The organism is Pseudomonas sp. CJQ_9 (assembly GCF_043106615.1).
Taxonomy (GTDB): Bacteria; Pseudomonadota; Gammaproteobacteria; order Pseudomonadales; family Pseudomonadaceae; genus Aquipseudomonas; species Aquipseudomonas juntendi.
In genome coordinates this window covers 1-206,451 of the sequence record NZ_JBICMS010000069.1, presented here as the reverse complement: position 1 = coordinate 206,451, position 206,451 = coordinate 1, and the positions used below count along the sequence as shown (strand labels likewise).

The window sequence follows — 206,451 nt, the reverse complement described above, 5'->3', positions numbered from 1 at the left end:
CCATGTGAGAGTAGGTCATCGTCAAGATTCATTTCGCAAAACCCCTATCTGCACAGGCAGGTAGGGGTTTTGTCTTTGTGCTCCAAAAAAGTCCCCTGGCCTCACAACAATCCCTGTGGGAGCGGGCGTGCCCGCGAACACCGGCGCAGCCGGTGCCAGCCAGCTTTCATGAAATGTACGTCATGTATGCCTGAAGCGTTATAGGGCAGTGCTACGCTCGCGGAAATACTCAGCACGGATATTCACCATGGACATGAACTGGCACCAGGCCTTGCAAGAGAGCCTGAGTTGGCTGGCAATCGCCTCGTTCATCACCTTTGTCGGCTTCACAACCGCCGCTATTCTGGCCATACGCTACACCCGCTGGGGCAGCCAGTTTTGGCAACTTGCGGGGCCTTATTTCAGTTACAAACGCAGTTGGCGGCCACTGCTGGTGTTTGCCTTGCTGCTGGTCCTGACGTTGTCTTCCGTACGCCTCAATGTGCTGTTTTCGTTCTGGTACAACGGGTTCTACAGCGCTCTCCAAGGCTTGAATCAAGTGGCATTCTGGTACCTGCTCGGGGTCTTCGCCGTGCTGGCTAGCATCCATGTGCTGCGATCACTTTGCACTTTCTACGTGACCCAAGCCTTCAGCATCACCTGGCGGGTATGGTTGACCGAGCGCCTGACCCGTGACTGGATGCACGGTGATGCTTACTACCGTGGTCAATTTCTTGCCGAACCAGTCGACAACCCCGACCAGCGTATCGAGCTGGACGTGAACGCCTTCGTCAGCAACTCCCTGACCTTGGCCTTGGGGGCAGTCAGTGCGCTGGTGTCCTTGGTGGCGTTCACCGGGATCCTCTGGGGGTTGTCGGCGCCGTTGGCCGTGGCCGGTGTTGAAATTCCCAGGGCGATGGTGTTTGCAGTGTACCTGTATGTGATCATTGCCACCTGGATCGCCTTCCGCCTGGGCCAGCCTTTGATTCGCCTGAACTTCCTCAACGAAAAACTCACCGCCAACTTCCGCTATGCGCTGATGCGCCTGCGTGAAAATGCCGAGAACGTCGCTTTCTACCAAGGTGCCGAGGTTGAGCGGGGCACCTTGCTGGGGCGCTTCGCGACACTGATCGTGAATGCCTGGGCGCTGGTATTCCGAAACCTCAAGTTCAGTGGTTTCAACCTGGGGGTCAGCCAGGTGGCGGTCGTATTCCCGTTCATTCTGCAGGCACCGCGCTTCTTCAGCGGAGCAATCAAGCTGGGTGACGTCATGCAAACGTCTCAGGCATTTGGGCAGGTGCAGGATGCACTGTCGTTCTTTCGTGAATCGTACGATGCATTCGCGCAGTACCGGGCTACGCTGGACCGTCTGACCGGTTTTCTCGATGCCAACGCGCAGGCAAGGGCATTGCCGCGGGTACTCACCGCGGAGCAGGCCCATGCGCTGCAGATTGCCGACCTGAAAGTGCTGCGCCCGGATGGACACGCCCTGATCACTGATCTGAACCTGAGCCTGCAAGCTGGGCAGGCGCTGTTGATCAAAGGGCCTTCAGGCAGCGGCAAGACCACCCTGCTGCGCGCCCTGGCTGGCCTGTGGCCCTATGCCGAAGGTGAGGTGCGGCGCCCACTGGGCCATCAGGCGCTGTTCCTGTCGCAGCGTCCCTATTTGCCTTTGGGGGACCTGCGCACGGTCATTGCTTATCCAGTAGTGGGTCAGCCAGAGGATCAGGCGCGTATGCAGCAAGTACTGCACCAGGTCAATCTTGGGCATCTGGCCGAGCGCCTGGAGGTCAGCTGCGATTGGTCGCATATTCTGTCGGTGGGTGAGCAGCAACGCCTGGCTTTTGCCCGGGTCCTGTTCAACCGGCCGCAGGTGGTGTTTCTTGATGAGTCCACCTCAGCGATGGATGAGGGGCTCGAGCATGCCCTGTATGCGCTGCTGCGCTCGGAAATGCCTGGTGCACTGTTGCTCAGTGTTGGGCACCGCAGCACCCTGGCAGGTTTTCATACACACCGGCTGGAGGTGGATGGGCGTGGCGGTTGGTCATTGGTGGCGCAGGAGCCAGAGTTGGCATAGTGTTCAGCTTGCCTGCCTCGCAGCATGCCAAACACTGTGCACCAGCCAGCCACCCGAGACACTTGATGAAAGCTACCCGCTTGACCCTCATTTGCCATGCCCTGACTCGGGCCCAGAAGACCGGACGCCTGCACCGCGCCGATGACGGCATACTGCCGCTTTCGCAACCGCCAGCGCCTGTGCTGCCAGCTGTGCAGCTGCTGACGGCACCAGAGCGGCGCGCCTGCGAAACAGCGGCGTGGTTGTCGAGCACAGTGCATGTCGAGCCCGCCTTGGCCGATTGCGACCTCGGGCATTGGCAGGGCATGGCGCTTAAGCAGTTGCAGGCCGAGCAACCAGAAGCGTTGACCGATTGGCTGCAGGAGCCAGCCAGTGCCGTGCATGGTGGGGAGTCGTTCGCTGCGCTGTGCCAGCGGATGGCCGCCTGGCTGGCGGCGTTCGACAGGCCGGGTGAATGGCTGGCGGTCACCCATCCGCAGGTCATGCGTGCCGTGCTGGTGCAGGTACTAGGCTGCCCGATGAGTGCCGGGCAGCGTATCGATGTGTTGCCGCTGTCACGCCTGGAACTGAGCCATACCGGGCAGTGGCGGCTGCGCCTGGGTGAATTTCAAAACGCCAGCTTGTAGCCGATCAACAACAGCATGGCGGCCAGGCACGGACGCAGCACGCGGTCGGAGATCCGCCCGGTGAGGTGGCTGCCCAGGTAGATGCCCGGCAGTGAACCCAGTAGCAGGTAGCCCAGTAGCGACCAGTCCATATTGCCCATGCCGGCATGGCCAAGGCCTGCCACCAGCGTTAGCGGCACGGCATGGGCGATTTCCGTACCGACCAGGCGACGGGTGACCAGAAACGGGTACAGCAGGAACAACGCCACGGTACCCAGGGCACCGGCGCCGATGGAGGTCAGGGTGACCATCACCCCCAGTACCACGCCGGTCAGCACGGTGAGGGTGTTCAGCGCACCTGCGCTGAGGTGGTAGTGATCGCCGGCATGGTGGCTGGCGAAAGCCTGCAGCCGCGATTTGAACAGAATGGCCAACGCGGTGAGGATCAACACCACAGCCAGGCCTTGTTTGATGATGGCATTGAGCGCCGAGGTGTCGGTATGCAGGGTGCTCAGGAACCACAGGGTCAATGCGGCCGCAGGCACGCTGCCGAGGCTGAGCAGGCCAGTGATCTTCCAGTCGATGTTCTTGTTGCGTGCATGCACCCAGACCCCACTGGCCTTGGTGATGGCGGCATAGAGCAAATCGGTGCCGACAGCCGTCGCCGGGTTGATACCGAACCACAACAGGATCGGGGTCATCAGCGAGCCGCCGCCGACGCCGGTCATGCCGACGATGAAACCCACGACCAGTCCCGCAATGGTGAAACCAAAAGAACCTACATCCATAAGCTACTCGACCGCCCAACATTGCCCGTTATCGGATGCAGCCAGCATATAGATTTTTTTATAGCCAAATAGACTTGTTCGTTATTAGGTTATAACCGCATAAAGCTAGGGGCGCTGCGCGCCCCCGGCTTCTCAGATCCGGAAACTCCCAACCAGCTGCTTCAAGCGGCCGGCTTGCTGCGCCAGTTGATCGCAGTGGCGCAGGGTCTCATTAAGGTTCTCTACCCCTTGCTGGTTCAGCGCATTGATCTGGGTGATGTCCAGATTGAGGCTTTCCACCACGGCTGTCTGCTCTTCGGTAGCGGTGGCCACCGACTGGTTCATACCGTCGATCTCGCCAATACGCTGGGTGACGCTGGCCAGGCGCTCACCGGCCTGGTTAGCCACTTGCACGGTTTGCTCACTGGAAACCTGGCTCGTATTCATGGTGTGCACCGCTTCGCGTGAACCGACTTGCAGGCTGGTGATCATGCGGTGGATTTCTTCTGCCGATTCCTGGGTCCGGTGGGCCAGGTTGCGTACCTCGTCGGCCACCACGGCAAAGCCTCTACCCGCTTCGCCGGCGCGTGCCGCCTCGATCGCCGCGTTCAGTGCCAGCAGGTTGGTCTGCTGCGAGATGCCTTTGATCACGTCGAGAATCTTGCCGATTTCATCCGTGCTGGCATTGAGCGTTTCAATCTGTGCGCACGATTCGCTGATACGCTGCGACAGCGCAGTCATGGCGTTGATCGCTTCTTCCACCACTTCCCGGCCACCGTGGGCCTGCTCGCTGGCACCGCTGGCATGCTGCGAGGCATCTGCGGCGTTGCGCGCGATTTCCTGGGTCGCGGCGCCCAGCTCGTTGATGGCTGCTGCCACGCTGTTGGTGCGCATGCTCTGTTCTTCGGAGCCACTGATCGACGCATTCGACGCGCTGACCACTTTCTCTGACAGGTCATGCACCAGGCGGGTGGCTGACGACACTTCGCTGATCGAGGCGTGAATGCGTTCGACAAAACGGTTGAACGACGTTGCCAGTTCGCCGAATTCGTCTTGGTTCTGCACCACCAGACGGCGGGTCAGGTCGCCTTCACCCTCGGCGATATCGCGCATGGCGCGGCCCATGGTGGTCAACGGGCGCATCAGTACCGGAATCAGCAGGCCCAGCAGGCCGGCAATGGCCGCCACGGCAATCAGCATGGCGATGATGGCCGATGTGCGGAACTGGCTGAGTGCTGCGTAGGCCTTGTCCTTGTCGATCGACAGGCCGATGTACCACTGGGCCGAAGGCAGCCCGGCGACCGGCGCGAACGAAATGATCCGGTCCTGGCCGTTCAGGGTGACGTCCTGCATGCCGGCGGCAACGCGCAGGTCGCTGCCGGGGTAAATATCCTTCAGATTTTTCATGACCTGGTCTTTGTTCGGGCTGACGATCACCTGGCCATTGGCATCGGCCAGGAACGCGTGGCCGAGGCCACCGAAATCGACCGAGTTGATGATCTCCATCAGAGTATCGAGGGTCAGGTCACCGCCAATCACACCGACCATTTCACCCGTGGCCTTGCTTTTCACCGGGGTGGCGATAGTGACCATCAGGCCACCGACCGCGCCCTGGTAAGGTGGCGTCAGCACCGTTTGCCCGGCATTGGCCGCCGCTGCATACCAGGGCCGCTGGCGTGGGTCGTAACCGGCAGGCATCTGAGCGTCCGGGCGCTGGGTGAATACGCCGTTGGCCTGACCCAGGTAGGTGAACAGAAAATTGCGCGTGTAGGAGGGTTGCTCGATCAACCCGGCCAGGGTCTCGCCGGCACCCTGCTGGCCGATATCCTGTGCCAGGTTTTCCAGCACCAGGATGCGCCCGCTCATCCAGTTTTGCACGCTGCTGGCGGTCAGGGCCCCGGACTGCTGCACCGAGGCTTCTATGTTCTGGCGGATAGTGTTGCGTTGCAGGTAGTCGTTATAAAGCGTGAACAGGGCGAATGCCAGGACCACGACGCCGCAGGCGCTGAGCAGGATTTTGTGGCGAAATTTCAGGTTCATGTTTCGAGACCTTGAGCCAATGTGGGGAGGACGCAGGGCGCTTATGACGTTCTGCGGGGCCTATCGACCGGGATATCGGCTCCGGGGGTAAAACATTGAAGTACTTACAGTAATTTCTTACAGGCCTTTCGACAGACGGCGCTTAGCCCTTGGCCAATTGCTCTATCAGCAATCTCGCTGCTTGCTGCAATGGCTGTTGTTTGCGCCACAGGATATGCACCGGCAGTTGCAACTCGTTGCGGGTATTACGAAAGGCGAGACGCACCAGGCGCCCGGTTGCCAACAGTGGGGCCACCCGAGATAACGGCAGGTCGCCCCAGCCCAGGCCGGCTTCGACCATCTGCAGGGCCAGGTCGAAGCTGTCGGTAGACCAGTGCGTAGCGCCGATCAGCGGGCGTGGATCGGCCAGCGGCAGGTCACGGCTACGCACCAGGATCTGACGCACGCGGGTCAGGTCTTCGAGGTAGTGGATGCGTGCTTCACGCAGCGCCGGGTGGCTCGGGGCGAGGGTGGCTACCAAGGCTTCCATACCGATGTGCTGAAAGCCCCGGCGCGCATCCACCTGCAGGCCAGCGAAAGCCACACAAAGATCGGCGCGGCCGCTGTCCAGCAAGTGCAGGGCCTCTTCCTGCGGGGCGCTAAGCAAAGCGATATCGAGCAATGGGTGGCGCACACCGAGGTCGGCGATAGCCGCCAGCAACGGGCGGTGATCGATGTCAGGCACCACCGCCAGCGTCAAGCTGCTTTCAAGGCCCTGTGATAGCTCCAAGGCATGGACTTGCAGCAGCCCCAGTTGCTCGGCAATCAGCCTGGCGTGCGGTTCCAGGGCCAAGGCCCGGGCGGTGGGCCGAACTTCGCGCGGCCCGCGTTCGAACAGGCCGTATCCCAGCTCCGCTTCCAGATTGCCAATAGCCATACTGACCGCCGACGGTACCCGTTTGAGGGCGCGAGCGGCGGCGGAGAACGAGCCGCGGTCGAGCACGGCAAGAAACAGCTGGATGTTGTCGCTGGAAAAATTCATGGCAGCCTCCTGTCAGTAGATCTGACAGCTGCTGACTTTTGCTGTCAAGCAAAGTGAATCATTATCGCGCCCTTCTTTATTGTGATTGGAGGTAAATGTAGGTGCAGGGTCTGAAGCGCAAACTGGTGTACGTGACGTGCTATGAGCTGATAGGGCTGAGCATGTCGACCCTCGGGCTGGCTTACCTGTCGGACAGCCAGGCGTCGCATACCGGGCCATTGGCGGTGATGATCACAACCATTGCCATGCTCTGGAACCTGATTTTCAACACGTTGTTCGAGCGCTGGGAAAGCCGCCAGGCCAAGCGCGGACGCAGCGTAGCGCGACGGGTGGCGCATGCGGTCGGCTTTCAGCTGACCCTGGTGGTGTATCTGATTCCGCTGATTGCCTGGTGGCTGGACATGACGCTGGTAGAGGCATTGCTGGTGGACATGGCGTTCATTGTGCTGATCCCTTGCTACACCTTTGCCTACAACTGGATGTTTGACCAAATCTTCGGCTTACCGACCTCGGCCATGGCCAAGGCTTGACGCCGGCTCTACAGTCCACCGCGTGGTACACCCGCTGCTGGACCGGTGCATAGCCTTCAGTAGCGGGCTTGGCCTTTGCGCTCGGGCTACGCCAGGTCGAGTTTCTCTTCCAGTCGGTCGAGGTGGATGTGCATCCGCCCCAATGCCGCCTCGGCATCGCCTTGCTCCACGGCATCGATGATCGCCGCATGCTCTTCCCACGCACAATGTTCGCAGCACGGCGATTCGTAGCGGGCAATGATCAGTGAGGTCATCGGGACCAGGCCGTTGAGAAACCGTGCCAAGGGCGCATTGGCCGCCACTTGCGCCAGTTTGAGGTGGAACTCGCCACCCAGACGGATCGCCGCGCAGCGCTCGCCACTTTCATGGTGCTGGCGCTCACGTTCAACCAACTGGCGCAGTTGACGTATCTGCGCAGGGCGTGCGCGCTGTGCGGCCAGGGTGATCAGGGTGGTCTCCGCCAACCGCCGGGCACTAAGTACCTGCCGCGCTTGCTCGGGGCCGGGGGCTGCCAGGTGCGCGGTGTGGCTGGGGCGCTGCACCACCACTTGCTGATCACACAGGCGCCCGAGCACGCGGCGGATTACAGTACGGCTGACCCCAAAGGCCTGGCCCAACGCCTGCTCGGGCAGCAGGCTGCCGGGGGGCAGGCGCTGTTCGAGAATGGCGTCGAATAGCCGTGGGTAGATTTGCTCGGCCGACAGGCGGGTTTCGCCGGCCGCGAGCAGGGCAGGCAAGTGGGGGGCGGCGTTCATGGTCGCTCTCCTCAGGTCATGGATGCAGGTGTTCTTCCGGGATGTTCAGCGGGATGCCCATGCGCGAGCCTTCGGCCAGGATGTGCTGGCGCATCTGGGCACTGGCAAGGGCACTGTTGCGTTCGCGAATGGCGCGTACCACTGCCTCGTTCTCCTTCAGCCTTGCGGCCAGATGCTCCGGTGAATTGCGCAGCATGTCGGCGCTCTGTTTAAGGGCGTTGCCGGTCTGCTGCACGACACTTTGGAAGATCGGGTTGGTGGTCAGGGCGAAGAGGGCCTCATGGAAAGCGATATAGGCCCTGACCCCAGCTTCGCTGTCATCGGCCTCCAGCGCTTCGCGCATGTCCATCAGGGTGAGGCGCAACTGGCCAATGTCCTGGCTGTTGGCCGATTGTGCCACCAGGCCGACGATGAACGGTTCAAGGGTGTAGCGCAGTTCCAGTACATCAGCCAGGCTGGCGGCGGCGCTGGTATCGAGCCCCGGCTCAAGGGCGGCAGCTTCGGCATCCAGCACCAGCACGCCCTTGCCCGGCAGCGCGCGCACCAAGCCCAGGGTTTCCAGCACGGTTACCGCTTCGCGCAGGCTGGGCCGGCTGATGCCCAGTTGTTCAGCCAGCTCGCGCTGGCCCGGCAGCATGTCGCCGCTGCGCCACTGGCCGCGGGCCAAGGCCTGGCGGAGTTTTTCCACCACTGAGTTGACGACGGTCGATGAGCTGATCACGGTTCGCTCCTTGAAGGGCCGGCATCAGTGCCGGCCACGTTCACTCAGAATTCCTGCTGATGGGCATTGGGCTGTTTGCGTGGCAACGGGGCAAAGCCGGGTTTGCCTGCCAGTACGTTGTTGGCACGCTCCAGGTCGATGTCCTTTTCCCAACGGGCAATCGCCACGGTGGCTACACAGTTGCCGATCAGGTTGGTCAATGCCCGGCCGATGCCCATGAACCAGTCCACCGCAAGTACCAGCACCAGGCCGACAACCGGAATTGCCGGTACGGCAGTCAACGTGGCCGCCAGGATCACCAGCGCCGAGCCAGGGATGCCGTGCGCGCCTTTCGAAGTTACCAGCGACACCAGCAGAATGGTCAGCAGGTCAGTCATCTCCAGCGGTGTGCCGGTGGCGTTGGCGATGAACACGATGGCCAGCGTCAGGTAGATGGAGAAACCGTCCAGGTTGAACGAGTAGCCGGTGGGAATCACCAACCCCACCGTGGAACTGCCGATGCCCAGGTGTTCCAGCTTGCGCATGATCTGCGGCAGAACGGCGTCGGAAGAGGCGGTGCCCAGCACGATGGTCAGCTCTTCACGCAGATACTTGATCAGTGGCAGCAGTTTCAGGCCCGACAGGCGCATCACGGTACCCAGCACGATCAGCACGAAGCCTGCACAGGTCAGGTAGAACAGCGCTACCAGGCCGCCCAGGTGCTGCAGCGATTCCAGGCCGTACTTGCTGGTGGTGAAGGCGATGGCACCGAATACACCGATCGGCGCCAGGCGCACGATCATGCCCATGATGCGGAAGATCACATGGCTCAGTTCGTTGATCAGCCGCGAAATGCCGGCGGCCGAGTCGCCCACCAGGTTCAATGCGCTGCCGAACAGCACCGAAAACAGCAGCACCTGAAGGATGTTGTTGTCGGCGAACGCGCCGATCACCGAGGTAGGGATCAGGTCCATGAAAAACGCCGCGGCGCCATGGATGTGTTGACCGCGCTCGGCCAGGCTGCTGGCATCGGCACTGGACAGTTGGTCCAGGTGAATATTGGCGCCGCTGCCGATGCCGCTGCTGAAGGCGAATACCAGGCCGATCACCAACGCCAGGGTGGTCAGCACTTCAAAGTAGATCACCGACTTCAAGCCGATGCGCCCGACCTTTTTCAGGTCGCCCGCGCCCGAGATACCACTGACCACCACGCAGAACACGATCAGGCCGATGAGCATCTTGATCAGCTTGATGAAGCCGTCGCCGAGGGGTTTTAGTTGTAACGAAAGGTCGGGGAAGCTGAGGCCGCAGGCAATGCCGAGGGCAAGGCCAAGCACGACTTGCAGGAATATCGAACGCGAGCACCATTTGAGCATGGGAGAAGTCTCAGATCGGTGTCCTTGCTTCGGTAGCCGCACGGGGCGAAAGAGCGCAGGACTTAATTATTGTGGTCTTACCGGTTTGTTCAGCGCCAGGCCATAAAAGCGCGAAAAATCGTTCTTTGCAAGGGTTTTTGGCCTTACCGGTCTGACCAGTTATGGGGCGAGTGGGCCTGCCGCGCTCTAGTTCGGTGCGCGGCGTAAAGTTCGTGGTTTGAGCAGGGCACGTGAGCGAACACGCCCCCCGGTGCCGGTGATACCCTTGAACCAGATTCGAGCAGGGCCGGCCCATACGGCCAATGCAAGCTCCCTGCCAATTGCGCTGTGCGTTTGGCCTTTCTCCAGGTTGCATCAAGCCCAAGCCCTTGAAACCGGGCAAAAAAAACGGCACCTGCCAGAGGTGCCGTTTTCGCCATGTGCAATCTTTACTTGCTTTACTTGTGCAGCTCTTGCGCCGCGTACAGCGTGTTCTCCAGCAGGCACGCCCGGGTCATTGGCCCAACCCCGCCCGGTACTGGGGTGATCCAGCCGGCGCGGGGCAGGGCAGTCTCGTAGACCACATCGCCGACCAGCTTGCCGTCTGCCTGGCGGTTGATGCCCACGTCGATCACGATGGCGCCTTCCTTGATCCACTCTCCTTTGACCAGGCCCGGCTTGCCTGCGGCTACCACCACCAGATCGGCGCGGCCGACATGGCCGGCCAAGTCCTTGGTAAAGCGGTGGCAAACAGTCACGGTGCAGCCGGCCAGCAGCAGCTCCATGGCCATTGGGCGGCCAACGATGTTGGAAGCGCCGACGATGACGGCGTTCATGCCGTACAGATCCTGGCCGGTGCTTTCCAGCAGGGTCATGATGCCTTTTGGTGTGCAGGGGCGCAGCAGCGGAATACGCTGGGCCAGGCGGCCGATGTTGTACGGGTGGAAGCCGTCCACGTCTTTGTCAGGGCGAATGCGCTCGAGCAGCAGCGACGCCTCAAGGTGCGCCGGCAGCGGCAACTGCAGCAGAATGCCGTCGACGGCCGGGTCGTCGTTAAGACGGTCGATCAGCTCGGTCAGGGCTTCTTGCGTGGTCGCGGCGGGCAGGTCGAAAGCCTGCGAAATGAAGCCGACCTCTTCGCAGTCCTTGCGCTTGTGCGAGACATAGACTTGGGAGGCGGGGTCGGTGCCGACCAGGATCACCGCCAGGCCCGGCGTACGCAGGCCTTGCTGGCGACGCTCCACGACACGTTGAGCGATCTGCTGGCGCAGGCTGGCGGCGATTGCCTTGCCATCGATTAGGTGTGCAGTCATAGACGCGTGATTAACCATCGAGAAGGAAACAATAAAGAGCGCGCATTCTCGCACGACATGGGCGAAGGGCAAAGGCGGGTGGTCGGGCAAATCCCCTAAGCCCTTAAATAATTTAAATTTTTTTGAAAAAGGTGTTGACGACTTTCGGGGTCGCCTATAAGATTCGCCGCACTTGTCGGGCACAGCCTAGCACTGGTTGGCTAAGTCGGGCAGAATGGGTCGTTTGGCAGTTAGCTGTCGAATACTTGTTCGGTTAGGCTTGAAGCTTAAGCGCCCGTAGCTCAGCTGGATAGAGCATCCGCCTTCTAAGCGGATGGTCGCAGGTTCGAGTCCTGCCGGGTGCGCCATTAGGCAGCTTTGGCAAGCAAGTTGGCTGTAATGCAATATGGTGGGCGTAGCTCAGTTGGTAGAGCGCTGGATTGTGATTCCAGTTGTCGTGGGTTCGATTCCCATCGTCCACCCCATATTTTCGAAGGCGCCTCGATAGCATCTGGCGCCTTTGTTTTAAGCGTTACGCGGACGTGGTGAAATTGGTAGACACACTGGATTTAGGTTCCAGCGGCGCAAGCTGTAAGAGTTCGAGTCTCTTCGTCCGCACCATGTTTTTGTAAGGTTGTACCGTAACACCGCACTATGGTGGGCGTAGCTCAGTTGGTAGAGCGCTGGATTGTGATTCCAGTTGTCGTGGGTTCGATTCCCATCGTCCACCCCATATTTTAAAGAGGCGCCTTGGTCGTGAGACCAGGCGCCTTTTTTGCTTTCATTGCTCCGTCATGTCGGTACTGCAAGGTTCAGCACAAATTCTTCGTGATTCTCCCCTTGCAATGCTCTGGTGGCAGCCCAATAAAAGCTGTTAGATTTCAGCCGGTTGAAGCGCCGGCCCAGTTGGCCGGCAGAGGAACAGCCCGATGATTGCAAAAGAAGCCCGTCAGGCCTTGGCGCTGCAGCGCTTTGCCGAAGCCAACCCGCAGTTGCTCGAGGAAATTCGCGAGCTGGATGCGCGCGAGCAGGCCCAGCAGATCGAGTGGGCGTTCGAAGATATGGCCCAGGAGCAGGGGCTGCCGCCCTGGGAGCTGGCGCTGCAACTGATAGCCGAAAGCCCGGAACAGTTGCACGCCATGCGCCTTGAAACGCACCGCGAGGTCGCCGAGGCGCTGGGCCTGGAGTGGGAAGAATACTGCCAGTTCAACGAAATCGACCCTGAATAAAGGCAGCGAATCGCCACTGGCAGTTGTTTGACAAGTTATTACGGCTGCACTGCGCCATGGGCAGGGTGCCGCTCTTGATGAAGGAGGCCCGGCGGCGCGCCGTGCGGGCCTTGAAAGCTAATCGACCGGCGTGGTTTCCCGTCGTCCCGTGTGGGGTGACTTCTGCCGCGCGACTCACTAGAATGCTTGCCCTTGATTCTGGAGTCGGGCTAACGCCGGCTAACGTCTGTGCAACGAGGAATATCCATGCAAGTTTCTGTTGAAAACACTTCCGCTCTCGAGCGCCGCATGACCATCGCCGTTCCGGCCGAGCGCGTCGAGAACGAAGTCAACAAGCGTCTGCAACAGACTGCCAAGCGCGCCAAGGTTGCCGGCTTCCGCCCAGGCAAGGTGCCAATGAGCGTGATCCGTCAGCGCTTCGAAGCCGATGCACGCCAGGAGGCGTTCGGTGATCTGGTCCAGGCTTCCTTCTATGAGGCCATCGTTGAGCAGAAGCTGAACCCTGCAGGTGCCCCGTCCGTTGAACCCAAGTCGTTCGAAAAAGGCAAGGACCTGGAGTTCGTCGCCATCTTCGAAGTGTTCCCGGAGTTCACCGTTTCCGGCCTGGAGTCGATCAACGTCGAGCGCCTGAGCGCCGAAGTGGCCGACGCCGACCTGGACAACATGCTGGAAGTGCTGCGCAAGCAGAACACCCGCTTCGAAGCTGTCGAGCGCGCCGCGCAGAACGACGACCAGGTCAACATCGATTTCGTTGGCAAGGTCGACGGTGAAGCGTTCGCCGGTGGCTCTGCCAAAGGCACCCAGTTGGTACTGGGTTCCGGCCGCATGATCCCGGGCTTCGAAGACGGTCTGGTGGGCGCCAAGGCTGGCGAAGAGCGCGTTGTCAACGTGACCTTCCCAGAGGACTACCAGAACCTGGACCTGGCCGGCAAAGCCGCCGAGTTCACCATCACCGTCAACAGCGTTTCGGCCCCTGTGCTGCCTGAGCTGAACGAAGAGTTCTTCGCCCAGTTCGGTATCAAGGAATCGACCCTGGAAGGCTTCCGCGCCGAAGTTCGCAAGAACATGGAGCGTGAGCTGCGCCAGGCAATCAAGACCAAGGTGAAGAACCAGGTCATGGACGGTCTGCTGGCCGCCAACCCGATCGAAGCGCCGAAGGCCCTGCTGGAAAACGAAGTCAACCGTCTGCGCGTCCAGGCTGTTCAGCAGTTCGGTGGCAACATCAAGCCTGACCAGCTGCCTGCCGAGCTGTTCGAAGAGCAAGCCAAGCGCCGTGTAGTGCTGGGTCTGATCGTCGCCGAAGTGGTCAAGCAGTTCGAGCTCAAGCCGGACGATGCCAAGGTGCGCGAGATGATCGAAGAAATGGCTTCGGCTTACCAGGAGCCTGAGCAGGTCATCGCTTGGTACTACAAGAACGACCAGCAAATGAACGAAGTGCGTTCGGTTGTGCTGGAAGAGCAAGTTGTAGATACTGTTCTGCAGAAAGCGACTGTGACCGACAAGTCGGTCTCGTACGAAGATGCCGTAAAACCAGCCCAGGCTCCTGCCGAAGCTGAGTAATACGTTTTCTCTCGTAGGAAAACCCCACAAGCCAGCCTTCGAGCTGGCTTGTGCGTTATCAAGCCATGACTATTTGGGAGTGAGCGCAGGACATGTCCCGCAATTCTTATATTCAGCAGAGCTCTGACATCCAGGCCGCAGGCGGCCTGGTCCCGATGGTTATCGAGCAGTCCGCCCGTGGCGAGCGTGCGTACGACATCTATTCGCGCCTGTTGAAGGAGCGAGTGATTTTCCTGGTTGGCCCGGTTGAAGACTACATGGCCAACCTGGTCGTAGCGCAGATGCTGTTCCTCGAAGCGGAAAACCCGGACAAGGATATCCATCTCTACATCAACTCCCCGGGCGGCTCCGTCACCGCGGGCATGTCGATCTACGACACCATGCAGTTCATCAAGCCGGACGTCTCGACCATCTGCATCGGCCAGGCCTGCAGCATGGGCGCCTTCCTGCTGGCCGCAGGTGCCAAGGGCAAGCGTCACTGCCTGCCGAACTCGCGCGTGATGATTCACCAGCCGCTGGGCGGCTTCCAGGGCCAAGCGACCGATATCGAGATCCATGCCCAGGAAATCCTCAATATCAAGGCGCGCCTGAACGAGTTGCTGGCCTACCACACCGGCCAGGATCTCGAGACCATCAAGCGTGACACCGAACGTGACAACTTCATGAGCGCCTCGCGCGCAGCCGAGTATGGCCTGATCGACTCGGTCTACGACAAGCGGCAACTGGCCTCCTGAACCGGGGGGTCAGAGCAGGTGGGTGCCCAAAGCGCCCACCTGCGGACTTGAAAAAGCCCGCAATTGCCTTCATCTTGTGTTGCAAGCCTACCGGATTGGATCGATCGAATGACTGACACCCGTAACGGCGAGGACAGCGGCAAATTGCTCTATTGCTCCTTCTGCGGCAAAAGCCAGCACGAAGTGCGCAAATTGATTGCCGGGCCCTCGGTATTTATCTGCGACGAGTGCGTCGACCTGTGCAATGACATCATCCGTGAGGAGGTGCAGGAAGCCCAGGCCGAGAGCAGCGCGCACAAATTGCCTTCGCCGAAAGAAATCAGCGGCATCCTGGACCAGTATGTCATTGGTCAGGAGCGCGCGAAAAAGGTGCTGGCTGTAGCGGTGTACAACCACTACAAGCGCCTGAACCAGCGTGACAAGAAGGGTGACGAAGTCGAACTGGGCAAGAGCAACATCCTGCTCATCGGGCCTACCGGCTCGGGCAAGACCCTGCTCGCCGAAACCCTGGCACGCCTGTTGAACGTACCGTTCACCATTGCCGACGCCACCACCCTGACCGAGGCCGGTTATGTGGGTGAGGACGTCGAGAACATCATTCAGAAGCTGTTGCAGAAGTGCGACTACGACGTGGAAAAGGCCCAGATGGGCATTGTCTACATCGACGAAATCGACAAGATCTCGCGCAAGTCGGACAACCCGTCCATCACCCGTGACGTCTCGGGCGAGGGTGTGCAGCAGGCGCTGTTGAAGCTGATCGAAGGGACCGTGGCCTCGGTACCACCGCAAGGGGGGCGCAAGCACCCGCAACAGGAGTTCCTGCAGGTTGACACCCGCAACATCCTGTTCATCTGCGGTGGCGCGTTCTCGGGCCTAGAAAAGGTCATCCAGAATCGGTCCACCAAAGGTGGCATCGGTTTCGGCGCTGAGGTGCGTAGCAAAGAAGAGGGCAAGAAGGTTGGCGAGTCCCTGCGTGAGGTCGAGCCGGACGATCTGGTCAAGTTTGGCCTGATTCCGGAGTTCGTCGGCCGCCTGCCGGTGCTGGCTACCCTGGACGAGCTGGACGAGGCTGCGTTGATGCAGATCCTCACCGAGCCGAAGAACGCCCTCACCAAGCAGTATGCAAAGCTGTTCGAGATGGAAAGCGTCGACCTGGAGTTCCGCAGCGATGCACTCAAGGCCGTGGCACGCAAGGCTCTGGAGCGCAAAACCGGCGCCCGTGGCCTGCGTTCGATTCTCGAAGGCGTGCTGCTCGACACCATGTACGAGATCCCTTCGCAGAAGGATGTCAGCAAGGTGGTGATCGACGAGAGCGTCATCGACGGCACTTCTCAGCCGCTGATGATCTACGAGAACAGTGAACCGCAAGCCAAGGCTGCGCCAGACGCCTGATACAGGCAAAGGCCAGTCTGTGGTTGCAAGTATGAAGGGGCCTACGGGCCCCTTCATGCTTTTCCTGAGCTGATGCTTGTAATTTCCACAGCCTGCCCCCACATTAGGTCCAAGCATCATTTCCACCGGTTTCCGGCCACAAGGCCGCTGTAGAGGCGAAATCATGAAGACCACCCTCGACTTGCCTCTTTTGCCATTGCGCGATGTCGTTGTATACCCGCACATGGTTATCCCGCTGTTTGTGGGGCGTGAAAAGTCCATCGAAGCCCTCGAGGCAGCGATGACGGGCGAAAAGCAGATCCTTCTGCTGGCCCAGAAAAACCCAGCCGATGATGACCCTGGCGAAGACGCCTTGTACCGTGTCGGTACCGTGGCCACCGTGCTGCAACTGTTGAAGCTGCCTGATGGTACCGTCAAGGTGCTGGTCGAAGGCGAGCAGCGCGGCGCGGTCGAGCGCTTCACCGAAGTGGAAGGGCACATCCGTGCCGAAGTTTCGCTGATCGACGAAACCGACTCTGCCGAGCGCGAGTCGGAAGTTTTCGTGCGCACGCTGCTGTCGCAGTTCGAGCAGTACGTGCAGCTGGGCAAAAAAGTCCCTGCCGAAGTGCTGTCGTCGCTGAACAGCATCGAAGAGCCAGGGCGGCTGGTCGATACCATGGCTGCGCACATGGCCCTGAAGATCGAGCAGAAGCAGGAAATCCTCGAAATTGTCGACCTCACCGCCCGCGTGGAACACGTGCTGGTACTGCTGGATGCCGAAATCGACCTTTTGCAGGTGGAAAAGCGCATTCGCGGTCGGGTCAAGAAGCAGATGGAGCGCAGCCAGCGCGAGTACTACCTGAATGAGCAGATGAAGGCCATTCAGAAAGAGCTCGGCGATGGTGACGAAGGTCACAACGAAGTCGAGGAGCTGAAAAAGCGCATCGAAGCTGCCGGCCTGCCCAAGGATGCCTTGACCAAGGCCCAGGCTGAGCTCAACAAACTCAAGCAGATGTCGCCCATGTCGGCCGAAGCCACCGTGGTGCGCTCTTACCTCGACTGGCTGGTGCAGGTGCCGTGGAAGGCGCAGAGCAAAGTCCGCCTGGACCTGGCCAAGGCCGAGGAAATCCTTGATGCCGACCATTATGGTCTGGAAGAGGTCAAGGAGCGCATCCTCGAGTACCTCGCCGTACAGAAACGGGTGAAGAAAATCCGCGGTCCTGTGCTGTGCCTGGTAGGCCCACCCGGCGTCGGCAAGACCTCGCTCGCCGAATCGATCGCCACCGCCACCAACCGCAAGTTCGTGCGCATGGCACTGGGCGGGGTACGTGACGAAGCCGAGATCCGTGGTCACCGTCGTACCTACATCGGTTCGATGCCTGGCCGCCTGATCCAGAAGATGACCAAGGTGGGTGTGCGCAACCCGCTGTTCCTGCTCGACGAAATCGACAAGATGGGCAGCGACATGCGTGGCGACCCTGCCTCGGCGTTGCTCGAAGTGCTCGACCCGGAGCAGAACCACAACTTCAACGACCATTACCTTGAGGTCGACTACGACCTCTCGGACGTCATGTTCCTGTGCACCTCGAACTCGATGAACATTCCACCGGCGCTGCTGGACCGCATGGAAATCATCCGCCTGCCGGGGTACACCGAGGACGAGAAGATCAACATCGCCATCAAGTACCTGGTGCCCAAGCAGGTCAAGGCAAACGGCTTGAAGAAAGACGAGTTGGAGGTCGATGTCTCGGCGATTCGCGACATCATCCGCTTCTACACCCGTGAGGCCGGTGTGCGTGGCCTGGAGCGGCAGATCGCCAAAGTCTGCCGTAAAGTGGTCAAGGAACATACCGGGCAGAAGCAGGTCAAGGTCAAGGTGGCCAGCGAGCAGCTGGAGCACCTGCTGGGCGTGCGCAAGTTCCGTTACGGCCTGGCTGAGCAGCAAGACCAGATCGGCCAGGTTACCGGCCTGGCCTGGACCCAGGTGGGCGGCGAGTTGCTGACCATCGAAGCCGTGGTCATCCCGGGCAAAGGCCAACTGATCAAGACGGGTTCGCTGGGCGATGTCATGGTCGAATCGATCACCGCCGCGCAAACCGTGGTGCGCAGCCGCGCCCACAGCCTGGGTATAGCCGCCGGTTTCCACGAGAAGCACGACGTGCACATCCACATGCCCGAAGGGGCCACGCCGAAAGACGGCCCGAGTGCCGGTATCGGCATGTGCACGGCGTTGGTCTCTGCCCTTACGCAGATCCCGGTGCGCGCTGATGTCGCCATGACGGGTGAAATCACCTTGCGCGGCCAGGTGCTGGCAATTGGCGGGTTGAAGGAAAAACTGCTGGCAGCACACCGGGGCGGTATCAAGACGGTCATCATTCCGGAGGAGAACGTTCGCGATCTGAAGGAAATTCCGGAAAATATCAAACAGGATCTGCAGATCAAACCCGTTAAATGGATTGACGAAGTCCTGCAAATTGCGCTGCAATACGCCCCGGAGCCCTTGCCAGATGTGGCTCCCGAGATCGTCGCGAAAGAAGAGAAGCGCGACGGCGATGCCAAGGAAAGAATCAGCACGCATTAGTGGTTTTTGTCTGGGAGGCTTTCCTTGACAGTTTTTTCGAGGCCTTGCTATAAAGCGGCTCGTTATTGTCAACAAGCCTCCCAACGTACGTTTCGTAAGCTTTCCATTACATACTTAGAAACAAACTCAATAGAGAAATAAGGGGACTTAGAGTGAACAAGTCGGAACTGATTGACGCTATCGCCGCATCGGCTGACATTTCCAAAGCTGCTGCAGGTAAAGCTTTGGACGCTGTGATCGAGTCCGTAACCGGTGCCCTGAAAGCAGGCGACGACGTCGTTCTGGTTGGCTTCGGAACCTTCTCGGTCAAAGAGCGCGCCGAGCGTACTGGCCGTAACCCACAAACCGGCAAGGCGATCAAGATTGAAGCCGCCAAGGTTCCAGGTTTCAAGGCAGGCAAAGGCCTGAAAGACGCCGTCAACTAAGTCGTCTTCAGCCGGACCCGGCCAGGCCAGGTCCGAGCACGCTGATGGCGGGGCGCAAACGTTCCCGCCTGACACGTTTGCTAAGCAAAGGCGCATCCTCGGATGCGCCTTTCTTTTATCAGGATTCTACCCACGCTCCGCGGTTGTCGACGCAGTGGTACAGCCGTTTCTGGGGGACGCATGCTGCAAAATATCAGGGACAATTCACAAGGTTGGATTGCCAAGTCCATCATCGGCCTAATCGTCGTATTGATGGCGTTGACCGGTTTCGAAGCCATTTTTCAGGCCGCCACACATAGCCAGGACGCCGCCAAGGTGAACGGCCAGACCATCAGCCAGAACGAGCTGAGCCAGGCGGCCGACATGCAGCGCCGCCAGCTGATGCAACAGCTGGGCAAGGACTTCGACCCAGCGCTGCTGGATGAAAAACTGTTGCGTGAAGAGGCCCTCAAGGGCCTGATCAGCCGCAAGCTCTTGCTGCAGGGGGCTGAAGACGCCAAATTCGCCTTCTCCGATGCCGCGCTGGATCAGGTGATCCTGCAAACGCCGGAGTTCCAGGTAGACGGTAAATTCAGCGCCGACCGCTTCGACCAGGTCATTCGCCAGATGGGTTATGGCCGCATGCAGTTCCGCGACATGCTGGCCGAGGAAATGCTCATCGGCCAGTTGCGCACCGGCCTGGCCGGCAGCAGCTTCGTCACCGACCAGCAGGTCGATGCCTTCGCCCGCCTCGAGAAGCAGACCCGCGACTTCGCCTCCCTGACCTTCAAGGCCGACCCGGCCGCGGTCAAGGTCAGCGACGCCGAGGTCAAGGCGCACTATGACCAGCACGCCAAGGAATTCATGTCGCCTGACCAGGTGGTGATCGACTACATCGAGCTGAAAAAGTCTGCCTACTTCGACCAGGTCAAGGTGACCGACGAAGAGCTCAAGGCACAGTACGAGAAGGAAATCGCCAACCTCGCCGAGCAACGCCACGCGGCGCACATCCTGATCGAAGTGAACGACAAGGTCAGCGACGCACAGGCCAAGGCCCGTGCCGAAGAGATCGAGCAGCGCCTGGCCAAGGGTGAGAGCTTTGCCACCCTGGCCAAGGAGTTCTCCCAGGACCCGGGTTCGGCCGGCAACGGTGGTGACCTTGGTTTCGCCGGCCCGGGTGTGTACGACCCGGCCTTCGAAGAGGCGCTGTACAAGCTGCAGGATGGCCAGGTATCGGCGCCGGTGCGTACCCAGTTCGGTTACCACCTGATCAAGCTGTTGGGCGTACAGGCGCCAGAAGTGCCGAGCTTCGCCAGCCTGAAGGACAAGCTTACCCGTGATCTGAAGACCCCACTGGTCGAGCAGCGTTACGTGGATGCCAGCAAGCAGCTGCAAGATGCTGCCTATGAGGCTTCCGACCTGGCCCAGCCGGCCCAGGACCTGAACCTCAAGGTACACACTTCTGCACCATTCGGTCGCGAAGGCGGCGAAGGCATCACTGCCAACCGTTCGGTGGTGCAGGCTGCGTTTTCCGAAGAAGTGCTGGATGAGGGGGCCAACAGTACCGCCATCGAGCTCGACCCGGAAACCACCGTGGTACTGCGTGTCAAGGAGCACCGCAAGCCTGAGCAACTGCCGCTGGAGGCAGTGGCCCAGAATATCCGCGAGCACCTGGCCAAGGAGAAGGCCACGGCCGAACTCAAGGCCAAGGCGGACAAGCTGATCGCCGGCCTGCGCGACGGTTCCATTGCTGCTGGCAGTGTGCATGAGGGCCAGGGCTGGAAAACCCACGAAGCCGTGACCCGCGGTGAGGAAGGCATCGATCCTGAGGAGCTGCAGGCGCTGTTCCGCCTGGCGAAACCGCAAGCCAAGGACAAGCCGGTGTATGGCAGCATCGTGCTGCGTGACGGTAGCCTGGTGGTGCTGCAGCTCAACGGCGTCAACGAAGGCACTACCGCCACCGACGAAGAGAAGCAGCAGATTCGCCGCTACCTCGCCTCGCGGGCCGGCCAGCAAGACTTCGCGGCCTACCGCAAGCAGCTGGAAGCCAATGCCGACATCACCCGTTACTGACGTGATCGCTGCATGACGAACGGGCCGCCTAGTGCGGCCCGTTCTGTTTCTGTTGCCTGCTCCGGCCTAGCGCTTCACCCCTTCATGATTATCCAGCGTGTCCCGCGCGATCTCGCGCCCCAAGGCGATCAGCTCGGGCGCCTTGTAGAATTCAAAGAACCGGCATACCCGTTTCGGCACGTTGATCAGCACATCCGGCGGATAGCCGGCGATCTTGTACTGCGCCAATGAGGTCTGCATGACCTCGAAACTCTGGTTGATCAAGTCCAGCAGCGAGGCTGGGCCCACGTTGTCGATGATGAACGAACCGGTAGCCGACTTCGGCGCGCCTTCGCGCTCTGGCGCAGCCGCCGGCTGCTGTGCGTCCGGGCTGGCGGTTTCGCTTTGCCATGGGTTAGGCTGTGCCAACCCTTCGGCGACGATTTCCTGTTCGATGCGGATCAATTCTTCGGCCGGTTTGCGCCGGAACGGCAGGTGTGCGCCCAATGAACTGAGCAAGGCATCGAAGCGCATCTTGAACGCTGCCGGGCGCTCGATCACGGGCAGCTGGTACTGCTTCTGGTTGGTGGCGTTGAGGTTGACTGCGATGATCAGGTCGCAATGGCTGGACACCACCGGTACGATCGGCAGCGGGTTCAGGATACCGCCATCAACCAGCATGCGGTTGCCCTGCATTACCGGCGTAAACAGGCTGGGAATGGCCGCCGAGGCGCGCATGGCCTGGTGCAGGCAGCCCTCCTGAAACCAGATTTCCTGCTGGTTGGTCAGGTCGGCGGCAACCGCCGTGTAGGGGATGCGTAGTTGCTCGATATTGATCTCGCCCACGATCTTGCGGATCTGCCCGAACACCTTGTCACCGCGAATGGCGCCCAGGCGAAAGCTGACATCCACCAGGCGCAACACATCCAGATAGTCGAGGCTCTCGATCCAGTTGCGGTACTCATCCAGCTTGCCGGCGGCGTAGATGCCACCGATGACCGCACCCATGGAGCAACCAGCGATGCAGGCGATATCGTAACCCCGGCGCTCGATTTCCTCGATCACGCCAATGTGTGCATACCCTCGGGCCCCGCCCGATCCCAGTACCAGCGCCACGCGTTTACTCATCAACTTTCCCCGGCCAGTGCCATCATGCTTCTACAATGCACCCATCGTCGCCTCTGCTTCAATGTAGATTGTGTGCAGCTACTGTAGTAAAACCGCTTTGGCAAAGCCTACCGGGCAGGGCACTTTTGAACTGCCGGGGCGTCGAAATGCCACCGTTTTTTTCCTTGAGGTATCAACGATGAAAGCCTGGATTTGCCTTCCCCTGATTGCTCTGGCCCTTGCCGGCTGCGCAGGCAAGACGGCCTACCGAGAAAGTTGTGCGACCCAGCTGGATGCCGCCTGGAAGGAGCTTGACCTGGCCAAGGCCGAAGGCTTTGCCGGGGCCGTGAGTTATTCCAAGGCTTTGTCATTGCTGACCGGTGCTAAAACCCAGCAGCAGTTTGAAGGTTATGAAAGTTGCACCCGTAAAGCCGAGAAGGCGCGCTTCTACATTCGTGAGTCCCGCGCCGGGCGTTGATCGAGGAGCGTTCCATGTCTGGCATGCTTGACTCCGTCGTTGCCCAGATACTGGCCTTGCAGGTTCGCCTGCTGGCGTGTCGCGAACGTCTGGCTGCCGATACCGACAGCGAGGCCCTGCATGACCTGCGCATTGCCGTACGGCGGCTGCGCAGCCTGCTACGGCCCTTGAGGGCGCTGCCAGGCGTGGAGCAGCTGGAGGCCGCTGCAAGCGCGCTGGGGGCTCTGACCACGCCCTTGCGTGACCAGGAAGTTCTGGCAGCGCAACTGATCGGTAGCGGTTACACCGAAGCTGGGCAACGCCGCATGCAAGGCCGCGGCAGTACCTACGCCAGCGTTGCCCACAGCCAGCAGCTGGCCCGGGTGCTGGCGATTGTCGACGCCTTTCCACTGTTCCTGCGCGCAGCTGGCCGCGAAGGCTTGGCCAAGGCATTGGGCAAACGCATCGACAAGCGTTTGGTCAAGCAGTGGCGCAAACTGCACCAAGCCTTGCAGGACCCCAAGCACGACCGTCACCGCCTACGTTTGCTGATCAAGCGTGCGCGCTATGGCGACGAGGCCTACCCGCAACTCCAGCATGCCAACCAGAAACTGCAGCGTCTGCTGAAAAAAGCGCAAGCCGACCTGGGCGACTGGCACGATCGCCTGCAGTGGTTGCTACAGGCGCGTGAGCACGCCGACCTGGCACCCTGCCAAGCCGTTTGGCAGCAGCAGTTGCAGGAGGCCGAGCAACGAGCCGATGTGACCTTGGCCGCGCTGGCCAAGGCCATTGCACGGCGCCAGCCCGGGAAATGACCGAAATAGGGGCTGTTCGTCCCGCGTTTGCTGGCTAGGATGGGCACACCCTTTTCGCCGCAGGCAGGAGCCGGCCCATGAATTTCAATCAACTGCTCGACGCCGTGCGGGCCAACCCCGACGCAGTCAGCATTCCGCCGACCTGGGCGCAAGGCCGAGCGGCCTTTGGCGGCCTCATGGCGGCCCTTGTGTACGAGGCGATGCGCCTCAAGCTGTGTGACAGCCGCCCAGCGCGCTCCCTGGCCATCACCTTCGTGGCCCCTGCAGCGGCAGATATACCCATCCGCTTCGAGGTGGAGGTGCTGCGCGAGGGCAAGGCGGTCAGTACCTTGCTTGGCCGCGCGGTGCAGGCAGGCCAGGTGGTGACGGTGGTACAAGGCAGCTTCGGGGCAGGGCGGCCTTCGGTCGTGCAGGTGCCGGCGTTACCGGCCACGGAAATGAAGGCACTCGAAGAGGCGGCTCCGGAGCTGCCCTATATCAAGGGGGTCACGCCGGAATTCATGCGCCATGTGGCCTTGCGCTGGGCGGTGGGCGGGCTGCCGTTCAGTGGTAATCAGTCGAGGAAGATGGGCGGTTGGGTGCGCTTGCGCGATGTCGCCGAAGAAAGCGTCAATGAAGCGCACCTGCTTGCCTTGGTCGATGCATGGCCGCCGAGCCTGATGCCGTTCCTGAAGCAACCCGCAGCTGGCAGCACGCTGACCTGGACGATCGAGTTCATTCAGCCTGTGGTCAAGGTCTCTACCCAGGACTGGTGCCGCTATTGCGTTGAGACCGAATATGCCCGGGATGGCTATGGCCATGCGGCAGCAGCACTGTGGACCGCCCAAGGTGAATTGCTGGCGCTGAGCCGGCAGACTGTCACCGTGTTCGCCTGACAAGCCGGCACCGGACCATCGGCTCAGCGTCGGTGCTTGTGACGCTCCCGCCATGCCTTCAGCCAGGCGCCACTGAGAACAAAGCGCGGAAAGGTGATGAACTGCTCCGTCAGCAGCCGCTGCACGGCATCCTGGCGGTTAGCGAACGGCTCAGGTCGCTGGGCTTCCAGGCGGTGGCCCTGGCGCTGCAGGCCCAAGCCGGCAACCAAGGCAATGATACCCACCGCGATCTGGCTCAAGTCGAGCCCGAACAGGCCCGACAGTACCAGCAGCGCGCCCAGGATGAACAACGGGACGGCAATCAGGTGCAATACCAGGTTGGTCGGGTGACGGTGGTTGTGGTGGTAGCCGCGCCATTGCCAGGCGGGCAGGTTGGGCAGACGTTTACTCATGGGCATTTCCTCATCCAATGCCCAAAGCTTAGTGCTGCCCGCGCATGGGGGCCAATCGAGGCTGGCTATGGTAGCTATAGCTTGAGCTGGCCGATGGCCTTGTTGAGCGCCCCGGCCAAGGTCGCCAGCTCGCTACTGGTGGTGGCCGAGCCCACCGTCTGTTGCACGGTCTGTTCGGTGACGTCACGAATGCTCACCACCGCGCGGTTCATTTCCTCGGCCACCTGGCTTTGTTGCTCGGCTGCCACGGCAATCTGCGTGTTGCTCTCGCGCATCTGCGCCACGGCACCGGTGATCTCGGCCAGGGCTGCACCGGCTTCCTGAGCCTGGCGCACGCAATCGTCAGCCTTGTACGAACTTTCCTGCATGAACTCCACCGCATCACGGGTACCCGACTGCAAAGCCGAGACCATTGTGGTGATTTCGTCAGTGGAGGTTTGCACGCGCTTGGCCAGGTTGCGCACCTCATCGGCGACCACGGCAAACCCGCGCCCTAGGTCGCCGGCGCGTGCGGCTTCGATGGCGGCGTTGAGCGCAAGCAGGTTGGTTTGTTCGGCGATGCTGTGAATCACATTGACGACCCCGTTGATGTTCTGACTGTCATCGGCCAACTGGCGAATCATCTCGGCGGTTTGCTGAACACCGCTGGACAGCCCGGCAATCGAATCCTGTACCCGGCTTACCACCTCTTTGCCGCTGCCGGCCAGGGTGTCGGCGGTTTGGGACAGGTCACGGGTAGCGCCAGCATGCTGGGCGATGTGGTGCACGGTTGCCGACATTTCGTTGATGGCGGTGGCCGCCTGGTCGGTCTCGCTTTGCTGGCCAAGCATGCCGTGGCGCACATCGTTCATGCTGGCGGCCAGGCGCGCAGCGCCTGAGTCCAGCTGCGCGGCAGTGTGGGCGACGGTGCTGACGACGCGGTGGTAAGTGGCCTGCATGGCATTGAAGGCACCGGCCATCTGGCCGACCTCGTCACCACAGGCCAGTGGCACACGGGCTGCCAGGTCGCCGGTTTTTTCCACGTGCAGCATCACATCCTTGAGGGTATTGAGCTGGCTGAGCAGAAAGCGGATGAGCAGTTGCGAGGCAGCGAGCATGGCCAGCATCAGAATCAGGACACATACCGCGTAATTGCTGAAGCGTTCGAAGAACACCTGGCGCAGGCTGGGCGACTGGGCCACTACCGCCATGTACTGATCGCCCTTGTGCACGACCTGTGCGCCACGCAGCGGGTTGTCGCCCAGCACCCAGGCACTTGGCAGGTCCACCCAGCCCTGGCCGTCGCGCAGGCGCTCGAGCGGTTCACCGGCAAAGGTAGGTGTTTGCCCGGCTGACCAGCTAATCACATTGGCATGGCGCGGTATTGGCTGCTGGCTTGGCCAGGCAGCCAGCAGCTCGGCTTGCTGCACCGCCTGTACCTGGGCCACCTCGGCGCGGGCGCGTTGCTCCAGGTGCACGGCATACAACACCAGCAGCAAGGTCGTGACAAAGGCCACCGCGTTGACGGCCCAGAACTTGTACTTCAAGGAAACATTGCTAAGCCAGGCACCCATGGGCAGGTCTTCTCTGAGTTGAGCGAAAACAATATTGGCAAGGTGCCATCATTGTCCCGGCTCGTGCCAGAGCCGTTGTTGACTTGTATCAAGAAAAAACAACGGTGTTGTTCTCCTGCCTCAACCGGCCCCGCCAGCTCAGATCTGGAAGAACGCCCGTGCCGTGGCTGTGGTGTGCGCTGCCGTATGTTCGACCGATTCACCCCGGTGCAAGGCTACTTCATGCAGTACGTGCGGCAAGAAGGCCGGCTCATTGCGGCCGTTCTTGGGTTTGGGGCGCAGGGTGCGGGGTAGCAGGTAGGGGGCATCGCTTTCCAGCATCAGCCGGCCTTCGGCAATGTTGCCCACCAGCGCGTGCAGGTGCGTTCCCCGGCGCTCGTCGCATATCCAGCCGGTGATACCGATGTGCAGGTCCATGTCGAGGTAGGCGAACAGCGCCTCACGCTCCCCAGTGAAACAATGCACGACCGCCGCGCTCAGATGGTCGCGGTAATCCTTGAGAATGGCCAGCAAGCGCTCGCTGGCATCGCGCTCATGCAGGAACACCGGCAGGCGTAGCTCAACGGCCAGCGCCAACTGGGCTTCCAGGGCTTTTTCTTGCAGGGGCCGAGGGGAGAAATCACGGTTGAAGTCCAGGCCGCATTCGCCCACAGCACGTACCCGTGCCTCGCTTAGCAGTTGGCGCAGCCGGCCTTCGCTACCGGCCTCCCATGCCTTGGCATCGTGGGGGTGCACGCCGGCAGTGGCAAACAGATGCGCGCCACTGGCGTCCAGTTGCTGGCACAGCTCCAGTGCCTGTTCGCTGACTGCCAGGCTGGTGCCCGTCAGCACCATCTGGGTCACCCCGGCTTCGATGGCGCGCTCGACGACGGCCGCCTGCTGGTCGTGGAAGCTGCTGTTGGTCAGGTTGACGCCGATATCGATCAGTTGCATGGTGGTATCTCGTGCCGCGGAGCGGCCAGCATAGCAAAAACCGGGTTTTTCTGAACAAAACCAAGAACTTCATGCTGTGTCCGGGGTCTTTTTCCGTCATTTATCACTTGGCGTGCGACCCTGTATGCCGCCCCCGAATGGATCTTTTTGCGCATGCGATTCTGGCTCACTTTCCTGTTGGCGCTCGGGCTGGTCTTGTCCGGGGCCGCCCTTGCGCAAACCCAAGGGCCGCAACAGAACCCTGCGCCCGCCAAGGTTCGCGACTTGCAGCAGATCCGCAGCAGCAAGGTGCTGCGGGTGCTGGTCAACCAAAGCCGCAATAGCTCGGGCGAGGTCAAGGGTGAACCGGTCGGCATCGAGTATTACCGCCTGCGCGCCCTGGAACACTTCCTCAACGCGCGCAGCGACGACGATCAACAGATCGAGCTTCAGCTCATACCGCGGGCCAAGGAGCAATTGCTCGGCGCTCTGGCGCGTGGCGAGGGCGACCTTGCTGCACCGGGCGAGCTGCTGGACCCCGGCACTGTACGGGGTGTCAGCAGCAGCGCACCGCTACTCGATCATGTGCCGCTAACACTGGTTGGGCGCAAAGGCGAGCGCAGCTTCAGCAAGCTCGAGCAGCTGTCGGGGCGAACCGTGGCACTGACCACTGCCAGCGCGGCGGGCCCATTCATCCAGCAGGCCAACCAGCAATTGGCCCTGCGCAAGCGGCCGCCGATCAAGGTGGAGTGGGTCGACCCGACACTGGCCGTGGAAGATGTGCTGGAGATGGTTCAGGCCGGCATCTACCACCTGACTGTGGTGGAGCAGCCAATCGCTCGGCGTTGGGCGCGGGTGATGCCGCGCCTTCGCCTGCACAGCGGTGTGCGATTGGGGCCGCCGCAGGCCATGCGCTGGTATGTGGGGCGTGATGCGCCGCAGCTGCTCGCTGCAGTCGATCGTTTCCTCAAGGGTTATCGGGCGCCAGACAACCAGGATGCCGCGTTCGAGCGGATTTACCGCCGCCAGTATCGGGTGCACAACCCGTTGGCCAGCAAGGACCGCCGGCGTCTGGCAGCGCTGCGGGCGGTGTTGCAGAAGCATGGGCAGGCGCAACAGATCGACTGGCTGAACCTAGCGGCGCTGGCGTTCAAGGAGTCGACGCTGAACCCGGCCGCACGCGGCAGCGGTGGCGCCCACGGGCTGATGCAGATCACCCCGACAGCAGCCCTGCGTGTGGGGGTGAGCAACACGGCCACGGTAGACGGCAACGTGCTGGCCAGCGCGCGTTACCTGGCGCTGATCCGCCGCACGTTTTTCGCCAGCCCCAAGATCAACGAGCGCGAGCGCATGGCGTTCGTGCTTGCTGCGTACAACCTTGGCCCCGAACGCGTTCAGGCCATGCGCGCCGAAGCTCGCCGACGCGGGCTCAATGGCAATCAATGGTTCTTCCAGACCGAGCGTATTGCCATGGAGCAGGTGGGCATGGGGCCGGTGAACTTCGTCAACAGTGTCAACAAGTACTACCTGGCATTCAACCGCGAGCGTGCCGCGCTTGAGCGTTTAGCCAAGCGATGAAGTATCGAATTCATAGATGAGTAGGCTGGGTTTTTTGCGATTTTAATATCTGCTAAACTGATTAAGATGGCGTCCATCTCAACACAACTGCACCGCCTCAAGGACGCTTCGCTATGAACAACACCACGCTCAATGCCCTGTTTTCCACCCGTGCCGGCGCCGGCCTGAGCATTATCCGTATACTGGTCGGCATCATCTTCATGGCGCATGGTGCGCAAAAGCTGTTCGGCATGTTTGGCGGCTATGGCCTGGAAGGCACCGGCCAGTGGATGGAAAGCATCGGCCTGGCGCCGGGTTATCTGATGGCCCTGTTGTCCGGTAGCGCCGAGTTCTTCGGCGGCTTGGCCCTGGTGCTGGGGCTGCTGGCGCGCCCGGCGGCACTGGCACTGAGCGTAACCCTGATAGTGGCGATTTTCTCGGTTCACATTGGCAATGGCTTGTTCATGTCCAACAACGGCTACGAGTTTGCCCTGGCGCTGCTCGCCGGTACCGTTGCCGTGATGATCGAAGGCGCCGGGCGCTTCTCGCTGGACCGCCTGATCGCCCGCTGACCCGTTGCAAGCTGTGAGCGACAAGCCGCAAGCAAGGGCGGGCCTTTCTTCGGCCTGCTTCTGCTTGCGGCTTCTCGCTTGCAACTTGAAGCTCATCGCTCTAGCATACCGCCTGCGCCGATTTAAACAGCTACTTGCGGGGCGCAGGAAAGCCCCTTGTGCGGCTCATCCGAAATACCGCTAAAGCGCTGGTTCGGTGACGCCTCCCACCGCTGCCCAGCGGGATTCGCGAGGCGGAGAGAAGCACCATGAGTTGCCCACGTACCAGTGTCTGTTTGAGCCCTCTGCCTGCACACCAGGCGTCCCGCACGCCGCGCATCCTGCTCGGCGGCCAGCATCAGCCCACTCTTTTGCGTCACCTCGAAGGCCTGTCCCGGCGCAAGGGCCAGGCACGCGCATTCCTGATCCAGTTCGCCGATGACACCTGCAATCTTGCGCAGTATGGGCAGGACCGTTTCGACCTCGCGGTCATTCAGTCGCCCGGCCCGCAGGACGCTGCCGAGGTCATCGGCCACCTCACCCGTATCGCGCGCCAGGGCCTGATCACCCGCCGCTGAGGAGCGCCTGTTGAGTACCAACATCATCACCACCGAAGGCCACGCGGCGCTGAAGGAAGAGCTGGACCACCTGTGGCGGGTCTATCGCCCCGAGATCACCCAGAAGGTCACCTGGGCGGCGTCGCTTGGGGACCGTAGCGAGAATGCCGACTACCAGTACAACAAGAAGCTGCTGCGCGAGATCGACCGCCGGGTGCGGTATTTGCGCAAGCGTCTTGAGGATGTGAAGGTGGTGGCCTATTCGCCCGAGCAGGAAGGCAAGGTGTTTTTCGGTGCCTGGGTCGAGGTCGAGAACGACGACGGCGAGACCATGAAGTTTCGCATCGTGGGTTATGACGAGATCTACGGGCGCAATGACTACATCTCGATCGACTCACCCATGGCCCGCGCCTTGCTGAAGAAGCAGGAGGGTGACGAAGTGCTGGTACACACACCTACCGGTGAAGCCACCTGGTATGTGAACAGCATCAGCTATGGGCAGTGAATTGAGGCTGCTTGTGCAGGCCCAGATGCCGGGCCTGCACAGTGTCGCCTCAACTGTCCCGCAGTACCGCTAAAGGGCTGGCATTGAGCGCCCGCCGCGTGCCTATCACCCCCGCACCGCCTACCAGCAAAGCCCCTATCAATGGCAGCAAAAGCAGCCAGGGATGCGGCCCCCACTGCAAATTGAAGGCATAGCGGTAAAGCACCAGTGTGATCAGTTCGCAACCCACCGCCGCCAACAACCCGCTGGCTGCGCCGAGCAGGCCGAACTCGATCCGCCGTGCCCTGACCAGCAGCGGCCTGGGCGCGCCGAGCGCACGCAGCAGGGCACCTTGGCGAATGCGCTCATCCAGCGTTGCCTGCAAACCGGCGAACAGCACCGCCAGCCCTGCCGCCAGCACGAACAGCAGCACATATTCCACGGCCAGAGTCACCTGGGCGAGGATGCTGCGCAGTTGGTCAAGCAGGGCATCGACCTGCAGGATGGTCACTGCCGGAAACGCACGTGACAGGCTCACCACGTCCAGGTCATGCCCCGGCGCCAGGTAGAAGCTGGTCAGGTAGGTGGTCGGCAGACCTTGCAGGGTGCCGGGTTGGAAGATCATGTAGAAGTTGGGCTGGAAGCTGTCCCAATGCACGCTGCGCAAGCTGCTGACCCTGGCTTGGCGCTGTTGGCCGCCGATATCGAACGTCAGCATGTCGCCAGGCTGAAGCTTCAGGCTCTTGGCCAGCTCTGCTTCCACCGATACCCCGGGGGTTTCGTGTTCGCCGGGCAATGCTTGCCACCAGGTCCCGGCTGTCAACGCATTGCCTTCGGGCAGTTCGGCGGCCCAGGTCAGGCTGAGGTCGCGCTGCACGGCGCGCTCGCCTGCCGAATCCTTGCTGACGATCTGCTGTACCGGTTGTTGGTTGATCTGCACCAGCCGCCCCGGTGTCACCGGGTACAGCGGCGCCGCGACGGCGTTGACCTGCTGCAGGTGCTGAGCAAACGGCGCGCGGTCGTCTGGCAGGATATTCAGGGCGAAATAGTTGGGCGCATCCTTGGGTAGCTGGGCCTGCCAGGTGTCGAGCAATTCTGCCCGCAGCAGGGCGACCAAGGCCATGGCCAGCAGGATCAGGCCGAACGCCAACGCCTGGCCAGCGGCGGCCATGGGGTGGCGCAGCAACTGGCCCAACCCCAGGCGCCAGGTCAGCGGGGCGCCGGCCAGCAAGCGGCGCAGGCTGCGCAAGCCGAGCAGCAGCAGGCCACCGAGCAACAGCGCAGCAACCAAGCCGCCAGCCAGCAGGGCGAAGGTCAGCAGCAGGTCCAGGCTCAGCCGCCACATGATCAGGCCTAGCGCGAACAGGGCTGCGCCGTATACCAGCCAACTGCTGGGCGGTATCGGCAATAGGTCGCGGCGCAGTACGCGCAATGGCGGCACCTGGCCCAGCGCCGCGATCGGTGGCAGGGCAAAGCCGGCCAGTGCTACCAGCCCTGTGGCGATGCCGGCCAGGGCCGGTATTACGCCCCCGGCTGGGACCACGCTGGGAAGCAGGCCGTGCAGTACGCGGAACAGGCCCAGCTGGCCGAGCCAGCCCAGCAGCGCGCCGGCCAGCGCCGCTACTACGCCGAGCATGGTCAGTTGCAGGCAGTACAGGCCAAGGGCCTGCCGGCGCGACAGGCCCAGGCAGCGCAGCAGGGCACTGGCGTCCAGGCGCCGTGCAGCGTAGCGGCTGGCCGACAAGGCTACGGCCACGCCGGCCAGCAACACTGCCACCAGGCTGGCCATGTTCAGGTAGCGTTCTGCCTTGCCCAGGGCGCCACCGATCTGCTGGTTGCCATCGCGGGTATCGCGCAGGCGCTGGTTGGCGGCCAGGTCTTTCTCAATTGCCTGGCGGTACTGCGCCAGTGCTTCGCCGTCGCCACGCCACAGGTCGCGGTAGGTCACCCGGCTGCCGGGCTGGATCACCCCGGTTGCCTGCAGGTCGGCCAGGTTGATCATCACCCGCGGCGTGAGGCTGTAGAAGTTGTTGGCTCGGTCCGGCTCATAGGTCAGTACCCGGCTCATGCGCAGGGTTTTCATGCCGACGTCGATGCTGTCGCCTATCGACAGCCCCAAGGCCGCCAACAGCCGCGGTTCCACCCATGCTTCACCGGGCGCCGGCCCGCCACCTGGGCGCTCAGCACCATACGGGGCCGCGGCGCTGCGCAGTTGCCCACGCAGGGGGTAGGCGCTGTCGGCTGCCTTCACGCTGGACAGCTGGATACCGCTATCGCCGCCGACCACACTGGTGAACTCGACCACCTGAGCATGGCGCAAGCCCAGCGCCTGGCCGGCCGCGAGTTGCTGTTCACGGGCCGGGGCGCTGCCCTGCAACACAAGGTCGGCGCCGAGGAATTCGCTGGCGCGCAGTTGCATGGCGCCGTTCAGGCGGGCACCGAAATAGCCGATGGCGGTGCTGGCTGCCACCGCCACCAGCAGGGCGAAGAACAACACCCGCACTTCGCTGGCACGAAGGTCGCGAAGCAACTGGCGCAGGGCCAGGCCCCACAGGCGGAACAGCGGCATGTGCTTCATCAGGCCTCCACCGCTGCCACCAGGCGGCCTGCGTCCAGCCGGATCTGGCGGCGGCAGCGGCGGGCCAGGCGTTCGTCATGGGTAACCAGCACCAGCGTGGTGCCACGCTCCTGGTTCAGCTCGAACAGCAGGTCGCTGATACGTTCGCCGGTGTGGCTGTCCAGGTTGCCGGTGGGTTCATCGGCGAACAATACTGCAGGGTGCGCGGCGAAGGCGCGGGCGATGGCCACCCGTTGTTGCTCGCCCCCTGACAGCTGGCGTGGCGTGTGGCTGAGGCGCGCGCCAAGGCCGACCCTTTCAAGCAAGTTGCGCGCTTGTTCGCGGGCATCGTTGCGCCCGTCAAGCTCCAGCGGCAGCATGACATTCTCCAAGGCGTTGAGACTGTCCAGCAGTTGGAACGACTGGAACACGAAGCCGACGTGTTCGGCGCGCACCCGGGCGCGCTGGTCTTCATCCAGCGGCCCGAGGTCGTGGCCGGCAAGTATTACCTTGCCAGCGCTGGGTTGGTCCAGACCCGCGAGCAGGCCAAGCAGCGTCGACTTGCCCGAGCCCGAGGCGCCAACGATGGCCAGGCTGTCACCCTGGGCCAGGTCGAGGGACAGGGCGTGCAGGATGGCGAGGTCACCTTCCGCACTGGGGACCACTTTGCTAAGGTTCTGCGCAACGAGAATGCTGGGGCCCATGGAGAATCCGATGCGAATAAGGTGGTTGAGTGCCGGTCTGGCCCTGTATTGCCTGGCCCAGAGCGCGGCGGCGGGAACGTTGCTGGTGGTTGGCGATAGTATCAGCGCCGGTTTTGGCCTGGATAGCCGCCAGGGGTGGGTCTCTCTGTTGCAGACCCGGCTGGAGAAGGAAGGTTTCGACGCCAAGGTGGTCAATGCGTCGATCAGTGGCGACACCAGTGCAGGTGGCCAGGCGCGCTTGCCCGCGCTGCTTGCAGCGCATAAGCCCAGCGTGGTGGTGCTGGAACTGGGCGGCAACGATGGCCTGCGCGGGCAGCCGCCTGCGCAATTGCAACAAAATCTTGCTTCGATGATCGAGCGCTCGCGACAGGCTGGCGCCAAAGTGGTGCTGCTGGGGATGCGCCTGCCGCCCAATTACGGCTCGCGCTACACAGGTGCGTTTGCCAAGGTGTATGAGCAGTTGGCAAAGGAAAAAAAGGTTTCGCTGGTGCCGTTTTTCCTTGAAGGGGTAGGGGGTGTGCCAGCGTTGATGCAGGCTGATGGCATTCATCCGGCCCAGGGTGCCCAGCAGCGCTTGCTGGAAAATGCCTGGCCGGCGATAAAACCGTTGCTGTGATGCTTTAAACGGGGGCAGCTTTCGGCTAATGTTGCGCCCCCCGTTTCGAGTGCCACCGATGCCGCGCCCCGCCTGGTCCCTATACGCCTACCAATTGATCGAGCCCGATGAGCAGCTTGACCTGTTTGCCTGCCAAGAGGTCCGCGTGCACCTGGTGGCCCGGCAGCTCGAGCTGGGTGTGCCGGTAGACCGTACCTTGTGCGGTGGGCTGCTGCCTGCGCAGCCGCGCTGGTCGGGGGTGCCGCGCTCGATCTATCGCGATGGCCGCCTGTGCGAGCTGTGCCGGGCCATCCTCGATGCCCAGCGGCGTGGCATGCGCCCGGTATGGCCTGAGCTGCACGGCAGCTGAACGACCCGCACCTTTCATCATCTGAAACGCTTGCCGCTCAGCAATGCCTCCCGCTGGCACCAGTGCAGGTGTACAATCGATTCTCTTGACCCACCTTTCGAAGGATTTACCGGATGTTGCCGCGCTTTCCTGCCGTCACCCGTAGCCTGTCCCTGGCCGCCCTGCTGGTAGCAGGCCCCGCTGCTGCGCTGGAGCTGCCACTGCCACCTCCTGGTGATGACATCGTCGGCCAGGTGCATGTGATCAAGGCCAAGTACGAGGACACCTTCGCCGATATCGGCACCGCCAACGACCTCGGCTACCTGGAAATGATCGCTGCCAACCCGGGCGTGGACCCGTGGTTGCCGGGCGCCGGCACCGAGATCATCCTGCCCACCCGCTACATCCTGCCACCGGGCCCGCGCGAAGGCGTGGTCATCAACCTGGCCGAGTACCGGTTGTACTACTACCCGAAAGGTCAAAACGTGGTGTACACCTTCCCGCTCGGTATCGGTCGTGAAGGCTGGGGTTCGCCGATCGCCAACACCAAGATCATCGCCAAGACGCCGAACCCGACCTGGACCCCGCCCGCATCCATCCGCAAGGAGCATGCCGCAGACGGCGATATCCTGCCTGCGGTGGTGCCGGCGGGCCCGGACAACCCGCTGGGGCCGTTCAAGTTCACCTTGGGCGTGCCGGGCTACCTGATCCACGGTTCGAACAAGAAGTTCGGTATCGGCATGCGCACCAGCCACGGTTGCTTCCGCATGCTCAACAACAACGTGCTGGAGCTGTCCAAGCTGGTGCCGGTGGGTACGCCGGTGCGCATCATCAACGAGCCTTACAAGTTTGGTATCAGTGGCGGCAAGGTGTACCTCGAGGCACACACTCCGCTGGATGACCAGGGCAATCCGTCGGTAGTCGACAAGCATACCGCTGTCATCAATGCTTTGCTCAAGCGCGAAGACCTGGCCAACAACCTGCGCATGAACTGGGACATGGTGCGTGATGTGGTGGCTGCAGAAGATGGCATGCCGGTAGAAATTGCCGTACCGGTCGAAAACCAGGCAGGCACACCGGTGGTTTCCAGCATTCCCCCAGAACTGCAGTAAGGTATTGGCGGTACAGGGAGGCCCGCCTTTGTGCGGCCCTTTTCGTTACAGTCGCAACGCCCGGCAAAGAGCAGGCAAAAAAAAGCCGACCCACAAGTGGGTCGGCTTTTTAACAATCCGTGAGGATTATTACTTGCGGCTGGCTTTGTCCAGCATACGCAGAGCACGCTCGTTGGCTTCGTCAGCGGTCTGCTGAGCCTTCTGAGCGGCTGCCAGTGCGTCGTCAGCCTTACGGTAGGCTTCATCGGCACGGGCTTGAGCGCGAGCAGCTGCGTCTTCAGTCGCAGTCAGACGAGCTTCAGTTTCTTTGGAGACGCTGCTGCAACCGGTAGCCAGAACTGCGGCCAGAGCCAGAGCAGAGAATTTCAGAACGTTGTTCATCGTGTTCCCCTTCAAGGACTTTCTATTAAATAGCCATCTCTCGGAAAAGAGAAACTGGCCGGCGTACATAGTACTCATTACTTGTAGTAAGTAAACTGACTGAGCGCAAGAACTGCAAAAAAAATGTTGCTTGACGTGGCCACGGCACGCTGTGCGAGCTGGGCGTGAACAAAAACCTGCCGTGATCGCAAGCAATTGTAGTAGAGCAACTTTTTTGTTGAACTACCGGTGACTTACACGGTCTTTCGGCGTCTTAAGGGCTAGAGCATCCGGCGGCTGCGGGGACCACGGCACTAAGTGAAGAGGGTAGCACCTGGCCCTTTTTAACTACCGAAACCTTGAGTAAATCCGCATGCCGCGCCTACTATCTTGTGAGCGCCAGAAGACTCGAACGATTGCAATCGTCCAGCGGTCGTATGGGCAACAGGTGGCGTAGAGCATTCTGTGCCGGATAAACCACCATCGGTTAAGGGAAGGGTCTACCTGAAAGACCTGCGAGGAGTAGTGATGAGCGAATCGTTGACCATCCACCATGACCAGGCCGGTCATCAGTTCGAGACCACCGTGGACGGTCATCGTGCCTACCTGACGTACATGGATCTGGGCAAGCAAACGCTGGATATCTACCGCACATTTGTGCCTAACGCCTTGCGCGGCCGTGGTATCGCTGCCGCGCTGACCGAGCAGGCCTTGGCTTATGCCGAGCAGATGGGCTACACGGTGATACCGTCGTGTTCATACGTAGAGCGCTACATGGAGCGCCAGCAGCGGCACTCCACCAAGGCCTGAGCCAGGCCATGAGGAGCGGGCCATGGTGAGCCCGCTCGCTTAGCAGGGCGTCAATCAGCCACGCTTGCGCTGCGGCAATACATCTTTCAACTTGGCATGCATGCTGCGCAGCGTTTTTTCGGTTGCCGACCAGTCGATGCAGGCATCGGTAACCGACACGCCGTATTGCAGGTCTTCCAGATTCTTCGGAATCGACTGGCAACCCCAGTTCAGATGGCTTTCGACCATCAGGCCAATGATCGACTGGTTGCCTTCGAGAATCTGGTTGGCGACGTTCTCCATCACCAGCGGTTGCAGGGCCGGGTCCTTGTTGGAATTGGCGTGGCTGCAATCGACCATGATGTTTGCCTTGATCTTGGCCTTGGCAAGGTCTTGCTCGCACAGCGCAACGCTGACCGAATCGTAGTTGGGTTTGCCGTTACCGCCGCGCAGTACCACGTGCCCGTAAGGGTTGCCTTTGGTGGTGACGATCGACACGCCGCCTTCCTGGTTGATACCCAGGAAGCGATGTGGCTTGGACACCGACTGCAGGGCGTTGATGGCGACGGTCAGGCCGCCATCGGTGCCGTTCTTGAAACCTACTGCTGACGACAGCCCCGAGGCCATTTCGCGGTGGGTTTGCGATTCGGTGGTACGGGCGCCGATCGCCGACCAGCTGATGAGGTCCTGCAGGTATTGCGGGGAGATGGGGTCCAGCGCTTCGGTCGCGGTCGGCAGGCCCATTTCTGCCAGGTCCAGCAGCAGCTTGCGGCCGATGTGCAGGCCGTCCTGGATCTTGAACGAGTCATCCAGGTACGGGTCGTTGATCAGGCCTTTCCAACCGACCGTGGTGCGCGGCTTTTCAAAGTACACGCGCATGACCAGGTACAGGGTGTCGGACACCTCTGCCGCCAGTACTTTCAGGCGCTCGGCATATTCGTGAGCGGCCTTGATATCGTGGATGGAGCAAGGGCCGACCACGACGAACAGGCGATGGTCCTTGCCGTCGAGAATATTGCGCACCACTTCACGGCCGGCAGTCACGGTCTGCAGGGCCTTGGCGCTGAGGGGTATTTCCTTCTTGAGCTGATCAGGGGTGATCAGGGTCTCGTTGGAGGCAACGTTCAAGTCATCGATCGGTAAATCAGCCATCGTGTTACTCGTCAGGTCACGGGTGCCGGCCGCCAACAATCCCCGTGCGGCCCAGCAGCAAGAATAATCGCAACGGGGAGCCGAACCTTAGCGCGTTACAAGGGGCGGGACAATGGGCTGAGCCCAGTCATTGTGGGGTTTTTACCTGTACCAAGGGTTCAAGCGCGAATGGCCTGCCCAGCGTTGCCCAACCGGTGTAAAAAGAACGCCTACCTGTTAGCTGGAGATTGGCATGCATTCGCGCGCACTACGTATTGGCATCATTGGCAGTGGCGCCATTGGCGGCTTCTATGGGTTGATGCTGGCCAAGGCCGGTTTCGATGTGCATTTTCTGCTGCGTAGCGAGTACCCGACGGTATGTGAGCATGGCCTGAGCCTGGACAGTGCCGAGCACGGCACCCTGCAAATGAAGGTGCAAGCCTATGCCAGGGCCGCCGATATGCCGCCCTGTGACTGGTTGTTGATCGGGGCCAAGGCTACCAGCAACGACCACCTGGCCCCGTTGATTGTCCAGGCTGCCGCACCGGGTGCCAAAGTGGTGCTGTTGCAGAACGGCCTGGGGGTCGAGGAGCAGCTGCGCCCGGCACTGCGCCGCGACATGCACCTGCTGGGCGGGCTGTGTTTCATCTGTGTCAACCGGCAGGGGCCAGGGGTGATCCGGCATCAGGCCTTGGGTACCGTAAACCTGGGTTATCACAGCGGGCCTGCCAGCGATGGTGGTACGGCGCTGGTCAGTGAGGGCACAGGCTTGTTCCAGGCGGCGGGCATCGACTCGCACGCCATGCCGAATCTGGCGCTGGCGCGCTGGCAGAAGCTGGTGTGGAACGTGCCTTATAACGGCCTCTCGGTATTGCTGGGTGCCAGCACCACTGCATTGATGGGCAACGCCGCCAGCCGTGAACTGGTCCTGTCGCTGATGGCAGAAGTTGTGCAAGGTGCCGCAGCATGCGGCCATGTGCTGCCGGAAGGCTACGCCCAACACCTGTTCCAGGTCACCGAGCGCATGCCTGAGTACTGGCCCAGCATGTACCACGACCATGCACACAAGCGCCCATTGGAGTTACAGGCCATTTATGCCGAGCCGCTGGCGCAGGCGCGGGCTGCTGGCTGCCGCTTGCCGCGCATGGAAATGCTGTACCAGGCGCTGTTGTTCATCGACCGGCACCAAGGCCGGCTGTGAGCGTTTCCGGGGTGTATTCCCAGCCCGGTACAGCTCACCCGTGCAGCGCGCCGGACGGCGAAGCGTGCCTCTGCCGCGCTGCTAAGCTGAAGCTTGATCTGCCGCAGCGGCAGTCCAGGAGGTCGAATGATCCGCTCCATGCTGTACGCCACCGACCTCAGTGTCTATGCCCCGTTTGTCATGCAACATGCGCTGGCGCTGGCGCGGACATTCGGGGCTGAGTTGTACGTGATCCATGCGGTCGAGCCCATGGGCCAGTTCGCTGAATCTCTCCTGCAAAGCTACCTCGACGAGCAAACGCTCGACCAGTTGCACAGCCAGGGGGTGAATACAGTAATGGCCAATATAGAGCAGCGCGTGCTGGAGAGCTTTCGCGATGAGCTGGGCGAGGAGGCCGACCTTGCCGTCATCAAGGCCGTACGGGTTCGCCAGGGCGACCCGGCGCAGGTCATTCTGGATCAGGCGCAACGGCTGAGTGTCGACCTGCTGATTTTTGGTAGCCACAGTGCCGGTGCCGGGGTGGATGTGCCAATCGGCCGCACGGCGGTGCGGCTGCTGCAACTGTCGCCGGTCCCGGTCTACATGGTGCCGTTGGCGCAGCATTTGGGGCGTAGGAAAACGTGAGAGTGGCTGTAGGGCAAATCCGCAGCATGTAACAAAATTGTTCTAGATTTATTTCCGGAACCACTAATATAGTTATATATCGTCGCTGCTTGCTGCCGCTGACTCATCGCTGAACCGAGGGAAATCTATGAAGCTTCAACAACTGCGCTACATCTGGGAAGTGGCGCATCATGACCTCAATGTCTCCGCGACGGCGCAGAGCCTGTATACCTCCCAGCCGGGTATCAGCAAGCAGATCCGCCTGCTGGAAGACGAGTTGGGTGTTGAAGTATTCGCGCGCAGTGGCAAACACCTGACCCGCGTGACCCCGGCGGGTGAGCGCATCATCAATACCGCCGGCGAAATTCTGCGCAAGGTCGAGAGCATCAAGCAGATCGCCCAGGAATTCTCCAACGAGAAAAAGGGCACGCTGTCCATCGCCACCACCCATACCCAGGCGCGCTACGCGTTACCGCCGGTGATCAGCAGCTTCATCAAGCAATACCCGGAAGTGTCCCTGCACATGCATCAAGGCTCACCGATGCAGATTGCCGAAATGGCCGCAGACGGTACGGTCGACTTTGCCATCGCCACCGAGGCGCTGGAACTGTTCGGCGACCTGATCATGATGCCATGCTACAAGTGGAACCGCTGTGTGGTCGTGCCGCAAGGTCACCCACTGGCCAAGCTGCCCAAGCTGACGTTGGAGGCCGTAGCCGAATACCCGATCGTGACCTATGTGTTCGGTTTCACCGGGCGCTCGAAGCTGGATGAAGCTTTCAACCACCGCGGCCTTACGCCGAAGGTAGTGTTCACTGCCGCCGACGCCGACGTGATCAAGACCTATGTGCGCCTGGGGCTTGGCGTGGGCATCGTTGCCGGCATGGCAGTGGACGCCAAGCTCGACAGCGACCTGGTGGCACTCGATGCCAGCGAGCTGTTCGAGGCCAGCATCACCAAAATCGGTTTCCGCCGTGGCACCTTCCTGCGCGGCTTCATGTGTGACTTCATCGAGAAGTTCGCGCCGCACCTGACCCGCGAGGTGATGGCCAAGGCAATCCAGTGCCACAACAAGCAGGAGCTGGAAGCGCTGTTCGAAGGGGTCGAACTGCCCGTGCACTGAAACGCGAACACCGGGGGCTGTGCGCCCCCGGTTCTACAGCGGCGTTAGGGATTCAAGCCTTGCTGATCAGGTTGCCAGCGTGCAACCCGCACTCCTTCTGGGTGGACTCTTCCCACCACCAACGCCCTTCACGTTCATGCTGGTTCGGCAGCACCGGGCGCGTGCAGGGCTCGCAGCCGATGCTGATGAAGCCACGTTCATGCAGGCTGTTGTACGGCAGCTCCAGCATGCGGATATAACCCCACACTTCTGCGCTGCTCATCTGCGCCAGCGGGTTGAACTTGTACAGCGTGCGCTCGGGCGTGGAGAAGGCGCTGTCGATTTCCAGCGCTGCCACCTGGCTGCGAGTGCCAGGGCTCTGGTCGCGGCGCTGGCCAGTGGCCCAGGCGCTGACAGTCGCCAGCTTGCGCCGCAATGGCTCGATCTTGCGGATGCCGCAGCACTCGCCATGGCCGTCCTTGTAGAAACTGAACAGGCCCTTTTCCTTGACGAAGGGGTCAAGCTGGGCGCGGTCCGGGCTGAGGATTTCGATCGGCAGGCCATACTGCTCGCGCACCTGGTCGATGAACCGGTACGTTTCCGGGTGCAGGCGGCCTGTGTCGAGGCTGAATACCTTGACCTGCTTGTTAAGCTTCCAGGCCATGTCGACCAGCACCACGTCCTCGGCGCCGCTGAAGGAAACCCACAGGTCGTCGCCGAAGTGCTCGAAGGCAAGCTTGAGGATGTCTTGCGGGGATTTGTTGGCATAGGTCGCGGCCAGGGCGGCGACGTCGAAGGGTTGGCTCATCAGGCAGTTTCCGTCTTGGCTGTGGCGCTGTGCGCTCGTAGTGGGGGTGATGGTAACAAAAAAACAGGGTCTGGACGGGCTGGCGCTCACAGGCCTTGCAGTGTCTGCAGCAACACCCGCACCTTGGCAATCGACTCTTCGTACTCAGCCTGCCACTCGGAATCGGCCACCACTGCGCCGCCACCCCAGCAGCTGACCTGGCCATCCTTGACCAGCAGGCTGCGAATGGCGATCGAGCTGTCCATTTCGCCGCGCACGTCCACATACAGCAGGGAGCCGCAGTACAGTGCCCGCCGCGTGGGCTCCAGCTCGTCGATGATCTGCATGGCGCGGATCTTCGGCGCGCCAGTAATCGAGCCGCCAGGGAAGCTGTCGGCGATCAGGTCCAGCGCGTCCTTGCCGCTGGCCAAGCGGCCGGTAATGCTACTGACCAGGTGGTGCACGTTGGGGTAGCTTTCTAGGCTGAACAGCTCCGGCACTTTCACCGAACCCACCTCGCAGGTACGCCCCAGGTCGTTGCGCAGCAGGTCGACGATCATCAGGTTTTCCGAGCGGTCCTTGGGGCTGTGTAACAGCGCCTGAGCATTGCGCTGGTCTTCGCCTGGGTCGCTGGCGCGTGGGCGGGTGCCCTTGATCGGGCGGGTTTCAACCTGGCGTTGGCTGACGCGAATGAAGCGCTCGGGTGAAAAGCTAAGCAGGGCGCTGCCGTCGGCCAACTGCTGATAGCCCGAAAAGGGCGTCGGGCAGGCCTGGCGCAGTGCCTTGTAGGCCTGCCACGGGTCGCCCTTGCACGGCGCGCGAAAGCGTTGGGTAAGGTTGATCTGGTAACAGTCACCGGCCTGGATATAGCGCTGCACCTGGTCGAAGGCGGCCTGGTATTGCGCAGGCTGCAAGTCGCCGGCCATGGGTGCTAGCAGCTGAAAGTCGCCATCAGGCGTGTGCTCGCTGCCGGCGAAGAGGCTGATCAGGCGTTCGCGCTCGTGCTGCGCCAGGCTTGGGTGAAACACCAGCTGGCTGGTACCGCACTGGTGGTCGCTGACCAGCGCCCAGGCATACAGGCCCAGTTGCGCGTCGGGCAGGCCGAGGTCATCCACGGCGCTGCTTGGCAGGTGTTCAAGGCGGCGGCCGAAGTCATAGCTCAGGTAGCCGATCAGGCCGCCGGCGAAAGGCAGCTCTACGCCGCTGGGCAAATCGGCACTGCCCAGGCGCGCCAGGCCCTCGCGCAGGCGGGCGAGAAACGCGCGGCCATGCTCTGCGGGTTCGGCTTGCAGTTGTTGCAGCGGCCAGGCACTGAGCAGATCGAAGCGCCCACGCTCGGCGCCAGGGCGGGCGCTGTCGAGCAGGATCGCGCCGGGCGCCTGGCGCAGGCGGGCGAAATAGGCGGCTGGGTCGGGTTGGTAGGGCAGGGGGTGGAGCGTACAGGTCGGCATCAGTATGGACGGCGATGTAAAAGCGAGGAGGGCGATTGTAGACCTGTGCGGGAGCAGCGCCTAGCGCTGGGCGCGACATTCAACCGTGTGTTTGGCGCCTGGGGCTGGTCGCGACGCAAGGCGGCTGCCCCAGGAGATTACCTACCCCTTGTGGCAGCCGCCCCGGCGATGTCAGCCCGGGTGTACGTGCCCAAACAAGCCCTGCGACACCTTCACCCGCTGCTCGACGTCCTCCGTCAGGCCGTCCTTTGCCAGTGCTTCGATGTGCGCTTCGATGGCATGGGTGCGCTGGGTCAGCCCGCAGTCGTTGGCGATCTGGATGTTCAACCCTGGGCGGGCGTTAAGCTCCAGAATCAGCGGGCCTTTGTCCTGGTCCAGGACCATGTCCACGCCGATATAGCCCAGCCCGCACAGCTCGTAGCACCCGGCGGCCAGCTTCATGAAGCCGTCCCAGTTCGGCAGTTGCACGCCGTCTACCGCGTTGGTGGTGTCTGGGTGCTTGCTGATGATGTTGTTCAGCCAGGTGCCGCGCAGGGTCACGCCGGTAGCCAGGTCGACCCCCACACCGATGGCGCCCTGGTGCAGGTTGGCCTTGCCGCCGGACTGCCGGGTGGGCAGGCGCAGCATGGCCATGACCGGGTAGCCCATCAGCACGATGATGCGGATGTCGGGCACGCCTTCATAGCTGATGCTCTTGAAGATCTGGTCGGGTGTGACCCGGTATTCGATCAGCGCCCGGTCACGGTGCCCGCCCAGCGAGTACAGGCCGGTGAGGATGCTCGAGACCTGGTGCTCGATTTCCTCGTGGCTCATGATCTTGCCGGAAACGGTGCGGTAGCGGTCCTCAAAGCGGTCGGCGATCACCAGGATGCCGTCACCGCCGGCACCTTGTGCCGGCTTGATGACGAAGTCGTTGCGGCCGCCGATGATCTCGTGAAGCTTGTCGATCTGCTTCTCTGTCTCGATGACGCCGTACATTTCCGGCACGTGGATACCTGCCGCGAGGGCACGCTCCTTGGTGATGATCTTGTCGTCGACAATCGGGTACAGGCTGCGCTTGTTGTACTTCAGCACATAGTCAGCGTTACGCCGGTTGATGCCCATGATGCCCCGGGCCTCCAGGGCTTTCCACGTCTTGATCAGGCCAAACATCACACGTCTGCCTTTTTCACGAATGCCTTGAAGCGCATCAGCTCGGTCAGACGGTAGCCGCGATAACGGCCCATCGCCAGCATGAAGCCGACCAGGATCAGCAGCACGGCCGGGAAGGTGAACACGAAATACACCAGCTCTGGCACCATCATCAGCAGGTGTGCCAGCGATGCGGCAAACAGGGTGCCGATGGCCACTTTCATGGCATGGCCGCCGCCACGCTCTTCCCAGGTGATCGACAGGCGTTCGATGGTCATGGTCAGGATCACCATCGGGAACAGGGCCACCGACAGCCCGCGTTCAAGACCCAGCTTGTGGCTGAACAGGCTGATCGCCGCGATCAGCACCACGACGAAGGTCAGCACCACGGACAGCCGCGGCAGCATCTGCAGTTTCAGGTGTTCCAGGTACGAACGCAGTGACAGGCCCAATGCCGTGATGACCGTGAACAACACGATACCGAAGCCCAGCTGGGTTTCGCGGAAGGCCAGGGCGATCAGCACCGGGGTGAAGGTGCCCAGGGTCTGGATACCGATCAGGTTGCGCAGCACCAGGATCACCAGCACACCGATCGGGATCATGACCATGATCATGAAGGTCTGCTGGGTTTGCAGGGGCAGGCCGTATAGCGAATATTCGAGGAAGTCGGCGTCGGTGTTCTCGTCAGTCAGCTTGGCCAGGCGAATGGCATTCATTTCACTGTTGTTCATGCTGAACGTGACGTTGGCCTTCTTGCCGCCATCGACGGTGATCAGGTTGTCGTCACCGGTCCACCACAGCAGGCGGTCGCTGGGCAGGCCCTGCTCGCCCGTGTCCGGGTTGAAGTACAGCCAGTCGTTACCGTTGTAGCTGCGCAGCCACAGCTCGGGGGTTTGCGGGGTATCGGCCACCAGGCGGATGGTGTGCACCTTTTCCATCGGTACGTGGGCAATCGACAGCAGCAGGTCGATCACCTGGGCCTTTTTCATCGGTGAGGTATCGCCGGCCAGCAGCAGCTTGACGTTGTCATCGTTGAGGTTGTTGACCCGCTTGATGGTCTCGCTGACGAACGTCTCGACATCGGCTGAATGCTGGCGGATGGGCGCCATCAGCGCCTCGGCGGCGATTTTTTCGGGGCCGTCGATGGCCAGGCTGTCACGGAAGGTCGGGCCTTTCACCGCGGTTTTTTCGTTGCTGTAGCGCTTGGTCAGCACCAGGCGGTAGTACAGCGTCTGGTTGCCGCTGGCGCGACGGGCCGACCAGGTGACCTTGCGGTTGCCATCGGCACGGTTGACGCTGACCCCGTAGTTGTTGGAGATGAAGCTCTCGTTGAGGCTGACGTAGTCGCGGTTCAGTGGCGGCACGAACATCTGCACCTTGACCGGGTCCTTGGTGCTGGCCACGAACTCGACCTTGGCGTCGATGTTCCATAGGTCGTCGGTTTCATCCTCGGTCACCGGGATGCCGAGGAAGAAGATCTGATAAGCCGTGACTGCCACGCCCAACAACACCAGTACGGTGATCAGGACTTTCAGATGGAGGGTAAGAGAGCGCATCGGGATTACTCTGCTTTGGGAGCGTCGGTGGCACAGGCAGGTTTGCCGGCCGCGTATTTAAGGCTTGGGTCGACCAGCGCGTCGAAGTGCTTGAGCGCCTCGGAGCCGATCAGCAGCGGGAACTGGAAGGCGCTGCGGTCGGTGAGGTTGACTTCGATGGTGCGCAAGGCCTGGCCCATGCAGATTTCGAGTTCGATGACCGGGCGGGCGGTGTAGGCCTTGCCCGATTCAGCATCATAGTCGCCTGCTCGGCGCTTGATTTTGCTGACGCGGGCAAGAGGCCGTTCGATCGGGTGCGAGTGGGCGGCATCGATGGCCAGGTAGAAGCGCACCCAGCTTTCGCCATTGCGCTTGAAGCGCTTGATGTCGCGGGCGCTGAGCGAGGCAGTTTTGGCGCCGGTATCGAGTTTGGCCGCCACTTCCAGGTCCAGGTCGCCCAGGCGTGCGTATTCATTGAGACCGTACACGGTCTTGCCGGCCGCCTGGCCAATGGCCGGCAGCAGGGTGAGGCAGAGCAGCAATAAAACGGGTGTGAGTCTCATAATCCTGGCGCGATGCAGTGCAAGGTTCTAGGCAAGGTTCAGGTCAAGGTGACTGGCAACTACTGCGCAAGCTTCCTCGTTCATCTGTCAACAAGCATGAATGCATGACAGACAGGCTATCCATACCCCATCGGAGGCGCGGCATTCTATCACGACGACGTATTGACGCCAGCGGTGCGCGATCTGACAGCGCTTGGCTGGCGTAAGTTCGTTCTTAGACGATTGTCGACAATATTGATTTTGTCTTTGACTTGATTGGCTTCAATGATTAACTTCTGGCGAAGAGATTCATCAAGGTGTCGACAATATGCAAGACCTTTCCACCCCTGGCCCGATGCTGGCAGACGATTCGGAAACCTTGTCTGAAAACGTCTTCCGGCGTATCCAGGCGGCCATCGTCAAAGGGGAAATTGCCCCTGGCAGCAAGATCTCCGAGCCAGAGCTGGCACGCACCTATGGCATCAGCCGCGGGCCGCTGCGCGAGGCCATCCACCGCCTGGAAGGCCAGCGCCTGCTGGTGCGGGTGCCTCATGTAGGCGCACGGGTGGTGTCGCTCAACCATGCCGAACTGATAGAGCTCTACGAGATTCGTGAGTCCCTGGAAGGCATGGCCTGCCGCCTGGCCGCTGAACGCATGAGCCAGGCCGATATCGACGAGCTGCGCCGGGTGCTCGATACCCATGAGCGGGATGCCGCGTTCCAGGCTGGCCTGGGTTACTACCAGCAGGAGGGCGACTACGACTTCCATTACCGCATCATCCAGGGCAGCGGTAACCAGACGTTGGTCAAGATGCTGTGCGGCGAGCTGTACCAGCTGGTGCGGATGTACCGTATCCAGTTCTCGGCCACGCCCAACCGGCCGCGCCAGGCCTTTGCCGAACACCACCGCATTCTCGATGCCATCGCCGAACGTGACGGCGAACTGGCCGAACTTCTGATGCGCCGTCACATCGGTGCGTCCAAGCGCAATATCGAGCGTCACTATCTGGACGCCCACAACAATAACCCACGAGGTGAGAAATGACTGTGAACAGCACACCCGGTCAGCGTTTTCGCGATGCTGTCGCCGCTGAACGCCCCCTGCAGGTGGTTGGCGCCATCAATGCCAACCATGCCTTGCTGGCCAAGCGCGCCGGTTTCAAGGCCATCTATCTGTCCGGTGGCGGCGTTGCCGCAGGCTCCCTGGGCCTGCCGGACCTGGGTATCACTGGCCTGGACGATGTGCTCACCGACGTGCGCCGTATCACCGATGTGTGCGACCTGCCGCTGCTGGTGGATGTCGATACAGGCTTCGGTGCCTCGGCCTTCAACGTGGCGCGCACCGTGCGCTCGATGAGCAAGTTCGGTGCGGCGGCGATCCATATCGAGGACCAGGTTGGCGCCAAGCGTTGCGGCCACCGGCCGAACAAGGAAATCGTCAGCCAGCAGGAAATGGTCGACCGCATCAAGGCGGCCGTCGATGCCCGTAGCGACGACAGCTTCGTGATCATGGCACGTACCGACGCCCTGGCCGTCGAAGGCTTGAACGCTGCCCTGGACCGCGCCGCAGCGTGCATCGAGGCGGGTGCCGACATGATCTTCCCGGAAGCGATCACAGAGCTGCAGATGTACAAGGCCTTCGCTGACCGGGTGAAGGCACCCATCCTGGCCAACATCACCGAGTTTGGCGCCACCCCGCTGTTCACCACCGAAGAGCTGGCGGCGGTCGATGTTTCGCTGGTGCTGTACCCGCTGTCGGCGTTCCGCGCCATGAACAAGGCCGCCGAAAATGTCTACACCGCGCTGCGCCGCGACGGCACCCAGAAGAACGTGATCGATACCATGCAGACGCGCATGGAGCTTTACGATGCCATTGGCTACCACGCCTTCGAGCAGAGCCTCGATGCGTTGTTTGCCCAGAAGAAGGGCTGAGCCAGTGACAACACCAGCCCCGCATGGCAGCGGGGTTGCCCGCGAAAAGGCGGGTACAGGCAAACCCGATTAGCCAGCCAGATTTCCATAACAAGTTCAAGAAAGGAGAAACACCATGGCCGAAGCAAAAGTACTCAGTGGCGCAGGCCTGCGCGGCCAGGTCGCCGGCCAGACTGCACTGTCCACCGTGGGCCAGGCCGGTGCCGGTCTGACCTACCGCGGTTACGATGTGCGTGACCTGGCCGCTGGTGCCGAATTCGAAGAAGTCGCCTACCTGCTGCTGTACGGCGAGCTGCCCTCCCAGGCTGAACTGGCCGACTACAAACACAAGCTCAAGGGCATGCGTGACCTGCCACCGGCACTCAAGGAAGTGCTCGAGCGCATTCCCCGCGACGCCCACCCCATGGACGTGATGCGCACCGGTTGTTCGGTGCTCGGTACCCTCGAGCCCGAGCTCACCTTCGAAGCCCAGCGCGACAAGACCGACCGGCTGTTGGCCCTGTTCCCGGCGGTGATGTGCTACTGGTACCGCTTCACCCACCATGGCGTGCGCATCGACTGCAGCAGCGACGAAGACACCCTGGGCGGCCACTTCCTGCACCTGCTGCACGGCAAGAAGCCCAGCGAGCTGCACGTCAAGGTCATGAACGTGTCGCTGATCCTCTACGCCGAGCACGAGTTCAACGCCTCGACCTTCACGGCCCGGGTGTGCGCTTCGACCCTGTCCGACCTGTATTCCTGCGTTACCGCAGCCATCGGCACGTTGCGCGGCCCGCTGCACGGGGGCGCCAACGAGGCTGCCATGGAGCTGATAGAGCGCTTCCAGAGCCCGCAGGAAGCCACTGCCGAGCTGCTGCGCATGCTCGAGCGCAAAGACAAGATCATGGGCTTCGGGCATGCCATCTACAAAGAGTCCGACCCGCGCAACGAGGTGATCAAGGGTTGGTCGAAACAATTGGCCGATGAGGTGGGCGACAAAGTGCTGTACCCGGTTTCCGAGGCCATCGACAAGACCATGTGGGAGCAGAAACGCCTGTTCCCCAATGCCGATTTCTACCATGCTTCGGCTTACCACTTCATGGGTATTCCGACCAAGCTGTTCACCCCGATTTTCGTCTGTTCGCGCCTGACTGGCTGGGCGGCGCACGTGTTCGAGCAGCGCGCCAACAACCGCATCATCCGCCCGAGCGCCGAGTATGTCGGCGTCGAGCAGCGTCAGTTCGTGCCGATCGAGCAGCGCTGAGGCATAGATCGCCAGGGCTGCTGTGCAGCCCAATCGCGACACAAGGCCGCTCCCACAGGGACTGCGCAGCACCCCATTGGCCAGATCTGTATACCGAATACCGTGACCGAGCCTGATAACGATATGAATACTGCATACCGCAAGCCCCTGCCAGGCACCGACCTGGACTACTTCGATGCGCGCGCGGCGGTCGAGGCGATCAAGCCCGGCGCCTACGACGGCCTGCCGTACACCTCGCGCGTTCTCGCCGAAAACCTGGTGCGTCGCTGCGACCCGGCCACCCTCGACGCCTCGCTGAGCCAACTGATCGAGCGCAAGCGCGACCTCGATTTCCCGTGGTTCCCGGCGCGCGTGGTGTGCCATGACATCCTCGGCCAGACCGCGCTGGTCGACCTCGCCGGCCTGCGTGACGCCATCGCCGACAAGGGCGGCGACCCGGCCCAGGTCAACCCGGTGGTGCCGGTACAACTGATCGTCGACCACTCGCTGGCTGTCGAGTGCGGCGGCTATGACCCGCAAGCGTTCGACAAGAACCGCGCCATCGAAGACCGACGTAACGAGGACCGCTTCCATTTCATCAATTGGACCAAGAAAGCGTTCAAGAATGTCGACGTGATCCAGCCGGGTAACGGCATCATGCACCAGATCAACCTGGAGAAGATGTCGCCGGTGGTGCACACCGACCATGGCATCGCCTACCCGGATACCTGCGTGGGCACTGACAGCCACACCCCGCACGTCGATGCCCTGGGCGTGATCGCCATTGGCGTGGGTGGCCTGGAAGCGGAAAACGTGATGCTTGGCCGAGCATCGTGGATGCGCCTGCCGGAAATCGTCGGCGTCGAGTTGACCGGCAAGCTGGCGCCGAACCTCACCGCCACCGACCTGGTGCTGGCCCTGACCGAGTTCCTGCGCAAGCAGAAAGTGGTCGGCGCCTACCTGGAGTTCCACGGTGAAGGTGCGCGCGCCCTGACCCTGGGGGACCGCGCGACCATCTCCAACATGGCCCCGGAGTACGGCGCCACGGCGGCCATGTTCGCCATTGACCAGCAGACCATCGATTACCTGCGCCTGACCGGCCGTGAAGAACAGCAGGTCAAACGGGTGGAAACCTACGCCAAGGTCGCCGGCCTCTGGGCCGACAGCCTGGCCGGCGCAGTATACGAGCGTACCCTGAGCTTCGACTTGTCGAGCGTGGTACGCAACATGGCCGGCCCGTCCAACCCGCATGCCCGCGTGGCCACCAGCGAGCTGGCGGCCAAAGGCATTGCCGGCAGCTGGCAGCAAGTGCCAGGGCAGATGCCTGATGGTGCGGTGATCATTGCCGCCATCACCAGCTGTACCAATACCAGCAACCCGCGCAACGTGATCGCCGCAGGCCTGATTGCACGCAACGCCAACAGGCTGGGCCTTACCCGCAAGCCGTGGGTCAAGTCATCGCTGGCCCCGGGCTCCAAGGCGGTGCAGCTGTACCTGGAAGAGGCTGGCCTGGAGAAGGAACTGGAGCAACTGGGCTTTGGCATCGTCGCCTTCGCCTGTACGACCTGCAACGGCATGTCTGGTGCCCTGGACCCGGTGATCCAGCAGGAAATCATCGACCGTGACCTGTACGCCACCGCCGTGCTGTCGGGCAACCGCAACTTCGACGGGCGTATCCACCCGTATGCCAAGCAAGCCTTCCTGGCCTCGCCACCCTTGGTGGTCGCCTATGCGATTGCGGGCACCATTCGCTTTGACATCGAGAAGGACGTGCTGGGCGTGGTCGATGGCCAGGAAATCCGCCTCAAGGACATCTGGCCCAGTGATGAAGAGATCGACGCCGTGGTGCGTGCGGCGGTCAAGCCGGAGCAGTTCCGCAAGGTGTACATCCCTATGTTCGCCATCGAGGAAGACCGCGGGCCGAAAGTGGCACCGTTGTATGAGTGGCGACCCATGAGCACCTATATTCGCCGGCCGCCGTACTGGGAAGGCGCCCTGGCCGGTGAGCGTACCCTGCGTGGCATGCGGCCGCTGGCGGTGCTGCCGGACAACATCACCACCGACCACCTGTCGCCATCCAACGCGATCATGCTCGACAGTGCTGCGGGCGAGTACCTGGCGAAAATGGGCCTGCCAGAAGAAGACTTCAACTCTTACGCCACCCACCGCGGTGACCACCTGACCGCCCAGCGCGCGACCTTTGCCAACCCCAAGCTGTTCAACGAAATGGTGCGCAACGCAGACGGCAGCGTGAGGCAAGGCTCGCTGGCGCGCATTGAACCGGAAGGCCGGGTGACCCGCATGTGGGAGGCGATCGAGACCTACATGCAGCGCAAGCAGCCGCTGATTATCGTGGCCGGTGCCGATTACGGCCAGGGCTCGTCGCGTGACTGGGCGGCCAAGGGCGTGCGCCTGGCCGGTGTCGAGGCCATTGTCGCAGAAGGTTTCGAGCGCATTCACCGCACCAACCTGGTAGGCATGGGCGTGCTGCCGTTGGAGTTCAAACCCGGTACCGACCGCAAGACCTTGGGGCTGGACGGTAGCGAAACCTATGACGTGCTGGGTGCGCGTACGCCGCGCGCTACGCTGACCCTGGTGATTACCCGGGCCAGCGGCGAGCGCATCGATGTGCCGGTGACCTGCCGCCTGGACACGGCCGAGGAAGTTTCGATCTACGAAGCGGGCGGGGTGCTGCAGCGCTTCGCCCAGGACTTCCTCGAAGCTACCGCCTAACCCCAAGAGCAGGGGCCGCGTTGCGGCCCATCGCCGGCGAGCCAGCGCCCACAGGAGTCGCGCAATCTCGATGGCAGCACGGTCCCTGTGGGAGCTGGCTTGCCGGCGATGGGCTGCAAAGCAAGCCCGAGGGCCTCATGCCTATCAGACAGGACAGCAAAGCAATGGCTCATGTACCGCAAACAAGAATACCCGCCACCTACATCCGTGGCGGCACCAGCAAAGGCGTGTTCTTCCGCCTGCAAGACCTGCCCGAGCCGGCGCAGGTCCCAGGCCCTGCCCGCGACGCGCTATTGCTGCGGGTTATCGGCAGCCCCGACCCTTACGGCAAGCAGATCGACGGTATGGGCGGCGCGACCTCCAGCACCAGCAAGACCGTCATCCTGTCGCCCAGCATCAAGCCGGGCCATGATGTCGATTACCTGTTCGGCCAGGTCAGCATCGACAAGGCCTTTGTCGACTGGAGCGGCAACTGCGGCAACCTCTCTGCTGCGGTCGGGTCGTTCGCCATCAGTAGCGGCCTGGTCGACAGCGCGCGCATTCCACGCAACGGCGTGGCCACCGTGCGGATCTGGCAGGCGAACATCGGCAAGACCATCATTGCCCACGTGCCGGTCACTGAAGGTGAAGTGCAGGAAACCGGTGACTTCGAGCTGGATGGGGTAACGTTCCCGGCAGCGGAAGTGCAGTTGGAGTTCCTTGACCCGGCTGCGGACGAGGACGGTGCCGGCGGTGCCATGTTCCCGACCGGCAAGCTGGTTGACGACCTTGAGGTGCCGGGTGTCGGCACCTTCAAGGCCACCTTGATCAATGCCGGCATCCCGACCATTTTCGTCAATGCTGCCGATATCGGCTACACCGGTACGGAGTTGCAGGACGCCATCAACGGTGACCCGCAAGCGCTGCTGCGCTTCGAGGCCATCCGTGCCCATGGTGCCGTGCGTATGGGCCTGATCGACCATGTCGACCAGGCTGCCGGGCGTCAGCACACACCGAAAGTGGCCTTCGTCGCACCACCCAGCACCTACACGGCGTCCAGTGGCAAGGCGGTACTGGCAGGCGAGATCGACCTGTTGGTACGTGCCTTGTCGATGGGCAAGCTGCACCATGCCATGATGGGCACTGCGGCGGTGGCGATCGGTACGGCGGCGGCCATTCCCGGTACGCTGGTCAACCTGGCCGCGGGCGGGGGCGAGCGCAGCGCCGTTCGTTTCGGCCATCCTTCGGGCACGCTGCGGGTGGGCGCCGAAGCCCGCCAGGTAAACGGCGAGTGGACAGTGACCAAGGCAATCATGAGCCGCAGTGCTCGCGTGCTGATGGAGGGCTGGGTTCGCGTGCCTGGCGACAGCTTCTAAGCCACCCCTGGCGCTCGGCCTCAAGCGGGGCCGCTGCGCGGCCCTATCGCCGGCAAGCCAGCTCCCACAGGAAGCGCACCAGGGCTGACAGGTGCTCGCCACAAGATGTTCAGCGCCTGACAACCCTGATGGACCCCCTGTGGGAGCCGGCTTGCCGGCGATAGGGCCGGTGAGGAACAAAAAAAAGCCCCGGCATTTCTGCCAGGGCTTCTTCTTGTAGCTTGCAGCTTACAACTTGCCGCTCAGCTTACGCCTGTACCACCGGGATCTTGGCGTTGGCAGCCGCTTCGCGGAACTCGGCGATCTGGTCGAAGCTCAGGTAGCGGTAGACGTCGGCAGCCATGCTGTCGATGTCTTTGGCGTACTGCATGTACTCTTCGACGGTCGGCAGTTTGCCAATGATCGAAGCCACGGCAGCCAGCTCGGCCGACGCCAGGTACACGTTGGTGGCGTCGCCCAGGCGGTTCGGGAAGTTACGGGTCGAGGTGGAGACCACGGTCGAACCGGTCTGCACACGTGCCTGGTTACCCATGCACAGCGAGCAGCCTGGCATTTCCATGCGTGCACCGGCCTTGCCGTAGATGCCGTAGTAGCCTTCTTCGGTCAGCTGGTGAGCGTCCATCTTGGTTGGCGGGGCCAGCCACAGACGGGTCGGAATACCGCCCTTGACCTTCTCCAGCAGCTTGCCGGCAGCGCGGAAGTGCCCGATGTTGGTCATGCACGAACCAATGAACACTTCGTCGATTTTCTCGCCTTGAACCGAGGACAGCAGGCGTGCGTCGTCCGGGTCGTTCGGCGCGCAGAGCACAGGCTCTTTGACGTCGGCCAGGTCGATCTCGATGATTTCGGCGTACTCGGCATCGGCGTCGGCCGATAGCAGCTCAGGCTTGGCCAGCCAGGCTTCCATGGCCTGGGCACGGCGCTCGAGGGTACGGGCGTCGCCGTAACCTTCGCCGATCATCCAGCGCAGCAGGGTGATGTTGGACTTCAGGTACTCGGCGATGGCCTTTTCTGGCAGCTTGATGGTGCAGCCGGCAGCAGAGCGCTCGGCCGAAGCATCGGACAGCTCGAAGGCTTGTTCGACAGTCAGTTCGTCCAGGCCTTCAATTTCCAGGATGCGGCCGGAGAAGGCGTTTTTCTTGCCTTTTTTCTCGACGGTCAGCAGGCCTTGCTTGATGGCGTAGTAAGGGATGGCATGGACCAGGTCACGCAGGGTGATACCAGGCTGCAGTTTGCCCTTGAAGCGCACCAGGATCGACTCTGGCATGTCCAGCGGCATGACGCCGGTGGCTGCGGCGAACGCGACCAGGCCGGAACCGGCCGGGAACGAGATGCCGATCGGGAAGCGGGTGTGCGAGTCGCCGCCAGTACCCACGGTGTCGGGCATCAGCATGCGGTTCAGCCAGCTGTGGATGATGCCGTCGCCTGGGCGCAGCGACACGCCGCCACGGGTGCGGATGAAGTCTGGCAGGGTGTGGTGGGTGGTGACGTCGATCGGCTTCGGATAGGCCGCGGTGTGGCAGAACGACTGCATCACCAGGTCAGCGGAGAAGCCCAGGCAAGCCAGGTCTTTCAGCTCGTCACGGGTCATCGGGCCGGTGGTGTCTTGGGAGCCGACGGTGGTCATCTTCGGTTCGCAGTAGGCACCTGGGCGCACGCCCTGGCCTTCAGGCAAGCCACACGCACGGCCGACCATTTTCTGCGCCAAGGTGAAGCCCTTGCCGCTGTCGGCTGGCTGCTCCGGTTTCTTGAACAGCTCCGATGGGCCTTGGCCCAGCTCGGCACGGGCTTTTTCGGTCAGGCCACGGCCGACGATCAGCGGGATACGGCCGCCAGCGCGCACTTCATCCAGCAGCACTTCGGTTTTCAGGGCGAAGGTGGTGACCAGCTCGTCGCTGCCATGGCGGCGCACTTCACCTTTGAACGGGTAGACGTCGATCACGTCGCCCATGGCCAGGTTGGTGCAGTCGAACTCGATCGGCAGGGCGCCGGCGTCTTCCATGGTGTTGTAGAAGATCGGGGCGATCTTGGTGCCGAAGCAGAAACCACCGGCGCGCTTGTTCGGCACGTACGGGATGTCGTCGCCGAAGAACCACAGCACCGAGTTGGTGGCGGATTTACGCGAGGAACCGGTACCGACCACGTCACCGACATAGGCAACCGGGTAGCCTTGGGCCTTGACCGCTTCGATCTGGGCCAGCGGGCCTACCGAACCCGGCTGCTGCGGCTCGATGCCGTCACGGGCCATTTTCAGCATGGCCAGGGCGTGCAGCGGGATGTCAGGGCGCGACCAGGCATCTGGGGCAGGGGACAGGTCGTCGGTGTTGGTCTCGCCAGGCACCTTGAACACGCTCAGGGTGTACTTGTCGGCGATGGCCGGGCGCGAGGTGAACCACTCGCCGGCAGCCCAGGACTCCAGCACGGCTTTGGCATTGGCGTTGCCAGCCTTGGCTTTTTCGGCCACATCGTGGAAGGCATCGAACATCAGCAAGGTGTGCTTGAGCTGTTCGGCCGCGACGGCGCCCAGTTCGGCGTCATCCAGCAGCGCGACCAGCGTTTCGATGTTGTAGCCGCCCTGCATGGTGCCCAGCAGTTCGGTGGCGTGCTTGCGGTCGATCAGTGGCGATTGGGTTTCGCCCTTGGCGACGGCAGAGAGGAACGCAGCCTTGACGTAGGCAGCTTCGTCGACCCCTGGCGGTACACGGTGGGTGATCAGTTCTACGAGGAAGGCTTCTTCGCCGGCCGGCGGGTTTTTCAGCAGCTCGACCAGGCCTGCGGTTTGTTCGGCGTTCAGCGGCTGGGGCACGATGCCCAGGGCGGCGCGCTCTTCGATGTGTTTGCGGTAGGCTTCAAGCACAGTTATTTCCCTCATCAGTGGTCCCTAAAGGGGGTCCGGGACGCTCATCCAGCATTCGATGCACCCATGCGCCGCCACGGCTTTTTGAGCCGCCCGGCCAGGGTCGCAAAGAATCCTTACGGAAGCTGCTTTCAAAGTTTTACGCCTGCAGAACGGGGTGCTGATGAGGGCTGGCGCGGGCATGCGAGGGATGCATGGCCCGGGCCAACGCCGTTCTACCGGATCAACTGTGCTCGTGACGCTTTGAAAACAGCTTCCTACGGACATTGTTGCCTGTGAAAAGGCCGGATGATTCTACGGTAAAAAAAGCCCGAAGGTAAGGCGCAGAACATGACTTTAACGAGTGACCCTGGTTAGACAAAGGGCTAACATGGGGGCGTGTTCCACCGCCAAGCTGTTGTTTTTCATGTCCAACAAGTCCATCAAGACCCCTTGCGTCGGCCTGTGCTCCACGGTGTATGGGGACACTGTTTGCCGCGGCTGCAAGCGCTTCCACCACGAAGTGATCCACTGGAACGGCTACGATGACGCGCAAAAGCGCGCCGTGTGGCTGCGCCTCGAGCAGTTGCTGGTGCAGGTCATGATGGCCAAGCTCGAGGTGTTCGACAAAAGCCTGTTGCGCCAGCAACTGGAGCAGCGCTCCATCCGCTTCGTCGACCAGCAGTCGGAATATTGCTGGGCGTACCAGTTGATCGCCCGCGGTGCGCGGATGATCCGTGATCTGGAAGCCTACGGCATGGTACTGCTGCCGGAATTCCGCGATTGGGAACTGCCGCAATTGCGCGATGCCATCGACCGCGAATTCTTCCTTTTGTCCGAAGCGCACTACCAGCGTTACATCGCCCCTGCGTTTCTCGACAGCTCGCTGGGCTAGGCGAGCGCCCTCGCCGGGGTTCGAGGCTATTCGTACACGGCCTGGGAGCGGGTTCCGGCTGCAAGTGGGCGACAACACTCACTACTGTCCTCCTTTTCCGCCAGTGAAGAGGGCTCGACGGCATGTCCCACTACCAATTCCAACCTCAGAAAAGCTTCATTGCCAGGCTGTACTGGCAGCCACGCTTGAGCACGCAAGGGCAGATTGAAGGCGTGCCCATTGGTGACACCGGTAATGGCGATTCGCCGTTTACCAGTGGTGGCTGGCTCCACGCCGGCGAAGACCATTACACCGACACGGTGGCACCGGCGTATGTGATCTCACGTCGCAAATTCCGCACGCTGTTCTGGTTCGGCTGCTACGAGACCGATGGTGAGTACGACTTCGAGATCCGCGCCGTGGGTGACGAAGACAACCATCCGCACTGGCGGCGGCGCGGTCACCGCCTGGATGTCAGCCGCAACGGCTATCTGGCCCTGTACTCGGCCACGGAGGCCGTTGGCCATGACGCCTTGGCCGCCGGCACCATGCTCTGGCGCCTCGATGGCCTGGTGCCAGAGCAGCTTGCCGAAGGCGATTCGGTCAGCGACGTGAGCCTGGTCAGCCTGCATGGCAAGACGGTCAGGCGGCTGGTCGAGGACGGCTTTCCCTACCTCAGCGAGGTGCAAGGTGAAGCAGGCTACCTGCATCTCCAGGTGCTAAGCATAGGGGCCGCCTGACCCTCGTTTCAGTCGCCGTAGTATTCGCACCCGCTGGTGCAGGTCTCGTGGATGCGGACTTTGGACAACTCAGGCAGCAGCGGCTTGACCTGATCCCAGATCCACTTGGCGATGACCTCGCTGGTGGGGTTTTCCAGGCCGGGAATGTCGTTAAGGTAATTGTGGTCCAGCTGCTCGTAGATCGGCTTGAAAATGGCCTTCACCTCGGCGAAGTCACGGATCCAGCCGGTGTGCGGGTCCAGCGGGCCGGTCAGGTGCAGGCCGACCTTGAACGAGTGGCCGTGCAGGCGGCCGCATTTGTGCCCGGCAGGCACGTGGGGCAGGCGGTGGGCCGATTCGAATGTAAATTCCTTGAAGATTTCCACTGGTGGACCTGTAAAGCTGATGGGGTATGGGCTTGAGCGGAATCTGACGTTTCAGTGTACTGCTCAATGTACTGATTGGTCGTCGCTGGGGTTAAGTGAGGCCATCCACTGGTTGATGTCTGACTGGCGCCAGGCGACCGATTTTGGTCCTATCTTAACCTGTTTTGGGAATGTTCCTTCCTTAATTCGTGTGTACACGGTGTTGCGTCCCATGCCAGTGATGCGGAGCACATCGGGCAGGCGAAGCAGGCGATCAATTCCATCTAACTGTGCCATATAGCCTCCTCAGGCCGTGAAGTGGTGCCCGACCTTCGCCGCCCGGGCGGCTTCCTCGGTGCGGAACATGAGCTGGGTTTTGCTGGTGCTGCCCCAGCTGTCGTATTCAACGTCGACCCACCAGTGGCCGAACTTGCGGTAGGGCTCGCCGAGGATCTTCGTGACGTAGCAGTCGATCAGGTTCATGGATGGCTCCGCGCCGCCGGTGGCGTCAGGTTGGTGGTCAGTCCGTGGCCGCAGTGATGGTCCGCTCGAAGCGCGAAGCCAGTTCGGCGTTGACCTCGGCCTTTGCCAGGCTGTCGGCGGTGCCCTTGGCGCGGTGCAGGGCTTCGTACTTGCGCAGCTGGGCAGCGGCCTCGGCCAGGTCAGCCAAAAGCAGGGGCGCCGCGGCGATCAGCTTGGCGTTGGCCCGGCGCAGATCCCGGCTGAGTTCGGCAGGTCCGATCTCGGTGAAGGTCACGCAGTCGCCGCAATCAGCGATCATCCAGCCGTCAGAGGGAAGCGCCTTCACGCCATCGCCACTGTCGGCGCCGAGGCCGGTGAATACCTCGGTTTCGTTCAGGACTTCCCATGGGCCGGGCGTGTACTTGTGATTCGTCATGGCAATAGCTCTCCACGCCCGCGCATGTCGGCGGGCTTGAGTTGTAGGGGGAGGGGTTAGGCTTGATTCAGCCGTAGTCGAAGTCGTATTCAGCGAAGCAGGGCGCGCACAGCGGGCGCTGTCCGCGCTGCGCCCATGCCGAGGTCTTGAGTAGCCAGCGGCCCTTATCGACGAAGCGGCCGCAATCCCGGCAGTGGGTGTGATGCTCTTCAGCCTTGAGCGAGGCGTACTGGGCGATGCGCTGGCGCTCTTCCTCAGCGAGCAGCTCCCGGAAGTGCTCCTGCTCTTCCTTCTCCGTCATGTGCGGGTAGATCTTGCTCATGCCATTCATCGCGGCCACCTGTAGATCAGATAGGCCATGTAGGCGAGGGCGATCATAAGAGGTGCGCTCCTGCTTCGAGCAGGCCGTCGCGGTCTTTGCGAAGATTGTCCCGCTCTGTGGCCAAGCGCTGTATCTCGCGGTGCAGGTATTGGGCGATGGATTCGCCGCAGCGCAGGTCGCCGGGAATGGCGCGGCCTTTGAGGGCGGCTTGCAGTTCGTGAAGCGTGAATTGCTCGATCATGGCGCCACCTGCTTGCTGTATCCGGCATCGATCATCGCCTCGATCACCTGCTGGGAAATGGACTCTGCGGGGATATCGCCTCGGAAAGACTCAAGTGTTCTTGCTATGGCCGTGTGAGCGTTGCGTAGCTTGTGCAGGCGCTCATCAGCAGCGATTTGCTCTGGCGTTCTGATTGGGCGGAATCGTTCGACTGCCTTGTGTGGCAGTCGCTCTTCAACAAGAGGGCGGCCGTTCTGATACGAGGGGCGGGTAAATACGATGCCCAGGTCAGTAACCGCGGTAATGGTCACCTCGACCCAGCCGAGAACGTTGGCCTTAAACTCGCACTTTGTACCAACTGCAGGTAGGCCTTCGCCATCCCAGCGCGCCGGCCGTGGCGTGATGTACTGGACCTGACTCCGAGTAAAATTGTGCCGGTGATCGCCGGTACCGCCGCCGTACGGATAGGGGCGATCCTCGGCGCCGACCACGGCGTACTGGTCCATGTTGATCCACACCTCGGTGATACCGTGATGGGCAACCAGGCCGTGGCCGTCTGCCCACTCAGGCGCCTTGCTCCAGTCGATCTTGCTCACAGCTGATACCTCTCATCAATCCAGCGCCCAGGCGCCAGTGCGGGTGTAGGTTCGGGTTGTGTTTCGTGCGGGGAGAGCTGGCGCTGGTTGCCGGCCTGCAGCTGGCTGTCGGGGATGCAGCTCAGGCCGCCCGAGTAGGACCAGCACGTCACTGCACGTTGGTCGTCGTGAAACACCTGGAACACGTAGGGCATGCCTCGTGTTTCGCGTGGGTCTGCGCTGGCGCCGGTGGCCAGCAGCAGGAGGCAGAGGGCGAGGCGGATCATGCCTGGGCCTCCAAGCGTTCATGCGCGACCATATCCAGGAATGCCTGAGGCAGCTCAACCGCCTCATAGCCCGGCGACCAGGACAATGGCGGGCACTTGCGAATCATCTCGTTGAGTAATTCGAATGCCGCGAGCAGCTGGTCGTCGTTGATCTCTCCGTCTTCCGGCAGGTCGTCGCAAAAGTGGTCGGCGGGATCGATCTCGCTGGGGTAGTTCGGGGTGCAGAAGACCAGCTTCAGGTCGCGCGGGTCGAGCTCATGATCGAGCAGGTAGTCCCGCAGGTCTTCCTCGTCGAAGAAGTACCGGTCGCCGTCGTATTCAGTGATGGCTTCGCCGGCCCACACGCGCTTCGGCATGGCTGCGAACTTGGCTGCCCGGCTCTCTGCGTGACAGGCCTCGCACCACCCGTTTGTGGCATGGATGGGGTGCTCTGGATTCTTCGCGCAGTGGCGGTGGGTCGACCCGCAGTAGCGGGCCATGTGCTCATCCTTGCCCCAGAACCGGCCGGAAGGGTCGACCCAGCCGGTCACGGTCTGAAGGCTGGCGGCTTCGGGGGATTCGTACATCACGACTTTTTCTTCGCGCACGGGGATTCCTTGGCCGCCATATCGCGGCAGTGAATAGAGGGGGAGAGGGGTTACAGCGGGGTGGAGTACATTTGTGCTCCGAAGCGATCTAGCCGTGTGCGCGCATGAATGCCGCCATATCGCCCATCTGCTCGACGATGAAGCGATCTTCATCAGACACGGCAGCGATGATCCTTTCTCGGCGCTTCTTGCAGAGTTGGCAATCGACCGTGGACCAGTCGCCTGACAGCTCGGAGGATTCCCCTAACCAGGTTCCGCAAGGCGCCTGCTCAAGGTCATCCAAGTCGGTGAATGGAGCGAAGTGCGTCTTCACGACTTCGACTCCGGATCTGCACTGACAGAGAGGGTCGCGTCGATGCGACCAATCAGGGCGATCGTGGCGCCGCGAAAACCGATTTCAGCCTTGATGGCGAGGAACTCTGCGTAGGACTCTCGCAGCAGCGCATCCCGCTCGGCCAGCCTGTCGTTCAACTGTTCAATCGCCGAGAGATTCTTGATCCCGTGGCTACGAGATTGGAACTCATCGACGCTGCGCTGAAGGATGTCGCGCTCTTCACGCACATCGCGAAGCTCTTTGGCGATCCGCTCCACTTCGGCTGTGTCAGCTCCAATTCGATAGTTAAGCTCTTGGGCAAATGCGGCACACCAATTTGTGGTGCCTCGAAGATGCTTGGCAGGCTCGAACGTTGCGAATTGGTACGCGCCCAGGACCTGATCAGCCGTGATTACTGTAGCCACCGGCTCGGCCAGCTGGGCGCGCAGGGCTTCTACCATCCTAGCTTCGTCTTGTGATCGCTCGAACCAATTCGAAACCTCAGCGCGCAGCCGCTCAACCTCGCCAGCAAGCCGACCGACGTAATCATCAAGGTCTATATCAACGCCGCATTTCCAGCAGCAACCGTCGCAGTCTGCCCTTTCTTTCAGCGTGAATTCTGCCTTGCAGCTCCAGCACTTAAACGCCACCGGCTCGCCCTGGTGCTGCTCGGCTGGCGCTGCGCAGGACATCGGCCCCAGGCCAACAATCGGCAGCCCAGTCGCCGCCGCATCCCTCTCTGCCTCTTCTTTGGTCCACCAGATGGCAGTACCAACCATCCAGGCTATTGGCTCGGGGTGGGGCTGCGGGATTGGCCTAGAAAGGACCTCGGCACATTTTATCAGCAGATCGCGGGCCAGGCCGCAAACGCCATGCGGAGTTAGAGAGCCTCGAGCATCCAAGGCTAGAAGGGCGTTGATGCTGCGGATCATTCCCTCTGTGGTTGTCGAAGGCGTGGTGACCATCTCTGTGTTGCTGGATCGGTTTTCTGTGGGCATGGGATACCTCAAGCGAGTCGTTCAAGTTGTTGTTGGATGCGCCGGCCGATCCAGCGGACGACGGGGACGGCCTTGCTGTTGCCGATGGCTTTGTAGCGGGGGCCGTCCGGGCAATCGTTGACGGGCTTGCCGCGATAGGAGATCAGCGTGTAGTCGTCAGGAAATCCCTGGAGGCGCTCGCACTCGCGTGGAGTTAAGCGTCTAACTCCTGATTCGATACTGACGTGGGGGGCTTGGTCGCTGGATCCTCGGCCATGGTCGGACTTGAGAGTAGGAAACACCTCAAGGCTAGGCTGGCTTCCAGCGCCCCTTGAAAGGTTTCCAGGTTGGAAGGCTATGCAAGGCAGTCCTTGACCAGCCTTGCCGCCACCAGTTGATAGCGTGCCCACTACTCGCCCGTCTCCACCTTCAAGGCGGATCTCGCTACGGCTATTCTCGGCGAACGCGAGCACTGCGTTTTCCTGGCCGTTGTTCCTTCCGAGCGTGTGCGCTTGCCCGCATCGAACGTCAGGATCTTGTGTGCCATGCACTGATAGCGGCCACGCTGGCGGGGCAACTACGTGGCCACCTGTTGCTCCATCTGTTCCAGGGAAGCCACCCGCTTCAGTGCGTGCATCAAGGGTGCAGGCAACGTCTTGCCCCTGGCCTCGGCACGACGGAGTATCCCGGCGCACGCCTTCGCGCTCAAAAAGTACTTCGAGGGGATCGAACCCTGCTCGAGCACTTGCGACAACGAACACACGGCGGCGGCGTTGGGCCAGGCCGAAATATTGGGCGTCCAGCACCCTCCACGCGACTGTGCGCCTGGGTCCAAACACACAACCAGCGTTCGGCCACCTACTCCCTGAAGGCTGCAGCTCGCAGTCTTCCCCTGCAAGCGCCCCAAGAAAGCATCCGAAGGCGTTGCCTTTGTCGGAGAGGACGCCGGGGACGTTTTCCCAGAGGCAGACGGCCTCGGGTTCGCCGCGCATGGTTCGAACATGGTCAATTGCATCAAGCAGCTCCACATATTTGATGGTGAGGGCGCCGCGTGGGTCGTTGAGGCCTTCGCGCATGCCGGCCACGCTGAATGCCTGGCAGGGGGTACCGCCAACCAGCACCTCGGGCGCTGGGATCTTGCCGGATAGCACTGCGGCCGCCAGGCGGGTCATGTCGCCGTGGTTCGGCGTGTCCGGGTAGTGGTGGGCCAGCACCGCGCTGGGGAATGGTTCGATCTCGGCGTACCAGGCGGCACGCCAGCCCAGCGGGTGCCAGGCTACGGTCGCAGCTTCAATGCCGCTGCAGACGCTTCCGTAGGTGATGGTCATAGTTGCTCCGGTCATGGTCATGCGCGGGCGATGATGTCGGCCTCAGCCAGCTCGCAGAAAAAGGAGCAGGCGGGCAGCTTCTCGTTGCGGCGCACTGGGCCATCGCCAAGGTCGCGAAGTGAGAAGCGCACGTTGGTGGCGCGATTGCGGAAGAGGTAGGAGCCTTCACCCAGGTCATCCTGGATGGCGCATAGCGCCTCGAACTGTTCTGGGAAGTCCTGGCGGATCGCTCGGAAGTAGCCTTCGCCGCCCTTCACGCAGCCGATGCAGTTGGCGTTGTCGTAGCCCATCCGGTACATCAGGGGCAGCTCGATACCGGCACGTAGCAGGATGGCCTTGCAGTCGTCCTTGCCCAGGCCTCGGTCGATCAGTGGGGCGATAACTGGGCGGTCAGGATTTCGCTCCCTGAAGTCTTCCAGGCGGTCGGCTTCCTCGGCGGTGTAGCCGAACACCATCACATCGCCTGGCTGCTTCCATGTGTCCAGCAAACGCCGCTTCAGGATCTTGGTGCACGGCGCGCCGGTTCGGCCTTTCATGTACCGCTCGCGGCGGAACACTTCATGGGCGTCGGCGCCGTACTTCTCGTCCCGCAGGACGGTGATCGGCTGGCCGAACCAGGCCTCGCAGTCCTGGGCGAAACGGCGGTTGTCAGCCTCCTCGTTGGCGAGAAACGCGTTGATGATCTGCACGTCGTGCGTGCTGCCGTACTCGGCTAGGGCCAGCTTGGTGGCCACCGCCGAAGCGGCGCCGCAACTGAACTGGCAGACGATTCGATTGGACATGGTGGATCCTCGCCGGGGAGGCGTTATCGTTGAATAGGGGAAGGCGCTGGCGGGCAGCGCGGGTCAGGCAGGCGTGATAATCTCGTCGCCTGGGTCTTGCTGGAGCATGAGCATGCTCTTTCGGTCGAAGGCCAGGGCCAGGCGTGGCGATATGCTGATCTGGTGCCGCGGCGGGGTGAGAAACTTCGCCGCGTGCAGTCTGCCAAGGGCGTGGATGCCGTGAATCAGTGCCTCGATCATCTGGCTGTAGGTGGAATCTGCCCAGCCGCATATGGCGCGCAAGTGCTGGCCGGTTCGCTTCCTGGCTGACAGCCGCAGCGGCTCGGTCCGCACCACAGACCGGTGGCCTTCTATTTCGTGGCGCGCGATCCTGAATAGCGCGTGATGCCCGAGCGCCTCGATGTGATGAATCATCAGCGTCATTGCCTCGCCCTGTTCCTCGATCCCGGCCCACTCCATCAGTTCCAGCAAGGCCTGTTTAGTCCCTGGTCGAACCTTCAAGCGCAGGTCTTCTTCCTGCAGGCGCTCGGCCTTGGCCCGGCGCTTCTCGTCACGCTGCTGCTGCGTCAGAGCCATCATCGCCTCCATTGCGCACAAAGCGGGTGCCCGGGGCGTATTCCAGCAGGTCGCACACCCGGTTGATGATCTTGAGCGCTGCGTCGAATACCTTGGCGTCGTCCGGCTCGCGTGCCAGGCGCTTCATGTTCGGCTGGTGCTCCAAGCAGACCTTGTCGACCAGGCGCCGGGCCAGCCTGCGCAGGTGGTCTGCGCTGTCGTGCACGCGCAGGCTCAGCGCGAAGGCCAGGGCCACATCATCAGGCCGGTACCGGCCGCCGCTGCGGGTGTTGTACAGCTTCTTGACCGGCCGATTCATCCAGGCCGGCAGGGTTACCACTCCAGAGGGTGCTTTCTGCATGTCTGTGCTCCGATAGGCCGCTGGGCGGCAGGTGGAACTGTTCTTGCCGCCGGCGCTGGCGGACCAGGTTGTTGATCCGTCTCATGCCGCGCGCGCCGCGTCGAGCTGCTCGGTGACCTCGACCAGTTGCTGGGTCAGGTTCTCGATGGTGGCAGCGCCGCGCACACGTTCGGCGCGGCTCCACTGGCAGCTGCGGTTGAACAGCAGCTGCAGGTTCTGCTCCAGTTCCTTCCGGCGCTGGAGCATGTCGAGGATGGTTGCGAGTGGCATGGCTATGCACCTGCCAGAAGGTGGAGCGGGGCAAACGGGATATCGTCGTCGAAGTTATCCGGAGGCGCTGCCTGCTGGCTCTGCTGGGGCGCCTGACGCTGCTGCCGTTGCTGTTGAGGCTGCCGCTGTTGCTGCCCGCCGCCCTGGTTATCCGGCCGACCGCCCAACAGCTGCATGGTGCCGTTGATGTCTACGTGCACTTCGGTGCTGTACCGCTTGATTCCGTCCTTTTCCCATTCGCGGGTCTTGAGCTTGCCTTCGATGTAGCACTGCGAACCTTTGCGCAGGTACTCGCCAGCAATCTCTGCAACCTTGCCGAACAGCACTACCCGGTGCCATTCGGTTTTCTCGACCTTCTGGCCGGTCTGCTTGTCTGTCCACGCCTCGCTGGTCGCCAGACTGAGGTTGGTGACCGCGTTGCCGTTGGGCAGATAGCGGACCTCGGGGTCCTGGCCGCAGGTGCCGACCAGGATTACTTTGTTGATGCCCCTCATGCTGCTTTCTCCGCGAGTTCGGCTTTGCGTTTGTCTTTGGCGGCATTCAGCTGCGCCAGGTGGTCGGGTGAATGCTCAAGGATCCGGTACGCTGCCGAATACACGCTCTGCAGCTCCTGCATCGTCTCGGTAACCGGCATCTTCGAAAGCGCATCCTGCAGCGCCGTGGCCTGCAGGTCTGCCTGCGACTTGCCGTCGTTCAGCCAGGCCAGCAAACGACGCCCGGTTTCCTCGCTGATCACCTCAGGCTGGTCGAACAGCTTTGTCCGGTCCTTGCTGGCGATCGCGGCGTGGCCGTCGTGGGTGATATCAAGCACCACGGTGAACTCGTAATCGGTGCCGTCGCGCTGCTCAGACTTCATGCCGAGCTTGATCACCTTCTTGCCTTCGCCCTGGACCGTCTCGGTCTTGCTCCGCATGGTGCAGATGATGTGCAGCGGGCTGGTAAGGATCTTGTCGGTCAGCTTGCGATGTCGCGGCGTGGTTTCGTTCCAGGCCGCCCAGGTGTTGCCCTTGAACTTCTGGTGAGCAAGCTTCTCGTTCGACTCGAGGCACCCGCCGGAGCCGGTCCACTCGTGCGAGTAGCTGTCGATGATCAGTACGCTGTAGCCGGCCTGTTCGGCGGCGGTGATGGCCTCGGCGTACCGCTCAGGCGAGTAGGGCGCATGTAGCTCCAGCACATCGAAGTCGGCGATGTCGGCGTACAGCGACGCGCTGCCGTGCTCGGTGTCGATCACCGCGATCCGGCCGCCCAGGCCCTTGGCCATGAGCAGCGCTGACATGGTCTTTCCAGACCCGGATGGCCCAGCAAGTGCCAGCCGTAGCTTGGCCTGCTTGCGTTCGGCTTTCTTGAACATGGGGATTCCCTCAGTTCGGTTGGTTGTCCCACTGCCGCTCAATGCGAGCGGCCTCGTCTTCGTACTCTTTGCGCTCGTCGCCCTGGTACCGCTCAGGCGAGAACGATCCGACCGTCATCCAGTCGAGCTGGGCGGCCAGGCGGGGTGTTGTGTTCACAGGCCCTCCCGTGCGCCGTCAGGCTTGCGTGGCCAGAAGTCGTAGGCAAACGCCGACAGCGCCATGTGCATTTTGTTGGCGCGTTCCATGCCGGGCCGGCGCAGAACCTCCTTGAGGTAGCACCACTGCAGCTCGCCGTAACCGTAGGAGCTGGGGTTGTTGACATGATCGGCCTCGATCACCTTGGCCAGTTCATCGAAGAACTTGGCCTGCTGGGTGTCCTCCATGGCCCAGAAGGCCTTGGCCAGGATTGCCGGCGTCAGGCCGACGGCCTGCTGCTCGAGCTCTACGCGAATCTCGGACATGCGAATCTCCCGCGCCATGCGTGCGGCCGGCGCTGAAATGGTGGTTACTGGGTGATGCAGCCGGCCCAGGCGCTTGCAAGCATCCAGGCGGTGCACAGGAAGAGGGTGATGAAGCTGCCTCGCCAGGTAGCGAAGCGGCGGGCGCGTTGGTAGCTGGTCATGGCCGCACGCGTATGGCGATGCGGCGACCTTTCATGGTGACGCCAAGGCTGCGCGTCAGACTCTGCACCGTCGTGTCACGGGGCAGGCCTACGGCCTCGTTGAATGGAAGGCCGAAGCTGATCACTGCTAGGGTGCGTTCGATCTGCTCCAACTGCTCGTCGATGAGGGACTTCACTGGCGCGGTACTCATGCCACCCTCCCGTTCGTAGTCAACCACTGCTGGTAGGCGCGATCTACGATGCCGTTCAGGCGTTCGACATACCCGCGCTGCTTGGGAAGATCGATCGCGCCGGTAAGCCCGGCCAGGTCGATAGCCATCGTCAGCTCGCCGCGAAGCCCTTCACTGAACGAGGCGTCGATAGCCTCGAACCGAGAGTTAATGATGGCGACCACCTCGTCACGTGTCCCTCTGTTCATGCTGTCCTCCGGGCGGCGCCTGAGCCGCACATGGCTTCCATCTTGTCGAGTGCAGCGCTGATCGCCCGGCGGCTTTCAACCCGCTGGCGCTCGTCGCGCTCGCTGATCATTGCGTTCCAGGCCTGGTTGTTCGCCCGGGCCTGCTTTGAGGTGAGGTGATCCGCCCAGCTGGTATCGCCGAAAAGGCGCATCTGGCGGTCGACCTCGCGCGCCTGGGCGCTGTCTGCGTAAAGCTCATGCTCGTGAGCCATGGTCGCCTCCAGTGGTGGGTTACTCGGTAGGTGGTGGTGGAAGTGGCTGCCAGTGGGTGGCCGTATTCGTCCAAAACTCGAAGTGCCCCTGACGATCTCGGCTGCGGCCCTTGTGCCAAACATCTGTTTCCGAGATGAGCTGTCCTGCGTGATTGAGCGCAGCAACGATCACTGCGACACCGTCGTACTGATCACCTGGCAGAGCATCGCTGCACTTGATCCAGCCGCTCATGGCTCTTCACCGCGGCGCTGGCGCTCGGTTGCCATTTCCATATCCAAATCGTGCCGTTCCTCGCCGATCAGCTCGGCTACGGCCTTTTCGATTTGGTCCATGGCCTGCTGCTCATCAGCTGCGCGGCGAATCATCACGCGCAGCAGCTGAATGGCTGCATCAAGTCGCGTCGGGTAGACCTGCGCCGAGAATCCGCCGGCCGCAGGTTCTTGAATCATGATCTGGCCGGAAACGCTCAGGCCGCTCATGGCTTCACCCGGGCGGCGAGCATGGCGTCGGCCATCTGGTAGGCGCATTCGGCTACGCCACGGTTGATGCTTTCCCACTCACCAGCGTCGAAGTAACCTCCGTCGAATGCGGCCCAGGCAGTAGGCAGTGACTTTGCCGCGAAGTAGTCGCGAATGGTCAGACCAAAGCAGGTGCCGTGTCCGCCGTAGTCGCTGGCCTGAACAGGGAAAGCAGGCTGCTCACCGGCTTCGGCAGGCTGGCAGTCGTAGCAGATACCGCCGACCTGCTCAGATTCTTCGATGCAGCTTGCGCAGCGCAGGCAACGGCCCACGCCAGATGGTTCTGGTGGCTGGAACATGATTGATCCTCATGACCGCATGAGGCAGACGCCAGCGCAGGTGACCAAACCCGAGCCGTGAAGCTCGCTAGCGCCTGCCTGATGCGGTCGTATGTAAAGGGAAGGGGATGCGGGGTGTATCGGTGATGCGATCTGACCGGTGCTGATCTCCGGCTTTGCTGGCTTGGAAGCGGAGCCATCCAGCTGCTCAATTCACTGCATTTCTGCATGTGGCCGCTTGTACCTAGTAAACAGCGCATCAGCCTGCGCATTCAGATCACATCCCAGTGCACCCTGCGATGGGGAGCAGGGCATCGGGCCGTCTTTCCGGCTGTCAGGGAATTTTTCGGATTTCGTCGCTCAGCCATGCATCAAGAGCATCGCGGAGCGCCTGGATCTTGCTCTGCTCTTCGAAAACTACGTTTGCACCACCATCAGGGGTGTTGATTTCGATGTAGACGTGGTCGCTTTCTGTGTCGACCCACATGGTATCGCCGGTGATGCGATCACCCTCAAGGCGCAGTGGCTTGGCCATTTTGGGCACCTCCTTTTGCAGTCTCGTAAGCCTGCACCCAGCCATCACTCCAAGATCGCTCCATGCTGAAACGACCGATGTAAGGACATGCAGAAAATGCAGTGCCCATATGGAACGCTTTCTTGCCCTCTTCGAATATGGCTTCGAGTTCAGGGCTGTTTAGGATTTCCATCGTCTTGCCCTCCAGGGCGGTTGATTTCCCGTCTGGCCCTGTCGCCAAGGCCAGCCAGTGAAATCGTCAAAATCGCTTCTTGGCGTTTTCTTCGACTTCTCGCCTGCGCTGATTCAGCTCAACGATGCGATTCGCTTCATCCTCATCCTGTAGCTGGTCAAAGGCGGCGATCACCATTCGCGCGTAGTCGCGCCCGTCGCCTTGGAGCTTTGCGTTACCAATTTTTGGTCTTGTCTTCATGCTGCAGCCTCGAATGTCGCAGACGATGCCGAAACGCCGAAGCGCGCCCAGTTGGCAGGCGAGTAGTACTCGACCACCTTCGCAATTTTCACGATGAACTCGGCGCCGAAGCGGTACTGCTTACCGTGGTAGCTGCGAGGCTTGGTGAGTTGTTTGTCGAGGCAGGTAGCGCCGACAGTGCGGCCGTCACTCAAGCGAATGCCGTGTTTCAGCGCCCGGCCGCAATGCTCACAGCTGCACTCGCTTTCGTAGCCAACGATCTGAATCTGTCCCATTTCGTTGATCTCCAGTGGATTCCCAAAGCACCCGGTCGCCCAGGTGCTTCAGTGAATACGTGGTCTCTCAGGCCCCGGTCGCTCACCCGGTATCGCGCTTCCTGCATCTGTCGAGGCATGCGCGCCGCTTGGATGCCGCTCTATTGCGGCACACCTGATCGCACCAGAGCCCTGAGGGGATGGTGGCCTGCTATGCCTGCAGGCTCGGCGGTCTTGGTTGTTAAAGAGCGGTGAGGCTTGAGGGCCTCCCGAGGGGCTGTGTAGCGCCTCGATGGATTGAACGATAAGCCAATGCCTAATTATTGTAAATAGGTAATGCCTAACTTTTTTCATGAGTGCCTAATCCGCTCTCCGGGCTTGCATCGTTCGATGGCTCGGGTAAGCTCTGCCTAATACTGGATGGATGTACAGTTAATGGAGGAATGTATGGCCAAGCAGAAGAAGTCGACCCCACAAGCGCGCCAAGAGATGACGGCCCTTGAACGGCTGGGTCTGAGGGTGTCGTCGATGATCAATCACCCGATCGCGCAGTCGCAGCGCTGGGTAACGATCCATCGCCTTGACACGGACGGAGATATGGAGTGGGAGGAGGTGATGGGGCTGCTGGCCGAAACACCCGAGCTGGACCTGACGTTCAATGATGATGGGAGCGTAACGGTTCGGTGGGAGGAACAGAGCGCCGAAGATCGAGATGACCTGGTAGCGGAGAGGGATTGGGAGCAGGAGAGAGTAGAGGAGGAGGCGCCTTTCTGACGCCCAAAGAAAAGCCCGCACTGCAATGCGGGCTAATGTCGGGAATCGGATGAGTCTCCACTGTGCCGGAAAGGCGCGTGAAAAAAGCCCGCCGAGGCGGGCTGATTTGAGGCGTGCGCTGGATCAGCCTGCGACTGCCGCCTTTGGGATTTCGGCATCAGGCACTTTGAGGCCATCCTTGAAGAACATCACTTCATCACCAATATACCGGGCCTGGGCGGTGTAGTGGAGGCCGTACTTCAGCGCTTCTGAACTGCTGTACATTTCGCAGATCTCGGGGGCGCTGTCATACGACACAACCCATTGTCTCGTGAACCCTGGTGACTGGAGCAGCTGGGCAATCTGCAAATGATCGTCATGCTTGTAGAAATTTCGATACAGATCACGCCCCTTAACGTAATAGGGAGGATCAAGGTAAATCAAAGATCGTTCTGGTAGCAGGCTTGAGGCTCGACTGAGTAGACTATACGCATCTTCTTGGTGCACAGTGATTTTTTCTGCGTGCTGTCCGATCCGTACAAGTCGTGACGCAATCATGTCTTTATTGAATCGAGCATCCAGCTTGTAAACACCTGTCTGAGCCTTACCTCCGATGACGCCTCCTTTCAGGATGCCAGATCGGTTAGTGCGATTAACAAAGAGTGTCGCGAACCCTTTCTCAGCGATGGAAAGGCCCGGCTCTGGATCGAGCATTACTTGGCGTAGGCGATACCATTCGTCCATGTTGATCGGCGTGTCACGTAGAAGGCGTAACATACCATCTGGATCTTTAGTAGCCGCAGACCAGAACGCATGGACCGCTGGATCTAAATCGTTGATATGCACATGCTCGGCATGACCATCGAATAGGAGTTCCAAAGCTACTCCTGCGCCACCGGCAAAAGGCTCCAGATAATGCCCTCCATCTAAGCCATTAGCTCGCATGATCTCGGAGATAAAAGGCGCGAAGCGTGCCTTTCCTCCAGGGTAGCGAAGTGGGCTGTAGAGTTTTTTTGAGAACATTCCTGATGTTAACCTTGGGTTTTGATAGGTGGTAAACCTATTTTAGCATTCATAGAGTTTAAAGTCTCTAGCAGCTTGTCGATAAAAACTGTTTTCTCGAGGTGGTTATTTACATAGTAAGTAATGTACTTTTTGAATTCTGGTAAGCATGATGATGCCCACCCCTTGCAAGTTGAGATTTTTGTCTTTTTTTCATCTAGGATATCTTTTAGAGACAAGGAGATTCCGCGAGCTGCGAACTCGCCAAGAAATGCTTCTTTTTCTTTGTCGAATTTTGTGAAAAAGTCATCGTCATTATCGAGGGCGGCGATGTAGTATATTATGCGCCGTTCGATAGCTACCCCCAAGTCATCGGGCAGCCTGATGCAAAAGTCGTTTGCCTTAATGGTGTTCATATAATTATCAGAGACATCAGGATCGAGAATTACGATGCTCTGATCGAAAAGAGCTGGAAAGCGAGCGCATGCTGCTGCTAGCGGTCTTACCTCGGTGTAGGATATGCCTTGGTTGCTCTTGTTTGAGTCGAAGCTCCAATGGAAGTCTAGTAGATCAAGGATGGCCCTAGATTTGATGATGCGTTTTAGGAAATAAGCACCAATTTCATCTTCACAAAATATCTTAATTTTGCGGATTTTAGCAAGGTCAATAGGGTTAGTGAATGTCAACTCTTTATATGCCAAGTCGTACGGCGGGTTGTGCACAATTGGGTAGTTGGATGCTACCGCTTTGGACTTGCTAACAAAATTAAAAGATATTTGACCGTCATCCAAAAGAGCTGAATGTTTTAGGTATATGTCCGAAATTAGACCCAGGGAATGGGTGGATATTATGACTTGAACTTTATAATCCCCAGCCCACCTCAAAAGGTATTCAAATAAGCGAATTTGGGCTACTGGGTGAAGTGAAGCCTCAAATTCATCAATGCACAGAATACCTCCTCCAGTCTTTTGGTTTTTTTTATAATCGCGCTGGAAGCCCACTAACCGGTTGAAAATGGATCCTAGGTTATCTTCTCCAGACGATATAGACTCCCAATCGTAACCTAGATCTCCACCACTTGGAGCCCAAGTCGACTTAATTTTGTCGCGGTGGATGCCAACGAATTCGCCATAGCTTGAATTTGGGAAAATTTGCTCGTAAAAATTCTTTAGCTGCCCCATTTCATCTTTTGTAAGGGAGGGTATTGAGCTTGCTTTTCTTTGGCCGGCCAGATCTACTATTGGATAAAGCCGTTTAAGGTTTAGAAAGGACGTGTTGTATGAAAGGTTGCCATCACCTTTCTCTGCGCCAGAAACAACAACGCGATGGCGATTCGTTTGCCCCGCTGTGAAGTAAATATGCACAGGTGATCGGATGAAGCTGTTGCTGCTGGTTTCAGTGACTATTGAATATTCATAATCTTCAATGTCATATGTTTTGGAGAGATTGAAGACTTCAGAAAGAGTCGTTTTCAGCGGTCGCCCAAGGCCATCTTCTGAATCGCTTGAGAATGGGTGAGCTATCAGCCCCATGAGGGAAGTTTTCATGGTGCCATTACGCCCCGAAAGGACCGTAACCTTGGAGCCTAAAATGATTTGCTGATTTTTAAGGGAGCGAAATTTAGCAATGTCGATTCCCTTGACTCTAAGAATTGGGATTGTTTTATTGTCTGATATTCCTAACTCGGATTTAATTTGTCCAGCAGGAAGTATTGGTGTTTTTGATTTAGTCACTGTTTAACCAGCGTCCGAGCTAGAGTGTTGAGAGTAATTAATATCTAAACTAAGTGAGCATTCCACACCAGCAGTACCCTGGCCTGGATGTAGGTCATGTCCCGGCGGATCAGCCGATCCTTGTGCCTTGGGTTGTCCGAAATCATCTCGAAGTGCTCTTCATCAGCCACCTGCAGGCGCTTGATGTAGAGCAGGTCATCCCAGACGAAGAGGTACACCCCATCGCCCACGAAGTCGCGGACGTTGATATTCACGATCAGCGGGTCCCGGTGCTTGATGGTTGGCTCCATCGACTGGCCCCAGCCGGTGACCACCTTCAGGTGGTAGTGCTCCTCGAACTCGACGCCGATTTCCCGCAGGTGACTGGGGCTGACGCGAATGTCCTTGAGCATTTCCGGGTAGTCGTGGGGGAGTTGGCCGCCACCCATTGCAGCGCGGATATCGTAGTGAGCGATCCGGACTTCGTCCCCGACCAGGCCAGGCCGGGTGAAATCTACGGTAATCACATTTCCCTCATCGGTCGCTTCGGCGGCTGCAATCAACTGCGCGCGCGCCGAATCCGACAAGTTCTTGCCTTGCTTCGCGAGCATGGCGCGAACCATGTCGGCAGCTGAGGTTGGCGCCGGCTCTGCGACAGGTTCCGAAGTGACATCCTGGATGCTCTCGTAGGAGAAACCTGGGCGAAGCCCCCAGTGCTCAGGGCCCACCACATCAGAAAAGTAAGCGATCACGTCCATCAGCTTGGACTTGTCGATCCGGCCGTTTTTAACCCAGCCCTGTACCGACGGAGGCTTCACCTGGAAGTCGTCTGCGAGCTGTTTCTTAGATACGCCCTTGGCGATCCGCGCAGCATCAATGGCTGCACCTAATTCTGGTCCGGTAAGCATTGCCTAATTAGGCCTATCGCCAGCGCGATTAGGCAATGGCTTGTACGAAATAAGGTAATGCCTTATATTCACGGTAAATCTCCAGGAGAGAACTCATGAAATCAGCAGAAGCAGCCAAAGAAGCATCCCGCGTGCTGGGCAGCCAGGCGGAATTGGCGCGCCGGCTGAATGTTGCGGCACCCACCGTCAACCAATGGTGTTCAGGAGAGCGCACGGTCCCAGCCAAGCGCGCACTACAGATTGAGGCGCTTACGAATGGCGCTGTGAATCGTGCCGATCTGTGTCCTTCGTTCCCATGGAGCCAGATCGACAGCAACCCGACCCACGCGCTTTCCGCCGCTTAACCACTTTCAACCACAAAGGAACCCACCGTGTCGTACTTCGACCCCGACCACCTGCACAACAAGCCCACCAAGGTTCGCTTGGATGAGGCTGCCGACGATCTGCTGTCGGCGATGGCTCGCTTCAAGCGCACGCAGAAGGCAGTGCTCGCCAGGGAAATTCTGGAGCGCGGTCTCGACCAGATGATGCAAGAGCTTAACGCGAAGACTGACGTGGCCTGAAGTGGCCGAGGAGGCCCTGTGCCAGAAAGCAAAGAGCTGGAGATCCAGCTCGACGGGAAGGGCAATTCGGATCTGGCGTATCTCGCCAGGCAGAAGGGCTTAACCCCTGAGCAACTGGCGGCACAAATCATCAATGAGGCTCTCAACCGGATGACGAGAACAGAGCCTGGCCGAAGCAATGTTCGGTCGTTTCGCAAGGGCTAATAAGCCCCTGAGGGACTCATGAGGAACTGCCGTTGAAAACACCAAAACCCAAACCGCAGACGCAAAAAAGCCGGTGGCTAGACCGGCTTCTTGTACTGCATTCGTAACACATGTGCGAGGCAATCATATATGCACCTTGGTAGCCAAATCAATACCGTGGCCCTCGCGCCACAAAATTCGGATAACGGTTTCGTGGCGCGCACGATGTCGACGCGTGAAATAGCCGAACTGACCAAGAAAACCCATGACAACGTCATGCGCGATGCTCGGCGCTTAGTGGGTGAGGGTGTCCTCAGATCTGAGGAGACCCAGTACGTCCATCCGCAGAACGGCCAGTCGTACCCTGAGTTCCTCCTTAGTCAGCGCGACTGCCTGGTGCTGGTGTCTGGCTACAACGCCAAACTGCGCGCCAAGATCATTGACCGCTGGCAGGAGCTGGAGGCTCGTGCTGCAGCACCGGCGCCCGCCGACCTCAGCAGACTGGAAATCCTCCAGATGGCCTTGGAGTCGGAGAAAGCCCGCGTACTGCTCACCGTCCAGGTGGAAGCCCAGGCCAAGAAAATCGATCACCTGGAGAACCTGTTCAAGGAAGGCATGAGCCATGTTCAGTTCTGCAAGGGCCTCAATGGGGTCAACGTGATGCAGGTTGGCCACTTCCTTGAGGGCCGCAACTGGCTTTACAACGAGAGCAAGTCCGGTACCCGGTACCGCGTGGCCGCCTATGCCCGCGACAAGTACATGACCGAGCACCAGCACGAGGTCGCACCTCACGGCAAAGACCCATTCATCAGCTACACGCCGATCCTGCTGCGCAAGGGCGCCACTCGCCTATACGAGCTGTACCTGGCCGGCGAGCTGCCCATGAAGAAGAATTGGGACGGTCTGCACACCCACGACAAGGCCGTGCGAGGTGCAGCATGAGCCCAGAGGATCGTCAGCGCATTCAAAAGTTGTTTGATGACCTTTGCGCGCAATCGAACGCCAATCTTGTTCGAGCTCATGAAGCCGAGAGCAGCGCCAGGATCTTCCGCGCGCTCGCCGTTTCAGGCTGGATCGTTGTGTTCGGACTCGCCCTTCAGTGGGGGATTTCGACATGAGCATGGAATTGATGGTCAAGGCCATGAAGACCAAGGTCGGCAACCCGCTGCGCAAGCTGGTGCTCATCAAGCTGGCCGACAACGCCAACGACATGGGCGAGTGCTGGCCGTCGTATCAGCACGTTGCCGATCAGTGCGAGATCAGCAAGCGCTCTGTGATGAACCACATCAACACCCTGTGCGGTGCCGGCCTTCTGCGCAAAGAGATCCGTAAGGGCGGCCCAAAGGGTAACTCTTCGAACGTCTACTACCTCACCTTGAGTGGTGCAGCAGATTCACTAGGGGTAGTGCAGCAGATTCACCAGGGTAGTGCAGCAGGTTCACCCCCTAGTGCAGCAGATTCACTAGGGGGTAGTGCAGGAGCTGCACCCAGAACCAGTCACTCTTTTGAATCAGTAACGGAACCAGTCATTGAACCAGTTGCGACCCAGGCTGAAGCCGTGGTCGCGGAGGGTATCGTGGTTCCGTTTACGGCTCAGCAGCCGCGCTGCGAGATCCCGGCAGATATGCCAGGGCCGAAGGACCAGTCCTGCAAAACCTTCAAGGCCTGGGCGAACTACGCCATGGCCTACCGCAAGCGCTACCACGCGTGGCCGGTATGGAACGCCAAGGCCGGCGGCCAGGTTGGCCAGCTGATCAGCCGTCTCGGCATCGATGTCGCCCACCATGTGGCCGCGTACTTCCTGACGATCAACGACGCTCGCTTGATCAACGGCTGCCATAACCTGGGCGACCTGCTGGCCAAGGCCGAGGCATACCACACCCAGTGGGTGACCAACCGCCAGATGAACGCCACGACTGCCCGGCAGCAAGAGCAGACTCAGGCGAACATAAACGCGGCGCAGAAAGCGGCGGACGCAATCCGGAACCGCCAGGGGGGTAAGCGCAATGCTTTCCTCTGACCAACAAGCCGAACTGGCCGTGGCCATCTGTGCAACTGCCGAGGCAATGGGCCAGGCAATCAGCGCTGGAGGCGCTGAGCTCATCGCTGAGGACCTTTCGGCTTATGAGCCTGGCGTGATCATCGGCGCACTACGCGCGTGCCGTAGAGAGCCTGCTGGGCGCCTTTCGCTCGGCATGGTTCTCAAGCACATCCACGCGGCTGATAGCCGTCCCGGCAAGGATGAGGCGTGGTCGATCGCGCTGGCGGCCAGTGACGAGCATGAAACCGTCGTGCTCACCACTGAAATCCGCCAGGCCATGATCGCCTCAGAGCCAATCCTTGAGGCCGGCGACAAGATCGGCGCCCGTATGGCCTTCATGAGCGCCTACGAGCGCCTGGTCAGCTTCGCCCGCGCCGAGGATCAGCCGGCCAAGTGGGAAGTGTCGCTGGGTTACGACGCTGGGTGCCGCGTGGTTGCCATCGAGTCCGCCGTTCTTGCCCAGCTCATCACCCAAGAGACCGGCGCCAAGTACCTAGCCGATCTGCGCATTGCGCCGACCACCCAAGACGGCGAAGCCATTGCGGGCCTGCTGACAGGTGCAGTTCGCCCGCAGGCCAGCGAGAAGACGCGGGAAAAGCTCGCCGAGGTGCGCTGCATCCTCAAGGCCGCCAAGGCCAAGAAAGACCGCGAGCGCGCCAAGGAAGACCAGCGCCGCCGCATCGAAACCTACCTGCGCAAGCGGCAAGCACGCGCCGCAGTCGCTCAGTTGAACATCAAGCGCGCCGGGCAGCCGGCCGAGGAGGGCGTATGAGCCAACTCCAAAGAGATCTCCTGTTCCGCATGCAGGTGAACAACGCTCTGTCTGTCCTCGGCGGCTGGTACCTGAGCTGGGACTTTTACTCCAGAAGCCCATACACAGGGCTGCGCGCTCACGCGCTCTATTCGAAGGCCCGGGGCCTGGTTGAGCATGACCGCGCGCTCATCAAGTCGATGGATCGTTTGGAGGGTCGCATCCATGGCTGACCTCAATTCAATGTCTAAAGCTGCGCGCTCCGCAGCAATGCGCGGCGGCATGGCTGGCTGGGGCCAGGTCGGCGGACAGCCAGGCCACATCCGCTACATGGAGGTCAGGAAGAAGCGCCCAGGTCGCCAGCCGAAATGCTGGTGCGGCTGCGGGACCAACAAGACCCACCGCGGCCTGGCGAATGGTGTGTGCCTGATTTCAGGCTGCGAGATGGCAATCCGTCGTTGGGTGAAGGAGGGGAACCGTGGCTGAGTTCGCAATTCGCAGCAGTCAGGACCTCAACCGCCTGTACGGCGCCCTGCACGCTATAGACCTGACCAAGCCCAAGGTGGTGGTCATCAAGGACGAGAAGCGCCCGGACGTCTGCAACCGAAAGATGTGGGCAATGCTCCGCGACGTATCCCAGCAGGTGGAGTGGTACGGCCGCAAGCTCACCGACGAAGACTGGAAGCACATCTTCAGCGCGGCGGTGCAGAAGCAGGACGCGGTGCCGGGCATCGACGGTGGATTCGTCGTACTGGGCGTCTCGACCCGCAAGCAGTCTCAGAAGTGGTTCAGCGACCTGTTCGAAGTGATGCATGCCTTCGGCGCCGAGCACGGTGTTCGCTGGACTGAGCCAGATCGGTGGGGAGGGCGGTACTGATGCTTGCGAAGGAAATCAAGCCGAAGAAGTGCAAGGCACCAGGTTGCGGCAAGCACTTCAAGCCGACCATGACCACGCAGAAGGTGTGCAGCATCGCCTGTGCCAAGGCCATGGCCAAAGACCCGAAGCTGCAGAAGATTGCGGCCAAGGCAATCACCAAGCAGGCACGCCAGGACTTGCAAGAGCGCCGGGAGAAACTGAAACCCCGCCGCGAGCATATGGCCGAGGCCCAGACCGCGTTCAATGCGTACATCCGCGAGCGTGACGCCGGCCTGCCGTGCATCAGCTGCGATTCGAACCCGAGCGACCACGACCTCATCACCGGCAGCCGCTGGGACGCCGGGCATTACCGGTCGGTGGGAGCATGCCCTGAGTTGCGGTTTGAACCGCTCAACGTCCACCGCCAGTGCGTGAAGTGCAACCGGAACCTGTCGGGTAACGCGATCGAGTACCGCATCCGGTTGGTGAAGCGCATCGGCGCCGACCAGGTTGAATGGCTCGAAGGGCCTCATAAGCCCCAGCGCCTGACCATCGAAGACCTGCAGGCCATCAAGGCCCTGTACCGGCAAAAGCTCAAAGACCTGCGGAGGGCTGCAGCATGATCTGGACCATCACAGACACGGCCGGCGTGCTGCTCCTCGCTATGGCCATCGTTTCGGCCTGGTGCGCTATGCGCGCCAACAGTATTCAAACCCGCCGCAAGAAGGAGCAAGGGCAATGAAATACCAAAGCGTGTTGGCTGCAGTAATCCGCGCCCTGGCGGCTGAGACCATGAGCGGTGTGGGTGGCGGTGACTTCGAACCGAAAGTCCAGGCTTCGAAGCTGAAGGGTGAGATCACCGGGAAGGATGCGGCAATGCTGGTGGACTGCTGGGTGCACGCCCGCCTGCACAGCAAGCTGATTCCGCGGCACTGGAATGCGCTGACGGCCAAGTTCTCGACCCACAAGGCCAAGAAGGTGGAGGCGATTGGCAAGCTGGTGCCGCTGATCGCCACCCAGGCGCCGAACCTGTTCCGGTACAAGGCGGTCACCGCCTGGGCCATCCCGCCTGTGAAAGGCGTACAGACGCAGTCTGGGCATGAGGTGGCCAGTCGGACAGCGCGCGAGCGTGCAGAATTCGACTCGCTGCATGCGGGCGTGGTCAAGCACCTGGAGGGTGGCGAGATGCCTGAGGACGCCGGCCAGGCGCGCCGTGAGCAGTACGTGAAGCGATCAACCGACATGATCGTGCTGCCGGCCGAGTTCTACGACATCAACACCTGGGACGGGCAGGGCTTGAACCGGACCACGTACTGGCGCTGGAAGAAGGCCATCGAGAAGGTGCTGGATGAGATGGTGGGGGAGGCTCTGGTTGCGTCTGGCAAGATACTTCAGGAAGAAGGCGTTTTGATGGCAGATGCCGCTTGACAACTCTGCAACGGTGCAACAAAATTCTTGCATCCTGTCATTCCTGCGCGTGTTGAGGAGTGACACACAGAACCCGGCCATTGCGCCGGGTTTTTTATTTCCCGAAAGAGGCCCTCAATCGGGCCTGCATGTCCAGGACCCACCTATGCCCGAACCAGCAAGCACGACTGCCGGCGTCCTGCTGGTGAAGTACGGCGTGATCATTGGTGGCTTCGCCGGGGCGATCCTCTCCCTGACCTTCCTGCGGGGCCTCACTCGCGGTCAGGCGGTCGCCGCCTTCTTCACCGGCTTCACCTCTGCAGTTTTCTGCACCCCGCTCGCGATCAGCTTTTTCAAGCTTGAGGCCGGCGGAGAATCCCAATACGGCGTGGCCTTTCTGATAGGCCTTCTGGCAATGAACATCATCCCGGTGCTGAAGTCGCTTGTGGGGCAGTTCGGAGCCAAAGGAGCTACCTGATGAGCTCGACCCTGATTTCAGTCCTGATCGGCGCCAATGCCTTCCTGAGCGTGCTGGTGGTGATCGCCGCGTGCGACTACCTGCGCCGCATCAGGCCAATGGATGCGCCACTACTGGCCGTCGCGTTTTACCTGGTGGCCATTGGCGCGTTCGGCGCGTTCGTCCTGGCCATGAACGGCCATGTGCCCACCCTGTATGGCGTAATCCTCAAGCTGGGGATCGTCCTATATGCGGTAGCCCGGCGCGGCCATGTGTTCCAGCCGGAGCAGCGCGCCACAAAATGAAGATGCGCCGTTTCGTGGCGCGAGGTAGAAAATGACAATCAAGCAACCCGACTGGGAGGCGATCGAACGAGCCTACCGGGCCGGTGCGCTTTCCATCCGCACCATCGCAGACCGTAACGGGGTGAGCGACACAGCTATCCGGAAGAAGGCCAAGGCCTTGGGCTGGGAGCGGGACCTTTCCGAGCAGGTCCGCAAAGAGGTTCGCAACAAGCTGGTTCGCGGCGAGGTTCGCGAAGATCAATGTGCGAACCCAGAGCGGGACGCCGAGATCATCGAGGAGGCGGCAGAAGAGGGTGCGACGGTTGTTCGCAGCCACCGCCGCGACATTCGCAAGGCCACGAACCTTGCGAACCTGCTGATGGATGATCTGCTGACAACCATCCAGCGGCGCGAAGAGATCGAAGACGAGATTGAGCGCGATACTGCTGATGACCAGAGCGGTTTCCGCCGTAGCGCGATGCTGGGGGCGGTAAGCCTTCCGAGCAATGCCAAAACCCTATTCCAGCTGTCCTCGGCCATGAAGAACCTGCAGGTGCTCGAACGCACCGCATTCGGCCTGGACGACAAGGAGCAGTCGAAAGACGCCGACGAGCTGTCGCAACTGATGGATGAACTATCGAAGGATGCCTGACCATGAAGCCCGAGCACATGAAACTGCTCCGGGACCGGTTCTGGCGGCTGAACAACCTGTATTTCATCACGGACAAGCAGGGCAAGAAGGTCCGCTTTCGCATGACGCAGGAGCAGATCGACTATTTCCAGGGGATGCACACCCGCAACATCATCCTCAAGGCCCGGCAGCTTGGCTTCACAACGCTGGTCTGCATCGTCCAGTTGGATGCCGCGCTGTTCGAGGCCGCCAAGTGTGCCCTGATCGCCCACACCCTAAGCGACGCCAAGCGCCTGTTCCGGGAGAAGGTGAAGTACGCCTACGATCACCTGCCCAAGGAGATCAAGGCAGCCAACCCGGCGCGCAACGATGCCGCGGGCGAACTGGTGTTCAGCAAGGGCGGGTCGCTCTATGTGTCCACCTCGTTCCGGGGCGGCACGTTGCGCTACCTGCACGTGTCCGAGTTCGGGAAGATCTGCGCAAAGTTCCCGCACAAGGCGCGGGAGATCGTAACCGGTGCGTTTGAGGCTGTGGCTGCCGAGTGCTTCGTCACCATCGAATCCACGGCAGAAGGCCGGGCCGGGTACTTCTTCGACTACAGCCAGTCTGCCGAGAAGCAGCAACTGGCCGGTGTGCCCTTGGGCTTGCTGGACTGGAAGTTCTTCTTCTTCAGCTGGTGGCGCAACCCGCTGTACTGGCTGGACCCGGCCGGCGTAGTCATCCCCGACCGCCTGGCCAAGTACTTCGACGACCTGACCGCCAAGCACGGCATCGTCACCAACCCAGGCCAGCGCGCCTGGTACGCCGCCAAGGAAAAGACCCTCGGCGACGACATGAAGCGCGAGTACCCGTCGATCCCTGCCGAAGCATTCCAGCAGACGATCGAGGGCGCCTACTACGCCAAGCAGTTCACCAAGCTCTATGCCGCCCAGCGCATCGGCAAGCTGCCCGACAACCGCCACCTGCCGGTTCACACCTTCTGGGACATCGGTGTGGGCGACTCGACCGCCATCTGGTTCGTGCGGATCGTTGGCGAAGAGTTCCACGTCATCGACTTCTACCAGAACAGCGGCGAAGGCCTGCGCCACTACATGAAGGTGCTCAAAGATCGCGGATACACCTACGGCGAGCACTGGGGGCCCCACGACATCGACAACCGCGAGTTTGGTAGCGACGGCAAGACCAGGCGGGAAATCGCGCGAGAGGGCTACGAGATCGACGGCCAGCGCTATTCGCTCACCTTCCAGGTGGTACCGAAGCTGAGCATTGACGAAGGCATTGAGCAGGCGCGGGAGATTCTGCCCCGCTGCGCCTTCGACGAGGCCAAGTGCGAGGAGGGCATCACCGCCCTGGAGAGCTACCGCAAGGAGTGGGACGACAAGCGCGGCTGCTGGAAGGACAAGCCACTGCACGACTGGTCATCCCACCCGTCTGACGCCTTCCGCTACTTCGCCGTAGCCAAAACCAAGCGCTCCAGAGTCGAGCACATACCAGTCACATTCACGTTCTGAGGCCAGCATGCCGAATTACAGCGCAACCCGGCAGGAGTACAACGATGCTCTGCCGAGCTGGCGCCTGGTCAAGCGATGCGTGGCCGGCGCCCGAGAGGTGCGAAAGCACGACGAATACCTGCCAATGCCGGACCCCACGAACCAGTCGGCGGAAAACCTAGAGCGGTACCGCCAGCTGAAGAAGCGGGCGATGTTCCTCAACGTGACCGGGCGCACGCGCACCGGCCTGCTGGGGGCGGTGTTCCGCAAGACGGCTGAGGTTGAGCTGCCATCTGGCGTGCAGTACCTGCTGGAGAATGCCAGCGGCGACGGTGCGAGCCTGGAGCAGCTGTCCAAAGAGGCGGTTGGCGAGTGCCTGGACACTGGGCGCGGCGGGTTCCTCACCGACTACCCCAAGCTGGAAGGCGAAAGCGGGCGGCCACGCACCGCTGCCGAATCAGCCGGTAAGCAGGCCTGGATTCACCATTACCCGGCCCTGAGCATCATCAACTGGCGCGAGAAGGTCATCGAAGGCCGCAAGCACCTGGTGCTGGTGGTCCTGCATGAGCAGCTCAGCAAGGAGAGCGACGACGGCTTCGACTTTGAGATCGTCGACCAGTACCGCGCCCTTGTGCTGGAGGATGGCGTCTACAAGCAGCGGCTGTACCGCGACGACATCCCGGACGGCGAGGAGAGTATCCCCCGCGACCAGGCCGGCAAGCAGTTCGACCACATCCCGTTCCACTTCTACGGTGCCGAGAACAACGACGCAGCAGTGGACAAGGGGCCGCTCGAAGACATCGCAGACGTCAACATCCTGCACTACGGCAATAGCGCCACGGTGGAGGAGGCAGGTTTCATCAGCTCGCAGCCAACGCTGTTCATGACCAGCAGCATCACTGCCGAGGATTTCGCCAAGTTCAACCCGAACGGCGTGCACATTGGTTCTCGACGCGGTATCAACCTCGGCGCCCAAGGCAGCGCCACCATGCTCCAGGCCAAGGAAACTCAGCTCGCCCTAGAGCTGATGCGCGACAAGCAGGACCAAATGTTGATGATCGGTGCTCGCATCGTCCAGAAGGGCGGCGGCGCCGAGACAGCAGAGGCCGTACGCATCCGCTACAGCTCGGACAACAGCGTGCTGGGCACCATTGCCGGGAACGTCTCAGAAGCGCTGAAACTGGCCATCCTGGACGCCGAGCGCTTCATGGTAGGCCAGCCTGACATGACCGGGACGGTGTTCTGGCTGAACCAGGAATTCTTCGACGAAGCCATGGATGCCCAGATGATCTTGGCCCAAGTCCAGCTCTGGCAGCAGGGCATTATCGCGAAGAAGGATCTGCGCACCAACCTGCGCCAGGCCGGCACCATCGAATCAGACCGCACGGACGACGACATCGACGACGACATCGAGGCCCAGCCGCCAGTGACCGGCAACGACACGGGCGGCCAGCCACCAGGTGACGGCAATGAGCAGTGAAGGCTACTTGGCTGACGCAGCCACCCGCCACCAGGTCTATGTCCAGCGGTACGCCGCCGGCAACCTGAAGCGAGTGGCCAAGTTCATCACCAAGGCCATCAACACAGCCAAGGCAGTCGTGCGCGGCGGATTGAGCGCGTACGGCACGCGCAGGTACACCAGCGAGATTGACGCCCTGCAGCGCGATCTGCAGGGCATCTACAGTGACCTCAAAGGGCAAGCGGTGCTTGATCTGGGCGAGTTCGCTGCATACGAGGCGGGATTCAGCGCGCGCATGCTTGGCCAGGTGGTCACCGCACTGATGCAAACGCAGGTGCCGGCGGCTGACCTTGTTGCCGCTGCCGCTCTAGCCGATCCCATGCTTCTCGAAGCGAGGGCAGGGGTGCAGCGCATCAGCATTGCAGGCGCTCTGGACCAGTTCGGTACGGCCAAGTCTGCGCAGATTGTGGGAGAGATCCAAATCGGCTCTGCCCTTGGCGAAACCAGCCAGCAGATCACCAGACGCCTGACCAGCATGCACCAGCTGCAGCAGGACCAGGCATCGGCGCTGGTGCGCACCATGACCAACCACATCGCCAGCACAGCGCGGGCTGAGACGTTCAAGGCCAACGAAGACATCCTGGCCGGAAAACGACGAATCGCCACGCTGGACGGGCGCACATCGCCGTTCTGCCGCTCGATCGACAACACGGTGGTGCCGTTCAGCGCGCCATCGCCGCCGTTCCACTGGAACTGCCGAACGTCCGAGATACCGGTGCTCAAGCCTGAGTTCGAGCGGGAGATTCCCGGTTCGGTCAGGCCAGCAGTCGGGCCAGACGGTGCTGAGCAGGTATCGAGCAAGACAACCTACCAGCAGTGGCTTGCTCGTCAGCCTGCCGCTTTCCAGATCGATGTTCTTGGTCCGGCCCGCTACAAGCTTTTCAGCAAGGGTGAGCTGAGCCTGGACAAGTTCGTGGACCAGAACGGCAAGCAGATCACGCTGGACGAGCTGAGAGAGCTTGAACCGCGCGCCTTCGAGCGTGCAGGACTTTGAACAGCCGGCCATGAGCCGGTTTTTTTACGCCCGCGGCTGAGCCAACGGCAAATCATCCGGGGGATGACATGAAATACCTGATCGACAAAGCAGCATTCGATGCACTGGAGCCATCCCTGCAGGCCTTCTACAAGGCCCAGGGCGAAAACTACGTGCTGGCGGTCGAGGGCTTACCCCAGACCGAGGACGTGGAAGGCCTGAAGCGCCAGAACCAGACTCTGCTGGACGAAGCGAAGGCCGCCAAGCAGCGCGCCCGCGAGGCTGAGCAGCAGCGCGAGCAGCAGGCCGTGGAAGCTGCAAAGGCCAAGGGCGACTACGAGTCGCTTTACACCAGCAGCGAGCAAGCCCTGGCCGCCGAGCGCCAGAAGCTGGCAGACCTGCAGGCCGGCATCGAGAAGCGCGACCTGACCGGTGCGGCTTCCAAGGTCGCGGCGCAGATCGCTGACGGCCCGAACGCCGAGATCCTGGCCGAATTCCTCGAGCGCCGGCTGCGCATTGTCGATGGCCAGGTACGTGTAACCGATGCCAGCGGGAACCTCACGGTTTCGACGCTGGAAGACCTCGGCAAAGAGTTCCAAAAAGACCCGCGTTACGCCTCCTTGGTACGCGGTTCGCAAGCCAACGGCGGCGGGGCTGCCGGTGGAAAAGGTGGCGGGGCCGCCAAAAACCTCAACGACATGAGCGAAGCAGAGCGGATTGCACTGCAGCGTGAAAACCCATCCGAGTTCCAGCGACTGCTGGACCAGGCAAAACGTAAGGAGTAAGGCCCCATGCCTATCACCACCATTGGTGACATCGTTACCGGTAACATCCCGGTACTCACCTCGTACCTCACCCAGGACCCGGTGGAGAAGACCGCCTTCTTCACCTCGGGCATCCTCACCCCGACCCCGTACGCCTCCCAGATCGCCAACGGCCCGTCGAACATCGCCAACATTCCTTTCTGGAAGGCAATCGACGCATCGATCGAGCCAAACTACTCGAACGACGTGTACGCCGACGTTGCTGAGCCGCGCGCGATCAACACTGGCGACATGCTCGCCCGCGTTGCTTACCTCAACGAAGGTTTCGGCCAGGCTGACCTGACCGTCGAGCTCACCAGCCAGAATCCGCTGCAATCCGTGGCGTCCCGCCTGGACAACTTCTGGCAGCGCCAGGCTCAGCGCCGGCTCCTGGCGACCTCGCTGGGCATGTATAACGACAACATCGCAGCAACCGATGCATTCCACACCCAGAACGACATGGTGATCGACGTGTCGGCCGCTGGTGGGTTCGATGCCGGCGCCTTCATCGACGCCACCCAGACCATGGGTGATGCGCTGATGGGGCCAACTGGCCAGGTACTTGGCGTCATGGCCATGCACAGCTTCGTGTACGGCGACATGCGCAAGAAGCAGCTGATCGACTTCATCCGTGATGCCGACAACAACACCCAGATTGCCACCTACCAGGGCTATCAGCTGGTGATCGACGACCAGATGACCGTGATCGGCACCGGCAACGCCCGCAAATTCATCAACGTGATCTTCGGTCGCGGTGCGATCGGCTACGGCGAGGGCAGCCCCCAGCACCCGGTCGAGTACGAGCGCCAGGCGGCCCGCGGCAACGGCGGCGGCGTCGAGGTTCTGTGGTCGCGCAAAACCTGGCTGCTGCACCCGCTGGGCTACAGCTTCCTGAGTGCCACCATCACCGGCAACGGCACCGAAACCACCCCGCGCTCCGCGTCGTGGTCGGATCTGGCTTTGGCCACCAACTGGAACCGAGTGGTCGAGCGCAAGCACGTGCCAGTCGCCTTCCTGGTAACCGGCGTACCTGCCGCCTAATCCACCCGGGGCGGTTCGCCGCCCCAATCAGGAGATGAACGCATGGCTACCCCGAAAACTGGCAAGGGTCTGCCCCGATCCATGAAAAATGCCAAGCCAGCAGCGTCGACCGTCCAGGTTGCCGCAGACGCAACCAACGGCGTTGCTGCTGGCGACCTTCAAGCCACCATCAGCGCGCTGGCCGCGCGGATCAAAGCACTGGAGAGCGCGTGATGAATGACAACTACGTGAAAAAAACTCAGTTCGACGGCCTCGAGCAAGCCGAGGACGGCCAGGTACGACTGAAGAGCAAGGACGTAGAAGCCGAGGCCTTGGTTCATGTCGAGCCGCAACAGAAGGCTGCCCGTAAAAACGGCGGCGGTGACGACAAGAAGTAGCACCGGGGCTTCGGCCCCACTCATTTAAGCGGAGGCCTGATGGCTACCTACATCACCGTCGCGGACGTCGACGAAATCCTGGGATCGACCTGGGCGCCCGACGACAAGAAGGCCATGGCGGTAGCGCAGGCCAACGCATACCTCACCTCGCTCCGCCTGTGTGGCATCGACATGGATGCCGTACCGGAGGAGGTGAAGCAGGCCGGGGCCCAGCTGGCCCTGGTTGCATCCACCGGCCAGCTGTACCAGCAGCAGACCGAAGGGTCGCTTGAGGCCAAGAGCGTGAAGGCCGGATCGGTATCGACCAGCCGCACCTATGCCGCGCTCGACCGGACCAGCGCAGGCGCGCAGCCTGAGGGCGTGCAGTTCGCTCTGGCCCTGCTGACGCCTTGGCGCGGGAACCCATTCAGCTTCGTGGTTAACCGGGGGTAGCCGTGGGTTTACGTGACGACATCCAGATCGACCTGGCCGCAGCCTTCGACGAGGACCTGGCGGACGCGGTCGTGCCGTTCACCGGCAATTACCTCGGCCCCGGCGAAACCGACCCACTGACCGAAATCAGCACGCGACAGCCGGTCACCTACACCGGGCGCGGCGTATTCGACGATTACGACAGCCGGCGCATCGATGGCATCAACATCCTGGCCGGTGACGTGCTGCTGATCTGCCTGGCCAATGAGGTGACCGACCTCCCGGCCATAGGACACCGGATAACGGCTGCCGACCTGATCACAGGTGAGCCAGTCACCTACGAGATCATTAAGCCTGGCATTGACCCGGCCAAAGCTCATTACGAGATTCAGCTGAGGAAGTGATCCATGGCAAAGGGTAGAGGGTGGAGCACGCCACCGAGTGCATTTGCCGGCGTGGTAGAAGACGCGTTGACCCAGCGATCCAGAGCGATAGCCATGGCAATGCTTGGGGAGATCGTTCTCCGCTCGCCCGTGGGCAACCCTGATCTATGGAAGAGCCCACCGCCGCCTGGCTACTCGGGAGGAAGATTCAGGGGGAGCCACATCGTCAGTATCGGGGCGCCTGTCTACATCCAGACGACCAAGATCGACAAGGTTGGATCGGAAACGATCGCAGAAGGGCAGCGCCAGCTTTCAGGGCTTGAGCCTTTCACGGTCATCTACATCCAGACAAACCTGCCTTACGCCGAGAAACTAGAGGACGGGCACTCAACACAGGCACCCGGCGGTATCTATGCCGTCTCATTCAATGGCGTCGCACAGGCCTACAGCAAATGACCCTCGAACAGATTCGGTCCATCATCATCGTCAGGATGAAAGAGTGGATTGGCCTGCCACGTAAAGACATCACCTACCCCAACGATCAGGATGGGCCGTTCGATCCAAATGGGCGAGCACTCTGGGCCAGGCTTGCTCATGTTCCAGGCCTTGCAAGCTCGCCCGAGATCGGTGCCGGTCCAGTTGTCCGCCGCACCGGGCTGATAATCGTGCAGCTTTTCGTCCCGCTCGACACTGGCGACCTCGCCATCACTCGAGCCGCTGACACCCTTGTCAGCCACTTCCAGTTCTACACCGCGCCCGATGCTCAGTTCGAGTGTCTTGAGGTTTCCGCTGCGGTGATGGGCGATGACGGTAATGGCTGGTACCAAATAAACGTCAGCGTCCCATACCGGGCCTACTGATCCCTCAACATCCACCGCCACATGGCGGTTTTTTTACGCCTATCGATAGGAGAAACCGCATGTCGAGCGGAGCCAAGGTCCAGCTGGCCTGGATCAAAGAAGCAACACCCGGCGTAACGCCGGCAGGCAACTGGAACGTGCTGACCCGTATCAGCAACGGTCTGATGCCTACCTTCAACTCGGAAGAGAACAACGAAATCGGCTTCACCCGGATGTCGCAGGGCACCGCCCAGACCACCGTGGACGTGGGCGGCGATATCGAAACCAAGTGGCGCTTCGGCGCGCTGGACGACTTCATGGCCTCCTGCTTCGGCAAGGACTGGGCTGCCAACGTCCTGACCATGGGCGACGACCGCATCACCTTCTCGATCGCCTCCTACGCGACTGACATCGGTGTTTCGGCCATTGCCCGCGGCGTGCAAGTCGCCACCATGAACTTCGATTTCCCAGGAGACAACGAAGTCACGGTCACCATGACCATGGCGGCGCGCTCCTGGGATGACAAGGGCGACAACACATCGTTCATCGTCAACGCCCAGCCCGAGGCCAGCCAGCGGCGCTTCAGCTTCAAGGACATCAGCGGCCTGAAGATCAACGGCGTTCAGGTGGGTGAAGACAACGCCTGCGTCGACAGCTTCAACCTGCAATTCGACAACAACGTCCAAACCCAGCGCTGCATCGGCAATGGCAACCCGTACCCAGGCAACATCATTGCCACCACGTTCACCCCGTCCGGCGCGATCACCATCAGCTGGTCGAAGATGGCCTACGAGCTGTGGAAGGCCCAGAAGGGCAACGACGCGATCAGCCTGGAATTCACCATCGGCAACGCCGACGGCGGCTACAAGTTCCTGATCCCTGAGATGGAAGTGACCGCCGACTGGCCTGATGGCGGCTCGACCGACATCATCCAGGTAGAACTGAACTACACCGCCCGCCGTGTTGCTCCGACCATCACCCGTCTGCCGGCTCCGATCGTCGTGGCTGCCGTGGACGTCACCCCGGCCACTCTGAGCCTGGAAGTAGGTGATACCGGCGACCTCGAAGTCGTGGTCACCCCGGCCGGTGCCAGCCAGCAAGTCACCTGGTCCAGTTCCGCCCCGACCATCGCCAGCGTGAGCGAGACCGGCCTGGTCACCGCTCTGGTAGTCGGCACCGCCACCATCACGGCCACCAGCGCTGCAGACGGCACCAAGACCGATACCTGCGCTGTAACCGTCACCGCTTAACCCTTTGCCCGGCGCGCCCTGCGGTGTGCGTCGGGCCTTTTACCGCAGAGGAATACCATGGGCATCACCATCAAGAAGCCTGAGCTGGATATCGAGGGTCAGCGCTGGGTCGACTTTGCGCCAGGTGCGAAGCTGCTTGTGGCTTCCTTCGGCAATCCGATGTTCAAGTCGCACAAGGCAATCATCCAGCGCCATTTGGACTCCATCGATCTCCAGACGAAGGCAGGGACCAAGGACTTCAGCCTGGACGCGGTGGCGGAGGTCGAGATCGAATCTGGCGATGACCTGTACTTCGAATTGGCGGCGCGCCACCTGATCAAGGACTGGGAAGGGGTGGATGTAGCTGACAACCCTGGAGTGCCGGCTAAATACACGCCGAAGCTTGGCGTTGAGCTTCTCAAGATGATGCCTGATGTGTACTGGACTGTTGTCCGCGCGGCCTTGGACATCATGACCAGAGCCAAGGAAAGGGCAGCAAAAACTGCGGAAAAGCAGTAGCGGCATATCGCTGGGGTAGGGACTGGGCTGGGCCGGAGAACGAGAAAAAGCGCTGGAAGCATGAGCGCCTTGGGCTTACGGCCCCGGAGCAGCCGGAGATCGATGGTGTGGTTGCCGAGATCCTGGAAGCTTACGTGCATATTGGCCGGTCCCGCCAGTATGTGGGCATGGTGGGCGCGCCGGCTCCCATCGAGCCGTCAGCGATCTGTGAGTATCTCGATCGCTACCCCTCGATGATATGCCGCGAAGAGTTCGACGCCGCAGTGTTCGCACTGGACGAAGAGTTCAGGAAGCGTTGGTATGAGCAGCAAGAGAAGCAGGGTGAAAAAACGGTAGCGAATGCGGCGCGCAGATAGAGTGGTTCTGTCGAGTAGCAATGATGGCACCCGAAGCTGGGTGGATGGTAAATTTCGCCATCGACTCAGGAGGAGCTCATGGAAATTGTAATCGTCTGGCTTGCTGTCGCCGCGGTAACCGCGTACTTCGCCAAGCAGAAAGGGCGCAGCGCCGGGGCCTGGTTTGCGCTGGGGTTTCTCTTTTCAATTTTTGCCCTAATCGCTATCTGGCTGGTGAATCCCATTGGCGTCGATGATGCGAAAAGCATCGAAATCGCAAAAAATACGGATCGTCGGCGAACTACCGTAAGTGCCCATACTGCGCGGAGGTAGTTCAGCGTGAAGCCATCAAATACAAGCACTGCTCTTCAGACCTAGAGCCGGTCACAGACTGAGCAGATATTCAACCGAAGCCCGCCGAGTTCGGGCTTTTTTGTGCCCGGAGTTTGTATGAACCAAGAGTCTCGTCTGGCGGTTACGATCGACTCCAGAGGCGCTCAGCGCGACGCAAGAGCCATGGCCAAGGACCTGAACGCCTTGGAGTCGGCAGGCAACAGGATTGACCCAGCAATGGGCAAGGCGGAGACAGGCATCCGTGACCTGGGCAACCAGGCCTCATCCAGCGCATCGAAAGTCAGGACCCTGGAGGGACAAACTGACAAGCTGGCGTCTGCCGTTACCGGACTTGCAGGCCCAATTGCTGCAGCATTCAGCGTCGCAAAAATTGCTGCAGCTGCAGAACAGTACGTAAACCTCACAAACCGGCTTAGGCTTGTAACGGAAAGCACCGAGCAGTTGGCCTTCGCTCAGGAGTCGGTTTACCAGGTTGCCCAGAACTCTCGGCAATCGCTTGAGGTCACGGCTCAGGTGTACCAGCGCATAGCGCAGAATGCCAGTCGGCTGGGTCTCGACTTTGCTGAGGTTGCTAGTGTCACCGAGACGGTGGCCAAGACCGTGGCTCTCAGTGGCGCCAGCGCCCAGGCAGCTGACGCCTCAATGGTCCAGTTTGGGCAGGCGCTAGCGTCAGGCACCCTGCGTGGTGACGAGCTTAACTCGATCATGGAGCAGACACCGGCTCTGGCCCAGGCCATCGCTCGAGGTCTGGGCGTGACGATAGGTCAACTCCGAGCCATGGGGGCAGAGGGAAAACTTACCTCTGAGGCGGTGGTGCGCGCCTTGCAAAATCAGAAGGACAAGGTCGACGAGCTCAGCTCCGCTATGACGCTTACTGTCAGCCAGGCCGTGACCTCTTTCAATAACGCCCTGGTGTCAACAGTTGGCAGGCTGGACGAAGCCACCGGTGCAAGCAGCCGGCTCGCAAACGGGATCGCAGCGCTCGCGCGGGCAATGGATGGATTCAACTCTGGGGAATTCCTTGATTTCTTCCGCCAGGATAAGCAGACCGTTGCCGGATTGAACAACGAGCTCAGCGTTACCCTGTCCGGTATCCGGGATCTCCAGAATGCGAGGTCAAGGCTGGCAAAAGACGACCCAAGTGACACGGTGTTTTTCAAGTTCAAGTTCTACGACAAGGGCGAGCTAGACGCCGAAATCAGAGAGCTTGAGGGCAAAGCGGCCGGCATCAGAACGATCGTCAGCAGCATGGAAGGATCTGCAGCGAAAATCGGTGCGCAAACGCCTAAGGGTGACGCCCCGGCAGAAGGATCTGCAACAGCCATCAACGCCGAATACGAGAAGATGTTGGCTAGTCTGAAAAAGCAGGCTGCTCTTCAGGGGGAAAACACCGAGGCCGCGAAGGTCAGGTATGCGATCGAAAGTGGCGAGCTTGGCAAATTGCTGCCAGAGCAGGAGAAATTGCTGCTGCAGTACGCCGAGGAAAAGGACCGAAAGGCGGCGGCAGAAAAGGCGGCAAAGGGCCTAGGGTCGGCAAACGCAAGGGCAAATACAGAATCCGCCAGAAGTCTGTCAGAGGCTCTCGGAGTTTTCACGAAGCTCTATGGTCAGTATGACCCAGCCTCTCAGGCCGTACGCTCTCTTACGCATGAACAGCAACAGCTTCAGCTGGCGCTGGATCGTGGAGCCATCAGCCAGATCGAGTACAGCAATGCACTGGCTCAGGCCTCGCAGAACTATGCAGCCATAGTTCAGGGGCAGGACCAGCACCTCGTCAGGTTGAAGCAGATCAACGAGGAGTACGTCAAAGGGCAAAGCCTGGCCGAGCTCTACGCGCAGAAAGCGGCAGCAACTGGAATTCAAGGGCCGGCGGGCAACATCGCCAGGTCGGGTATCGATTCGGCAATCAAGGGGCAGATTTTCAATGGGAAGCCAAATGCCTCGGTGATTTCGGCCGAGGTAGGCGGGCCAAGCTCCGAGCTGACCCGAATGGCCGAGGAAAACGCCCAGCTCCAGGCCTGGTACGACCAGCGTATCGCGATGTACCAGAAGTATCGCGAACTGGAAGTGGAAAACGCCGCTCAGTACGACGAGACGATACGCCAGCTTGAGCAGCAGCGGGCGGCTGACACCATGAGCAATGAGCGCGCCATGAGCATGGCTCGAATCTCCATTGCGCAGGACATGTTTAGCGATCTGACTAGCGTTGTTGGCACGTTCGCTGGTGAGCAGTCTTCGGCCTACAAGGCGATGTTTGCTGTGTCTAAGGCGGTGGCAATCGCTCAGGCCCTGATTAATGCCCCCAAGACGGCGAGTGATGCTTACTCGGCAATGGCAGGCATCCCAATCGTTGGTCCTGCACTTGGTATAGCGGCTGCTGGCGCTGCGCTCACGGCGCAGATGGCTCAGGTCGCATCTATCCGCTCAGTAAGCCTCCCTGGCTTCGCCACCGGCGGCTATGTGTCCGGCGCCGGTACCGGCACCTCGGACAGCATCATGGCCCGCCTGAGCGACGGCGAGTTCGTGGTTAATGCCGCGGCCACCAAACGTAACCGCGCGCTGCTCGAGGCGATCAACTCGAACGAGCGGGTATCGGTGGCCGGCGGGTCAGGTTCAGTCGTTTCCACGCAGGGCGCCGGAACTGCCGTTGCGCCTGTAGCCGCCCAGCCAAGCGTCACCGTGAACCTGATCGAAGACCGGTCCCGTGCCGGCACTGTTGATCAGCGCACCGGCGACGATGGACAGCTGCAGATAGACGCCTTCGTGGCTGACATCTGGGGTGGTGGCGAGAGGGCTCAGGCAATCGAAGCGGCCTACGGGCTTTCGCGCAACCCAACGTAGGTAGATCCCATGACCACTGAAACTGACGAGGCCGACAGCGGGGCGGGCGCAACCGTGCCCGATCCTGTTGTTCAGCCTGATGAGAAGGAGCTTCTGCTCCAAAGGCGGCTCGCTCGCATCGAGGAGGCGCTGGGCCTCAGCCCGCTCACCTAAACGCAAACCTCAGCTGAGGAACGGCAATGATTCAATACCCGGCAGAATTGCCACTTCCTCTGCAGGATGGCTATGGCTACACGACCGTTGACCCAATGCGCTCGACGCGGATGGTTACCGGGCGCCGCCGGTACCGGAAGGTGCGCAGCTATGTCCCGTCTGAACTGACGTTCAACTTCGTGTTTGAAGAGGATGAGGCGGCATTCTTCGAGGCGTGGTATGCGCGAACGCTGAATGATGGGCTGGAGTGGTTCGAAATGCCGCTCCAGCTGCCGGCCGGCTTCACCACCTACCAGGTCCACTTCATCGGCATCTACGGGAAAGTTGAACTGACCCAGGTGAAGCGCTGGCGGTACTCCATCAACGCCGAATTGAAGCAGCGTCCGCTGATTCCCGAAGGCTGGGAGCAGTTCCCGGAGTACTGGTTCAACAAGAACGTCATCGACGTTTCGGCGAACAGGGAGTGGCCAGAGGCATGAGCATGATCGAAGAATGCTATGCCTCAGGGCGCGGGGAGCTGGTGGACACGATCGAGGCGAGGAAGGAGGGCGGCACCGTCTCGCACTGCTATTGCTCTGGCTACCAAGATCGCACCTGCACCACTGAGGATGGGCGAACGCTGACCTTCGTCGCCATGGCCATGGATCAGGCCCTACCTGCGAACGACAACAGCGCCTTCCAGAATATCGTGCTTGGCCTGGACAACGTCACTGGCGAGGTTCAGGAGATTGTCGAGCCACTTAAGGATCAAGGAGATCGGCTCATCATCACGTTCCGCCGTTACCTGGCTGAAGACCTTTCGTTCCCCGCCGAGCGGTACCGGATGACTGTGCTCAGCCGGGATTATGACGGCGACATCGCCAAGCTGACCTGCGGATTCTTCGACCTGCTCAACACCAACGGCAATCGGCTGTACCTGACAACCGATAGAGCCCCCGGCCTCAAGTACCTCTAGCCATGATCGAGAAATACATGCGCGCCCCGTATCGCGAGGGTGCACGGGGCCCTATTGCCTTCGATTGCTGGGGGTTGTGCATCGCCGTGCGACATCAGGTGTACGGGCTGCCGCTGCTTCCAAGCCTTGGCTCTGTAGGCAAGGACAGGGTCAGAGAGAACACCCACGCCTATCACGACCTTCGACATGGAATGGAGCCGTGCGCACCTGAGCCTGGAGCCATTGCAGCGGTATTCCGCGGAGAGCTGTGCCTGCACGTTGGCGTTGTCGTGCAGGTCGGAGGCCGCCTCAAGGTCCTCGACACAAACCCCGGCGGCGCCCGGATTCAATCAACTGGCGAGTTCGAAGCCGCGTATCCAAGGGTGGTTTACTACCATGATCGAGTTTTTCCCGAACAAGCTGAGTGATACGGCGCCGCTTGGAACCTGGTCAACCGATCGGCGCATGACGATCGAGGCCTGGCTGAAGTCTCAGGCTCCGTCGTACGAGCGCCGAGAAAGCCCGCCGATCAGCGCTGTGCTGAACGGAGAGTTGATCGAGCATCACCTGTGGCACAAGGTGAAATTCAAGCCATCTGACCTGCTGCAGATCTATCGCGAGCCGAAGGGAACTGATCCGTTTTCCATTACCTTCGCCCTATTCAAGGGCGCTAAGGCAGTACTCAAGGCGCTGATGCCGAAGATGCCGGGCATGCCGTCCACTGCCGGTGCTCAGCAGGGTGACCCGCTGACAGAAGCCAGCGCGAAGGGAAACAAGGTCAAGCTCGGCGACGTAGTGCGACAGATTGCTGGCCACCAGCGCACCTATCCGTCTTACCTTACCCAGCCTCGCCGGTATTTCGCCGGCCCGCGTGATCAGCGCGTCGAGATGCTGCTGTATGTGGGCGAGGGCGAGTATGACATTCCGATCAGCAAGGTGAAGGTGGGGCAGACGCCGCTCATCTCGCTGGGCGAGGACGCCGAGTTTTCGATTTACCAGCCTGGCGCCGATCTGTCTGCCGATACCGCCCATATCAACTGGTTTAACGTGCCAGAGGTGGGGGCAAGCTCTAGCGGCGCCGCAGGGCTTGAGCTGACAGTGGCCACAACGCTTACCCAGTACGCCAACGCGGCTGTATATCAGTTCTCTGGCGACACCATCAGCATCCCTGCCGGCTCCGGCTCCTTCCCGTCGGATTGGTCCACGGGTCTCATCATTCGCGTGGTTGCCCCGTATTCATATGAGGCTGTCGACGGCGGGGCGAGCCGGGACATCATCAAGGGCCCCCTGGAAATGCTGAACCCGACCCCAGGCATGGAGATCGAGGTCGCAGGCATCAACGCAGGCTACTACGTCGTCAACAGCTACACCCCTGCTGCTGGCGGAGATCCGGCAGAGATGACCCTCGACTATGACGGCGGATCGCCTGTTATCGGGCTCACCCCTGGCACCGGGCAGGCGAGTATCGGGCCGCGCGGCCTTCGTTACCGCATCACAGCCTTCAGCGAAAGTCTGATGACCCTGGAGCGCCTGGCGTCAGATGGTTCTGCGGACATTGACTGGCCGGGATTTGACACCATGCAGTCGGTGGTGGCCGTTATTTCACTTGACGCCTCCAACCTGCAAGGCGGTTATCGCGGCCCGTTCGCCTGCTGCCCAGAAGGGGAAAAAGTCACTGAGCTGGAATGGAGCGTGTTCTTTGCCAATGGCCTGTGTGGCATTGGGCGGGAAGGGCAGATATACGGCATTCCGGCTTATCACACGTTCGAATACCGAGACATGGACGTAGCGGGGCCGTGGACCGTAGTTGAAAAGGTGCACAGCGGCAGCTCTCTGGACGCCCAGGGCTTCACCAATCGCATCGTTCTGCCCTATCCGATGCGGGCAGAGGCCAGGATCAAGAAGCGCTGGGTGCAGCTTGGCGGGCGAGCCAATGAGGAGGCGCGGGACGACACGACGTGGTACGACCTGCGCGGGCGCATGCAAAACTCGCCGACGAGCTATGAAGGCCTGACAGTGATGTCCTTCAAGATCCGCGGCGGTGATCGTCTATCGGCGCAGTCAGAGAGCCAGAACAGCGCTGAAGCAACGCGAATCCTGCCCATCTATAGCGACGGTGCATGGCTGCCAAAGGCTCCAACGCGAGACATCGTGCCCTGGTGCCTTTATCAGCTGAAGCAGCGCGGCTATACGGATGACGACTTCGACTTGCCGGAATGGACGGCCTTCCACAACACCTGCGTCGCCCGGGGCGACACCTACGACGAGACGCTGGATTCAGCTATTACCGTCAAGGACATGATCAACAACGCCTTGGCTTGTAGCTTTGGCGAGCTGGTCGTATATCGCGGCCTGCTCCGTCCTGTACGTGACGAAGCGCGAGAGGTGTTCGAAGCCACTTACGGCCCGAAGACCCAGACCTATTCGCCGCAGAACATGACCAAGAGCCTGAAGATCACCGGGCCTATGCCTTCGATCAACGACTTCGACGGCGTGGATGTCGAGTACTTCTCGCGTGAAACGTGGGCGTGGGAAACGGTGGAGTGCCGCTGGCCAGGCGACCAAGGAATCAAGGTCGAGAAACTGAAGATTCCTGGCGTGAGCGACAAGACGAGGGCCTGGCGGATCGGTATGCGCCGCCGTGGCCACCAGAAGTTCCGCACGGACGTGTACAGCTGGGAAACCGAGCTGGATGGCGGAAATAGCGGATACCTTAGCTTTGCTGCTGTGGCCGACGACACGCCCAAGCGATGCCAGAGCGCGATCCTTCTGGGCTTCGAGGTTACGCCAGGCGGCACGTTGCTGCGCTCGTCTGAGCCGCTGGACTTCAGTGCCGGTGGTGAGCATCGAATCGGCATCCGCAAGCTGGACGGCACGCTGTCAGGGCCGTGGACCGCAACCCAGGTCGACACCTACACAGTCCGTGTAGACGCCCTGGACTTCGAACCAATCGTTACAGGCCCTTGGGAGCCACCGCACATTCTGTTCGGGCCGGCTGCCAAATGGGCCTACCCGGTCCTCATCACAAGCTCCGACCCGGCAAACGGCAACTTCGCAATGAAGGGCATGCCGTACGACGTCCGCGTTTACACCTACGACGATCAATTCCCGCCGGCCTGACCGGCGCCCTATCGAGCATGCCCGCCACTGAGCGGGCTTTTTCATGCCCGGAGAATCTATGCGCTACAACACTGGCAACCCGGTCGGGACTGATGGCTCCAGTTCGCCGTTCGACCTGCACGACAACTCAGGCAATATCGATGTTTGGGCCAACGACAGGTCCCGGCTGACATGGCCAGACCGGTTGGGAATTGACCGGAAAACGTTCTTCGGGATGGAGCAACAAGTCAACGATTTTCTAGCCAATCAGGGTTTCGAGCCTGTACCGCTGGTGTATGTTGACGGAATCGGACTAACCGTTGAGAGGCCTACCCAGCTCATCGAGCGCGGGGATAACCTATACAGCATCAAGCTGCCCGCCAGTTTTCCGGTTGAGCTATCAGGAAACTGGGCTGCAGATCAGAGCCTGCTGGTGGCCCAGGTCGACAGATCATTGCGTGAGGAGCTTTCGGACTCTACCGATTCCGCAAAAGGTGCTGCGCTGGTCGGCTATAAGAGATCCAGGCTCACATCGGCGATTGACACGGCGCGAGAAGCGCTTGATGCGCAGCCCTATAGCATCTTCGAGTTCGAATCCTATGTGATCAACAAGCCGACCGCCTTAGATCCGTCGACTTGGGATTGGGCTCCCGCTATCGCGGCGGCACTGACGTTGTTCACCGCAGAAGGCGGTGGTGTCTTGGTCTTCCCGGCCGGCTACTCGTTCCCGTGCCGCACAAAGGTAGGTAGTTTCCAAAATCTCAAAAACGTCACGCTTGTTGGCTATGGGGCTGAGATCGTCAACTACACCGGGCCGTTGCCAATGATCGTTTTCGGCGATGCTACGGTGGACGGAACTGGCCGATTCACATCCTTTGCGATAACCGTCGAAAACATCAACGTATTCGGCATTAGCTTCAGATCAGGTAATCCATTCGGATCCGGAGCCCCTGGCCCAGATCGCTGGGCCGATGCGACTCCTTTCCAGTTCAACACGTCTTGCCGTTGTGTAGTACGCGATTGCTCGTTCACCGATCTGGACTTCAGCGCTATCGACTTTGGTGCTGCGTCGCGCGATTGCCTAATCGATCGCTGCCGCTTCTACTCGTCTCGCACAGAGGCGGGGCATGCAAACTACGGTGTTCGGATCTTCTGCTATTCGACAAGCGTTAACGTTGACCTGTCTCCAACTGACCCAAATACGGGGCTTCTGAAGGCAGGGTACACGCTCCCACCAGGCACAGGTAATTTCGGACACGAAAATATCAGTGTTACTAACAGCTACTTCGAAAACATCAGTCATGGCGTGATGACGTTTGCTGCTAGGCGAGGTACTGTAAGCAACAACAAGTTCGTTAACCTATCTACTCGCTCAGTTTCACTGACAACATATACAACCGACTATCTCTGCTACGGTAACGTGCATACTCTAAACACGGTGGAGCAGACTTCTTCTGGCGTGTCGGTGTTCTACAACTTTGGCCAGGAAACGTTCAGGAACTCGGTCAAGGGCGACAGATTCCTAGTGTTTGGCGCAATGAACAACGCTACAGGTTTCTCGCCAATTAAGGCTTTACTATCAGCAAAAGGCATCGTTATCGAGAGTTGCGAGTTCAACCTTGAATCCTTCAATGGCGGCAATGGGCAATTCTGCATCGTCGTGAACAACAACTCAGATGCTCGCGTTAGCAGTTGCCGATTCAGTTCAGGACTCAGTCAGAGCATTTGCTTCTCTCCAACCGACAGCATAGCTAATCCAGGCTTCAACCAGCCAAACATTGAGATATCTCGTAACACGTTTGTGTCCTCTGTGAACGGATCTATTCAGCTCGGCAATACGACGGCTGCGGGTGGCAATTTCATCATCAAGGACAACGTTATAGAGGGAGGGGCCACGCGCTTTGTGGTTAACACCGCCAGTTCTGCTACCTCCGTGCCGCGCCTAGCCCTATCAGGAAACCGCTTCGTCAACAGCCCCGTTCGCTACGTGGATAACACTACAACAAACAAGGCGATAATCAGGAGCACAGATGTTCTTGAGATTCTAATCAGACTGTCGACTACAGTCGGAGTGGCCAACCCTAGCACCACATCGGTTACCTTCGATTTCAGCAACTACACCATCCCGGCATGCTTCTCGAATGGAACTAAGCAGTATCAGTTTTCTGCGTATGGAGGTCGCGAGAATTCTCAGGCAAGTACGGACTTCATATTCAGGATTACAGGAGAGACGGCTACCTCCGTTACGGGGGACATCGTGCGAAATGCTGGCACAAGCACCCAAACCGGCTATGTTTCGCTGAGGGTGCTATTCACTCCATTCAATACTTGATCGATAAAAAGGGCCTGTCTCCAGGCCCTTTCATTATCCCTTAATGATCGCCTCTAGCAGCTTGGCGATTTGCTCTCCAGCCACCGAAGAGCCATCTATTGAAAGATGGGTGTTGTCCGAGTAGATCAGCCGTCCATCGAGTGTCGGACCACACATGCCATTTGGGCATAGTGTTTTTGATGGGTCTATAAAGTACGTGTTGCCCATCGACGAGATAGCTTGCTTTATGGCCTCATTTGTCTTGAAGGCCTCAGCCTGACTTACATTGTACTGGATCGAATCGTTGCATGGCTGATGAATGAATGTCGGCCTCAGCAGGCATTCAGCAACTGACTTTTTCGCAGATAAAAATGGCTGACTTCCAACGATAATCAGCGGGCGGTCACCTGCATCCTTACGCAGCGCGTGCAAGTTCTCGGTAAGAAACTCTGCGAACACCTTGTCATCCTTGAGGTTGACCCTCTCCCCAGATTCCGTTGCCAGTAGTTCTCGGTACCCAGTCCAGTGCAGTGCGAAGATCAATGGCCGCTTGTCGTTCGCCATCATCTCCATGGATTTTCGATACCGGATAAAGCAGTCGCTACGGGGCTTGTTGTCTTGCAGCCTTGTGTAACTACCAGAAATAAAGCAGCCGTTTGTAGACAGGCTCATCAGTGAAATACCGCTTGGCGCCAACGCTTTGTCTAGGCCAGACGCATATTGCAACGAGAAACTGTCGCCAAGCAGGTACGCGTCGAGACCCTCTCGTTTACCTAAAAGCCCGTCGGAATTGAATCCAAATCCACCATAGCTTTTAGTGCGATACTCGGCCGGATTGCTCAGTGCCGACGCATAGGTTTGGTTGATGCGCTGGCTGAAGCCGCCGTTGGTAACGACCTGCCATGAAAGCGCAAAGACTGCTGCGGTCATTGCCGCCGAAGCCAAGTAACGAACAGTGTTGGTCTTCACCTTGCCGGGCATAAACCGAGATTCGACCAGGTTGTACATAGCCCAACCAGCCAGGATCGAGGCTACGAAGATGCCTATGCTTTCAATCACCGTGACTTCGCGAAAGACGAAGTACTTGTAGAAAACAAAAATCGGCCAATGAACCAGATACACCGAGTATGAGATGACGCCTACCCAAACCATTGGTCTAGTGCGCAGTATGCCACCGAGTTTCGAACGGCCAGCATAAATGCACAGCGCGGCGCCGACACAAGGTGGCAGGGCTGCCAAACCGGGGAAGGGCGACGCCGAGTCCAGCAAAAAAGCAAACGCAACGATTATTGCCAAGCCAACGGCAAGCAACACCGATTCGAGTGTCTCGCCGGCTCGTGCTTTCGTGGCATAAACCATCAAAGCTCCGGCAGCCAGTTCAAAGACTCGGAAGGGCATCAGGAAGTAGGACGCCGTGGCGTCAACGGTCAGCATGTGCTGTGAGGCTATCAGCGAAACAACTGCTAGGACGACCAAAACGACCGCCAGGAATCGTTCGGAAACCCTGAGCGATGCCCATACGACAAGCGGCCACGCCAGGTAAAACTGCCATTCAGCTGCCAGCGACCATGTGTGCAGCAGCGGTTGCGTGTGGGCAGATGCGTCGAAGTAGCCAGAGTTAAGCCAGAAGAATACGTTCGAAGCGGCAAAGACCGCATATTGACCGGATGATGCCAGTGAAGCGAACGAGGCTGGGTCCATGAGCAGGTAGCCAGCGCCCAAGCACAGGGCCACGGTCGTGATCAGGCCTGGATGCAGCCGAATCAGTCGTCGAGCATAAAAGTCTGCAAACGAAAACCTGTTGGCTTCGCACGCCGCCTTGATAACCTCGGTTATCAGGTAGCCTGAGATGACGAAGAACACGTCAACTCCAATAAAGCCGCCTGGCACGCCGAGATTGAAATGGAACAGTAGAACCAAAATCACAGCGATGGCGCGCAGTCCATCAATGTCTGGCCTGTAGGCCAGCTGCTTACCTTTCATTATTGATTTCCCTATCAGGGCCGTATTTCAAGCCGTGAATGATACCGTTTTGCCAGAAGTCTGCGGGGTCTTTTCGTCTGGTGAAGATCATTCATAGACCCCAACGGCAGCTACTGAAAATACTTATCAATGCCCGCCTAGCGCGGGCTTTTTTTCGCCTGGAGAAACCATGGCCAGACTCACCGAAACCCAGGTCGGAGGCGCGAACGTGCTCCGGTTTCTGGACCTGATCGCTTTCTCTGAAGGCACCTCAACCGTCAAGGCAAGCGACGACGGGTACAACGTTCTATACGGCGGCGGCCTGTTCCAAGGCTATGCCGACCATCCGCGCAAGAAGCTGACCTTCCCCATCAACGGCAAGCCGGTGACCAGCACGGCAGCCGGCCGATACCAGCTGCTCGAGCGTTATTGGGATGCGTACCGGTCCAGCCTTCGCCTGACCGGCGGGTTCACACCGGAGAACCAAGACCGAATCGCGCTGCAGCAGATCCGGGAACGTAAGGCCCTGGACGACATAAAGGCTGGCCGCATTCAGCAGGCAATCGCCAAGTGCTCGAACATCTGGGCCAGCTTTCCCGGGAACAACTACCAACAGAACCCGCACCGCCTGGACAAGCTGCTCGGGCGTTGGGTGGAGCTCGGCGGGGCGCTGGCATGACCTGGCTCGGCGCGGTACCGGCCTGGTGCTGGTGGCTGATTGCTCTGGTGCTGGTCGCCGGCGGCCAGCAGTACCGGGTGGTAGTGGCGCAGGGTGATACCGCGACGGCCCGCAGCGAGCTGTCCGAATACCGGCTGCAGGTGGCTGAGCGCGACCGTCGCGCCGCTGCCCAGGCCAGAACAGAAGAACAGCGCCGCCAAGCCGTGGCGGACGAGGAGGGCGAAAGTGCACGCAAGAGACTGGAACTGGCCCAAGGCCGGGCCGCTGATGCTGAGTCTGCTGCTGTCGGCTTGCGCGGGGAAATCGCCAGACTGCGCGCCGGCCACCGAGCAACCTGCGACACCATCGCTGCCCAGCAGCGCCAGGCAGGAACCTCTGCCGTCGTGGTGCTCGGGGGATTGCTTGAAGAGTCTGACCGAATGGCGGGCAGCTGCGCAGCAGCGCTTGAGCGAAGTCGAATAGCTGGGCTGGCGTGTGAGGCGGTGGTTGACGGGGTGCGCGCTAAGCCTGATCGAAAACCATAGCCGGCAGCACCATGTCGGCCCAGGTCTGCATCATGTCGCGGCGCTGCTCCAGGTAGGTGGCATGGTTGTACACGTCACGGATAGCACTGCTATCAGCGTGGGCCAGTTGGCGTTCGATCCAGTCCTTGTTATAGCCGCGGCTGTTCATCTCCGTGGAAAACAGGTGGCGGAAACCGTGAGGCGACTGGCGCCCAGTGTATCCGCAGCGGTCAAGCAGGTTCACTGCATAGTTGATGCCTATCGGCCGCACAGCGTCAGACCGGTTTGGGAACACATACTTCATCCCGCCTGAGATAGGCAGCATGGAGCGCAGTATTTCCACGGCCTGGCGCGACAACGGTACGACATGGTCGCGGCGCATCTTCATCTTGGCGGCTGGTATCGACCAGGTCGCTGTGTCGAGGTCGATTTCCGCCCACTCGGCTTTGCGCACCTCGGCAGGCCGGCAGACCGTGAGGATCAGCAGTTTGGTGGCGCACTGCAGTTGCAGGCCTGACTGGCTTTCCTCGATGGCCTTGATGATGGTCGGCATCTCTGAGAAGGCGAGGAACGGCCTGTTTTTGTGCGGGGCCATCTTCTCGGTGACAGTGTGCATTTCCGCCGTGGGGTTGTTCTCGATCATGCCGGTGGCGATTGCATACCGAAAAACCTGGCCCATCCACTGCCTGGTCTTGACGGCGGTGGTCACCGACCCACGGCGCTCAATGCGGCGAATCAGCGTGATCACATCGGACCGCTTGATCGAGTCGATCTGGCGTAGGCCGAAAGCCGGCAGTACATCCAGCTCCATCGCGTTAGAAATCACCTTGACCGTCGACTCGGTCAGGCTTCCCTTCCTGAATTCCAGCAACTCGTCGTAGACGCGGCGGAATGTCCTCTCCTGGGCGCCAAGGCGCTCTGTCTTCTTCATCCTCCTTGATTCGCGTGGGTCTACTCCCTGCGCAACCTCTTCGCGCGCCTCGTCCCTTCGCGCACGTGCCTCCTTCAAGCCGATCTCTGGGTAAGTTCCGAGCGAAATCCTGGCCTGCTTGCCGAGCCAGGTGAACCTGAAATGCCAGCTTTTTACGCCGGTTTCGGCGACGTACAGCGTGAGCCCGAGCGAGTCCGCAAGGGTGTAGCCCTTTTCCCGGGGCTTGGCCTGCCTGGCCGCGGTGTCCGTGAGTGCCACTAGTACATTGCCTCTGGTTGATTGGTCGATGTACTGGATGATGTACTAATTATCGTAGGATGTGGAGAGTCATACCGGGACGATTAAGGACAGAAAAGCGCCCATATACGGGCGCCTTTCGTTCTTTCGGGATTGTCCGGTTTTAGGCGGGAATCCACTGTGGAATCCTTGAAGATTTCCACGCTATCAGAACTCTGAGTGAATCAATAATGCGCGCAGTTTAACAGCATGACCGCTACAAGGCTTGCAGGCGTTCATGCAGCCGCCCGGTGGCGACCAGTTCCAGCAATTCGTCGCCCAGCCGCTGGCTTTCGGCAATGGCCTTGTACCAATAGCGTTTGCGCCCCGCGGCATCGCCCATGAAACGCTTGAAGTCGTTGCGGTCTGGCAATTTGCCGAAGGGCAGGGCGGCCAGATAGTGCGGTGAGGGCGTCATCAGCAACACGTTCTGCAGCCGCCTGGCATCGCCCTTGCGCCAGGGCAGCGCCTTGTCGAACCAGCCGGGTATGACCTTGTCAGTGAAGTGCGGGTACAGCACCAGGTCGTCGCCGTGGTAAGGCAGGTCGAGGTGGTAATCGAGCAAGCCGCCGTCGCGGTAAGTACCGGCGCCCGCCCCAGGAATATCCTTCACTCCCTGCATGACCATCGGGATCGAGCCCGAGGCGAGCAGGGCCTGGCGCAGGTTGGCCAGGTCCAGCGGCAGGCAGCGCGAAGGGAAGTCGGTCAAGGCATCGAGCGGCGGCGCGCTACGCCCGTCATGCAGGATGATGCGCTCGAAGTGGCGCGCCAGGCGTGCCCGGCCCAAAAGATTGCTGGCGACCACCGAGCCCAGGCCGAGGCCCAGGCGGGCACGCTGGTCGTGGGCGAGCTGACCATGGCTTTTCACCACCAGGATGTTCAGGCGATAGTGCGGGTTGGCCAGCAACTGGGCGTCGCGGCCCTGCAGCAGGTCATCGAGCATTGTTGCGCAACTGCGGCTGATTTCGGCCGGTGTAACCCCTTTGGCAAAGTCTTGCTCGGTATACAGTTCGCCAAGCCGGCGGATGCCGGCCACCGGGTCTTGCAGGCAGGCACTGGCGAAGCGCCAGGCGCCGATCGAGGCGCCGATCAGTGCGCGTTGGCGGGGTGCCGACGGTAGCCACTCACCGAACAGGGCCAGGTCCAGGCCTTGGATGCCGAGTGGCTTCGGCCCGCCCGCTGCGCCTGGCAGCACACCCACATCGGCCGCCTGTAGCCCGCGCTCGCGGATGTGCTGCAGGGCACGTTGGCCCGCCTTGAACGTGAGCGCAGGGTATTTGATGTGGATGGCGCTCATGACGGATCTCCTGGGTATCGAGCCGGTGATTATAAGGTTCGGTGAAGCGAATACTGCCTGCTGAGGCAACGGCGCGGTGGAGCATCACACGGGCCCGCAGGCTGCGCTATCATGCCGCCCGTTGCTTTCAGGTTGAATTAAGGACCGCCGGGTAATCTTAACCCCGTAGACAACTTGTACAGCTCTCAGGAGAGAAGCACGATGAAAACCTTGACTGCCCTGATCACCGCCGCCGCCCTTGCCCTGGGCGCCAATGCCGCTTTCGCCAAGGATGTGCAGCCCGACGAAGTGGTCAAACTGGTAAACACCAAGACCATCAAGTCGCTGGACGAACTCAAGGCCGCTGCCATGGCCAAGCACCCCGGCGCCACCGTTACCGATTCCGAGCTGGAGAACGAGTACGGCCGTTACATCTACAAAGTCGAGCTGCGCGATACCCAGAATGTGGAATGGGACGTGGCACTGGACGCCAAGACCGCTGAAGTGGTGAAGGACGAGCGAGACAACTGATGCGACGCTTACCACGGCCAGCGCGCTACCTGGCGCTGGCGCTGCTGGCCGTGTGCTCGCTGGCAGCCGCCCGCGACCTCGACCAGGATGAAGCCCTGAAGCTGCGGCAAAAGGGCGTCATCCTGCCACTCGAACAGCTGCTGGAAACCGCCCTGGGGCGTTACCCCGGGGCGCGTTTGCTGGAAGCCGAACTGGAAGAGGACGATGATCGCTACGAATATGAGGTCGAGCTGCTGACACCTGCTGGCGTGGTTCGCGAAATCAAGCTCGACGCCAGCACCGGCGCCCTGCTTAAAGATGAGGAAGACGACTGAATGCGCCTGTTGCTTGTCGAGGACAACGTACCGCTGGCCGATGAGCTGATCGCCGGTTTGCAACGCCAGGGCTATGCCGTGGACTGGCTGGCCGATGGCCGTGACGCGGTGTACCAGGGCCAGAGCGAGCCTTATGACCTGATCATCCTCGACCTCGGCTTGCCGGGCATGCCGGGCCTGGAGGTGCTCGCCCAGTGGCGTGCCGCTGCGTTGGCCGCGCCGGTGCTGATCCTGACCGCGCGCGGCTCGTGGGCCGAGCGTATCGAAGGGTTGAAGGCGGGGGCCGATGACTACCTGAGCAAGCCGTTTCACCCCGAAGAGTTGCAGTTGCGCATACAGGCGCTTTTGCGCCGTGCCCGCGGCCTGGCCAACCAGCCCAGGCTGGAAGCGGCCGGCCTGCACCTGGATGAAGGCCGCCAATGCGTGAGCCGCGACGGTGTAGATATCCAGCTGACCGCTGCCGAGTTTCGCTTGCTGCGCTACTTCATGCTGCACCCACAGCAGATCCTGTCCAAAAGCCACTTGGCCGAACACCTGTACGACGGTGAAACCGAGCGTGACTCCAATGTATTGGAGGTGCACGTCAATCACTTGCGCCGCAAGCTGGGGCGCAGCGTGATCGAAACCCGCCGTGGGCAAGGTTACATCTACGCCGGGAGCGCCGAGTGAAGTCGATCCAGGCACGTTTGAGCCTGGGCCTGGTCGCTGTGCTGGTGGTGGTGGGCGTGGTGCTGGCACAACTGACCCTGTGGTTGTTCGAAGCCGGCCTGCAACGCTACCTGGAAAACGGCCTGCGCAAGGAAAGCGAGAACCTGCTGGTGGCCCTGGTGCGGGGGCCGTCCGGCCTGCAGCTGGACGAGCGGCGTATCTCGGCGGCTTATCAGCGGCCGTTTTCCGGCTACTACTTCCGCATCGACTTCGATCAGGGCACCTGGCGTTCTCGCTCGTTGTGGGACCTGGATATGCCCAAACCGGCGGCGCCAGGGCTTTCCGACAGCCATGAGCTACGGCCGGAAGGGCAGCACCTGTTGGCACTGCGTGCCGACTACCGGCGCCTGGGGCAGGATATTTCCATTAGCGTGGCGCAGGACTATTCCCCGGTACGCCAGGGGTTCCGACGCCTGCAACAGATCGGCCTGGGCATGGGCCTGGTGGCGTTGATCCTGGTGCTGGTGCTGCAGCGCATCACCGTCACCCGCTCGTTGCGGCCGCTGGAGCGGGCTCGTCAGCAGATCGCCCAGCTGCAGCAGGGGCAGCGTTCGCAACTGGATGCCGAAGTCCCCAGCGAGTTGGCCCCGTTGGTGGGGCAGATCAACCATTTGCTCAGCCACACCGAAGACAGCCTGCGCCGTTCACGCAATGCCCTGGGCAACCTTGGCCATGCGCTGAAAACCCCGCTGGCGGTGCTGCTCAGCCTGGCGTCGAGCGAGCGCCTCAAGGGTTTGCCGCAAGTCAGCGCGCAGATGCGTGAGCAACTGGAGCAGATCCAACAACGCCTGGCCCGTGAGTTGAACCGGGCGCGCTTGGCCGGCGACGCCCTGCCAGGCGCGCAGTTCGATTGCGATGCCGAGTTGCCCGGGCTGCTCGAAACCCTGGGCATGATCCACGGCGAAGGCTTGCTGTTGGCCAGTGATGTGCCGCCCGGGCTGTCACTGCCATGGGACCGTGAAGACGTTCTGGAGCTGCTGGGCAACCTCCTGGACAACGCCTGCAAATGGGCTGACAGCGAAGTGCGCCTGGGGGCCGAGGCGGATGCCGAAGGGTATCGGCTGTGGGTCGATGATGATGGGCCAGGCATTCCCGAGGGGCAGCGCCAGCAGGTGCTGGGGCGCGGGTCGCGGCTGGATGAACAGGTGGACGGGCACGGCCTGGGGTTGGGCATCGTGCGCGACATCGTGGAGGCCTGGGGAGGGCAGCTGGCGTTGCAGCAAAGCCCGTTGGGCGGGCTGCGGGTGAGCCTGAACCTGCCGCGCAAGGCCTAGTGGTCCCGAGCCGCTCCTGCGGCTGCGGCGGCCTGCTTTGCCGATAGGCACTGCAAAAAAATTGCAGTACAGGCGCATTTTTTTGAATTGGCCCATTCGCGCCGCGCTCGGCACAATGCCTTCACGAAGCCGCGTGGTTTCCATCTCTCCACGGACGGAGCCCCTTGTGATATTGCCTGCGCAATACCAGGCCCAGGCAGCTGCCCTGGGCTTTCTTTTCAAACCGAAAAAAACACGACCCCGATAGTTCAAATGCCTGCCTCGCGTTCCGAAAGTCGTCTGCTGCGGCTATTGCCGCCCGCCCTGAATATCCCCCCCAAAGAATGGTTGCGTGCCGGTATTGGTGCACTGCTTGGCTTGTTCCTCGCCGGCTGGCTGACCAGCATGGTCTACGGCCCGGGCATCGCTCTGCACTTGCTCGGCCCGTTGGCCGCGTCGGCTGTGCTGGTGTTCGCGGTGCACTCTGGCCCGTTGGCCCAGCCTTGGCCGGTGCTGGGCAGTTACGCCCTGGCAGGCGCTGTTGGCCTGGCCATGCGCCAGGGGTTGGGCCCCGAATTGTGGGTGGCCGCCGTGGCGCTGGGGATCTCGATCCTGGTCATGTGCCTGCTGCGCTGCCTGCACCCGCCGGGTGGCGGGGTGGCCGTCAGTGCGGTACTGGCCGACCCGGGCCTGACCGCCCTGGGTGACCACCTGTTGCAACCGGTGTTGCTCAATGCACTGATCCTGGTAGCGGTGGCAGTGCTCTACAACCGTCTGACGGGTGTGCGCTACCCCAAAGGCGCGGTAATCCGCAAGGACCTGCACCATACCCATGACCCGCTGCCTACCGAGCGCGTTGGCGTGCGCGGCGAAGACCTGGACCATGCCCTCGAAGAGCTGGGCGAGTTCGTCGACGTCACCCGGGACGAACTGGAGCGCATTATCCTGGCCACCGAGCAGCATGCCTTGCAGCGCAGCCTGGGCGGCATCACCGCGGCGTCAGTGATGTCTCGCGATGTGCAATTCGCCAGCCCCGACACGACGCTGGAGCGGGCCTGGGCCATGCTGGCCAGCCATCATCTGAAAACACTGCCGGTGCTGCAGCACGGCAAACTGGTGGGCATTGTCAGCCTCAGCGATCTGGTCGGCCCGGCCATGCAACGTGGCCGTTTCACCTGGCGCGGACTGTTCGGCCGCCCGCCCGTGCGCCTGGCCCAGGTGATGATGCAGCCAGTGGTCACCGTCAGTAGCCAGCATCCGCTGGAGCGCCTGCTGCCGCTGCTGTGCGAACAAGGCCTGCATTGCCTGCCGGTGCTCGACGATGGGCGCCTGGTGGGGGTGATCACCCAGACCGACCTGATTGCCGGCCTCCAGCGCCAGTTGCTCAGCAAGGCCCAACAGGTTTCAGAGAACAGGGTCCCAGCGTTGTGACCAGTCGCTTGCGCCGGCGGCCACCAGCCGGCGCAGCACGCTGAACGCCTGTTGCAGGGCCTCGCTGTCGCGTTTGCGCGGGTAGACCAGATAGGTTGGGTAGGTGAATTCCGGCGCCTGCGGGACTCGCTCGAAAACCCCACTGTCGAGGTAGGCTTGAACCACCCGTGTGCGGAAGTAGCCGCTACCGCCTTGGTCGAGGATGAACTGCAGCGCCAGTGGTCCGAGGTTGAAGCTCAGCGCCGGGCGTGCGCAGTCGGGCAAGGCCGCGTCATGCTGGCGGCGGAAGGCTTCGCCCCAGTCGATGTAGATATACGGCTCGGGTCGATCGACCCGGCGCACGCGGATCAGCTTTTCTTCCATCAACTGCTCGACCTGCAAACCCGGGCCATAGGTTGGCTGGTAGACCAGCGCAGCGTCCAGCAGGCCCATCTCGACCTTGCGCAGCAGCGCCTCGCCGTCGCTGACCTCGCTGCGGATCGCGTGGCTGGGCAGTTCGCGATGCAGGGCGCTGACCCAATCGAGCATCATCGGGTTGCCCAGGCTCACTTCACCCCCCACATGCAGCACCTGCTGGCAGCCCACGGGCAGCGGCAGGTCACGGCGCGCCGCCTCCCAGGTTTGCACCAACTGGTTGGCATAACTGACGAAAGCTTCGCCATCGCAGGTCAAGCTGGCGCCGCTGCGGCTGCGCACGAACAACTGACAACCCAGCTGCTGTTCTAAGCGCTGCACCCGGGCGGTGATCGCCGTTTGCGAAACGAACAGGCGCTCGGCGGCAGCGACCAGGCTGCCGCAACGCACGATTTCCAGAAAGGTACGGGCCTGTTCGATATCCATGGGCTGCTCGTTGGCTTGAGGGGGAGCCTATTGTAGGGGGGTTGCACCGAAATAGGGCGCATTGGCGCGTTATGCAAATTTGCAGGTCGGTTGTGACTTTAGTCGCCTGGCGAGGTGGTTGGTGCAGGCCATACTCCAGGTTCGCCCTTCAATAACAACAAGTACCGGGTTCCTTTCGATATGAGCTACCAGCACACTTACGCCCAGTCCATTTCCGACCCTGCCGCTTTCTGGGCGGAACAGGCCACCCACCTGGCCTGGTATCACAAACCTGCCCAGGTCTTGCAAGAGAACGCCGATGGTACCCACCGCTGGTTCGCGGATGGCCGGCTCAATAGCTGCTACTTGGCCCTCGATCACCAGATCGAGCAGGGCCGTGGCGAGCAACTGGCGCTGATCTACGATTCGCCGGTGACTGGCGTGCAGCAAACCTACACCTACCTGCAGTTACGCGACGAGGTGGCGCGCCTGGCCGGCTTGCTGCGCGAACTGGGCGTTAACAAAGGCGACGGCGTGATCATCTACATGCCCATGGTGCCGCAGGCGGCCATGGCCATGCTGGCCTGTGCGCGGATTGGCGCGGTGCATTCGGTGGTGTTCGGTGGCTTCGCCGCCAACGAGCTGGCGCTGCGCATCGATGACGCGCGGCCGGCCCTGCTGCTGACGGCTTCCTGCGGGCTGGAGTTCGACAAGGTCATCCCCTACAAGCCACTGGTCGACCGTGCGCTGCAACTGGCCAGGCACCAGCCGCGCTCGGTACTGGTGCTGCAGCGGCCGCAGGTGAAGGCCGAACTGCTGCCAGGGCGCGACCTGGATTGGCAGGTGGCGGTGCAGACCGCCAAGGCGGTGGAGCCGGTGGCGCTGGACGCCGGTGACCCGCTGTACATCATGTATACCTCAGGCACCACGGGCAAACCCAAGGGTATCGTCCGCGAAAACGGTGGCAACGCAGTGGCACTGTGTTACGCCATGCGCCACATCTACGGCATGCAAGCCGGTGATGTGTGGTGGGGTATTTCCGATGTGGGCTGGGTGGTGGGACACTCGCTGATCGTCTACGGGCCGTTGATGAGCGGCTGCACCACGATATTCTACGAGGGCAAGCCGATTCGCACGCCAGACGCCGCTGCCTACTGGCGGGTGGTCGAGCAATATCGGGTCAATGCGCTGTTCTGTGCGCCCACGGCCATGCGTGCCATTCGCAAGGAGGACCCGCAGGGCGAGCGGGTGCGCAACCATGACCTCAGCTCGCTGCGCCATGTGTTCCTGGCGGGTGAAAAGCTCGATTCGAGCACCCATCAATGGCTGGAGCAGGTGAGTGGCAAGCCTGTGCACGACCATTGGTGGCAGACCGAGACCGGCTGGCCAGTCACTGCGCCCTGCGTGGGGCTGGAGGGCAGCGCGGCCCGGCCGGGTTCGAGCAACCGCGCCGTGCCCGGCTATCACGTACGTGTGCTGGACGACGAAGGGCGCCTGCTGGGCCCCCACCAGCAGGGCTCGATCGTGATCGCCCTGCCATTGCCGCCCGGTTGCAGCCAGACGCTGTGGGGCGACCACGCACGTTACCTGCAGGCCTATCTGCACAGCTACCCTGGCTACTACCACACGGGCGATGGCGGCTACCTGGACGATGATGGCTTCGTTTACATCATGGGGCGCACCGACGATGTGATCAACGTATCCGGCCATCGGCTTTCCACGGGGGAAATGGAAGACTTGGTGGCGCGCCACCCGGCAGTGGCCGAGTGCGCGGTGGTTGGCGTGCATGATGAAATAAAGGGCCAGGTGCCGTTGGCGCTGGTGGTGCTCAAGGACGGCGAGGGCATCGCCGAGGCGCAGTTGCTGGTCGACCTGGTGGCCAGCGTGCGCGAGGAAATAGGCCCGTTGGCGTGCTTCAACCGGTTGCGGCTGGTGAAGCGCCTGCCCAAGACCCGGTCCGGGAAGATCCTGCGGGCGGTGTTGCGCAAGATTGCCGATGGGCAGGACTACATCCCGCCTTCGACCTTGGACGACCCGGCAGTGCTGGGTGAGATCGAGGCGCTGCTGGCTGACTTGCCCAGGGCGGTTTAGCCCTGGGGCCCGACCACCTGCAGTTGCCCCAGGCGGCTGCGGGTGCGCATCAGGTCGGCAAGCGGCCCACCCAGGCTTTGTTCCAACGGCCGTTTGCCGATCACCGTCACCTGCCTGTCCTGGTCGTACAGCACATCCACCAGGTTGACGAAACGTTGTTGCGCCGCCAGGGAGCAGTCCGCCAGGTCATCCAGCCCATCGATGACCCATTCGTCGTACTGCTCGGCCAGCACCAAGTAGTCGATCACCGCCGTGGCCTTTTCGCACAGGTCGTCAAAGCCAAGCACCACGCGCCGGCCATCCACCGCCAGGGCGCGCAGTGGGCGTTTGTTCACGTCCAGCTGCACGGGCTGCGGGGCGGGTACCTGCAATGCCTGGCGCTGCGCCGCAGTGCCGGGCCATACATAATGCCCCTGGGTGAACTGCTGCTGCTCGCGGTTGGCCGGCAGGCTGCGAAAGTCGGTATCGCCACCGACTTCGAGGACCTCCATCGCGCTATTGATCAGGCGGATCACCGGCAGGAAACGCTCATGGTACAGAGGGTTGGGCAGCAGCCCCTCAGGCGCGTAGTTGGACGTCACCAGCAGGAACACCCCGCGGCTGAACAAGGCATTGAACAGCCGGGTGAGCAACATGGCATCGCCAATGTCATGCACATGGAATTCATCGAAACACAGCACTCGGCAATCGCCAATCAGCTCGTCCAGGGTCGCACCCAGTGCGTCGTCCAGCGCGCGATGGCGGTGCATGCCTTGGTGCAGGCGGGCAAAAAAATCATGAAAGTGCAGGCGCTTCTTGGCCTCGACCGGTACGGCCTGATAGAAGCCGTCGAGTAGCCAGCTTTTGCCCCGGCCGACCGAGCCGTACAGGTACAGGCTACGCGCTTGGCCTTGCTCCAATTGTGCCAGTTGCCTGGCCATGCAGTGGATCACCCGGCGCTGGCCATCGCTGAGCTGATAACCGCGGCTGTGCGCCTTGTCTTCGAACCAGTCGAGCAGTTCGCTCTGATGCGCGGCAGCGCCGCGCAGGCGTTGGCCAAGTTGGCGCAGCGGGGTAGGGATCCAGGCAGGCAAAAGCACAGCTCCTTGGGCATTGACGGGGCAGTGTGCAGCTTGCCCGAGGGCGGCGATTTTGACCAATAGAGAAATTGCGCGGCAATCATCACTTCTCGCGATAGGTGTCGCCGCCACCGCTGCCGCTGGGCTATGCCTTGCGTTCCAGCTGGCGCTCGATCATGTACTTCACCGCCAGGCGGCGCTCTTTCAGGTGGCGCAGGTCCTCGTCGACGAAATTGCCTGCCGAGATGGCCTCGGCGGCCAGTACCTGGTTGTCGATATCGACGTACTCATCCAGCAAGCGATCCAGTGCCTTGTCGACCTGGCGGCGTTGTTGAACGATCTCGCGTGGGTAGTGCAGGTCCTGGTAAAGGTCGTGAGAGACAGGCATGGGTTCCTCCTTGGTAAATGCAGATGGGTTATCTGATTTGAAGGGAGGAATACGAATGTGTTGAAGCGAAGCGAGAAGAAAACGACGGATGGTATGCGGCGGCGGCAGAAATGACTAAGCCGCTGTTTTTTGGCAATTTTTTTTCATCAGGGGGTTCACAGACCGAAACTTTGTTGTTAAAGTGCCGCGCATTCCAAGACAACTCGCAGTTGTCACTCACTTGGAATTGTCAGAGCAGCCCACGCTGCATCCGATACAGGGGCGTCGCCAAGCGGTAAGGCAGCAGGTTTTGATCCTGCCATGCGTTGGTTCGAATCCAGCCGCCCCTGCCATTTCTTAGTTTCAAACGTAACTTGCCCGGTGCTTATTCTGATGAGCGTCGGGTTTTGTCGTTTTTGCGCGCGTGAAATGCCACACCCACTGTGGCCGCAGCGTTGCGATGGCCCCGGGCCGCAAAGCGGCCCAGCCATTGGTCAGCCCTGGCGCACTGCCAGGCCGCCCAGCATCTCGTTGAGCACCCGCGCCAGTTCATCGGCTTGCACCGGTTTCTGCATCACCAGGCTGCCCGGCAATTCCAACCCTTGCAACTCCGCATAGCCGGTGAGAAACACCACCGGCAGGTGCGGGCGCCGCTCGCGGGCCGCCAAGGCGAGTTGCCCACCGTTGAATTCCGGCATGGCGAAATCGGTCAGCAGCAAGTCGATCTCGTCATCCAGCAACGCCAGTGCCTGTTCGCCGCTGTGCGCCTGGCGTACCTGATAACCGTACTGGCGCAGTACATCGCCGAGCATGTCACGTACCAGGTGGTCATCGTCCACCAGCAGCACGGTCCGGTTACGGCCGCTATCGTTGATCGAAAGGCTGAGCATGGCTGCTGCCGGTTCACTGACCGCGCGGTCTTTCACCGCTGGCAGGTATACCGCCACCTCGGTACCACGCCCCGGCTTGGTATCGATGCGCACACCACCGCCGGACTGCTTGGCGAAACCGAAGACCTGGGCCAGCCCAAGGCCTGAACCCTTGCCGATATCCTTGGTGGTAAAGAACGGCTCGAACACCTTGGCCACCACCTCTTCGCTCATGCCGCACCCGGTGTCGCGAATACTCAGCATCACGTATTCGCCTCGCTCCGGGTCTTCCGGGCGCTGAGGGGGGGTGTCGATGCAGGTGTTGTGGGTCGCCAGGATCAACTGGCCGCCATCGGGCATGGCATCGCGGGCATTGATGGCCAGGTTGAGGATGATCATTTCAGTCTGGGTAGGATCGGTCAGCGCCTGCCACAGGCTTGGGTCCAGGTCCAGGCGCACCGAGATGTTGCCGCCCAAGGTACGGCGTAACAGTTCCTCGAGGCCCGCCAGGGTGCGGTTGAGGTTCAGCGGTACCGGCTCCAGGCGCTGGCGACGGGAGAAGGCCAGCAATTGCGAGGTCAACTTGGCGCCGCGCTCACCCGCTTCGCGAACATGCTTGAGGCGCGACCGGGCCTTGTCCAGGTCGCCCCTGGTCAGGTCGCGCTCTAGGAAACTGGCACCGGTGAGGATCACGGTCAACAGGTTGTTGAAGTCGTGCGCCACGCCGGCAGTCAGCTGGCCGACCGCTTCCAGGCGTTGCATCTGCTGCAAGGCGGCCTCGATACGCTCGCGCTCATCGATCTGCTCGCGCAGGCGGGCATTGGCTTCGGCCAGGCCCAGCGCGGTTTCGCGCTCACTGGTAATGTCGCGGGCGACCACGTAAAGCAGGGTGTCTTCGGGCACCACGACCCACGACAGCCAGCGTTGCTGGCCACTGGCGTGCAGGATACGGCCAACGAAACGTGCGCTGGTTCGGCCGTGCGCGAGCGCGGCCAGTTCGGTCAACAGCAGTTCCTGATCGCTTTCGGGCAGCAGGTGCAACAGCGACGACTGGCTCAGGCGCTCGCGGGAAAAGCCCAGGCTGGCTTCCCAGGCGGGGTTCAGCGCCACCGGGGTGAGGTCCTTGTTCAGCACTGCCAGCAGATCCTGTGACAGCTCCCAGGCGCGGTCGCGTTCCCGCGTACGGCGCTCGACCCGTTCGCCCAGCATTTCGTTGAGCTGGCGCAGTGCCTGGGTGGCCAGGCGCTGGGTGTTGATGTCTTGCAGCACGCCGGAAAAGCGCACGCACTGGCCGTTGACGAACTGGCTCTGGCCGCTGCTGAGCAACCAGCGCGGGTCCTGGCCACTGGGTTGGGCAGTGCGAAACTCCACCCGGTACTGGCCACCGCTTTCGGGCAGCATGGCGTATTCGACGGCATCGCGCACCAGCGCCAGATCGTCAGGGTAGATGCCGTCGTAGAATACCTGCATGGTCATGTCGGCGCTGGCGGGCAGGCCGAACAGGGTCTTGCAGCGCTCGTCGCATATCAACAGGCCATCTTGCGGGCGCAGGTCCCAGGTGCCCATACCCGCGGCGTCGATGGCGATGCGCGCCCGCGCCTCGACATCGACCAGCGCCTCTTCGGCGCGGCGCCGGCGCTGGCGCTCCTGCACTTCGGTCAATGCCCGGCGTACCGCCTTGGGCAGTAGCGGCAGGTTCTTCTTCAGCACATAGTCGGTAGCGCCCAGGCGGATCATTTCCACGGCGTGCTCTTCGCCGTAGATCCCGGAGAGAAAAATGAACGGGGTGTCTGCAGCCAGGCGCTGGGCGATTGCCAGCACCTCGGTGCCGGACGAGCCCGGCAGCACGCAGTCGCAAAGGATCAGGTCGTAGTGGTCCTGCTCCAGGGCACGCTCGACGCCCGTATGGTCGAATACCAGATGCGATTGCACATGCAGCCCGCTGCGTTCCAGGCGCATCAAGGTCAGCTCGGCGTCCATCGAGCTGTCTTCGACCATCAGTAGTTTCAACGGCGTTTGCGGCATCGTTGCGGCGGCCTCAATTGCTACCGCGACGGTTCAGCCGCAGTGAGCCAGGTGGTGGTTCATTCAGTACGGCCCAGAAGATCCCCAGGTCGGAGATGGCGGCGACGAATTCCTTGAATTCCACTGGTTTGACCACATACGCGTTCACCCCTAGCTCGTAGGCGCGCAGCAGGTCGGGTTCTTCGCGTGAGGAGGTCAGCATGACCGTGGGGATACTACGCAGCTCGGCAGTGGCGCGCACTTCCTTGAGCACTTCCAGGCCATCGACTTTGGGTAGCTTGAGGTCCAGCAGCAGGACCGCAGGGTTGCCGTCATCACGATCGACATAGGCGTTGCGGCGCAACAGGTAGTCCAGCGCCTCGGCACCGTCGCGCAGGACGATAACCTCGTTGGCCAACTGGCTACGCTCCAGAGCCAAAAGCGTAAGCTCCAGGTCCCTTGGATTGTCTTCGACCAGCAGGATGGGTTTGAGCATGATTGTTCAGGTACCTCGGGTAGTCGCGGGTTGGCGCGGTAGAGAAAAGTGGAAACTGGCGCCATGGTCGATCTGGCCCTCGGCCCAGACACGGCCATCATGGCGCTCGATGATACGGCGCACGCTTGCCAGGCCAATCCCAGTGCCTTCGAACTCTTCCATGCGGTGCAGGCGTTGGAATACCCCGAAAAGCTTGTTGGCGTAGGCCATGTCGAAGCCCACGCCGTTATCGCGGATACAGATTTCGGTTTCGTCCGGGTGTTGCTTGGCGCTGATCGAAATGCGCGCGGGCTCACGACCGCGGGTGTACTTGATGGCATTGGCGATCAGGTTGTGCAAAGCCAGGTTGATGAACGCCGGGTCGCCGATCACCTTTGGCAGTGGCGCGATGTCCCAGACGATCTCGCGGCCTTGGTAGTCGGGCGCCAGTTCACTGCGGATAGCCTCGACCAGGGCGTTCAGGTCGACATCGGACATGCGCAGGGCAGAGCGGCCCATTTGCGAGAAGTTGAGCAGGTTGTCCACCAGGCTGCCGGCGAAATTGGCGGCTTCACCGATATGCTGCAGGAAGCGCTTGCCACGCTCGCTTAACCCTGCGCCCTCGATTTCGCCGAGCAGCTCGGTATAGCCGGCAATGTGCCGCAGCGGCGCGCGCAGATCGTGGGAAACGCTGTACGAAAACGCCTCAAGTTCCTTGTTCGAGCGGCGCAGTTCACCGGCCAGCTGTGCCAATTCCTCGGCCTTGCGCAGCACAATGCCCAGCACCGCCGTGCGCAGCTCTTGCACGCCCTCGACCACCAGTGGCTCCCAAGGTGCGCAGTAGCCATGCAGTTGCTCCTGCCAGCGCTCGAAACTGTGCCGCGGGTCGAGGTTGCCCTGTGGCCCCACCTGCTTGGTCGGCTGGCCCGCCCAATCCACCGTGCGTACCTGTTCGGGGCGGAACCACAGCAGGTAGTGCGAATGGATCTGCGAAATGGCGACGGCCAGCACGCCACCGGCATGGTCTGCCAGCTCGGGCAGTTCGTCGATGTCGCGGCGCACGTTGTCGGTGCAAAATACATGTTCGTCGTTACGTTGGCTCAGCCAGTGCACCAACGCCGTGACCTGGGCGGTGGGTGGCGTCTGGCCGAACAGGTCGCAGCGCTCCGCCGAGATCACCGCGGCGCCCTGGGCGTCGGCAAAGGCCAACAGGACTTCGGGCACGTCGCGCAGGCCATCGCTGACACTGTCATGGTCGGCCATGGACGAAATCATGCGGACAATGTGCTGTCGCAGTTCCAATACCTTGCTGGTGCTGGCATGCGACTCGCGGGACTCGATCTGCAACGACAGCACGCTGGCCAGCAGCTCGCACGCGGTACGCGTACGCAGGTCTACAGGCCTGGGCTGCTGATGGTGGCAAGAGATCAGCCCCCACAACTTGCCATCGGCCACGATCGACAGTGACATCGACGCCAGGGTACCCATGTTGCGCATGTATTGCAGGTGCACCGGTGAAACGCTGCGCAGTGTCGCAAAGCTCATGTCCAGCGCCTTGCCGGTACGCGGGTTGGCTGCCGGCAGTAGCGGCGAAGGGTGGTAGTTGGCATCCTCGATCACGCGGATACGGTTGACCCGGTACAGTTCGCGCGCCTGGCGCGGGATGTCCGAGGCCGGAAAGCACAGCCCCAGGTAGCTGGGGTAGCCCGGGTCGGCGACCTCTGCCAGAACTTGGCCATTGCCTTCGGCATCGAAGCGGTAAGCCTTGACCCGGCCAAAACCGGTGATGCGCTTGAGTTGAACCACCGTTTGCTGCAGCAGCTCTTCAAGGCTGCCGGCCAGGTGCAGGGTGCTGACGAAGTTGCGCACCAGCGGGTAGTAATCGCCTTGCCCGGTGAGGTCGGACGGAAGCCGCGGTGGTTCCAATTCAGTGATTAGCACCTGGTCGTGACGGTGGGCCAGCAGGTGCAGGGCTGTAGTGTGCGGTGCTCCTTCGCGCAGGTGCACATCACTGATATGAAAGGGGAACACTTCATCGTCGGGTAACCGTGAAAGGTGCATGCGCAGGTCGAAACCGTCGCTGACCAGCTCTGTAAAATGGCAACCGATAAGTTCTCTGGCCGGCTTGCCTAGCCACTGTTCGACATTCTCACTGGCCTGGAGTACCCGCAAGTCGGCTTCGTCGACGACCAGCAGGAACCCGTGGGGCTGGACGCTGCCGGGCACCTGGATCGGTTCCTGAGCGCAACGCTCCACGGCTTGGGCGAGCGTGCTATCTGCAGTCATCAATTGAAAGCTCCTGTCTTGTCGGTCCATGCTTGCCGCACGAGTTTGAGGCAGGATGATGGAGGTACACCTTATCAGAATATCGGACCATTCGCCGGCTTCTGCCTATTGGAGGTCCATGAAACACGATGGGTTCTGCGCCCCGCGGTTTTTTTTTATCGAACGCTATCGCTTTGTTGCTAATACCAAAAAACGGTCGGCCTCAGCATTTGGCGCCGTGCCTCGCTGCTACGCTCAACTGAGCATAGGGCGATAAGGACAGCAAGGTGAAGGAGCGCTTACTGGCCGGGTTGTTTGGCCTGTTACTGAGCAACGCTGGCGTAGCGGCAGACTTTCTGGTGGAGGTGCGGGTGCTGGTGCAGCGCGGCTGCATGCTGGTCAGCCAGACCCGCGATGCGGGCGCGCAGGCTGCTGGGCGAATCGACCTGGGTGCTGTACCGCGGCTGGACGGCCCGGCCGCACCGCTGACTGGGGTATTGCTGAGCCAGCGCCCACCGCGCCTTGAGTGCAACCCCGACACCCCTTATCAAATACAGGTCGACGGCGGCCAACATGGCGGCGCTGGCGACGTGCGCTTCCTGGCCAGCGACGATGCCCAGGGCCGGCCTATTCCTTATCGGCTCTATCGCGATGCGGCCTGGCGCGAGCCACTGCCAGTGAACGTTGCGCAGGCTGCCCGGGTGCCCGATAGCGGCGCGGCCGAATTGCCGCTGTATGCGCGAATCGACACGTTGGCCTGGGTGCCCAGAGCCGGCCTGTACGCCGACCTGTTGAAAGTCACGGTCACTTGGTGAGGATGCCGCCATGCACAAGGACGCGCAGCTGTGAACCGCACCTCGATCCTGCTGTTGACCCTAGGGCCGTTACTGGTGCCAGGCGGTGCAGCGCATGGCAGCTCCACTGGCTTCATTCAGGCGCGGCTGGTGATCAGCGCCGCCTGCCAGATCAGCAGCAACGAGGCGCAGCCGGCGACCCTGGCCAACCCGGGCTTGCTGGATTTCGGCGAGCGGGGCCCGAACTGGGACCAGCCGCTGCTTAGCCGGGTGGATGAAGCGGGCGGCGAGGGCAGCCTGCAGATCAGTTGCACCCCCGAAGTCCGTGCATTCAACGTGCGCATCAATGGTGGCATGCATGGCGACGACGGCATTCGCCGCCTCAGCAACGGCAGCCAGCTGATTCCTTATCAACTGGCAGTCGACCCAGGCGGCAACAGCCGCTACGGCATTGGCCAAGCACGGGCCTTCACCATCAGCAGCACGCAACAGATTCCGATCCCCATCTATGGCGTGGTGGTGGCGCAACCGCGCGCGCTGCCAGCCGGGCTGTACCGCGACACCCTCCGGGTGACTCTGGACTGGTAACCACGCAAGGAGACTCCGATGCGAACGAACCTTTCATGCTGCATCCTCGCCGGCCTGGGTTTGGCCCTGGCCACGCAGGCCCAGGCCGCCACGGTGACCGGGACCATCAACTCGACGCTGACCTTGACAGCTGCCTGCCAGGTGAATGGCAGTTCAGGCACCTCGGGGTTGAACTTCGGCTCGCTGGATTTCGGCACCCAGGATGCCTTGTTCACCACGGCCAACGCACAGGTGCTGGGTAGCGGTGGCGCGTTGAGCATCCTGTGCTCGGCGGGCACGGTGCCGGCGATTCGTGTGCGTGCAGGGTCGCATGACGGCCAATCGACCGGCGGCACCCGTGCACTGGCTGATGGCGCGGGGAATTTCGTGCCCTACGACTTCTATACCGACTCCGGGCGCACCACCGTGTTGGCCATCGATGGCACCATCACCCTGCCAACCAGTACCGGTGTGGCACAAACCGTCAACCTTTACGGCCAGGCGCGTGGCAAGGCCGGGTTGCCGGCTGGCGTGTACACCGACACGGTAGCCGTCGAGTTGTCGTTCTGAGCCATGCGCCATTGGCTGACGGTGGGCCTGGCTGGCCTTGGTGCGCTACTGGCGGCGCCACTGGATGCGGCCACTACCAGCACCTTCACGGTCGCGGCGCAGGTCGCTGCCGGGTGTCTGGTGGTGGGCGGTGTCAGCCAGTATGGGGTACTGAACTATGGCACCCAGTCGGCGTTGTCCACCAGCGTGCTCAGTACTTCGCTGGGTGGCACCACGGTGACCTTCCAGTGCACCCCGGGTGTGGCGGTGAGCATGAGCCTGGGCGGCGGCCAGAACAGTACCAGCGGCACGCGCTATCTGAAGAACACCAGCGGCAGCCAGGTCCTGGCCTACCAGTTGTACCGGGATGCCGCCTATAGCCAGCCGTTGGGCATAGGGCAGGGCGCCACCGTGAGCTACAGCGACGCCACGGCGATCAAGCTGCCGGTGTATGGGCGGGTTCAGCTGACCGGCAAGCTGCCGGCAGGGACTTATACCGATGTTGTGCAAGTAATGGTGACCTGGTGAACGCCAGCGGCGCCAATGACACGTGCTAAGGAGAGCTTAATGGCGGTAGGCGCGAAGTGGGCGGGTGGGCTGATCGGGTTGTGGTGGTTGGCAAGCCTGCCGGCTGCGGCAGCCACCTCGGTGTTGATCTGGCCGATCGACCCGGTGCTGGAGGCCGACCAGAAAGCCGGCGCACTGTGGCTGGAAAATCGCGGTACTGAGGCTGCCAACCTGCAGGTGCGGGTGTTTGCCTGGCACCAAGGGCGATATCAGGAGCAGTTCCAGGCCCAGCGCGAGATCATCGGCAGCCCGCCGGTGGCCAATATTCCTCCTGGGCAGAAGCAATTGATCCGCCTGACCCGCACCGGCCCTTCACCTGCCGGCCAGGAAAAGGCCTATCGCATCATCATCGACGAAATTCCGCCGGCCATCCCGCTCGACAAGGCCGGCCCCGGCACCACGGCCGCCATTCGGCTGCAGATGCGCTATTCCGTACCACTGTTCGTCTACGGCGAAGGGCTGTGGGGCAAGGCGGACCCCGAGGGCCAGCGAAAGGCCGAAAGCGTGGGCAAGCCTCAGTTGAGCTGGCGGCCGGTCACGGTGCAGGGCAAGCCTTATGTGGAGCTGCGCAATACCGGCCCGGTGCATGCACGGCTGACCGACGTGGTGCTGCAGCAGGGCGGCCAGCGCAAGGCGCTGGTCGAAGGTTTGCTGGGCTATGTGCTGCCGGGTTCGAGTATGCGTTGGCCGGCACCCATGGCGACGAATACAGGCAGTGTGCTGCAAGGCCGGGTTAACGGCCAGGCCACGGCCGGCACCATACCCCAAGGGCAGTGAACCAGCACCTGAATGCAGCGCAGGGGCCAAGGAGGACCCGGCAATGGTTGGATACCGTGTGTGAAATGGCTAGCGCTGAGGTTGCGCCGCGGGTGCCTGCAGTTGGCCGTGCTTGGCCCAGCGTTGGCGCTGGCCGACGACCTGCCGCCGCCGCCCACGGAGCTGTCCGCCATCGCCGACGCCACGCTGTTCCTCGACCTGATGGTGAACCGCATGCCCAAGGCTGAGCTGGTGCCGGTGCAGCAGCGGGCCGGGCAGTTGTACCTGGACAGCGCCGTGTTGCGTGCGGCGGGTGTGACACTGCCCGGCGACCCGCAGGGCGAAGTCGCCCTGGACGCGGTGAGCGGGCTGCACGCCGATTATGACAGCCGGAACCTGCGGCTGTTGCTGCAAGTGCCCCCGGCCTGGTTGCCCGAGCAGCAGGTCGGCGATCGTAACCTGTACCCGCCCAGCGATGCGCGGAGCAGCTTCGGCGCGTTGTTCAACTACGACCTGTACCTGAACGACACCGATGACGGCGGCACCTACCTGGCGGCCTGGAACGAACTGCGGGTGTTCGATGACTGGGGCACCTTCGCCAGCACCGGGCAATGGCGCCAATCGTTCAATGGCGCGCAGGCCGACCCGGCAAGGCGGGGCTTCCTGCGCTACGACACCACCTGGCGCTTCACCGACGAGCAGCGCCTGTTGACCTACGAGGCCGGCGATTTCGTTACCGGGGCACTGCCCTGGACCCGTTCGGTCCGGGTGGGCGGCGTGCAACTGTCGCGCGACTTCGCCGCACGGCCGGACCTGGTCACCTACCCCTTGCCGGCGTTTGCCGGCGAAGCCGCGGTACCGACCTCGCTCGACCTGTTCATCAACGGCTACAAGGCCAGTTCCAACGAATTGCAGCCAGGCCCCTACACGCTGACCAACGTGCCGTTCATCAACGGTGCCGGCGAAGCGGTGGTGGTCACCACCGACGCCTTGGGCCGGCAGGTTTCCACCACCTTACCGTTCTACGTCACCAGCAGCCTGTTGCAAAAAGGCCTGTCAGACTATTCGATAGCGGCCGGGAGCCTGAGGCGCGACTACGGTGTGCGGGACTTTGCCTACGGCGCGGGGGCGGCCAGCGCCAGCCTGCGCCATGGGGTAAGCGACACGTTCACCGTGGAAACCCACCTTGAAACCGCTGCCTCGCTGATGCTGGGTGGCCTGGGTGGCAACCTGCGGCTGGGCAACTTCGGTGTGCTCAATGCCGCGCTCGCCCAGAGCCGTTTCGACGGCGATCAGGGGCAGCAGGTCGCGCTGGGTTACCAATACAACAGCCAGCGCTTCGGTTTCAGTTACCAGCGCCTGCAACGCCGTGCCGACTATGCCGACCTGAGCCGGGTCGACACCCCGGACATACAGGCAAGCACACGCAGCGAGCAGGTCAGCCTCAGCCTCAACCTTGACAGGTACGGCAACGTCGGTGCCGGCTACTTTGACGTGCGCTCTGCAGACGGCACGCGTACCCGGCTGATCAACCTGAGCTACAGCAGGCCGTTGTCGGGCAGCAGCAGCGTGTACCTGTCAGCCAACCGCGAAATCGCTGGCGGCCAGTGGGCCGTGCAGGCGCAACTGGTGATTCCCTTCGACACCCATGGCACGCTGGCGCTAGGCCTGGAACGCAGTAACACCGGTGAAACCCTGCAACGGGTCAATTACGGGCGCGCCGTGCCGGTAGGCAGCGGCGTGGGCTATAACCTCGGCTATGCCCAGGGTAGCGACCGCGATGCCTATCGCCAGGCCGATGTGACCTGGCGCTTGCAGTCGGTACAGCTACAGGCCGGCGTATATGGCAGCAGCGGCGAAACGACCCGCTGGGCCGATGCCAGTGGCTCGCTGGTTTGGATGGATGGGCTGTTCGCCGCCAACCGGATCGACGACGCTTTCGTTGTGGTCAGTACCGACGGCTATGCCGATGTACCGGTGCGTTATGAAAACCAGGAGGTCGGCCGCACCGATGCCGGCGGCCACCTGCTGGTGCCGTACAGCAGTGGTTACTACCGCGGCAAGTACGAGATCGACCCCATGGACCTGCCGCCCGATGTGCTGGCGCCGAATGTGGAGCAGCGTGTGGCCGTGCGCCGCGGCAGTGGCTACCTGCTGGAGTTCCCGCTGAAACGGGTACTGGCGGCCAGCATCGAGCTGGTTGATGCCAACCAGCAGCCGCTGAAGCTGGGCAGCCGGGTGACCCACGAGCAATCGGGCAGCCAGGCTGTGGTCGGTTGGGACGGGCTGGTGTACTTGGAGAACCTGTCGCCACGCAACCGCCTGCGGGTCGTGCTGGAGGGGGGCGGGCGCTGCCAGGTCGAGTTCGACTTCCCCGAGGCGCAAGGTTCGATCCCGTTGCTTGGGCCGCTGGTGTGCCGATGACGGCCTGGCAGCGGGGCCTGCTGGCGAGCTTGCTGTGGTTGCCGATGGGGGCCGCCTGGGGGCTGTGCTCATCGGTGGCGACCCTGCCGGCCGCGTTCGGCAGCCCCAATTCTACGCAGGTGCGCACCACGGCACAGAACGCCTCGACCCTGAACTCGGGGTTGCAGTGCACAGGGTCGCTGCTGAGCGTGCTGAGCAACAGCGACCATTTCTATCTCACTATCACATCGCCCAGCAGTGGCCTGGTCGGCCCGACGGGGGATGTGATTCCTTACACGGTGTATGGCGACAACACCACCAATTACCCGATTGCCCGCGGCGTGGCCTACGACTTTGCCCGTACCGGCATTCTCGACCTGTTGGGTTTGCTCGGCGGCACCACCCCCAAGTCGGTGCCGCTGTACATGCGCACCCAGGTGGGCAGCAATGTCGCCGCTGGCCTGTACCAGGAAACCCTGACCGTTGCCTGGAGCTGGGACTACTGCTCGGGCATTGGCTTGCTCGGCGTGTGCCTTGGGCGCGACATCGGTTCAGGTAGCAAGACAATGACCGTGAGCCTGACAGTGACCAACGATTGCCAGATCACCACACCCAACATCAACTTTGGCAGCGCCCCGGTGGTGGCAGGGTTCGCCACGGTCAGCCAGAGCCTGAGTGTGTCGTGCACCAAGGGCAGCAACTACACGGTGGGCCTGGACGACGGGCAGAACGTGGCCAATGGCAGGCGGCGCATGAAATCTACTACCAGCAATTACCTGGCATACGACATTTTCAAGAGTGCCGGTGCGGTGCGGTGGGGCGCGGTCGGTGCGGCACGCCGTGCGAGCACTGATGCGGATGTGAACCCCGGTGCTGGTACCGGCACCGGCAGCCAGGTGTTCAACTATAACGCCAAGGTCTACACCGACCAGGCCACGCCCCCCGCGGCGAGCTATACCGACAGTGTGATTCTGGATGTGCAGTTTTGAAGGCGTTAAGCAGCCGCAGGGTCAGCGCAAGTCGCCAAGCATGCGTGCCAACGTCTCCAGCACGGCGCCGGCCAGTGCCTTCGAGCGCGCGCCAGACCAGCCATTGACGGGGTCTGGCGCATCGTCGTGGTCCTTGAATGGCATCTCCAGGGTCAGCGACAGACAGTCGTACGCCATGCCCACCGCATTGCAGGCCAGGGTGGTGTTCGCCTGGCCAGGCTCGTCCCGGGTGTAGCCATGTACGGTCTGGAAGTCGCGGGTAAGGCTGCACAAGGTGCTGCGGAACTGCGCCTCAAGCTTTGCCAGCCGGGGCGTGTAGCCTGGGTTGCCCTCGCACGCCGCCGTGAATACATGGGGGATTTCTTCATCACCGTGTACGTCGATGAAGGCATCCACACCATATTGCTTCATCTGCGCCTGGGCGAAGAACACTTCCGGGGTGAGTTCGACACTGGCGTCCTGCCAGGCACGGTTGAGGTCCTTGCCCTTGAAGTTGGTGCGCAGATGGCCAAGGAAGGCGCCGTCGGGGTTCATGTTGGGGATCAGGTACAGATCGGCTTTGCCCAGCAGTTGCTGGATCACCGTGTCGTTAGCCTGCAGGCGGTCGATCACGCCTTCCATGAACCATTCGGCCATGTGCTCGCCGGGGTGTTGCTGGGCGATCAGCCATAGCTTGCGCTTGCCCTCGGCACCATCACCCGCCCGCAGCAGGGGAATGTCCCGGCCTTGTACACTGCGGCCGCTGGCCAGCAATTCGACACCGGGCAGTTGCCGGGCCCGCTCGATCAACTGGTTGTGGCGGGCGCGCGGGTACGGTTCGAAGTAAGCGAACCAGACCTGCGGCTGCTCAGCCTTGAGCTCGAACGAAAGCGCGCTGCCATCGAACTGGCTGGGCACCCGGAACCAGCGTTGCTGGTCGTAACTGGCAACGGCGTTGTAGCCGCTCCAGGCATGCTTGTACGAAGCGCCAGAGGCGTTGTCGAGGCTGAAGCGGTGGACCTGGCCCGGCGTCAGCCCGCTGACCCTGAAGTGGAACCACTGGTAATGGTCGCTGTGGGTGTCCGGGCGGATGGCCAGGCGCACCTGGGCCGGGTTGCTGGCATCCAGTACCTGGATATTGCCGGAATCGAAATCGCAGTCGATGTGCAGGGGGGGCAGCGTTAGGCTCATGGGCCGGGCTCCTTTTTGGGCATTGTTGTAGGCGTACTGTACACGGCTTGGCCGGGCAAAGTGGCGCTCGGTCCAATGCCCCCTGCAGAGTGACTCAGTCCCAATCAGGGGCAAGGCCCTGCGGGCTGACTTCACGGCCATTGCGTTCCAGCGTGGCGATGCGTGCCATGTCCTGGTTATCCAGCTTCAAGCCACGGGCCAACAGGTTGCTGGCCAGGTTCTCGCGCTGGGTCGACGAGGGGATCACCGCGTAGCCCAGTTGCAGGGCCCAGGCCAGGGCAACCTGGGCCACGGTGGCCTTGTGCTTGGTGGCGATCTCGGTCAGCACCGGGTCCTTCAGCACCTTGCCGTAGGCCAAGGTCATGTAGGACGTGACAGTGATGCCTTGCGCCTCGAGGTAAGCAGCCAGCTTGCTGTTCTGCAAGTACGGGCTGAGCTCGATCTGGTTGGTGGCGATTTCGCCTTTGCCCACCACCTTGATGGCTTGCTCGGTCAACGCGATGTTGAAGTTCGACACCCCGATCTGGCGGGTCAGGCCCGCTTTCTTGACGTCGGCCAAGGCGGCCATGTAGTCGGGCAGGTCAACGCCATTGCCCGGGGCTGGCCAGTGAATCAGCAACAGGTCCACGTAGTCGGTGCGCAGGTTTTTCAGGCTTTCCTTCAAGCTGTCTTGCAGCTTGCCAGGGGCATAGTTGTCGACCCAGATCTTGGTGGTAATGAACAACTCACCGCGTGCTACACCGCTCTCGGCGATGGCCTGGCCGACCTCTGCTTCGTTCTTGTAGATCTGCGCGGTGTCGACGGCCCGGTAGCCCAGCTCGAGGGCGGCCTTGACCGAGTCGATGACCGTCTGGCCCGTGAGGCGAAAAGTACCCAAACCAAAAGATGGAATGCTCATGAGGTGGCTCCTGGTAGGTGAGGGAAGGGGCTGGGTTTCAGCCAGAGGGTGCAGCCCCGTCCGTTGTTTGAGTGTGGAGCAGTGTGCAAGTTTGACGGGCTTTGATTAAGGCGGGATTCGACCAAGGACATTTGAGCCTCAGGCAAAAAAGGGCGCAGGCGTGGGTGGGCGGGGAGGAGGCTGGGGCAGGGTTGAGCGGTACAGGCGGGCGCAAATGAAACGGCCCGCCATCGCGGCGGGCCGTGGGTGTTGCAGGTGGCAATCAGCGGCGACGGAACAGCGGCAGCGGCTCGTCGGTAGCGGCCTGGTAGGTCACCGAGAAGTCCTTGAGGCCCTGCAATGCGTCTTCCGGGTCCTTGTCGGCACGGATGGCGAACGCATCGAAACCGCAACGGGCCATGTAGAACAACTGGTCGCGCAATACGTCGCCAATGGCACGCAGCTCGCCCTTGAAGCCGTAGCGGTCACGCAACAGGCGCGCATTGGAGTAGCTGCGCCCATCGGTGAAGGCGGGGAAGTTCAAGGCGATGACCTGGAAGTACTGCACGTCTTCGCCGATTTCTTCGGCTTCCTGGTCGCTGTCAAGCCACACGCCAAGGCCGCCGTCGCGGGCCTTGAGCACATGGGCATGGTCACGCCACATCTGCAGCGGAACGATGTAGTCGTCGCAGTTGGTCAGCTCGTCGAAAGACGTTTCCTTGGGCAGCAGGTGCCAGGTTTCGTCGACGATCTGATTGTTCTTAATGATTCGCTGCATAGACGCGTTCCTTGAAGGGGTCGATACCGATACGCTGGTAGGTGTCGATGAAACGCTCTTCCTCGGTACGTTGCTCGACGTACACCGCGATCAGCTTTTCGATCACATCGGCCATGTCATCCTGGGCGAAGGACGGGCCGAGGATCTTGCCCAGGCTTGCGCCGCGTGCAGCGTTGCCGCCCAGCGACACCTGGTAGAATTCCTCACCCTTCTTGTCCACGCCGAGGATGCCGATGTGGCCCACGTGGTGGTGGCCGCAGGCGTTCATGCAGCCGGAAATGTTCAGGTCGATTTCGCCGATGTCGAACAGGTAGTCCAGGTCGTCGAAGCGGCGCTGGATGGACTCGGCGATCGGGATCGACTTGGCATTGGCCAGCGAGCAGTAATCACCGCCCGGGCAGCAGATGATATCGGTCAGCAGGCCGATGTTCGGGGTGGCGAAGCCGCTTTCGCGCAATTCCAGCCACAGCGCGTGCAGTTGGCGCTGCTCGACATCGGCCAGAATGATGTTCTGCTCGTGCGAGGTACGCAGGAAGCCGAAGCTGTAGCGCTCGGCCAGGTCGGCCACGGCGTCCAGCTGCTTGTCGGTCAGGTCACCCGGGGCCACGCCGGTGGGTTTGAGCGACAGGGTCACGGCCACGTACCCCGGGCGCTTGTGGGCACGGGTGTTGCGCGAGCGCCAGCGGGCGAAGCCTGGGTACTCGGCGTCCTGGGCGGTGAAGTCGACGTTGTCCAGGGCCAGGTATTCGGGGTCGACGAAGTGGCGCGATACCCGCTGCACTTCGGCTTCGGTCAGGGTAGTGCTGCCGCCACGCAGGTGAACCATTTCGGCCTCGACCTTTTCGGCGAACACTTCCGGGGTCAGGGCCTTGACCAGGATCTTGATCCGCGCCTTGTACTTGTTGTCACGGCGACCGTAACGGTTGTACACGCGCAGGATGGCGTCGAGGTAGCTGATCAGGTCTTGCCACGGCAGGAATTCGTTGATGAACGAGCCGACCACTGGGGTACGCCCCAGGCCGCCGCCTACCAATACGCGGAAGCCCAGCTCACCGGCCGCATTGCGCACCGGCTCCAGGCCGATATCGTGCACTTCGATGGCGGCACGGTCTTCCTGCGAGCCATTGATGGCAATTTTGAACTTGCGCGGCAGGAAGGCGAATTCCGGGTGGAAAGTGGTCCACTGGCGCACGATTTCGCACCATGGCCGCGGGTCGATGACCTCGTCTGCAGCAACCCCGGCGAACTGGTCGGTGGTGGTGTTGCGCAGGCAGTTGCCGCTGGTCTGGATCGCATGCATCTGCACTTTGGCCAGCTCGGCAAGGATGTCCGGAACATCTTCCAGCGCCGGCCAGTTGTACTGCACGTTCTGCCGGGTGGAAATGTGGGCGTAGCCCTTGTCGTAGTCGCGGGCGATCTTGGCCAGGGTGCGAACCTGGGTGGCGTTCAGCTGGCCGTACGGCACGGCGACACGCAGCATCGGCGCGAAACGTTGGATGTATAGGCCGTTCTGCAGGCGCAGAGGGCGGAATTCTTCTTCGCTCAGCTCACCGGCCAGGTAGCGGCGGGTCTGATCACGGAACTGCTTGACGCGGTCCTCGATGATCCGCTGATCGTACTCGTCGTATACGTACATATAAGTCCTGTCTCAGGCATGCAGCTATTCGCGCGCACGGCCGCGCACTCCGGTACGGAGCCGGGGAACGATAGCAGGTTGCGTTTATGCGCTAAAGTGATGTTTTTGCATATGAAAAGAACCAAATGGACTATGTGAGATTGACTGCCATTTGTGCCCGGTCTATGGCGTGGCGGGTATAATCCGCGGTTTGCGTTACAGAGATGTCAGCCCATGCTCAAGGCGTTGTGCCAAAGCGTTTGTCTTGCCTTGCCGCTGGCGGCGAGCGCACAGCCGGCTTCGGTGGTATTCCTCAACCCGGGGCTGTCCAGCGAGACGTTCTGGAACAGCTACAGCCGGTTCATGCAGGCCGCCGCCCAGGAGCTGGGCATGACCCTGCGCGTGCAATACACCGAGCGCAGTGCCGACCAGGCGTTGATCCAGGCCCGGGCGATACTCACCGCGCCGCAGCGGCCCGATTACCTGGTAGTGGTCAACGAGCAATACGTGGCGCCGGAAATCCTGCGCCTGTCGCGCGGCACGGGGGTGAAGCTGCTGCTGGTGAACAATGGCCTAACTGCCAGCCAGGAGCGCAGCATCCTGGCCCAGCCCGACAAGTTCGCCGCGCCACTGGGCACACTGACCAGCAATGACGAACAGGCTGGTTTCGAGATGTTGCATCAGATGGTCGCGCAATTGCCACGTGGCCATGGCCCGGTGGAGTTGCTGGCGTTTGTCGGCGTCAAGACCACGCCGGCCTCGCAACTGCGCGAGCAGGGCATGCGCAGGGCGCTGGCCGATTTCCCCCAGGTGCGCCTGCGCCAGGTGGTGTATGGCGGCTGGAGCCGACAGCGGGCCTACGAGCAGGCACAGCTGCTGCTGCAGCGTTACCCGAACATCGGCTTGGTGTGGTCGGCCAATGATGAAATGGCCTTCGGCGCCATGCAAGCCTTCCAGGAAGCAGGCCGCACGCCGGGGCGTGACGTGTTGTTCGGTGCTGTGAACAGCTCGCCTGAGGCGCTGCGTGCGCGCATCGACGGCCGCTTGAGCGTGCTGTTGGGTGGGCACTTCACCCTCGGTGGCTGGGCCATGGTAATGCTGCACGATGATGCCCAGGGGCTGGCGCTGAACCGTGATGGCTTGCGCGAACACACGGCGCCGGTCATGCAGGTGATTGACCAGGCCAAGGCCAGGCGTTGGCTGAAACTGCTGGAGCGGGACGACTATGGCGTGGATTTTCAGCGTTACAGCGCCGAAGGGCGGCCTGCCAGTTACCAATACCCGTTTTTGACGTCGCCGGTCGAATATTGAAAGACCCTGCTTGAGAGAAGGGCATTGCTCGTCTTAACTGCTGGTTGTGAAGTGCATTCCCATAACCACTACAAGAGGCAATGCAATGGGAAACTCAACCAAGGTCCGCAAAGCTGACAGCAGCGTCGATGCCTGGGCGATCCTCTGCCTGATCGTGCTGGTGGTCGTCACCGCCGTGTACTGGGTCAGCCACCAGTGACTCGCACCTTCCAACCGTGATGCAGCCAAGGCGCCTGCGGCAGCCATTGCGCAGGCGTTGTGCTTTGCGCCAGGTGATTAACGCGCGGTAAGGTGCAGCGCCAGTTGCACCAGGCCAATCAGCACGGCAATGAACACCAAGGTGAACAGCGTGCCCATGACGATGAAATGGCTTGCCTTGCCATGGGTGAAGTCGCGGGCGCGGTTCTTGCCGCTTTGCACGCCGAAGGCGGCGGCGAGGATGCTGTGCAGCATCTGCCAGAAGGTCGGCGGTTTGCCTTGGCTGGAATCGTCCATGGTGGCTCCTGAATAATCAGAGGCAATCAGGGACAGTGTAGGTGGGGTTTGCCGCTACCGTGCAACCCGTTCGCGACCTGAGCCCGCGCATGCCGAAGCAAACGGGCCCGGGCAGCCGCCACCGGGGGGCGCGAAGGGCCGCAAGGCGGCCCCGGCAGACTCAGCTGTCGTAACCCAGGTTAGGGGCCAGCCAGCGCTCGCTGACGCTGACGTCCTGGCCTTTACGCGCGCTGTAACACTCGATCTGGTCCTTGTCGACCTTGCCCACGGCAAAGTACTGCGCCTGCGGGTGGGCGAAGTACCAGCCACTGACCGCCGCGGCCGGGAACATCGCGAAGTGCTCGGTGAGGAACACCCCGCTTGGCCCGGTTTCGCCAATGGCTGTTCCGTCGAGCAGGCGGAACAAAGTTTCTTTTTCGGTATGGTCCGGGCAGGCCGGGTAGCCCGGTGCCGGGCGGATGCCGCGGTACTGCTCCTTGATCAGCGCTTCGTTGTCCAGTTGCTCGTCGCGGGCATAACCCCAGTGTTGCTTGCGCACCTGTTCGTGCAGCCATTCGGCACAGGCTTCGGCCAAGCGGTCGGCCAGGGCCTTGACCATGATCGAGCTGTAGTCGTCGCCTTTGTCCTGATAGGCCTTGGCCACTTCCTCGGCACCAATGCCGGCCGTGGTGATGAAGCCCCCCACGTAATCGGTCACGCCGCTGCCTTTGGGCGCGACGAAGTCGGCCAGCGACCAGTTGGCCTTGCCGTCCGGCTTGATGGTCTGCTGGCGCAGGTGGTGCAGGGTGGCCAGGGTCTGGCCATCTGCACCGTAGACTTCGATATCGTCATCGGCGACCTGGTTGGCTGGCCAGAAGCCGAACACCGCCCGGGCACTGATCAGCTTTTCGTCGATCAGCTTGTCGAGCATTTCACGGGCATCGGTGTACAGCGCCGTGGCCGCTTCGCCGACCACCTCGTCGGTGAGGATGCGCGGGAACTTGCCGGCCAGGTCCCAGGAAATGAAGAACGGTGTCCAGTCGATGTATTCGGCCAAGGTGCGCAGATCGATGTCTTCCAGCACCTTCACGCCGGTGAAGGAGGGCACGGCTGGCTGGTAGCCGGCCCAGTCGTATTGCGGCTTGGCGGCGATGGCCTGGGCGTAGCTCAGGCGCTCGGTACGGGCACTGCGGTTGGCGGTGCGTTCGCGTACCTCCACGTACTCCTGGCGGGTCTTCTCGATGAAGCCTGGCTTGAGTTCCTTGGACAGCAGCTGAGTAGCCACGCCAACCGCGCGCGAAGCGTCGGTAACGTAAACCACGGCATCGTTGCTGTACTTCGGTTCGATCTTGACGGCGGTATGCGCCTTGGACGTCGTGGCGCCCCCGATCATCAGCGGCAGCGTGAAGCCCTGGCGCTGCATTTCGCGGGCAACGTGGACCATCTCGTCCAGCGACGGCGTGATCAGGCCGGAGAGGCCGATGATGTCGCACTTTTCGTCGCGAGCGGTTTGCAGAATTTTCTCGGCCGGCACCATCACGCCAAGGTCGACGATATCGTAACCGTTGCAGCCCAGCACCACGCCAACGATGTTCTTGCCGATGTCGTGCACGTCGCCTTTCACCGTGGCCATCAGGATCTTGCCTTTGGCTTCGGGCTTGTCACCTTTCTCGGCCTCGATGAAGGGGATCAGGTGCGCCACGGCCTGCTTCATCACCCGGGCCGACTTGACCACCTGGGGCAGGAACATCTTGCCCGCGCCGAACAGGTCCCCGACCACGTTCATGCCGTTCATCAGCGGGCCTTCGATCACTTCGATCGGGCGTGCGCACTGCTGGCGGCACGCTTCAGTGTCCTCGACGATGAAAGCGGTAATACCCTTGACCAGCGCGTGCTCCAGGCGTTTTTCCACCGGCAGCGAGCGCCACTCCTCGTTTTCCACCTCTTTGGTGGCACCACCGCCGCGGTAGTCTTCGGCGATTGCCAGCAGGGCGTCGGTGCCGTGCGGGGTGCGGTTGAGCACCACGTCCTCGACCTTTTCGCGCAGCGCAGCGGGAATTTCGTCGTAGATTTCCAGCTGGCCGGCGTTGACGATACCCATGGTCAGGCCGTTCTGGATCGCGTGGTAGAGGAACACCGAATGGATCGCCTCACGCACCGGGTTGTTGCCACGGAACGAGAACGACACGTTGGACACACCGCCCGAGCTCAGCGCATGCGGCAGGTGGTCGCGAATGTAGGCACAGGCCTCGATGAAATCGACGGCGTAGTTGTTGTGCTCTTCGATACCGGTGGCGACGGCGAAGATGTTCGGGTCGAAGATGATGTCTTCCGGCGGGAAGCCCACTTCGTTGACCAGGATGTCGTAACTGCGCTGGCAGATTTCCTTCTTGCGCGCAGCCGTGTCGGCCTGGCCGACTTCGTCGAAGGCCATGACCACCACGGCGGCGCCGTAGCGTTTGCACAGTCGGGCGTGGTGCTTGAACTGCTCCACGCCTTCTTTCATGGAAATGGAGTTGACGATGCCCTTGCCCTGGATGCACTTCAGGCCCGCCTCGATCACTTCCCACTTCGACGAGTCGATCATGATCGGCACGCGCGAGATATCCGGTTCGCCAGCGATCAGGTTGAGGAAGCGCACCATGGCGGCCTGGGAGTCGAGCATCCCTTCGTCCATGTTGATGTCGATCACCTGGGCGCCGGCTTCGACCTGCTGCAGGGCGACTTCCAGGGCTTCGGTGTAGTTCTCTTCACGGATAAGCCGGGCGAACTTGGCGGACCCGGTGATGTTGGTACGCTCGCCGACGTTCACGAACAGCGACTGGCGGTCGATGGTGAACGGCTCCAGGCCCGACAGGCGGCAGGCCTTGACGATTTCCGGAATCTCGCGTGGTGGGTATTTGGCGACCGCTTCGGCAATGGCCTGGATGTGGCCTGGGGTGGTACCGCAGCAACCGCCGATGATGTTGAGGAACCCACTGGCGGCGAACTCCTCGACCACCGCAGCCATTTCGGCTGGGCTTTCGTCGTATTCACCGAAGGCGTTGGGCAGGCCGGCGTTGGGGTGTGCCGAGACATGGGTGTCGGCCTTGGTCGACAGTTCTTCCAGGTACGGGCGCAGGTCCTTGGCGCCCAGGGCGCAGTTCAGCCCCACGGAAATCGGCTTGGCGTGGCGTACCGAGTTCCAGAACGCTTCGGTGGTCTGGCCCGACAGGGTGCGCCCGGAGGCATCGGTAATGGTGCCGGAGATCATGATCGGCAGTTCGATGCTGTCCTCCTCGAACACCTGTTGCACGGCGAAGATCGCCGCCTTGGCGTTGAGGGTGTCGAAGATGGTCTCGATCAAAATCAGGTCGGCGCCGCCTTCGATCAGGCCACGGGTGGCCTCCACATAGTTGACCACCAGCTCGTCGAAGGTGACGTTGCGGTAACCAGGGTCGTTGACGTCGGGTGAAATCGAGCAGGTGCGGCTGGTAGGGCCGAGCACGCCAGCAACGAAGCGCGGCTTGTCGGGAGTTTCCAGCGTCTTGGCATCGGCCACCTGGCGGGCAATGCGTGCGCCTTCGACGTTCAGCTCGTACACCAGCGATTCCATGCCGTAGTCGGCTTGGGAGATTTGCGTGGCGTTGAAGGTGTTGGTTTCGAGAATATCCGCGCCCGCATCCAGGTAGGCTTTCTCGATGGCAGCGATCACGTCTGGGCGGCTGAGCAGCAACAAATCGTTGTTACCCTTGACATCGCTTGGCCAATCGGCGAAACGCGTGCCACGATAGTCGTGTTCCTCGAGCCGGTAGCTTTGGATCATAGTGCCCATGCCGCCGTCGAGGATCAGGATGCGCTCTTTGAGGGCGTTCTGGAGTGCTTGGAGACGAGCGCTGCGGTCGGACATAGGAACTACCTGGTCGGGCGAATATCAGAAGGGGCCGAATCATAACAAAGCTGCGCGGTTTTTAGGTGCATCGCCCATTTCCATGAATTCTGCTCATGTTGGCCTAGCCGGTGAAAAACCGCGGCCAAGGACGACCAGGCAACAAATCGTGATGGCTTCAAGAACCAGGACTTTCCGCACATGGTGCAACGTATCCTTGCCGGCGCTTTCGCCCTGCTCCTCAGTGGCGCGGTGCTTGGGCAAGCCCCCCAGTCGAGCCCGGCGATATCCTATACCCGGGACATTCAACCCATTTTCACCGAGAAGTGCGTGGCCTGCCACGCCTGCAACGATGCCGCCTGCCAGCTGAAGCTGGAAAGCCCCGAAGGCGCGGTACGCGGGGCCAGCAAGGTACCGGTGTACCAGGGCGAGCGCAGCCAGGCAGTGCCCACCACTCGGCTGTTCTACGACGCCCACAGCGAAAGCGAGTGGCGCAAGAAAGGGTTCTATTCGGTGATCGACAACCAGGGCAGCCAAGCCGCGCTGATGGCGCGCATGCTCGAACTGGGGCACAAGACGCCACTCACGCCCAATGCCAAGGTGCCTGACGAGATCGTCCTGGGCCTGAACCGCAACAACATGTGCCCCTTGCCCCATGAGTTCGATGCCTACGCCGGCGCACATCCCAAGGAAGGCATGCCGCTGGCCGTGACCGGGTTGACGGACCAGCAATACGACACCATGCGCCGCTGGCTGGCCGCCGGCGCACCGGTCGAATACCAGCCGATTCAACCCAGCGCTGCCGAAGCCCGGCAAATCGTCGAATGGGAGGAGCTGCTCAACCGCCCAGGCTCCACCGAAGCGCTGGTTGGCCGCTGGCTGTACGAGCACCTGTTCCTGGCGCATATCTACTTTGCAGGGGGCGAGCAGGGCCACTTCTTCCAGTGGGTGCGCTCGCGCACGCCAAGCGGCCAGCCGGCTGACATCATCGCCACGCGGCGGCCCAACGACCCGCCAGGTACCGACTTCTATTACCGGTTGATCCCGGTGCAGGGCGTGATCGTGCACAAGACGCACATCACCTACCCAATGGGGCCGCAAAAGCTCAAGCGGGTGAAGCAGCTGTTCTATGCCGGTGACTGGCATGCCAGCGCGCTGCCCGGCTATGGCCCACGCCACCGCGCCAACCCGTTCGAAACCTTCGAGGCCATCCCGGCGGTGGCGCGCTACCAGTTCATGCTGGATAACGCCGAATACTTCGTGCGCACCTTCATCCGCGGGCCTGTTTGCCGGGGGCAGATCGCCACCGACGTGATTCGCGACAACTTCTGGGCGTTGTTCCAGGAGCCCGCGCACGACCGCTACATCACCGATGCGCACTACCGCGGCGAAGCCACGCCGTTGCTGGCCATGCCAGGCCAGAACGACGACGTGGGCAGTGTGCTGAGCCTGTGGCACGCGTACCGCGACAAGCGCAACGCGTATGAAAAGCTGCGCCGGGAAGCCTATGCCGAGATGCCGGCCCCAGGCTGGGCGACGCTGTGGGCCGGTAACGACAATGCCCTGCTGAGCATATTCCGTCATTTCGACAGCGCCTCGGTCACCAAGGGCCTGGTCGGCGATGTGCCCCTTACCGTCTGGCTGTTCGACTACCCGCTGCTCGAACGCACCTATTACCAGCTGGCAGTCAATTTCGATGTGTATGGCAACGTGTCCCACCAGCTGCAGACGCGCCTGTACTTCGACCTGATTCGCAACGGTGCCGAGGTCAATTTCCTGCGCCTGATGCCGGCAGACCAACGCAAGGCGATTCTTGGCGACTGGTACCAGAACAGCGGCAAGGTCAAGATGTGGCTGGACTACGAGGACATTGACAGCGACACGCCGAGCGGTATCAAGCTTGACCCGCGCAACCCCACGCGTGACTTCGGCCTCAAGCTGTTGCAGCGCACCGGCAGCCTGAATGCCGCGCCCGACCCGATCAACCGCTGCCAGGGCGCCTTCTGCTCGCGGCCGCAAATGAGCGAAGAGTTCCGCAATGCCGAACAGTCGCTCAGCCGCCTGGTCTCGCGCCCGGCGGCCGGGCTGAAGGTGATCAACCAGCTGCCTGAGGCGACGATGTTGCGCATCGAAGGGCAGGGCGGCCAGCGTCAGGTGTACAGCCTGCTACGCAACCGCGCGCACAGCAACGTGGCCTTCCTGCTTGGCGAGGCCTATCGCTACCAGCCTGGCCTGGACACCCTGACCCTGTACCCCGGTGTGCTCAGCAGTTACCCCAACTTCATGTTCAACATCCCGACCAAGGATGTGCCGGAGTTCGTCGAGGACATGGAGTACGCGAAGGACGATGCGGCGAAGTTCGAACGCATTGTCATGCGCTGGGGCGTGCGCCGCAGCCACCCCGAGTTCTGGCACTACTTCCATGACCTGAGCAGCTACATCAAGGAAACCGAGCCGCTCGAGGCCGGGGTGCTGGACATGAACCGCTACGAAAACCTCTGATCGGTTTGGCTGACCTTTCCGATACACCTGCGGTCGGAAAGGGTTAGGTGGCCTGTATCGGTGCTCACACAGCCGATACGGGCCTCAATGCACCGAAAAGCGCAGGTTATTTCATGTTGTATTCGCTTCAGGCATTGCGGGCGTTCGCCGCTTGGGTGGTGGTCTGCCACCATTTCATGCAGATTTTCTTCGACTTCCATGCCACCGGCCCCGTCGGCCAATTGCTCACTGACCGCGGCGCTGTGGGCGTGGACATCTTCTTCGTGATCAGTGGGCTGGTCATCTACCTGTCGACCTGCGACAAGCCGGTCGAGCCGCGCCAGTTTCTACTCAACCGGGTGCTGCGCATCGTTCCCGCCTACTGGTTCTATACGGCCCTGATGGCCTTGCTGTTGCTGGCGTTCAGCCAATGGATGCCGCACCAGGTGTTCAGTTGGCATCACCTGCTGCTTTCGCTGCTGTTCATCCCGGCGGAGAACCCCGGCGGTTATGGCCTGTATCCCACCTTGAACGTGGGCTGGACGCTGAACTTCGAGATGTTCTTCTACCTGTTGTTTGGCCTGGCTTTCCTTGTGCGTAAACGTCACCACTTGCTGCTGGTGGCTGCCGCCTTGCTGCTGGTCAGCGAGGTGCTGGGGCGGTTCGGCTTGCTCAGCCGCTTTTACAACAACGACATCATCTATGAGTTTTTGCTCGGCATCGGCCTTGGGGTCTTGTACCGCCATGGGCTGATCCGCCAGGGCCGCGTTCTGGCGTTGCTGCTGCTGGGGGCTGCAGGGCTGGCCATCTATCACCTCGATGCATCGCAGCGCTTGCTGCATTGGGGGGTGCCGAGCGCAATGATCGTGCTGGCCTTCATCGCCCTGGAACCGATGTTCAAAGGTAACCGGCTGCTCAAGGCGCTGGGCGACTGCTCGTATTCCGTGTACCTGATCCATGTGCTGGTGCTGTACGCCGGTTGGTTCGCCAGCCAGCGGCTGCAATTGAATCCTTACTGGGTATTCGCCGTGTGCGTGCCGTCCATTGGACTAATGTCGTGGTTCAGCTACTGCTGGCTGGAACGTGGCCTGTACCGGCGCATGCAAGCGTGGCTGGCGGCCCCGCGAGGGGGCGAGCCGCACTACGCGCTTTCCCGAGTCAAATACTAGGACTTTGTTCGATGCGCCGGTTGGCGTACACTTGGCGGCAAGTCTGTGAGGAACCTACATGAGCGCTATAACCATTACCGACGCCGCCCATGACTACCTGGCCGATCTGCTCTCCAAGCAGAACACGCCTGGCATCGGCATTCGTATTTTCATCACCCAGCCGGGCACCCAGTACGCCGAAACCTGCATCGCCTACTGCAAGCCGGGCGAAGAGAAGCCTGACGACACCGCCGTTGGCCTCAAGAGCTTCACCGCTTACCTGGATGCGGTCAGCGTGCCGTTCTTGGAAGATGCCCTGGTCGACTACGCCACCGACCGCATGGGTGGCCAGCTGACCATCAAGGCGCCGAACGCCAAGGTGCCGATGGTCAATGAAGACAGCCCGATCAACGAGCGCATCAACTACTACCTGCAGACCGAAATCAACCCTGGTCTGGCCAGCCATGGCGGCCAGGTCAGCTTGGTAGATGTAGTGGACGACGGCATTGCTGTGCTGCAGTTTGGCGGTGGTTGCCAAGGGTGCGGCCAGGCTGACGTAACCTTGAAAGAAGGCATCGAGCGCACCCTGCTCGAGCGTATCCCTGAGCTGAAGGGCGTGCGTGACGTGACTGACCACAGCCAGAAAGAAAACGCCTACTACTAAGCCTTCCGGCGGCTGCTGGGCTGTATCAGCACCGTTGCCTTGGCGCATGCTTGCTCGGGCTGCGTTGCAGCCCGATCGCGACACGAGGCCGCGCCTGAACAGGCCGCTAAAGTCCGCGCACTTAGCAATAAAGTGTTACGTTTTCAAGCCGTGCGACAACAGGCCGCAGCCCGTATTTCAAGGGCTGCAGGCCTTACCTGCCCAGGTCGGGTAGAACCCCTCTGGGTGTCATGCCAGAATGCCCCGGTTTTTCGACTGGCCCATCCCGAGGGCCGGCACCTTCCCTGTAAAGGATGGTTTCATGAATGATCTATACAGCCGGCGGGCAGTCGTCGCCGGCATGGGCGTTCTCGGGCTCGGCCTGCTGGCGGGCTGCAGCCCGGCGCGGGGGCTCGAGTTCAAGTACGGCAAGAACATGAGCAACGAGATCCTCGGGCGCAAGTTCAGCCTCAAGGACCCGCAAGGCAACGTGCGCACCCTGTCGAGCTTCTACGGCAGCATGCCCATGATTTTCTTCGGCTTCACCCAGTGCCCGGCGGTCTGCCCCACCACGCTGGCGCGTGCGGCGCAGATCCGCAAGACGCTGCGCGGCCGCGACCGCGATCTGTTCCAGGTGGTGTTCATCACCCTGGACCCGGAGCGCGACACCCCCGAGGTGCTCGATGCCTACGTCAAGGCCTTTGACCCCACGTTCATCGCACTGACCGGCACCCCTGAAGAAATTGCCGCAGTAGCCAAGGAATTCAAGGTGTTCTACGAGAAAGTCCCGGCCGGGGACACCTACACCATTTCTCATTCGTCCACCAGCTACGTCTACGATACACGTGGCACCCTGCGCCTGAGCCTGGGCCATTCCCTGACTGCCAAGGAATGCGCCGAAGACCTGGTCACCCTGATGGAGATCTGCTGAATGTTGATGCAACCGATCAAACGTGGCCTGGCTGCCCTGGCCCTCGCCGGGCTGGCACTGCCGGCCCTGGCCCAGACCACCGTGAGTGAAGCCTGGGTGCGCGCCAGCGTGCCGCACCAGCAGTCCACCGGGGCATTCATGACCCTGACCGCCAGCAGCGACAGCAAGCTGGTGAGCGTGGCGTCGCCAGTTGCCAATACCGTTCAGGTACACGAAATGACCATGAACGGCGATGTGATGGGCATGCGTGAGGTGAAGGCTGTCGAGCTACCCGCGGGCAAAGCCGTTACGCTGGACCCGAATGGGCTGCATGTGATGCTGATGGGCCTGAACGGCCAGGTCAAGGAAGGCGAAAAAGTACCGCTGAGCCTGACCATCGAAGACGCCAAAGGCGCCAAGGAAACCGTGGAAGTGCAGGCTGAAGTGCGCGCGCTGACCGCCGGGGCGGGCGGCGGCCACGATCACATGCACATGCAGCACTGACCGGCTCCCGCAAGGTAGCCTTGGCGCGCCGGTCAACTGCGAAACTTGGGCAGTGGCCGGTCGAGGGTCAGCGAGGTCAAGGTCTTGCTGACCTGCGCTTCGTCGGCTTCCAGCGCCCGTAAACTCGCGCGAATCTTGCCTGCGGCGGGCACATCGCCCTGCCGGTCGATCCAGTCGGCAATCTCCTTGCACGCGCTACTCAGGCAGGCCTGGCGCTGGTTCATCAGCGACAATAGGGTGGTGAGCTCTCTTTGGGACATGGCAGGATCCTCCGTTCAGCCCTGTTAGTGTAGCAGTGGCTAGGCGGCCTGCCTGTGGCGAGGTGCCACAGCTCAGCCTGACCTCCAGGCGCTGCGATAAACGCCCGGCGGCACGCCGTAGGCCTGCTTGAACTGCCGGCTCAGGTGGCTCTGGTCGGCGAAGCCCAGGTCGAACGCGACCTGCGACGCCACCAGGCCGCTTTTCAGCATTTCCCGTGCACGGGCCAGGCGCCGCTGTTTGAGCCAGGCATGCGGCGGCAGGCCGGTAGCCTGGCGAAACACCCGGGCGAAGTGAAATGGCGACAGGTTGACCGCCGCTGCCAGCGCCTCCAGCGAAGGCGGGTCGGCCAGCCGGCTTTCCAGCAGTTCGCGCGCGCGGGCCACTGCCAGGGGCTCTTGGCCGGGGGCCGAAGGCGCCGCGCATTGCCCATGGCGCTGCACCAGCGCCAGTACCGCCTGGCGCCAGGCGGTTTGCTGCTGCAGGGCGCTGGCACCGGCTTCTGACAACTGGTGCAGTTGACTGAATGCAACGGCCAGCGCCGGGTCTTGGATCACGCTGGCCTTGAAGCTGGGCATGCCGTGACGCCCCAGCTCCAGTTCCTCGAGCACCCCTGTGACCCGGTCATGGTCGGGGTAGAAACCGCGATAGCGCCAACCTGCTTCGTGAGCGGTGGCGCCGGTGTGCAGTTCGTCCGGATTGATCAGCACCATGCTGCCGACCGGGGCCAGGTGCTCGCTGCCGCGGTGCCAGAAACGCTGGGCCCCGGACTCGATCACGGTGAACACATAACCCTCGTGGACGTGCGGCGCAAAACGCTGCTGAACGTAACGCGCGTGCAGCATCTCGACGTCACCCAGCGCTGACGCCTGCCAAAGGTGTGTCTGCTCGCGCAGTGCCTCGCTCATGCCAGCCAACTGCGTAATAGGAAAAAGATCAACATGCTCACCAGCATGCTCAGCACTACGCTGCGGGTCAACAGCACCAAGGTGATGGCCGCCAGTGAGCCCAGCAGGTAGGGGTTGAGCAGGCTCAGTTCGAGCTGGTGCTCGGGCAGGAAAATGATGGGGCCGCAGATGGCCGTGAGCATGCCCGGCACGGCAAAGCCCAGAAATTGCCGCGCGTTGGAGCTAAGCCGTAAAGGCAGGCGCGGTTCCAGAAACGCGTAGCGGTTGAGAAACACGATGGCCCCCATGGCAAAAATCAGCACCCAGGTCATGTGCGTGCTCCGGCAAATTTCTGGCAGATGAAACCGGCGCTCATGCCCAGCAGCCCGGCGGCGACCAGGGCGGCCTCCCAGTGCCAGTAGCTGAACAGTACCGAGCAGAACAGCGACACGGCTACGCACGCCAGCGTGGCGAGGTTGCGCACCAGCGGCGCGATCAAGGCCACGAAGGTGGCGACGATGGAAAAGTCCAGCCCGTACTGGTCCAGGTGTGGAATGCTCTGGCCCAGCAGGATACCGGCCAGGGTGAACAGGTTCCAGGCAACGTAGAAGGTCAGGCCCACCCCTAACGCGTACCAGCGGTTGAACTGCTGCTGGTCGTACTGGCTGGTAAGGGCGAAGAATTCATCGGTCAACAGAAAGCCCAGGCCCAGCCGCCAGCGCAGCGGTTGGTTGGACACCACAGGGCGCATCGACAGGCCATACAGCAGGTGCTGTGAGGTCAACAGCAAAGTGGTCAGCAGTATCGATGCCAGGTTGGCGCCCGCCTTGAGCATGCCGATGGCCACCAGTTGCGCGGCGCCGGCAAAGACAATGGCCGACAGCCCTTGGCCCTGCCAAGGGCTGAGGTTGGCCTCGATGGCCATCGACCCGGCCAGCAGGCCCCAAGGGGCGACAGCAAGGGACAGCGGCAGTATGGCGATGGCGCCGTGGAGAAAGGCTTGGCGGGCAATAGGGGGCATGATGTCTGCATTGCGTTTACAGGGCAGGCCAGCATGCCAGACGGGCAGGGGGATGGCTTGAACGATCTTGCTGGTCGACAGCGCCCTTGGCGTCGACGCCCATAATGCCCCCAGGCACCGGCTAGGGGTGCCGGGTCAGGTGTTGTTGTGCTGTCACGCAGCCATTGATGTCGACCGCCTTCTGCAGCAGGCTCAACCGCTGCTGTGGGTCGAGTTCGCTGAGCAGGCGGTACACCTCGGCCTGGTAGTCACGCTGTCGCCCCCAGAGCATTTCCAGGCCTTGTGGCTGGTTGCGTCGGCAGGCCAGGTGGGTGGCAGGCTGCGGGTAATAGGGGGCGTACACGGTGGCCATGCTGGGGATGGCCTCCAGGGCTGTGCGGTAATCGCTACTGGTATTGTAGGGCTGGCACCAGGTAGCAATGGCCGGGGCGGGGGCGGCAAAGCCCTGCTTGAGGCTGGCTTCGAGCAATGGGCAGGCAGCTTCAGGGATCTGCGCTGCGGGAAGGTAGGTCATGTAGTACAGGGCCAGCCGGTACTGGGCGACCGGGTGGCCCAGCTCGACCGACTTTTTCAACAGGGCAACCGCTGTAGGCAAGGTGTGAGCCATTGCCTGCCCCTGGCGGCTGAGCTCCGGGTCGGTGCCCAGCGACGTGCGCAGGGTGCTGCTGCCTTCTTCCTGATTGTCGGCCTGTTCCAGCAATGGCAACGCCTGGCGGTAGAGTAGGTCGGCATGCGGGTCGATAGTGACCTCAAGCGCCTGGGCAGCCAGCGGCAGTAACGCAACCAGTAGCGCGGGCAGCCGCGGGACCAGGCTCACGGGTGAACCCCATGGGCGGCCAGGTGAGGGTGGACGGTTTCGACAGTCATGGCGGTCAAGCATTGCGCCTCGGGGAAATCGGAACGACCACTTATTCTAGCCAGCCAAGGGGGCTGGCCGAAAGACCGCTGTGCAATTGTCAGACGAGCCTGATAGGGGTGACATTACGCTGGGCGTGTTTTTCCTGGGCCAGGCCGAGCTTGGCGGTGATCACCTTGGCCAAGGCATTGTTGCCCAGGTCGTTCAGGTGCAGGCGATCGATGAACAAATCTGCCCCGAACACGGGTGAACTGCTGAGCATGCCGTTCATGTCGTAGCAGGGGACCGGATCGGCCTGGCTCTTGATGCGGCGAAAAAACGCCGAGTGCAGTTGGCTGTCGAACGCGCCTTCCAGCAGCCGGTCGAAGTTGGCCGGCTGCTGCTCCAGTGCCGCCAACATGGCCTGTTCGCCGGCCGGCAGGGTTTCCCGGCACCAAGGCAGCAACGGTTGCAGGATGAAGGTCAGGGTGGCGTGGCTGTCGGCCAGCAACCGGTCCCACTGCCGCAGCGTGCGGCCAATGTTGTCGGCAGCGCGGGCCAGGCGCTTCTCCGGGGGAGATAGCGGCCAACTGCCCACGGCTTCGGCTGGCGGCGGCGGCGCCAAGGCTTGACCGATGCGCCGCCACAACGATTGCCGGCGGGCGGCGGTGGCAGGCTGCAGGCCTTCGCTGAAGCTGTTGAGAAAGTCCTGGTAAGCCTTGCCATGGGCCGCTGCGGGGCTGGCGAGCACTTCGCACAGGGCTTCGTGGGCCAGGGTGTTCAGGCCGCTGAGCACGACCACGTGGCCGAGCTGGCCCAGGCGATGCTGGTGGGTCAGGAACAACAGCAGCTCCTGGCTGGCATTGAGCCCGCAGCCGGCCAGGCTCAGCCAGACTTCGCCAGTGAGCATTGACAGGTGCGAAGCCACGGTGTGCTCGTCGGAGCTGGCGCCGATGCCCAGGGCAGTCGAGCCACCGACCAGCAAGTTGATGCGTGAAGCGCCGCCGCGCTCGCCCGCAGAAAAGCGCTTGCCGGCGCAATGGCTGTAGCGCAGGCCCAGGGCATCGGTGTTGATGGTGCCAGAGCGGTAGCCGGTTTCGTGCACATGCACGGTGTGTGGCGCACGGCGGCTGCCGCGTAGCAGAAAGCGCTGGTAGTCCTGTGGCAGCGGCGAAGGAGGCGGGCTGGTATGGGTGGGGTTCATGAATGCTCCTTCAATGGCGCCGTAGGTTGCACAGCAGTTTCAGGCCGCCAGTTCCTTAAGGTTGTACAGCAGGCCGCCTGCGGCGATCAGCAGCAGCGCCACGCCTGACGCCAGGCTGATGACCCGGTTGCTACGCTGCGAGGCGATCTTGCCGATGGCGAAGATGTACAGGCTGAGCACGGCGAAGTCGATGGCCACCCAGAGCAGCGACAGGACCACCATGCTTTTGCCGAACGACTCGGTGATCTGGATGAACTGCGGGAAGAAGGCGATGAAGAAAATGATGTCCTTCGGGTTGGAAATGCCCACCATGAACCCTTGCAGCAGCCCGCCACGGCCGGGCTTGGCCGCCTCGTTCGGGGCCTCGTTCGAGGCCGCTGCAGCCGGCACCTGCAGCGCCTCGCGCAAGGTGCCCACGGCAATGTGGCCGATGAACAGGCAGCCCAGCAGGCTCATGATATTGAGCCAGGTCTTGTCGATGGCCGCGCTGGTGAGGATGATCCAGGCGGCTGCGCCGATCAGCACCAGGGACGCCCAGTTGGTGCCAACGGCGGTGAACATGGCCTTGCGCGAGCCCGAAGCGGCCGCAGTATTGACGATCAGTGCCACCACGGGGCCGGGCGTGGCGATCAGCAGCAGGACGGTGAGGGCATAAGTGGCGGTGAGTGCGGTATTCACGGTCAGTTCTCGATCAGTATGTCGGGTGTCGGCTGGTGTGCGGTGTGGGTATGAAACGGGCAGCGCGACGGGTTCAGCGAACCTGCCTCCTGCAGCTGGTACTGCTTCCATTCGTAGTTGTCGGCATCGCCGAACGCGCCAAGGGTGTCGGGCACGACGCCGTCGTTGTAGTGGTGCACACGCTCGCGGATGCGCGCGCGGATGCGCCGGCCGCTTTCGCTGCGGGTGTCGGCCACTTCGTCGAAGTTTTCCCGGGGGTTGATGACGAAGGTGATGTGCTGGCCCAGGTTGCGGCTTTTCATGCGCTGGTGGCCGGGGAAGTTCATGTTGATGAACAACGGCATGCCGGCGTAGCAGAACGACCAGCCGGTATCGGCGGGGTCGGTCGGTATCCCCTGTGGCCAGGGGTGGGGGTCGCGTGCATGTACCCCACGCAGCACCTTCCAGGCCAGTGCCTGTTGTTCGCTCAGGCTGCTGTCGGCTGCTGTCTGCAGAAACACCACCAGTGGGCTGCCGATGCGCTGCCGGGGTGCAATGGGTGCGATGAGGTGCACATAATCGGCGAGGCCCTGTGCGATATCATCCGCCAGCTGCTCGGCGCGTGCGAACAGGATGTAACAGGTTTCACCGTTTACCGCCTTGCGGCCGAACAGGCACGGAAATTCGGGGTTGGCGAGAACGGTGCGAAATTGTTGTACGGTGGTGTACGTCCAATGTTGCATGTCATGACCATGTTCAGCGGTGAGCTCTAGCGCGTCCAGGCGATAGCAATTTCCATATCCCGTAAACATGATTTCCCCAGGCGTGAATTTAAATGAACATTCCAGTCATATGCAGGCAGGATCTTGGTTATATTTGTTTTTTACCTGCATTTTCCGAGACGCACTTAGCGTTGTAAAACGCGTGGAACTATGACCTACTATTAGTCTCACTCATGCTCGGGATATCGACATGTCGGAACGCATCCAGGCCCTGCACGCACTGCGTGCCTTCGAGGTGGCGTCACGCTATGGCTCCTTCACTCGCGCGGCCGAAGAGCTTGCCTTGACCCAGGGTGCAGTCAGCCACCACATCAAAACCCTCGAAGCCATGTTTGGCTGCGACCTGTTCGAGCGCCGTGGGCCCAAGCTGAGCCTGACCGAACACGGCCGCGTGCTGGCCCAAGAACTGAAAGTGGGCTTCAAGATCATCGAAAATGCCTGCGCGTTGTTGCGCCAGGACCGTTACGGGTTGCGCCTGAAGGCGCCTTCCACGCTGACCGTGCGCTGGCTGCTGCGAGCGCTGGATGGGTTCAAGAAGCACGAAGACCACTGCAGTGTGCAGCTGTCGAGCGTGTGGATGGACATCGACAGCGTCGACTTCTATTCCGAGCCCTACGACTGCGCCATTCTTTTGGCCAGCGGGCGCTTCCCTGCCGATATCGACAGCTTCAAGCTGTTCGACGAGTGGCTGATACCGGTATGCCACCCCGATTACATGGCGCAAGCGCAGCCAGCCCTCAGCGACCTGCCGCAGTGCGAGTTTCTGCACCCATCCCCCGACCGGCGCGACTGGCGGCGCTGGTTGGCACGGATGGACGCACTGCACATCAGTATCGACCAGGGGCAGGTATTCGACACGCTGGACCAAGGCATTTCGGCTGCCCAGCAGGGCCTGGGCATTTCGGTCGTCGACCTGGTCCTGGCCAGTGCCGACCTGGCGGCCGGGCGCCTGGTTACGCCGTTCAAGCATGCCGTGGCCACCGGAGACGGGTACTACATGACCTGGCTCAAGGCCAGCCCCAAGGCGCGGCAGATGCACAAGCTGCGTGACTTCCTGATGGGCCAGGTGCCGCCGCTGGCCTACAAGGATATCGACTACCTGTACGGTTGAGCCGTACTGCTTCGCGGTGGCAGAGCGCTGTGGCCAAAGTGCCTTGCAACGGCTGCGCGCGTGCCTGCCAGCGGTTTAGAATGGCCGGCTTGCCATTCTGTTTCCCGGAGCCTGCCCCATGAGCAACCTGCAATTCCGCCAGCCCGTCATCACCGACGCCGAGCGCTGCTACCAGATTGAGGTGAGTGCCTACGAGGGCGACGAGGCGGCCACCCTGGAAAAGATCCGCACCCGTATCAGCCAGTATCCACAGGGCTTCCTGTTACTCGAAGAGCAGGGCAGCATCGTGGGGTTCATCAACAGCGGCTGTGCCCATGCCGTGGTGATGGCTGACGAGGCGTTCAAAGAGTTGGTTGGGCATGACCCGCAGGCAGCCAATGTGGTGATCATGTCGGTGGTAGTGGACCCCGCGCACCAAGGCAAAGGCTACGCCAAGCGGCTGATGAATGAATTCATTGCGCGGACCAAGGCGCAAGGCAAGCGAACCATTCACCTGATGTGCAAGGAGCAACATGTCGAGCTGTACCGCAAGATGGGCTACCAGTACGTGCAGCCTTCGCCCTCCGATCACGGCGGCATGGCCTGGCACGAAATGGTCATGGCCCTCTAGGCAACCGTGAAGCGGGCCTCAGCAGCCTGTGGCTGCTGAGGTTGCTGGGGTATCAGTACTCCCAGAAGATCCGCTGCAGCTCCTTGCTGTCCTGGGTCTTGGTCATCGCCACCATCGCCAGAATCCGCGCCTTCTGCGGGTTCAGGTCGTGTGCTACCACCCAGTCGTTCTTGTCATCTGGCTGTTCGGCGTTACGCAGCACGAGACCACCCTGATTGACGTGCGACGAGCGAATGATCTGCACACCCTCCTTGCGCAGTGCCTGCAGCGCCGGCACTACCCGTGAAGACACCGAGCCATTGCCGGTACCAGCGTGGATCAATGCCTTGGCGCCATGTTGCGCCAACGCTTTGTAGGCGGTGTCGGTCACGTTGCCATAGCCATAGGCAATGTCCACCTGCGGCAGGCTGCTGATCTGTTTAATGTCGAACTCGGAGTTGACCGTGTGACGCTTGGCCGGCAGGCGGAACCAGTACGACTTGCCTTCCACGACCATGCCCATTGGCCCCCAGGCGCTCTTGAACGCTTCGGTCTTGATGTTGACCGCCTTGCTCACGTCACGGCCAGACTGGATCTCGTCGTTCATGGTCACCAGCACGCCCTTGCCTCGCGACTGTTGGTCGCCGGCCACGGCCACTGCGTTGTAGAGGTTGAGCATGCCGTCGGCGGACATGGCGGTGCCCGGGCGCATCGAGCCGACTACCACGATCGGCTTGTCGGTCTTCTCTACCAGGTTGAGGAAGTAGGCGGTTTCTTCCAGAGTGTCGGTACCGTGGGTGATGACGATACCGTCCACATCCTTGCTGTCGGCCAGTTCGGCGACGCGTTTGGCCAGCTTCAGCAGGTCATCGTTGCTGATGCTTTCCGAGGCGATCTGCATCACCTGCTCGCCGCGCACATTAGCGATGTCGGCGAGCTCCGGCACGCCGGCGATCAGCTTGTCCACTCCCAGCTTGGCAGCCTGGTAGGTGGCGCTGTTGGCGGCGCTGGCGCCAGCGCCGGCGATGGTGCCACCGGTAGCGAGGATGACAACGTTGGCCAATTTCTGCCGGGTTTCGGCTTCCTTGGCCGAGGCGGCGGTGGGCAGGGCCAGCAGCAGGGCGAGTGCGCAGGGGGCAAAGGTTTTCAGTGCGGCATTCATCGTTCTTGTGCTCTCTTCCAAATGAGATGGTTTTTGAATCGCGCAGCTTGCAAGGCATCTTTCATACCAGCTTGCGCGCGCTAGGGTGCAGGCACGGCCTTAAGTCGCAAAGGCGCTACGCAGTAGCCCGCAAATCACGGCGGCAGCGCAGGTTGGCGCAGTTGCAGCGCAGCCCGGCGCGACCCAGGAGTGCCATTGCGGGGGGTAGTGTTCCATTCGAGAAACCGAACAGGCGTAGGAAAAGGTGTTCGGTTTTACGGAAAGATTCTGGATAATCAGCGCCAACGGTTTCGACCGCTGACCTGAAAAACGGATTTGACAAACCCCGGTACTGTTTCCATAGTTACGTACCGCAAACGTTTGCGATCCGATAAAAAAACAAGATTCGGAGTCATCGTCCATGAAACTGCCGTTCCCCGGTCGTCTGCTGGCCCTCGCTGTCGTTTCCTCACTCTCCCTTGCCCTGCCGTTTTCTGCCGCCCACGCCGAAGACAAGCCCAAGGTCGCCCTGGTCATGAAATCGCTGGCCAACGAGTTCTTCCGCACCATGGAAGACGGTGCCAAGGATTACCAGAAAAGCCACGCCGCTGAGTTCGACCTGATTGCCAACGGCATCAAGAACGAAACCGACACTGGCGAACAGATCCGCATCGTCGAGCAAATGGTCAACGCCGGCGCCAAGGCGCTGGTGATTGCCCCGGCCGATTCCAAGGCGCTGGTATCAGCGGTGAAGAAAGCCATGGACAAAGGCGTGGTGGTGATCAACATCGATAACCGCCTGGACCCTGCGCTGCTCAAGAGCAAAGGCATCAGCGTGCCCTTCGTTGGCCCCGACAACCGCAAGGGGGCGCGTATGGTAGGTGACTACCTGGCCCATCAGAAGCTCAAGGCCGGGGACCAGGTGGGCATCATCGAAGGGGTGCCGACCACCACCAACGCCCAGCAGCGCACGGCAGGCTTCAAGGACGCCATGGAAGCCGCCGAAATGAACATCGTCTCGGTCCAAAGCGGTAACTGGGAGATCGACAAAGGCAACGCCGTCGCCGCTTCCATGCTCAACGAATACCCCGACCTGAAGGCCCTGCTGGCCGGTAACGACAGCATGGCGCTGGGTGCGGTTTCGGCTGTGCGTGCCGCCGGCAAGGCGGGCCAGGTGCAAGTGGTCGGCTATGACAATATCAACGCCATCAAGCCGATGCTGACCGATGGCCGCGTGCTCGCCACCCTTGACCAGGCCGCCAGCCAGCAAGCCGTATTCGGTATTCAGGCCGCATTGAAAATGGTCAAAGGCGAAAAGCCTGACGTGGATGCCGACAACGTCATCCAGACTCCAGTCGAACTCATTACCAAGTAGCCCCGACCCTGCCAGGAGAACCGGCCATGCCTGCATCGGCCAATGAAGTGGTGCTCGCTGCCAGCGGCCTTGGCAAGACCTATGCCCAGCCGGTGCTGGGCGAGGTCAGCCTGAACCTGCGGGCCGGCGAAGTGCTGGCCCTGACCGGCGAGAACGGTGCGGGCAAGAGCACGCTGTCCAAGTTGATCAGCGGCCTGGAAACCCCCACCACCGGGCACATGATCTACCGCGGCCAGGCCTACGCCCCTGCCAGCCGCAGCGAGGCGGAGCGCCTTGGCGTGCGTATGGTCATGCAGGAACTGAACCTGCTGCCAACCTTGACCGTGGCGGAAAACCTGTTTCTCGACAACCTGCCTAGCCGTTTTGGCTGGATCAGCCACAAACGCCTGCGCCAGTTGGCAACGGCGGCCATGGCCAGGGTCGGGCTCGATGCGATCGACCCGGATACCCCGGTCGGCGAACTGGGTATCGGCCACCAGCAAATGGTCGAAATCGCCCGTAACCTGATCGGCGACTGCCACGTGCTGATCTTCGACGAACCCACCGCGATGCTGACCGCGCGTGAGGTGGAACTGTTATTTACCCAGATCGACCGCCTGCGCGCGCGGGGGGTGGCCATCGTGTACATCTCGCACCGCCTGGAAGAACTGCAGCGCGTGGCCCAGCGGATTGTCGTACTGCGCGACGGCAGGCAGGTGTGTGACGAGCCCATCCAGCGCTACAGCAGCGCCGAACTGGTCAACCTCATGGTGGGCCGCGAACTGGGCGAGCACATCGACCTGGGTCGGCGGCAGCTTGGCGCCCCCTTGCTCAAGGTCGACCGGCTTACCCGCACCGACAAAGTGCGCGAGGTTTCTTTCGAGGTCAGGGCAGGGGAGATATTCGGCATCTCTGGCCTGATCGGCGCGGGCCGCACCGAGTTGTTGCGCCTGATCTATGGCGCCGACCGTGCTGACAGCGGCAGCATTGCATTGGGCCAGCCACCGCAGCCGGTGACCATCGATTCGCCCAAGGCGGCCGTGCGCGCCGGCATAGCCTTGATCACCGAAGACCGCAAAGGCGAGGGCCTGCTGCTGAGCCAGTCGATCAGCGCCAACATTGCCTTGGGCAACCTTGGCGCTGTGTCACGGGCCGGCGTGCTCGACGGCGAGGCGGAAAGGGCCTTGGCCGAGCGTCAGATCCAGGCCATGCGTATTCGCAGCGCCGGTGCGCAACAGGTGGTTGGCGAGCTGTCTGGTGGCAACCAGCAGAAGGTCGTGATCGGCCGTTGGCTGGAGCGCGACTGCCAGGTGCTGCTGTTCGACGAGCCCACCCGGGGTATCGATGTCGGTGCCAAGTTCGACATCTACGGCCTGCTGGCCGAACTGGCTCGCCAAGGCAAGGCCCTGGTGGTGGTGTCCAGCGACCTGCGCGAATTGATGTTGATCTGCGACCGCATTGCCGTGCTGTCTGCCGGCCGCCTGATCGACACCTTCGACCGTGAGCACTGGACGCAGGATCAACTGTTGGCGGCAGCCTTTGCCGGTTATCAGAAACGTGACGCTCTGCTGCATGAGGCAGCCCCCAGGATGGACGTATGAAAACCACACCGCTCGACAGCCAAGGCGCCGCCGTGCGCCGCAACGGTTCCTATTATGGCCTGGGCACCTACCTGGGCCTGGCCGGCGCCTTGCTGGCGATGATCGTGCTGTTCTCGTTCCTCAGCAGCCACTTTTGGTCTTACAACACCTTCAGCACATTGGCCAACCAGATCCCGGACCTGATGGTACTGGCGGTAGGCATGACCTTCGTGCTGATCATCGGCGGTATCGACCTGTCGGTGGGGTCGGTGCTGGCCCTGGCTGCGTCGACGGTGAGCGTGGCCATGCTCGGTTGGGGCTGGGGCGTGCTACCCGCCGCGCTGCTGGGCATGGCCGTGGCTGCGCTGGCCGGCAGCATTACCGGCAGCGTGACCGTGGCCTGGCGCATCCCGTCGTTCATCGTCTCGCTCGGCGTGCTGGAAATGGCCCGCGGCCTGGCCTACCAGTTCACTGACTCGCGCACCGCCTACATCGGCGATGCCTATGCCTGGTTCTCCAACCCGGTCGCCTTCGGCATCTCGCCAGCGTTCATCATCGGCTTGCTAGTGATCGTGCTGGCCCACCTGGTGTTGACCCGTACAGTGTTCGGCCGCTACCTGATCGGCATCGGCACCAATGAAGAGGCCGTGCGCCTGGCGGGTATCGACCCACGGCCCTACAAAGTGCTGGTGTTCGCGCTGATGGGCCTGCTGGCCGGGCTGGCTGCGCTGTTCCAGATCTCCCGGTTGGAGGCGGCCGACCCCAATGCGGGCTCTGGCCTGGAACTGCAGGTCATTGCCGCCGTGGTGATCGGCGGCACCAGCCTGATGGGCGGGCGCGGCTCGGTCATCAGCACTTTCTTCGGCGTGCTGATCATTTCCGTGCTGGCCGCTGGGCTGGCGCAGATCGGTGCCAGCGAACCGACCAAGCGCATCATCACCGGGGCGGTGATCGTCATTGCCGTGGTGCTCGACACTTACCGTAGCCGGCGTGCAGGCCGGCGGAACTGACAACATGGCAACCATCAAAGATGTCGCGGCACTGGCGGGTATTTCCTACACCACGGTGTCCCATGTATTGAACAAGACCCGACCGGTCAGCGAGCAGGTGCGGCAGAAAGTGGAGGCTGCGATTGTCGAACTCGACTACGTGCCCAGTGCCGTGGCGCGTTCGCTGAAGGCTCGTAGCACGGCGACCATCGGCCTGCTGGTGCCCAGCAGCGTGAACCCTTACTTTGCCGAGCTGGCGCGGGGCATCGAGGATGCCTGTGAACGCAACGGCTATTGCGTGATTCTGTGCAACTCCGACGACAACCCGCAAAAGCAGCGCAGCTACCTGCGCGTGTTGCTGGAGAAGCGCATCGACGGGCTGGTGGTGGCTTCGGTGGGCGAGGACAGCGACCTGCTGCAGAGCTTGGCCGGCGTACGTACGCCCATGGTGATCGTCGACCGCGAGCTGGAAGGGGTGGACGCTGACCTGGTGCGCATCGACCATGAGCACGGCGCTTACCTGGCCACCCAGCATCTGCTGGCCCTGGGGCATCGCGACATCGCCTATATCGGCGGCCCCGCCGATACCGGGGTAACCCAGCTGCGCCTGCGCGGTTTTCATCGGGCCATGGCCGAGGCGCAGGCGCCGGTGCACAGTGACCGTGTGCTGCACTGCGACTTCACCAGCCCGGGCGGCCATGCCGCCGCTGCGCAAATGTTGCAGGGGCGGCGACCTACGGCCATTTTTGCGGGCAACGACATGATCGGTTTCGGCGTGCTGCGCGCTGCCGCCGAACGCAATATCAACGTGCCCGGCGAACTGTCGGTGATCGGCTTCGACGACATCGAGCTCAGCCGCTACGTGTACCCGCCGTTGACCACCGTGGGCCAGTCGATCCGCGAACTGGGCGAGAGCGCTGCCTCGCTGTTGCTGGCGCGCATCGGCACACCCCGGCAAGGCATGGCCGAGCAGCGCATCGTCGCCCCGCGCATTGTCTTGCGCGAATCCACCGGGCCGCGCCCGGACCTGTTCAACGATTACCGCTAACGCTAAGGAACTGTCATGAATGCCAAGGTTGTGGTGGTCGGCAGCCTCAACATGGACCTGGTGGTCCGCGCCCAGCGCTTGCCTCGCGCCGGCGAAACCCTGCCCGGTGAGCATTTTTTCACGGTGCCGGGCGGCAAGGGGGCCAACCAGGCCGTAGCGGCTGCGCGCCTGGGCGCCAGCGTGGCGATGATTGGCAATGTCGGTGATGATGATTATGGCCGCCAGTTGCACCAGGCATTGTCCGCAGAAGGTATCGACTGCCAGGGCGTCAGTACCTGCCCGGGCGTGTCCAGCGGTGTAGCCCTGATCACCGTGGATGCCGCCAGCCAGAATTGCATTGTCATCATCCCCGGCGGCAACGGCCTGCTAACGCCGCAGTCGGTGCAGCACTTTGAGGCGTTGTTGCAGGCTGCGCAGGTGGTCATCTGCCAGTTGGAGGTGCCGGTCGAGACAGTGGCCTGGACGCTGAAGCGGGCGCGCGATCTGGGCAAGCAGGTGATTCTCAACCCGGCGCCTGCCACCGGCCCGTTGCCTGTGCAATGGTTCGCGTTCATCGATTACCTCACCCCCAATGAAAGCGAGGCCGAAGCGCTGACCGGCATTGCGGTGACCGACCAGGCTAGCGCGCAGCTTGCCGCAGAGCGCTTGCTGCAGGCGGGGGCGGGCAAGGTGATCGTCACGCTGGGCGCGCAAGGGGCGTTGCTGGTAACGCCCGAGGGGCACCAGCATTACCCCGCGCCGGTGGTGCAGCCGCTGGACACCACTGCTGCTGGCGACACCTTCATTGGCGGCTTCGCTGCGGGCCTGGTGCGTGGTCTGGAGGAGGGCGAGGCCATCGCCTTCGGCCAGCGTGCTGCGGCGCTGTCGGTGACACGCGCTGGCGCGCAGCCATCAATCCCTTACCTGGCGGAGCTGGTGCCATGAAGAAAACCCCGCTGCTGAACGTTGCCCTGTCGCGCACCATCGCCGGCATGGGCCATGGCGATATCCTGGTGATCGGCGATGCGGGCCTGCCGGTGCCGCCAGGCGTGGAAATGATCGACCTGGCGATCACCCCTGGCTTGCCGGACTTCGCCAGTGTGTTGCGGGCCGTGCTGAGCGAGCTTCAGGTGGAGCGGCATGTGCTGGCCGAGGAAATGCAGAAAGTGGTGCCGCCAGCGCTGGTCGAGCTCGAGCGTCTCAAGGGCAAGCTGGGCAAGCGCGAATGGCTTAGCCATGAAGCATTCAAGGTGCTGTCGCGCAGTGCGCGCGCGGTGGTGCGTACCGGTGAGTGCCAGCCCTACAGCAATATCGCGCTGGTTTCCGGCGTCACGTTCTGACCCGTTGACCAGCCGCCGGTGCCGCCCGGCGCGTCGGCCGTTTTTCACCAAAGGCAACAGGAGTGCCATTCCATGCTCAAGCCCTGGCTTCAAGGACTCGCTTTCATGCTCACTGCCACCAGCTTGCAGGCTGCCCCCATCGACCTGATCATCGACACCGACCCCGGTGCCGACGACGTGGTCGCGTTGTTCCTGGCCCTGGCCTCGCCAGAGGAACTCAATATTCGCGCCATCACCACCGTGGCCGGCAATGTGCGCCTGGATAAAACGTCCCGCAACGCGCGGCTGGCGCGCGAATGGGCTGGCCGCGAAGACATCCCGGTTTACGCGGGGGCCGGCCGCCCGCTGGTGCGCGCACCTGTCTATGCCGCAGAGGTGCACGGCGAAGAAGGCCTGGCCGGCGTTCAAGTGCATGAGCCGAAAGCCCCGCTGGCCGCCGGCAACGCCGTGCAGTACCTGATAGACACCTTGGCGGCTGCCAAGCCGCACAGCATCACCGTGGCCATGCTCGGCCCACAGACCAACCTGGCCCTGGCGCTGATCCAGCGCCCGGAGATTGCCAAGGGCATCAAGGAGGTGGTGGTCATGGGCGGCGCCCACTTCAACGGCGGCAACATCACGCCGGCGGCAGAATTCAACCTGTACGCCGACCCCCATGCAGCCCAGGTGGTTCTGGCCAGCGGGGTGCAACTGACCTATCTACCGCTGGACGTCACCCACAAGCTGCTGACAAGCGACGCCCGGCTGCAGCAGTTGGCGGCGGTGAATACACAAGCCAGCAAGCGGGTGGTGGACATTCTCAACGTGTATATCAAGCACGACATGGCGTTGTACGGCATGCCCGGCGGTCCGGTGCATGACGCCAGCGTCATTGCCTACTTGCTCAAGCCCGAACTGTTCAGCGGCCGGCGCATTCACCTGAGCATCGACAGCCGCGAAGGCCCGACCTTTGGTCAGACCGTCGCTGACTGGTACGGCGTGCTCAAGCAGCCGGCCAATGTGCTGTGGGTGGAGCAGGGTGACGCCCAAGGCCTCTTCGACCTGCTTAGCGCCCGGTTGGCGCGGCTGCAATAGCTGCGTGCGGGGCGTAGCGCTCCAGCACCTGCTCGATGAAGCTGCGTGCTGCCTCGGGGCCGCGGTCGCGCACCAGCAGGTCGATGCCGATCAACAGCAACTCCTCTGGTGTGCCAGGGCTGTACGCACTCTGGCCCTCGGCCCACTTGACCTTGATATCGGCATCGATGGTGTGGCTGCTCATGAAAAGCTCTCGCTAGGGGCCCGGAACGAAGGGGTGAACACCTGACCCTGGTGTTCGATGGAGGCGGGATGCACTCCACTTCTTGCAGCAAATCATGGCTTTGCGCCAGTGACCGTGCGCGCTAAGCATATGGCAAACGCAGCGGGTTGTGCAAAATCCGGTCACGATTGCTTTTCCCCTTCGTTGATCGAGTTCAGGCAGACTTGACCGGTTTTGCAACAAACGATGAGCGGAACTGTCGGATCAGACATTCCCATACCGATTTAGGAGGCTTCATGTTCCGTACCCGTGCTTACCTGGCAACCCTGGCGATGGCTGCTGTCCTGGCTGGTTGCAGCACTGGTGGCGATGCTGGTGGTAACGCCGGTGGGGCTGCACCGGCTGCGCCGGCCGGCAACGACGGCCGCTGCGATGCCAGCGGCGCAGACTTTGCCATGGGCAAGCAAGCCAGTGCCGAGTTGCTGGAGCAGGCGCGCAAGGCCAGTGGTTCGCAAATGGCGCGTATTCTCAAGCCGCACGACGTGGTAACCCTGGAGTACCGGTCCGAGCGCCTGAACCTGAACGTCAATGAGCAGGGTGTGGTCAACCGCGTCAACTGCGGCTGATTCAGCTCGTAGGAGCGGGTTTACCCGCGAAAGGGCCAGGCCTGCTGGCCAGTTTCTGCCAGGCATTGTGCGTTGCCGGCAGCACCGTATTCGCGGGTAAACCCGCTCCTGCATCGATCGATGATACCGGCCCGGCTCCGCAGGACTCTCGGCCACCCCCGCCCGTTGTAGGAGCGGATTCACCCGCGAAAGGGCCGGCCCTCCTGGCCAGTTTCTGCCAGCATTGTGCGTCGCCGGCACCCCCGTATTCGCGGGTAAACCCGCTCCTACATCGTTCGATGATACCGGCCCGGCCCCGCAGCACTACCGGCCAAATCGCCGGGGCCGCTGCGCTGCCCATCGCGACACAAGGACGTTTGTACAAAAAAGCGGAGCGCCATGGGCCTTGGGCGCGCCCATAAAAAAACCCGCCACGAGGGCGGGTTTTTTTACAGCTATCCGAATTACTCCGGACGAACCTGTGCAGCCTGCATGCCTTTCTGGCCGCGCTCGGCGACGAAGGAAACAGTCTGGCCTTCTTTCAGGCTCTTGAAGCCGTCAGATTCGATGGCTTTGAAGTGAACGAACAGGTCGTCGCCGCCGCCTTGTGGGGTGATGAAGCCGTAGCCTTTCTCATCATTGAACCATTTGACGGTGCCTTGTTGGCGATTGGACATGGGTGAATCTCCAGAACATTTAGTTTTTTCGGTGGTGCAATGCGGCCGAGGCTACGGAGCACGGGACGTATCATAGTCCATTTCTGCGCATCTAGCGCCTTTTACCTTCGCCGGATATTGATCCAGCTCAAAGATTTACCGGCCGACTTTGGCTTTAAGGTTTCAGCCCTTTGGTGCGCAGGCCTGTTTCACAACCGTTTGCGCTTTCTGCATCAGCTTGGCGTCCACGCCATCCTTGCTGTCCAGGTCGGCAATTTCGGCATCGGTGAAGTTCTTCTTGATGGCTTGGGCGCCACAGTCGCAGTGTTTCTCTGCAGTCGCAGCATCAACGCCCTGGCCGCTGGCCACCTGCTTGCACTGGGCCATGTAGCCGGCCTCTTTCCCCGGTGGGAAGTTGCCAGCGTTCGCGGCTACCGGCAGCAGCAGGGCAGCAGTGGCCGCCAGGGCCAGAAGAGACGGAACTCGCATAACCAGTTACTCCTTGGGTTAAGGTCTCATCAAGAGTAGGTTGCTTCCCAAAGTCTGATAGGGCTTTTTCGGGGTTAGTTCACCCCGACCCTGTAATTTCCAAATATTTCTGCCGGCGGTGCAACCCGCGTGCTAGCATGCTCGGCTTGTGTTCGCGCCTTTGCCGGGCGTAGCCATTTTTCTTTCCAGTCACTCTGGTTCGTCCCTCGCAAGCCGAAAGGCTTCTGCCACTGTGAGGCAGGCTTCCTTTGCAGGAAGGCAGGTCGGATCTTGTACTGGCTCATCCCAACCCACGTGACCTTTGGTAGGGGTCACCACTAGGAGAGGAGGCGCCATGCCCGTTATTACTCTTCCCGATGGCAGTCAGCGTTCGTTTGATCACGCCGTATCCGTAGCCGATGTCGCCGCATCCATTGGTGCAGGCCTCGCCAAGGCCACCGTGGCCGGCAAGGTCGACGGCAAGCTGGTCGACGCCTGCGACCTGATCAGCCACGACGCCACCCTGCAGATCATCACCCCTAAAGATGCAGAGGGACTGGAGATCATCCGCCACTCGTGCGCCCACCTGGTTGGCCACGCGGTGAAGCAGCTGTACCCGACCGCCAAGATGGTGATCGGCCCGGTGATCGACGAAGGCTTCTATTACGACATCGCCTACGAGCGCCCCTTCACCCCTGAAGACCTGGCTGCGATCGAAAAGCGCATGATGGAGCTGATCGACAAAGACTACGACGTGGTCAAGAAGGTCACCCCGCGCGCCGAAGTCATCGACGTTTTCACCGCCCGTGGCGAAGACTACAAGCTGCGCCTGGTCGAAGACATGCCGGACGAACAGGCCATGGGCCTGTACTACCACGAAGAATACGTCGACATGTGCCGTGGCCCGCACGTGCCCAACACCCGCTTCCTCAAGGCTTTCAAGCTGACCAAGCTGTCCGGCGCCTACTGGCGTGGCGATGCCAAGAACGAGCAGTTGCAGCGCGTGTACGGCACCGCCTGGGCGGACAAGAAGCAGCTGGCAGCCTACATCCAGCGCATCGAAGAAGCCGAAAAACGCGACCACCGCAAGATCGGCAAGCAGCTCGACCTGTTCCACCTGCAGGAAGAAGCCCCGGGCATGGTGTTCTGGCACGCCAACGGCTGGACCGTCTACCAGGTGCTCGAGCAGTACATGCGTGGCGTGCAGCGCGAAAACGGCTACCAGGAAATCAAGACCCCGCAGGTTGTCGACCGTATTCTGTGGGAGCGTTCCGGCCACTGGTCCAACTACGCCGAGAACATGTTCACCACCTCGTCGGAAAGCCGCGACTACGCGGTAAAACCGATGAACTGCCCGTGCCACGTGCAGGTGTTCAACCAGGGCCTGAAAAGCTACCGCGACCTGCCGCTGCGCCTGGCCGAGTTCGGTGCCTGCCATCGCAACGAGCCATCCGGCGCCCTGCACGGCATCATGCGTGTACGTGGCTTCGTACAGGACGACGCACACATCTTCTGCACCGAAGAGCAGGTGAAGAAAGAAGCAGCCGACTTCATCAAGCTGACCCTGGACGTGTACAAGGACTTCGGCTTCAGCGACATTGCCATGAAGCTGTCCACCCGCCCGGCCAAGCGTGTCGGTTCCGAAGAGCTGTGGGACCGTGCCGAAGGTGCATTGGCCGACGCCCTCAACGAATCCGGCCTGGAGTGGGAATACCAGCCAGGCGAAGGCGCCTTCTACGGTCCGAAGATCGAGTTCACCCTGCGTGACTGCCTCGGTCGTAACTGGCAGTGCGGTACCCTGCAGTACGATCCGAACCTGCCAGAGCGCCTGGATGCCAGCTACATCGCCGAAGACAACAGCCGCGTGCGCCCGGTGATGCTGCACCGCGCCATCCTCGGCTCGTTCGAGCGCTTCATTGGCATGCTGATCGAGCACTACGCTGGCGTGTTCCCGGCCTGGCTCGCACCGACCCAGGCGGTGATCATGAACATCACCGACAAACAGGCCGATTTCGCCCTTCAGGTGGAGAAATCTCTGAACGGTAGCGGTTTCCGTGCCAAGTCGGACTTGAGAAATGAGAAGATCGGCTTTAAAATCCGCGAGCATACTTTGCTCAAGGTCCCGTACCTTTTGGTTATAGGGGACCGCGAAGTCGAAACGCAAACCGTCGCTGTGCGCACTCGCGAAGGTGCTGACCTGGGCTCCATGCCCGTCGCCCAGTTCGTTGAGCTGCTGAATCAAGCGGTTTCCCGGCGTGGTCGCCAAGAATCGGAGTAATGACTATTAAGCGTGAAATGAGAAACGATAAGCGTGCTGTACCGAAGGCCCCGATCAACGAGAATATCTCGGCCCGCGAGGTTCGGTTAATTGGCGCAGACGGCGAGCAAGTTGGCATCGTCTCGATTGATGAAGCGCTGCGTATCGCTGATGAAGCGAAGCTGGACCTGGTAGAAATCTCTGCAGACGCAGTACCACCTGTCTGCAAGGTGATGGACTACGGCAAGCACCTCTTCGAGAAGAAGAAGCAGGCTAACGAAGCCAAGAAAAACCAGAAACAGATCCAGATCAAAGAAATCAAGTTTCGTCCAGGGACGGAGGATGGGGATTACCAGGTAAAACTACGCAACCTGGTACGTTTCCTTACCGATGGGGACAAGGCCAAGATCTCTCTGAGATTCCGTGGTCGTGAGATGGCCCACCAGGAGCTGGGCATGGAGCTGTTGAAGCGGGTCGAAGCCGACCTCGCCGAATACGGCACCGTTGAGCAGCATCCTAAGATGGAAGGACGCCAGCTTATGATGGTCATCGCCCCCAAGAAAAAGAAATAATCTCCCGGGCACGGCAGGCCTGATGATTATGTGTAATTTTATCGAATGCGGAGTTCCAACATGCCAAAAATGAAAACCAAGAGCGGTGCTGCGAAGCGCTTCCTGAAGACTGCTTCGGGCTTCAAGCACAAGCACGCTTTCAAGAGCCACATCCTGACCAAAATGTCGACCAAGCGTAAGCGTCAACTGCGCGGTGCCAGCTTGCTGCACCCGTCCGACGTGGCAAAAGTCGAGCGCATGCTGCGCGTACGTTAATTCTGGTTAAGATAGAGGAAGTTACTCATGGCTCGTGTTAAGCGCGGCGTTATCGCTCGTAAGCGTCACAAAAAAATTCTGAAGCTGGCTAAAGGTTACTACGGTGCACGTTCGCGCGTATTCCGTGTAGCCAAGCAAGCGGTCATCAAGGCTGGCCAATACGCCTACCGCGACCGTCGCCAGAAGAAGCGTCAGTTCCGCGCACTGTGGATCGCTCGTATCAACGCCGGTGCCCGCACCAACGGTCTGTCCTACAGCCGTCTGATTGCTGGCCTGAAAAAGGCTTCGATCGAAATCGACCGTAAGGTTCTGGCCGATCTGGCAGTGAACGAAAAAGCGGCGTTTGCTGCGATTGTCGAGAAAGCTAAAGCCGTTCTGGCTTAAGTACCCGCGACAATCACCCGGCGGCGCTCGCGGCGCCGGGCATTGAACGTCATCGATAGGGGAAGAGCCTTCAAAGCTCTTCCCCTATTTTCGTATCTGGAGTCTGTACATGGAAAACCTGGATGCGCTGGTCTCCCAAGCCCTAGAGGCCGTGGAGCGCGCTGAAGACATCACTACCCTGGAACAGATCCGGGTTAACTATCTCGGCAAGAAAGGCGAGCTGACCCAGGTGATGAAGACCCTGGGCAACCTGCCAGCCGAAGAGCGGCCGAAAGTCGGCGCGCTGATCAATGACGCCAAAGAGCGCGTTACCGTTGTGCTCAATGCCCGCAAGGCTGCCTTTGAAGAAGCCGAGCTCAGCGCTCGCCTGGCTGCCGAATGCATTGACGTCACCCTGCCAGGCCGTGGCCAGGCCACCGGTGGCCTGCACCCGATCACCCGTACCCTCGAGCGCATCGAGCAGTTCTTCACCCACATTGGCTACGGCATTGCCGAAGGCCCAGAGGTGGAAGACGACTACCACAACTTCGAAGCGCTCAACATCCCCGGCCACCACCCGGCCCGGGCGATGCACGACACCTTCTACTTCAATGCCAACATGCTGTTGCGTACCCACACCTCGCCGGTGCAGGTGCGGACCATGGAGTCCACCCAGCCGCCCATCCGCATTGTCTGCCCGGGCCGCGTTTACCGCTGCGACTCGGATATCACCCACTCGCCGATGTTCCACCAGGTCGAAGGCCTGCTGATCGACCGCGACATCAACTTCGCCGACCTCAAGGGCACCATCGAAGAATTCCTGCGCGTGTTCTTCGAGAAAGAACTGGCGGTGCGTTTCCGCCCATCGTTCTTCCCCTTCACCGAGCCGTCCGCCGAAGTCGATATCCAGTGCGTGATGTGCTCCGGCAACGGCTGCCGGGTGTGCAAGCAAACCGGCTGGCTGGAAGTGATGGGTTGCGGCATGGTCCACCCGAACGTGCTGCGCATGTCTGGTATCGACCCGGAAGCGTTCCAGGGCTTCGCCTTTGGCATGGGGGCCGAGCGCCTGGCCATGCTGCGCTATGGCGTCAACGATTTGCGTCTGTTCTTCGACAACGACCTGCGGTTCCTGGCGCAATTCCGCTAGGCCCAATCGACGCAACTTTCAGGAGAACAGCATGAAATTCAGTGAACAGTGGCTGCGCGGTTGGGTAAACCCGCAAGTCTCTCGTGACGAACTGGTTGCCCGCCTGTCCATGGCCGGCCTTGAAGTCGACAGCGTTACCCCCGCTGCCGGCCAGTTCAGCGGCATCGTGGTAGGCGAGATCCTGGCCACCGAACAACACCCGGACGCCGACAAGCTGCGCGTGTGCCAGGTAACCAACGGCCAGGAAACCTTCCAGGTCGTGTGCGGCGCCCCTAACGCCCGCCCAGGCATCAAGGTGCCATTCGCCATGATCGGCGCCGAGCTATCTGGCGACTTCAAGATCAAGAAGGCCAAGCTGCGTGGTGTCGAGTCCTTCGGCATGCTGTGCTCGGCTGCCGAGCTGGAAATCAGCGAAGAAAACGACGGCCTGTTGGAACTGGCAGCCGATGCCCCGGTAGGCGAGAACATTCGTACCTACCTGAGCCTGGACGACGCCAGCATCGAAATCGGCCTTACGCCGAACCGCGGTGACTGCCTGTCCATCGCCGGCCTGGCGCGTGACGTCAGCGCCCTGTACGACACCCCGGTCAGCCGCCCGGTAGTGCCTGCCGTACCACCGGCCCACGACGAAGTGCGCCCGGTCGACGTCAGCGCCCCGGCTGCTTGCCCGCGCTACCTGGGCCGCGTTATCCGTAACGTCGACCTGAGCAAGCCAACCCCGCTGTGGATGGTCGAGCGCCTGCGCCGCAGCGACGTGCGCAGCATCGACGCCGCCGTAGACGTCACCAACTACGTGATGCTCGAACTCGGCCAGCCGATGCACGCCTTCGACCTGGCAGAAATCAACGGCGGTATTCGCGTACGCATGGCCGAAGAGGGCGAAAAGCTCGTTCTGCTCGACGGCCAGGAAGTGGCCCTGCGCGCCGACACCCTGGTGATCGCCGACCACACCCGGGCCTTGGCCATCGCCGGCGTCATGGGTGGTGAGCACAGCGGTGTAAACACCGAAAAAACCCGCGACCTGTTCCTGGAAAGTGCCTTCTTCGAGCCGATTTCCGTTGCCGGTAAAGCCCGTTCCTACGGCCTGCACACCGATGCCTCGCACCGCTACGAGCGCGGCGTCGACTCGCACCTGGCCCGCGAAGCCATGGAACGCGCCACCCAGCTGCTGCTTGACATCGTCGGCGGCGAAGCCGGCCCGGTCGTCGAAGCGGTCAGCGAGCAGCACCTGCCGCAGGTGGCCCCGGTTACCCTGCGCGCCGAACGCATCACCCAGATGCTTGGCATGGAAATGGACCCAGCCCAGGTCGAGCAACTGCTCAACGCCCTGGAACTGACCACCAGCAAGGCAGCCGAAGGGGAGTGGACCGTCACCGTACCAAGCCACCGCTTCGACATCAGCCTGGAAGTGGACCTGATCGAAGAACTGGCCCGCCTGTACGGCTACAACAACCTGCCGGTCCGCTACCCGCAAGCGCGCCTGGCGCCACAGGGCAAGCCGGAAACCCGCGGTGACCTGCCGACCCTGCGCCGCCTGCTGGTTGCCCGCGGTTACCAGGAAGCCATCACCTACAGCTTCATCGACCCGAAACTGTTCGAACTGTTCAGCCCGGGCGTAGAGCCGCTGCTGCTGGCCAACCCCATTTCCAGCGACATGGCCGCCATGCGTGCTTCGCTGTGGCCGGGCCTGGTCAAAGCCCTGCAGCACAACCTGAACCGCCAGCAAGACCGCGTGCGCCTGTTCGAAAGCGGCCTGCGCTTCGTCGGCCAGCTGGGTGACCTGCAGCAGCAGCCAATGATCGCTGGCGTGGTCACCGGCAGCCGCCTGCCAGAAGGCTGGGCGAACGGCCGCGACGGCGTCGATTTCTTCGACGTTAAAGCCGACGTGGAAGCCTTGCTGGGTTATTCCGGTGCCCTGAGCGACTTCACCTTCAGCGCCGGCAAGCACCCAGCCCTGCACCCAGGCCAGACCGCCGCCATTGAGCGCGACGGCAAGCTGGTCGGTTACCTCGGCGCCATCCACCCAGAGCTGGCCAAAGCCCTGGACCTGGACCGCCCGGTGTTCCTGTTCGAGCTGGTGCTGGGCGACGTGGTCCAAGGCCGCCTGCCGAAATTCAGCGAACTGTCCAAGTTCCCGGAAACCCGTCGTGACCTGGCCTTGATCGCCGGCCGTGACGTGGCAGCCAGCGCGGTGCTTGAATTAATTCGTGACAATGCAGGCGAATGGCTCACAGACCTCAGGCTGTTTGATGTCTACCAGGGTAAAGGTATTGATCCTGATAGAAAAAGCCTGGCCGTCGGCTTGACCTGGCAGCATCCATCGCGCACTCTTAACGACGATGAGGTGAACACTACCCTGCAAAACATCCTCACCTCGCTCGAACAAAGGTTGAACACCACGTTAAGGAAATAACGGCATGGGTGCTCTGACGAAAGCTGAGATGGCCGAAAGGCTGTACGAGGAGCTGGGGCTTAACAAGCGTGAGGCCAAGGAGCTGGTCGAGCTGTTTTTCGAAGAAATTCGGCACGCACTTGAAGAGAACGAGCAGGTCAAGCTGTCCGGTTTCGGCAACTTCGACCTTCGCGACAAACGCCAGCGGCCGGGCCGCAACCCCAAGACTGGGGAAGAAATCCCGATCACCGCACGGCGCGTCGTCACCTTTCGTCCAGGGCAGAAGTTGAAGGCCCGGGTTGAGGCCTATGCTGGAACCAAGCCATAACGACGAACTGCCCCCCATACCGGGCAAACGCTACTTCACCATTGGTGAAGTGAGCGAGTTGTGTGCCGTAAAGCCACACGTGCTGCGGTATTGGGAGCAGGAGTTTGACCAGCTCAACCCTGTGAAGCGGCGGGGGAACCGGCGGTATTATCAGCGGCAAGACGTGCTGATGATCCGGCAGATTCGCGCGCTGCTGTATGAGCAGGGGTTCACCATTGGCGGGGCGCGGTTGCGGCTCTCCAGTGATGAGGCTAAAGATGATTCGAGCCAGTACAAGCAGCTGATCCGGCAGATGATTGTCGAATTGGAGGATGTGCTGGTGGTGTTGAAGAAGTGAGCTTAGGCTTTTCTGGTGAGTGAAAATTTTTTTGAGAAAAAGCTTTCATTTATCAGAGGGTTAGGGTACATTCTTCAACGTTCTCGGCAGTATTGAGAACATGCTTCAAGCCCAGTCGGGGCGTAGCGCAGCCCGGTAGCGCACTTGCATGGGGTGCAAGGGGTCGAGTGTTCGAATCACTCCGTCCCGACCATTATTGAAACGAAAAAGCCCAGTCGGTGACGACTGGGCTTTTTTGTGTGTTCGGTAATGTGATTTTAGTGTGTCGCTCTCACTGCTCGCTCGATATGTTGAAATATGCTAGTTTGGAGGATAGTTTTATGCAACTGGAGGGGCTTCTTCGCTCTCCTGCTCGTTTTCAGGGTGACATCTAGTGTTAAATAGACCTACAGTTATAGATCTCTTTAGCGGTTGCGGGGGGTTGGGGTTGGGAGCTGAACTAAGTGGCTTTGGTTCACTCGTTGCAATTGATGTTGATCCTAATCTTCAATCTGCTTACAGATTGAATTTTCCGGCAACAAACGTTCTTAACGCAGATATATCCACACTGACTCGGGAATTCTGGCAGTCTACAATCGGTAATCTACGGCCTGATGGCATTATTGGTGGCCCTCCTTGTCAAGGTTTCAGTCGCATAGGTCGGCGTGAGCCAAAAGATCCCAGAAACGAATTAGTAGGACATTTTATTCGTCAAATTAGGCTTCTAAAGCCGCGATTCTTCCTGATGGAAAATGTCGAAGGTATTCTCGACACTTGCAATAGACAGGTTTTAGAGTCTGCTTTGAATGAGATTCCGAGTTTTTATGACGTGATTGGGCCATTCATGCTCAATGCCCTTGATTGCGGTGCGGCAACCTCAAGGAAGCGAGTAGTTGTTATTGGGATTGATCCATCCTCGATGGACCGCCTGTCTCTACAAGAGATTCTGGCTTCTTTGAATTTGACGCCAACGACTGTTAAGGATGCAATATCAGATTTGCCTTCGCCCACTATTGATGTAGCTAAAGGGGGAAATATATTCACATTTCAATCTTATCCCGAAGACAGGGGCAAGATATCAAGATATGCGAGTAAGATGTCCGCAATTCCACCTAAGGGCGTAGGGGCTGAGCTTGCGTTATCCCATTTTATACATGGCCGATTGTCTGGACTGATGAGCACAAAACATACTATGCCGGTGATTGAACGATTCGGAGAGACTCCGCAGGGCAAAATTGAACCCATTAGTCGATATCCTCGCTTATCCTGGGGTGGGTATTGTCCTACACTGCGCGCTGGTACCGGGAGCGACAAAGGAAGCTATCAAGCGATGCGACCAATCCACCCAACGGAACCGCGAGTAATCACAGTGAGGGAAGCGGCTCGTCTTCAAGGCTTTCCTGATTGGTTCCTGTTTCATCCTACCATTTGGCATTCCTTCAGGATGATTGGTAATAGCGTATCGCCATTAATGTCAGAGCACTTGTTGAGTATTATCAAGAAAAAAATTTGTCATAGTATTGCCGCATGATATAGGAGGTTCGAATGGGTATGGGTGATCTTGCAATCAACTTCTCCGCCGATCCCGATTACATCATCAGAGGATTGACTTCTGATGTTGCGACAATCGAATGCATTTATGACTTGATTGATAACGCGATTGATGCTGCTAGGAAAGAAATTTTAAAAAGATCGGATGTTAAATTCGATAAGCATGGACTGCCATCGTCTTATAGAGGGTTTGAGATACTTGTAAATGTTTCTCCAGAGCAAGTTTCAATATCTGATAATTGCTCTGGAATAGATGAAGAGTCATTATCTAAACGAGCGTTTTCTGTTGGGTCTAAATCTTCCCACCGATACGGAATCGGTCATTTCGGTATCGGTCTTAACCGCGCTATTTTTAAATTGGGCTTATCTGCAGCTCTTACTACAGATGATGGCGATGTCAGATTTCATCTGGAATTTGACGAAGATAAAGTAAGGAAGTCTGTCAAGGGTGAATCAACGCTTTATGCGAGAAGGCTAAGCAGCCTAGGGCAAAAGCAGAATCAGCTGATTATTCGTGATATAAAGCAGGAAGTTTTTTCAGAGTTGGGTTCCGATGTTTGGCTTGATGCACTGCAAAAAGAAATAAAAATTCGTTATGCAATTTTTTGCAGAAAAGGCCTAAGGATAAAGGTTAATGATGTTTTGGTTGGAAAGTTTGGACCAAAAATAAGAGACATTGAGATTTTACCTAAGCGTAAGCAAAAATGTCTGACCTCTTCAGGCGTCAAAGTATACCTCGAGGCTGGATTGCATCACAGTTACCGGATCAAAGGTGTGGATTCAGACTATGATGATTTTAAAGATGTAATCAAGGACCTAACGGACGAGTATGGTTGGTATCTTGTTTGTAATGATCGCATAATTTTGGTTGCGGACAAAACTAAGATTTCTGGTTGGGCTACGAGCTGGCACAATGAATATCATGGGTTTCTAGGATGGGCTTATTATGTGAGTGAAGATCCATCGCTCTTGCCTTGGGATAGTAAGAAGACAGGCATTAATTTAAATAATAGCGCGCATATTGAGGTTTTGTCTGTCTTGAAAGAGATGGCCGATGACTATCGTAGTCGAAATCGACGTGCGCGGAAGAAAGATAATGGGCCTACCGCTGCTTCAGCTGCCGGCAGTAAGGGGGAAGGAGGTGGCAGTGCAAAACCGGGTAGTGGAAGTCGCCCGGCGGCTGGCAGTCGGGAGGCAACTGATGTCAAAACGAGGCCTCTAATTCATACAAAGGAAATGGATTTTCTACTATATGATGTGGGGACGATATCTCGCTCTCCTCGTTTAGCTTCGTTAGTGAGTGAAGCTAAAGAGATATCTATAAAAGAGCATCCGTATACAGCTATGGTTCTTCTCCGTGTATTGTTTGAAGCTGCCCTGCGTGATTTTTTGATCAGGCACTCTAAGTACTCTGCTGTAAAAGATAAGTACTTTGAAGAGCAAGCTGAGCAAGGCAGACCTTTCAGTGCTTCTCAGAAAAGGGATTTCACTCCCCCGCTTAGCCTAATGTTTAGCTGGATTCTTTCTAATCCAGAAGTTTTGCCGGATGATGTGCGAAGAGCAACCAGAACATCTCTTAATTCATTTAATAAGGATTTGATTCGTTTGAACGGCATTATTCATGAGGATGGCGTTTTAACGGATTATTCCGAGGCAAAACAAATCAGAAATAACTCCTACAAGGCGTTACAAACACTGCTAGGCTACTAAGGGTATAGCAAGGAGTGCCAGATTTTACTTGATTCTGAATAGGTTAGATGTCGGTTCTCAAGTTTGTAGTTTGGTTAAGTGCTTTAACGCTGGATACCGAGTGCGTAGCATTTCAGATTTGCAGTATCAGGTTATTCGACGTCAATTCATTGTTAATGATTGTTTGGGTTTTTGAATGGCCGTATAGACTGTCGTGTCAGTAAGCTTTACAGGAGCTATAAGAATCTTGCCAAGACATGATTGTCTTTATATTAAATGGGTGTCATCGTTATGCGATCATATCTGATGCCTAGGTTGACTGGGATATGTACGCTTGAATATCTATTGTGTTGTCAAGTGGCTGGCACATAGCTGGTGCGAGTGCCAGCTTAATCCGGTCTAAATTACATTTAAGAATCGTTATATTTTGTAGGTTTATATTAGTTTCCTAACATTCTACATTTGGTGTTGGGGTCTAATATATCTAAGATTCCGTCTAGATCGATAGGTCCACTCAATCCGATTTTAAATGTATGGGCGGGATTATAAAAAACATCGATATGATGAAGTGGGTGCTTTATGATTCTAGGCGCTATAAGACTTTCGGGATCCTTTTTTTCTCGGTCGTCAGCGTGCTTTTCATCGAGGTCATACCTCAAATAGCTATCTTCTTGCATGACGATTTTCAGAAGGAACTTCCAAGCAAAATTGTCATTACCTAGCTCTTCCATCATTGTGTCAAAGAAAGCCGAGAAATCACTATCGATTTCCTGTAAATGTTGCTTTATTAAAGTTTCAGCTGATGCTAGAAGACTATTTGTGATCTCGGAATCACCATCATAATAGATGCTAACGTAACCATCTTTGCTCTCTTGTATCTGGTAAGGGAAACCAACCGAATAGATTTTATTGTTTGAAATTAAGAAGATTCTTTGAAACTTTCCCGTAGCTACTACTAAGTCAAAATCCGCTCCTGGGGATTGTGGAGTGATCAAAATTTCTCTAAGAATTTCAATGGTATTTAGTATCGATTTAGTCCGGCTTCTACATGGCTTGAAAATATGATCGGACAAATATACTGACATTTTGAATTTGTAAATTTTCATTTTAGAAATAATCTGAGTTAGTCGTCAGAAATTCTGAAAGTTTAGCTTCAAACTCGACCTCATCCAGCAGCTTGAATTGCTTTTTTAAAATAGTTGATGCCATCTCCATCAGCGTATTTTTATGCTCGTCAGAGATATTTAGCCGTTCATAAATTTCTAAGAACACTTGTTCAAACGTCCGTTTTTTAGAACTCTGAGCAATAGTCATTTGAATTTGACGCTTTTCTTCTTCGCTCGGCTCGATTACTTCCATAATGCCACTGGCCTTAATTGCTTCAATACCAGGAGTAATCTGTTTTAGTAGCTCGGAATTTTGAGTGGCATCGAGGAGGAGATAGGTCTGAATAAAGGAACGAGTCATGCTCATATATAGTGAATTACGTAAGCCAAGGCTTTTCGTAATTACGTCAGCTACACAGATAACGAACGGAAACTCTAGTCCTTTTACATTATTTCGGTTGCTGACGAATAGCTCTCCATTAGTTTTTTCTTTAGAGTCGTAGGCCTTATTTACATTCCAAGAAAAATGATCATAAATTTTACGCTGTAAGACGTCTACTGTCCTGTAGAAATTCCTTGAGCTGTCCAAAAATATTACACCGATGTCCTCCTCTGTTGCGGTGGGGTTCTCGCGTTTGATTATTTCCAGGGCATCAATGATTCCTTTTACTTGTTCGTCTACCGAGTTACCAGTGTGTACGATTTTGAGGCTATCACTAGTGTCCACATCTTCAAATCTACTGAGTGGCTCTCGAGTGAGGCGGTACTTTTTAATACGGCCATTATGTAGCGGCTCTTTATTTACCAAGTAACCACAGATACCCCACTGTTGATCATCAAGCCATTGTAGTTTAGTTTCTTCGAACAATCCCATGCCCAGCGCGTGTGCTGCCATCAGCGTTCTTGGGTCAGTTCGGTAGCATTTACTTAACAAGTAGTCAGATTCTGCAACTTCTACGCGAGCGGCGTCAAAGATACTTTGGAAAATATCCCCAGCGACATATACTGTGTTTTTTGTAATGAATGTGCAGAGCTCAAAGAACGCCAACGAAAAATCTTGACTTTCATCAATGAGAACATAGTCCAAGATTGGCTCTATCTTACTCCCAAATTTCGCTTTAAGGTCTCTGATAGCGAACCGGCAAGCAATTTCAAAATTTGGCACAGCACCGTAGGAATAAAATTCAATTTCGTAAGCTCTACAAATGTATGAATATAAACCAGAGTTTCTGTCACTTCGGCTGCCCCAGGCATTAGTACACCATAGCCGTTGGTTCCACTCGATTTGTTCTTCAACTTTCATAAAGTTGAAGAACTCAGGTATCCGATTGCGCAAGCTTGCTGCTAATATTTTATTGTGGCAGGCAAAGTAAATTTTGCCATTGGTTGCAAGATAAAGTTCTTTTAATTTATGAAGGAGTAGCTCGGTTTTTCCTGTGCCAGATAAGCCTTGGATTCGGATTAGCTTTTTGTCAGGGGTATCATAAATAAATTTGGTCTGATCGCCATCGAATAGAAGAATTTTTTGTTTGACTTTGTCGAGTACATTGTCCGGAACCCCGCTTTTTATACGGTCAATATCATTGACGCTTCCGATAAGGAGAGAGATGAGGAGCTCAGCATGTTTTTTGTCTTTAGCATCTTCCAGAGAGTTGTTCTCGAGCATGGTGAGAACCTGTTTTAGAGTGAGCTGCTCATTATCAACAGACTCGCACACTATCAGACTCTCCCAGTCTCTAGTTCTTCCGATTATTTTTTTGTATCTATATTTATGTGATAAAGCGCTCAGGTCCTCTATAAAATCTTCATGAAATTCCGCCATGGAATCTTCGTCATTTCCATAGTCAACCAAAATGATCTTGTGTTTTGGTGCCAGTATGACTAATGATTTGGTATAGCTATACTCTTCCTGGTCCTCGCCTAGTTGTTTTCGAACGAGATAAATTTGCGCGTTTAGTTTTTTCGAAGCTTGCTCAATTAACTCGATTATCTTGTTGTTTTCGGCAGTGCTCTCGATTCCGGTGTAGAAGAAGCTATTGCTCATGACTTTCTCCAAGGGCTGCATGAAGCGACATAGTGCCTGATTTTCCCCGATAGTGCCAGTTTCTTAGAGTATCTTAGGGTTTGGCTTGTAGGTTTTGGATACTGTCCGCCCTGTATCATGTTATTCAAAGCTGACTTTCCATAGGCTTACTGTTGTTTAGTATGGTGCGTCTCGATATAAAATTCAATAAAGTTAATGAGTGGCACTTTGGATCGCAGTTGAGTTTCTGCGTACTAAATTTTCTGCCGGATGCTTGATTGGTGCACACGGCCTCGCTAGTAGCATCGTCGCCTATGCAGGCTGTTAACTTTCTAAGTCTAAACTTGGTTGGGATGTTTTTTGTCGCCTTGCGTATCGTTGCTGAAGTTGGAGAGAGTGTAAAAAACGTAGAAATATTTTTGAGTGTTGTTGAGGGTGTGGGGTGAGCGCCCGCAATGGGCAAATAAACCTTTGTTTGCGGGCTGAAAGGGCTTGCTGCCTTGATCTTGGCTAGGAAAAGTCTGAAATTGGCGTAGACATTTACCGCAGGGGCGTTCAGTTAGTGATTCAGCTTTCCCACCTGAAAAGCCCCGTCACTGTACAGGGCTCAATGAACGAGTTAACACACTTGGGGCGTGGGGAGTTTCTTAATCGATCCGGGTTCTCTAGGTCTAGGGAATACCACGGGAATTTTTTCTAGTGGGGCATACTTCATTTTATTTACTATATTGAAATTAAAGATTGTGGCGGGGAAGGAGAGTTAATCGGATAAATATTACTTCGGGCCGATTTAATGCTGAGAAAACAGCGATGGTTGTTCTGCTAACAACCTACTACTCATTTGTCGGCGAATTTGGTGGTTTGGACTGGGTTGGCCGGACAGTCGCAGCAGGCTCCAGTCTAGACAATTTTGGCGATACAGTATTGCATTGGTTTGGGGGGGCTCAGTAGCGACGATGTTTTTGGGGTGTCTCGCGGATCGTTATCGTTACCAGATCAAAATTTTTGATGTGGCGTTGAGGGGCAACAGCAAAGAGAGTGCGCTATTGGATGGTTGATTCAGCCATTCGATAGTTGGTCACTCCTATTCCTGATAGTTTATGGGGCGGCCGTGCGGCGCTCTGCGATGCAGGCCGCCTCCACATGGAGTGATATCATACTTCGAATTGCTAGCAGTCCTTCATCATCCCCAACTCTGCATCATCCATTAGCGCTTTGGCCAAAGCGCATAGATAGTGCGAAGCCCATATCAGCTGCGGTTTGTCTTCCATCAAACCGTCCAAGGTCATATCCCGTGCATAACCCATCAGTTCCGAGGCCTGCTCACGGGCGCTCTGGCAGGGGATGCCAGCTTCGATGCGGAAAAGGGGATGGGTTTCGTTTGCACCTTGGTAAAAGGTAGTTTTGCCAACGGTGAATCTGGTTTCTTCTGTAGACATTGTTCGATCTCCCCAAAATCTCAAGTACCTAGGCTGGCCTTATTGCCAGCAATCTCCACACCTGTTCACAAGCGCCAAAGCCTGCGACTTAGGTCAGTTAACTGTCGGGAGTTGGCTTGCCGGTGATGGATCATGCCCAGGCGACACAATAGTTAGGCCTCAGTGCGAAGTGCTGGACTCGGCGGGCACCTGCAGCTGAGCCAACGCGGACTCAAGCAAAGCGCGCAGCGTCTCCAGTTCATGCATCGAGGTCATCATCAGAATCGAGACTGGCGACTTGGGCTGCAGCAGTATTGCTTGATGCACAACGGTCGCAGCGCATAGCGCGTATTCCGTGGCTTGGATCAGGGCGTCTTCAAGAGAAAGAACTTTGTGCGGTGGATCAGGGACTATTTTCAGCATAAACCCTCTCAGTGCCTTAAGGGCTGCCGCAAACCCGCTGTCAAACGGAGGGGTGGCAGCTGTTTGTGGGTTGACAGACCGGGGGCACTGAGAATCCCGGCGCACACAAAGGTGCCCCACGCACAGCTGCCATAACTGGCATTGCGCATGCTCTCAGTGAACCACGGTCTGTCAAAACCGTGCCGCCATTTGATAGCGACGGGTCGAGACTAGGGCTCAAGATTAGCGTGTGCAACGAAAATCAGGCGCAGCGAGTATCTTTGGGAAATGCCCTACAAGGAAGTTCTTTTTTCTGATGCTTTCCCCGAATTTGCTGTCAATTTTCGCTGTGTTAACTGCTCTGCCAACCCAACAAACCTCTCTAAAAGCAAACCCCCCACCCATCCCTGTATCCAATCATGTTCCCATGATGGCAAACGGTCACGATGGACTTCCGCCCTCGAATCCCCCGAAACTGCTCTCCATCGCACCCAGACCAAGGCAGGTCGTGACCAACCTCAAGCGCGCCACCTCCCTCCTGCTGTTGCTGGCCACAGCCTCACTCACCGCGTGCCTCCCTTGGAAACGCGAACGCGTCGCCTACGCGGACCTTTGCGAATCCGAGTTCCAGTTCAAAGTGCCAGGCCCGCAGGGCGAAACCACCCTCTACTTGGAAACCTACCTCTACGACCACGCGGCACAGTGAGGTCAAAAGCGCTACGAGCAAGGCCTGCACGTGCAGTACCCAGGCGAGGAATACCCACGCCCAGAATTCTTCGTGCAGATGATCGCCTACAACAAGGACCGCCAGCGTCCGTCCACCGACTCAAAACGTGGTGAACCGCCGATTCCGGTGCTGTACGACAGCCGCCAGGCCTACATCATTTTCGAAGACGGCTCGCGCCTGAATGCGCGGCCCGAGGTGTACGTGGGCCGCAACGATATCTACGACTATCCCTCAGTGAATGAGCGGGCTGCCAGGCCTTCCCCGTACGACATCAACAGCGATGAAGTGCACCGGATGATTCCCAAGCTCACCAACAACAAGCGCTACGGCTCGGCGTATGTGATCTTCCAGACGGACAAGCTGAACGCTGATTCCAAGTGGACCATTCACCTGGGCAGCTTGCAGGTGCAGGGGCGCACAGTGGCGATTCCGCCACTGCAGTTGTGTTATCACCCGGCGAAGAAATGGATCGGCATCGAGCCGCTGATGAAGCCGTGAAGCTGCAGCAAGGTTGGCTTGGTGGTGTTTGGCGGGGGTGGGAGCGAAACGGAATTTTTGTCAGAAATGCTGATTTTTTCTTGAGTCTGGGATTGCTGAACGGCGTTGGAGAGCTGGCGACCGCTTTGCGGTCCGGTCGCCACGCAAGGTCGGATAGGCACGCCACCTGAACGATGTGATTTGGCCGCGATCGAACCTCCAGGGCCTGGTCTGGCTTCATCGCTCGCAAGCAAGCGCATGCTGCACAGGCCTCGAGCTCTCCAGCCGCAGCTCGTAAGTGTTGGCCGAATGGATAGGTGTTGTGTCAGTTCTGCCACCCTGATTTCCCTTCGGTTTCCATATACTTTCACTTTTGTTTTCAAGATATTTCAGCCAAATTGGCGCCAAGCGTGAAGGTGTTCCGTGACTGCAAATCCGACCGATGTGAAGCTTGGCGAGTTACTGCTGGCTGATGTTCTCAACGCTCCCGGCGTGTGGGTAGAGCCGCCTAATGTCCGCAGGGGAGGTGAGAGCGGTGTGTTACGGGTGGAGCTGGGCGGGCTGACGTTCTATAAAAAGCAGCAAGTCGGGCATGTCTATCGAAGCCTGCGTCACCCTTTCGGCCACCCAACCGTTGCACGCGAGGCAAAGGCTGTGCGTGCCGCCGCAGCGCTGGGCGTGGGTACGCCCGAGCTTGTGTACAGCCATATTCATAAACACCAGGGAGAGTGGCAGGCCGTGATGGTCACGGCGGCGCTGGAGGGCTATGTGTCGCTCGAAGACTTCCGTGCCCGGCAGCTGGAAAACACGCTAGGGCATCATCGCTATCTCGAAATCCTTGAAGCGTATGGCCGAGCACTTGGCAAGCTGAATCTTGGAAAGTGGCAGCACGGTTGCTTGTATCTGAAACATGTCTTCGTCGATTTCAGGGCGCCAGGCGTGATTGTCGCCTTGCTAGACCTGGAAAAGGCCAGGAGGCGCTTCAGCGCCAAACAGGCCGCCCGCCATGACTTGCGGCAGGTCAAGCGTCGGTCAGGCTGGGATGGCGAAGAGTGGGGGGCGTTCTGCCGGGGCTACAGGCATTCGTTCGGCAAAAACGCCGATGTATTGCTTTGACGGCCCGTTGTGTTTGAACGTGGAAGTGAGGCGGGGCTGTTCGTAGCGCGGCGTCCACGACCTGCCCACCCATCCAGCCTGGATGCAAAGCCAGTAGCGACTTCCCTGATGGCATAGTACGGTCCGCCTTCAACAACCCCCCGGTGCGTTGTCGCCAATCCCACGGACCGGGACTCTCATGACCTGGGAGGTCGAATGGAAGTCGCTCGAAAGATCAGCCAACAAGCATTGGATAACGCTCTGGTAGCCTTCGCCCGCTACAAAATCGGAGAGATCAAAATCTTCGACCTGGAACAGGCAATGAGCTTCGAAGCGGGCGAAGCCCTATCCGAAAGCGGTCTGGTCCAGTTCACAATCGCCAAGATGGCGTCTGGCCGGTATCGCATCAGCGATGAAGGGGAGAACGCCATCACACAGGCTGGTCGGGATCGCCTCGAGGCCATCCGCGGCAGATCCTAATCTATCCAGCGTCGAGACGGCCGCAGTGGTGTACTGCGGCCGTTCGCGCCTGCCTCAGGTTCATTCAAACTGCAAAACTGGTAGCCGACACTGCCTTTGACTCATTCGACACCGAAGGCATTGTGTTTCTCGCAGGCAAAAGAAAGCCCGCTGCTAGTCGGGCTAGAGGTGCTTCACATGGGGATGGCTTGATTGTCCCTCTGCAAGCGTGAAATTGAGGTGAAAATAAAGTGCTCAGCGTGTGATTTGTGCCGTTCAGGGTGAACGAGTCGTCCCCAAAGTGAGTCTTCAGGAAGCAAGTCTCTATTGGCTAGAACGATACGGGCATGGACCTACTGACGAGCTGAGTGTGTGTATGCGGGACAAGAAGGCGCGCGGAGCCAAGATCAAAGACAGGGCAACGGTCCTCTGCCTGCGAAGCGGCAGGATCTTGCTGGTACGGAAAAAAAGCGGAAAGTGGAACTTCCCCGGCGGCGCTATCGAACCGGGCGAGTCGCCTGTGGCAGCGGCTGCGCGGGAGCTGCAAGAAGAAACGTCCATCGAGAGCCACGGTCTCTTTCACCTGTGCACCCTACAGTTGGGGTCGACCATTCACCATGTGTTCACTACGCATGTCGATGATCAGGAAAAACCCGTGGCTCGCAATGAGATCGTGGCCTGCAAGTGGGTCCTCAGAGACAAGCTGAGCCCAGCCATTCTCAATACTACGGCCGCTGAGCTGCTATCAAGCCAATTGCCTGCGTTGACCGCTTAGTTGCGCCCGCGCAGCGGCATCGCGCCTGGTCTCATCTTTCTCCTATCTTGTTCATCATTGGCCCCTGCAGGTTGCCAGGGCTGAGCGTGCACGCAGCGCACCCAGCCCAATTGACGGTAGTTCATGGCAAATGCGGCTCATAAATAATTGCAGCACATACGCACGCTCGGCGGTCGATCCAGTTGTATCGGTTTAATCCCAAAGTAGGGTAAGCCGCACGGCTTGGGGTACGGCCAATTTCGATCGCTGGAGGCGCTATGCGGATGAGGGGTAACGTGTACTGGGCGTGGGTCGACCCTGCGCTGAACCATCGCAGCCATGAAGAAACCCTGGCAGACGGCAGCCGGATAGATGTACAGGTCAGGCTTTCGCGCGGGGGGACCACGCAGCTGTTCCTGGGGGTGTATGCCCGTTCCGGGATGGCATTGCACGAAGAGGCCTACGACGACTGGCCGAAGCGCTCATTGGTTCGTGCCTTGGCCTGGGGCAGCATGCGTGCGCGGCAGATAGCCGAAACAGGGGTGTCTGCCGTGCCCCTCAAGGCCGCCCTGCAATAAGCACCCGGCGGCCTTCTGCCTTAGCTGGTCGGGTCCTGCCCCAATACTTTGCTCAGTGCCACGCGGGCATCCTCAAGCTGTACCAGCGAGGCATGGCGTGCACCGAGTGCGTCGCCGTTCTGGATGGCGGTCAAAATGGCCTTGTGCCGGGGCAGGGCGAGCTGGTCGAAGTTTGGCCGCTGGTTGGAATAGCGCACCGATTCGCGCAGGGCCATGGACAACATGTTGCACAGGTAGGCCAGCAGGTCATTGTGGGTGGCGTCGGCGATGCGTGCGTGAAAGTCCAGGTCCGGTTGCAGCCGCTCTTCATGGGTGCGCGCGGCTTCCATGCGTTGATACGCTTCGCTGATCGACTGCACATCTTCGGCCGTAGCGTTGGTGGCGGCCAGCGCGGCGGCAGCGGGCTCGATGACCCAGCGTACGCTGGACAAGGTATTGAAAAAGTCCTTCTGCGGCGTGGCCTGCATCAGCCAGTGCAGCACGTCTGGGTCAAGCATGTGCCAGTCATGGCGTGGCCGCACCAGGGTACCGACCCGCGGGCGGGCTTCGACCAGGCCTTTGGCAGTCAGCGCGCGCATCGCTTCGCGGAACACCGGCCGGCTGATCGCGTAGCTTTCGCACAGGCTGGCCTCGTTGGGCAGCTTCTGCCCGGGCGCCAGTTGACCGGAGACGATCTGCAGGCCGAGGTCCTGTACCAGAGTGGTGTGCATGCTCTTGCGCGTGGAGGGCTGGCGGTAATTCATGGGGGGCGCGGGTGGTCCTTCAAGCGGGGGAGAGCATCATAGCATCAGTGGATGGGCCGGCGGCCGTTTGGCCAGGTTGCAGCAGTTGGCTTCGTTGGCGGGAAATAGCGTGGGTGGAACGGGCTTCGCCGGTGTACTTGGCTGAGCCCGCTCCTTCATTGGCGGGGTGCGGCTCGTCAGTGTGAATGCTTGGGCACCGCTGCCCCACGGCAGCCCACCAGGAAGTCGAAATCGCAGCCTTCATCGGCCTGCATCACATGGTCCAGGTACAGCTTGGCATACCCGCCGTTGATCAACTGCGGCGGGGCTTGCAGGTCGGCCAGCCGGCCGGCCAGTTCCTCGGCACTGATATCCAGGTGCAGCCGGCCCTCCTTGCAGTCCAGTTCGATCCAGTCACCTTCCTGCACTGCGGCCAATGGCCCGCCTGCTGCGGCCTCGGGCGCCACATGGAGTACCACGGTGCCGTAGGCAGTGCCGCTCATGCGTGCGTCCGAAATACGCACCATGTCGGTTACGCCCTGGGCCAGCAACTTCGCCGGCAGGCCCATGTTGCCGACTTCGGCCATGCCCGGGTAGCCCTTGGGCCCGCAGTACTTCATCACCAGTACCGAATTGGCGTCTACATCCAGTTCTGGGTCGTTGATGCGTGCCTTGTAGTCTTCGAAGTTTTCGAACACCACGGCGCGGCCACGGTGCTGCATCAGCGCCGGGGTGGCGGCTGACGGTTTGAGCACCGCGCCCTTGGGCGCCAGGTTGCCACGCAAGATGCAGATACCGCCATCGGCCACCAGTGGGTTGGCCAGCGGGCGTATCACTGCTTCGTCATATAACGGCGCGGCCTGGCAGTTGGCCCACAGGCTGTTGCCGTTGGCCGTCAGCGCGCTGGGGTTGGGCAGCAGGCCATGTTCGCCCAGGCGGCGGATGACCGCGGGCAAGCCACCGGCGTAATAGAACTCTTCCATCAGGAAGCGACCCGATGGCTGCAGGTCGACCAAGGTCGGTGTCCCGCGGCCAACGCGGGTCCAGTCTTCCAGTTGCAGGTCTACGCCAATGCGCCCGGCAATCGCCTTCAGGTGGATAACGGCGTTGGTCGAGCCGCCGATGGCGGCGTTGACGCGAATCGCGTTCTCGAAGGCTTCGCGGGTGAGGATTTTCGACAGGCGCAGGTCTTCGCGAACCATATCGACAATGCGCATGCCGGAAAGGTGGGCAAGGACATAGCGGCGGGCATCCACTGCCGGGATGGCGGCATTGTGGGGCAGGGAGGTGCCCAGTGCCTCGGCCATGCAGGCCATGGTCGAGGCGGTGCCCATGGTGTTGCAGGTGCCGGCCGAGCGCGACATGCCAGCTTCGGCGGAAAGGAACTCGTTGAGGTCGATCTGGCCGGCCTTGTAGGCCTCGTGCATCTGCCAGACGATGGTGCCGGCGCCAATGTCCTTGCCCTTGTGCTTGCCGTTGAGCATCGGCCCGCCGGTCACCACGATCGCCGGCACATCGCAGCTGGCAGCGCCCATCAGCAGCGCTGGGGTGGTCTTGTCGCAGCCTGTCAGCAGCACCACGGCGTCCACCGGGTTGCCGCGGATCGCTTCCTCCACATCCATGCTCGCCAGGTTGCGGGTGAGCATGGCGGTGGGGCGCAGGTTGGACTCGCCGCTGGAAAACACCGGGAACTCCACCGGGAAGCCGCCAGCCTCCAGCACGCCCTTTTTCACATGCTCGGCAATTTTGCGGAAGTGCGCGTTACACGGCGTCAATTCCGACCAGGTGTTGCAGATGCCGATGATCGGCTTGCCCTGGAACTCATGGTCCGGAATGCCCTGGTTCTTCATCCAGCTGCGGTACATGAAGCCGTTCTTGTCGGCGGTTCCGAACCATTGGGCAGAGCGCAGGGGGCGTTTGGCGTCAGACATATCGGGAGACCTTATTAGTATTACTATTAGTTGGCTATTGCCTAACTGTACTGCGTGAAATCGCGCATGTGAAGGCTTGTTGTTCCAAATAGTATTACTATATGATCCTGTCGCCAGGTTAGCGGTCTGCCAAAAAGCCCCGGCCGGGTGCTGTGCTCATTACAAGAACAATTGGAGACATCGCCATGATTCAGGAGCAGCGGCTTGTCCGCCTGATCACACTGAAACTCATCCCTTTTCTGGTTCTGCTTTACCTGGTGGCCTACGTCGATCGTTCGGCGGTGGGTTTTGCCAAGCTGCACATGGGCGCCGACATCGGCCTGGGTGACGCAGCCTATGGCCTGGGTGCCGGGCTGTTCTTCATCGGCTATTTTCTGTTCGAAGTGCCGAGCAACCTGCTGCTCGATCGCTTTGGCGCGCGACGCTGGTTCGCCCGCATCCTGGTGACGTGGGGTGCAATTACCATCGGCATGGCCTTCGTGACCGGGCCCAATGGCTTCTACGTGATGCGCTTCTTGCTCGGCGCAGCCGAGGCGGGCTTCTTTCCGGGGGTGCTGTACTACATAACGCAGTGGTATCCGGTGCGGCATCGCGGCAAGATCCTGGGCTTTTTCATCCTCTCGCAGCCCCTGGCCATGCTGATCACCGGGCCGCTTTCCGGCGCGCTGCTGGGGCTGGAAGGCAGCTACGGCCTGCATGGCTGGCAGTGGCTGTTCATCTGCATCGGCACCCCGGCGGTGCTGCTCGCCTGGCCTACCTTGCGCCTGCTGCCGGACGGGCCTGCCCAGGTGCGCTGGCTCAGCGAGGCACAACGCAGTTGGCTACAGGAGCAACTGGCCAACGACCTGCGTGATTTTGGCCAGACCCGCCATGGCAACCCGCTGCATGCGCTCAAGGATGGGCGCGTGCTGTTGCTGGCGCTGTTCTACCTGCCGGTCACCTTGAGCATCTACGGTCTCGGCTTATGGCTGCCAACGCTGATCCACCAGTTTGGCGGCAGCGATCTGGTCACGGGTTTCGTTTCGGCGGTGCCCTACCTATTCGGCATCATCGGCCTGTTGATCATGCCCCGCAGCTCCGACCGCCTCAACGACCGCTACGGGCACCTGGGCCTGCTGTGTGCGCTGGGCGCCATAGGCCTGTTCCTCAGTGCCTGGCTGACGGTGCCGGTGCTGCAGTTGGCCGCGCTGTGCGTGGTGGCGTTTGCGCTGTTTTCCTGCACGGCCATCTTCTGGACGCTGCCTGGGCGGTTCTTTTCAGGTGCCAGCGCAGCCGCAGGCATCGCCCTGATCAACTCGATCGGCAACCTTGGCGGCTATCTGGGGCCGTTCGGTATCGGCGCGCTCAAGGAACACACCGGGCAGTTGTCTTCGGGGCTGTATTTCCTTGCCGTGGTGATGCTGTTCGGCGTGCTGCTCACCGGCGTCGTCTACAACCGCCTGGAGCGTCGCCAACGCCTGGCTTCCACGCGGGCCGCCGAAGGCGCCCGCTGAACTTTGCAACCGACAAGCGAGCACATCAACCATGCGACTGATTCAATTTGAAAGCGCCGCCGGCGCACGCCATGTGGGCGTGGTGGAAGGCGAGTACGCCCTTGAAGTGCTGGGCGCCAGCAGCACCCGTGAGCTGGCCTTGCAGGCCATTGCCGCAGGCCGCGATCTGGCCAGTGAAGTCCAGGCCGCGGGGCTGGGTGAGCGGCACGACTACCTGGCCTTGCTGGCCCAGGGCCGTGTGCTGCCACCTTTGGACCACCCGGACCCGGCGCACTGCCTGGTCACCGGCACCGGCCTGACCCACCTGGGCAGCGCCGCCACCCGCGACAAAATGCACCAGCAACAGGCCGAAGGTACCTTGACCGACAGCATGCGCATGTTCCAGTGGGGCCTGGCGGGCGGGCGGCCGCCAGCGGGTGAGGAGGGTGCGCAGCCGGAGTGGTTCTACAAGGGCGACGGCGCGATCGTGGTGCGCCCCGGCGCCGACCTGCCGCTACCGCCCTTTGCCGAAGACGCCGGCGAGGAGCCAGAGCTGGTCGGGCTGTACCTGATCGGCCCGGGCAATACCCCGTACCGTCTTGGCTACGCCTTGGGCAACGAGTTTTCCGACCATGTGCTGGAGCGGCGCAACTACCTCTACCTGGCGCATTCCAAACTGCGCGCCTGCAGTTTTGGCCCGGAGCTTCGCCTGGGGGCGTTGCCAGCGCACCTCGAAGGCACCAGCTGCATTCTGCGCGATGGCCAGGTGCTGTGGAGCAAGCCGTTCCTGTCTGGTGAGCAGAACATGTGCCACAGCTTCGAGAACCTGGAGTACCACCACTTCAAGTACGGCCAGTTCCTGCGCCCTGGCGATGTGCATGTGCACTATTTCGGCACCGCCACACTGTCGTTCGCCGACGGCGTGCAGGCCCGACCGGGCGATACCTTCGAAATCAGCCTCGACGCCTTTGGCCAGCCGCTGCGCAACGGCATTGCCGCAGCGCCCGGGCAGGTTCGCCCGGGGCTGGTGAAAAGCCTGTGAGGGCCAGGCCTTCTTTCTTGTTACAGGAGTCAACCATGTCTGCAAGCAATTTCATTGGCGGCCAGCGCAGCGCTGCTGGCAGCGTTCACCTGCAAAGCTTCGATGCCCGCACCGGCGAAGCCTTGCCGGGGGTCTTCACCCAGGCCACCCCTGGCGAGGTGGCTGCCGGTGCCGAGGCCGCCGAAGCGGCATTCGTCGAATACAACGGCATGGCGCCCGAGCGTCGCGCGCAGTTTCTCGATGCCATTGCCGACCAGCTGGATGCGTTGGGCGATAGCTTCATCGCCACGGTGTGCCGCGAAACGGCCTTGCCTGCTGCGCGCATCCAGGGCGAGCGCGGCCGAACCAGCAATCAGCTGCGCCTGTTCGCCAAGGTACTGCGCCGCGGCGATTACCTGGCGGCGCGCATCGACCGCGCCCAGCCACACCGGCAGCCACTGCCACGCCCGGACTTGCGCCAATACCGTACCGGCGTAGGGCCGGTAGCCGTGTTCGGTGCCAGCAACTTCCCCCTGGCGTTCTCCACTGCCGGCGGCGACACCGCAGCAGCGTTGGCCGCTGGCTGCCCGGTGGTGGTCAAGGCGCACAGCGGCCATATGGCCACGGCAGCGCAGGTAGGCGAAGCTATCGAGCGGGCGGCGCAGGCGACCGGCATGCCTGCCGGGGTGTTCAACATGATCTACGGTAGCGGTGTGGGTGAAGCGTTGGTGCGCCACCCGGCCATCCAGGCGGTGGGGTTTACCGGTTCGCTCAAGGGCGGGCGGGCCCTGTGTGACCTGGCGGCAGCACGCCCGCAGCCGATTCCGGTGTTCGCTGAAATGAGCAGCATCAACCCCGTGCTGGTCTTGCCCGCGGCGTTGCGCGCGCGCGGCGAGCAGGTGGCCGAGGCGCTGGCGGCGTCGGTGGTGCTGGGCTGCGGGCAGTTCTGCACCAACCCCGGGCTGGTCATTGGCATTGCCGGTGAGGCATTCACCGCCTTCACTGCGGCGCTGGCTGCGCAACTGGCCGACCAGCCCGCGCAAACCATGCTCAATACCGGCACCTTGCGCAGCTATGCCAGTGGCGTGCAGCGCCTGCACCAGCACCCAGGCGTGCGCCACCTGGCCGGTGCCGAGCAGGTTGGCGACCAAGCCTGGGCCCAGCTGTTCCAGGCCGATGCGAGCCTGCTGTTGAACGGTGACGAACTGTTGCAGGAAGAAGTGTTCGGGCCTGCCACGGTACTGGTCGAAGTCGCCGACGAAGCCGAGCTTCGCCGCGCTGTGCAAGCGCTGCACGGGCAGCTCACCGCCACCCTGATCGCTGAGCCGCAAGACCTCCAGCAGTTCGCCACGCTGGTGCCGCTGCTGCAGCGCAAGGCAGGGCGCCTGCTGCTCAACGGTTACCCCACCGGTGTCGAAGTGTGCGAAGCGATGGTGCATGGTGGGCCCTACCCGGCCACCTCCGATGCCCGTGGCACCTCGGTCGGCTCCTTGGCCATCGACCGCTTCCTGCGCCCGGTGTGCTACCAGGACTACCCCGATGCGCTGCTGCCCGATGCGCTGAAAAATGCCAACCCGCTGGGGCTGCAGCGCTTGGTCGACGGCCAGCACAGCCGTGAGGCATTGAGCTGACGCTGGCTTGAGCATGGCGGCAGCCCACGCCTTGCAGGGCGCACGGCGCCGACGGGGAGTTTGTTGCCAAATGTGTGATTTCCTTCACGCACTCGGCGTCAAGAATGCGACCCCCGCCGTCGTCGAGGGGGACTGAACCAGGGCCCGCCATGCAAACGCTGTTGAACGAGATCCTTGAACAAGTACGCCCCTTGATCGGCACGGGCAAAGTTGCCGATTACATTCCTGCGCTGGCCGACGTGCCGGCCAAGCAACTGGGCATCGCCGTCTACAGCAACGATGGCAGTCACTACTGTGCAGGCGACGCCCTGGAACCGTTCTCGGTGCAGAGCATTTCCAAGGTGTTCAGCCTGGTTCAGGCGATAGGCCATTCGGGTGAAGCGATCTGGGAGCGGCTTGGCCATGAGCCGTCCGGCCAGCCATTCAACTCGCTGGTGCAGCTGGAGTTCGAGCGCGGGCGCCCGCGCAACCCGTTCATCAACGCAGGGGCCTTGGTCATCTGCGACATCAACCAGTCGCGCTTCGCTGCGCCAACCTTGTCGATGCGCGATTTCGTCCGGCGCCTGTCCGGTAACCCGCACATCCAGATCGACACTCGCGTCGCCGATTCGGAGTATCAGTTCCGCGCGCGCAATGCGGCCATGGCTTACCTGATGCAGTCGTTTGGCAACTTCCACAACGAGGTGGAAACGGTGCTGCGCAGTTACTTCAGCTACTGCGCACTGCGCATGAATTGCCTGGACCTGGCGCGGGCATTCTGCTTTCTGGCCAATGATGGCTTTTGCAAACACAGCGGTCAGCAAATCCTCAGCCGTCGCCAGACCCAGCAGGTGAACTCGATCATGGCCACCAGCGGCCTGTATGACGAGGCAGGCAACTTCGCCTACCGGGTAGGGTTGCCGGGCAAGAGTGGCGTGGGCGGCGGCATCGTCGCCATCGTACCGGGGCAGTTCAGCGTGTGCGTGTGGTCGCCGGAGCTGAACGCGGCGGGCAACTCGCTGGCCGGCATGGCCGCGCTGGAGTTGCTGAGCGCACGCATTGGCTGGTCGGTGTTCTGAATACCAGGCTGGCCTGGCGCGTGGTCGCTTGCACAGCCGGGTTAGGCCAACCTGATTGAACGTTTCAGCGCCATGGGCCGTCGGTATTGCATGTCTTATGCAATGGAGGTAGCCCATGAAATACCGCGCACTCGGCAACACTGGCCTGCTGGTTTCGGAGCTGGTGGTTGGCACGGTCCCGTTCGGCGGGCGTGGCGCATTTGAAAAAACTGGTAGCGTGGATGTCGACCAGGCACGGCGCATGTTCGACATGGCCTTCGATGCCGGCGTCAATATGGTGGACACGGCCGACTTGTACTCGCACGGCCTTGCCGAAGAAATCGTTGGCCAGGCGCTGGCCCAGCGCCGCCAGTCGATCATCCTTGCGACCAAGGCGCGCAGCCCGATGGGCGACAACCCCAACGACAGCGGGGCGTCGCGTTACCACTTGATTCGCGCCTGCGAGGCCAGCCTCAAGCGCCTGGGTACCGACCATATCGACCTGTACCAGGTACACAACTGGGATGGTATGACGCCAGTGGAGGAAACCCTGGCGGCCTTGGACCACCTGGTGCAGAGCGGGAAGATCCGCTACTTCGGTACGTCCAACTACACCGCCTGGCAAATGATGAAAACCCTGGGCAGCGCGCGCGTGAATGGCTGGCAGCAGCCGGTATCGCAGCAAATCTACTACACCCCCGAGGCGCGCGAAGCCGAGTACGAATTGCTGCCCATGGCCATCGACCAAGGGGTTGCAACGTTGGTGTGGGGGCCCTTGGGCGAGGGGTTGCTGACCGGCAAGGTGCGGCGCGGCCAGCAGACCCCCAAGGGCACCCGCCAGGGCAATGACTGGCCAGAACCCTACGTGCATGATCGCGAGCGGGCCTATGACATCATCGAAGCCTTGATCACCATCGGCCAGCGCCATGGCTGCTCGCCGGCACGGGTATGCCTGGCCTGGCTCAAGGACCGCCCAGGCATCACCAGCGTGATCACGGCGGGGCGCAGCTTCGAGCAGTTGCATGACAACTTGCAGGCGACCGAGCTGGTGCTTTTGCCAGAAGACCTGGAACAGATGGAACAGGCCACGCGGATCGCGCCCCAGTATCCCTACTGGCACCGGATCGCGGCCGAGATGGACCGCATCGACCCTGCCGAGGCGCCATTCATCGCATTGCACCGCAAAACGATGCAGCTCCAGCAACCGTGACGAGTGCCGGTAATCGTTCAGCCACCATCGAAGAGGACATGCCCATGGCCGAGCAGCAGAAAGACCAGCAGACCCAAGTGCCAGCCCATTCCACGGAAGAGGAGAAGGCCCGTTTGAAAGACAAGAACAAGGAAGGCATACCGCCGGGCGCCGAGTAAACGCAGGGCAGCGCCAACCTGGCGGTCGTTTGGTTCTAAGGGCCAGGCGGCCGCTATTTACCTGAATTAATTTCTGCCCGACCGGTCAGGTATTGAGTCCTTGTTCAATCAAGAGGTTCTTATGCACGCCTATACGGTCCGCTATCAACTCAATGGCCAGCCTTGCACCCACACCTTCGAGCTCGAACAGACCGAGCTTGCCCTGCACCAGGCCGCGCTGCACCTGATGGTGCTGCACTTCGGCGACGGCGAGAACAGTTTGCTGATGCCGCCCGCTGATGCCAGCCCGGAAGAAGTCCTGGCCCAGGCCAAAGTAATGGGGCTGACCCAAATCGACGTGGCGTGACCAAGCCCACCGGGTGAGCCCGCCACCCCTTGGCGTGGCAGGCTGAACGTCAGCGCCGCCGTAATGCGGCGGCAAGCCCTATGGTCAGCACCACGGCACTGGCGATTGCCAGGCCGATGGCAGCCGCGGCGCCCCAGGCTTGCAGCAGTGCTGCCAATACCAGGTAGAACGCGATCACCCCCACCGCGCCAATCGCATTGCCCCGCACCATCGCGGCCATTCCGGGCCGGCCATTCTGAAGGTAGGCAAACACGACCAGCGGCCATGCGATTACCGGTATCGGTGCCAGCATGCCGCTGGTTGCCGGGCCCAGCCAGTCGGCCAGGCTTGTGGTCAGCATCAGCAGGCTGGTCGCGGCCACCATGCGCAGTGGAATTTCCCAGTATCGGTGCTTGGGGCGGGCCAGCATGTCCGGGCTGGGCTCGCGACCACTGGCGCGTATCAGCACCCCGATCAGAACCAGCGCTGCGGCAACCGACAGGTGCAGGTTGCCCCAGTGGGTAAATGCGTAAGCCACCAGGCCGTAGGCCAGCAACGCCAGCAGTACGGCGGGTACCAGCGCTGCCCGACGGGTGCTCCACATGAAGCAGCAGTACGTCGCCTGCACCGCCACCAGGCCGCCCAGTGCGCCAGGCACTGCAGCTACAGCAAAGGTGCTGCCCTGTTCCAGGCACAGGAAGGTCATGACCAGTGCCGAGGTAATGGGCATGCCGGACAACAGCCCGCCCAGCAGGCCGCCCCATCGGCGCGACGCCAGGGAAATGGCCCACATCAGCAAAGGGGTGACGATTAGCTTCAGGTACAACAGCGTCATTGCGCGAATGGGCCCAGGCCCAGCTCGGTGTGGGTGGCCAGGGGCTGCAGCAGCATGCAATCGTTCCTTGTACGTGGGGGCAAGCCTGCGAGCATGCGGCGGCGCAAGGGCCGGGGTCAAGGCTCGGGCCGGCCCGGCAGCCCGAAGCGGCTCACCACGGGATCCGCTGGCCGTCCCATCCCCAGAAGCTGCCACTGTCGGCTGGGCCTGTCCGGCCTACCTGGTCGATCACGCACTGAGCGGCAAACGCCGGCTCGAACAACTTGCCCGGCGGCACATTGCTTTGGAATGGGCGCGACAACGCGGTATCGGTGGTGCCTGGGTGCAGCGCCAATACCGTAGCCGCCGGGTTCAGGCGTTGCAGCTCGATACTTGCCGTGTGCAACAGCTGGTTCAGCGCCGCCTTGCTTGCGCGGTAGCTGTACCAGCCGCCCAGGCGGTTGTCGCCGATCGACCCCACCCGCGCCGACAGTGCGGCAAAGGTGGCCGGCTGTTGGCGCAGCAGGGGTAGCAAGTGCTTGAGCAGCAGAATGGGGGCGAAGGCATTGGTCACGAAGCTGGCCTGCAACCCGGCCAGGTCCAGCTGGGCCAGGGATTTTTCCGCCTTGGCGCCTTGCTGGTGCAGAATGCCCAGCGTGCTCACCACCAGGTGCAGGTGCTTGCAGCCAGCGCTGACCGTGCTGGCCAGTGCTGCGAGGGCCGCCTCGTCGCGTGCATCGCAATCCACCAGCCGCAGGCGTTGGCCGTGTGCGGCCGTCAGCGCAAGCAATGCGCTGCTACGGCTGGCACTGCGCGATACCGCCCACACCAGGTCGATATCGTCGCGGGCCAGCAAGGCCTGGCACAGTGCCAGACCGATGCCTTGGCTGGCGCCGCCTATCAGGGCATTGGCTTGCCCGGTCAATCCAGGGATCAGGTGCATGGGGTGCCCTCGGCACTGCGGGGTACTCCCAATGAGTACACCGGGTCATTGCAGATCATGCGCTACCGGCAGCAGTACCGCGGTAGCACGGCTCACAGGTTTTACGCCTGGTAGATCCTGGTCAACAAGCGCAGTAATTGCTCGCGCTCCTCGTCATTCAGTGCCGCGGTCGCTTCCCGGTCGCTGTCGCTGGCGATCTGCTTCAACTCCTTGAGCAGTACTTCACCGGCCTTGCTGAGAAAAATCCCGTACGAGCGCTTGTCCGGTTTGCAGCGCACCCGTACGGCCAGGGCGCGTTCTTCCAGCTTGTTCAACAGCGGCACCACCTGGGGTGGCTCGATGGCCAGCGAGCGAGCCAGGTCCGCCTGCATCAGCCCTGGGTTCTGCTCGATCACCGCCAGCGCCGAAAATTGCGCCGGGCGCAGATCATGGGCAGCCAGCCGGCCGATAAAGTTCTGAAACAGCTTCAACTGGGCACGGCGAAGGGCATAACCGATCAAGTCTTCAAGCACGACATCCGCCCCGGAAACGGCGGTGGCAGCGGTATCGGTAGTGCGGGCAGACCTTCCCATCGGGTGAATGGCTCCTGGGGCATGGGTAAGAAAGTTACCTAGTTTGCCTGCCTTGGCAGGATCCGGCTAGAGGAGGGCTGGTGAAAAAGAGCGGTGGCTGAAATGCCGCAAAGGATAATTTTCATAATAGTTAATTGACATAACTAATTTGCTCCCTTAGCTTGAAGGCATCACCCCGAACAACAAGAGTGCAGAACCATGAGCAAATACGCAGGCCGTTGGGCTACCGTGAAAGTCGAGTTGGAGTCGGGCATTGCCTGGGTCACGCTCAATCGGCCAGAAAAACGCAACGCCATGAGCCCCACCCTGAACCGGGAAATGATCGACGTGCTGGAAACGTTGGAGCAGGACGCCGAGGCTGGCGTACTGGTCCTGACCGGTGCCGGGGAGTCGTGGACGGCCGGCATGGACCTCAAGGAGTACTTCCGCGAGGTGGACGCCGGGCCGGAAATCCTTCAGGAAAAAATCCGCCGCGATGCCTCGCAGTGGCAGTGGAAGCTGCTGCGCATGTACGCCAAACCGACCATCGCCATGGTCAACGGCTGGTGTTTCGGCGGCGGTTTCAGCCCGCTGGTGGCCTGCGACCTGGCCATCTGTGCCGACGAAGCCACGTTCGGCCTGTCGGAAATCAACTGGGGCATCCCGCCCGGCAACCTGGTCAGCAAGGCCATGGCCGATACCGTGGGCCACCGTCAGTCGCTGTACTACATCATGACCGGCAAGACCTTCGGTGGGGCAAAGGCGGCCGAAATGGGCCTGGTGAACGAAAGCGTGCCATTGGCGCAACTGCGCGAAACCACCCGCGAACTGGCGCTGAACCTGCTGGAGAAAAACCCGGTGGTGCTGCGTGCCGCCAAGAACGGCTTCAAGCGTTGCCGCGAGCTGACCTGGGAGCAGAACGAAGACTACCTGTATGCCAAGCTTGACCAGTCCCGCCTGCTGGACACCGAAGGGGGGCGCGAGCAGGGCATGAAGCAGTTCCTCGACGACAAGAGCATCAAGCCAGGCCTGCAGGCTTACAAGCGTTGAGTGCCAGCGGGCCGCGCCGCCCCTGGCGGCAGCCCGCGAATAGTGCCCATGAATACAACGAGAGGAATGAGCATGTTGCAGGTGCCTTTGCTGATTGGCGGGCGGTCGTGCCCCGCCAGCGATGGACGAACCTTCGAGCGACGCAACCCGGTCAGTGGTGAAGTGGTATCGCAGGCGGCCGCGGCTTCGCTGGGCGATGCCGATGCCGCTGTGGCAGCCGCCAGCGCGGCATTCCCGGCGTGGGCAGCGCTGGCGCCCAGTGAGCGACGTAGCCGCCTGCTGGCCGGCGCAGACCTGCTGCAGGCACGCGCCGGCGAGTTCATCGCTGCGGCCGGTGAAACCGGGGCGATGGCCAACTGGTACGGCTTCAATGTGAAGCTGGCGGCCAACATGCTGCGTGAAGCCGCCGCCATGACCACGCAGGTCACCGGCGAGGTGATCCCTTCGGATGTGCCTGGCAGTTTCGCCATGGCCTTGCGCGCACCGTGCGGGGTGGTGCTGGGTATCGCGCCCTGGAATGCCCCAGTCATTCTGGCCACGCGCGCCATCGCCATGCCCCTGGCGTGCGGCAATACCGTCGTGCTGAAGGCGTCGGAGCAGAGCCCGGCGGTGCACCGGTTGATCGGCCAGGTGCTTCAGGATGCGGGGCTGGGCGACGGCGTGGTCAACGTCATCAGCAATGCCCCGGAGGATGCGCCAGCGGTGGTCGAACGCCTGATTGCCAACCCCGCTGTGCGGCGGGTGAATTTTACCGGCTCCACCCAGGTGGGGCGCATCGTCGGCGAGTTGGCCGCACGCCACCTGAAACCGGCCTTGCTGGAGTTGGGCGGCAAGGCGCCGTTGCTGGTGCTGCACGACGCCGACCTGGACGCCGCGGTCGAAGCGGCGGCCTTTGGTGCTTACTTCAACCAGGGCCAGATCTGCATGTCCACCGAGCGCTTGCTGGCCGATAGCCGCATTGCCGATACCTTTGTCGATAAGTTGGCAGTCAAGGTCAGCGGGCTTCGTGCTGGCGACCCCCAGGCCAGCGACTCGGTGCTCGGTTCGCTGGTCAGCAGTGCGGCGGGCGAACGCATCAAGGCGCTGATCGACGATGCCGTGGCCAAGGGCGCTCGCCTGGTCTGCGGCGGCCAGCTGGACGGCAGCATCCTGCAGCCGACGCTGCTCGACCATGTCGACAGCAGCATGCGCCTGTACCGCGAGGAGTCGTTCGGGCCGGTGGCTGTAGTGCTGCGCGCCGAAGGTGACGAGGCCTTGCTGCAACTGGCCAACGATTCGGAGTTTGGCCTGTCTTCAGCCATTTTCAGCCGGGATACCGGCCGGGCGCTGGCCCTGGCCCAGCGCGTGGAATCGGGTATCTGCCACATCAACGGGCCGACCGTGCACGATGAAGCGCAAATGCCCTTCGGCGGGGTGAAGTCCAGCGGTTATGGCAGCTTCGGCAGCCGCACGGCCATCGACCAGTTCACCCAGTTGCGCTGGGTTACCTTGCAACAGGGCCCCCGGCATTACCCCATCTGAGCAACACGCAATGGGCCGCCCCGGGCAATGCCCGGCGGCGGCAGCCTGTACAACAAGAACAAGGAGCAACCTGCGTGAATACCCAAGCCCGCCTGCGGTCATCCGATCCTGGCCAACCGCCGCGCTACCGGCAGGTGTCCATTGGGCACCCACAAGTGCAGGTCAGTGAAACCGACGGTGTGCTGCGCATGCTGCCGCTGGAGCCGTTGGCGCCTTTGCCGGCGCGCCTGCTCGACCGCCTGCTGCACTGGGCGCGCGTGCGCCCGCACACCACCTTCATCGCCGCGCGCGAGCCCAGCGGTGGCTGGCGTGAAGTCAGCTATGCGCAGATGCTCGACCAGGTACGTACCATCGCTGCCCACTTGCTGGGGTTCGGCCTTGGCGCCGAACGGCCGCTGGTAGTGTTTTCCGGCAATGACATCGAGCACCTGCAGCTTGCCCTGGGGGCCATGTATGCCGGCATTCCTTACTGCCCGGTGTCGCCTGCCTACGCACTGCTGTCGCAGGACTTCGCCAAGCTGCGCCACGTTTGCGAGGTGCTGACCCCTGGCCTGGTGTTCGCTACCGACAGCCAGCCGTTCCAGCGTGCCTTCGATACCGTGCTGGATGAGTCGGTGCCGGTGGTCAGCGTGCACGGCCAGCCGCCACGCCGCCGCCATTTCAGTTTTGCCAGCCTGCTGCAGCCCTGTGACCTGGCGCCGGCAGACGCTGCGTTCGCCGCCACCGGGCCCGATACCATTGCCAAGTTCCTGTTCACCTCGGGTTCCACCAAGCTGCCCAAGGCGGTGATCACCACCCAGCGCATGCTCTGCGCCAACCAGCAGATGCTCCTGCAGACCTTCCCGGTGTTTGCCGAAGAGCCGCCGGTGCTGGTCGATTGGCTGCCCTGGAACCACACCTTCGGCGGCAGCCACAACCTGGGCATCGTCCTGTACAACGGCGGCAGTTTCTATCTGGACGCCGGCAAGCCGACCCCGCAAGGCTTCGCGGAAACCTTGCGCAACCTGCGCGAGATTTCGCCCACGGCCTACCTCACCGTACCCAGGGGCTGGGAAGAGCTGGCCAAGGCGCTGGAGCAGGACGCCCAGCTGCGCGAGGTGTTCTTCGCCCGCATGAAGCTGTTCTTCTTTGCCGCAGCGGGTCTTTCGCAAAGCGTTTGGGACCGCCTGGACCGTATCGCCGAGCAGCACTGCGGCGAGCGTATCCGCATGATGGCGGGCCTGGGCATGACCGAGGCGGCGCCGTCCTGCACCTTTACCACCGGGCCGCTGTCGATGGCCGGCTACGTCGGCTTGCCGGCACCAGGTTGTGAAGTGAAGCTGGTGCCTCAGGCCGACAAGCTCGAAGCGCGGTTTCGCGGCCCGCATATCATGCCGGGCTACTGGCGCTCGCCGCAGCAGACCGCCGAGGTGTTCGACGAGGAGGGCTTCTACTGCTCGGGCGATGCCCTGAAACTCGCCGATCCGCAACAGCCGGAGCAGGGCCTGATGTTCGACGGCCGCATCGCCGAGGACTTCAAGCTGTCGTCGGGTGTATTCGTCAGTGTCGGGCCACTGCGCAACCGTGCGGTGCTGGAAGGCTCGCCCTATGTGCAGGACGTCGTGGTCGCGGCGCCCGATCGCGAGTGCCTGGGCATGCTGGTGTTCCCGCGGCTACCCGAGTGCCGGCAATTGGCGGGGCTTGGGGCAGAGGCCAGCGACGCCCAGGTGCTGGGCAGCGACGCGGTGCGCCAGTGGTTTGCCAACTGGCTGACGCACCTGAACCGGGACGCCCAAGGCAACGCCAGCCGCATCGAATGGCTGGCCCTGCTCGAAGAGCCGCCCTCGATCGACGCGGGCGAAATCACCGACAAGGGCTCGATCAACCAGCGTGCGGTGTTGCAGCGGCGCGCTGCCCTGGTCGAGGCGCTGTATCGCCGCGAAGCCCCGGGCCAGTTGCACGCACAGGCGCGGCCATGAGCGGCGGGCTGTGCACTGTGTTCGACGACGTTGCCATCGTCGAAATGGTGCGCACCCCTTGGGTTGACCTTGGGGGTGCGCTGGCAACCGTGTCACCCATTGACCTGGCCATCAAGGCCGGGCGGGCGGTGCTGGCGCGTGCCGGTAGCGATCCGCAGGCCGTGGGCAGCGTGCTGGCCGGCAGCCTGGCCCAGGCCAGCTTCGATGCCTATTTCCTGCCAAGGCATGTCGGCCTTTACTGTGGCGTGCCGCTGGCAGTGCCGGCCTTGGCGGTACAGCGCATCTGTGGCACGGGGCTCGAGCTGTTGCGCCAGGCGGCCGAGCAACTGCGCAGCGGGGCGCCACAGGTGCTGTGCGTAGGTGCCGAATCCATGTCCCGCAACCCGATCGCGGCCTATGAACACCGGGGCGGCTTCCGCTTGGGGGCGCCGGTGGGGTTCAAGGACTTTCTCTGGGAGGCGTTGTACGACCCGGCGGCCGATGTGGACATGATCGGCACCGCAGACAACCTGGCCCGTGAGCATGGCCTGGCGCGGGAAACCGTGGATGCCTGGGCCTTGCGCAGCCATCAGCGCGCGTTACAGGCCCAGCAGGCCGGTTGGTTCGCTGAGGAAATCGTTAGCATCAGCAGCGAAAGCTTCTTCGCCGACGGCTACCAGCCACGCGGTATCGAACTGCCACGCGGGCTCGCCGAAGTGCGCCGCGACAGCCACCCACGGCCCACCGATGCTGCAGCGCTGGCGCGGCTGCGTACCGTGCACCCTGGTGGGGTACAAACCGCAGGCAACAGTTGCGCGGTGGCCGATGGGGCGGCGGCGGCAGTGGTGGCGCCCTACGCCAGTTGCACGCGACCGCCCCTGGCGAAACTGTTGATGGCCACTGCGGTGGGCGTATCGCCGCACACCATGGGTATCGGTCCGGTGCCGGCCATCGAGCTGCTACTGCGCCGCAGCGGCTTGCGCGCAGACCAGATAGACCGCTTCGAAATCAACGAAGCGCAAGCCGCGCAGGTGGTGGCGGTGGCCCAGGCGCTACAGCTCGATGTGGCAAAGCTCAACGTTCACGGTGGCGCCATTGCCCTCGGGCACCCGCTGGCCGCCACCGGGTTGCGGCTGGTGCACACACTGGCCCGGCAACTGCAGCAGGGCAACCTGCGCTATGGGGTGGCTGCTGCGTGCATAGGCGGCGGCCAAGGCATGGCGCTGCTCATCGAAAACCCCCGTTTCACTGCCTGAACAAGAGGTGTTCCATGGCCTGGAAGGCCCCCCTGCTGGACATGCAATTTGTGCTGCAACATTGGCTCCAGGCTGATAAGGCCTGGCAGGCAATGCCGCCTCATGCCGACCTTGACTTGAACCTGGCGTGGCAGGTGCTGGAACAAGCCGCCCGCTTCACTGAACAGGTGCTGGTGCCGCTGAACGCCACAGGTGATCGCCAGGGTTGCCGTATGGAGGAGGGGCAGGTGCGGACCCCGCACGGTTTCCCGGCGGCCTACCGGGCTTATGTCGAGGCAGGGTGGCCGGCACTGGCCTGTGCCCCGCAGTTCGGCGGCCAAGGGTTGCCGCTGGTGCTCGACGCTGCGCTGCAGGAAATGCTCTTCGCCAGCAACCATGCCTGGGCCATGTACACCGGTATCGCCCATGGCGCGTACCAATGCCTGCAGGCGCATGCCAGCGAACAACTGCAGGCACGCTACCTGCCCGGTATTGTCAGTGGCGAGATCCTGCCCACCATGTGCCTGACCGAGCCCCAGGCCGGCAGCGACCTGGGCCTGTTGCGCTGCCGCGCCGAACCGTTAGGCGACGGCCGTTATGCCATCACGGGCAACAAGCTGTTCATCTCCGGCGGCGACCACGACCTGACCCGCCAGATCGTGCACCTGGTGCTGGCGCGGCTGCCGGGCGCGCCGACCGGCAGCCGCGGTCTGTCGCTGCTGCTGGTCCCCAAATGGCTGGAAGACGGTCAGCCTAATGCGGTGCAGTGCGAAGGCCTGGAGCACAAGCTGGGTATCCGCGGTAGCGCCACCTGTGCACTGCGCTTTGAAGCGGCCAGTGGCTGGTTGGTGGGGCAAGCGCACGGCGGTCTGGCGGCGATGTTCGTGATGATGAATTCGGCCCGGCTGCACGTTGGCTTGCAAGGGCTGGCACACGCCGAAGCCGCCTGGCAATGCGCCCGGGAGTACGCCATGGCGCGTAGGCAGATGAATGCGCCCGGGCAGCCCAAGGGCCAAGCCGACCCCATTCACTTGCACCCCGCCATGCGCCGGGTGCTGCTTGAGCTGCGGGTGCGCAGCGAAGGTATGCGCGCACTGGGCTACTGGGCGGCGCACTGGCTGGATGTGGCCGCAGCGGCCACTGACCCCGGGCAACGGGCCAAGGCAGCGACCTTGGCGGCGCTGCTGACACCGGTAATCAAGGCTGCCTTCACCGAGCAAGGCTTCACCCTGGCCAGCAAGGCCCTGCAGGTGTTCGGCGGTTATGGCTACACCTGCGAGTTCAGTATCGAGCAAACGCTGCGCGACAGCCGCATCGCCATGATCTACGAAGGCACCAACGAGGTGCAGGCCAACGACCTGCTGCTGCGTAAGGTGCTGGGTGACGGCGGGGCGGGCATGGCACTGCTGCTGGGCGAACTGCGTAAAGAAGCCGGCACCGGCATGGCGGCTGCGGTTCTGCAGAAGGTATGTGCGGTGCTGCAAGGGCTACTTGCCGAGGTCATGGCCAAGGCGGCCGCTGACCCCGAGTACCCGTACCGCGCGGCCGGCGACTTCCTGCAACTGTGTGCCACGGCGTTGCAGGCGTTTGCCTGGGCGCGCACCGAGCGTTGCCTGCAGGCCCTGCCGGTGGACGCGCCACTGCGCCTGCAAAAGCAGGAAAGCATCGGCTTTTTCTGCAACTACCTGATGCTCGATTTCGACCGCCAGGTAGCGGCCGTGGTGGCGGCCGCTGCCCCGTTGCCCAGCATTACCGCACCGTTCTGAAGCCCACGTGTGAAGTGGCCATGAACACCGGCTGAGGTTGCCGCGCCGAAGGCCGGTAGCGCAGGCAGCGGTCTGCCGAACACAGGTGCGAACCCCCCTTGATCACTGCCACTTTCACGCCGGGGTCGGCAGGGTCTTGGCTGTCGTCCAGGCTTGGCCCGGGCGGGTCCAGGCCAGCGTCGCGCTGCGGCGCATGGCCAGGGCGGTAACCCGTGCGGGTCAACTCCCAGACATTGCCCCCGGCATCGAACAGGCCAAAGCCGTTGGCCGGGAAACAGCCCACCGGCGAAGTGCCGGTGAAACCGTCGGTGGCGGCGTTGTGGTACGGGAATTGGCCCTGCCAGGTATTGGCCATGGCTTTGCCCTTGGGCAGTTCGGTCATGCCCCAACTGAAGTCGGCATCCTGCAGGCCGCCGCGCATTGCATATTCCAGCTGCGCCTCGCTGGGCAGCCTGCGCCCGGCCCAGCGCGCATAGGCCTGTGCATCCTCCAGTGCCACTTGCACCACCGGGTGGTTATCCAGCCCTTGCAAGTCGCTGCCCGGGCCTTGCGGGTGGCGCCAGCTTGCCCCGGGCACGAACTGCCAACCCGGGCGCAGCACATCCGGCCCTTGCTTGAACACCATTGCCCCCGGCACGCGCAGGTGCTGGGGCAGGCTGGGGTCGTCGGCCGTGTCGATCCCCCGCTCGGCATGGGTGAGGTAGCCGGTCGCCGCGACAAAACGCGCGAACTGGGCATTGGTGACCGGATGTACATCGATCCAGAACGCCGACACTTGCGCCAGGTGGGCGGGGCCCTCCTCGTCGTAGTAGCGGTCCGAGCCGAAACTGAACTTGCCGCCGGGCAGCTGCACCATACCGTCCCGCCAGGGACCTTCACGGGGGGCGGGTACACCGCCATAGCCATCACACAGCAGCGCCGGGGCCGCCGCTTGCGGCCAGGCGCTGTAGCCAATGGCGAGCAAACCGGCGGCGAGCAGTGCGCAGCCGGCTGCACGCCCGCTCATTGCTTGCTGGCCACCGCCGGGCTCGCCACTCTGGCAGGGCTGGCGGGGCGGCCATCGGCATCGGTCACGATATTGCTGCGCTGGGCGTAGGCCTTCCAGTCGCGCAGCATCTGTGCCACTTGCTCGGGGTGCGCAGCGGCGATGTCGTGGTGCTCACCTGGGTCTTTGCGCAGGTCGTACAGGTGCCACGCCGGTTTGCCGTCGGTGGCATCCCACAGCAGCTTCATCGGGCCCTTGCGCAGCGAAGCACTGCCGTTGATTTCCCAGCCCAGGGCTTCGTCACCGGCATGGATGAGCGTGTCGTCGCCTTGCAGGTAGTCCAGTGCCGAACTTCCCTGCGGCGGCACGATATCGCGGTCGCGGTACTTGATGCCGGGCATCGGCGCACCGGCCAGTTGCAACAGGGTGGGCATGATGTCGCGCACGCTGGCCAGCGCTTCGCTGCGCCCCGCTTTGATCGTGGCCGGGTAGTTGACAAAGGCCGGCACGCGGATGCCGCCCTGGTAGGTGGTCATCTTGTAGCGGCGGCTGGGCAAGGCGCTGACCTGCGCCCAGGCCGAGCCGATCATCAGGAACGAGTCGCGTCGGCCGTAGTTGTCCAGGCGGTTGTCGAAGTGCTGGCTGATCCACGTCGGGTCCACCCGTGAGGCGTTCTCCGGGCCATTGTCGGACATGAACAGGATCAGCGTATTTTCCAGTTCGCCCCGCTGGCGCAGGTGCGCTACCAGCCTGCCCACCTCGGCATCCAGGGCGCTGACCATGGCGGCGTAGACCTCCATGGTGCGCGCCGATTGGCGTTGCTGCTCGGCGCTGAGCGATGCCCAGCTCGGCACCCCTTCCAGTTGTGGGTCCAGCGGGAAGTCTGCCGGCACCAGGCCGGCCTTGCGCTGGCGCTCCAGGCGCTGTTTGGCGATGGCCTCGTAGCCCTGGTCATAGCGGCCGCGGTATTGCGCCAGGTACTGGTCCGGTGCCTGCAGCGGCCAATGCGGCGCGGTATAGGCGGCGAAGGCGAAGAACGGTTTGTTGCCAGGGTTGGGCTGGTCAATGGCGCCGATCAGGCGGTCAGTGAACCAGGTGCTCGAGTAGAAGTCGCTGGGCAGCGCGATGGGCTCACCGTTGTGCAGGAAGGTTGCGCTGTAGTTCGGCAGCAAGTCCATGTTGGCTTGCTTGAAGTGCGCGGCGCCGCCTTCGAGCAGCACGTAGGCCTGGTCGAACCCGCGGTTCTGCGGCTGTTGCGCAGGTTGCATGCCCAAATGCCATTTGCCGGAAATGAAGGTCCGGTAGCCGGCATCGTGCAGCAGCTCGGCAAGGGTGGCGACATTGCCTGCCAGCACACCCTCGTAGCCGGGGCGCACTTCAGTGCCTGGCGGCAGGCGCTTGCGTGCCTCGGCCATCATGCCCAACCCGGCCAGGTGCGGGTCGTTGCCGGACATCAGCATCGCCCGGGTCGGGGAGCAACTGGGCGCGGCATGAAAGTCCAGCATCAGGCGGCCGTCGGCCAGCAGGTTGTCCAGGTTGGGGGTTTGAATTTCGCTGCCCAGTGCTGACAGGTCAGAGAACCCGAGGTCGTCAGCCACGATGAGCAGAATGTTTGGTTGTTTAACGATAGGGGCGGCCATGGCTTGGCTGGTGCCGAGCACCAGCAGGCCGAGCGCGGCAAGGGATTTTAGGCAGTTCATTGAGATGCTCTTGTTGTTTTGGTAGGTGAAGGGCAGTGCTTACCCTCAGGTTAGACACCACGCAGCTTCGATATTAGCGGCCAAGAGCGGATTTGCGCAGGCGGTTGGCGCATAAGCGTTCGATCAGCGAACGCTTATGCGCGCAGGTCGCTTGTCGGCAGCACTTAACCATTGACGGCACTATGGTTAACAAAAATAATAGTTAACAGAGTTATCCAATTTTATAAGAACAAGTAAAGGAAACTTCTGATGACCAAGCCGTTGAACCGGGCATGGGTGCCCGTTGTGCTGCTTTCGCTATGCCAGTACACGTATGCTGCGAACCCGTTGGAAGGGAGCCGGCCAGGCCGGCCCGGCGCGCCGCGCTGGGTCGAGGACTACCGCTTCCTCGATGACCCCGCCACGGCCAGCGACCCGTTCGATGGGCTGCGCTACCACCGGTTGTCCGAGTCGGCCTGGCTGCAGCTCGGCGCGGAGGCCCGCTACCGTGCCGATGCCTTGGACCAACCCTTCTTCGGTTTGCGGGGCCTGAAAGACGACTCCTACCTGCTGCAACGCTTGCAGGCGCATGCCGATCTGCACCTGTTCGATGACAGGCTGCGCACGTTCTTGCAGGTGGAAAACACCCGCGCCTTCGGCAAGGACCTGTATTCGCCCAACGACGAAGGCCGCAACGAAATCCGTCAGGCGTTCATCGACTTCAATCATGACTTTGCCGCAGGCCGGTACACCACCCGCGTCGGTCGTCAGGAAATGGCCTACGGCGATCAAGTCTTCGTCACCTACCGAGACGCGCCGAACCTGCGCCTGAGCTTCGATGGCGTGCGCGCCAGCCTCAACCTCAAGCGCGGCTACAAGCTCGATGCCTTCGCCGTCAGGCCACTGAAAACCGGTGAGGACAGCTGGGATGACGGCAGCAACAACGCGGTGAAGTTCTATGGGCTCTACGGCACGTTGCCGCTGACCCCCAGCTGGAACATGGACCTGTTCGGCTTTGGCCTGCAGACCGACGCGCGCAGCCTGGCTGGCGAGGTCGGCGACGAGCAGCGCTACACCTTCGGCACTCGCCTGTTCGGCCGCTATCAAGCGCTTGACTGGAGCTGGAACCTGGCTGGCCAGCGGGGCCACCTGGGCGGCGCATCGATCCGCGCCTGGGCGCTGTCGAGTGACAGTGGCTATACCTTCGCCCACCCCTGGCAACCCCGGCTGGGGCTGCGCGTCGATGTTGCCAGCGGCGATGGCGAGCCTGGCGATGGCAAGGTCGGTACGTTCGACCCGCTGTTCCCGCGCAACGGCGTGTATGGCGAAGCCAGCCTGACCACCTTGAGCAACTTGATCGTGGTCGGGCCCACGTTCGCGTTTTCGCCTTCGCGCACGGTACGTTTCGAGCCGGCCGTGCTGGCGGTGTGGAAGCAACGCGAAGAGGACGGGGTGTACATGCCGGGCATGAGCATGCTGGCCAACACCCGGGGAACCGGGCGCCATGTCGGCACTATCTACCGGGCCAACGCCCGTTGGCTGGCCACACCCAATCTCACGCTGGACCTGGACCTCAAGTACTACGACGTTGGCGCTGGCATCAAGGAGGCCGGCGGCGAAGATTCTTCGATCGTTTCATTGCGTGCCACATTCAGGCTTTGACTTCTCGACCCATAACAACAACAGGGGCCACACATGAGTCATTCATCCACAGCTGCAAGCAAGCCGGTGCTCACCATCGGCCTGTGTTTTCTGGTGGCATTGCTTGAGGGCCTGGACCTTCAGGCCACCGGCGTCGCTGCACCGCACATGGCCAAGGAATTCGCGCTGACCTCGGCGATGCTCGGCTGGGTATTCAGCGCAGGGTTGCTCGGGCTGTTGCCGGGCGCGTTCATTGGCGGCTGGCTGGCCGACAGGCTGGGCCGAAAAGCGGTGTTGATCGTCGCGGTATTGCTGTTCGGTGGTTTTTCGCTTGGCACTGCGCATGCCGACAGCTACAGCACGCTGTTGATCGCACGGCTGGTGACAGGGTTGGGGCTTGGTGCAGCGCTGCCGATCCTGATCGCCCTGGCCAGCGAGGCGGCGCCGGAGCACCTGCGCAGTACTGCGGTGAGTGTGACCTACTGCGGCGTGCCGCTGGGTGGGGCGATCGCTTCGGTGATCGGCATGGCCGGGTTGGGTGAAGACTGGCGAGTGGTGTTCTACGTGGGCGGTATTGCGCCGATCGTGATTGCCCTGGTGCTGATGCTGTGGCTGAAAGAGTCCCAGGCGTTTCGCGCCCGGCCTGCTGCCAGCGCGGGTGATGCGGGGTTGCTGACCCAGCTGTTCGGGCCGGGGCAGGTCAGCCGCACGCTGCTGCTCTGGCTGGCGTGCTTCTTCACCCTCACTGTGCTGTACATGCTCCTGAACTGGTTGCCGTCGTTGTTGATGGGCCAGGGTTACAGCCGGCCGCAGGCGGGTGCGGTGCAGATCCTGTTCAACTTTGGCGGCGCAGCAGGCTCGTTCCTGACCGGGCGCATGATGGACCGCGGGCATGCCGGGCGTGCGGTGTTCATCGCCTACGCCGGGATGCTGGCCTCGCTGGCTGGGCTGGGGCTGTCGAGCAGTTTTGCGCTGATGCTGGTGGCGGGCTTTACCGCCGGTTATTGCGCCATTGGTGGGCAACTGGTGCTGTATGCGTTGGCACCCACGCTGTACCCCACCCACGTGCGCGCCACAGGCGTTGGCGCGTCTGTGGCAGTAGGTCGACTGGGCTCGATGGCTGGGCCGTTGGCTGCCGGGCAAATCCTGGCGGCGGGGGCGGGGGTAGGGGGCTTGCTGCTGGCGGCCTCACCCGGCCTGGTGGTGGCTGCGTTGGCAGCGCGCGCGTTGCTGGGGCAGCGTAAGCGCGCAGTTCTGCCTGCTGCGGCGCAGAACGCCGCGCCGTAGGCCTGCCTGGAGTGCAGGGGCTTTGCGGCCCATCGCAGGCAAGCCAGCTCCCACAGGGATCGCGTCAGGGCTGACAGGTGTTTGTCAGAAGATATGC

The 206,451-nt window shown here is 61.2% G+C and carries 220 protein-coding genes, 6 tRNA genes and 2 pseudogenes; 135 read left to right on the top strand and 93 right to left on the bottom strand.

Going from position 1 to position 206,451, the window contains the following annotated elements; translation table 11 throughout:
- The first annotated feature begins 247 nt into the window (after window positions 1–247).
- Both ACF8SD_RS13020 and ACF8SD_RS13015 read left to right on the top strand, forming a co-directional pair.
- Window positions 248–2,056, top strand: coding sequence for an ABC transporter ATP-binding protein/permease (locus ACF8SD_RS13020; RefSeq protein ID WP_392483752.1), 1,809 nt, complete (start codon window positions 248–250; stop codon window positions 2,054–2,056).
- 65 nt (window positions 2,057–2,121) lie between these two features.
- Window positions 2,122–2,682, top strand: coding sequence for a histidine phosphatase family protein (locus ACF8SD_RS13015; protein WP_173890111.1), 561 nt, complete (start codon window positions 2,122–2,124; stop codon window positions 2,680–2,682).
- Here ACF8SD_RS13015 and ACF8SD_RS13010 read toward each other — a convergent pair.
- From ACF8SD_RS13010 to ACF8SD_RS12995, 4 genes and pseudogenes are all read right to left on the bottom strand, one after another.
- A complete protein-coding gene (locus tag ACF8SD_RS13010) occupies window positions 2,664–3,449 on the bottom strand; it encodes a sulfite exporter TauE/SafE family protein (RefSeq protein WP_392483751.1) in 786 nt (261 codons plus the stop codon). The two genes, ACF8SD_RS13015 and ACF8SD_RS13010, sit on opposite strands and share 19 nt — an antisense overlap.
- A 132-nt stretch (window positions 3,450–3,581) precedes the next feature.
- The gene (locus tag ACF8SD_RS13005) at window positions 3,582–4,322 is read right to left on the bottom strand and encodes a methyl-accepting chemotaxis protein (RefSeq protein WP_370593823.1); all 741 of its coding nucleotides are present in this window, start codon (window positions 4,320–4,322) and stop codon (window positions 3,582–3,584) included.
- A gap of 114 nt (window positions 4,323–4,436) precedes the next feature.
- Window positions 4,437–5,468, bottom strand: a pseudogene (mcpA, locus tag ACF8SD_RS13000) (methyl-accepting chemotaxis protein McpA); the annotation flags it as partial.
- 142 nt (window positions 5,469–5,610) lie between these two features.
- Window positions 5,611–6,489 carry a LysR family transcriptional regulator gene (locus ACF8SD_RS12995; RefSeq protein ID WP_392483750.1) on the bottom strand — a complete coding sequence of 293 codons (879 nt, stop codon included), beginning with the start codon at window positions 6,487–6,489 and terminating at the stop codon, window positions 5,611–5,613.
- Between the two features lie 101 nt (window positions 6,490–6,590).
- On the opposite strand from ACF8SD_RS12995, the gene ACF8SD_RS12990 reads away from it, so the two are divergent.
- On the top strand, window positions 6,591–7,019 hold the full coding sequence (locus ACF8SD_RS12990) for a PACE efflux transporter (protein WP_173890103.1): 429 nt from the start codon (window positions 6,591–6,593) through the stop codon (window positions 7,017–7,019).
- A gap of 86 nt (window positions 7,020–7,105) precedes the next feature.
- Here ACF8SD_RS12990 and ACF8SD_RS12985 read toward each other — a convergent pair whose 3' ends face one another.
- From ACF8SD_RS12985 to folD, 4 genes are all read right to left on the bottom strand, one after another.
- Window positions 7,106–7,774, bottom strand: coding sequence for a GntR family transcriptional regulator (locus ACF8SD_RS12985; protein ID WP_392483749.1), 669 nt, complete (start codon window positions 7,772–7,774; stop codon window positions 7,106–7,108).
- A 16-nt stretch (window positions 7,775–7,790) separates the two neighbouring features.
- Window positions 7,791–8,495, bottom strand: coding sequence for a FadR/GntR family transcriptional regulator (locus tag ACF8SD_RS12980; protein ID WP_173890101.1), 705 nt, complete (start codon window positions 8,493–8,495; stop codon window positions 7,791–7,793).
- A gap of 44 nt (window positions 8,496–8,539) precedes the next feature.
- Entirely contained in the window at window positions 8,540–9,850 is a 1,311-nt protein-coding gene (locus ACF8SD_RS12975) for a C4-dicarboxylate transporter DctA (protein WP_009682642.1), read from the bottom strand.
- Window positions 9,851–10,287: 437 nt separating this feature from the next.
- Entirely contained in the window at window positions 10,288–11,142 is an 855-nt protein-coding gene (gene folD / locus ACF8SD_RS12970) for a bifunctional methylenetetrahydrofolate dehydrogenase/methenyltetrahydrofolate cyclohydrolase FolD (protein WP_173890099.1), read from the bottom strand.
- Between the two features lie 270 nt (window positions 11,143–11,412).
- On the opposite strand from folD, the gene ACF8SD_RS12965 reads away from it, so the two are divergent.
- From ACF8SD_RS12965 to ACF8SD_RS12915, 11 genes are all read left to right on the top strand, one after another.
- A tRNA-Arg gene (locus ACF8SD_RS12965) sits at window positions 11,413–11,489 on the top strand.
- A 41-nt stretch (window positions 11,490–11,530) separates the two neighbouring features.
- Window positions 11,531–11,606, top strand: a tRNA-His gene (locus ACF8SD_RS12960).
- Between the two features lie 51 nt (window positions 11,607–11,657).
- Window positions 11,658–11,742 (top strand) — tRNA-Leu (locus ACF8SD_RS12955).
- 36 nt (window positions 11,743–11,778) lie between these two features.
- A tRNA-His gene (locus tag ACF8SD_RS12950) sits at window positions 11,779–11,854 on the top strand.
- 196 nt (window positions 11,855–12,050) lie between these two features.
- Entirely contained in the window at window positions 12,051–12,350 is a 300-nt protein-coding gene (locus ACF8SD_RS12945) for a DUF6388 family protein (RefSeq protein WP_392483748.1), read from the top strand.
- Between the two features lie 246 nt (window positions 12,351–12,596).
- On the top strand, window positions 12,597–13,910 hold the full coding sequence (tig, locus tag ACF8SD_RS12940) for a trigger factor (RefSeq protein WP_029884960.1): 1,314 nt from the start codon (window positions 12,597–12,599) through the stop codon (window positions 13,908–13,910).
- Between the two features lie 92 nt (window positions 13,911–14,002).
- Window positions 14,003–14,644 (top strand): ATP-dependent Clp endopeptidase proteolytic subunit ClpP, encoded by a 642-nt coding sequence (gene clpP / locus ACF8SD_RS12935; RefSeq protein ID WP_009683825.1) that lies wholly within the window; start codon window positions 14,003–14,005, stop codon window positions 14,642–14,644.
- Window positions 14,645–14,752: 108 nt separating this feature from the next.
- A complete protein-coding gene (gene clpX / locus ACF8SD_RS12930) occupies window positions 14,753–16,036 on the top strand; it encodes an ATP-dependent Clp protease ATP-binding subunit ClpX (RefSeq protein ID WP_173890093.1) in 1,284 nt (427 codons plus the stop codon).
- A gap of 163 nt (window positions 16,037–16,199) precedes the next feature.
- Window positions 16,200–18,596, top strand: coding sequence for an endopeptidase La (lon, locus tag ACF8SD_RS12925; protein WP_392483747.1), 2,397 nt, complete (start codon window positions 16,200–16,202; stop codon window positions 18,594–18,596).
- Between the two features lie 152 nt (window positions 18,597–18,748).
- The gene (hupB, locus tag ACF8SD_RS12920) at window positions 18,749–19,021 is read left to right on the top strand and encodes a nucleoid-associated protein HU-beta (protein ID WP_173890089.1); all 273 of its coding nucleotides are present in this window, start codon (window positions 18,749–18,751) and stop codon (window positions 19,019–19,021) included.
- A 180-nt stretch (window positions 19,022–19,201) separates the two neighbouring features.
- Entirely contained in the window at window positions 19,202–21,073 is a 1,872-nt protein-coding gene (locus ACF8SD_RS12915; RefSeq protein WP_173890087.1) for a SurA N-terminal domain-containing protein, read from the top strand.
- A gap of 66 nt (window positions 21,074–21,139) precedes the next feature.
- On the opposite strand, the gene ACF8SD_RS12910 is transcribed toward ACF8SD_RS12915, so the two are convergent.
- Complete coding sequence (locus ACF8SD_RS12910; RefSeq protein ID WP_173890085.1) at window positions 21,140–22,180, bottom strand: patatin-like phospholipase family protein; 1,041 nt, start codon at window positions 22,178–22,180, stop codon at window positions 21,140–21,142.
- A gap of 178 nt (window positions 22,181–22,358) precedes the next feature.
- Between ACF8SD_RS12910 and ACF8SD_RS12905 the strand changes: the two genes are divergently transcribed.
- The 3 genes from ACF8SD_RS12905 (at window position 22,359) to ACF8SD_RS12895 (ending at window position 24,306) form a co-directional block, all read left to right on the top strand.
- A complete protein-coding gene (locus tag ACF8SD_RS12905; protein ID WP_003259403.1) occupies window positions 22,359–22,637 on the top strand; it encodes a hypothetical protein in 279 nt (92 codons plus the stop codon).
- A 14-nt stretch (window positions 22,638–22,651) separates the two neighbouring features.
- On the top strand, window positions 22,652–23,431 hold the full coding sequence (locus ACF8SD_RS12900; RefSeq protein WP_173890084.1) for a CHAD domain-containing protein: 780 nt from the start codon (window positions 22,652–22,654) through the stop codon (window positions 23,429–23,431).
- 77 nt (window positions 23,432–23,508) lie between these two features.
- Window positions 23,509–24,306, top strand: coding sequence for an acyl-CoA thioesterase II (locus ACF8SD_RS12895; protein ID WP_173890082.1), 798 nt, complete (start codon window positions 23,509–23,511; stop codon window positions 24,304–24,306).
- Window positions 24,307–24,329: 23 nt separating this feature from the next.
- Here the strand turns inward: ACF8SD_RS12895 and ACF8SD_RS12890 are convergent, their stop codons facing one another.
- The 3 genes from ACF8SD_RS12890 to ACF8SD_RS12880 all read right to left on the bottom strand — a co-directional run bounded on the left by ACF8SD_RS12890 (window position 24,330) and on the right by ACF8SD_RS12880 (window position 27,184).
- Window positions 24,330–24,698, bottom strand: a complete 369-nt coding sequence (locus ACF8SD_RS12890; protein WP_173890080.1) for an Mpo1-like protein — start codon at window positions 24,696–24,698, stop codon at window positions 24,330–24,332.
- 74 nt (window positions 24,699–24,772) lie between these two features.
- Window positions 24,773–26,251 carry a methyl-accepting chemotaxis protein gene (locus ACF8SD_RS12885; protein ID WP_173890078.1) on the bottom strand — a complete coding sequence of 493 codons (1,479 nt, stop codon included), beginning with the start codon at window positions 26,249–26,251 and terminating at the stop codon, window positions 24,773–24,775.
- A 138-nt stretch (window positions 26,252–26,389) separates the two neighbouring features.
- On the bottom strand, window positions 26,390–27,184 hold the full coding sequence (locus tag ACF8SD_RS12880) for a TatD family hydrolase (RefSeq protein WP_173890061.1): 795 nt from the start codon (window positions 27,182–27,184) through the stop codon (window positions 26,390–26,392).
- Window positions 27,185–27,337: 153 nt separating this feature from the next.
- Between ACF8SD_RS12880 and ACF8SD_RS12875 the strand changes: the two genes are divergently transcribed.
- From ACF8SD_RS12875 to greB, 4 genes are all read left to right on the top strand, one after another.
- Window positions 27,338–28,741, top strand: coding sequence for a transglycosylase SLT domain-containing protein (locus ACF8SD_RS12875; protein ID WP_392483746.1), 1,404 nt, complete (start codon window positions 27,338–27,340; stop codon window positions 28,739–28,741).
- 113 nt (window positions 28,742–28,854) lie between these two features.
- On the top strand, window positions 28,855–29,292 hold the full coding sequence (locus ACF8SD_RS12870) for a DoxX family protein (RefSeq protein WP_173890057.1): 438 nt from the start codon (window positions 28,855–28,857) through the stop codon (window positions 29,290–29,292).
- Between the two features lie 248 nt (window positions 29,293–29,540).
- Window positions 29,541–29,849 (top strand): hypothetical protein, encoded by a 309-nt coding sequence (locus tag ACF8SD_RS12865; RefSeq protein WP_173890055.1) that lies wholly within the window; start codon window positions 29,541–29,543, stop codon window positions 29,847–29,849.
- Between the two features lie 10 nt (window positions 29,850–29,859).
- Complete coding sequence (greB, locus tag ACF8SD_RS12860) at window positions 29,860–30,333, top strand: transcription elongation factor GreB (RefSeq protein ID WP_173890053.1); 474 nt, start codon at window positions 29,860–29,862, stop codon at window positions 30,331–30,333.
- 49 nt (window positions 30,334–30,382) lie between these two features.
- Here greB and ACF8SD_RS12855 read toward each other — a convergent pair whose 3' ends face one another.
- Complete coding sequence (locus tag ACF8SD_RS12855; protein ID WP_173890051.1) at window positions 30,383–32,890, bottom strand: ABC transporter permease; 2,508 nt, start codon at window positions 32,888–32,890, stop codon at window positions 30,383–30,385.
- Complete coding sequence (locus ACF8SD_RS12850) at window positions 32,890–33,573, bottom strand: ABC transporter ATP-binding protein (RefSeq protein WP_173890050.1); 684 nt, start codon at window positions 33,571–33,573, stop codon at window positions 32,890–32,892. The genes ACF8SD_RS12855 and ACF8SD_RS12850 overlap by 1 nt, the downstream gene beginning before the upstream one ends.
- 10 nt (window positions 33,574–33,583) lie before the next feature.
- Between ACF8SD_RS12850 and ACF8SD_RS12845 the strand changes: the two genes are divergently transcribed.
- The 3 genes from ACF8SD_RS12845 to ACF8SD_RS12835 all read left to right on the top strand — a co-directional run bounded on the left by ACF8SD_RS12845 (window position 33,584) and on the right by ACF8SD_RS12835 (window position 35,629).
- Window positions 33,584–34,189, top strand: a complete 606-nt coding sequence (locus tag ACF8SD_RS12845) for an arylesterase (RefSeq protein ID WP_392483745.1) — start codon at window positions 33,584–33,586, stop codon at window positions 34,187–34,189.
- Between the two features lie 58 nt (window positions 34,190–34,247).
- Window positions 34,248–34,538 carry a hypothetical protein gene (locus ACF8SD_RS12840; protein WP_009683845.1) on the top strand — a complete coding sequence of 97 codons (291 nt, stop codon included), beginning with the start codon at window positions 34,248–34,250 and terminating at the stop codon, window positions 34,536–34,538.
- A gap of 113 nt (window positions 34,539–34,651) precedes the next feature.
- Window positions 34,652–35,629 carry a L,D-transpeptidase family protein gene (locus tag ACF8SD_RS12835; protein ID WP_173890046.1) on the top strand — a complete coding sequence of 326 codons (978 nt, stop codon included), beginning with the start codon at window positions 34,652–34,654 and terminating at the stop codon, window positions 35,627–35,629.
- Between the two features lie 129 nt (window positions 35,630–35,758).
- On the opposite strand, the gene oprI is transcribed toward ACF8SD_RS12835, so the two are convergent.
- Entirely contained in the window at window positions 35,759–36,010 is a 252-nt protein-coding gene (gene oprI, locus ACF8SD_RS12830) for an outer membrane lipoprotei OprI (protein WP_003259780.1), read from the bottom strand.
- Window positions 36,011–36,517: 507 nt separating this feature from the next.
- On the opposite strand from oprI, the gene ACF8SD_RS12825 reads away from it, so the two are divergent.
- Entirely contained in the window at window positions 36,518–36,799 is a 282-nt protein-coding gene (locus ACF8SD_RS12825; protein ID WP_009683847.1) for a GNAT family N-acetyltransferase, read from the top strand.
- A gap of 54 nt (window positions 36,800–36,853) precedes the next feature.
- Here ACF8SD_RS12825 and ACF8SD_RS12820 read toward each other — a convergent pair whose 3' ends face one another.
- The gene (locus ACF8SD_RS12820) at window positions 36,854–37,930 is read right to left on the bottom strand and encodes a 3-deoxy-7-phosphoheptulonate synthase (RefSeq protein ID WP_173890044.1); all 1,077 of its coding nucleotides are present in this window, start codon (window positions 37,928–37,930) and stop codon (window positions 36,854–36,856) included.
- Window positions 37,931–38,162: 232 nt separating this feature from the next.
- Between ACF8SD_RS12820 and ACF8SD_RS12815 the strand changes: the two genes are divergently transcribed.
- From ACF8SD_RS12815 to cysB, 3 genes are all read left to right on the top strand, one after another.
- Window positions 38,163–39,110, top strand: coding sequence for a putative 2-dehydropantoate 2-reductase (locus ACF8SD_RS12815; RefSeq protein WP_173890042.1), 948 nt, complete (start codon window positions 38,163–38,165; stop codon window positions 39,108–39,110).
- 126 nt (window positions 39,111–39,236) lie between these two features.
- Complete coding sequence (locus ACF8SD_RS12810) at window positions 39,237–39,734, top strand: universal stress protein (RefSeq protein WP_392483744.1); 498 nt, start codon at window positions 39,237–39,239, stop codon at window positions 39,732–39,734.
- Between the two features lie 127 nt (window positions 39,735–39,861).
- Window positions 39,862–40,836 (top strand): HTH-type transcriptional regulator CysB, encoded by a 975-nt coding sequence (gene cysB / locus ACF8SD_RS12805; RefSeq protein ID WP_003250297.1) that lies wholly within the window; start codon window positions 39,862–39,864, stop codon window positions 40,834–40,836.
- A gap of 52 nt (window positions 40,837–40,888) precedes the next feature.
- Here cysB and ACF8SD_RS12800 read toward each other — a convergent pair whose 3' ends face one another.
- The 5 genes from ACF8SD_RS12800 to ACF8SD_RS12780 form a co-directional block, all read right to left on the bottom strand.
- Window positions 40,889–41,623, bottom strand: coding sequence for a phosphoadenylyl-sulfate reductase (locus tag ACF8SD_RS12800; RefSeq protein WP_009683852.1), 735 nt, complete (start codon window positions 41,621–41,623; stop codon window positions 40,889–40,891).
- 86 nt (window positions 41,624–41,709) lie between these two features.
- Window positions 41,710–43,053: an aminodeoxychorismate synthase component I gene (pabB, locus tag ACF8SD_RS12795; protein ID WP_173890038.1), complete on the bottom strand. Its 1,344-nt coding sequence runs from the start codon at window positions 43,051–43,053 to the stop codon at window positions 41,710–41,712.
- A 171-nt stretch (window positions 43,054–43,224) separates the two neighbouring features.
- A complete protein-coding gene (locus tag ACF8SD_RS12790) occupies window positions 43,225–44,205 on the bottom strand; it encodes an alpha-L-glutamate ligase-like protein (RefSeq protein ID WP_009683854.1) in 981 nt (326 codons plus the stop codon).
- A complete protein-coding gene (locus tag ACF8SD_RS12785; protein ID WP_029884945.1) occupies window positions 44,205–45,740 on the bottom strand; it encodes an inactive transglutaminase family protein in 1,536 nt (511 codons plus the stop codon). Before ACF8SD_RS12785 ends, ACF8SD_RS12790 begins: the two co-directional genes overlap by 1 nt.
- Window positions 45,741–45,745: 5 nt before the next feature.
- Window positions 45,746–46,282 carry an ATP-dependent zinc protease gene (locus ACF8SD_RS12780; protein WP_029884944.1) on the bottom strand — a complete coding sequence of 179 codons (537 nt, stop codon included), beginning with the start codon at window positions 46,280–46,282 and terminating at the stop codon, window positions 45,746–45,748.
- Window positions 46,283–46,589: 307 nt separating this feature from the next.
- Here ACF8SD_RS12780 and ACF8SD_RS12775 point away from each other — a divergent pair, with 307 nt between their 5' ends.
- The 5 genes from ACF8SD_RS12775 to prpF all read left to right on the top strand — a co-directional run bounded on the left by ACF8SD_RS12775 (window position 46,590) and on the right by prpF (window position 53,503).
- Entirely contained in the window at window positions 46,590–47,306 is a 717-nt protein-coding gene (locus ACF8SD_RS12775) for a GntR family transcriptional regulator (RefSeq protein ID WP_173890036.1), read from the top strand.
- The gene (gene prpB / locus ACF8SD_RS12770) at window positions 47,303–48,193 is read left to right on the top strand and encodes a methylisocitrate lyase (RefSeq protein ID WP_392483743.1); all 891 of its coding nucleotides are present in this window, start codon (window positions 47,303–47,305) and stop codon (window positions 48,191–48,193) included. Before ACF8SD_RS12775 ends, prpB begins: the two co-directional genes overlap by 4 nt.
- 115 nt (window positions 48,194–48,308) lie before the next feature.
- On the top strand, window positions 48,309–49,436 hold the full coding sequence (prpC, locus tag ACF8SD_RS12765) for a 2-methylcitrate synthase (RefSeq protein ID WP_173890032.1): 1,128 nt from the start codon (window positions 48,309–48,311) through the stop codon (window positions 49,434–49,436).
- 123 nt (window positions 49,437–49,559) lie between these two features.
- Window positions 49,560–52,148, top strand: coding sequence for a Fe/S-dependent 2-methylisocitrate dehydratase AcnD (acnD, locus tag ACF8SD_RS12760; protein WP_173890030.1), 2,589 nt, complete (start codon window positions 49,560–49,562; stop codon window positions 52,146–52,148).
- 164 nt (window positions 52,149–52,312) lie between these two features.
- Complete coding sequence (gene prpF, locus ACF8SD_RS12755) at window positions 52,313–53,503, top strand: 2-methylaconitate cis-trans isomerase PrpF (RefSeq protein WP_173890029.1); 1,191 nt, start codon at window positions 52,313–52,315, stop codon at window positions 53,501–53,503.
- Window positions 53,504–53,750: 247 nt separating this feature from the next.
- On the opposite strand, the gene acnB is transcribed toward prpF, so the two are convergent.
- Complete coding sequence (gene acnB / locus ACF8SD_RS12750; RefSeq protein WP_029888008.1) at window positions 53,751–56,360, bottom strand: bifunctional aconitate hydratase 2/2-methylisocitrate dehydratase; 2,610 nt, start codon at window positions 56,358–56,360, stop codon at window positions 53,751–53,753.
- Between the two features lie 406 nt (window positions 56,361–56,766).
- Here acnB and ACF8SD_RS12745 point away from each other — a divergent pair, with 406 nt between their 5' ends.
- Entirely contained in the window at window positions 56,767–57,234 is a 468-nt protein-coding gene (locus ACF8SD_RS12745; RefSeq protein ID WP_173890027.1) for a DUF1289 domain-containing protein, read from the top strand.
- 122 nt (window positions 57,235–57,356) lie between these two features.
- Window positions 57,357–57,953, top strand: coding sequence for a hypothetical protein (locus tag ACF8SD_RS12740; RefSeq protein ID WP_392483742.1), 597 nt, complete (start codon window positions 57,357–57,359; stop codon window positions 57,951–57,953).
- Window positions 57,954–57,961: 8 nt separating this feature from the next.
- Here ACF8SD_RS12740 and queD read toward each other — a convergent pair whose 3' ends face one another.
- The 30 genes from queD to ACF8SD_RS12590 form a co-directional block, all read right to left on the bottom strand.
- The gene (queD, locus tag ACF8SD_RS12735; protein ID WP_009685940.1) at window positions 57,962–58,318 is read right to left on the bottom strand and encodes a 6-carboxytetrahydropterin synthase QueD; all 357 of its coding nucleotides are present in this window, start codon (window positions 58,316–58,318) and stop codon (window positions 57,962–57,964) included.
- A 63-nt stretch (window positions 58,319–58,381) separates the two neighbouring features.
- Complete coding sequence (locus tag ACF8SD_RS12730; RefSeq protein WP_012053046.1) at window positions 58,382–58,594, bottom strand: AlpA family transcriptional regulator; 213 nt, start codon at window positions 58,592–58,594, stop codon at window positions 58,382–58,384.
- A 9-nt stretch (window positions 58,595–58,603) separates the two neighbouring features.
- Window positions 58,604–58,780, bottom strand: a complete 177-nt coding sequence (locus ACF8SD_RS12725) for a hypothetical protein (protein ID WP_020190135.1) — start codon at window positions 58,778–58,780, stop codon at window positions 58,604–58,606.
- A 37-nt stretch (window positions 58,781–58,817) separates the two neighbouring features.
- Complete coding sequence (locus ACF8SD_RS12720) at window positions 58,818–59,195, bottom strand: hypothetical protein (RefSeq protein ID WP_392483741.1); 378 nt, start codon at window positions 59,193–59,195, stop codon at window positions 58,818–58,820.
- A gap of 67 nt (window positions 59,196–59,262) precedes the next feature.
- Entirely contained in the window at window positions 59,263–59,517 is a 255-nt protein-coding gene (locus tag ACF8SD_RS12715) for a hypothetical protein (RefSeq protein ID WP_392483740.1), read from the bottom strand.
- Window positions 59,518–59,569: 52 nt separating this feature from the next.
- On the bottom strand, window positions 59,570–59,758 hold the full coding sequence (locus ACF8SD_RS12710; RefSeq protein WP_392483739.1) for a hypothetical protein: 189 nt from the start codon (window positions 59,756–59,758) through the stop codon (window positions 59,570–59,572).
- Window positions 59,755–60,333: a hypothetical protein gene (locus ACF8SD_RS12705; RefSeq protein WP_392483738.1), complete on the bottom strand. Its 579-nt coding sequence runs from the start codon at window positions 60,331–60,333 to the stop codon at window positions 59,755–59,757. The genes ACF8SD_RS12710 and ACF8SD_RS12705 overlap by 4 nt, the downstream gene beginning before the upstream one ends.
- A complete protein-coding gene (locus ACF8SD_RS12700) occupies window positions 60,330–60,599 on the bottom strand; it encodes a hypothetical protein (protein WP_392483737.1) in 270 nt (89 codons plus the stop codon). Before ACF8SD_RS12700 ends, ACF8SD_RS12705 begins: the two co-directional genes overlap by 4 nt.
- On the bottom strand, window positions 60,596–61,186 hold the full coding sequence (locus ACF8SD_RS12695) for a hypothetical protein (protein ID WP_392483736.1): 591 nt from the start codon (window positions 61,184–61,186) through the stop codon (window positions 60,596–60,598). Before ACF8SD_RS12695 ends, ACF8SD_RS12700 begins: the two co-directional genes overlap by 4 nt.
- 88 nt (window positions 61,187–61,274) lie before the next feature.
- Window positions 61,275–61,499: a hypothetical protein gene (locus ACF8SD_RS12690; RefSeq protein ID WP_392483735.1), complete on the bottom strand. Its 225-nt coding sequence runs from the start codon at window positions 61,497–61,499 to the stop codon at window positions 61,275–61,277.
- Window positions 61,496–62,497, bottom strand: a complete 1,002-nt coding sequence (locus tag ACF8SD_RS12685) for a hypothetical protein (protein WP_392483734.1) — start codon at window positions 62,495–62,497, stop codon at window positions 61,496–61,498. Before ACF8SD_RS12685 ends, ACF8SD_RS12690 begins: the two co-directional genes overlap by 4 nt.
- An 8-nt stretch (window positions 62,498–62,505) precedes the next feature.
- A complete protein-coding gene (locus ACF8SD_RS12680) occupies window positions 62,506–63,804 on the bottom strand; it encodes a DNA cytosine methyltransferase (RefSeq protein ID WP_392483733.1) in 1,299 nt (432 codons plus the stop codon).
- Window positions 63,805–63,821: 17 nt separating this feature from the next.
- Window positions 63,822–64,586: a hypothetical protein gene (locus tag ACF8SD_RS12675; RefSeq protein WP_392483732.1), complete on the bottom strand. Its 765-nt coding sequence runs from the start codon at window positions 64,584–64,586 to the stop codon at window positions 63,822–63,824.
- A gap of 63 nt (window positions 64,587–64,649) precedes the next feature.
- Entirely contained in the window at window positions 64,650–65,162 is a 513-nt protein-coding gene (locus ACF8SD_RS12670) for a hypothetical protein (RefSeq protein ID WP_392483731.1), read from the bottom strand.
- Entirely contained in the window at window positions 65,137–65,502 is a 366-nt protein-coding gene (locus ACF8SD_RS12665) for a hypothetical protein (protein WP_392483730.1), read from the bottom strand. The genes ACF8SD_RS12670 and ACF8SD_RS12665 overlap by 26 nt, the downstream gene beginning before the upstream one ends.
- 81 nt (window positions 65,503–65,583) lie before the next feature.
- The gene (locus ACF8SD_RS12660; RefSeq protein ID WP_392483729.1) at window positions 65,584–65,772 is read right to left on the bottom strand and encodes a hypothetical protein; all 189 of its coding nucleotides are present in this window, start codon (window positions 65,770–65,772) and stop codon (window positions 65,584–65,586) included.
- A gap of 2 nt (window positions 65,773–65,774) precedes the next feature.
- Window positions 65,775–66,266, bottom strand: a complete 492-nt coding sequence (locus ACF8SD_RS12655) for a single-stranded DNA-binding protein (protein ID WP_392483728.1) — start codon at window positions 66,264–66,266, stop codon at window positions 65,775–65,777.
- Window positions 66,263–67,048, bottom strand: coding sequence for an ATP-binding protein (locus tag ACF8SD_RS12650; RefSeq protein ID WP_392483727.1), 786 nt, complete (start codon window positions 67,046–67,048; stop codon window positions 66,263–66,265). Before ACF8SD_RS12650 ends, ACF8SD_RS12655 begins: the two co-directional genes overlap by 4 nt.
- A gap of 85 nt (window positions 67,049–67,133) precedes the next feature.
- Window positions 67,134–67,280 carry a hypothetical protein gene (locus ACF8SD_RS12645; RefSeq protein WP_156747519.1) on the bottom strand — a complete coding sequence of 49 codons (147 nt, stop codon included), beginning with the start codon at window positions 67,278–67,280 and terminating at the stop codon, window positions 67,134–67,136.
- Window positions 67,277–67,585 (bottom strand): hypothetical protein, encoded by a 309-nt coding sequence (locus ACF8SD_RS12640; protein ID WP_023661614.1) that lies wholly within the window; start codon window positions 67,583–67,585, stop codon window positions 67,277–67,279. Before ACF8SD_RS12640 ends, ACF8SD_RS12645 begins: the two co-directional genes overlap by 4 nt.
- Window positions 67,586–67,742: 157 nt before the next feature.
- Window positions 67,743–67,937 carry a hypothetical protein gene (locus ACF8SD_RS12635; RefSeq protein ID WP_392483726.1) on the bottom strand — a complete coding sequence of 65 codons (195 nt, stop codon included), beginning with the start codon at window positions 67,935–67,937 and terminating at the stop codon, window positions 67,743–67,745.
- The gene (locus ACF8SD_RS12630; protein ID WP_392483725.1) at window positions 67,934–68,164 is read right to left on the bottom strand and encodes a hypothetical protein; all 231 of its coding nucleotides are present in this window, start codon (window positions 68,162–68,164) and stop codon (window positions 67,934–67,936) included. The genes ACF8SD_RS12635 and ACF8SD_RS12630 overlap by 4 nt, the downstream gene beginning before the upstream one ends.
- Window positions 68,161–68,415: a hypothetical protein gene (locus tag ACF8SD_RS12625; protein ID WP_392483724.1), complete on the bottom strand. Its 255-nt coding sequence runs from the start codon at window positions 68,413–68,415 to the stop codon at window positions 68,161–68,163. Before ACF8SD_RS12625 ends, ACF8SD_RS12630 begins: the two co-directional genes overlap by 4 nt.
- A 19-nt stretch (window positions 68,416–68,434) precedes the next feature.
- Window positions 68,435–68,647 carry a DUF551 domain-containing protein gene (locus ACF8SD_RS12620; RefSeq protein WP_392483723.1) on the bottom strand — a complete coding sequence of 71 codons (213 nt, stop codon included), beginning with the start codon at window positions 68,645–68,647 and terminating at the stop codon, window positions 68,435–68,437.
- Window positions 68,644–68,895: a hypothetical protein gene (locus tag ACF8SD_RS12615; RefSeq protein WP_392483722.1), complete on the bottom strand. Its 252-nt coding sequence runs from the start codon at window positions 68,893–68,895 to the stop codon at window positions 68,644–68,646. Before ACF8SD_RS12615 ends, ACF8SD_RS12620 begins: the two co-directional genes overlap by 4 nt.
- Window positions 68,892–69,233 (bottom strand): hypothetical protein, encoded by a 342-nt coding sequence (locus ACF8SD_RS12610; protein WP_392483721.1) that lies wholly within the window; start codon window positions 69,231–69,233, stop codon window positions 68,892–68,894. Before ACF8SD_RS12610 ends, ACF8SD_RS12615 begins: the two co-directional genes overlap by 4 nt.
- Before the next feature lie 313 nt (window positions 69,234–69,546).
- On the bottom strand, window positions 69,547–69,747 hold the full coding sequence (locus ACF8SD_RS12605) for a hypothetical protein (protein WP_392483720.1): 201 nt from the start codon (window positions 69,745–69,747) through the stop codon (window positions 69,547–69,549).
- The gene (locus ACF8SD_RS12600; protein WP_392483719.1) at window positions 69,725–69,919 is read right to left on the bottom strand and encodes a hypothetical protein; all 195 of its coding nucleotides are present in this window, start codon (window positions 69,917–69,919) and stop codon (window positions 69,725–69,727) included. Before ACF8SD_RS12600 ends, ACF8SD_RS12605 begins: the two co-directional genes overlap by 23 nt.
- A gap of 66 nt (window positions 69,920–69,985) precedes the next feature.
- Window positions 69,986–70,159, bottom strand: a complete 174-nt coding sequence (locus ACF8SD_RS12595; protein WP_392483718.1) for a hypothetical protein — start codon at window positions 70,157–70,159, stop codon at window positions 69,986–69,988.
- Window positions 70,156–70,434, bottom strand: a complete 279-nt coding sequence (locus tag ACF8SD_RS12590) for a hypothetical protein (RefSeq protein WP_392483717.1) — start codon at window positions 70,432–70,434, stop codon at window positions 70,156–70,158. Before ACF8SD_RS12590 ends, ACF8SD_RS12595 begins: the two co-directional genes overlap by 4 nt.
- Before the next feature lie 426 nt (window positions 70,435–70,860).
- Here ACF8SD_RS12590 and ACF8SD_RS12585 point away from each other — a divergent pair, with 426 nt between their 5' ends.
- Window positions 70,861–71,187 carry a DUF1654 domain-containing protein gene (locus tag ACF8SD_RS12585; protein ID WP_392483716.1) on the top strand — a complete coding sequence of 109 codons (327 nt, stop codon included), beginning with the start codon at window positions 70,861–70,863 and terminating at the stop codon, window positions 71,185–71,187.
- Between the two features lie 123 nt (window positions 71,188–71,310).
- On the opposite strand, the gene ACF8SD_RS12580 is transcribed toward ACF8SD_RS12585, so the two are convergent.
- From ACF8SD_RS12580 to ACF8SD_RS12570, 3 genes are read right to left on the bottom strand one after another with little or no spacing between them, the layout of a single operon-like run.
- Entirely contained in the window at window positions 71,311–72,189 is an 879-nt protein-coding gene (locus ACF8SD_RS12580; protein WP_392483715.1) for a DNA adenine methylase, read from the bottom strand.
- Between the two features lie 8 nt (window positions 72,190–72,197).
- Window positions 72,198–73,901, bottom strand: coding sequence for an AAA family ATPase (locus ACF8SD_RS12575; RefSeq protein ID WP_392483714.1), 1,704 nt, complete (start codon window positions 73,899–73,901; stop codon window positions 72,198–72,200).
- A gap of 44 nt (window positions 73,902–73,945) precedes the next feature.
- A complete protein-coding gene (locus ACF8SD_RS12570) occupies window positions 73,946–74,788 on the bottom strand; it encodes a S24 family peptidase (protein ID WP_029885828.1) in 843 nt (280 codons plus the stop codon).
- Window positions 74,789–74,883: 95 nt separating this feature from the next.
- Between ACF8SD_RS12570 and ACF8SD_RS12565 the strand changes: the two genes are divergently transcribed.
- From ACF8SD_RS12565 to ACF8SD_RS12380, 38 genes are all read left to right on the top strand, one after another.
- Window positions 74,884–75,132 carry a Cro/CI family transcriptional regulator gene (locus ACF8SD_RS12565; RefSeq protein ID WP_016486618.1) on the top strand — a complete coding sequence of 83 codons (249 nt, stop codon included), beginning with the start codon at window positions 74,884–74,886 and terminating at the stop codon, window positions 75,130–75,132.
- A gap of 27 nt (window positions 75,133–75,159) precedes the next feature.
- Entirely contained in the window at window positions 75,160–75,351 is a 192-nt protein-coding gene (locus tag ACF8SD_RS12560; protein WP_012053015.1) for a hypothetical protein, read from the top strand.
- Between the two features lie 18 nt (window positions 75,352–75,369).
- Complete coding sequence (locus tag ACF8SD_RS12555; RefSeq protein ID WP_029885826.1) at window positions 75,370–75,555, top strand: hypothetical protein; 186 nt, start codon at window positions 75,370–75,372, stop codon at window positions 75,553–75,555.
- 204 nt (window positions 75,556–75,759) lie between these two features.
- The gene (locus ACF8SD_RS12550; RefSeq protein WP_392483713.1) at window positions 75,760–76,476 is read left to right on the top strand and encodes a Rha family transcriptional regulator; all 717 of its coding nucleotides are present in this window, start codon (window positions 75,760–75,762) and stop codon (window positions 76,474–76,476) included.
- Window positions 76,473–76,652: a hypothetical protein gene (locus tag ACF8SD_RS12545; protein ID WP_212632491.1), complete on the top strand. Its 180-nt coding sequence runs from the start codon at window positions 76,473–76,475 to the stop codon at window positions 76,650–76,652. Before ACF8SD_RS12550 ends, ACF8SD_RS12545 begins: the two co-directional genes overlap by 4 nt.
- Window positions 76,649–77,554 (top strand): helix-turn-helix domain-containing protein, encoded by a 906-nt coding sequence (locus ACF8SD_RS12540; protein WP_392483712.1) that lies wholly within the window; start codon window positions 76,649–76,651, stop codon window positions 77,552–77,554. The genes ACF8SD_RS12545 and ACF8SD_RS12540 overlap by 4 nt, the downstream gene beginning before the upstream one ends.
- Entirely contained in the window at window positions 77,541–78,347 is an 807-nt protein-coding gene (locus ACF8SD_RS12535; protein WP_392483711.1) for a hypothetical protein, read from the top strand. The genes ACF8SD_RS12540 and ACF8SD_RS12535 overlap by 14 nt, the downstream gene beginning before the upstream one ends.
- Window positions 78,344–78,559 carry a hypothetical protein gene (locus ACF8SD_RS12530; RefSeq protein ID WP_392483710.1) on the top strand — a complete coding sequence of 72 codons (216 nt, stop codon included), beginning with the start codon at window positions 78,344–78,346 and terminating at the stop codon, window positions 78,557–78,559. Before ACF8SD_RS12535 ends, ACF8SD_RS12530 begins: the two co-directional genes overlap by 4 nt.
- Window positions 78,552–78,812, top strand: coding sequence for a hypothetical protein (locus tag ACF8SD_RS12525; protein ID WP_392483709.1), 261 nt, complete (start codon window positions 78,552–78,554; stop codon window positions 78,810–78,812). Before ACF8SD_RS12530 ends, ACF8SD_RS12525 begins: the two co-directional genes overlap by 8 nt.
- Window positions 78,805–79,203: a recombination protein NinB gene (locus ACF8SD_RS12520; RefSeq protein WP_060516529.1), complete on the top strand. Its 399-nt coding sequence runs from the start codon at window positions 78,805–78,807 to the stop codon at window positions 79,201–79,203. Before ACF8SD_RS12525 ends, ACF8SD_RS12520 begins: the two co-directional genes overlap by 8 nt.
- A complete protein-coding gene (locus ACF8SD_RS12515) occupies window positions 79,203–79,805 on the top strand; it encodes a recombination protein NinG (protein WP_392483708.1) in 603 nt (200 codons plus the stop codon). Before ACF8SD_RS12520 ends, ACF8SD_RS12515 begins: the two co-directional genes overlap by 1 nt.
- Window positions 79,802–79,924, top strand: coding sequence for a hypothetical protein (locus tag ACF8SD_RS12510; protein WP_392483707.1), 123 nt, complete (start codon window positions 79,802–79,804; stop codon window positions 79,922–79,924). The genes ACF8SD_RS12515 and ACF8SD_RS12510 overlap by 4 nt, the downstream gene beginning before the upstream one ends.
- Window positions 79,921–80,610, top strand: a complete 690-nt coding sequence (locus tag ACF8SD_RS12505; protein WP_392483706.1) for a hypothetical protein — start codon at window positions 79,921–79,923, stop codon at window positions 80,608–80,610. The genes ACF8SD_RS12510 and ACF8SD_RS12505 overlap by 4 nt, the downstream gene beginning before the upstream one ends.
- A gap of 145 nt (window positions 80,611–80,755) precedes the next feature.
- Window positions 80,756–81,067 carry a peptidase M48, Ste24p gene (locus ACF8SD_RS12500; RefSeq protein WP_392483705.1) on the top strand — a complete coding sequence of 104 codons (312 nt, stop codon included), beginning with the start codon at window positions 80,756–80,758 and terminating at the stop codon, window positions 81,065–81,067.
- A complete protein-coding gene (locus ACF8SD_RS12495) occupies window positions 81,067–81,351 on the top strand; it encodes a hypothetical protein (protein WP_392483703.1) in 285 nt (94 codons plus the stop codon). The genes ACF8SD_RS12500 and ACF8SD_RS12495 overlap by 1 nt, the downstream gene beginning before the upstream one ends.
- A gap of 31 nt (window positions 81,352–81,382) precedes the next feature.
- Entirely contained in the window at window positions 81,383–81,982 is a 600-nt protein-coding gene (locus ACF8SD_RS12490) for a hypothetical protein (RefSeq protein WP_392483702.1), read from the top strand.
- A 2-nt stretch (window positions 81,983–81,984) separates the two neighbouring features.
- Window positions 81,985–83,472 (top strand): terminase, encoded by a 1,488-nt coding sequence (locus tag ACF8SD_RS12485; RefSeq protein WP_392483701.1) that lies wholly within the window; start codon window positions 81,985–81,987, stop codon window positions 83,470–83,472.
- A 7-nt stretch (window positions 83,473–83,479) separates the two neighbouring features.
- Window positions 83,480–84,931, top strand: coding sequence for a DUF4055 domain-containing protein (locus ACF8SD_RS12480; RefSeq protein WP_392483700.1), 1,452 nt, complete (start codon window positions 83,480–83,482; stop codon window positions 84,929–84,931).
- Complete coding sequence (locus tag ACF8SD_RS12475) at window positions 84,921–85,964, top strand: phage minor head protein (protein WP_392483698.1); 1,044 nt, start codon at window positions 84,921–84,923, stop codon at window positions 85,962–85,964. Before ACF8SD_RS12480 ends, ACF8SD_RS12475 begins: the two co-directional genes overlap by 11 nt.
- A gap of 68 nt (window positions 85,965–86,032) precedes the next feature.
- Window positions 86,033–86,728 carry a hypothetical protein gene (locus ACF8SD_RS12470; RefSeq protein ID WP_392483697.1) on the top strand — a complete coding sequence of 232 codons (696 nt, stop codon included), beginning with the start codon at window positions 86,033–86,035 and terminating at the stop codon, window positions 86,726–86,728.
- A 6-nt stretch (window positions 86,729–86,734) separates the two neighbouring features.
- Window positions 86,735–87,787: a phage coat protein gene (locus tag ACF8SD_RS12465; protein WP_392483696.1), complete on the top strand. Its 1,053-nt coding sequence runs from the start codon at window positions 86,735–86,737 to the stop codon at window positions 87,785–87,787.
- A 42-nt stretch (window positions 87,788–87,829) separates the two neighbouring features.
- Window positions 87,830–88,000 (top strand): hypothetical protein, encoded by a 171-nt coding sequence (locus tag ACF8SD_RS12460; RefSeq protein ID WP_392483695.1) that lies wholly within the window; start codon window positions 87,830–87,832, stop codon window positions 87,998–88,000.
- On the top strand, window positions 88,000–88,164 hold the full coding sequence (locus tag ACF8SD_RS12455) for a hypothetical protein (protein WP_392483694.1): 165 nt from the start codon (window positions 88,000–88,002) through the stop codon (window positions 88,162–88,164). The genes ACF8SD_RS12460 and ACF8SD_RS12455 overlap by 1 nt, the downstream gene beginning before the upstream one ends.
- 39 nt (window positions 88,165–88,203) lie before the next feature.
- The gene (locus ACF8SD_RS12450) at window positions 88,204–88,596 is read left to right on the top strand and encodes a DnaT-like ssDNA-binding protein (RefSeq protein ID WP_392483693.1); all 393 of its coding nucleotides are present in this window, start codon (window positions 88,204–88,206) and stop codon (window positions 88,594–88,596) included.
- A 2-nt stretch (window positions 88,597–88,598) separates the two neighbouring features.
- The gene (locus ACF8SD_RS12445) at window positions 88,599–88,979 is read left to right on the top strand and encodes a glutamate 5-kinase (protein WP_392483692.1); all 381 of its coding nucleotides are present in this window, start codon (window positions 88,599–88,601) and stop codon (window positions 88,977–88,979) included.
- A gap of 3 nt (window positions 88,980–88,982) precedes the next feature.
- Complete coding sequence (locus ACF8SD_RS12440) at window positions 88,983–89,414, top strand: HK97 gp10 family phage protein (RefSeq protein WP_392483691.1); 432 nt, start codon at window positions 88,983–88,985, stop codon at window positions 89,412–89,414.
- On the top strand, window positions 89,411–89,818 hold the full coding sequence (locus ACF8SD_RS12435) for a phage tail terminator-like protein (protein ID WP_392483690.1): 408 nt from the start codon (window positions 89,411–89,413) through the stop codon (window positions 89,816–89,818). The genes ACF8SD_RS12440 and ACF8SD_RS12435 overlap by 4 nt, the downstream gene beginning before the upstream one ends.
- 59 nt (window positions 89,819–89,877) lie before the next feature.
- Window positions 89,878–91,047, top strand: a complete 1,170-nt coding sequence (locus ACF8SD_RS12430; protein ID WP_392483689.1) for a phage tail tube protein — start codon at window positions 89,878–89,880, stop codon at window positions 91,045–91,047.
- A gap of 57 nt (window positions 91,048–91,104) precedes the next feature.
- Window positions 91,105–91,545, top strand: a complete 441-nt coding sequence (locus ACF8SD_RS12425) for a hypothetical protein (protein WP_029886002.1) — start codon at window positions 91,105–91,107, stop codon at window positions 91,543–91,545.
- A gap of 107 nt (window positions 91,546–91,652) precedes the next feature.
- Window positions 91,653–91,901, top strand: a complete 249-nt coding sequence (locus ACF8SD_RS12420; RefSeq protein ID WP_033744544.1) for a hypothetical protein — start codon at window positions 91,653–91,655, stop codon at window positions 91,899–91,901.
- A 78-nt stretch (window positions 91,902–91,979) separates the two neighbouring features.
- Window positions 91,980–92,213 carry a hypothetical protein gene (locus ACF8SD_RS12415; protein ID WP_392483688.1) on the top strand — a complete coding sequence of 78 codons (234 nt, stop codon included), beginning with the start codon at window positions 91,980–91,982 and terminating at the stop codon, window positions 92,211–92,213.
- A gap of 117 nt (window positions 92,214–92,330) precedes the next feature.
- On the top strand, window positions 92,331–95,075 hold the full coding sequence (locus ACF8SD_RS12410; protein WP_392483687.1) for a tape measure protein: 2,745 nt from the start codon (window positions 92,331–92,333) through the stop codon (window positions 95,073–95,075).
- A 9-nt stretch (window positions 95,076–95,084) separates the two neighbouring features.
- Window positions 95,085–95,228, top strand: a complete 144-nt coding sequence (locus ACF8SD_RS12405; RefSeq protein ID WP_392483686.1) for a hypothetical protein — start codon at window positions 95,085–95,087, stop codon at window positions 95,226–95,228.
- Between the two features lie 26 nt (window positions 95,229–95,254).
- Complete coding sequence (locus tag ACF8SD_RS12400; RefSeq protein WP_392483685.1) at window positions 95,255–95,707, top strand: transposase; 453 nt, start codon at window positions 95,255–95,257, stop codon at window positions 95,705–95,707.
- Window positions 95,704–96,183: a DUF1833 family protein gene (locus ACF8SD_RS12395; RefSeq protein ID WP_392483684.1), complete on the top strand. Its 480-nt coding sequence runs from the start codon at window positions 95,704–95,706 to the stop codon at window positions 96,181–96,183. The genes ACF8SD_RS12400 and ACF8SD_RS12395 overlap by 4 nt, the downstream gene beginning before the upstream one ends.
- Window positions 96,184–96,185: 2 nt before the next feature.
- Window positions 96,186–96,590, top strand: a complete 405-nt coding sequence (locus ACF8SD_RS12390) for a hypothetical protein (protein WP_392483683.1) — start codon at window positions 96,186–96,188, stop codon at window positions 96,588–96,590.
- The gene (locus ACF8SD_RS12385; protein WP_392483682.1) at window positions 96,559–99,282 is read left to right on the top strand and encodes a host specificity factor TipJ family phage tail protein; all 2,724 of its coding nucleotides are present in this window, start codon (window positions 96,559–96,561) and stop codon (window positions 99,280–99,282) included. The genes ACF8SD_RS12390 and ACF8SD_RS12385 overlap by 32 nt, the downstream gene beginning before the upstream one ends.
- A 58-nt stretch (window positions 99,283–99,340) precedes the next feature.
- Window positions 99,341–101,593 (top strand): hypothetical protein, encoded by a 2,253-nt coding sequence (locus ACF8SD_RS12380; protein WP_392483681.1) that lies wholly within the window; start codon window positions 99,341–99,343, stop codon window positions 101,591–101,593.
- 33 nt (window positions 101,594–101,626) lie between these two features.
- Here the strand turns inward: ACF8SD_RS12380 and ACF8SD_RS12375 are convergent, their stop codons facing one another.
- A complete protein-coding gene (locus tag ACF8SD_RS12375) occupies window positions 101,627–103,555 on the bottom strand; it encodes an acyltransferase family protein (RefSeq protein ID WP_392483680.1) in 1,929 nt (642 codons plus the stop codon).
- 169 nt (window positions 103,556–103,724) lie between these two features.
- Here ACF8SD_RS12375 and ACF8SD_RS12370 point away from each other — a divergent pair, with 169 nt between their 5' ends.
- Both ACF8SD_RS12370 and ACF8SD_RS12365 read left to right on the top strand, forming a co-directional pair.
- Entirely contained in the window at window positions 103,725–104,213 is a 489-nt protein-coding gene (locus ACF8SD_RS12370; RefSeq protein WP_392483679.1) for a glycoside hydrolase, read from the top strand.
- Window positions 104,210–104,737, top strand: coding sequence for a DUF2514 family protein (locus tag ACF8SD_RS12365; RefSeq protein WP_392483678.1), 528 nt, complete (start codon window positions 104,210–104,212; stop codon window positions 104,735–104,737). The genes ACF8SD_RS12370 and ACF8SD_RS12365 overlap by 4 nt, the downstream gene beginning before the upstream one ends.
- Here the strand turns inward: ACF8SD_RS12365 and ACF8SD_RS12360 are convergent.
- On the bottom strand, window positions 104,715–105,905 hold the full coding sequence (locus ACF8SD_RS12360; RefSeq protein ID WP_392483677.1) for a tyrosine-type recombinase/integrase: 1,191 nt from the start codon (window positions 105,903–105,905) through the stop codon (window positions 104,715–104,717). The two genes, ACF8SD_RS12365 and ACF8SD_RS12360, sit on opposite strands and share 23 nt — an antisense overlap.
- A 235-nt stretch (window positions 105,906–106,140) precedes the next feature.
- Complete coding sequence (locus tag ACF8SD_RS12355) at window positions 106,141–107,220, bottom strand: patatin-like phospholipase family protein (protein WP_054881342.1); 1,080 nt, start codon at window positions 107,218–107,220, stop codon at window positions 106,141–106,143.
- Window positions 107,221–107,421: 201 nt separating this feature from the next.
- Here ACF8SD_RS12355 and ACF8SD_RS12350 point away from each other — a divergent pair, with 201 nt between their 5' ends.
- The 5 genes from ACF8SD_RS12350 (at window position 107,422) to ACF8SD_RS12330 (ending at window position 111,436) form a co-directional block, all read left to right on the top strand.
- Complete coding sequence (locus tag ACF8SD_RS12350; protein ID WP_392483676.1) at window positions 107,422–107,730, top strand: PepSY domain-containing protein; 309 nt, start codon at window positions 107,422–107,424, stop codon at window positions 107,728–107,730.
- The gene (locus tag ACF8SD_RS12345) at window positions 107,730–108,044 is read left to right on the top strand and encodes a PepSY domain-containing protein (RefSeq protein ID WP_009685937.1); all 315 of its coding nucleotides are present in this window, start codon (window positions 107,730–107,732) and stop codon (window positions 108,042–108,044) included. Before ACF8SD_RS12350 ends, ACF8SD_RS12345 begins: the two co-directional genes overlap by 1 nt.
- Entirely contained in the window at window positions 108,045–108,713 is a 669-nt protein-coding gene (locus ACF8SD_RS12340; RefSeq protein WP_173889925.1) for a response regulator transcription factor, read from the top strand.
- The gene (locus ACF8SD_RS12335) at window positions 108,710–110,026 is read left to right on the top strand and encodes a sensor histidine kinase (RefSeq protein WP_173889923.1); all 1,317 of its coding nucleotides are present in this window, start codon (window positions 108,710–108,712) and stop codon (window positions 110,024–110,026) included. The genes ACF8SD_RS12340 and ACF8SD_RS12335 overlap by 4 nt, the downstream gene beginning before the upstream one ends.
- Window positions 110,027–110,278: 252 nt before the next feature.
- Complete coding sequence (locus ACF8SD_RS12330; protein ID WP_392483675.1) at window positions 110,279–111,436, top strand: HPP family protein; 1,158 nt, start codon at window positions 110,279–110,281, stop codon at window positions 111,434–111,436.
- On the opposite strand, the gene ACF8SD_RS12325 is transcribed toward ACF8SD_RS12330, so the two are convergent.
- Window positions 111,410–112,276, bottom strand: a complete 867-nt coding sequence (locus ACF8SD_RS12325) for a LysR family transcriptional regulator (protein ID WP_173889919.1) — start codon at window positions 112,274–112,276, stop codon at window positions 111,410–111,412. The two genes, ACF8SD_RS12330 and ACF8SD_RS12325, sit on opposite strands and share 27 nt — an antisense overlap.
- Before the next feature lie 180 nt (window positions 112,277–112,456).
- Here ACF8SD_RS12325 and ACF8SD_RS12320 point away from each other — a divergent pair, with 180 nt between their 5' ends.
- A complete protein-coding gene (locus ACF8SD_RS12320; RefSeq protein WP_173889917.1) occupies window positions 112,457–114,346 on the top strand; it encodes a propionyl-CoA synthetase in 1,890 nt (629 codons plus the stop codon).
- Here ACF8SD_RS12320 and zapE read toward each other — a convergent pair.
- Both zapE and ACF8SD_RS12310 read right to left on the bottom strand, forming a co-directional pair.
- Entirely contained in the window at window positions 114,343–115,419 is a 1,077-nt protein-coding gene (gene zapE, locus ACF8SD_RS12315) for a cell division protein ZapE (RefSeq protein ID WP_173889915.1), read from the bottom strand. The two genes, ACF8SD_RS12320 and zapE, sit on opposite strands and share 4 nt — an antisense overlap.
- Before the next feature lie 130 nt (window positions 115,420–115,549).
- A complete protein-coding gene (locus tag ACF8SD_RS12310; protein ID WP_054913379.1) occupies window positions 115,550–115,792 on the bottom strand; it encodes a DUF465 domain-containing protein in 243 nt (80 codons plus the stop codon).
- A gap of 257 nt (window positions 115,793–116,049) precedes the next feature.
- On the opposite strand from ACF8SD_RS12310, the gene ACF8SD_RS12305 reads away from it, so the two are divergent.
- Window positions 116,050–116,124: transfer RNA gene (locus tag ACF8SD_RS12305), tRNA-Gln, on the top strand.
- 141 nt (window positions 116,125–116,265) lie between these two features.
- On the opposite strand, the gene ACF8SD_RS12300 is transcribed toward ACF8SD_RS12305, so the two are convergent.
- Genes ACF8SD_RS12300 through ACF8SD_RS12290 form a run of 3 tightly spaced genes read right to left on the bottom strand, consistent with a single transcriptional unit; the run spans window position 116,266 to window position 121,405 of the window.
- Entirely contained in the window at window positions 116,266–118,665 is a 2,400-nt protein-coding gene (locus ACF8SD_RS12300; protein ID WP_173889913.1) for a response regulator, read from the bottom strand.
- 13 nt (window positions 118,666–118,678) lie between these two features.
- The gene (locus tag ACF8SD_RS12295; protein ID WP_173889911.1) at window positions 118,679–119,140 is read right to left on the bottom strand and encodes a response regulator; all 462 of its coding nucleotides are present in this window, start codon (window positions 119,138–119,140) and stop codon (window positions 118,679–118,681) included.
- 6 nt (window positions 119,141–119,146) lie between these two features.
- Window positions 119,147–121,405, bottom strand: a complete 2,259-nt coding sequence (locus tag ACF8SD_RS12290) for an ATP-binding protein (protein ID WP_392483674.1) — start codon at window positions 121,403–121,405, stop codon at window positions 119,147–119,149.
- A gap of 266 nt (window positions 121,406–121,671) precedes the next feature.
- On the opposite strand from ACF8SD_RS12290, the gene ACF8SD_RS12285 reads away from it, so the two are divergent.
- The 7 genes from ACF8SD_RS12285 to ACF8SD_RS12255 are packed head-to-tail and all read left to right on the top strand — an operon-like array spanning window position 121,672 to window position 128,009.
- Window positions 121,672–122,199: a spore coat U domain-containing protein gene (locus ACF8SD_RS12285; protein ID WP_173889907.1), complete on the top strand. Its 528-nt coding sequence runs from the start codon at window positions 121,672–121,674 to the stop codon at window positions 122,197–122,199.
- Window positions 122,200–122,229: 30 nt separating this feature from the next.
- Entirely contained in the window at window positions 122,230–122,766 is a 537-nt protein-coding gene (locus ACF8SD_RS12280) for a spore coat U domain-containing protein (protein ID WP_392483673.1), read from the top strand.
- 18 nt (window positions 122,767–122,784) lie between these two features.
- On the top strand, window positions 122,785–123,315 hold the full coding sequence (locus tag ACF8SD_RS12275; RefSeq protein WP_009685920.1) for a spore coat U domain-containing protein: 531 nt from the start codon (window positions 122,785–122,787) through the stop codon (window positions 123,313–123,315).
- 3 nt (window positions 123,316–123,318) lie between these two features.
- The gene (locus tag ACF8SD_RS12270; protein ID WP_392483671.1) at window positions 123,319–123,822 is read left to right on the top strand and encodes a spore coat U domain-containing protein; all 504 of its coding nucleotides are present in this window, start codon (window positions 123,319–123,321) and stop codon (window positions 123,820–123,822) included.
- Between the two features lie 39 nt (window positions 123,823–123,861).
- Window positions 123,862–124,638, top strand: coding sequence for a molecular chaperone (locus ACF8SD_RS12265; protein WP_173889902.1), 777 nt, complete (start codon window positions 123,862–123,864; stop codon window positions 124,636–124,638).
- Between the two features lie 12 nt (window positions 124,639–124,650).
- On the top strand, window positions 124,651–127,041 hold the full coding sequence (locus ACF8SD_RS12260) for a fimbria/pilus outer membrane usher protein (protein WP_392483669.1): 2,391 nt from the start codon (window positions 124,651–124,653) through the stop codon (window positions 127,039–127,041).
- Entirely contained in the window at window positions 127,038–128,009 is a 972-nt protein-coding gene (locus tag ACF8SD_RS12255; protein WP_392483668.1) for a spore coat protein U domain-containing protein, read from the top strand. Before ACF8SD_RS12260 ends, ACF8SD_RS12255 begins: the two co-directional genes overlap by 4 nt.
- 21 nt (window positions 128,010–128,030) lie before the next feature.
- Here the strand turns inward: ACF8SD_RS12255 and ACF8SD_RS12250 are convergent, their stop codons facing one another.
- From ACF8SD_RS12250 to ACF8SD_RS12235, 4 genes are all read right to left on the bottom strand, one after another.
- The gene (locus tag ACF8SD_RS12250) at window positions 128,031–129,179 is read right to left on the bottom strand and encodes a M14-type cytosolic carboxypeptidase (RefSeq protein ID WP_392483667.1); all 1,149 of its coding nucleotides are present in this window, start codon (window positions 129,177–129,179) and stop codon (window positions 128,031–128,033) included.
- Between the two features lie 94 nt (window positions 129,180–129,273).
- A complete protein-coding gene (gene dkgB, locus ACF8SD_RS12245; protein WP_392483666.1) occupies window positions 129,274–130,077 on the bottom strand; it encodes a 2,5-didehydrogluconate reductase DkgB in 804 nt (267 codons plus the stop codon).
- A gap of 262 nt (window positions 130,078–130,339) precedes the next feature.
- A complete protein-coding gene (locus ACF8SD_RS12240) occupies window positions 130,340–130,834 on the bottom strand; it encodes a DUF934 domain-containing protein (RefSeq protein WP_009685913.1) in 495 nt (164 codons plus the stop codon).
- Window positions 130,818–132,470: a nitrite/sulfite reductase gene (locus ACF8SD_RS12235; RefSeq protein ID WP_173889894.1), complete on the bottom strand. Its 1,653-nt coding sequence runs from the start codon at window positions 132,468–132,470 to the stop codon at window positions 130,818–130,820. Before ACF8SD_RS12235 ends, ACF8SD_RS12240 begins: the two co-directional genes overlap by 17 nt.
- Before the next feature lie 213 nt (window positions 132,471–132,683).
- Here ACF8SD_RS12235 and ACF8SD_RS12230 point away from each other — a divergent pair, with 213 nt between their 5' ends.
- Complete coding sequence (locus ACF8SD_RS12230; protein ID WP_173889892.1) at window positions 132,684–133,760, top strand: ABC transporter substrate-binding protein; 1,077 nt, start codon at window positions 132,684–132,686, stop codon at window positions 133,758–133,760.
- Between the two features lie 276 nt (window positions 133,761–134,036).
- On the opposite strand, the gene ACF8SD_RS12225 is transcribed toward ACF8SD_RS12230, so the two are convergent.
- Window positions 134,037–134,255 (bottom strand): DUF2970 domain-containing protein, encoded by a 219-nt coding sequence (locus tag ACF8SD_RS12225; protein WP_009685910.1) that lies wholly within the window; start codon window positions 134,253–134,255, stop codon window positions 134,037–134,039.
- Window positions 134,256–134,415: 160 nt separating this feature from the next.
- On the bottom strand, window positions 134,416–138,123 hold the full coding sequence (gene metH / locus ACF8SD_RS12220; RefSeq protein WP_392483665.1) for a methionine synthase: 3,708 nt from the start codon (window positions 138,121–138,123) through the stop codon (window positions 134,416–134,418).
- 180 nt (window positions 138,124–138,303) lie between these two features.
- On the opposite strand from metH, the gene ACF8SD_RS12215 reads away from it, so the two are divergent.
- The 5 genes from ACF8SD_RS12215 to ACF8SD_RS12195 all read left to right on the top strand — a co-directional run bounded on the left by ACF8SD_RS12215 (window position 138,304) and on the right by ACF8SD_RS12195 (window position 143,788).
- Window positions 138,304–140,604 carry a fatty acid cis/trans isomerase gene (locus ACF8SD_RS12215; protein WP_392483664.1) on the top strand — a complete coding sequence of 767 codons (2,301 nt, stop codon included), beginning with the start codon at window positions 138,304–138,306 and terminating at the stop codon, window positions 140,602–140,604.
- 113 nt (window positions 140,605–140,717) lie between these two features.
- Window positions 140,718–141,752, top strand: a complete 1,035-nt coding sequence (locus ACF8SD_RS12210; RefSeq protein ID WP_173889886.1) for an acyltransferase — start codon at window positions 140,718–140,720, stop codon at window positions 141,750–141,752.
- Window positions 141,753–141,810: 58 nt separating this feature from the next.
- Window positions 141,811–142,395: a Fe-S biogenesis protein NfuA gene (nfuA, locus tag ACF8SD_RS12205; RefSeq protein WP_003250416.1), complete on the top strand. Its 585-nt coding sequence runs from the start codon at window positions 141,811–141,813 to the stop codon at window positions 142,393–142,395.
- A gap of 301 nt (window positions 142,396–142,696) precedes the next feature.
- Window positions 142,697–143,305 carry an SCO family protein gene (locus ACF8SD_RS12200; RefSeq protein ID WP_054904128.1) on the top strand — a complete coding sequence of 203 codons (609 nt, stop codon included), beginning with the start codon at window positions 142,697–142,699 and terminating at the stop codon, window positions 143,303–143,305.
- Window positions 143,306–143,788, top strand: coding sequence for a copper chaperone PCu(A)C (locus tag ACF8SD_RS12195; protein ID WP_173889884.1), 483 nt, complete (start codon window positions 143,306–143,308; stop codon window positions 143,786–143,788).
- A 32-nt stretch (window positions 143,789–143,820) separates the two neighbouring features.
- On the opposite strand, the gene ACF8SD_RS12190 is transcribed toward ACF8SD_RS12195, so the two are convergent.
- The 8 genes from ACF8SD_RS12190 to ACF8SD_RS12155 all read right to left on the bottom strand — a co-directional run bounded on the left by ACF8SD_RS12190 (window position 143,821) and on the right by ACF8SD_RS12155 (window position 149,462).
- Window positions 143,821–144,048 carry a hypothetical protein gene (locus ACF8SD_RS12190; RefSeq protein WP_392483663.1) on the bottom strand — a complete coding sequence of 76 codons (228 nt, stop codon included), beginning with the start codon at window positions 144,046–144,048 and terminating at the stop codon, window positions 143,821–143,823.
- A 72-nt stretch (window positions 144,049–144,120) separates the two neighbouring features.
- On the bottom strand, window positions 144,121–144,954 hold the full coding sequence (locus tag ACF8SD_RS12185) for an AraC family ligand binding domain-containing protein (RefSeq protein ID WP_392483662.1): 834 nt from the start codon (window positions 144,952–144,954) through the stop codon (window positions 144,121–144,123).
- Entirely contained in the window at window positions 144,951–145,265 is a 315-nt protein-coding gene (locus ACF8SD_RS12180; protein ID WP_009685903.1) for an AzlD domain-containing protein, read from the bottom strand. Before ACF8SD_RS12180 ends, ACF8SD_RS12185 begins: the two co-directional genes overlap by 4 nt.
- On the bottom strand, window positions 145,262–145,954 hold the full coding sequence (locus tag ACF8SD_RS12175; RefSeq protein ID WP_173889880.1) for an AzlC family ABC transporter permease: 693 nt from the start codon (window positions 145,952–145,954) through the stop codon (window positions 145,262–145,264). The genes ACF8SD_RS12180 and ACF8SD_RS12175 overlap by 4 nt, the downstream gene beginning before the upstream one ends.
- Before the next feature lie 121 nt (window positions 145,955–146,075).
- Window positions 146,076–146,771, bottom strand: a complete 696-nt coding sequence (locus ACF8SD_RS12170) for a sel1 repeat family protein (RefSeq protein ID WP_173889878.1) — start codon at window positions 146,769–146,771, stop codon at window positions 146,076–146,078.
- 139 nt (window positions 146,772–146,910) lie between these two features.
- The gene (locus ACF8SD_RS12165; protein ID WP_173889876.1) at window positions 146,911–147,993 is read right to left on the bottom strand and encodes a hypothetical protein; all 1,083 of its coding nucleotides are present in this window, start codon (window positions 147,991–147,993) and stop codon (window positions 146,911–146,913) included.
- Window positions 147,994–148,032: 39 nt separating this feature from the next.
- Complete coding sequence (locus ACF8SD_RS12160; RefSeq protein WP_173889874.1) at window positions 148,033–148,671, bottom strand: LysE family translocator; 639 nt, start codon at window positions 148,669–148,671, stop codon at window positions 148,033–148,035.
- Between the two features lie 2 nt (window positions 148,672–148,673).
- Window positions 148,674–149,462, bottom strand: coding sequence for a YqcI/YcgG family protein (locus tag ACF8SD_RS12155; RefSeq protein ID WP_173889872.1), 789 nt, complete (start codon window positions 149,460–149,462; stop codon window positions 148,674–148,676).
- Between the two features lie 160 nt (window positions 149,463–149,622).
- Between ACF8SD_RS12155 and ACF8SD_RS12150 the strand changes: the two genes are divergently transcribed.
- Together ACF8SD_RS12150 and ACF8SD_RS12145 are read left to right on the top strand one after the other, a co-directional pair.
- Window positions 149,623–150,543 (top strand): LysR substrate-binding domain-containing protein, encoded by a 921-nt coding sequence (locus ACF8SD_RS12150; protein WP_173889870.1) that lies wholly within the window; start codon window positions 149,623–149,625, stop codon window positions 150,541–150,543.
- A gap of 118 nt (window positions 150,544–150,661) precedes the next feature.
- Window positions 150,662–151,153 (top strand): GNAT family N-acetyltransferase, encoded by a 492-nt coding sequence (locus tag ACF8SD_RS12145; RefSeq protein ID WP_173889868.1) that lies wholly within the window; start codon window positions 150,662–150,664, stop codon window positions 151,151–151,153.
- 52 nt (window positions 151,154–151,205) lie between these two features.
- On the opposite strand, the gene ACF8SD_RS12140 is transcribed toward ACF8SD_RS12145, so the two are convergent.
- Complete coding sequence (locus tag ACF8SD_RS12140; protein ID WP_173889866.1) at window positions 151,206–152,294, bottom strand: asparaginase; 1,089 nt, start codon at window positions 152,292–152,294, stop codon at window positions 151,206–151,208.
- A 400-nt stretch (window positions 152,295–152,694) separates the two neighbouring features.
- On the opposite strand from ACF8SD_RS12140, the gene ACF8SD_RS12135 reads away from it, so the two are divergent.
- The 7 genes from ACF8SD_RS12135 to ACF8SD_RS12105 all read left to right on the top strand — a co-directional run bounded on the left by ACF8SD_RS12135 (window position 152,695) and on the right by ACF8SD_RS12105 (window position 159,637).
- Window positions 152,695–153,648, top strand: coding sequence for a sugar ABC transporter substrate-binding protein (locus tag ACF8SD_RS12135; protein ID WP_173889864.1), 954 nt, complete (start codon window positions 152,695–152,697; stop codon window positions 153,646–153,648).
- A 26-nt stretch (window positions 153,649–153,674) separates the two neighbouring features.
- On the top strand, window positions 153,675–155,228 hold the full coding sequence (locus ACF8SD_RS12130) for a sugar ABC transporter ATP-binding protein (protein WP_173889862.1): 1,554 nt from the start codon (window positions 153,675–153,677) through the stop codon (window positions 155,226–155,228).
- Entirely contained in the window at window positions 155,225–156,217 is a 993-nt protein-coding gene (locus tag ACF8SD_RS12125; RefSeq protein ID WP_173889860.1) for an ABC transporter permease, read from the top strand. The genes ACF8SD_RS12130 and ACF8SD_RS12125 overlap by 4 nt, the downstream gene beginning before the upstream one ends.
- A 4-nt stretch (window positions 156,218–156,221) precedes the next feature.
- A complete protein-coding gene (locus tag ACF8SD_RS12120; RefSeq protein ID WP_173889859.1) occupies window positions 156,222–157,244 on the top strand; it encodes a LacI family DNA-binding transcriptional regulator in 1,023 nt (340 codons plus the stop codon).
- 15 nt (window positions 157,245–157,259) lie between these two features.
- Window positions 157,260–158,168, top strand: a complete 909-nt coding sequence (rbsK, locus tag ACF8SD_RS12115) for a ribokinase (RefSeq protein ID WP_392483661.1) — start codon at window positions 157,260–157,262, stop codon at window positions 158,166–158,168.
- The gene (gene rbsD, locus ACF8SD_RS12110) at window positions 158,165–158,563 is read left to right on the top strand and encodes a D-ribose pyranase (RefSeq protein WP_009685887.1); all 399 of its coding nucleotides are present in this window, start codon (window positions 158,165–158,167) and stop codon (window positions 158,561–158,563) included. Before rbsK ends, rbsD begins: the two co-directional genes overlap by 4 nt.
- Window positions 158,564–158,635: 72 nt before the next feature.
- Window positions 158,636–159,637, top strand: a complete 1,002-nt coding sequence (locus tag ACF8SD_RS12105; protein ID WP_392483660.1) for a nucleoside hydrolase — start codon at window positions 158,636–158,638, stop codon at window positions 159,635–159,637.
- Here the strand turns inward: ACF8SD_RS12105 and ACF8SD_RS12100 are convergent.
- Window positions 159,609–159,821, bottom strand: coding sequence for a hypothetical protein (locus ACF8SD_RS12100; protein ID WP_009685885.1), 213 nt, complete (start codon window positions 159,819–159,821; stop codon window positions 159,609–159,611). The genes ACF8SD_RS12105 and ACF8SD_RS12100 overlap by 29 nt on opposite strands.
- Window positions 159,822–160,096: 275 nt before the next feature.
- Here ACF8SD_RS12100 and ACF8SD_RS12095 point away from each other — a divergent pair, with 275 nt between their 5' ends.
- Complete coding sequence (locus ACF8SD_RS12095) at window positions 160,097–160,426, top strand: I78 family peptidase inhibitor (protein WP_173889855.1); 330 nt, start codon at window positions 160,097–160,099, stop codon at window positions 160,424–160,426.
- 443 nt (window positions 160,427–160,869) lie between these two features.
- Here the strand turns inward: ACF8SD_RS12095 and ACF8SD_RS12090 are convergent, their stop codons facing one another.
- Both ACF8SD_RS12090 and ACF8SD_RS12085 read right to left on the bottom strand, forming a co-directional pair.
- Entirely contained in the window at window positions 160,870–161,082 is a 213-nt protein-coding gene (locus ACF8SD_RS12090) for a cold-shock protein (RefSeq protein ID WP_392483659.1), read from the bottom strand.
- A gap of 162 nt (window positions 161,083–161,244) precedes the next feature.
- The gene (locus ACF8SD_RS12085) at window positions 161,245–161,550 is read right to left on the bottom strand and encodes a hypothetical protein (RefSeq protein WP_392483658.1); all 306 of its coding nucleotides are present in this window, start codon (window positions 161,548–161,550) and stop codon (window positions 161,245–161,247) included.
- Between the two features lie 334 nt (window positions 161,551–161,884).
- On the opposite strand from ACF8SD_RS12085, the gene thrS reads away from it, so the two are divergent.
- The 11 genes from thrS to ACF8SD_RS12030 all read left to right on the top strand — a co-directional run bounded on the left by thrS (window position 161,885) and on the right by ACF8SD_RS12030 (window position 172,420).
- Complete coding sequence (gene thrS, locus ACF8SD_RS12080) at window positions 161,885–163,807, top strand: threonine--tRNA ligase (RefSeq protein ID WP_009685881.1); 1,923 nt, start codon at window positions 161,885–161,887, stop codon at window positions 163,805–163,807.
- The gene (gene infC, locus ACF8SD_RS12075; RefSeq protein WP_012052879.1) at window positions 163,807–164,358 is read left to right on the top strand and encodes a translation initiation factor IF-3; all 552 of its coding nucleotides are present in this window, start codon (window positions 163,807–163,809) and stop codon (window positions 164,356–164,358) included. The genes thrS and infC overlap by 1 nt, the downstream gene beginning before the upstream one ends.
- Before the next feature lie 60 nt (window positions 164,359–164,418).
- Entirely contained in the window at window positions 164,419–164,613 is a 195-nt protein-coding gene (rpmI, locus tag ACF8SD_RS12070) for a 50S ribosomal protein L35 (protein WP_003250667.1), read from the top strand.
- 27 nt (window positions 164,614–164,640) lie between these two features.
- Window positions 164,641–164,997 (top strand): 50S ribosomal protein L20, encoded by a 357-nt coding sequence (gene rplT, locus ACF8SD_RS12065; protein WP_003250671.1) that lies wholly within the window; start codon window positions 164,641–164,643, stop codon window positions 164,995–164,997.
- Window positions 164,998–165,106: 109 nt separating this feature from the next.
- Entirely contained in the window at window positions 165,107–166,123 is a 1,017-nt protein-coding gene (pheS, locus tag ACF8SD_RS12060) for a phenylalanine--tRNA ligase subunit alpha (protein ID WP_173889851.1), read from the top strand.
- A 31-nt stretch (window positions 166,124–166,154) separates the two neighbouring features.
- On the top strand, window positions 166,155–168,536 hold the full coding sequence (pheT, locus tag ACF8SD_RS12055; RefSeq protein ID WP_173889850.1) for a phenylalanine--tRNA ligase subunit beta: 2,382 nt from the start codon (window positions 166,155–166,157) through the stop codon (window positions 168,534–168,536).
- Window positions 168,537–168,540: 4 nt separating this feature from the next.
- Window positions 168,541–168,843 (top strand): integration host factor subunit alpha, encoded by a 303-nt coding sequence (gene ihfA, locus ACF8SD_RS12050; protein WP_003250679.1) that lies wholly within the window; start codon window positions 168,541–168,543, stop codon window positions 168,841–168,843.
- Window positions 168,824–169,180 carry a MerR family transcriptional regulator gene (locus tag ACF8SD_RS12045; RefSeq protein ID WP_009685877.1) on the top strand — a complete coding sequence of 119 codons (357 nt, stop codon included), beginning with the start codon at window positions 168,824–168,826 and terminating at the stop codon, window positions 169,178–169,180. Before ihfA ends, ACF8SD_RS12045 begins: the two co-directional genes overlap by 20 nt.
- A gap of 116 nt (window positions 169,181–169,296) precedes the next feature.
- Window positions 169,297–169,373: transfer RNA gene (locus tag ACF8SD_RS12040), tRNA-Pro, on the top strand.
- Between the two features lie 180 nt (window positions 169,374–169,553).
- Window positions 169,554–170,690 (top strand): DNA cytosine methyltransferase, encoded by a 1,137-nt coding sequence (locus ACF8SD_RS12035; protein WP_392483657.1) that lies wholly within the window; start codon window positions 169,554–169,556, stop codon window positions 170,688–170,690.
- 14 nt (window positions 170,691–170,704) lie between these two features.
- Complete coding sequence (locus tag ACF8SD_RS12030) at window positions 170,705–172,420, top strand: ATP-binding protein (protein ID WP_392483656.1); 1,716 nt, start codon at window positions 170,705–170,707, stop codon at window positions 172,418–172,420.
- Window positions 172,421–172,839: 419 nt separating this feature from the next.
- Here the strand turns inward: ACF8SD_RS12030 and ACF8SD_RS12025 are convergent, their stop codons facing one another.
- The 4 genes from ACF8SD_RS12025 to ACF8SD_RS12010 all read right to left on the bottom strand — a co-directional run bounded on the left by ACF8SD_RS12025 (window position 172,840) and on the right by ACF8SD_RS12010 (window position 177,369).
- Window positions 172,840–173,505 carry a hypothetical protein gene (locus ACF8SD_RS12025; protein ID WP_392483655.1) on the bottom strand — a complete coding sequence of 222 codons (666 nt, stop codon included), beginning with the start codon at window positions 173,503–173,505 and terminating at the stop codon, window positions 172,840–172,842.
- Window position 173,506: 1 nt separating this feature from the next.
- Window positions 173,507–175,549: an ATP-binding domain-containing protein gene (locus ACF8SD_RS12020; protein WP_392483654.1), complete on the bottom strand. Its 2,043-nt coding sequence runs from the start codon at window positions 175,547–175,549 to the stop codon at window positions 173,507–173,509.
- A 1,148-nt stretch (window positions 175,550–176,697) separates the two neighbouring features.
- Window positions 176,698–176,967 (bottom strand): DUF3077 domain-containing protein, encoded by a 270-nt coding sequence (locus ACF8SD_RS12015; protein ID WP_392483653.1) that lies wholly within the window; start codon window positions 176,965–176,967, stop codon window positions 176,698–176,700.
- A 159-nt stretch (window positions 176,968–177,126) separates the two neighbouring features.
- Entirely contained in the window at window positions 177,127–177,369 is a 243-nt protein-coding gene (locus ACF8SD_RS12010) for a hypothetical protein (RefSeq protein ID WP_392483652.1), read from the bottom strand.
- Between the two features lie 487 nt (window positions 177,370–177,856).
- Here ACF8SD_RS12010 and ACF8SD_RS12005 point away from each other — a divergent pair.
- From ACF8SD_RS12005 to ACF8SD_RS11985, 5 genes and pseudogenes are all read left to right on the top strand, one after another.
- Window positions 177,857–178,573, top strand: a pseudogene (locus tag ACF8SD_RS12005) (hypothetical protein).
- A 402-nt stretch (window positions 178,574–178,975) separates the two neighbouring features.
- Window positions 178,976–179,668, top strand: coding sequence for a lipopolysaccharide kinase InaA family protein (locus tag ACF8SD_RS12000; protein WP_249414276.1), 693 nt, complete (start codon window positions 178,976–178,978; stop codon window positions 179,666–179,668).
- 195 nt (window positions 179,669–179,863) lie between these two features.
- The gene (locus ACF8SD_RS11995; RefSeq protein ID WP_009685869.1) at window positions 179,864–180,127 is read left to right on the top strand and encodes a hypothetical protein; all 264 of its coding nucleotides are present in this window, start codon (window positions 179,864–179,866) and stop codon (window positions 180,125–180,127) included.
- A 355-nt stretch (window positions 180,128–180,482) separates the two neighbouring features.
- Complete coding sequence (locus tag ACF8SD_RS11990) at window positions 180,483–180,881, top strand: NUDIX domain-containing protein (protein WP_173889831.1); 399 nt, start codon at window positions 180,483–180,485, stop codon at window positions 180,879–180,881.
- Window positions 180,882–181,138: 257 nt separating this feature from the next.
- Window positions 181,139–181,438 (top strand): hypothetical protein, encoded by a 300-nt coding sequence (locus ACF8SD_RS11985; RefSeq protein WP_392483651.1) that lies wholly within the window; start codon window positions 181,139–181,141, stop codon window positions 181,436–181,438.
- A 20-nt stretch (window positions 181,439–181,458) separates the two neighbouring features.
- Here ACF8SD_RS11985 and ACF8SD_RS11980 read toward each other — a convergent pair whose 3' ends face one another.
- Both ACF8SD_RS11980 and ACF8SD_RS11975 read right to left on the bottom strand, forming a co-directional pair.
- Window positions 181,459–182,181, bottom strand: coding sequence for a FadR/GntR family transcriptional regulator (locus tag ACF8SD_RS11980; protein ID WP_009685864.1), 723 nt, complete (start codon window positions 182,179–182,181; stop codon window positions 181,459–181,461).
- Window positions 182,182–182,357: 176 nt separating this feature from the next.
- Window positions 182,358–184,091, bottom strand: coding sequence for an IlvD/Edd family dehydratase (locus tag ACF8SD_RS11975; protein WP_392483650.1), 1,734 nt, complete (start codon window positions 184,089–184,091; stop codon window positions 182,358–182,360).
- 185 nt (window positions 184,092–184,276) lie between these two features.
- Between ACF8SD_RS11975 and ACF8SD_RS11970 the strand changes: the two genes are divergently transcribed.
- The 6 genes from ACF8SD_RS11970 (at window position 184,277) to ACF8SD_RS11945 (ending at window position 190,966) form a co-directional block, all read left to right on the top strand.
- Window positions 184,277–185,584 (top strand): MFS transporter, encoded by a 1,308-nt coding sequence (locus tag ACF8SD_RS11970; RefSeq protein ID WP_392483649.1) that lies wholly within the window; start codon window positions 184,277–184,279, stop codon window positions 185,582–185,584.
- A 31-nt stretch (window positions 185,585–185,615) separates the two neighbouring features.
- Window positions 185,616–186,605, top strand: a complete 990-nt coding sequence (araD1, locus tag ACF8SD_RS11965) for an AraD1 family protein (RefSeq protein WP_173889822.1) — start codon at window positions 185,616–185,618, stop codon at window positions 186,603–186,605.
- A 35-nt stretch (window positions 186,606–186,640) separates the two neighbouring features.
- Complete coding sequence (locus ACF8SD_RS11960) at window positions 186,641–188,215, top strand: aldehyde dehydrogenase (NADP(+)) (RefSeq protein ID WP_392483648.1); 1,575 nt, start codon at window positions 186,641–186,643, stop codon at window positions 188,213–188,215.
- Between the two features lie 149 nt (window positions 188,216–188,364).
- Window positions 188,365–189,273 (top strand): glutaminase B, encoded by a 909-nt coding sequence (glsB, locus tag ACF8SD_RS11955; protein WP_173889818.1) that lies wholly within the window; start codon window positions 188,365–188,367, stop codon window positions 189,271–189,273.
- A 115-nt stretch (window positions 189,274–189,388) separates the two neighbouring features.
- The gene (locus tag ACF8SD_RS11950; protein ID WP_392483647.1) at window positions 189,389–190,462 is read left to right on the top strand and encodes an aldo/keto reductase; all 1,074 of its coding nucleotides are present in this window, start codon (window positions 189,389–189,391) and stop codon (window positions 190,460–190,462) included.
- A 279-nt stretch (window positions 190,463–190,741) separates the two neighbouring features.
- Window positions 190,742–190,966 carry a hypothetical protein gene (locus ACF8SD_RS11945; RefSeq protein WP_173889815.1) on the top strand — a complete coding sequence of 75 codons (225 nt, stop codon included), beginning with the start codon at window positions 190,742–190,744 and terminating at the stop codon, window positions 190,964–190,966.
- A gap of 49 nt (window positions 190,967–191,015) precedes the next feature.
- On the opposite strand, the gene ACF8SD_RS11940 is transcribed toward ACF8SD_RS11945, so the two are convergent.
- The 3 genes from ACF8SD_RS11940 to ACF8SD_RS11930 all read right to left on the bottom strand — a co-directional run bounded on the left by ACF8SD_RS11940 (window position 191,016) and on the right by ACF8SD_RS11930 (window position 193,274).
- Window positions 191,016–191,780 carry a hypothetical protein gene (locus ACF8SD_RS11940; RefSeq protein ID WP_173889813.1) on the bottom strand — a complete coding sequence of 255 codons (765 nt, stop codon included), beginning with the start codon at window positions 191,778–191,780 and terminating at the stop codon, window positions 191,016–191,018.
- Window positions 191,781–191,931: 151 nt separating this feature from the next.
- Window positions 191,932–192,702, bottom strand: coding sequence for an SDR family NAD(P)-dependent oxidoreductase (locus ACF8SD_RS11935; RefSeq protein WP_392483646.1), 771 nt, complete (start codon window positions 192,700–192,702; stop codon window positions 191,932–191,934).
- 101 nt (window positions 192,703–192,803) lie between these two features.
- Window positions 192,804–193,274, bottom strand: a complete 471-nt coding sequence (locus ACF8SD_RS11930; RefSeq protein WP_029886991.1) for a MarR family winged helix-turn-helix transcriptional regulator — start codon at window positions 193,272–193,274, stop codon at window positions 192,804–192,806.
- A gap of 198 nt (window positions 193,275–193,472) precedes the next feature.
- On the opposite strand from ACF8SD_RS11930, the gene ACF8SD_RS11925 reads away from it, so the two are divergent.
- From ACF8SD_RS11925 to ACF8SD_RS11905, 5 genes are all read left to right on the top strand, one after another.
- Window positions 193,473–194,303, top strand: a complete 831-nt coding sequence (locus ACF8SD_RS11925) for a p-hydroxycinnamoyl CoA hydratase/lyase (protein ID WP_009685852.1) — start codon at window positions 193,473–193,475, stop codon at window positions 194,301–194,303.
- Between the two features lie 72 nt (window positions 194,304–194,375).
- Window positions 194,376–195,824, top strand: coding sequence for an aldehyde dehydrogenase (locus ACF8SD_RS11920; protein ID WP_392483645.1), 1,449 nt, complete (start codon window positions 194,376–194,378; stop codon window positions 195,822–195,824).
- Window positions 195,825–195,898: 74 nt separating this feature from the next.
- Window positions 195,899–197,782, top strand: a complete 1,884-nt coding sequence (locus tag ACF8SD_RS11915; protein ID WP_392483644.1) for a feruloyl-CoA synthase — start codon at window positions 195,899–195,901, stop codon at window positions 197,780–197,782.
- A complete protein-coding gene (locus tag ACF8SD_RS11910; RefSeq protein WP_392483643.1) occupies window positions 197,779–199,017 on the top strand; it encodes a thiolase family protein in 1,239 nt (412 codons plus the stop codon). The genes ACF8SD_RS11915 and ACF8SD_RS11910 overlap by 4 nt, the downstream gene beginning before the upstream one ends.
- A gap of 14 nt (window positions 199,018–199,031) precedes the next feature.
- A complete protein-coding gene (locus tag ACF8SD_RS11905; RefSeq protein ID WP_392483642.1) occupies window positions 199,032–200,762 on the top strand; it encodes an acyl-CoA dehydrogenase family protein in 1,731 nt (576 codons plus the stop codon).
- On the opposite strand, the gene ACF8SD_RS11900 is transcribed toward ACF8SD_RS11905, so the two are convergent.
- Complete coding sequence (locus ACF8SD_RS11900; RefSeq protein WP_392483641.1) at window positions 200,746–201,768, bottom strand: formylglycine-generating enzyme family protein; 1,023 nt, start codon at window positions 201,766–201,768, stop codon at window positions 200,746–200,748. The two genes, ACF8SD_RS11905 and ACF8SD_RS11900, sit on opposite strands and share 17 nt — an antisense overlap.
- Window positions 201,765–203,447: an arylsulfatase gene (locus ACF8SD_RS11895; protein ID WP_392483640.1), complete on the bottom strand. Its 1,683-nt coding sequence runs from the start codon at window positions 203,445–203,447 to the stop codon at window positions 201,765–201,767. Before ACF8SD_RS11895 ends, ACF8SD_RS11900 begins: the two co-directional genes overlap by 4 nt.
- A 249-nt stretch (window positions 203,448–203,696) precedes the next feature.
- Here ACF8SD_RS11895 and ACF8SD_RS11890 point away from each other — a divergent pair, with 249 nt between their 5' ends.
- Together ACF8SD_RS11890 and mhpT are read left to right on the top strand one after the other, a co-directional pair.
- On the top strand, window positions 203,697–205,088 hold the full coding sequence (locus ACF8SD_RS11890) for an alginate export family protein (protein ID WP_392483639.1): 1,392 nt from the start codon (window positions 203,697–203,699) through the stop codon (window positions 205,086–205,088).
- 33 nt (window positions 205,089–205,121) lie between these two features.
- Window positions 205,122–206,354: a 3-(3-hydroxy-phenyl)propionate transporter MhpT gene (mhpT, locus tag ACF8SD_RS11885; RefSeq protein WP_392483638.1), complete on the top strand. Its 1,233-nt coding sequence runs from the start codon at window positions 205,122–205,124 to the stop codon at window positions 206,352–206,354.
- Window positions 206,355–206,451: the final 97 nt, after the last annotated feature.

Coding starts and splice junctions, on each gene's coding strand:
- ACF8SD_RS12300 (WP_173889913.1), bottom strand. CDS start 118,665: ATGCCGCAAACGCCGTTGAAACTACTGATGGTCGAAGACAGCTCGATG.
- nfuA (WP_003250416.1), top strand. CDS start 141,811: ATGAGCGCTATAACCATTACCGACGCCGCCCATGACTACCTGGCCGAT.
- ACF8SD_RS12565 (WP_016486618.1), top strand. CDS start 74,884: ATGAAATCAGCAGAAGCAGCCAAAGAAGCATCCCGCGTGCTGGGCAGC.
- ACF8SD_RS11940 (WP_173889813.1), bottom strand. CDS start 191,780: ATGACGCTGTTGTACCTGAAGCTAATCGTCACCCCTTTGCTGATGTGG.
- ACF8SD_RS12295 (WP_173889911.1), bottom strand. CDS start 119,140: ATGCTCAAACCCATCCTGCTGGTCGAAGACAATCCAAGGGACCTGGAG.
- ACF8SD_RS11935 (WP_392483646.1), bottom strand. CDS start 192,702: ATGCACCTGATCCCTGGATTGACCGGGCAAGCCAATGCCCTGATAGGC.
- folD (WP_173890099.1), bottom strand. CDS start 11,142: ATGACTGCACACCTAATCGATGGCAAGGCAATCGCCGCCAGCCTGCGC.
- ACF8SD_RS12380 (WP_392483681.1), top strand. CDS start 99,341: ATGCGCTACAACACTGGCAACCCGGTCGGGACTGATGGCTCCAGTTCG.
- clpP (WP_009683825.1), top strand. CDS start 14,003: ATGTCCCGCAATTCTTATATTCAGCAGAGCTCTGACATCCAGGCCGCA.
- ACF8SD_RS12355 (WP_054881342.1), bottom strand. CDS start 107,220: ATGAGCGCCATCCACATCAAATACCCTGCGCTCACGTTCAAGGCGGGC.
- ACF8SD_RS12890 (WP_173890080.1), bottom strand. CDS start 24,698: ATGAGTAAACGTCTGCCCAACCTGCCCGCCTGGCAATGGCGCGGCTAC.
- infC (WP_012052879.1), top strand. CDS start 163,807: ATGACTATTAAGCGTGAAATGAGAAACGATAAGCGTGCTGTACCGAAG.
- ACF8SD_RS11925 (WP_009685852.1), top strand. CDS start 193,473: ATGAGCAAATACGCAGGCCGTTGGGCTACCGTGAAAGTCGAGTTGGAG.
- ACF8SD_RS12430 (WP_392483689.1), top strand. CDS start 89,878: ATGTCGAGCGGAGCCAAGGTCCAGCTGGCCTGGATCAAAGAAGCAACA.
- ACF8SD_RS12265 (WP_173889902.1), top strand. CDS start 123,862: ATGGCGGTAGGCGCGAAGTGGGCGGGTGGGCTGATCGGGTTGTGGTGG.
- ACF8SD_RS12230 (WP_173889892.1), top strand. CDS start 132,684: ATGCTCAAGGCGTTGTGCCAAAGCGTTTGTCTTGCCTTGCCGCTGGCG.
- ACF8SD_RS12480 (WP_392483700.1), top strand. CDS start 83,480: ATGCCGAATTACAGCGCAACCCGGCAGGAGTACAACGATGCTCTGCCG.
- ACF8SD_RS12595 (WP_392483718.1), bottom strand. CDS start 70,159: ATGAAGACAAGACCAAAAATTGGTAACGCAAAGCTCCAAGGCGACGGG.
- ACF8SD_RS12165 (WP_173889876.1), bottom strand. CDS start 147,993: ATGAACCCCACCCATACCAGCCCGCCTCCTTCGCCGCTGCCACAGGAC.
- ACF8SD_RS12175 (WP_173889880.1), bottom strand. CDS start 145,954: ATGCCCCCTATTGCCCGCCAAGCCTTTCTCCACGGCGCCATCGCCATA.
- rbsD (WP_009685887.1), top strand. CDS start 158,165: ATGAAGAAAACCCCGCTGCTGAACGTTGCCCTGTCGCGCACCATCGCC.
- ACF8SD_RS12090 (WP_392483659.1), bottom strand. CDS start 161,082: ATGTCCAATCGCCAACAAGGCACCGTCAAATGGTTCAATGATGAGAAA.
- ACF8SD_RS11920 (WP_392483645.1), top strand. CDS start 194,376: ATGTTGCAGGTGCCTTTGCTGATTGGCGGGCGGTCGTGCCCCGCCAGC.
- lon (WP_392483747.1), top strand. CDS start 16,200: ATGAAGACCACCCTCGACTTGCCTCTTTTGCCATTGCGCGATGTCGTT.
- ACF8SD_RS12840 (WP_009683845.1), top strand. CDS start 34,248: ATGCCGCGCCCCGCCTGGTCCCTATACGCCTACCAATTGATCGAGCCC.
- ACF8SD_RS12775 (WP_173890036.1), top strand. CDS start 46,590: ATGCAAGACCTTTCCACCCCTGGCCCGATGCTGGCAGACGATTCGGAA.
- ACF8SD_RS12870 (WP_173890057.1), top strand. CDS start 28,855: ATGAACAACACCACGCTCAATGCCCTGTTTTCCACCCGTGCCGGCGCC.
- ACF8SD_RS12260 (WP_392483669.1), top strand. CDS start 124,651: ATGCAGCGCAGGGGCCAAGGAGGACCCGGCAATGGTTGGATACCGTGT.
- ACF8SD_RS12725 (WP_020190135.1), bottom strand. CDS start 58,780: ATGAACCTGATCGACTGCTACGTCACGAAGATCCTCGGCGAGCCCTAC.
- ACF8SD_RS12600 (WP_392483719.1), bottom strand. CDS start 69,919: ATGGAAATCCTAAACAGCCCTGAACTCGAAGCCATATTCGAAGAGGGC.
- ACF8SD_RS12850 (WP_173890050.1), bottom strand. CDS start 33,573: ATGGGCCCCAGCATTCTCGTTGCGCAGAACCTTAGCAAAGTGGTCCCC.
- ACF8SD_RS12605 (WP_392483720.1), bottom strand. CDS start 69,747: ATGGCCAAGCCACTGCGCCTTGAGGGTGATCGCATCACCGGCGATACC.
- ACF8SD_RS12540 (WP_392483712.1), top strand. CDS start 76,649: ATGAGCATGGAATTGATGGTCAAGGCCATGAAGACCAAGGTCGGCAAC.
- ACF8SD_RS12880 (WP_173890061.1), bottom strand. CDS start 27,184: ATGCAACTGATCGATATCGGCGTCAACCTGACCAACAGCAGCTTCCAC.
- ACF8SD_RS12495 (WP_392483703.1), top strand. CDS start 81,067: ATGAGCTCGACCCTGATTTCAGTCCTGATCGGCGCCAATGCCTTCCTG.
- ACF8SD_RS12365 (WP_392483678.1), top strand. CDS start 104,210: ATGACCTGGCTCGGCGCGGTACCGGCCTGGTGCTGGTGGCTGATTGCT.
- ACF8SD_RS12715 (WP_392483740.1), bottom strand. CDS start 59,517: ATGAGCAAGATCTACCCGCACATGACGGAGAAGGAAGAGCAGGAGCAC.
- ACF8SD_RS12615 (WP_392483722.1), bottom strand. CDS start 68,895: ATGAGCGGCCTGAGCGTTTCCGGCCAGATCATGATTCAAGAACCTGCG.
- ACF8SD_RS12180 (WP_009685903.1), bottom strand. CDS start 145,265: ATGACCTGGGTGCTGATTTTTGCCATGGGGGCCATCGTGTTTCTCAAC.
- ACF8SD_RS12700 (WP_392483737.1), bottom strand. CDS start 60,599: ATGATCCGCCTCGCCCTCTGCCTCCTGCTGCTGGCCACCGGCGCCAGC.
- ACF8SD_RS11910 (WP_392483643.1), top strand. CDS start 197,779: ATGAGCGGCGGGCTGTGCACTGTGTTCGACGACGTTGCCATCGTCGAA.
- ACF8SD_RS11975 (WP_392483650.1), bottom strand. CDS start 184,091: ATGTCTGACGCCAAACGCCCCCTGCGCTCTGCCCAATGGTTCGGAACC.
- ACF8SD_RS12785 (WP_029884945.1), bottom strand. CDS start 45,740: ATGCGCTCTCTTACCCTCCATCTGAAAGTCCTGATCACCGTACTGGTG.
- ACF8SD_RS12425 (WP_029886002.1), top strand. CDS start 91,105: ATGGGCATCACCATCAAGAAGCCTGAGCTGGATATCGAGGGTCAGCGC.
- ACF8SD_RS12450 (WP_392483693.1), top strand. CDS start 88,204: ATGGCTACCTACATCACCGTCGCGGACGTCGACGAAATCCTGGGATCG.
- rpmI (WP_003250667.1), top strand. CDS start 164,419: ATGCCAAAAATGAAAACCAAGAGCGGTGCTGCGAAGCGCTTCCTGAAG.
- ACF8SD_RS12105 (WP_392483660.1), top strand. CDS start 158,636: ATGCTCAAGCCCTGGCTTCAAGGACTCGCTTTCATGCTCACTGCCACC.
- ACF8SD_RS12905 (WP_003259403.1), top strand. CDS start 22,359: ATGAAAGCCTGGATTTGCCTTCCCCTGATTGCTCTGGCCCTTGCCGGC.
- ACF8SD_RS12530 (WP_392483710.1), top strand. CDS start 78,344: ATGAGCCAACTCCAAAGAGATCTCCTGTTCCGCATGCAGGTGAACAAC.
- ACF8SD_RS12045 (WP_009685877.1), top strand. CDS start 168,824: ATGCTGGAACCAAGCCATAACGACGAACTGCCCCCCATACCGGGCAAA.
- ACF8SD_RS12255 (WP_392483668.1), top strand. CDS start 127,038: ATGACGGCCTGGCAGCGGGGCCTGCTGGCGAGCTTGCTGTGGTTGCCG.
- ACF8SD_RS12095 (WP_173889855.1), top strand. CDS start 160,097: ATGTTCCGTACCCGTGCTTACCTGGCAACCCTGGCGATGGCTGCTGTC.
- ACF8SD_RS12585 (WP_392483716.1), top strand. CDS start 70,861: ATGGCCAAGCAGAAGAAGTCGACCCCACAAGCGCGCCAAGAGATGACG.
- clpX (WP_173890093.1), top strand. CDS start 14,753: ATGACTGACACCCGTAACGGCGAGGACAGCGGCAAATTGCTCTATTGC.
- pheS (WP_173889851.1), top strand. CDS start 165,107: ATGGAAAACCTGGATGCGCTGGTCTCCCAAGCCCTAGAGGCCGTGGAG.
- cysB (WP_003250297.1), top strand. CDS start 39,862: ATGAAGCTTCAACAACTGCGCTACATCTGGGAAGTGGCGCATCATGAC.
- ACF8SD_RS12345 (WP_009685937.1), top strand. CDS start 107,730: ATGCGACGCTTACCACGGCCAGCGCGCTACCTGGCGCTGGCGCTGCTG.
- ACF8SD_RS12815 (WP_173890042.1), top strand. CDS start 38,163: ATGCATTCGCGCGCACTACGTATTGGCATCATTGGCAGTGGCGCCATT.
- ACF8SD_RS12275 (WP_009685920.1), top strand. CDS start 122,785: ATGCGAACGAACCTTTCATGCTGCATCCTCGCCGGCCTGGGTTTGGCC.
- ACF8SD_RS12985 (WP_392483749.1), bottom strand. CDS start 7,774: ATGAACGCCGCCCCCCACTTGCCTGCCCTGCTCGCGGCCGGCGAAACC.
- ACF8SD_RS12800 (WP_009683852.1), bottom strand. CDS start 41,623: ATGAGCCAACCCTTCGACGTCGCCGCCCTGGCCGCGACCTATGCCAAC.
- ACF8SD_RS11895 (WP_392483640.1), bottom strand. CDS start 203,447: ATGAACTGCCTAAAATCCCTTGCCGCGCTCGGCCTGCTGGTGCTCGGC.
- ACF8SD_RS12995 (WP_392483750.1), bottom strand. CDS start 6,489: ATGAATTTTTCCAGCGACAACATCCAGCTGTTTCTTGCCGTGCTCGAC.
- ACF8SD_RS12015 (WP_392483653.1), bottom strand. CDS start 176,967: ATGTCTACAGAAGAAACCAGATTCACCGTTGGCAAAACTACCTTTTAC.
- ACF8SD_RS13005 (WP_370593823.1), bottom strand. CDS start 4,322: ATGCGCACCAACAGCGTGGCAGCAGCCATCAACGAGCTGGGCGCCGCG.
- ACF8SD_RS12410 (WP_392483687.1), top strand. CDS start 92,331: ATGAACCAAGAGTCTCGTCTGGCGGTTACGATCGACTCCAGAGGCGCT.
- ACF8SD_RS12500 (WP_392483705.1), top strand. CDS start 80,756: ATGCCCGAACCAGCAAGCACGACTGCCGGCGTCCTGCTGGTGAAGTAC.
- ACF8SD_RS12675 (WP_392483732.1), bottom strand. CDS start 64,586: ATGTCCAATCGAATCGTCTGCCAGTTCAGTTGCGGCGCCGCTTCGGCG.
- ACF8SD_RS12915 (WP_173890087.1), top strand. CDS start 19,202: ATGCTGCAAAATATCAGGGACAATTCACAAGGTTGGATTGCCAAGTCC.
- ACF8SD_RS12325 (WP_173889919.1), bottom strand. CDS start 112,276: ATGGATATCGAACAGGCCCGTACCTTTCTGGAAATCGTGCGTTGCGGC.
- ACF8SD_RS12240 (WP_009685913.1), bottom strand. CDS start 130,834: ATGCAGCGAATCATTAAGAACAATCAGATCGTCGACGAAACCTGGCAC.
- glsB (WP_173889818.1), top strand. CDS start 188,365: ATGCAAACGCTGTTGAACGAGATCCTTGAACAAGTACGCCCCTTGATC.
- ACF8SD_RS12200 (WP_054904128.1), top strand. CDS start 142,697: ATGAATGATCTATACAGCCGGCGGGCAGTCGTCGCCGGCATGGGCGTT.
- ACF8SD_RS11960 (WP_392483648.1), top strand. CDS start 186,641: ATGTCTGCAAGCAATTTCATTGGCGGCCAGCGCAGCGCTGCTGGCAGC.
- ACF8SD_RS12030 (WP_392483656.1), top strand. CDS start 170,705: ATGGGTATGGGTGATCTTGCAATCAACTTCTCCGCCGATCCCGATTAC.
- ACF8SD_RS12625 (WP_392483724.1), bottom strand. CDS start 68,415: ATGGCTCACGAGCATGAGCTTTACGCAGACAGCGCCCAGGCGCGCGAG.
- mhpT (WP_392483638.1), top strand. CDS start 205,122: ATGAGTCATTCATCCACAGCTGCAAGCAAGCCGGTGCTCACCATCGGC.
- ACF8SD_RS12400 (WP_392483685.1), top strand. CDS start 95,255: ATGATTCAATACCCGGCAGAATTGCCACTTCCTCTGCAGGATGGCTAT.
- ACF8SD_RS12710 (WP_392483739.1), bottom strand. CDS start 59,758: ATGATCGAGCAATTCACGCTTCACGAACTGCAAGCCGCCCTCAAAGGC.
- ACF8SD_RS12650 (WP_392483727.1), bottom strand. CDS start 67,048: ATGTCAGCGCTGCTCATGGCCAAGGGCCTGGGCGGCCGGATCGCGGTG.
- acnD (WP_173890030.1), top strand. CDS start 49,560: ATGAATACTGCATACCGCAAGCCCCTGCCAGGCACCGACCTGGACTAC.
- ACF8SD_RS12185 (WP_392483662.1), bottom strand. CDS start 144,954: ATGAGCGAGGCACTGCGCGAGCAGACACACCTTTGGCAGGCGTCAGCG.
- ACF8SD_RS11970 (WP_392483649.1), top strand. CDS start 184,277: ATGATTCAGGAGCAGCGGCTTGTCCGCCTGATCACACTGAAACTCATC.
- ACF8SD_RS13015 (WP_173890111.1), top strand. CDS start 2,122: ATGAAAGCTACCCGCTTGACCCTCATTTGCCATGCCCTGACTCGGGCC.
- ACF8SD_RS12665 (WP_392483730.1), bottom strand. CDS start 65,502: ATGCAGAAAGCACCCTCTGGAGTGGTAACCCTGCCGGCCTGGATGAAT.
- ACF8SD_RS12145 (WP_173889868.1), top strand. CDS start 150,662: ATGAGCAACCTGCAATTCCGCCAGCCCGTCATCACCGACGCCGAGCGC.
- ACF8SD_RS12320 (WP_173889917.1), top strand. CDS start 112,457: ATGAGCTACCAGCACACTTACGCCCAGTCCATTTCCGACCCTGCCGCT.
- araD1 (WP_173889822.1), top strand. CDS start 185,616: ATGCGACTGATTCAATTTGAAAGCGCCGCCGGCGCACGCCATGTGGGC.
- ACF8SD_RS12620 (WP_392483723.1), bottom strand. CDS start 68,647: ATGAGCGGCTGGATCAAGTGCAGCGATGCTCTGCCAGGTGATCAGTAC.
- ACF8SD_RS12225 (WP_009685910.1), bottom strand. CDS start 134,255: ATGGACGATTCCAGCCAAGGCAAACCGCCGACCTTCTGGCAGATGCTG.
- ACF8SD_RS12845 (WP_392483745.1), top strand. CDS start 33,584: ATGCGAATAAGGTGGTTGAGTGCCGGTCTGGCCCTGTATTGCCTGGCC.
- ACF8SD_RS12780 (WP_029884944.1), bottom strand. CDS start 46,282: ATGAGACTCACACCCGTTTTATTGCTGCTCTGCCTCACCCTGCTGCCG.
- ACF8SD_RS12875 (WP_392483746.1), top strand. CDS start 27,338: ATGCGATTCTGGCTCACTTTCCTGTTGGCGCTCGGGCTGGTCTTGTCC.
- ACF8SD_RS12590 (WP_392483717.1), bottom strand. CDS start 70,434: ATGGGACAGATTCAGATCGTTGGCTACGAAAGCGAGTGCAGCTGTGAG.
- dkgB (WP_392483666.1), bottom strand. CDS start 130,077: ATGAGCATTCCATCTTTTGGTTTGGGTACTTTTCGCCTCACGGGCCAG.
- ACF8SD_RS12680 (WP_392483733.1), bottom strand. CDS start 63,804: ATGACCATCACCTACGGAAGCGTCTGCAGCGGCATTGAAGCTGCGACC.
- ACF8SD_RS12100 (WP_009685885.1), bottom strand. CDS start 159,821: ATGAGCAGCCACACCATCGATGCCGATATCAAGGTCAAGTGGGCCGAG.
- prpB (WP_392483743.1), top strand. CDS start 47,303: ATGACTGTGAACAGCACACCCGGTCAGCGTTTTCGCGATGCTGTCGCC.
- ACF8SD_RS12945 (WP_392483748.1), top strand. CDS start 12,051: ATGATTGCAAAAGAAGCCCGTCAGGCCTTGGCGCTGCAGCGCTTTGCC.
- ACF8SD_RS12975 (WP_009682642.1), bottom strand. CDS start 9,850: ATGCTCAAATGGTGCTCGCGTTCGATATTCCTGCAAGTCGTGCTTGGC.
- ACF8SD_RS12215 (WP_392483664.1), top strand. CDS start 138,304: ATGGTGCAACGTATCCTTGCCGGCGCTTTCGCCCTGCTCCTCAGTGGC.
- ACF8SD_RS11890 (WP_392483639.1), top strand. CDS start 203,697: ATGACCAAGCCGTTGAACCGGGCATGGGTGCCCGTTGTGCTGCTTTCG.
- ACF8SD_RS12895 (WP_173890082.1), top strand. CDS start 23,509: ATGAATTTCAATCAACTGCTCGACGCCGTGCGGGCCAACCCCGACGCA.
- ACF8SD_RS12490 (WP_392483702.1), top strand. CDS start 81,383: ATGACAATCAAGCAACCCGACTGGGAGGCGATCGAACGAGCCTACCGG.
- ACF8SD_RS11930 (WP_029886991.1), bottom strand. CDS start 193,274: ATGGGAAGGTCTGCCCGCACTACCGATACCGCTGCCACCGCCGTTTCC.
- ACF8SD_RS11950 (WP_392483647.1), top strand. CDS start 189,389: ATGAAATACCGCGCACTCGGCAACACTGGCCTGCTGGTTTCGGAGCTG.
- ACF8SD_RS11905 (WP_392483642.1), top strand. CDS start 199,032: ATGGCCTGGAAGGCCCCCCTGCTGGACATGCAATTTGTGCTGCAACAT.
- ACF8SD_RS12485 (WP_392483701.1), top strand. CDS start 81,985: ATGAAGCCCGAGCACATGAAACTGCTCCGGGACCGGTTCTGGCGGCTG.
- ACF8SD_RS12370 (WP_392483679.1), top strand. CDS start 103,725: ATGGCCAGACTCACCGAAACCCAGGTCGGAGGCGCGAACGTGCTCCGG.
- ACF8SD_RS12730 (WP_012053046.1), bottom strand. CDS start 58,594: ATGGCACAGTTAGATGGAATTGATCGCCTGCTTCGCCTGCCCGATGTG.
- ACF8SD_RS12640 (WP_023661614.1), bottom strand. CDS start 67,585: ATGTCCGAGATTCGCGTAGAGCTCGAGCAGCAGGCCGTCGGCCTGACG.
- ACF8SD_RS12810 (WP_392483744.1), top strand. CDS start 39,237: ATGATCCGCTCCATGCTGTACGCCACCGACCTCAGTGTCTATGCCCCG.
- ACF8SD_RS12020 (WP_392483654.1), bottom strand. CDS start 175,549: ATGAGCAATAGCTTCTTCTACACCGGAATCGAGAGCACTGCCGAAAAC.
- ACF8SD_RS12140 (WP_173889866.1), bottom strand. CDS start 152,294: ATGAATGCCGCACTGAAAACCTTTGCCCCCTGCGCACTCGCCCTGCTG.
- ACF8SD_RS12135 (WP_173889864.1), top strand. CDS start 152,695: ATGAAACTGCCGTTCCCCGGTCGTCTGCTGGCCCTCGCTGTCGTTTCC.
- ACF8SD_RS12120 (WP_173889859.1), top strand. CDS start 156,222: ATGGCAACCATCAAAGATGTCGCGGCACTGGCGGGTATTTCCTACACC.
- ACF8SD_RS12825 (WP_009683847.1), top strand. CDS start 36,518: ATGAGCGAATCGTTGACCATCCACCATGACCAGGCCGGTCATCAGTTC.
- ACF8SD_RS12525 (WP_392483709.1), top strand. CDS start 78,552: ATGGCTGACCTCAATTCAATGTCTAAAGCTGCGCGCTCCGCAGCAATG.
- prpC (WP_173890032.1), top strand. CDS start 48,309: ATGGCCGAAGCAAAAGTACTCAGTGGCGCAGGCCTGCGCGGCCAGGTC.
- ACF8SD_RS12570 (WP_029885828.1), bottom strand. CDS start 74,788: ATGCTTACCGGACCAGAATTAGGTGCAGCCATTGATGCTGCGCGGATC.
- oprI (WP_003259780.1), bottom strand. CDS start 36,010: ATGAACAACGTTCTGAAATTCTCTGCTCTGGCTCTGGCCGCAGTTCTG.
- rbsK (WP_392483661.1), top strand. CDS start 157,260: ATGAATGCCAAGGTTGTGGTGGTCGGCAGCCTCAACATGGACCTGGTG.
- ACF8SD_RS12740 (WP_392483742.1), top strand. CDS start 57,357: ATGTCCCACTACCAATTCCAACCTCAGAAAAGCTTCATTGCCAGGCTG.
- ACF8SD_RS12405 (WP_392483686.1), top strand. CDS start 95,085: ATGACCACTGAAACTGACGAGGCCGACAGCGGGGCGGGCGCAACCGTG.
- ACF8SD_RS12610 (WP_392483721.1), bottom strand. CDS start 69,233: ATGTTCCAGCCACCAGAACCATCTGGCGTGGGCCGTTGCCTGCGCTGC.
- ACF8SD_RS12010 (WP_392483652.1), bottom strand. CDS start 177,369: ATGCTGAAAATAGTCCCTGATCCACCGCACAAAGTTCTTTCTCTTGAA.
- prpF (WP_173890029.1), top strand. CDS start 52,313: ATGGCTCATGTACCGCAAACAAGAATACCCGCCACCTACATCCGTGGC.
- tig (WP_029884960.1), top strand. CDS start 12,597: ATGCAAGTTTCTGTTGAAAACACTTCCGCTCTCGAGCGCCGCATGACC.
- ACF8SD_RS12455 (WP_392483694.1), top strand. CDS start 88,000: ATGAATGACAACTACGTGAAAAAAACTCAGTTCGACGGCCTCGAGCAA.
- ACF8SD_RS12190 (WP_392483663.1), bottom strand. CDS start 144,048: ATGTCCCAAAGAGAGCTCACCACCCTATTGTCGCTGATGAACCAGCGC.
- ACF8SD_RS12685 (WP_392483734.1), bottom strand. CDS start 62,497: ATGCCCACAGAAAACCGATCCAGCAACACAGAGATGGTCACCACGCCT.
- ACF8SD_RS12340 (WP_173889925.1), top strand. CDS start 108,045: ATGCGCCTGTTGCTTGTCGAGGACAACGTACCGCTGGCCGATGAGCTG.
- ACF8SD_RS12125 (WP_173889860.1), top strand. CDS start 155,225: ATGAAAACCACACCGCTCGACAGCCAAGGCGCCGCCGTGCGCCGCAAC.
- ACF8SD_RS12330 (WP_392483675.1), top strand. CDS start 110,279: ATGCCTGCCTCGCGTTCCGAAAGTCGTCTGCTGCGGCTATTGCCGCCC.
- ACF8SD_RS12415 (WP_392483688.1), top strand. CDS start 91,980: ATGGAAATTGTAATCGTCTGGCTTGCTGTCGCCGCGGTAACCGCGTAC.
- ACF8SD_RS11990 (WP_173889831.1), top strand. CDS start 180,483: ATGCGGGACAAGAAGGCGCGCGGAGCCAAGATCAAAGACAGGGCAACG.
- ACF8SD_RS12545 (WP_212632491.1), top strand. CDS start 76,473: ATGAGCCCAGAGGATCGTCAGCGCATTCAAAAGTTGTTTGATGACCTT.
- ACF8SD_RS12210 (WP_173889886.1), top strand. CDS start 140,718: ATGTTGTATTCGCTTCAGGCATTGCGGGCGTTCGCCGCTTGGGTGGTG.
- ACF8SD_RS12250 (WP_392483667.1), bottom strand. CDS start 129,179: ATGAGCCTAACGCTGCCCCCCCTGCACATCGACTGCGATTTCGATTCC.
- ACF8SD_RS12550 (WP_392483713.1), top strand. CDS start 75,760: ATGTCGACGCGTGAAATAGCCGAACTGACCAAGAAAACCCATGACAAC.
- ACF8SD_RS11985 (WP_392483651.1), top strand. CDS start 181,139: ATGCGGATGAGGGGTAACGTGTACTGGGCGTGGGTCGACCCTGCGCTG.
- ACF8SD_RS12130 (WP_173889862.1), top strand. CDS start 153,675: ATGCCTGCATCGGCCAATGAAGTGGTGCTCGCTGCCAGCGGCCTTGGC.
- ACF8SD_RS12155 (WP_173889872.1), bottom strand. CDS start 149,462: ATGTTTACGGGATATGGAAATTGCTATCGCCTGGACGCGCTAGAGCTC.
- ACF8SD_RS12235 (WP_173889894.1), bottom strand. CDS start 132,470: ATGTACGTATACGACGAGTACGATCAGCGGATCATCGAGGACCGCGTC.
- ACF8SD_RS12375 (WP_392483680.1), bottom strand. CDS start 103,555: ATGAAAGGTAAGCAGCTGGCCTACAGGCCAGACATTGATGGACTGCGC.
- ACF8SD_RS12855 (WP_173890051.1), bottom strand. CDS start 32,890: ATGAAGCACATGCCGCTGTTCCGCCTGTGGGGCCTGGCCCTGCGCCAG.
- ACF8SD_RS12350 (WP_392483676.1), top strand. CDS start 107,422: ATGAAAACCTTGACTGCCCTGATCACCGCCGCCGCCCTTGCCCTGGGC.
- ACF8SD_RS12475 (WP_392483698.1), top strand. CDS start 84,921: ATGAGCAGTGAAGGCTACTTGGCTGACGCAGCCACCCGCCACCAGGTC.
- ACF8SD_RS12085 (WP_392483658.1), bottom strand. CDS start 161,550: ATGCGAGTTCCGTCTCTTCTGGCCCTGGCGGCCACTGCTGCCCTGCTG.
- ACF8SD_RS12470 (WP_392483697.1), top strand. CDS start 86,033: ATGAAATACCTGATCGACAAAGCAGCATTCGATGCACTGGAGCCATCC.
- ACF8SD_RS12635 (WP_392483726.1), bottom strand. CDS start 67,937: ATGAGTACCGCGCCAGTGAAGTCCCTCATCGACGAGCAGTTGGAGCAG.
- ACF8SD_RS12835 (WP_173890046.1), top strand. CDS start 34,652: ATGTTGCCGCGCTTTCCTGCCGTCACCCGTAGCCTGTCCCTGGCCGCC.
- ACF8SD_RS12385 (WP_392483682.1), top strand. CDS start 96,559: ATGATCGAGTTTTTCCCGAACAAGCTGAGTGATACGGCGCCGCTTGGA.
- ACF8SD_RS12865 (WP_173890055.1), top strand. CDS start 29,541: ATGAGTTGCCCACGTACCAGTGTCTGTTTGAGCCCTCTGCCTGCACAC.
- ACF8SD_RS12660 (WP_392483729.1), bottom strand. CDS start 65,772: ATGCCACTCGCAACCATCCTCGACATGCTCCAGCGCCGGAAGGAACTG.
- ACF8SD_RS12505 (WP_392483706.1), top strand. CDS start 79,921: ATGAAATACCAAAGCGTGTTGGCTGCAGTAATCCGCGCCCTGGCGGCT.
- ACF8SD_RS12745 (WP_173890027.1), top strand. CDS start 56,767: ATGTCCAACAAGTCCATCAAGACCCCTTGCGTCGGCCTGTGCTCCACG.
- ACF8SD_RS12025 (WP_392483655.1), bottom strand. CDS start 173,505: ATGAAAATTTACAAATTCAAAATGTCAGTATATTTGTCCGATCATATT.
- ihfA (WP_003250679.1), top strand. CDS start 168,541: ATGGGTGCTCTGACGAAAGCTGAGATGGCCGAAAGGCTGTACGAGGAG.
- ACF8SD_RS12390 (WP_392483683.1), top strand. CDS start 96,186: ATGATCGAGAAATACATGCGCGCCCCGTATCGCGAGGGTGCACGGGGC.
- ACF8SD_RS12465 (WP_392483696.1), top strand. CDS start 86,735: ATGCCTATCACCACCATTGGTGACATCGTTACCGGTAACATCCCGGTA.
- metH (WP_392483665.1), bottom strand. CDS start 138,123: ATGTCCGACCGCAGCGCTCGTCTCCAAGCACTCCAGAACGCCCTCAAA.
- ACF8SD_RS12820 (WP_173890044.1), bottom strand. CDS start 37,930: ATGGCTGATTTACCGATCGATGACTTGAACGTTGCCTCCAACGAGACC.
- ACF8SD_RS12900 (WP_173890084.1), top strand. CDS start 22,652: ATGTCTGGCATGCTTGACTCCGTCGTTGCCCAGATACTGGCCTTGCAG.
- pheT (WP_173889850.1), top strand. CDS start 166,155: ATGAAATTCAGTGAACAGTGGCTGCGCGGTTGGGTAAACCCGCAAGTC.
- rplT (WP_003250671.1), top strand. CDS start 164,641: ATGGCTCGTGTTAAGCGCGGCGTTATCGCTCGTAAGCGTCACAAAAAA.
- ACF8SD_RS12150 (WP_173889870.1), top strand. CDS start 149,623: ATGTCGGAACGCATCCAGGCCCTGCACGCACTGCGTGCCTTCGAGGTG.
- ACF8SD_RS12790 (WP_009683854.1), bottom strand. CDS start 44,205: ATGTTTGGCCTGATCAAGACGTGGAAAGCCCTGGAGGCCCGGGGCATC.
- ACF8SD_RS11980 (WP_009685864.1), bottom strand. CDS start 182,181: ATGAATTACCGCCAGCCCTCCACGCGCAAGAGCATGCACACCACTCTG.
- ACF8SD_RS12440 (WP_392483691.1), top strand. CDS start 88,983: ATGGCAAAGGGTAGAGGGTGGAGCACGCCACCGAGTGCATTTGCCGGC.
- ACF8SD_RS12290 (WP_392483674.1), bottom strand. CDS start 121,405: ATGACTGCAGATAGCACGCTCGCCCAAGCCGTGGAGCGTTGCGCTCAG.
- pabB (WP_173890038.1), bottom strand. CDS start 43,053: ATGCCGACCTGTACGCTCCACCCCCTGCCCTACCAACCCGACCCAGCC.
- ACF8SD_RS12310 (WP_054913379.1), bottom strand. CDS start 115,792: ATGCCTGTCTCTCACGACCTTTACCAGGACCTGCACTACCCACGCGAG.
- ACF8SD_RS12720 (WP_392483741.1), bottom strand. CDS start 59,195: ATGACGAATCACAAGTACACGCCCGGCCCATGGGAAGTCCTGAACGAA.
- ACF8SD_RS12885 (WP_173890078.1), bottom strand. CDS start 26,251: ATGGGTGCCTGGCTTAGCAATGTTTCCTTGAAGTACAAGTTCTGGGCC.
- ACF8SD_RS12435 (WP_392483690.1), top strand. CDS start 89,411: ATGACCCTCGAACAGATTCGGTCCATCATCATCGTCAGGATGAAAGAG.
- ACF8SD_RS11995 (WP_009685869.1), top strand. CDS start 179,864: ATGGAAGTCGCTCGAAAGATCAGCCAACAAGCATTGGATAACGCTCTG.
- ACF8SD_RS12655 (WP_392483728.1), bottom strand. CDS start 66,266: ATGAGGGGCATCAACAAAGTAATCCTGGTCGGCACCTGCGGCCAGGAC.
- ACF8SD_RS12630 (WP_392483725.1), bottom strand. CDS start 68,164: ATGAACAGAGGGACACGTGACGAGGTGGTCGCCATCATTAACTCTCGG.
- ACF8SD_RS11900 (WP_392483641.1), bottom strand. CDS start 201,768: ATGAGCGGGCGTGCAGCCGGCTGCGCACTGCTCGCCGCCGGTTTGCTC.
- ACF8SD_RS12395 (WP_392483684.1), top strand. CDS start 95,704: ATGAGCATGATCGAAGAATGCTATGCCTCAGGGCGCGGGGAGCTGGTG.
- ACF8SD_RS12515 (WP_392483708.1), top strand. CDS start 79,203: ATGCTTGCGAAGGAAATCAAGCCGAAGAAGTGCAAGGCACCAGGTTGC.
- ACF8SD_RS12910 (WP_173890085.1), bottom strand. CDS start 22,180: ATGAGTAAACGCGTGGCGCTGGTACTGGGATCGGGCGGGGCCCGAGGG.
- ACF8SD_RS12195 (WP_173889884.1), top strand. CDS start 143,306: ATGTTGATGCAACCGATCAAACGTGGCCTGGCTGCCCTGGCCCTCGCC.
- ACF8SD_RS13010 (WP_392483751.1), bottom strand. CDS start 3,449: ATGGATGTAGGTTCTTTTGGTTTCACCATTGCGGGACTGGTCGTGGGT.
- ACF8SD_RS12510 (WP_392483707.1), top strand. CDS start 79,802: ATGATCTGGACCATCACAGACACGGCCGGCGTGCTGCTCCTCGCTATG.
- ACF8SD_RS12580 (WP_392483715.1), bottom strand. CDS start 72,189: ATGTTCTCAAAAAAACTCTACAGCCCACTTCGCTACCCTGGAGGAAAG.
- ACF8SD_RS12460 (WP_392483695.1), top strand. CDS start 87,830: ATGGCTACCCCGAAAACTGGCAAGGGTCTGCCCCGATCCATGAAAAAT.
- thrS (WP_009685881.1), top strand. CDS start 161,885: ATGCCCGTTATTACTCTTCCCGATGGCAGTCAGCGTTCGTTTGATCAC.
- ACF8SD_RS12670 (WP_392483731.1), bottom strand. CDS start 65,162: ATGGCTCTGACGCAGCAGCAGCGTGACGAGAAGCGCCGGGCCAAGGCC.
- ACF8SD_RS12270 (WP_392483671.1), top strand. CDS start 123,319: ATGCGCCATTGGCTGACGGTGGGCCTGGCTGGCCTTGGTGCGCTACTG.
- ACF8SD_RS13020 (WP_392483752.1), top strand. CDS start 248: ATGGACATGAACTGGCACCAGGCCTTGCAAGAGAGCCTGAGTTGGCTG.
- ACF8SD_RS11945 (WP_173889815.1), top strand. CDS start 190,742: ATGCACGCCTATACGGTCCGCTATCAACTCAATGGCCAGCCTTGCACC.
- ACF8SD_RS12535 (WP_392483711.1), top strand. CDS start 77,541: ATGCTTTCCTCTGACCAACAAGCCGAACTGGCCGTGGCCATCTGTGCA.